General features: G+C 72.1%; 211 protein-coding genes, 1 tRNA gene and 5 pseudogenes (1 of these 217 running past the window's edge). 130 read left to right on the top strand and 87 right to left on the bottom strand.

The window, feature by feature from the left end:
• Together L2C96_RS04895 and L2C96_RS04890 are read right to left on the bottom strand one after the other, a co-directional pair.
• Window positions 1-393: the 5' portion of a LysE family translocator gene (locus tag L2C96_RS04895; RefSeq protein WP_237335314.1), read on the bottom strand. 240 nt of this gene lie to the left of the window's left edge; the window shows 393 of its 633 coding nt (coding positions 1-393); its start codon is at window positions 391-393; its stop codon lies beyond the left edge, outside the window.
• 202 nt (window positions 394-595) lie between these two features.
• Window positions 596-1,099 carry a MarR family winged helix-turn-helix transcriptional regulator gene (locus tag L2C96_RS04890; protein WP_237335313.1) on the bottom strand — a complete coding sequence of 168 codons (504 nt, stop codon included), beginning with the start codon at window positions 1,097-1,099 and terminating at the stop codon, window positions 596-598.
• A 149-nt stretch (window positions 1,100-1,248) separates the two neighbouring features.
• On the opposite strand from L2C96_RS04890, the gene L2C96_RS04885 reads away from it, so the two are divergent.
• From L2C96_RS04885 to L2C96_RS44315, 11 genes are all read left to right on the top strand, one after another.
• Window positions 1,249-2,295, top strand: coding sequence for a 2,5-dihydroxypyridine 5,6-dioxygenase NicX family protein (locus L2C96_RS04885; RefSeq protein ID WP_020415999.1), 1,047 nt, complete (start codon window positions 1,249-1,251; stop codon window positions 2,293-2,295).
• Window positions 2,292-3,065 carry a maleate cis-trans isomerase family protein gene (locus tag L2C96_RS04880; protein WP_272882004.1) on the top strand — a complete coding sequence of 258 codons (774 nt, stop codon included), beginning with the start codon at window positions 2,292-2,294 and terminating at the stop codon, window positions 3,063-3,065. Before L2C96_RS04885 ends, L2C96_RS04880 begins: the two co-directional genes overlap by 4 nt.
• Window positions 3,062-4,333: an FAD-dependent oxidoreductase gene (locus L2C96_RS04875; RefSeq protein ID WP_237335312.1), complete on the top strand. Its 1,272-nt coding sequence runs from the start codon at window positions 3,062-3,064 to the stop codon at window positions 4,331-4,333. Before L2C96_RS04880 ends, L2C96_RS04875 begins: the two co-directional genes overlap by 4 nt.
• Window positions 4,334-4,370: 37 nt before the next feature.
• Window positions 4,371-5,765, top strand: coding sequence for an MFS transporter (locus L2C96_RS04870; RefSeq protein ID WP_020415996.1), 1,395 nt, complete (start codon window positions 4,371-4,373; stop codon window positions 5,763-5,765).
• Window positions 5,766-5,784: 19 nt separating this feature from the next.
• Window positions 5,785-6,648, top strand: coding sequence for an FAD binding domain-containing protein (locus tag L2C96_RS04865; protein WP_237335311.1), 864 nt, complete (start codon window positions 5,785-5,787; stop codon window positions 6,646-6,648).
• On the top strand, window positions 6,645-9,047 hold the full coding sequence (locus tag L2C96_RS04860; RefSeq protein WP_237335310.1) for a xanthine dehydrogenase family protein molybdopterin-binding subunit: 2,403 nt from the start codon (window positions 6,645-6,647) through the stop codon (window positions 9,045-9,047). Before L2C96_RS04865 ends, L2C96_RS04860 begins: the two co-directional genes overlap by 4 nt.
• Window positions 9,044-9,541 carry a (2Fe-2S)-binding protein gene (locus tag L2C96_RS04855; protein ID WP_237335309.1) on the top strand — a complete coding sequence of 166 codons (498 nt, stop codon included), beginning with the start codon at window positions 9,044-9,046 and terminating at the stop codon, window positions 9,539-9,541. The genes L2C96_RS04860 and L2C96_RS04855 overlap by 4 nt, the downstream gene beginning before the upstream one ends.
• On the top strand, window positions 9,538-10,203 hold the full coding sequence (locus L2C96_RS04850; protein WP_237335308.1) for an SRPBCC family protein: 666 nt from the start codon (window positions 9,538-9,540) through the stop codon (window positions 10,201-10,203). Before L2C96_RS04855 ends, L2C96_RS04850 begins: the two co-directional genes overlap by 4 nt.
• Window positions 10,190-10,873, top strand: a complete 684-nt coding sequence (locus L2C96_RS04845; protein WP_237335307.1) for an isochorismatase family protein — start codon at window positions 10,190-10,192, stop codon at window positions 10,871-10,873. The genes L2C96_RS04850 and L2C96_RS04845 overlap by 14 nt, the downstream gene beginning before the upstream one ends.
• 1 nt (window position 10,874) lies before the next feature.
• On the top strand, window positions 10,875-11,747 hold the full coding sequence (locus L2C96_RS04840) for an alpha/beta fold hydrolase (RefSeq protein WP_237335306.1): 873 nt from the start codon (window positions 10,875-10,877) through the stop codon (window positions 11,745-11,747).
• Between the two features lie 293 nt (window positions 11,748-12,040).
• Window positions 12,041-12,175 carry a hypothetical protein gene (locus tag L2C96_RS44315; RefSeq protein WP_272882003.1) on the top strand — a complete coding sequence of 45 codons (135 nt, stop codon included), beginning with the start codon at window positions 12,041-12,043 and terminating at the stop codon, window positions 12,173-12,175.
• Between the two features lie 2 nt (window positions 12,176-12,177).
• Here L2C96_RS44315 and L2C96_RS04835 read toward each other — a convergent pair whose 3' ends face one another.
• Entirely contained in the window at window positions 12,178-13,386 is a 1,209-nt protein-coding gene (locus L2C96_RS04835; protein WP_237335305.1) for an FAD-dependent oxidoreductase, read from the bottom strand.
• Between the two features lie 106 nt (window positions 13,387-13,492).
• Here L2C96_RS04835 and L2C96_RS04830 point away from each other — a divergent pair, with 106 nt between their 5' ends.
• The 6 genes from L2C96_RS04830 (at window position 13,493) to L2C96_RS04805 (ending at window position 19,080) form a co-directional block, all read left to right on the top strand.
• The gene (locus L2C96_RS04830) at window positions 13,493-14,098 is read left to right on the top strand and encodes a TetR/AcrR family transcriptional regulator (protein ID WP_237335304.1); all 606 of its coding nucleotides are present in this window, start codon (window positions 13,493-13,495) and stop codon (window positions 14,096-14,098) included.
• A gap of 93 nt (window positions 14,099-14,191) precedes the next feature.
• Window positions 14,192-14,830, top strand: a complete 639-nt coding sequence (locus tag L2C96_RS04825) for a DUF6338 family protein (RefSeq protein WP_237335303.1) — start codon at window positions 14,192-14,194, stop codon at window positions 14,828-14,830.
• Window positions 14,830-14,970 carry a hypothetical protein gene (locus L2C96_RS04820; RefSeq protein WP_020415985.1) on the top strand — a complete coding sequence of 47 codons (141 nt, stop codon included), beginning with the start codon at window positions 14,830-14,832 and terminating at the stop codon, window positions 14,968-14,970. The genes L2C96_RS04825 and L2C96_RS04820 overlap by 1 nt, the downstream gene beginning before the upstream one ends.
• A gap of 3 nt (window positions 14,971-14,973) precedes the next feature.
• On the top strand, window positions 14,974-18,423 hold the full coding sequence (locus L2C96_RS44975; protein WP_237335302.1) for a CHAT domain-containing protein: 3,450 nt from the start codon (window positions 14,974-14,976) through the stop codon (window positions 18,421-18,423).
• Window positions 18,424-18,463: 40 nt separating this feature from the next.
• Complete coding sequence (locus L2C96_RS04810) at window positions 18,464-18,667, top strand: CopG family transcriptional regulator (protein WP_027935544.1); 204 nt, start codon at window positions 18,464-18,466, stop codon at window positions 18,665-18,667.
• Window positions 18,664-19,080, top strand: a complete 417-nt coding sequence (locus tag L2C96_RS04805; RefSeq protein ID WP_237335301.1) for a type II toxin-antitoxin system death-on-curing family toxin — start codon at window positions 18,664-18,666, stop codon at window positions 19,078-19,080. Before L2C96_RS04810 ends, L2C96_RS04805 begins: the two co-directional genes overlap by 4 nt.
• A gap of 67 nt (window positions 19,081-19,147) precedes the next feature.
• Here L2C96_RS04805 and L2C96_RS04800 read toward each other — a convergent pair whose 3' ends face one another.
• Window positions 19,148-19,378 carry a hypothetical protein gene (locus L2C96_RS04800; protein ID WP_237335300.1) on the bottom strand — a complete coding sequence of 77 codons (231 nt, stop codon included), beginning with the start codon at window positions 19,376-19,378 and terminating at the stop codon, window positions 19,148-19,150.
• Window positions 19,379-19,520: 142 nt separating this feature from the next.
• On the opposite strand from L2C96_RS04800, the gene L2C96_RS04795 reads away from it, so the two are divergent.
• Together L2C96_RS04795 and L2C96_RS04790 are read left to right on the top strand one after the other, a co-directional pair.
• The gene (locus L2C96_RS04795) at window positions 19,521-19,751 is read left to right on the top strand and encodes a type II toxin-antitoxin system CcdA family antitoxin (protein ID WP_237335299.1); all 231 of its coding nucleotides are present in this window, start codon (window positions 19,521-19,523) and stop codon (window positions 19,749-19,751) included.
• Window positions 19,744-20,148: a type II toxin-antitoxin system VapC family toxin gene (locus tag L2C96_RS04790; protein WP_237335298.1), complete on the top strand. Its 405-nt coding sequence runs from the start codon at window positions 19,744-19,746 to the stop codon at window positions 20,146-20,148. Before L2C96_RS04795 ends, L2C96_RS04790 begins: the two co-directional genes overlap by 8 nt.
• Before the next feature lie 81 nt (window positions 20,149-20,229).
• On the opposite strand, the gene L2C96_RS04785 is transcribed toward L2C96_RS04790, so the two are convergent.
• A complete protein-coding gene (locus tag L2C96_RS04785) occupies window positions 20,230-20,862 on the bottom strand; it encodes a hypothetical protein (protein WP_237335297.1) in 633 nt (210 codons plus the stop codon).
• 391 nt (window positions 20,863-21,253) lie between these two features.
• Between L2C96_RS04785 and L2C96_RS04780 the strand changes: the two genes are divergently transcribed.
• Genes L2C96_RS04780 through L2C96_RS04760 form a run of 5 tightly spaced genes read left to right on the top strand, consistent with a single transcriptional unit; the run spans window position 21,254 to window position 26,062 of the window.
• Window positions 21,254-22,600 (top strand): RraA family protein, encoded by a 1,347-nt coding sequence (locus L2C96_RS04780; RefSeq protein WP_237335296.1) that lies wholly within the window; start codon window positions 21,254-21,256, stop codon window positions 22,598-22,600.
• A complete protein-coding gene (locus L2C96_RS04775) occupies window positions 22,600-24,021 on the top strand; it encodes a TRAP transporter large permease subunit (RefSeq protein WP_237335295.1) in 1,422 nt (473 codons plus the stop codon). The genes L2C96_RS04780 and L2C96_RS04775 overlap by 1 nt, the downstream gene beginning before the upstream one ends.
• A 24-nt stretch (window positions 24,022-24,045) precedes the next feature.
• The gene (locus L2C96_RS04770) at window positions 24,046-24,312 is read left to right on the top strand and encodes a hypothetical protein (RefSeq protein WP_148085745.1); all 267 of its coding nucleotides are present in this window, start codon (window positions 24,046-24,048) and stop codon (window positions 24,310-24,312) included.
• Window positions 24,305-25,282 (top strand): cyclase family protein, encoded by a 978-nt coding sequence (locus L2C96_RS04765; RefSeq protein ID WP_237335294.1) that lies wholly within the window; start codon window positions 24,305-24,307, stop codon window positions 25,280-25,282. Before L2C96_RS04770 ends, L2C96_RS04765 begins: the two co-directional genes overlap by 8 nt.
• Window positions 25,283-25,312: 30 nt before the next feature.
• Window positions 25,313-26,062 (top strand): IclR family transcriptional regulator, encoded by a 750-nt coding sequence (locus tag L2C96_RS04760; RefSeq protein ID WP_027935541.1) that lies wholly within the window; start codon window positions 25,313-25,315, stop codon window positions 26,060-26,062.
• A 53-nt stretch (window positions 26,063-26,115) separates the two neighbouring features.
• On the opposite strand, the gene L2C96_RS04755 is transcribed toward L2C96_RS04760, so the two are convergent.
• Complete coding sequence (locus L2C96_RS04755) at window positions 26,116-26,715, bottom strand: LysR substrate-binding domain-containing protein (protein WP_237335293.1); 600 nt, start codon at window positions 26,713-26,715, stop codon at window positions 26,116-26,118.
• Window positions 26,663-27,622, bottom strand: a complete 960-nt coding sequence (locus L2C96_RS04750; RefSeq protein WP_237335292.1) for an RluA family pseudouridine synthase — start codon at window positions 27,620-27,622, stop codon at window positions 26,663-26,665. Before L2C96_RS04750 ends, L2C96_RS04755 begins: the two co-directional genes overlap by 53 nt.
• An 81-nt stretch (window positions 27,623-27,703) precedes the next feature.
• Here L2C96_RS04750 and L2C96_RS04745 point away from each other — a divergent pair, with 81 nt between their 5' ends.
• Both L2C96_RS04745 and L2C96_RS04740 read left to right on the top strand, forming a co-directional pair.
• Window positions 27,704-28,267 carry a winged helix-turn-helix domain-containing protein gene (locus L2C96_RS04745; RefSeq protein ID WP_237335291.1) on the top strand — a complete coding sequence of 188 codons (564 nt, stop codon included), beginning with the start codon at window positions 27,704-27,706 and terminating at the stop codon, window positions 28,265-28,267.
• On the top strand, window positions 28,254-29,141 hold the full coding sequence (locus tag L2C96_RS04740; RefSeq protein ID WP_237335290.1) for an SRPBCC family protein: 888 nt from the start codon (window positions 28,254-28,256) through the stop codon (window positions 29,139-29,141). The genes L2C96_RS04745 and L2C96_RS04740 overlap by 14 nt, the downstream gene beginning before the upstream one ends.
• A gap of 50 nt (window positions 29,142-29,191) precedes the next feature.
• Here the strand turns inward: L2C96_RS04740 and L2C96_RS04735 are convergent, their stop codons facing one another.
• A complete protein-coding gene (locus tag L2C96_RS04735) occupies window positions 29,192-30,574 on the bottom strand; it encodes an MFS transporter (protein ID WP_237335289.1) in 1,383 nt (460 codons plus the stop codon).
• A gap of 98 nt (window positions 30,575-30,672) precedes the next feature.
• Complete coding sequence (locus tag L2C96_RS04730) at window positions 30,673-31,584, bottom strand: dihydrodipicolinate synthase family protein (RefSeq protein ID WP_123686122.1); 912 nt, start codon at window positions 31,582-31,584, stop codon at window positions 30,673-30,675.
• 68 nt (window positions 31,585-31,652) lie between these two features.
• On the opposite strand from L2C96_RS04730, the gene L2C96_RS04725 reads away from it, so the two are divergent.
• Entirely contained in the window at window positions 31,653-32,693 is a 1,041-nt protein-coding gene (locus tag L2C96_RS04725; protein WP_237335288.1) for a LacI family DNA-binding transcriptional regulator, read from the top strand.
• An 11-nt stretch (window positions 32,694-32,704) separates the two neighbouring features.
• Here the strand turns inward: L2C96_RS04725 and L2C96_RS04720 are convergent, their stop codons facing one another.
• Complete coding sequence (locus L2C96_RS04720) at window positions 32,705-33,268, bottom strand: TetR/AcrR family transcriptional regulator (RefSeq protein ID WP_237335287.1); 564 nt, start codon at window positions 33,266-33,268, stop codon at window positions 32,705-32,707.
• Window positions 33,265-34,287 carry an esterase/lipase family protein gene (locus L2C96_RS04715; RefSeq protein WP_237335286.1) on the bottom strand — a complete coding sequence of 341 codons (1,023 nt, stop codon included), beginning with the start codon at window positions 34,285-34,287 and terminating at the stop codon, window positions 33,265-33,267. Before L2C96_RS04715 ends, L2C96_RS04720 begins: the two co-directional genes overlap by 4 nt.
• Before the next feature lie 192 nt (window positions 34,288-34,479).
• Between L2C96_RS04715 and L2C96_RS04710 the strand changes: the two genes are divergently transcribed.
• Together L2C96_RS04710 and L2C96_RS04705 are read left to right on the top strand one after the other, a co-directional pair.
• Window positions 34,480-35,421 carry an acyl-ACP desaturase gene (locus L2C96_RS04710; protein ID WP_237335285.1) on the top strand — a complete coding sequence of 314 codons (942 nt, stop codon included), beginning with the start codon at window positions 34,480-34,482 and terminating at the stop codon, window positions 35,419-35,421.
• 491 nt (window positions 35,422-35,912) lie between these two features.
• Window positions 35,913-36,779, top strand: coding sequence for a helix-turn-helix domain-containing protein (locus tag L2C96_RS04705; protein WP_237335340.1), 867 nt, complete (start codon window positions 35,913-35,915; stop codon window positions 36,777-36,779).
• Window positions 36,780-37,007: 228 nt separating this feature from the next.
• Here the strand turns inward: L2C96_RS04705 and ilvD are convergent, their stop codons facing one another.
• A complete protein-coding gene (ilvD, locus tag L2C96_RS04700; protein WP_237335284.1) occupies window positions 37,008-38,843 on the bottom strand; it encodes a dihydroxy-acid dehydratase in 1,836 nt (611 codons plus the stop codon).
• Between the two features lie 82 nt (window positions 38,844-38,925).
• Between ilvD and L2C96_RS04695 the strand changes: the two genes are divergently transcribed.
• Entirely contained in the window at window positions 38,926-39,741 is an 816-nt protein-coding gene (locus tag L2C96_RS04695; protein ID WP_237335339.1) for a helix-turn-helix transcriptional regulator, read from the top strand.
• Window positions 39,742-39,764: 23 nt separating this feature from the next.
• Here L2C96_RS04695 and L2C96_RS04690 read toward each other — a convergent pair whose 3' ends face one another.
• Window positions 39,765-40,541, bottom strand: a complete 777-nt coding sequence (locus tag L2C96_RS04690) for an SDR family oxidoreductase (protein WP_237335283.1) — start codon at window positions 40,539-40,541, stop codon at window positions 39,765-39,767.
• 244 nt (window positions 40,542-40,785) lie between these two features.
• Between L2C96_RS04690 and L2C96_RS04685 the strand changes: the two genes are divergently transcribed.
• From L2C96_RS04685 to L2C96_RS04635, 11 genes are all read left to right on the top strand, one after another.
• On the top strand, window positions 40,786-41,619 hold the full coding sequence (locus tag L2C96_RS04685; protein WP_020415940.1) for an SDR family NAD(P)-dependent oxidoreductase: 834 nt from the start codon (window positions 40,786-40,788) through the stop codon (window positions 41,617-41,619).
• A 101-nt stretch (window positions 41,620-41,720) separates the two neighbouring features.
• On the top strand, window positions 41,721-43,088 hold the full coding sequence (locus tag L2C96_RS04680) for a serine hydrolase domain-containing protein (protein ID WP_020415939.1): 1,368 nt from the start codon (window positions 41,721-41,723) through the stop codon (window positions 43,086-43,088).
• Window positions 43,089-43,101: 13 nt separating this feature from the next.
• A complete protein-coding gene (locus L2C96_RS04675) occupies window positions 43,102-44,658 on the top strand; it encodes an ABC transporter substrate-binding protein (RefSeq protein WP_237335282.1) in 1,557 nt (518 codons plus the stop codon).
• A gap of 5 nt (window positions 44,659-44,663) precedes the next feature.
• Complete coding sequence (locus tag L2C96_RS04670) at window positions 44,664-45,647, top strand: ABC transporter permease (protein WP_237335281.1); 984 nt, start codon at window positions 44,664-44,666, stop codon at window positions 45,645-45,647.
• A 4-nt stretch (window positions 45,648-45,651) separates the two neighbouring features.
• Window positions 45,652-47,520, top strand: coding sequence for a dipeptide/oligopeptide/nickel ABC transporter permease/ATP-binding protein (locus L2C96_RS04665; RefSeq protein ID WP_237335280.1), 1,869 nt, complete (start codon window positions 45,652-45,654; stop codon window positions 47,518-47,520).
• Entirely contained in the window at window positions 47,517-48,317 is an 801-nt protein-coding gene (locus L2C96_RS04660) for an ABC transporter ATP-binding protein (protein WP_237335279.1), read from the top strand. The genes L2C96_RS04665 and L2C96_RS04660 overlap by 4 nt, the downstream gene beginning before the upstream one ends.
• Window positions 48,314-51,616 carry a serine hydrolase gene (locus L2C96_RS04655; protein WP_237335278.1) on the top strand — a complete coding sequence of 1,101 codons (3,303 nt, stop codon included), beginning with the start codon at window positions 48,314-48,316 and terminating at the stop codon, window positions 51,614-51,616. The genes L2C96_RS04660 and L2C96_RS04655 overlap by 4 nt, the downstream gene beginning before the upstream one ends.
• 26 nt (window positions 51,617-51,642) lie before the next feature.
• A complete protein-coding gene (locus tag L2C96_RS04650; protein WP_237335338.1) occupies window positions 51,643-52,731 on the top strand; it encodes a M20 family metallopeptidase in 1,089 nt (362 codons plus the stop codon).
• Complete coding sequence (locus L2C96_RS04645; RefSeq protein WP_237335277.1) at window positions 52,728-53,567, top strand: GNAT family N-acetyltransferase; 840 nt, start codon at window positions 52,728-52,730, stop codon at window positions 53,565-53,567. The genes L2C96_RS04650 and L2C96_RS04645 overlap by 4 nt, the downstream gene beginning before the upstream one ends.
• Window positions 53,564-54,670 (top strand): o-succinylbenzoate synthase, encoded by a 1,107-nt coding sequence (gene menC, locus L2C96_RS04640; RefSeq protein WP_237335276.1) that lies wholly within the window; start codon window positions 53,564-53,566, stop codon window positions 54,668-54,670. The genes L2C96_RS04645 and menC overlap by 4 nt, the downstream gene beginning before the upstream one ends.
• 25 nt (window positions 54,671-54,695) lie before the next feature.
• Window positions 54,696-56,312, top strand: coding sequence for a PucR family transcriptional regulator (locus L2C96_RS04635; RefSeq protein WP_237335275.1), 1,617 nt, complete (start codon window positions 54,696-54,698; stop codon window positions 56,310-56,312).
• Between the two features lie 43 nt (window positions 56,313-56,355).
• Here L2C96_RS04635 and L2C96_RS04630 read toward each other — a convergent pair whose 3' ends face one another.
• The 7 genes from L2C96_RS04630 to L2C96_RS04600 are packed head-to-tail and all read right to left on the bottom strand — an operon-like array spanning window position 56,356 to window position 63,268.
• The gene (locus tag L2C96_RS04630; protein WP_237335274.1) at window positions 56,356-57,675 is read right to left on the bottom strand and encodes an MFS transporter; all 1,320 of its coding nucleotides are present in this window, start codon (window positions 57,673-57,675) and stop codon (window positions 56,356-56,358) included.
• 7 nt (window positions 57,676-57,682) lie between these two features.
• Window positions 57,683-58,489 carry an acetoacetate decarboxylase family protein gene (locus L2C96_RS04625; RefSeq protein WP_237335273.1) on the bottom strand — a complete coding sequence of 269 codons (807 nt, stop codon included), beginning with the start codon at window positions 58,487-58,489 and terminating at the stop codon, window positions 57,683-57,685.
• 8 nt (window positions 58,490-58,497) lie between these two features.
• Window positions 58,498-59,481, bottom strand: a complete 984-nt coding sequence (locus tag L2C96_RS04620; protein WP_237335272.1) for an alpha-ketoacid dehydrogenase subunit beta — start codon at window positions 59,479-59,481, stop codon at window positions 58,498-58,500.
• Window positions 59,474-60,430 carry a thiamine pyrophosphate-dependent dehydrogenase E1 component subunit alpha gene (locus tag L2C96_RS04615; protein ID WP_237335271.1) on the bottom strand — a complete coding sequence of 319 codons (957 nt, stop codon included), beginning with the start codon at window positions 60,428-60,430 and terminating at the stop codon, window positions 59,474-59,476. The genes L2C96_RS04620 and L2C96_RS04615 overlap by 8 nt, the downstream gene beginning before the upstream one ends.
• Before the next feature lie 45 nt (window positions 60,431-60,475).
• Window positions 60,476-61,219, bottom strand: coding sequence for an SDR family NAD(P)-dependent oxidoreductase (locus L2C96_RS04610; RefSeq protein WP_237335270.1), 744 nt, complete (start codon window positions 61,217-61,219; stop codon window positions 60,476-60,478).
• Complete coding sequence (locus L2C96_RS04605; protein WP_123686145.1) at window positions 61,216-62,037, bottom strand: IclR family transcriptional regulator; 822 nt, start codon at window positions 62,035-62,037, stop codon at window positions 61,216-61,218. Before L2C96_RS04605 ends, L2C96_RS04610 begins: the two co-directional genes overlap by 4 nt.
• On the bottom strand, window positions 62,030-63,268 hold the full coding sequence (locus L2C96_RS04600) for a M20 family metallopeptidase (RefSeq protein WP_237335269.1): 1,239 nt from the start codon (window positions 63,266-63,268) through the stop codon (window positions 62,030-62,032). The genes L2C96_RS04605 and L2C96_RS04600 overlap by 8 nt, the downstream gene beginning before the upstream one ends.
• Window positions 63,269-63,439: 171 nt before the next feature.
• Here L2C96_RS04600 and L2C96_RS04595 point away from each other — a divergent pair, with 171 nt between their 5' ends.
• From L2C96_RS04595 to L2C96_RS04585, 3 genes are read left to right on the top strand one after another with little or no spacing between them, the layout of a single operon-like run.
• Window positions 63,440-64,744 (top strand): aspartate aminotransferase family protein, encoded by a 1,305-nt coding sequence (locus L2C96_RS04595; protein ID WP_237335268.1) that lies wholly within the window; start codon window positions 63,440-63,442, stop codon window positions 64,742-64,744.
• The gene (locus L2C96_RS04590; protein ID WP_123686148.1) at window positions 64,741-65,148 is read left to right on the top strand and encodes a RidA family protein; all 408 of its coding nucleotides are present in this window, start codon (window positions 64,741-64,743) and stop codon (window positions 65,146-65,148) included. Before L2C96_RS04595 ends, L2C96_RS04590 begins: the two co-directional genes overlap by 4 nt.
• Complete coding sequence (locus L2C96_RS04585; protein ID WP_237335267.1) at window positions 65,145-66,236, top strand: aminotransferase class V-fold PLP-dependent enzyme; 1,092 nt, start codon at window positions 65,145-65,147, stop codon at window positions 66,234-66,236. Before L2C96_RS04590 ends, L2C96_RS04585 begins: the two co-directional genes overlap by 4 nt.
• On the opposite strand, the gene L2C96_RS04580 is transcribed toward L2C96_RS04585, so the two are convergent.
• The 7 genes from L2C96_RS04580 to L2C96_RS04550 all read right to left on the bottom strand — a co-directional run bounded on the left by L2C96_RS04580 (window position 66,233) and on the right by L2C96_RS04550 (window position 74,481).
• The gene (locus L2C96_RS04580) at window positions 66,233-66,976 is read right to left on the bottom strand and encodes an SDR family NAD(P)-dependent oxidoreductase (protein WP_237335266.1); all 744 of its coding nucleotides are present in this window, start codon (window positions 66,974-66,976) and stop codon (window positions 66,233-66,235) included. The two genes, L2C96_RS04585 and L2C96_RS04580, sit on opposite strands and share 4 nt — an antisense overlap.
• Window positions 66,970-67,743 (bottom strand): alpha/beta fold hydrolase, encoded by a 774-nt coding sequence (locus L2C96_RS04575; protein WP_237335265.1) that lies wholly within the window; start codon window positions 67,741-67,743, stop codon window positions 66,970-66,972. Before L2C96_RS04575 ends, L2C96_RS04580 begins: the two co-directional genes overlap by 7 nt.
• Window positions 67,730-69,019: an MFS transporter gene (locus tag L2C96_RS04570; RefSeq protein ID WP_237335264.1), complete on the bottom strand. Its 1,290-nt coding sequence runs from the start codon at window positions 69,017-69,019 to the stop codon at window positions 67,730-67,732. The genes L2C96_RS04575 and L2C96_RS04570 overlap by 14 nt, the downstream gene beginning before the upstream one ends.
• Window positions 69,016-70,422 (bottom strand): MFS transporter, encoded by a 1,407-nt coding sequence (locus tag L2C96_RS04565; RefSeq protein WP_237335263.1) that lies wholly within the window; start codon window positions 70,420-70,422, stop codon window positions 69,016-69,018. Before L2C96_RS04565 ends, L2C96_RS04570 begins: the two co-directional genes overlap by 4 nt.
• 66 nt (window positions 70,423-70,488) lie before the next feature.
• A complete protein-coding gene (locus tag L2C96_RS04560) occupies window positions 70,489-71,778 on the bottom strand; it encodes an MFS transporter (RefSeq protein WP_237335262.1) in 1,290 nt (429 codons plus the stop codon).
• 59 nt (window positions 71,779-71,837) lie between these two features.
• Window positions 71,838-72,953 carry an NDMA-dependent alcohol dehydrogenase gene (locus L2C96_RS04555; RefSeq protein ID WP_237335261.1) on the bottom strand — a complete coding sequence of 372 codons (1,116 nt, stop codon included), beginning with the start codon at window positions 72,951-72,953 and terminating at the stop codon, window positions 71,838-71,840.
• Window positions 72,954-72,984: 31 nt separating this feature from the next.
• On the bottom strand, window positions 72,985-74,481 hold the full coding sequence (locus L2C96_RS04550; RefSeq protein ID WP_237335260.1) for an aldehyde dehydrogenase family protein: 1,497 nt from the start codon (window positions 74,479-74,481) through the stop codon (window positions 72,985-72,987).
• A 196-nt stretch (window positions 74,482-74,677) separates the two neighbouring features.
• Here L2C96_RS04550 and L2C96_RS04545 point away from each other — a divergent pair, with 196 nt between their 5' ends.
• The 14 genes from L2C96_RS04545 to L2C96_RS04480 all read left to right on the top strand — a co-directional run bounded on the left by L2C96_RS04545 (window position 74,678) and on the right by L2C96_RS04480 (window position 86,372).
• The gene (locus tag L2C96_RS04545) at window positions 74,678-75,088 is read left to right on the top strand and encodes a Zn-ribbon domain-containing OB-fold protein (protein ID WP_237335259.1); all 411 of its coding nucleotides are present in this window, start codon (window positions 74,678-74,680) and stop codon (window positions 75,086-75,088) included.
• Complete coding sequence (locus L2C96_RS04540; RefSeq protein ID WP_237335258.1) at window positions 75,085-76,239, top strand: thiolase family protein; 1,155 nt, start codon at window positions 75,085-75,087, stop codon at window positions 76,237-76,239. The genes L2C96_RS04545 and L2C96_RS04540 overlap by 4 nt, the downstream gene beginning before the upstream one ends.
• Window positions 76,236-76,742: a Rossmann-fold NAD(P)-binding domain-containing protein gene (locus L2C96_RS04535; protein ID WP_237335257.1), complete on the top strand. Its 507-nt coding sequence runs from the start codon at window positions 76,236-76,238 to the stop codon at window positions 76,740-76,742. Before L2C96_RS04540 ends, L2C96_RS04535 begins: the two co-directional genes overlap by 4 nt.
• Entirely contained in the window at window positions 76,739-77,464 is a 726-nt protein-coding gene (locus tag L2C96_RS04530; protein ID WP_237335256.1) for an SDR family NAD(P)-dependent oxidoreductase, read from the top strand. Before L2C96_RS04535 ends, L2C96_RS04530 begins: the two co-directional genes overlap by 4 nt.
• An 11-nt stretch (window positions 77,465-77,475) precedes the next feature.
• Window positions 77,476-78,489 carry a CaiB/BaiF CoA transferase family protein gene (locus L2C96_RS04525; RefSeq protein WP_237335255.1) on the top strand — a complete coding sequence of 338 codons (1,014 nt, stop codon included), beginning with the start codon at window positions 77,476-77,478 and terminating at the stop codon, window positions 78,487-78,489.
• An 80-nt stretch (window positions 78,490-78,569) separates the two neighbouring features.
• A complete protein-coding gene (locus L2C96_RS04520; RefSeq protein ID WP_020415907.1) occupies window positions 78,570-79,208 on the top strand; it encodes a GntR family transcriptional regulator in 639 nt (212 codons plus the stop codon).
• A 79-nt stretch (window positions 79,209-79,287) separates the two neighbouring features.
• Entirely contained in the window at window positions 79,288-80,436 is a 1,149-nt protein-coding gene (locus L2C96_RS04515; RefSeq protein WP_237335254.1) for a thiolase family protein, read from the top strand.
• Entirely contained in the window at window positions 80,433-80,804 is a 372-nt protein-coding gene (locus L2C96_RS04510; RefSeq protein ID WP_237335253.1) for a Zn-ribbon domain-containing OB-fold protein, read from the top strand. Before L2C96_RS04515 ends, L2C96_RS04510 begins: the two co-directional genes overlap by 4 nt.
• 11 nt (window positions 80,805-80,815) lie before the next feature.
• Complete coding sequence (locus L2C96_RS04505) at window positions 80,816-82,384, top strand: class I adenylate-forming enzyme family protein (protein WP_237335252.1); 1,569 nt, start codon at window positions 80,816-80,818, stop codon at window positions 82,382-82,384.
• Entirely contained in the window at window positions 82,377-83,240 is an 864-nt protein-coding gene (locus tag L2C96_RS04500) for an SMP-30/gluconolactonase/LRE family protein (RefSeq protein ID WP_237335251.1), read from the top strand. Before L2C96_RS04505 ends, L2C96_RS04500 begins: the two co-directional genes overlap by 8 nt.
• On the top strand, window positions 83,233-84,384 hold the full coding sequence (locus L2C96_RS04495; RefSeq protein ID WP_237335250.1) for an acyl-CoA dehydrogenase family protein: 1,152 nt from the start codon (window positions 83,233-83,235) through the stop codon (window positions 84,382-84,384). The genes L2C96_RS04500 and L2C96_RS04495 overlap by 8 nt, the downstream gene beginning before the upstream one ends.
• Window positions 84,385-84,388: 4 nt before the next feature.
• Complete coding sequence (locus L2C96_RS04490; protein ID WP_237335249.1) at window positions 84,389-85,204, top strand: HTD2 family dehydratase; 816 nt, start codon at window positions 84,389-84,391, stop codon at window positions 85,202-85,204.
• Window positions 85,201-85,995, top strand: coding sequence for an HpcH/HpaI aldolase/citrate lyase family protein (locus tag L2C96_RS04485; RefSeq protein WP_237335248.1), 795 nt, complete (start codon window positions 85,201-85,203; stop codon window positions 85,993-85,995). The genes L2C96_RS04490 and L2C96_RS04485 overlap by 4 nt, the downstream gene beginning before the upstream one ends.
• Window positions 85,996-86,298: 303 nt before the next feature.
• Window positions 86,299-86,372 (top strand) — tRNA-Arg (locus L2C96_RS04480).
• A 56-nt stretch (window positions 86,373-86,428) separates the two neighbouring features.
• Here L2C96_RS04480 and L2C96_RS04475 read toward each other — a convergent pair.
• Window positions 86,429-87,346, bottom strand: a complete 918-nt coding sequence (locus tag L2C96_RS04475; RefSeq protein WP_237335247.1) for an AraC family transcriptional regulator — start codon at window positions 87,344-87,346, stop codon at window positions 86,429-86,431.
• Window positions 87,347-87,418: 72 nt separating this feature from the next.
• Here L2C96_RS04475 and L2C96_RS04470 point away from each other — a divergent pair, with 72 nt between their 5' ends.
• A complete protein-coding gene (locus L2C96_RS04470) occupies window positions 87,419-88,261 on the top strand; it encodes an SDR family oxidoreductase (protein ID WP_237335246.1) in 843 nt (280 codons plus the stop codon).
• Here L2C96_RS04470 and L2C96_RS04465 read toward each other — a convergent pair.
• On the bottom strand, window positions 88,255-89,181 hold the full coding sequence (locus L2C96_RS04465) for a LysR family transcriptional regulator (RefSeq protein WP_237335245.1): 927 nt from the start codon (window positions 89,179-89,181) through the stop codon (window positions 88,255-88,257). The two genes, L2C96_RS04470 and L2C96_RS04465, sit on opposite strands and share 7 nt — an antisense overlap.
• A 92-nt stretch (window positions 89,182-89,273) precedes the next feature.
• Between L2C96_RS04465 and L2C96_RS04460 the strand changes: the two genes are divergently transcribed.
• Complete coding sequence (locus L2C96_RS04460; protein ID WP_237335244.1) at window positions 89,274-90,368, top strand: alcohol dehydrogenase catalytic domain-containing protein; 1,095 nt, start codon at window positions 89,274-89,276, stop codon at window positions 90,366-90,368.
• 32 nt (window positions 90,369-90,400) lie between these two features.
• A complete protein-coding gene (locus tag L2C96_RS04455) occupies window positions 90,401-90,916 on the top strand; it encodes a hypothetical protein (protein ID WP_237335243.1) in 516 nt (171 codons plus the stop codon).
• Between the two features lie 11 nt (window positions 90,917-90,927).
• Here the strand turns inward: L2C96_RS04455 and L2C96_RS04450 are convergent.
• Window positions 90,928-91,032 (bottom strand): annotated as a pseudogene (locus L2C96_RS04450) (hypothetical protein); the annotation flags it as partial.
• Window positions 91,033-91,506: 474 nt separating this feature from the next.
• On the opposite strand from L2C96_RS04450, the gene L2C96_RS04445 reads away from it, so the two are divergent.
• From L2C96_RS04445 to L2C96_RS04370, 16 genes and pseudogenes are all read left to right on the top strand, one after another.
• Window positions 91,507-92,343, top strand: a complete 837-nt coding sequence (locus L2C96_RS04445) for a CPBP family intramembrane glutamic endopeptidase (protein ID WP_237335242.1) — start codon at window positions 91,507-91,509, stop codon at window positions 92,341-92,343.
• Window positions 92,344-92,353: 10 nt separating this feature from the next.
• Window positions 92,354-93,532 (top strand): sensor histidine kinase, encoded by a 1,179-nt coding sequence (locus L2C96_RS04440; RefSeq protein WP_237335241.1) that lies wholly within the window; start codon window positions 92,354-92,356, stop codon window positions 93,530-93,532.
• Window positions 93,529-94,213 (top strand): annotated as a pseudogene (locus tag L2C96_RS04435) (response regulator). The gene L2C96_RS04440 and the pseudogene L2C96_RS04435 overlap by 4 nt, the downstream one beginning before the upstream one ends.
• 335 nt (window positions 94,214-94,548) lie before the next feature.
• Window positions 94,549-95,322, top strand: coding sequence for an IclR family transcriptional regulator (locus L2C96_RS04430; protein WP_237335240.1), 774 nt, complete (start codon window positions 94,549-94,551; stop codon window positions 95,320-95,322).
• A complete protein-coding gene (locus L2C96_RS04425; RefSeq protein WP_237335239.1) occupies window positions 95,315-96,172 on the top strand; it encodes an isocitrate lyase/PEP mutase family protein in 858 nt (285 codons plus the stop codon). The genes L2C96_RS04430 and L2C96_RS04425 overlap by 8 nt, the downstream gene beginning before the upstream one ends.
• Window positions 96,165-97,427, top strand: coding sequence for a 3-isopropylmalate dehydratase large subunit (locus L2C96_RS04420; protein ID WP_237335238.1), 1,263 nt, complete (start codon window positions 96,165-96,167; stop codon window positions 97,425-97,427). Before L2C96_RS04425 ends, L2C96_RS04420 begins: the two co-directional genes overlap by 8 nt.
• Entirely contained in the window at window positions 97,424-97,957 is a 534-nt protein-coding gene (locus tag L2C96_RS04415; protein ID WP_237335237.1) for a LeuD/DmdB family oxidoreductase small subunit, read from the top strand. The genes L2C96_RS04420 and L2C96_RS04415 overlap by 4 nt, the downstream gene beginning before the upstream one ends.
• Entirely contained in the window at window positions 97,954-98,955 is a 1,002-nt protein-coding gene (locus L2C96_RS04410; protein WP_237335236.1) for an ABC transporter substrate-binding protein, read from the top strand. Before L2C96_RS04415 ends, L2C96_RS04410 begins: the two co-directional genes overlap by 4 nt.
• Window positions 98,952-99,770: an ABC transporter ATP-binding protein gene (locus L2C96_RS04405; RefSeq protein WP_237335235.1), complete on the top strand. Its 819-nt coding sequence runs from the start codon at window positions 98,952-98,954 to the stop codon at window positions 99,768-99,770. Before L2C96_RS04410 ends, L2C96_RS04405 begins: the two co-directional genes overlap by 4 nt.
• On the top strand, window positions 99,767-100,576 hold the full coding sequence (locus L2C96_RS04400) for an ABC transporter permease (RefSeq protein WP_237335234.1): 810 nt from the start codon (window positions 99,767-99,769) through the stop codon (window positions 100,574-100,576). Before L2C96_RS04405 ends, L2C96_RS04400 begins: the two co-directional genes overlap by 4 nt.
• Complete coding sequence (locus tag L2C96_RS04395) at window positions 100,573-101,334, top strand: ABC transporter permease (protein ID WP_237335233.1); 762 nt, start codon at window positions 100,573-100,575, stop codon at window positions 101,332-101,334. Before L2C96_RS04400 ends, L2C96_RS04395 begins: the two co-directional genes overlap by 4 nt.
• A complete protein-coding gene (locus L2C96_RS04390) occupies window positions 101,331-102,746 on the top strand; it encodes an MmgE/PrpD family protein (RefSeq protein ID WP_237335232.1) in 1,416 nt (471 codons plus the stop codon). Before L2C96_RS04395 ends, L2C96_RS04390 begins: the two co-directional genes overlap by 4 nt.
• Window positions 102,747-102,757: 11 nt before the next feature.
• On the top strand, window positions 102,758-104,257 hold the full coding sequence (locus tag L2C96_RS04385; protein WP_237335231.1) for a long-chain-fatty-acid--CoA ligase: 1,500 nt from the start codon (window positions 102,758-102,760) through the stop codon (window positions 104,255-104,257).
• Window positions 104,258-104,262: 5 nt separating this feature from the next.
• Window positions 104,263-105,606, top strand: coding sequence for an MmgE/PrpD family protein (locus tag L2C96_RS04380; RefSeq protein ID WP_237335230.1), 1,344 nt, complete (start codon window positions 104,263-104,265; stop codon window positions 105,604-105,606).
• Window positions 105,603-106,745 (top strand): 2-methylaconitate cis-trans isomerase PrpF family protein, encoded by a 1,143-nt coding sequence (locus L2C96_RS04375; RefSeq protein ID WP_237335229.1) that lies wholly within the window; start codon window positions 105,603-105,605, stop codon window positions 106,743-106,745. Before L2C96_RS04380 ends, L2C96_RS04375 begins: the two co-directional genes overlap by 4 nt.
• Window positions 106,746-106,795: 50 nt before the next feature.
• Window positions 106,796-108,049 carry an SLC13 family permease gene (locus L2C96_RS04370; RefSeq protein ID WP_237335228.1) on the top strand — a complete coding sequence of 418 codons (1,254 nt, stop codon included), beginning with the start codon at window positions 106,796-106,798 and terminating at the stop codon, window positions 108,047-108,049.
• Window positions 108,050-108,074: 25 nt separating this feature from the next.
• Here the strand turns inward: L2C96_RS04370 and L2C96_RS04365 are convergent, their stop codons facing one another.
• Complete coding sequence (locus tag L2C96_RS04365; RefSeq protein WP_237335227.1) at window positions 108,075-108,674, bottom strand: TetR/AcrR family transcriptional regulator; 600 nt, start codon at window positions 108,672-108,674, stop codon at window positions 108,075-108,077.
• A 94-nt stretch (window positions 108,675-108,768) separates the two neighbouring features.
• On the opposite strand from L2C96_RS04365, the gene L2C96_RS04360 reads away from it, so the two are divergent.
• Entirely contained in the window at window positions 108,769-109,926 is a 1,158-nt protein-coding gene (locus tag L2C96_RS04360; RefSeq protein WP_237335337.1) for an epoxide hydrolase family protein, read from the top strand.
• Window positions 109,927-110,065: 139 nt separating this feature from the next.
• On the opposite strand, the pseudogene L2C96_RS04355 reads toward L2C96_RS04360, so the two are convergent.
• The 3 genes and pseudogenes from L2C96_RS04355 to L2C96_RS44970 all read right to left on the bottom strand — a co-directional run bounded on the left by L2C96_RS04355 (window position 110,066) and on the right by L2C96_RS44970 (window position 114,043).
• A pseudogene (locus L2C96_RS04355) lies at window positions 110,066-111,652 on the bottom strand (CocE/NonD family hydrolase).
• Between the two features lie 72 nt (window positions 111,653-111,724).
• Entirely contained in the window at window positions 111,725-113,209 is a 1,485-nt protein-coding gene (locus tag L2C96_RS04350) for an APC family permease (protein ID WP_237335226.1), read from the bottom strand.
• A 174-nt stretch (window positions 113,210-113,383) separates the two neighbouring features.
• Window positions 113,384-114,043, bottom strand: coding sequence for a TetR/AcrR family transcriptional regulator (locus L2C96_RS44970; protein ID WP_237335225.1), 660 nt, complete (start codon window positions 114,041-114,043; stop codon window positions 113,384-113,386).
• Between the two features lie 186 nt (window positions 114,044-114,229).
• Here L2C96_RS44970 and L2C96_RS04340 point away from each other — a divergent pair, with 186 nt between their 5' ends.
• The 7 genes from L2C96_RS04340 (at window position 114,230) to L2C96_RS04310 (ending at window position 121,027) form a co-directional block, all read left to right on the top strand.
• Window positions 114,230-115,516 (top strand): NAD(P)-binding protein, encoded by a 1,287-nt coding sequence (locus L2C96_RS04340; RefSeq protein ID WP_237335224.1) that lies wholly within the window; start codon window positions 114,230-114,232, stop codon window positions 115,514-115,516.
• A 26-nt stretch (window positions 115,517-115,542) separates the two neighbouring features.
• Complete coding sequence (locus tag L2C96_RS04335) at window positions 115,543-115,998, top strand: flavodoxin domain-containing protein (RefSeq protein ID WP_237335223.1); 456 nt, start codon at window positions 115,543-115,545, stop codon at window positions 115,996-115,998.
• 42 nt (window positions 115,999-116,040) lie between these two features.
• Window positions 116,041-117,513 carry an APC family permease gene (locus L2C96_RS04330; RefSeq protein WP_237335222.1) on the top strand — a complete coding sequence of 491 codons (1,473 nt, stop codon included), beginning with the start codon at window positions 116,041-116,043 and terminating at the stop codon, window positions 117,511-117,513.
• Window positions 117,514-117,540: 27 nt separating this feature from the next.
• Window positions 117,541-118,758, top strand: a complete 1,218-nt coding sequence (locus L2C96_RS04325) for a cytochrome P450 (protein WP_237335221.1) — start codon at window positions 117,541-117,543, stop codon at window positions 118,756-118,758.
• Window positions 118,759-118,788: 30 nt separating this feature from the next.
• A complete protein-coding gene (locus L2C96_RS04320; protein ID WP_237335220.1) occupies window positions 118,789-119,145 on the top strand; it encodes a cupin domain-containing protein in 357 nt (118 codons plus the stop codon).
• Window positions 119,146-119,162: 17 nt separating this feature from the next.
• Window positions 119,163-120,215 carry a phosphotriesterase family protein gene (locus tag L2C96_RS04315; RefSeq protein ID WP_237335219.1) on the top strand — a complete coding sequence of 351 codons (1,053 nt, stop codon included), beginning with the start codon at window positions 119,163-119,165 and terminating at the stop codon, window positions 120,213-120,215.
• Window positions 120,216-120,358: 143 nt separating this feature from the next.
• On the top strand, window positions 120,359-121,027 hold the full coding sequence (locus tag L2C96_RS04310) for a TetR/AcrR family transcriptional regulator (RefSeq protein ID WP_237335218.1): 669 nt from the start codon (window positions 120,359-120,361) through the stop codon (window positions 121,025-121,027).
• Here L2C96_RS04310 and L2C96_RS04305 read toward each other — a convergent pair.
• From L2C96_RS04305 to L2C96_RS04295, 3 genes are read right to left on the bottom strand one after another with little or no spacing between them, the layout of a single operon-like run.
• Window positions 121,011-122,372 (bottom strand): aldehyde dehydrogenase family protein, encoded by a 1,362-nt coding sequence (locus L2C96_RS04305; protein ID WP_237335217.1) that lies wholly within the window; start codon window positions 122,370-122,372, stop codon window positions 121,011-121,013. The two genes, L2C96_RS04310 and L2C96_RS04305, sit on opposite strands and share 17 nt — an antisense overlap.
• The gene (locus L2C96_RS04300) at window positions 122,369-123,109 is read right to left on the bottom strand and encodes a gamma-glutamyl-gamma-aminobutyrate hydrolase family protein (RefSeq protein ID WP_237335216.1); all 741 of its coding nucleotides are present in this window, start codon (window positions 123,107-123,109) and stop codon (window positions 122,369-122,371) included. Before L2C96_RS04300 ends, L2C96_RS04305 begins: the two co-directional genes overlap by 4 nt.
• Before the next feature lie 6 nt (window positions 123,110-123,115).
• Window positions 123,116-124,489: an aminotransferase family protein gene (locus tag L2C96_RS04295; protein WP_237335215.1), complete on the bottom strand. Its 1,374-nt coding sequence runs from the start codon at window positions 124,487-124,489 to the stop codon at window positions 123,116-123,118.
• A gap of 147 nt (window positions 124,490-124,636) precedes the next feature.
• Here L2C96_RS04295 and L2C96_RS04290 point away from each other — a divergent pair, with 147 nt between their 5' ends.
• Complete coding sequence (locus L2C96_RS04290) at window positions 124,637-125,944, top strand: glutamine synthetase family protein (protein WP_237335214.1); 1,308 nt, start codon at window positions 124,637-124,639, stop codon at window positions 125,942-125,944.
• A gap of 71 nt (window positions 125,945-126,015) precedes the next feature.
• Window positions 126,016-126,795 (top strand): FadR/GntR family transcriptional regulator, encoded by a 780-nt coding sequence (locus L2C96_RS04285; RefSeq protein ID WP_237335213.1) that lies wholly within the window; start codon window positions 126,016-126,018, stop codon window positions 126,793-126,795.
• 419 nt (window positions 126,796-127,214) lie between these two features.
• Here L2C96_RS04285 and L2C96_RS04280 read toward each other — a convergent pair whose 3' ends face one another.
• The gene (locus tag L2C96_RS04280) at window positions 127,215-128,066 is read right to left on the bottom strand and encodes a patatin-like phospholipase family protein (protein ID WP_237335212.1); all 852 of its coding nucleotides are present in this window, start codon (window positions 128,064-128,066) and stop codon (window positions 127,215-127,217) included.
• A 403-nt stretch (window positions 128,067-128,469) separates the two neighbouring features.
• Here L2C96_RS04280 and L2C96_RS04275 point away from each other — a divergent pair, with 403 nt between their 5' ends.
• Both L2C96_RS04275 and L2C96_RS04270 read left to right on the top strand, forming a co-directional pair.
• Window positions 128,470-129,045: a TetR/AcrR family transcriptional regulator gene (locus tag L2C96_RS04275; RefSeq protein WP_237335211.1), complete on the top strand. Its 576-nt coding sequence runs from the start codon at window positions 128,470-128,472 to the stop codon at window positions 129,043-129,045.
• Between the two features lie 301 nt (window positions 129,046-129,346).
• Complete coding sequence (locus L2C96_RS04270; protein WP_237335210.1) at window positions 129,347-129,778, top strand: aromatic-ring hydroxylase C-terminal domain-containing protein; 432 nt, start codon at window positions 129,347-129,349, stop codon at window positions 129,776-129,778.
• Between the two features lie 168 nt (window positions 129,779-129,946).
• Here L2C96_RS04270 and L2C96_RS04265 read toward each other — a convergent pair whose 3' ends face one another.
• The 4 genes from L2C96_RS04265 to L2C96_RS04250 form a co-directional block, all read right to left on the bottom strand.
• Entirely contained in the window at window positions 129,947-130,555 is a 609-nt protein-coding gene (locus L2C96_RS04265) for a response regulator transcription factor (RefSeq protein WP_237335209.1), read from the bottom strand.
• Window positions 130,552-131,628: a sensor histidine kinase gene (locus tag L2C96_RS04260; RefSeq protein ID WP_237335208.1), complete on the bottom strand. Its 1,077-nt coding sequence runs from the start codon at window positions 131,626-131,628 to the stop codon at window positions 130,552-130,554. Before L2C96_RS04260 ends, L2C96_RS04265 begins: the two co-directional genes overlap by 4 nt.
• Window positions 131,629-131,675: 47 nt before the next feature.
• Window positions 131,676-132,104, bottom strand: coding sequence for a hypothetical protein (locus L2C96_RS04255; protein WP_237335207.1), 429 nt, complete (start codon window positions 132,102-132,104; stop codon window positions 131,676-131,678).
• Window positions 132,105-132,237: 133 nt separating this feature from the next.
• Window positions 132,238-133,869, bottom strand: a complete 1,632-nt coding sequence (locus tag L2C96_RS04250) for a carboxylesterase/lipase family protein (protein WP_237335206.1) — start codon at window positions 133,867-133,869, stop codon at window positions 132,238-132,240.
• A gap of 367 nt (window positions 133,870-134,236) precedes the next feature.
• On the opposite strand from L2C96_RS04250, the gene L2C96_RS04245 reads away from it, so the two are divergent.
• Together L2C96_RS04245 and L2C96_RS45485 are read left to right on the top strand one after the other, a co-directional pair.
• Window positions 134,237-135,553, top strand: a complete 1,317-nt coding sequence (locus L2C96_RS04245; protein WP_237335205.1) for an MFS transporter — start codon at window positions 134,237-134,239, stop codon at window positions 135,551-135,553.
• Between the two features lie 45 nt (window positions 135,554-135,598).
• Window positions 135,599-135,716 (top strand): annotated as a pseudogene (locus tag L2C96_RS45485) (IS982 family transposase); the annotation flags it as partial.
• A 159-nt stretch (window positions 135,717-135,875) separates the two neighbouring features.
• On the opposite strand, the gene L2C96_RS04240 reads toward L2C96_RS45485, so the two are convergent.
• The 7 genes from L2C96_RS04240 to L2C96_RS04210 all read right to left on the bottom strand — a co-directional run bounded on the left by L2C96_RS04240 (window position 135,876) and on the right by L2C96_RS04210 (window position 142,913).
• Window positions 135,876-136,634: an IclR family transcriptional regulator gene (locus L2C96_RS04240; RefSeq protein WP_237335204.1), complete on the bottom strand. Its 759-nt coding sequence runs from the start codon at window positions 136,632-136,634 to the stop codon at window positions 135,876-135,878.
• 78 nt (window positions 136,635-136,712) lie between these two features.
• Window positions 136,713-137,663 (bottom strand): zinc-binding dehydrogenase, encoded by a 951-nt coding sequence (locus L2C96_RS04235; protein WP_237335203.1) that lies wholly within the window; start codon window positions 137,661-137,663, stop codon window positions 136,713-136,715.
• Window positions 137,660-138,517: an alpha/beta fold hydrolase gene (locus L2C96_RS04230; RefSeq protein ID WP_237335202.1), complete on the bottom strand. Its 858-nt coding sequence runs from the start codon at window positions 138,515-138,517 to the stop codon at window positions 137,660-137,662. The genes L2C96_RS04235 and L2C96_RS04230 overlap by 4 nt, the downstream gene beginning before the upstream one ends.
• Window positions 138,518-138,623: 106 nt before the next feature.
• Window positions 138,624-139,490, bottom strand: a complete 867-nt coding sequence (locus tag L2C96_RS04225) for an alpha/beta fold hydrolase (protein ID WP_237335201.1) — start codon at window positions 139,488-139,490, stop codon at window positions 138,624-138,626.
• A complete protein-coding gene (locus L2C96_RS44965; RefSeq protein WP_237335200.1) occupies window positions 139,487-140,758 on the bottom strand; it encodes a M20 family metallopeptidase in 1,272 nt (423 codons plus the stop codon). Before L2C96_RS44965 ends, L2C96_RS04225 begins: the two co-directional genes overlap by 4 nt.
• On the bottom strand, window positions 140,755-141,687 hold the full coding sequence (locus L2C96_RS04215; protein WP_237335199.1) for a DODA-type extradiol aromatic ring-opening family dioxygenase: 933 nt from the start codon (window positions 141,685-141,687) through the stop codon (window positions 140,755-140,757). The genes L2C96_RS44965 and L2C96_RS04215 overlap by 4 nt, the downstream gene beginning before the upstream one ends.
• Window positions 141,687-142,913: an aromatic ring-hydroxylating oxygenase subunit alpha gene (locus L2C96_RS04210; RefSeq protein ID WP_237335198.1), complete on the bottom strand. Its 1,227-nt coding sequence runs from the start codon at window positions 142,911-142,913 to the stop codon at window positions 141,687-141,689. Before L2C96_RS04210 ends, L2C96_RS04215 begins: the two co-directional genes overlap by 1 nt.
• Before the next feature lie 204 nt (window positions 142,914-143,117).
• On the opposite strand from L2C96_RS04210, the gene L2C96_RS04205 reads away from it, so the two are divergent.
• The gene (locus L2C96_RS04205) at window positions 143,118-144,101 is read left to right on the top strand and encodes an NAD(P)/FAD-dependent oxidoreductase (protein WP_237335197.1); all 984 of its coding nucleotides are present in this window, start codon (window positions 143,118-143,120) and stop codon (window positions 144,099-144,101) included.
• Between the two features lie 18 nt (window positions 144,102-144,119).
• Complete coding sequence (locus L2C96_RS04200; RefSeq protein ID WP_237335196.1) at window positions 144,120-144,455, top strand: ferredoxin family protein; 336 nt, start codon at window positions 144,120-144,122, stop codon at window positions 144,453-144,455.
• A 46-nt stretch (window positions 144,456-144,501) separates the two neighbouring features.
• On the opposite strand, the gene L2C96_RS04195 is transcribed toward L2C96_RS04200, so the two are convergent.
• The 4 genes from L2C96_RS04195 to L2C96_RS04180 form a co-directional block, all read right to left on the bottom strand.
• Window positions 144,502-145,269, bottom strand: a complete 768-nt coding sequence (locus L2C96_RS04195; RefSeq protein WP_237335195.1) for an enoyl-CoA hydratase/isomerase family protein — start codon at window positions 145,267-145,269, stop codon at window positions 144,502-144,504.
• An 11-nt stretch (window positions 145,270-145,280) separates the two neighbouring features.
• A complete protein-coding gene (locus tag L2C96_RS04190; protein ID WP_237335194.1) occupies window positions 145,281-147,503 on the bottom strand; it encodes a CaiB/BaiF CoA-transferase family protein in 2,223 nt (740 codons plus the stop codon).
• A gap of 74 nt (window positions 147,504-147,577) precedes the next feature.
• Complete coding sequence (locus L2C96_RS04185) at window positions 147,578-149,113, bottom strand: AMP-binding protein (RefSeq protein ID WP_237335193.1); 1,536 nt, start codon at window positions 149,111-149,113, stop codon at window positions 147,578-147,580.
• A gap of 60 nt (window positions 149,114-149,173) precedes the next feature.
• Complete coding sequence (locus tag L2C96_RS04180) at window positions 149,174-150,007, bottom strand: IclR family transcriptional regulator (protein ID WP_237335192.1); 834 nt, start codon at window positions 150,005-150,007, stop codon at window positions 149,174-149,176.
• 169 nt (window positions 150,008-150,176) lie between these two features.
• Here L2C96_RS04180 and L2C96_RS04175 point away from each other — a divergent pair, with 169 nt between their 5' ends.
• From L2C96_RS04175 to L2C96_RS04155, 5 genes are all read left to right on the top strand, one after another.
• A complete protein-coding gene (locus tag L2C96_RS04175) occupies window positions 150,177-150,419 on the top strand; it encodes a FitA-like ribbon-helix-helix domain-containing protein (RefSeq protein WP_237335191.1) in 243 nt (80 codons plus the stop codon).
• The gene (locus L2C96_RS04170) at window positions 150,416-150,844 is read left to right on the top strand and encodes a type II toxin-antitoxin system VapC family toxin (RefSeq protein WP_237335190.1); all 429 of its coding nucleotides are present in this window, start codon (window positions 150,416-150,418) and stop codon (window positions 150,842-150,844) included. Before L2C96_RS04175 ends, L2C96_RS04170 begins: the two co-directional genes overlap by 4 nt.
• A 62-nt stretch (window positions 150,845-150,906) precedes the next feature.
• Window positions 150,907-151,722 carry an alpha/beta fold hydrolase gene (locus L2C96_RS04165; protein WP_237335189.1) on the top strand — a complete coding sequence of 272 codons (816 nt, stop codon included), beginning with the start codon at window positions 150,907-150,909 and terminating at the stop codon, window positions 151,720-151,722.
• A 118-nt stretch (window positions 151,723-151,840) separates the two neighbouring features.
• Window positions 151,841-153,154, top strand: a complete 1,314-nt coding sequence (locus L2C96_RS04160; RefSeq protein WP_237335188.1) for an MFS transporter — start codon at window positions 151,841-151,843, stop codon at window positions 153,152-153,154.
• The gene (locus tag L2C96_RS04155; protein ID WP_237335187.1) at window positions 153,151-154,158 is read left to right on the top strand and encodes an LLM class flavin-dependent oxidoreductase; all 1,008 of its coding nucleotides are present in this window, start codon (window positions 153,151-153,153) and stop codon (window positions 154,156-154,158) included. Before L2C96_RS04160 ends, L2C96_RS04155 begins: the two co-directional genes overlap by 4 nt.
• A 137-nt stretch (window positions 154,159-154,295) precedes the next feature.
• Here the strand turns inward: L2C96_RS04155 and L2C96_RS04150 are convergent, their stop codons facing one another.
• Both L2C96_RS04150 and L2C96_RS04145 read right to left on the bottom strand, forming a co-directional pair.
• Window positions 154,296-154,898: a response regulator transcription factor gene (locus L2C96_RS04150; RefSeq protein ID WP_020415857.1), complete on the bottom strand. Its 603-nt coding sequence runs from the start codon at window positions 154,896-154,898 to the stop codon at window positions 154,296-154,298.
• The gene (locus L2C96_RS04145; protein WP_237335186.1) at window positions 154,895-156,034 is read right to left on the bottom strand and encodes a sensor histidine kinase; all 1,140 of its coding nucleotides are present in this window, start codon (window positions 156,032-156,034) and stop codon (window positions 154,895-154,897) included. The genes L2C96_RS04150 and L2C96_RS04145 overlap by 4 nt, the downstream gene beginning before the upstream one ends.
• Window positions 156,035-156,142: 108 nt before the next feature.
• Here L2C96_RS04145 and L2C96_RS04140 point away from each other — a divergent pair, with 108 nt between their 5' ends.
• The 3 genes from L2C96_RS04140 to L2C96_RS04130 are packed head-to-tail and all read left to right on the top strand — an operon-like array spanning window position 156,143 to window position 159,218.
• Window positions 156,143-157,027, top strand: a complete 885-nt coding sequence (locus tag L2C96_RS04140; protein ID WP_237335185.1) for an ABC transporter ATP-binding protein — start codon at window positions 156,143-156,145, stop codon at window positions 157,025-157,027.
• Between the two features lie 11 nt (window positions 157,028-157,038).
• On the top strand, window positions 157,039-157,758 hold the full coding sequence (locus L2C96_RS04135) for an ABC transporter permease (protein WP_123686196.1): 720 nt from the start codon (window positions 157,039-157,041) through the stop codon (window positions 157,756-157,758).
• 26 nt (window positions 157,759-157,784) lie between these two features.
• Window positions 157,785-159,218, top strand: a complete 1,434-nt coding sequence (locus L2C96_RS04130; RefSeq protein ID WP_237335184.1) for an alpha/beta hydrolase — start codon at window positions 157,785-157,787, stop codon at window positions 159,216-159,218.
• A 50-nt stretch (window positions 159,219-159,268) separates the two neighbouring features.
• Here L2C96_RS04130 and L2C96_RS44295 read toward each other — a convergent pair whose 3' ends face one another.
• The 5 genes from L2C96_RS44295 to L2C96_RS04110 form a co-directional block, all read right to left on the bottom strand.
• Entirely contained in the window at window positions 159,269-159,400 is a 132-nt protein-coding gene (locus L2C96_RS44295; RefSeq protein WP_272881996.1) for a hypothetical protein, read from the bottom strand.
• 681 nt (window positions 159,401-160,081) lie between these two features.
• Window positions 160,082-160,885 carry an SDR family oxidoreductase gene (locus tag L2C96_RS04125; RefSeq protein WP_237335183.1) on the bottom strand — a complete coding sequence of 268 codons (804 nt, stop codon included), beginning with the start codon at window positions 160,883-160,885 and terminating at the stop codon, window positions 160,082-160,084.
• The gene (locus tag L2C96_RS04120) at window positions 160,885-161,769 is read right to left on the bottom strand and encodes an amidohydrolase family protein (protein WP_237335182.1); all 885 of its coding nucleotides are present in this window, start codon (window positions 161,767-161,769) and stop codon (window positions 160,885-160,887) included. The genes L2C96_RS04125 and L2C96_RS04120 overlap by 1 nt, the downstream gene beginning before the upstream one ends.
• Before the next feature lie 44 nt (window positions 161,770-161,813).
• A complete protein-coding gene (locus tag L2C96_RS04115) occupies window positions 161,814-163,409 on the bottom strand; it encodes an AMP-binding protein (protein WP_237335181.1) in 1,596 nt (531 codons plus the stop codon).
• 79 nt (window positions 163,410-163,488) lie between these two features.
• Complete coding sequence (locus L2C96_RS04110) at window positions 163,489-164,265, bottom strand: AraC family transcriptional regulator (protein WP_237335180.1); 777 nt, start codon at window positions 164,263-164,265, stop codon at window positions 163,489-163,491.
• A 136-nt stretch (window positions 164,266-164,401) separates the two neighbouring features.
• Between L2C96_RS04110 and L2C96_RS04105 the strand changes: the two genes are divergently transcribed.
• Window positions 164,402-165,328, top strand: a complete 927-nt coding sequence (locus L2C96_RS04105; protein WP_237335179.1) for an NADP-dependent oxidoreductase — start codon at window positions 164,402-164,404, stop codon at window positions 165,326-165,328.
• A gap of 262 nt (window positions 165,329-165,590) precedes the next feature.
• On the opposite strand, the gene L2C96_RS04100 is transcribed toward L2C96_RS04105, so the two are convergent.
• Complete coding sequence (locus L2C96_RS04100; RefSeq protein ID WP_237335178.1) at window positions 165,591-166,364, bottom strand: 2-keto-4-pentenoate hydratase; 774 nt, start codon at window positions 166,362-166,364, stop codon at window positions 165,591-165,593.
• Here L2C96_RS04100 and L2C96_RS45480 point away from each other — a divergent pair.
• From L2C96_RS45480 to L2C96_RS04090, 3 genes and pseudogenes are all read left to right on the top strand, one after another.
• Window positions 166,282-167,493: pseudogene (locus L2C96_RS45480) on the top strand (MFS transporter); the annotation flags it as partial. The gene L2C96_RS04100 and the pseudogene L2C96_RS45480 overlap by 83 nt on opposite strands.
• Before the next feature lie 129 nt (window positions 167,494-167,622).
• Complete coding sequence (locus L2C96_RS45475) at window positions 167,623-168,183, top strand: MFS transporter (protein WP_443631025.1); 561 nt, start codon at window positions 167,623-167,625, stop codon at window positions 168,181-168,183.
• A 5-nt stretch (window positions 168,184-168,188) separates the two neighbouring features.
• Window positions 168,189-168,383 (top strand): tautomerase family protein, encoded by a 195-nt coding sequence (locus L2C96_RS04090; protein WP_123687314.1) that lies wholly within the window; start codon window positions 168,189-168,191, stop codon window positions 168,381-168,383.
• Window positions 168,384-168,435: 52 nt separating this feature from the next.
• Here the strand turns inward: L2C96_RS04090 and L2C96_RS04085 are convergent, their stop codons facing one another.
• Window positions 168,436-169,194: an SDR family NAD(P)-dependent oxidoreductase gene (locus tag L2C96_RS04085; RefSeq protein ID WP_237335176.1), complete on the bottom strand. Its 759-nt coding sequence runs from the start codon at window positions 169,192-169,194 to the stop codon at window positions 168,436-168,438.
• 103 nt (window positions 169,195-169,297) lie between these two features.
• Here L2C96_RS04085 and L2C96_RS04080 point away from each other — a divergent pair, with 103 nt between their 5' ends.
• From L2C96_RS04080 to L2C96_RS04050, 7 genes are all read left to right on the top strand, one after another.
• A complete protein-coding gene (locus L2C96_RS04080; RefSeq protein ID WP_237335175.1) occupies window positions 169,298-170,065 on the top strand; it encodes an enoyl-CoA hydratase/isomerase family protein in 768 nt (255 codons plus the stop codon).
• A gap of 76 nt (window positions 170,066-170,141) precedes the next feature.
• Window positions 170,142-171,578, top strand: coding sequence for an aldehyde dehydrogenase (locus L2C96_RS04075; RefSeq protein ID WP_237335174.1), 1,437 nt, complete (start codon window positions 170,142-170,144; stop codon window positions 171,576-171,578).
• A 17-nt stretch (window positions 171,579-171,595) separates the two neighbouring features.
• Window positions 171,596-172,012: a RidA family protein gene (locus L2C96_RS04070; protein WP_123686208.1), complete on the top strand. Its 417-nt coding sequence runs from the start codon at window positions 171,596-171,598 to the stop codon at window positions 172,010-172,012.
• Window positions 172,009-173,529, top strand: a complete 1,521-nt coding sequence (locus L2C96_RS04065) for an amidohydrolase (RefSeq protein WP_237335173.1) — start codon at window positions 172,009-172,011, stop codon at window positions 173,527-173,529. Before L2C96_RS04070 ends, L2C96_RS04065 begins: the two co-directional genes overlap by 4 nt.
• Window positions 173,530-173,734: 205 nt before the next feature.
• Window positions 173,735-174,256 (top strand): 3-hydroxyanthranilate 3,4-dioxygenase, encoded by a 522-nt coding sequence (locus L2C96_RS04060; protein WP_237335172.1) that lies wholly within the window; start codon window positions 173,735-173,737, stop codon window positions 174,254-174,256.
• Window positions 174,253-175,311 carry a class I adenylate-forming enzyme family protein gene (locus L2C96_RS04055; protein ID WP_237335171.1) on the top strand — a complete coding sequence of 353 codons (1,059 nt, stop codon included), beginning with the start codon at window positions 174,253-174,255 and terminating at the stop codon, window positions 175,309-175,311. Before L2C96_RS04060 ends, L2C96_RS04055 begins: the two co-directional genes overlap by 4 nt.
• Window positions 175,308-176,300, top strand: coding sequence for an amidohydrolase family protein (locus tag L2C96_RS04050; protein WP_237335170.1), 993 nt, complete (start codon window positions 175,308-175,310; stop codon window positions 176,298-176,300). The genes L2C96_RS04055 and L2C96_RS04050 overlap by 4 nt, the downstream gene beginning before the upstream one ends.
• Here L2C96_RS04050 and L2C96_RS04045 read toward each other — a convergent pair.
• Genes L2C96_RS04045 through L2C96_RS04030 form a run of 4 tightly spaced genes read right to left on the bottom strand, consistent with a single transcriptional unit; the run spans window position 176,272 to window position 180,573 of the window.
• Window positions 176,272-177,090, bottom strand: coding sequence for an IclR family transcriptional regulator (locus L2C96_RS04045; RefSeq protein WP_231960848.1), 819 nt, complete (start codon window positions 177,088-177,090; stop codon window positions 176,272-176,274). The two genes, L2C96_RS04050 and L2C96_RS04045, sit on opposite strands and share 29 nt — an antisense overlap.
• Before the next feature lie 17 nt (window positions 177,091-177,107).
• Entirely contained in the window at window positions 177,108-178,439 is a 1,332-nt protein-coding gene (locus tag L2C96_RS04040) for an MFS transporter (protein ID WP_237335169.1), read from the bottom strand.
• Window positions 178,436-179,404 carry an NADPH:quinone oxidoreductase family protein gene (locus tag L2C96_RS04035; protein WP_237335168.1) on the bottom strand — a complete coding sequence of 323 codons (969 nt, stop codon included), beginning with the start codon at window positions 179,402-179,404 and terminating at the stop codon, window positions 178,436-178,438. Before L2C96_RS04035 ends, L2C96_RS04040 begins: the two co-directional genes overlap by 4 nt.
• A complete protein-coding gene (locus tag L2C96_RS04030) occupies window positions 179,404-180,573 on the bottom strand; it encodes a CaiB/BaiF CoA transferase family protein (protein ID WP_237335167.1) in 1,170 nt (389 codons plus the stop codon). Before L2C96_RS04030 ends, L2C96_RS04035 begins: the two co-directional genes overlap by 1 nt.
• Before the next feature lie 124 nt (window positions 180,574-180,697).
• Here L2C96_RS04030 and L2C96_RS04025 point away from each other — a divergent pair, with 124 nt between their 5' ends.
• Window positions 180,698-181,540: an alpha/beta fold hydrolase gene (locus L2C96_RS04025; protein WP_237335166.1), complete on the top strand. Its 843-nt coding sequence runs from the start codon at window positions 180,698-180,700 to the stop codon at window positions 181,538-181,540.
• Window positions 181,537-182,337, top strand: a complete 801-nt coding sequence (locus L2C96_RS04020) for an alpha/beta fold hydrolase (RefSeq protein ID WP_237335165.1) — start codon at window positions 181,537-181,539, stop codon at window positions 182,335-182,337. The genes L2C96_RS04025 and L2C96_RS04020 overlap by 4 nt, the downstream gene beginning before the upstream one ends.
• A 272-nt stretch (window positions 182,338-182,609) precedes the next feature.
• On the opposite strand, the gene L2C96_RS04015 is transcribed toward L2C96_RS04020, so the two are convergent.
• Genes L2C96_RS04015 through L2C96_RS03995 form a run of 5 tightly spaced genes read right to left on the bottom strand, consistent with a single transcriptional unit; the run spans window position 182,610 to window position 188,554 of the window.
• Complete coding sequence (locus L2C96_RS04015) at window positions 182,610-184,109, bottom strand: ATP-binding cassette domain-containing protein (RefSeq protein WP_237335164.1); 1,500 nt, start codon at window positions 184,107-184,109, stop codon at window positions 182,610-182,612.
• Complete coding sequence (locus tag L2C96_RS04010) at window positions 184,103-184,900, bottom strand: ABC transporter permease (protein ID WP_237335163.1); 798 nt, start codon at window positions 184,898-184,900, stop codon at window positions 184,103-184,105. Before L2C96_RS04010 ends, L2C96_RS04015 begins: the two co-directional genes overlap by 7 nt.
• Window positions 184,900-185,820, bottom strand: a complete 921-nt coding sequence (locus tag L2C96_RS04005; RefSeq protein WP_237335162.1) for an ABC transporter permease — start codon at window positions 185,818-185,820, stop codon at window positions 184,900-184,902. The genes L2C96_RS04010 and L2C96_RS04005 overlap by 1 nt, the downstream gene beginning before the upstream one ends.
• A gap of 2 nt (window positions 185,821-185,822) precedes the next feature.
• Window positions 185,823-187,001 carry a hypothetical protein gene (locus L2C96_RS04000; protein WP_237335161.1) on the bottom strand — a complete coding sequence of 393 codons (1,179 nt, stop codon included), beginning with the start codon at window positions 186,999-187,001 and terminating at the stop codon, window positions 185,823-185,825.
• The gene (locus tag L2C96_RS03995; RefSeq protein WP_237335160.1) at window positions 186,998-188,554 is read right to left on the bottom strand and encodes an ABC transporter substrate-binding protein; all 1,557 of its coding nucleotides are present in this window, start codon (window positions 188,552-188,554) and stop codon (window positions 186,998-187,000) included. The genes L2C96_RS04000 and L2C96_RS03995 overlap by 4 nt, the downstream gene beginning before the upstream one ends.
• Window positions 188,555-188,694: 140 nt before the next feature.
• Here L2C96_RS03995 and L2C96_RS03990 point away from each other — a divergent pair, with 140 nt between their 5' ends.
• Window positions 188,695-189,354, top strand: a complete 660-nt coding sequence (locus L2C96_RS03990) for a helix-turn-helix domain-containing protein (RefSeq protein ID WP_237335159.1) — start codon at window positions 188,695-188,697, stop codon at window positions 189,352-189,354.
• A gap of 307 nt (window positions 189,355-189,661) precedes the next feature.
• Here the strand turns inward: L2C96_RS03990 and L2C96_RS03985 are convergent, their stop codons facing one another.
• From L2C96_RS03985 to L2C96_RS03970, 4 genes are all read right to left on the bottom strand, one after another.
• Complete coding sequence (locus L2C96_RS03985) at window positions 189,662-192,412, bottom strand: bifunctional YncE family protein/alkaline phosphatase family protein (RefSeq protein ID WP_237335158.1); 2,751 nt, start codon at window positions 192,410-192,412, stop codon at window positions 189,662-189,664.
• Between the two features lie 4 nt (window positions 192,413-192,416).
• Window positions 192,417-193,769: an ABC-2 transporter permease family protein gene (locus L2C96_RS03980; RefSeq protein WP_237335157.1), complete on the bottom strand. Its 1,353-nt coding sequence runs from the start codon at window positions 193,767-193,769 to the stop codon at window positions 192,417-192,419.
• Window positions 193,766-194,686, bottom strand: coding sequence for an ABC transporter ATP-binding protein (locus L2C96_RS03975; RefSeq protein ID WP_237335156.1), 921 nt, complete (start codon window positions 194,684-194,686; stop codon window positions 193,766-193,768). The genes L2C96_RS03980 and L2C96_RS03975 overlap by 4 nt, the downstream gene beginning before the upstream one ends.
• Window positions 194,687-194,973: 287 nt before the next feature.
• Window positions 194,974-196,080, bottom strand: a complete 1,107-nt coding sequence (locus L2C96_RS03970) for a baeRF11 domain-containing protein (RefSeq protein ID WP_237335155.1) — start codon at window positions 196,078-196,080, stop codon at window positions 194,974-194,976.
• 463 nt (window positions 196,081-196,543) lie between these two features.
• Between L2C96_RS03970 and L2C96_RS03965 the strand changes: the two genes are divergently transcribed.
• Entirely contained in the window at window positions 196,544-197,134 is a 591-nt protein-coding gene (locus L2C96_RS03965) for a hypothetical protein (protein WP_237335154.1), read from the top strand.
• Window positions 197,135-197,137: 3 nt separating this feature from the next.
• On the top strand, window positions 197,138-201,307 hold the full coding sequence (locus L2C96_RS03960; protein WP_237335153.1) for a cation-translocating P-type ATPase: 4,170 nt from the start codon (window positions 197,138-197,140) through the stop codon (window positions 201,305-201,307).
• Window positions 201,308-201,587: 280 nt separating this feature from the next.
• On the opposite strand, the gene L2C96_RS03955 is transcribed toward L2C96_RS03960, so the two are convergent.
• From L2C96_RS03955 to L2C96_RS03900, 12 genes are read right to left on the bottom strand one after another with little or no spacing between them, the layout of a single operon-like run.
• On the bottom strand, window positions 201,588-202,388 hold the full coding sequence (locus tag L2C96_RS03955; RefSeq protein WP_237335152.1) for an alpha/beta fold hydrolase: 801 nt from the start codon (window positions 202,386-202,388) through the stop codon (window positions 201,588-201,590).
• 3 nt (window positions 202,389-202,391) lie between these two features.
• Window positions 202,392-203,576, bottom strand: a complete 1,185-nt coding sequence (locus tag L2C96_RS03950) for a cytochrome P450 (protein WP_237335151.1) — start codon at window positions 203,574-203,576, stop codon at window positions 202,392-202,394.
• A gap of 3 nt (window positions 203,577-203,579) precedes the next feature.
• Complete coding sequence (locus L2C96_RS03945; protein WP_123686231.1) at window positions 203,580-204,014, bottom strand: PaaI family thioesterase; 435 nt, start codon at window positions 204,012-204,014, stop codon at window positions 203,580-203,582.
• Complete coding sequence (locus tag L2C96_RS03940) at window positions 204,011-205,588, bottom strand: fatty acyl-AMP ligase (protein WP_237335150.1); 1,578 nt, start codon at window positions 205,586-205,588, stop codon at window positions 204,011-204,013. Before L2C96_RS03940 ends, L2C96_RS03945 begins: the two co-directional genes overlap by 4 nt.
• A gap of 2 nt (window positions 205,589-205,590) precedes the next feature.
• Complete coding sequence (locus tag L2C96_RS03935) at window positions 205,591-206,295, bottom strand: thioesterase II family protein (RefSeq protein ID WP_237335149.1); 705 nt, start codon at window positions 206,293-206,295, stop codon at window positions 205,591-205,593.
• Window positions 206,292-207,512, bottom strand: coding sequence for a cytochrome P450 (locus tag L2C96_RS44960; protein WP_237335148.1), 1,221 nt, complete (start codon window positions 207,510-207,512; stop codon window positions 206,292-206,294). Before L2C96_RS44960 ends, L2C96_RS03935 begins: the two co-directional genes overlap by 4 nt.
• Window positions 207,509-208,351, bottom strand: coding sequence for an SAM-dependent methyltransferase (locus L2C96_RS03925; protein WP_237335147.1), 843 nt, complete (start codon window positions 208,349-208,351; stop codon window positions 207,509-207,511). Before L2C96_RS03925 ends, L2C96_RS44960 begins: the two co-directional genes overlap by 4 nt.
• Window positions 208,352-208,353: 2 nt before the next feature.
• Window positions 208,354-208,611: an acyl carrier protein gene (locus L2C96_RS03920; protein ID WP_123686235.1), complete on the bottom strand. Its 258-nt coding sequence runs from the start codon at window positions 208,609-208,611 to the stop codon at window positions 208,354-208,356.
• Between the two features lie 11 nt (window positions 208,612-208,622).
• Window positions 208,623-209,564, bottom strand: a complete 942-nt coding sequence (locus L2C96_RS03915) for an acyl-CoA desaturase (protein WP_123686236.1) — start codon at window positions 209,562-209,564, stop codon at window positions 208,623-208,625.
• Between the two features lies 1 nt (window position 209,565).
• On the bottom strand, window positions 209,566-210,009 hold the full coding sequence (locus L2C96_RS03910) for a PaaI family thioesterase (RefSeq protein ID WP_123686237.1): 444 nt from the start codon (window positions 210,007-210,009) through the stop codon (window positions 209,566-209,568).
• Window positions 210,006-211,190 (bottom strand): cytochrome P450, encoded by a 1,185-nt coding sequence (locus tag L2C96_RS03905; protein WP_237335146.1) that lies wholly within the window; start codon window positions 211,188-211,190, stop codon window positions 210,006-210,008. Before L2C96_RS03905 ends, L2C96_RS03910 begins: the two co-directional genes overlap by 4 nt.
• Entirely contained in the window at window positions 211,187-212,425 is a 1,239-nt protein-coding gene (locus L2C96_RS03900; RefSeq protein WP_237335145.1) for a cytochrome P450, read from the bottom strand. Before L2C96_RS03900 ends, L2C96_RS03905 begins: the two co-directional genes overlap by 4 nt.
• A gap of 187 nt (window positions 212,426-212,612) precedes the next feature.
• On the opposite strand from L2C96_RS03900, the gene L2C96_RS03895 reads away from it, so the two are divergent.
• From L2C96_RS03895 to L2C96_RS03835, 13 genes are all read left to right on the top strand, one after another.
• Complete coding sequence (locus L2C96_RS03895; protein ID WP_237335144.1) at window positions 212,613-213,884, top strand: NAD(P)/FAD-dependent oxidoreductase; 1,272 nt, start codon at window positions 212,613-212,615, stop codon at window positions 213,882-213,884.
• 4 nt (window positions 213,885-213,888) lie between these two features.
• Complete coding sequence (locus L2C96_RS03890; protein WP_237335143.1) at window positions 213,889-215,469, top strand: AMP-binding protein; 1,581 nt, start codon at window positions 213,889-213,891, stop codon at window positions 215,467-215,469.
• Window positions 215,466-216,281 (top strand): ferritin-like domain-containing protein, encoded by an 816-nt coding sequence (locus L2C96_RS03885; protein ID WP_237335142.1) that lies wholly within the window; start codon window positions 215,466-215,468, stop codon window positions 216,279-216,281. The genes L2C96_RS03890 and L2C96_RS03885 overlap by 4 nt, the downstream gene beginning before the upstream one ends.
• Complete coding sequence (locus L2C96_RS03880; protein ID WP_123686241.1) at window positions 216,278-216,697, top strand: PaaI family thioesterase; 420 nt, start codon at window positions 216,278-216,280, stop codon at window positions 216,695-216,697. Before L2C96_RS03885 ends, L2C96_RS03880 begins: the two co-directional genes overlap by 4 nt.
• Window positions 216,694-216,957: an acyl carrier protein gene (locus tag L2C96_RS03875; RefSeq protein WP_237335141.1), complete on the top strand. Its 264-nt coding sequence runs from the start codon at window positions 216,694-216,696 to the stop codon at window positions 216,955-216,957. The genes L2C96_RS03880 and L2C96_RS03875 overlap by 4 nt, the downstream gene beginning before the upstream one ends.
• Window positions 216,954-217,763 carry an SAM-dependent methyltransferase gene (locus L2C96_RS03870; protein WP_237335140.1) on the top strand — a complete coding sequence of 270 codons (810 nt, stop codon included), beginning with the start codon at window positions 216,954-216,956 and terminating at the stop codon, window positions 217,761-217,763. The genes L2C96_RS03875 and L2C96_RS03870 overlap by 4 nt, the downstream gene beginning before the upstream one ends.
• A gap of 5 nt (window positions 217,764-217,768) precedes the next feature.
• The gene (locus L2C96_RS03865; protein WP_237335139.1) at window positions 217,769-218,617 is read left to right on the top strand and encodes an acyl-ACP desaturase; all 849 of its coding nucleotides are present in this window, start codon (window positions 217,769-217,771) and stop codon (window positions 218,615-218,617) included.
• Between the two features lie 111 nt (window positions 218,618-218,728).
• Entirely contained in the window at window positions 218,729-219,520 is a 792-nt protein-coding gene (locus L2C96_RS03860; protein WP_237335138.1) for a three-helix bundle dimerization domain-containing protein, read from the top strand.
• Between the two features lie 141 nt (window positions 219,521-219,661).
• A complete protein-coding gene (locus tag L2C96_RS03855) occupies window positions 219,662-220,600 on the top strand; it encodes a LysR family transcriptional regulator (protein ID WP_237335137.1) in 939 nt (312 codons plus the stop codon).
• Between the two features lie 69 nt (window positions 220,601-220,669).
• The gene (locus tag L2C96_RS03850) at window positions 220,670-222,199 is read left to right on the top strand and encodes an AMP-dependent synthetase/ligase (RefSeq protein ID WP_237335136.1); all 1,530 of its coding nucleotides are present in this window, start codon (window positions 220,670-220,672) and stop codon (window positions 222,197-222,199) included.
• A 157-nt stretch (window positions 222,200-222,356) separates the two neighbouring features.
• Complete coding sequence (locus L2C96_RS03845; RefSeq protein ID WP_237335135.1) at window positions 222,357-223,598, top strand: NAD(P)/FAD-dependent oxidoreductase; 1,242 nt, start codon at window positions 222,357-222,359, stop codon at window positions 223,596-223,598.
• 8 nt (window positions 223,599-223,606) lie between these two features.
• Window positions 223,607-224,212 carry an SGNH/GDSL hydrolase family protein gene (locus L2C96_RS03840; RefSeq protein ID WP_237335134.1) on the top strand — a complete coding sequence of 202 codons (606 nt, stop codon included), beginning with the start codon at window positions 223,607-223,609 and terminating at the stop codon, window positions 224,210-224,212.
• 24 nt (window positions 224,213-224,236) lie between these two features.
• The coding region (locus tag L2C96_RS03835; protein ID WP_237335133.1) for a type I polyketide synthase at window positions 224,237-228,560 on the top strand (4,324 nt) is incomplete at its 3' end.

Raw genomic sequence — 228,560 nt, 5'->3', positions numbered from 1 at the left:
GGCCGCTTTCGGGTTCGCCAGCATGACGAGCGCGCCCTCGGCGAAGGCCTTGGCCCAGCCCTTGGCCGACGCCGTGGGCGGCTCGTCAGCGGGCGCGGCCGGGCGCCACGCCGACCGCCACGCCTTGACCCCCAGGTAGATCAGGAACGCGGCGCCGACGATCCGCAGCACGAGGAACGCGACCTCGGACGCGGCGACCAGTGCTGCGAGCCCCGCCGCGGCGAACAACGCCCACAGGTACAGCCCGGCTTCGAGGCCGAGCACGGTCGGCACGGCTCCGCGGAATCCCCGCACCGCCGCCCGGCGCAGGATCAGGGCCATCGCCGGCCCCGGGGAGGCCGAAATCAGGACCACGGCCAGGGCGAAGGCGGGCAGCACCGCGAGGAGATCCATGCCCGGCATCCTGCCCGCGGCGCGACCGTGGTCTCAAACGAAATCGGAGTAAGGCGGCGCGACCGTGATCGCCGCGGCGGCCCGGACGGCGCGGCCAAGCCGGCGCAGCCGAATCCGGCGTGAGCGTCGGGACGGCCCGTCGTGCCGCGCTGCGTCCCGGCGCGCACAGCGACTGCGCGTCCCTTGACCGGGCGAGCGGTCGTCAGTCCAGCTCGTCGAGCGCCGCCACGGCTTCCCATCGCGCGCCCAGCGTGTTCAGCAGCCCCGCGACGTCGACGTCGCCCGAATCCGAGCCGAGCAGCGCCTTGTCCAGGCGGCGCGCCCGGCGGTTCACCTGAGTGAGCACCGCCGAGCCCTCCTCGGTGAGCGACAGCAGCTTGCGGCGCGCGTCGCGGGGCGACTCGACCCGCCGGATGAGGCCGCGTTGTTCGAGCCTGCGGCACAGGTCCGCCATCGTGGACGTGTCCAGCGCGACCGCCCCGGCCAGGGAGCTCTGGTCGCTCCCGGGGTAGGCGCGCACGGCGGACAGCACCGCGAACTGGGGACCGGTCAGCACCGGGTCCACGTGGCGGTTCCACGCGGCCAGGTAGGCCTGGTACATGCGGCGGGCGCCGTAGCCGGGGGCGGCCAGGAGATCCGGGGGCGGCGCCGGTGTGACGGCCGGGGCTCCCCGGCCGCGTCGGCCTGCCCGCACTGGCTCACCCATCAAGACCCTCCCCATGACTTCAGGCTCGCGGCTTCCCGTGATCCTACGTGTCCGGACTATTGCGCTCGTGTTGCAGTCCTGCTTCTCGCCCGCGAACTCTTGCGTATCCGGATAATACGTGTTCGGATTATAGGCGGAGGTGGTCACCGATGGACCAGAACCTGTTCAACGACATCTGCTTGCGCCAGCTGACGTTCTCCGGGGTGCACGAGGGCGAGACCGTGGTCGTGCTGACCCGCGGCGGCGAGCGGGCCGAGTACGCCGACGCCTTCCTGTGGGCCGCCCAGCAGCTGGGCGCCGCGACCTACCACATGCGACTGCCCTCGCCGGTCAGCGCGTCCGGCGCCTGGGCGGTGGGCGACTCCGGGCTCGGCAACATCCCCCGCGCGGTCGAGGCGCTCAAGGACGTCGACATGGTCGTCGACTGCACGTTCCTGCTGTTCAGCAAGGAACAGTTCGCGATCCAGGAGGCCGGCACGCGCATCCTCACCGCCGTCGAGCCGCCCGAGCTGCTGGCCCGCCTCATGCCCACCAAGGAACTCCGCGAGCGCGTGGAGATCGGCGCGGAGCTGCTGGCCAAGGCGAGCACCATGCGGATCACCAGCCCGGCGGGCACCGACGTCACCTACCGGCTCGGCGTGTACCCGACCATGTCGGAGTACGGCTACACCGACACCCCCGGCCGCTGGGACCACTGGCCCGCCGCGTTCGTGTTCACCGGCGGCGCCGACGACGGCGTCGACGGCAAGATCGTGCTCTCGCCCGGCGACGTGCTGCTGCCGTTCAACACCTACGTGCAGACCCCGGTGGAGATCACCATCGAGGAGGGCTTCATCCGCGACATCCGCGGCGGCGCCGGATCGTCCGGTTTGGACGCCGACCTGCTGCGCTCCTACATCGAAAGCTTCCACGACCCCCGCGGCTACGGGATGAGCCACGTGGGCTGGGGCCTGGACGAACGCGCCCACTGGCACGGCCTGACCCAGTTCCCCGGCGGCATGGGCATGGAACTGCGCAGCTTCTACGGCAACGTGATGTTCTCCATCGGCCCCAACAACGAGCTCGGCGGCCCCAACGACACGCCGTGCCACTTCGACATCCCGATGCGCGGAAACTCGCTCTACCTCGACGACGAGCTGATCGTCGACGCCGGCGAGCTGACCGTCAAGGACATGCGCCCGGCGGAGAAGCGATGACCGACCACCACATCGGGATGATCGTCCCCAGCTCGAACCTCACCATGGAGACCGAGCTGCCGCGGATGCTGCGCGCCCGTGAGGAGACCGAGCCGGGGGACCGGTTCGTCTTCCACTCCGCGCGCGCCCGCATGCAGCACGTCGACCCGGAGCAGCTGCGCGCGATGAACGCCCAGGCCGGGCGCGCGGCGGCCGAGCTCGCCGACGCCCGCCCGGACGTGGTCGCCACCGCGTGCCTGGTGGCGATCATGGCGCAGGGCCCCGGGTACCACTGCACCGCCGAGGACGACATCACCCGCGTCCTGCGCGCCGAGGGCTGCGCCGCGCCGGTCGTGTCCAGCGCGGGTGCGCTGCTGTCCGGCATCGCCGCGCTCGGCGCGCGCAAGATCGCGATCATCACGCCCTACCTGAAGCCGCTGACGCAGGCCGTGGCCGACTACATCGAGGACGCCGGGGTCGAGGTGGTGGACGCGCTGTCGCTCGAAGTACCGGACAATCTCGCCGTGGCCCGGCTGGACCCGGCCGACCTGCGCGAGCACCACCGCAAGCTCGATCTGTCCGGAGTGGACGCGCTGGTGCTGTCCGCGTGCGTGCAGATGCCGTCGCTGCCGTCGATCCAGCCTGTCGAGGACGAGATCGGGATCCCGGTCCTGTCGGCGGCCACCGCGACCACGCACCGGATCCTGACCGAGCTCGGGCTGGAGCCGCGCGTGCCCGGCGCCGGGCGGCTGCTCGCGGGCACGGGCGACGAGACGAGGAGGCCGGCATGAGCGCGAGCCAGTCGTTCGAAGTCGTGGTCGTCGGCGGCGGCCTCGGCGGCCTGTGCGCGGCCTTGTCGCTGCGGCAACGAGGACTGCGGGTCACCGTGGTCGAAGCGGCGCCGCAACTCGGCGAGATCGGCGCGGGCATCCAGACCGCCCCCAACGCCAGCCGCATCCTCATCGGACTGGGCCTGCGCCCCCAGCTCGAACGGGTGCGCACCGAGCCGCAGGACCAGGTCCGCCGCCGGTGGGCCGACGGCAGCATCATCGCCCAGCTGCCGCTGGGACAGCGGGTCACCGACACCTACGGCGCCCCGTACTGGCACTACCACCGCGCCGACCTGCACGGCGTGCTGCTGGACGCGTGCGTGGACCCGGACGGCCACGGCCCGGTGGTGCAGGTCGCGACCGGTGCGCGGGTCGTCGAGCTGGACCGCGCCCAGCCGGAACGCCCGTCCGTGATCACCGCTGACGGCCGCCGCTTCACCGGCGACGTGGTGATCGGCGCCGACGGCATCCGCTCGGCCGTGCGCGACCTCGCCGGGTTCGACGACACCCTGGTGTTCTCCGGCGAGATGGCCTACCGCGCGCTGATCCCCGGGGACCTGGTCGCCCAGGACCCGGCCACCCGGTTCCTCGTCGACCGCTACCACTCGACCATCTGGTACGGCCCGGACAAGCACCTCGTGCACTACATGATCCGCGGCGGCCAGTACCTCAACGTGGTCGCGATCGTGCCGTGCAGTGAGACGATCGAACGGGAGTGGAGCGGTCCGGCGACCGCCGCCGAGCTCGCGGCGGAGTACCAGGACTGGGACGATCGGGTCCCGACCGTGTTGTCGAAGGCCAAGGACGAGGACGTGTCGGTGTGGGCCATGTACCGGCGCCGGCGTGACCCGGTGTGGGTGGACGGGCGGGTCGCCCTGCTCGGCGACGCCTGCCACGCCATGCTGCCCTACCAGGCGCAGGGCGCCTCCCAGGCGATGGAGGACGCCGCGGTGCTGGCCGAAGAGCTGGGCCGCGTCACCCGCGACGGGATCGACGGCGCCCTGATCCGCTACGTCGACCGGCGCGCCAAGCACGCGGGGATGGTCCAGGACGCCTCCCTGCAGAACATGAGCTTCTACCACCTCCCCGACGGCCCCGAGCAGCGCGAGCGCGACGAGAAGCTGCGCCGGTTCGACGGCGAGTCCGACGTGTCCTACGACTGGCTCTGGAACGGCAGCCCGCTCACCGATCCGGACACCGAGTCCATCCACTACCAGTTCGCGCGCTGAGGCGGGCGACTGGCCGACAACGGCAACGGAGCGATTCATGCGTACCGGAGATCAGATCGTCCAGGACCTGCCCTGGCGCTGGAGCGTGCAGGGCAAGATCTTCCTCATCGGTGGGCTGGGCTACATGTTCGACGCGTGGGACGTCGCGTTGAACGGGTTCCTCACCCCACTGGTCGGGGCCGAGTTCGGGTTGTCGCCGGGGCAGAAGGGGCTGGTGGCGACCGCCAACCTGATCGGCATGGCGGTGGGGGCCGTCGTGTGGGGGACCGTGGCCGACCGCATCGGCCGCAAACGCGCGTTCAGCATCACGCTGCTGGTGTTCGCCCTGTTCTCCGTGCTCGGCGCGCTGTCGCCGAACGTGGAGGTCTTCCTGGCCCTGCGGTTCCTGGCCGGGGTGGGGCTCGGCGGGTGCATCCCGGTGGACTACGCGATCGTCAGCGAGTTCTCCCCGCGGCGGCACCGCGGCCGGGTGCTCTCGGCGATGGACGGCTGGTGGCCGGTGGGCACGACACTGGCCGCCGTCACGGCGACGCTGCTGGTCCCGGTGTCCGGGAACTGGCGCTGGATGCTGGTGCTGATGATCCTGCCCGCGCTGTTGCTGTTCTGGGTCCGGCGCGGAGTCCCGGAATCCCCGCTCTACCTGGTGCGCAAGGGCCGGGAAGCGGAGGCGCGTGCGGTCATCGACGACCTCGTCCGCCGCACCGGCGCGCCCGCCGAGCCGTACTCGATCCCGCCGGCCGTGGTGGAGGACAAGCGCGGGGGAGCGCTCGCCGCCGCCTTCGACCAGCTGCGCCGGGTGTGGGCGTTCAACCCCCGGATCACCGCGGTCGCCTGGTCGTTGTTCATCAGCGTCATGCTGGTCTACTACGCCGCCCTGAGCTGGATGCCCTCGATCCTGCGCGCCCAGGGGTTCGGCGAGATCGCGGCCTTCGCCTCCACCGCGCTGATGAACGCGCTGGGCATCGTCGGCGTCGCGGTGGCCGTGCTGCTCGTGGAGAAGGTCGGCCGCAAGCGGATCGTCGCCGTCGCCGGGCCACTCGCGGCGCTCTCGCTCGTGGTGTTCTCCCTGCTGCTGGGCTCGCCGACCGGCGCGGTGATCGCGATCGGCGCGTTCGGCATGCTGGCGCTGGTGGTCATCCCGGTGATGTACGCCTACGTGTCCGAGCTGTACCCGACCGAGCTGCGTGCCTCCGGGTTCGGCTGGGCGTCGTCGTCGAGCCGGGCCGTCACCGGGTTCGCGCCGCTGGTGTTCGGCAGCCTCCTGTGGCCGGTGCTCGGCCTGCCGCTGACGTTCACCGTGCTGGGCGGGCTCGTGGTGGCCGCGGTGGTGTTCATGATGCTGGGGGCGCCGGAGACCCGCGGTCGCGAGCTCGACCGGATCGCGGAGCCGGTGAACCCCGTGGCGCCCGCGAAAACCACGCAGGTGCCGTGAGCGAGGAGAGGTCCAGACCGTGAAGCCCGCCGCGTTCGCCTACCACCGGGCCCACGACGTCCCCGACGCCATCGGCCTGCTCGGCGAGCTCGCCGCGGCCGGGGAGGAGCCGAAGCTGATCGCCGGCGGCCAGAGCCTGGTCCCGATGATGAACTTCCGGCTCGCCCGGCCGACGGCCCTGGTCGACCTCGGGCCGTTGCGCCGGGACCCGGCGCTGACCGGCCTGCGGCGCGAGGGTGCGCAGCTGGAGATCGGCGCGCTGGTCACGCACCGGGCGGTCGAGGTGGCGAAGCTGGGGCCGGGCTTCGACGTGCTCTCCCGCGCGATGCGGTGGGTGGGGCACCTGCCGATCCGCTCCCGCGGCACGGTGGCGGGCAGCATCGTGCACGGCGACGCCACCGCCGAGTGGTGCCTGCTCGCGCTCCTCCTCGACGCCGTGATCGTCGCGGAGGGGCCGGGCGGGCGGCGGGAAATCCCGGCCGCGGAGATGTTCCACGGGTTCTACACCACCGCCGTCGAACCGGACGAAGTCGTGACGGCGGTGCGGTTCACGCGGCCTGCGCCGCGGGCGGCATTGACCGAGTTCGCCCGCCGCCACGGTGATTTCGCCATCGTCGACGTGGCGGTGAGCCTGGACGGCGACGGCGGCCGGGTGGTGGTCGGCGGGGTGGCGCCCGCGCCGATCCGGGTCCCGGAGGCCGAGGCCGTCCTCGCCGCGGGCGACCCCGGGCCGGACCTGTTCGCCGCGTGCGCCGACGCCGCGGCCGCCGCGGTCGACCCGCCCGACGACGCCGCCGGCAGCAGCGCCTACCGCCGCCGGCTCACCCGGACCCTCGTCGCCGGTGCGCTGCACCAGGCCTGGCAGGAAGGAGTGACGCGATGAGCGACGCAGCTCCGGAGTTCGACGGGCGAGGCGGACGCTGGGTGGGCGCGTCGGTGCCCCGGCGGGAAGACCCGCGTCTGCTCACCGGACGGGGACGCTTCGTCGACGACATCCAGCTGCCCGGCACCCTGCACGCGTGCTTCGTCCGCTCGACGATCGCGCACGGCCGGATCACCGGGATCGACCTGACGGCCACCCTGGCGGTCGACGGGGTCGTCGCCGCCTACACGGCGGCCGACCTCGACCTCGGCGACATCGTCGCGCTGCTGGACCGCCCGCCCGAGGAGTTCGCGCCGACCGCGATGCCGATCCTGGCCAGGGAGAAGGTGCGGTTCGTCGGCGAACCGGTCGCGCTGGTCGTCGCCCGCGACCCCTACGTCGCCGAGGACGGCGCCGAACTGGCCGTGGTGGACTACGAGCCCCTCGGCGCGATCGTCTCCGAGGAGACCGCGCTCGCTCAGCATGCGCCCCTGGTCCACGAGGAAGCGCCCGGCAACGTGCTGCTGGATGTGTCCATGTTCGACACCCCGGGGGTGGACGAGGCGTTCGCGGACGCCGGGTGCGTGGTCGAGGTCGTCACCCGCAGCGGACGGCAGAACGCACTCCCGCTCGAAACGCGCGGGGTGCTCGCGTCCTGGGACGACCACGACGACCAGCTGCTCGTGCAGATGTGCACCCAGGTCCCGCACCAGGTGCGCACCGCGCTCGCCCGCTCGTTGCGCGTGCCCGAGCGGACCGTGCGCGTCACCGTCCCCGACATGGGCGGCGGGTTCGGCCAGAAGTGCGTGGTCGGCCGCGAGGAGATCGCGGTCGCGGCCGCGGCCCGCCGGCTGAACCGGCCGGTGAAGTGGATCGAAGACCGGCGCGAGGCGCTGACGGCCGGATTCCTGGCCAGGGAACAGCGCTACCGCACCAGGGCCGCGTTCGACGCCGAGGGGCGCATCACCGCGCTGGACGTCGACATCGTGTGCGACATGGGCGCCTACTCCTGCTACCCGTTCACCGCCGGGATCGAACCGCTGATGGCTTCGGCGGAGATGCCCAGCGTGTACCAGGTGCCCGCCTACCGGGTCCGGGCCCGCGCCATCACCAGCAACAAGGCGCCCACCGCGCCCTACCGCGGCGTCAGCAGGCCGCAGTACGTGATGGCGATGGAACGGGTCATGGAGCGCGCCGCCCGCGAACTCGGCCTCGACCCGCTGGAGATCCGGCGCCGCAACCTGATCACCCAGTTCCCCTACACCGGGGTCAACGCCGTCACCTACGACCCCGGCACCTACCGCGAATCGCTGGATCTGGCCGAAGCCGCCCTGCGTGACGAGGGGTGGTACGAGTTCCGGGACAAGGCCGCCGCCGAGGGCAGGCACATCGGCATCGGGTTCTGCTGCTTCTCCGAGCGCACCGGGTACGGGTCCGGCGCCTTCGCCAAGCGCAAGATGGCCGTGGTGCCCGGGTTCGACATCTCGGAGATCCGGATGGACACCACCGGCTCGGTCGTCGTCACCAGCGGCACCATGAACCACGGGCAGTCCCATGAGACGACGCTCGCGCAGATCGTCGCCGACCGGCTGGGGCTGCACATCGACCAGGTGAAGCTGCGCCAGGGCGACACCGAGCGCATCGCCTACGGGTGGGGGACCTTCGCCTCGCGGTCGGTGACCATCGGCGGCTCGGCCGTGGCGCTGGCGGCCACGCGACTGGGTGAGCTGCTGTGCCGGATCGCGGCGCACCTGCTCGACACCCAGCCGGACAACGTCCGCCTTGACGGCGCGGGTGGTGTCGTGCAGATCGACGATCCCGGCCGCCGCGCGTCGTTCGAGGAGATCGCCGACGTCGCCTACCTGCGCAGCCACCTGCTGCCCAAGGATGTCGAGCCGACGCTCACGGCCACCGCGAGCTTCGACGTGCCCGGCGACGGCACCTTCTCCAACGCCACCCACGCCGTGGTCGTGGAAGCCGATCCGGGCACCGGCGGCATCACGATCCTGCGGTATGCGTGCGTGGAGGACTGCGGCGTGGTGATCCACCCGCAGGTCGTCGACGGGCAGTGCCGCGGCGGGATCGCCCAGGGCATCGCCGGCGCGCTGTTCGAGGAGGTCACCTACGCCGACAACGGCGAACCGTCGGCCGCCAGCTTCATCGACTACCTCGTGCCGACCGCCACCGAGATCCCCGACATCACCGTCTCCCACCTGGAAACGCCCTGCGCGTTCACCGAAAACGGCGCCAAGGGCGCCGGGGAGGGCGGCACGATCGGCGCGCCGGCCGCGGTGCTGAACGCGATCAACGACGCGCTGCGCCACACCGGGGTCGAACTCGACACGACCCCGGTGCACCCGCAGACCGTGCTCGCCGCGCTCGACGCGGCAGGCGACCCGGAACGGAGCAGGCCCGCATGACCGACCGCCACCTGATCGTCCTGACCGTCAACGGCAGCGAGCACGAAGCCGTCGTCGAGCCCCGCAAAACGCTGCTCGACGTGCTGCGCCACGACCTCGGTCTCACCGGCGCCCACGCGGGCTGCGAGCACGGCGTCTGCGGAGCCTGCACCGTCCTCGTGGACGGCGAACCGGTTCGCGCGTGCCTGGTCTTCGCCGTGCAGGCCGAAGACGCCGACATCCGCACCGTCGAATCGCTCGGCCGGGACGGCGAACTCTCCGACCTGCAACAGGCCTTCCGCGAGCACCACGGTCTGCAGTGCGGCTTCTGCACACCGGGGTTCCTGATGCTCGCCGAGGGTTTCCTCGCCCAGCAACCCGATGCGGACCGCGACGAGATCCGCGAAGCGGTCTCGGCGAACCTGTGCCGCTGCACCGGCTACCAGACCATTGTGGACGCCATCGCGGCGACCGCGGCCCGCCGCCGTGACACCGAGAAGGAAGCGACATCGTGATCCTGGAAAACCAGCTGTCCGTCCCGGCCGACCCCGACGCGGTGTTCGCCCTGATCAACGACGTCGAGCGGGTGGCGGGCTGCCTGCCGGGCGCGACCCTCGACGGCCAGGAGGACGGCGCGTACCTGGGCCGGGTCAAGGTCAAGGTCGGCCCCATCACCGCCGCCTACTCCGGCCGGGTGCGCTTCACCGAGGTCGACACCGCCGGGCGGCGGCTGCGACTGTCGGCGCGGGGAGCGGACACGCACGGCAACGGCGATGCCGAAGCCGACGTGACGCTGACCGTCCGCGAGGGCCCCGGCGGCGCCACCATCGACCTGCGCACCGACCTGTCGATCCGCGGCAAGCTCGCCCAGTTCGGCAAGAGCGCGATCAGCGCCGTCTCGGCCCGGTTGCTCGACCAGTTCGCCCGCAACCTCGCCGGCCAGCTGAGCGGCCCGGGGGAGGAGCCCCGCCCGGCCGCCGCCCCCGCCGCGCGCACGCCGGCCCCTGCCGACGGCGGCGAGACCCTCGACGGGCTGGCGATGCTGCTTCCCCCCGGCGTCAAGCGGTACGCCCCGATCGCGGCCGCGGCGGCGCTGGGACTGTTCCAGGGCTGGCTGCTGGGCCGGATCCGCACCCAGGACAAACTGATCAAGGAGTTGCAGCGTGCCCGTCGATGACCCGTCCGGACTGCACGGCGCGGAGACCGACGCCGTCTACGACCGTGCCGGGTTCGGCGCCACTGTCCCTCGTGGACAGTCCCCGGCCCTGGTCGTGGTCGACCTGACCCGCGGCTTCACCGAACCCGGTTTCCCGTCCGGGGCCGACCTCACCGCCGAAGTGACCGCGGCCGCCGCCCTCGTGACCGCGGCCCGGCGCCGTGACATCCCGGTGGTCTACACCGCGATCAGCTACACCGCCGCCGAGGCCGACGGCGACGGCGTGGCCTGGCTCCGGAAAGCGCCGGGCATGCGCAGCCTCCGCGAAGGAAGCGACGCCGTCGCGCTCGACCCCCGGCTGGACTGCCGCGACAGCGACCACCTCGTGCTGAAGAAGGGCGCGTCGGCGTTCCACGGAACCGGGCTGGCCGCACTGCTGACCGGTCTCGGCGCGGACACCGTGCTCGTCTGCGGCGCGACCACCTCCGGATGTGTGCGGGCGACCGCCGTGGACGCCGTGCAGTCCGGCTTCAACACGCTCGTCGTGCGCGAAGCGTGCGGCGATCGGGCGCGCGGGCCGCACGACGCCGCGCTGTTCGACCTGCACGCGAAGTACGCCGACGTGATCGGCCTGGACGACGCCGTGGCCTACCTCGGCGCGCCGGATCGAGCCGGCAGAAAGGTTTCCTGACATGGTGATCCCGTCCGAGTCCCCGGCCGCCCGCACGCTGACCCAGCCCGCGCTGGCCGACCTCGCCGACATTCCCGCGACCAGCCGCTGGGTCCGGTCCGGCGCGATGCGGTTGCACGTGCTCGACTACGGACCGGACGACGGTGTCCCGGTCCTCGTGCTGCCCGGCATCACCAGCCCGGCGATCACGATGGACTTCGTGGCGCGGGAGCTCACCGATCTCGTGCGCCCGCTCGTGCTCGACGTCCGCGGCCGCGGACTGTCCGACAGCGCGGACACCGAGCCGGCGGGCTACGACCTGGGCAGTTACGCCGCGGACGTCGACGCGGTCGTCGCCGGCCTCGGCCTGCGACGGCCCATCCTGCTCGGGCATTCGATGGGGGCGCGGATCGCGGCGCGGGCCGCCGTCACCGGCCGCCACGAGCTGCGAGGCGCGATCCTGGTCGACCCGCCGATGAGCGGCCCCGGGCGGGGCGCGTACCCCACCACGCTGGAGGCCTTCCTCGGGCAGCTCGACCAGGCCCGCCGTGGCACCAATGCCGACGAGGTGGCGCGGTCCTGGCCAAGGTGGCCGCGCCGCGAGCAGGAGTTGCGCGCGCGGTGGCTGTCGTCGTGCTCCCGCGCCGCGATCGCCGCCACCCACGCCGGCTTCGAGTCCGAGGACTTCTTCGCCGACTGGCCGCACGTGCCCGCCCCGGCGGTGCTCCTCTACGGCGGCGACAGCCCAGTCGTCACCGCCGACGGCGCCGCCGAAGCCGCCCGCGCCAACCCGGCCGCCGAACTGGTGCCCGTGCCCGGCGCCGGGCACATGGTGTTCTGGGACGAGCCCGAAACGGCACTGGCCACCCTGCGCGACGCGCTGCGGAAACTCTGAGCCCGGTCGCTTCACCCCGCGGCGATGCCACCGTCGACGAGGTCATCGAGGTGCCCGGCGCCGGCTCGCTGGTCGTTTGCAGCGTAGGCCGAACCCGCGTCCCTGGCCGGCCTGCCCGGGTTCCGCTGACCGTCGGTTACCAGGCGAGCGTCGCGGGGGCCCGGGATCCACAACGCCGGCGTCTACACCGGCGCGCGCATCCTGCCCGTGAACTGGGCGGGCCGGCGCGCGACAGCGTCCTATTCGGACGGCAAGTTGTTCGTGACGGCGCTGGCGTTCGCGGTCGCCCGGCTGTGGCCCGGCGTGTCCGCGGCGGCTACTGGTACCACCAGCAGCCCCGCGAGCCGCACGCCGCCGCCGGGGACGAGCGGTTCCAGGACGAGCTCCTGTCCGAGCTCGCTGCCTTCACGGGCACTCGCGTGGCGTAGGGCTACCCCGCCCGCCCCAGCGCCCGCTCCGCGCGGTCGATCTCGTCGAGCTGTTCGAGGATCTCGCCGGGGGAGGACTCGCCGAGGACCTTCTGCAGCAGCGGCGTGTGGTCGAGGACGAGGTCGCGCAGGGCACGCAGCGGGCGCGGCGCGTGGTGGAACACCTTGCCCAGCAGCCACGCCTGCTGCGACTGCCGCGCCGTGTGCGGTTTGCGCGGCGCCTCGAACGCCTCCAGCGCGCGGCGCACCGCGGCGAAGTCCGACAGGTCGACCCCGGCCAGCCTGCGGCCGAGGAAGTAACCGTCCTCAATGGCCATTCCCGCGCCGTAGGCGGCGTAGGGCGAAGTCGGGTGCGCCGCGTCGCCGACGAGGGTGGCGCGGCCGCGTGACCACTGCTTCAGCGGCTTGCGGTCGCGCAGGACCCAGCGTTGCAGGTTCTCCGGTGGCGTGGCGGCGATCAGGCGTGGCAGCGGATCGGCGAACCCGGCCGCCAGTGCGGTGGCGGTGGCGTGCAGGTCCCCGGTGAACTCGGCCGCCGCGTCGTGCGCGGTGAGCACCCACCACTGGAACCCGTCGCGGCCCTGGTGCCGGATCGAGGTCCAGCTGCCTTGCACGGTGCGGTCGTGGGACACCACGCACAGCCCGCGCTCAGCGGTTGCGTCGAAGGTGTAGCCGCCGAAGATGTGCAGGTGGTGCTCCCGCTTCGGCGACTCACCCCACAGGGTGCGCCGGACCAGCGAGTCGATCCCGTCCGCGCCGACCACCACGTCGGCCTCCAACACCTCACCATCGGCCAGCGTCAGTGAGATCCCGTTCTCGTCCTGCTCGACCGTCCGAACAGGACAGTTTACCCGCAGGACGCCGGACGGGAGCGCCGCCAGCAAGCGCTCGTACAGCGCGGGCCGGAGCAGCCCGATGAACCCGCCGCCGTAGTCGCGCACCACCTCGGCGGGCAGGTCGATCGACGCGCGGGTGCGGCCGGCGGCGGTGCGGAACTCCGAATGACACGGCGCGCCCAGGTCGGTCACGTCGACGCCGAGCAGGCCCAGCGCCTTGATGGGCGGTGGCCACAGGTTGAGGATGTTGCCCGCCGGCCGGGCCCGCGGGTAGCGCTCCAGCAGGACGACGTCGTGGCCGGCCTGGCGCACGGACAGCGCGGTCGCCATCCCGGCCGGGCCGGCGCCGATCACGGCGACGCGGTGGGTGGTCATGGTCCGGCTCCTCGTCGAGTCGAAGGTCAAACCGTAGCGATCGCTACGTTCTGTCGGAAGAATGAAGTGCGCGCTACGCTTCTGTCAAGCTCAGGAGAGGAGAACAGTGGGCAGTCCGGTGATCCGCCCGCCGCGGCAGAAGCGCACCCGGGAGGCGTGGAACCGCGTGCTCGACGCGGGTGTCGCCCTGCTGGAAGAGGGCGGCTACGAGGCCTTCACCATCGCCGCGGTCTGCGAGCGGGCGGGCGTGGCGCCGCGCGCGCTCTACGACCGGGTCGACGACAAGGACGCGCTGTTCCTGGCCGTCTACGAGCACGGCATCGCCCGGATCCGGGCCGACCAGGAGGTGTTCGCCGACGCCGGGCGCTGGGACGGGCTGACCCCCGAACGGCTCGTCCGGGACGCGGTCGGCGAGCTCGACGGGATCTTCACCCGACACGCGAGGTTCCTGCGGTCGGTGGTGCTCATCTCCGGCGCCGACGCCGAGATCCACCGCCGCGGCGCCCGGTACAGCCGGGAGGTCGGGGAGCGGTTCGCCGAGGTCGTGCTGCGCGCACCCGTGACGCACCCGGACCCGCCCGCGGCGGTCCGGCTGGTGTTCACCCTGTTGTTCTCGACGATGGTGGTGCGGACGGCCTACGGGCCGGAGTTCCCCGGCGGGCGGGACGGCTTGGACCTCGGCGACTTCGCCGTGCGGTACCTGCTGGGCTGAGCCGACGTTCGGGGGAAACCGGACGGTTCCGCGCCGCGCAGGGCGGCGTTGCCGCTAGCGTGATCATGCCCGCGCGAGCGAGGGGATGAGGCGATGCAGGCACCGTCGACGGTCGTGCAGCTCGCGCTGCTCGTCCTCCTCGTGCTGCCCGGCATCACCTACCAGTTCGTGCGCGAACGGCGGCGCGGGCCGGTGCCGGGGGAGCGCGACCTCGGCGAGCGGGTGCTGCGCGCGATCGTCGCCTCCATCGCCCTCGACGCCGCCTACGCCATCGCCGCCGGGCCCGCGCTCGTCGGCCTCGCCAAGGGCACCGGGCCCGGCGACTGGACCGGCTTCACCCAGCAGCCCCGCCTCGTCGGCGCGGTGGCCGTGTTGCTGTTCCTCGTCGTCCCGGCCCTTGCGGCCGCCGCCGTGTCGCTGGTGGAACGCCGCCGTCGTGGCTCGCGCTACCTGCGCACCCCCACCGCCTGGGACCACGCCTTCCGCGACCGCGAACCGTGCTTCATCCGCGTCCGCCTCAAGGACGGCAACTGGGCGGGCGGCTGGTACGGCCACCGCTCGTACGCCTCCTCCTACCCGCACCCGCCCGAGCTGTACCTCGAATCCGCGCGCGTGATGGGCCCGGACGGCACCTTCGGCGCACGTGTCCAGGGGACGGCGGGCCTGCGCCTGCGGGCGGAGGACTTCGACGTGCTGGAGTTCGTCGAACCGGACCAGGGGAAGGAGCAGTGATGGAGCACGAACTCACGCCCGAAGAGCTGGAGATCCTGCGCACGAGCGTGCCGCGCGGCTACACGCCCAAGCGCGAGGTCACCGAACCCGACGAGCCGCCCGCCGGATCCGCGGGCACCTCGCAGGCCGCCGAGGACTGACCCGTGACCGACTGGGGGAAGCGGTTCTGGGACGCCTACCGGGTGGCGCGGCACAGCCCGGACCCGGCCTCGGTCCAGACCGCGATCGAGTGCGGCCGCAAGGCGCTCGCGACCGAGCACGGCGACGAGCGCACCACCTACCTGTCCAACATGGGCGGCCTGCTGCAAACCCGGTTCCACCAGACCGGCGACCTGACCTACCTGCAGGAAGCCGTGAATGGGCTGATGGAGGCGATCCTGCTGTCTGCGGGCAGCCCGGCCGAGGAAGCCTCCTACGCCAACAACCTCGGCATCGTGATGCACACGGCGTTCCAGCACAACCAGGACCTGGACACGCTGGACCAGGCAGTGTGGTGGAGCCGTCGCGCCGTCGACGGCGCGGCGCCCGAGGACAAGGCCGACTACCAGGACAACCTCGTGGTCGCGCTGCTGACGGTCTTCACCGCCACCGGCGACGAGGCCGCGCTGCGGGAAGGCATCGAGCAGGCCCGGGACGCGGTGCGCAACTCGCCGGACGACGACCTCGCCGGCCGCAGCCTGCACTTCCTCGCGGTCCTGCTCCGCCGCTGGTTCACGCACACCGGCGATCCCGCGGTCCTGCCCGAAGCCCTCGACGCGGCGCGGCGCGGCGTCGAGCTCAGCCCGCCCGGCTCGGCCGAGCAGCTGGACCGGCTGGCGTTCCACTGCCAGCTCCTCGACGACCGCCACCGACTCACGGGCGCCCGGGACGACCTGGCCGAGCTGCTCGAAGCCCGCACGACCCTGCTCGCGCTCACCCCGCCCGGCGACCCGAGGTACTCGCGGTTCTCCACGAACCTGCTGTTCACGCAACGCGAATGGACCGCGCTCACCGGCGAGCCCGCCGAACCGGCGAGCGGAAGCCTGGCCGAGCGCGCCGGGGTGGAGGCGGAGACGTGCGGAAAGCTCGCCGCCGAGTTCACCCGGATCCGCGACCCGGAACCGCTGGAACGCGCCATCCGGCACGGCCGCGCCGCGATCGCCGCCACCCCGGCCGGGCACCCGTACCGGGCCGAGCGGCTGGACCACCTCGCCGCGGCGCTGGCCCAGCGCGGCGAGGCGTTCGGCGACCTGGACGCGCTCACCGAATCCGCGGCGCTGCAACGGGAAGCGGTCCGCTGCGCGCGGCCAGGGGACCCGCGGCGGCCCCAGTACCTGGGCAACCTCGTCGTCACCCTGAACGCGTTGTTCGCCGCCACCGGCGAGCTCGCACCGCTCACCGAAGCGATCGACGTGGCCCGCGAAACCGCCGCCACCACCGCCGGGCACCCCGACCACCCGGTGGTCCTCGCCAACCTCGCCGCGATCCTGCACCACCGTTTCCGCGTCACCGGCGAGCTGGGCGTGCTGACCGAGGCGATCGACACCGCGCGGGAATCGGTCCGCCTCGGCGCCGGGCGCGTCGCGGGGCACGCCAACCACCTCGGCAACCTCGCCACCATGCTGTCCGACTGGTTCGAGCGGACCGGCCGGGCCGAAGCGCGCGACGAGGCCGTCCGCGTCCACCGCGCCGCCGTCGACGCCACCGCTGTGGACGACCCCGACCGGGCGCTGCGCCTGGCGAACCTGGGCGGCGTCCTGGGCACCGCCTACGCCCGGTTCGGCGACCAGAACGCCTTGCGCGACGCGATCGCCGCCCGTCGTGCGTCGGTGGCCGCGGCCGCCGACGGCAGCCCGGAGCGCGCCGGTTACGTGTCCGGCCTCGCCGCTGCGCTGCACGACTGGTTCGCCCGCCCCGGCGCGGGCGAGGAGGACCCGGCGATCCTCGACGAGGCCGTCGCGCTCGCCCGCGAAGCCGTACGGGCGCGGGGGAGCGGGTCGTTCTCGCGGGCGTCCACGTTGACCACGCTCGCGGACGCGCTGCGGCTGCGGTTCCGCCGGTTCGGTGACCGCGACGCGCTCGCCGAGGCGCTCGACGTGTATCGCGAGGCCGCGCTGTCCACCGGATCGCCGACGGTCGGACGGGTGGGGGCCGCCGACCGGTGGGGCGAGCTGGCCGCCGAGGGCGGGTTGCTCGCCCCCGCGGCCGAGGGCTACGCCGTCGCGGTCGGGCTGCTGCCCCAGCTCGCCGGCCGCCGCCTGGATCGGGGCGACGCGCAGTACTGGCTGGGCCGTTTCGCCGGGCTCGCCGCGGACGCGGCCGCCTGCGCGCTCGACGCGGGCGATCCGGCGGGCGCGGTGACGATGCTGGAGTCCGGCCGCTGTGTGCTGGCGGCCCAGGCGCTCGACAGTCGCAGCGACCTGACCGAGCTGCGCGAGCGGGCTCCCGAGCTGGCGGCGGAGTTCGAGGCGCTCGGCGCGGAATTCGAAACCGACACCAGCCGGGACCGCCTCGCGCTCGCCGGGGAACTGGAGGAGCTGGCCGCGCGGATCCGGGAACTGCCCGGGCTGGACCGGTTCCTCCGGCCGCCGTCGCTCGCCGACCTGACCGCGCAGGCGCACGAGGGCCCGGTCGTCTACGTCAACGTGAGCGGCTACCGGTGCGACGCGGTGATCCTCACCCCGGACGGCGTGCAGGTCCGGCCGCTGCCCGGCTTGAGCTCAGAGGCGCTGGGGCAACGGGTGCGGGAGTTCCGTGCCGCGCTCGCCGCGGAGCCGGACCAGCGGCTGTCCGCCGAGCGCACGATCCACGAGACGCTGGAATGGTTGTGGGACACCGTGGCCGGTCCCGTGCTGGACTCGCTCGGGGCGGCGTCGCGGATCTGGTGGGCGCCGGTCGGGGTGCTCAGCCTGTTGCCGCTGCACGCCGCCGGTCACCACCGCGACGGCGGCCCCACGGTGGTGGACCGGGTGATCTCGTCGGTAACGCCGACGGTCCGGGCGCTGGCCCACGCGCGGACGCAGCGGCAGGGGAGTGGCGACCGGCTGCTGGTGGTGGCGATGCCGTCCACACCGGACGGTCCCGACCTGCCCGGCGCCCAGGCCGAAGCGGATTTCCTCGCCCGCGTCGCCGGCGCCACGGTGCTGACCGGCCCCGGCGCCACCCGGGACGCCGTGCTGGACGCGTTGCCGAGCGCCGGCTGGGTGCACTTCGCCTGCCACGGTTACAGCGACCCGGCCAACCCGTCGGACAGCCACCTGGTGCTGCACGACCAGGCGTTGCGGGTGGTCGACGTGTCCCGCCTGCGCCTGCCCGGCGCCCGGTTCGCCTACCTGTCGGCCTGTGACACGGCCCGCACGACGGAAACCCTGTCCGACGAGGCGATCCACCCGGCGGCGGCGTTCCAGATCGCCGGGTTCGCGCAGGTGGTGGGCACACTGTGGCGGGTCGACGACGCCGTCGCGCCGTCGCTGACGCAGCAGATCTACACGAATTTGTTGTCGTCCGGAGCCGATACCGCAGCCGCGGCGGTGCACCGGACGATCCGCGCCCTGCGGGACCGCTACCCGAACCTCCCGTCCCTCTGGGCAGCCCACGTCCACTTCGGCGCCTGACAGCAAACGATCTTGATACCAGATTGGTATCATGGACAGCATGGCGATGACACTGCGCTTGACGGAGGAGCAGGAGCGCGCGCTCGCGATGCTCGCGGAGGCTCAAGGCGTGAGCAAGCACGAGGCAGTGGTGCGTGCTATTGGTGAAGCCGCGGCGCGCCGGGTTCGGGATGATCGGGTGCGCGCCCTGTCCGAGGAGGGACGAAGCCGGTACGCCTCGCTGCTCGACCGGCTGGCCCAGTGAGGATCGACTACCTCGATCTGGAGGACCTGCTCGCTCTCGCATCGGATCTGGGAGTGCCGAAGGTGCGGGATGCGGGCCTGCTGGACTCCGCGGCGCACCGCCCGAAGGTGTCGGTGATGGGGCAGGACGCCTACCCCGGCCTCCATGAGAAGGCTGCGGTCCTGCTCGGGTCGATCGTGCGCCACCATCCGCTGATCGATGGCAACAAGCGGCTTGGCTGGATGGCCGTCTTCGTGTTCTACGGTCTGAACGGTCTCGATCTCGATGCGCCCGAGGACGAGGCGTACGACCTCGTCATCGGGGTTTCCACGGGTGCGGTCCAGTATGCGGAGGCCGCGGAGCGGTTGGCCCGATGGACCCGGCCTGACCTCGCTCCGCCGCGTGGTCCCGCCGACTTCCGCTTCGACACCTGACTGCGGTTCGCGGAACCTGGTCAACCGCCCCGTGCGCCGCGCACCCGCCTCGGTGTGCGGCGCACAATCAGTCCGGCTTGATGCGGATTCCGCAGGCGTACACCCACATGTGCTCGTCCTCCTCCCCCTTCTCGCCACGCGGCGGCAGGACCCGGACCACCCAGCCGCGCCAGCCCTCGGTCGATTTGTTCTTGCAGACGCCGCGCGAGTAGATCGGCATGTACCGGTGGCTGTTCGGGGCGTTTTCGGCGCATTCCCAGCCGCCCCCGGTGAGGGCGTACCCCTCGTCGACGCACACCGTCTCGTCCTGATCGAACTTGCCCCCGCTTCCAGCGTCGCGGCGTTCTGGCCGCCCAGCAGGCGTGTCCCGGATCCCGCGCCCCGGTTGCGAAATCGCCGATGATCACGAGCGACCCCTGGCGTGTGTGTATAGTGTGTGTATGGCGAGGTTGAATGTCTACGTGCCCGATGAGCTGGCCGAACGCGCCAAGGCTGCGGACCTGAACGTATCCGCGCTGGTGCAGGCGGCGATCGCGGACGAGCTGCAACGTCGTGCCATGGACGCCTGGCTGGACGCCCTCCCGTCGCCGCGGCGAACAGTCTCGCACGAGGCTGCTGTCGAGGCTTTGGACGGCGCTCGCGCGGAGCTGGCCGGTGCCGAGGATGAGTGACGCGCCGGCGGAGATCGCGGTCCTGGACGCGTCGGTGCTCGTGGACTTGCTGGCAGGCACCGACTACGCGGCCGCCGCGAAGAAGCGGCTCGCCGGTACCGTCCTGCACGCGCCGGCGCACCTGGATGCCGAGGTCCTGTCCGCGTTGGGGCGACTGGAGCGTGCCGGCGAGCTGCCTGCTTCCGAGGTCGACGTGGCGCTGAACGCGTTGGCCACGATCCCCGTCACGCGGCATCCGGTCGTCGAACTCGCCGCCGGCGCCTGGGCGCGCCGGGCGGATCTCCGTCTCGCTGATGCGCTCTACGTCGAGCTCGCCGCGCGCCTGCACGCGCGGGTTCTCACCACCGATCACCGTCTCGCCCGGGCGACCTCCCTGGCCGAAGGGATCAGCCGGTAGTCGACGCGTCAAGGGGCTGAGCCGGCTCGACCCCCGCCAACCGTCCTCGACGGCTACGCGCCGACAAAGCGTCCTGGCGTTCTAGACGTTCGTCGGGCAAGCCCCGGTCGCCACGGTGATCGGGGCCTCCTCGTAGGCCTGCACCGGCGTCGTGCAGCCGGTGGGCACCAGGTGGTCGTCCTGCTGCACATACGTCATCCAGTACAGCGGGGCGAGCGCGAAGCTGGGCTCGTACGTGCTCTGCCGCACCGCGGCGTCCGGCACACCGTCGGCGTTGAGGTCCCGCACGTCGGCCGCCACGCCTTCCACCGCGGTGTCCACCGTGATCTTCGTGTCGAGCCGCAGCGCCGCGACGGCCGCGGAGTGCGCGCCGAACTCGAACGCGACGGCACACCGCCCCGCGCCGCAGAGTCCGGCCGTCACCCGCTCGTAGGGTTGCCCGTCGCTGCCACGGACCTGTGTCGTGTCGACCAGGCTCGCGCCGTCCCAGTACGCCAGCACGTTGCCGCCGACTCCGTGCAGCCCGTCGAGCCGGTGCCCGTCGGGCAGCGCGGCGGAGAACATCGTCTCGCAACCCTGTTCGCAGCCCGGCACCACCGGCGGCGGCCCGGCAATCTGTGGCGCCGCGGGTCTCGTCATCTCAGCGGCCGACGGGATCGCCAGCGTCAAGACGCCCAGCAAGGCCAGCATGCAGCGGCGAAGCCCCCTCTTCATGTGCTCCATTGTGACCCGCTCCGGACGGGCCCTGCATGGCGGTGCGGTGGCGGACCCGGCCGGCTTCTACGCGACGCCGGGGAGCTGTCCGGATCGGCTGGTCCTGACACCGCGAGACGACCAGCAGCATCCCAGCCAAGTGGACGGCGCGGGTCCACATCGGACAGTGGTCGTGCGCGCCGAGCCCCGATGTGACGTGCCGGCTATGGGCAAGGTCCGGGGCACTCGAGCACGCCGCCGACGGCACCACCGTGAGGCGCGCCGCTGTGCGCCCGTGCGATCGGCGCGGCGGACCGGCGCAGCTCACCGTTGACTCTGCTCTCATCATGTGGCAATACTATCCGCACAACGGCAGGACTTACCACTGTGTGGAAATCTGCAAGGAGGCAGAATGCGGATGTCGGTGCTGGGGCTCGGCGAGGCCGGGACGCTCTACGCGGCCGGCCTTGTCGCGCGCGGCTGGAACGTGGTGGGGTACGACCCCGCCGACAACGCGACGCCGGCGGGCGTGCAACGCGCGGACACTCCGGAGGCGGCGGTCCGTGACGCGGACGTGGTGCTGAGCCTGGTCGGCGGGCGCGCCGCGGTCGAAGCCGCGGAGTCGGTCGCGCGATTCCTGCCGCCCGCGGCCGTGTACGTGGACATGAACGCGGCCGCGCCCGAGGTCAAGCGCACGATCGCGGATACGGTGGGCGAGAGCCGGTTCGCCGACGTGGCGGTGATCGGGTCGGTGCCCGCCCACGGCGCCGCCACCCCGGTGATCATCAGCGGTCACGCCTCCGCCCGGGCCGCCACGACCTTCGAGCAGCTGGGTGCGCGCGTGGACGACATCGGGGGAGCACCCGGCGCGGCGTCCGGCCGGAAGTTGCTGCGCAGCACCTTCATGAAGGGCCTGGGTGCGCTGATCGTGGAGTCGGTCCTGGCGGGTCGCGCGGCGGGCGCGGAGGACTGGGTGCGTGAGCAGATGGCCCGCGAACTGTCCGGCGGAGACGCGGCGGTGAACCGGCTGCACGACGGCACGCTCAAACACGCCGCCCGGCGCGCTGGTGAAGCCGACGCGGCCGCGGCACTGCTCGATTCACTCGGGGTGCTGCCGGTGATGACCAGGGCCACCGCGGAGGTGCACCGTGGCCGCGCGGACGCCGCGCTCGCGCCCGCCGAGGACCTGTGGCCGGAGTTCGAGGGACTCGCCGTCGCCAACATCGGCGACGCGCGCGATCGTATGGGGATGCTCGACGGCGGAATACACGCGCTGTGGAAGGGCGCCCGCGTAGTCGGCCGCGCCCGCACCGTGTGGGTGCCCCACGGCGACAACCTGGCCCTGCACCGGGCGATCGCCTGCTCACGGCCGGGTGACGTGCTGGTCGTCAACGGTGGCGGCGACACCAGCCGGGCGCTGCTGGGCGAGCTGATGGCCGAGCGCGCCAAGCGCCGCGGGGTCCGGGGCATCGTGGCCGACGGGGTGCTGCGCGACGTGAGCGAACTGGAGAAGATCGGCTTCCCGGCGTGGGCCCGCGGTGCCTGCCCGGCCGGGCCGTACAAGAACGGCCCTGGCCAGGTGGACGTGCCGGTCGCGGTCGGCGGGGTGGTCGTGCGGCCCGGCGACGTGGTCGTCGGCGACGACGACGGTGTCATCGTGATCCCGGCGGCCGAGGCCGCGGCCAGCCTGCTCGGGGGCCGCGCCGTGGAAGCCGACGAGGCGCAGCGCCGCGCCGCGATCCTCGCCGGGACGGCGTGATGACCGGGGTGTGGGCTCTGCTCGCGTTCGTCGCGGTCATCATCGTGTGGAACGCGGTGTTCAAGCGCAACATCGGTGAGGCGATGATCCTCGGGTTCGTGGCCGTGTGCGGCTTCGCGGTGTTCGGCGGCACCGAGGACGGCGGATACGCGTGGTCGGCCATCCAGCACGCCGTGGTCGACTCGATGCAGGAGGAGGTCACCTTCGCCGGGCTGGCCTTCGTGTTCATGTCCTACCTGCTCGCCAAGACCCCGGTGCTGGACAAGCTGATCGACCTGCTCAACTCCGTCCTGGGCCGGCTGCGTGGCGGCCCGGTCTACACGGCCACCGTCGCCGGCGGCATCTTCGGCGCGATCGCCCACGTCGGCGCCGCGGTCACGGCGGCGGTCGGCTCGGTCACCGTGCCGTGGATGAAACGGTCCGGCGTCAAGCCCGAACTGGCCGCCACCGTGGTCGCCGGTGGCGCCGGGATGGGCGTGACGTTCCCGTTCTCGGCCACCATGTTCATCCTCGTCGGCGGGCTCGCCGCGCAGGGGATCATGCAGGCCGACGAGATCGTCAAACCCCTCGCCATTGCCGGGCTGTGGTGCCTGGGCTACCGGATCGTGCTGTCGTGGTTCCTGATCCGGCGCAACGGCATCGAACCGATCGCCGAGAGCGACCGGATCCCGTTCGGCCGCAGCCTGCGTTCAGGCTGGACCTCGTTGCTGCTGTTCCTGCCGATCCTCGTCCCGCTGTTGCTCACCCGCGGCCCCGTCGCCGAAGCGCTGGGCACGTACTCCGGCGTCGGCGAGGCCCTGAAGAAGCCCGTCGCGCTCGCCGACGGCACCAAACTGCCCGCGCAGCCCTACTCGATGCCGGACGTGATCAGCCTGATCACCTGGATCCCGGTGCTGATGATCGCGCTGGTGCTGTTCCTCGGCCGCAAGCACCTGCCCCGCACCGCCTCCGGGTGGTGGTCGGTCATCGGCAAGGCGGCGCCGTCGTTCGGCGTCATCGGCATCACCATCGTCGCCGCGTTCTCCGCGTCCAACGTCCTGGCCGACCTCGGCCTCGCCGGACAGCTGGAGACCGTGCTGGCCGGGCTCGACGCGCCCGCCTGGATCATGGCGATCGCGATCGGCGTGATCATCGTGGCCATCGCGATCCCGCTCACCGCGAGCGCGACCATGGCCGCGGTGGGGCCCGTCGCGGTGGCCGCCCTGGTCGGCGCCGGCGTTCCCGCGCCGATCGCCGCCGCCGCGGTCCTGATCTTCGCCTCGACCGAGGGAGCCTCTCCGCCCTCCGGCGCGCCGATCTACGTCGCGGCCGGCATCGCCAGGGTCGACCCGGTCAAGACCTTCCTGCCCCTGCTCAAGTACTACTGCCTGCCCATCCTCGCCCTCGGCGTCGGCATCGCCGTCGGTGTGCTCCCCGTCTGACGCCGAAACCGAAGGAACAGACCCATGAGTTCAACGATGAACCAGATCACCTCCCGTCCGAACCGGACAGTCCGGATCGCCACCTTCCTCTTCGCCCTCACCGTCGTGTTCTTCCTCCTCGCCGGACTGGCGATCGTCGTCGGGCAGATCGCGACCCTCGCCGCAGGCGAAGCCACCGCCGCCCGCCACTGGGCCGCGGCCGTCGCTCCCTACGCGTTCGGGGGCGCCTCCGTCGCCGGGTTGCTGTCCTTCGCCCTCTCCTACCGCAAGCAGGACCCCGACCGTGACTGACAACCGCATGGACGTGCCCACGTACGCGCAGCTGCGTGGGCACGTCCCGCCCGGCTCGAGCTGGGGCGTCTTCGAGCACGATCCCGAACGCGGGATGGCCAACTTCGCCGGTCCCGCGCAGGTGCTCGACGCGCTCGCCTGCGTCAGCCGCGGTGCGGTCTTCAGCCTCGACCACGCCCTCGACGCGTTCGACCCGCCGATGGCGCGTGCGCGGAAAGCGCCGCGCCACGAGCTGCTGTCCGCGCACACCGAGGCTCGCGATGACGTGCTGCGCGAGTTCTACTTGCAGGCCACATCGCAGGTCGACGGCCTGCGGCACCGGCGCGCGTCCGGGTACGGCTTCTACAACGGGGTGCCCGATGACGAAATCCGGGCGGGGCGGCCGGCGCTCGGTGTTCAGCGCTGGGCCGAGAAGCCGATCGTCGGACGTGGCCTGCTCATCGACGTCGCCGGGCTTCTCGCCGCGGAGGGTGCGCCGCTGGACCACCGGCGTGGTCCCGCGCTGGACGTGGACGTCCTCGACCGCGCGCTGCGGGCCCAGGGCGAACGCGTGCGTCCCGGGGACCTCGTGCTGGTCCACACCGGGTGGGCGCGGTGGTTCCTCGACGCCGGGCCCGCCCTGCGTGCCGAAGTCCGCGAGGCCCGCCGCGCCACCGGCTTCCGGCAGACCCATGACCTGCCGGAGTGGCTGTGGGACCACCAGGTCGCGTTGTTCGCCACCGACACCTTCGCCGTCGAAGTCCTGCCGGTCGCCGCCGACACCTACCTGGCCGGCGCGCCCGAGGACGCGGGCATGATGCACCAGGAGCTCATCGCCAAGCTCGGCGTGCCGCTCGGGGAGCTGTGGAACCTCACCGACCTGGTGGCCGACAGCCGGGTCCACGGGAGGTGGGACGCGCTCGTCACCGTCAAGCCCCTGCACCTCGTCGGAGGGGTCGGCTCGCCACCCAACGCCACCGCACTCCGGTGACTGTGCTCACTGTGTGGGAAGATGTGGCTCATGGCCGAGCCGGACAAGCCCGCGACGAGCATGCGCTCGCTCGAGCGGGCCATCGACATCCTCGAGGTCATCGACTCCAGCCAGCACGCCCTGCGGCTGACCGAGATCGCCCGGCGGGCCGGGCTGCCGGTCGCCACCACCCAGCGCATTCTCGGGGTGCTCGAGGCGCGTGGCCGCGTCGAACGGGATGCGAACGGTTACCGGCCCGGGGTCGCCCTGATCTTCGGAGCTCACGCCTACCTCACGACGAGTCCGCTGCTGACCGCCGCCCGCCCGATCCTGCACGACCTCGCCGCCGCGACCGGCCTGACGGCGTCCCTGTTCAAGCGGATCGGCTGGTCCCGCGTGGTGCTCGCCCGCGTCGACGGCGCCAGCCCGCTGCGCTACGAACTGCCCATCGGGGAACGGCTGCCCCTGCACCTCGGCGCGGGCAAGGCCCTCACCGCCCAGTTGGACGACACTGAGCTGACCGAGTTCCTCGAGCAGCTCGGGGACCCGGGCCGCGGCCCCCTCGATCGCGACGACTTCCTGGCCGAGATGAAGACCATCCGGGACCGCGGATACTCCCAGGCTCGCGGTGAGCGCGAACCCGGGATGGCGTCGGTCGCCGCCGCCGTGCCCGACCCGGCGGGCGCCACCGCCGCGGTCCAGGTGACCGGAACCTTCGCCGACATCCCCGAAGACCGTGTCCCCGAGCTCGGTGTGGAACTCCAGCGGGCGGCGCTCGCGATCTCGCGCCGCGTCTCCTGAGCCGGCAGCACGCCTCCGGCTCGCCAGCCATTTGGGTCGCCGCGCACACGCCTTCAGGGCAGGGGAGCGGGCGCTCGGTCGCTGATCACGGCTTTCAACGCGTGCACGACGGTGGCGACGGCGGGGTGGCCGGCCGTGCCGCGGCGGCGGCTGACCGAGATCCGCCGCGTGCCGTGGGCCACCGAACCGGCCACCAGGTGGGACAGTTCGCGCGGCACGGCCAGCCGCGGCACGATGGTGACCCCCGCGCCGGCCTCGACCAGGCGCGCCATGTCACCGAAGTTGTCGATCCGGTGGGCGATCTGGGGTGTGAAGCCGGCGGCCCGGCAGTTGTGCAGCAGCGAGTCGATCGACGGGGCGCCCTCCGCGGCCGCTATCCAGTCGGCGTCGGCCAGCGCGCGCAGGCCGTCCCGCTCGACCCCGGCGTGCGCGGGCGGTGGTGCCAGCAGGACCAGCGGATCGGCCACCAGGAACTCCGACTCCAGACCGTCGGGCAGGGTCTGGCTGCGGAACGAGTAGTGGTAGGTGATCGCCAGATCCGCCTCGCCCGCCCGCAGCGCGCTGAGCGCCGGCTCCGTTTGCTGGGCTGATAGAACCGCATCACCCGGGACGCGCCGCGCTGCCCGTCTCGCCGTCGCCGCTCCAGTCCGCATAGGACTTCCACGCGCCCAGCGTCAGCTTGCTTTCGAAGTGGCGCCGCTCGCCCGTGATGGGGTCGGTGAACGCGAGTGTCTTGGCCAGCAGCTGCAGCGGGCGGCGGAAGTCGTCGAGTGGGGCGTCGACGACGGTGGGGTAGAAGCGGTCGCCCAGGATCGGGATTCCGAGGTGGTTCATGTGCACCCGGAGCTGGTGCGTGCGCCCGGTCGCGGGCACCAGCCGGTAGCGAGCGCGGCCGTCCGCGTGCTCGAGCAGTTCGACGCGGGTCTCGGCGTTGACCGGCCCGGCGACTTCGCGCGCGGTGAGGCTCCCGCGGTCCTTGACGATCCGGCTCCGCACCGTGACGGGGAGGTCCAGGTGGGGGTCGTGGCGCGCGACCGCCTCGTACTCCTTGCTGACGCGACGGTCCCGGAACAGGGTCTGGTACCGGCCGCGGTACTCGCGCCGCGTGACGAACAGGAGCAGCCCGGCCGTGGCGCGGTCCAGCCGGTGCGCCGGGCTCAGCTCCGGCAGCCCGAGGTCCCGCCGCAGCCGGACGAGCGCGGTCTCCAGCACGTGCTGTCCCCGCGGAATCGTGGCCAGGAAGTGCGGCTTGTCGGCCACGACGAGGTGCTCGTCGCGGTGCACGACGCCGATCGGGAACGGCACCGGCGCCTCGTCGGGCAGGTCGCGGTGGAACCACACGAACGCACCCGGCTGGAACGGGGTGTCGGCGGTGACCGGGCCGTGCTCGCCGGCGATCCGCCCCTCGGCGAGCATCGCGTCGAGCCGTCCCGCGGGCAGGCGGCTGAGACGCTCGGCGAGGTGGTCGCGAATCGTGATCCACGGCCCCTCGGCGGGCAGCTTCAGCCGCGCCGGGTCGAGCCCGTGGCGCTGCGGAAGCGGAGCCGGCCTGCGTGACACGGGTGGACCCTACCGGCGTCCCCGGGAGGTCCATCGGCCCTATTGACAAAAAGTTCTTTTACATAAAGACTCATTTTTGCCATGAGAGATGTCGTCTACCTCGATCAGATCGAGCAGGCTGAGGCCCTGCTTAAGCCGCAGCGCATCGAAGTGCTGCGGCGACTCGCCGAACCCCGGTCGTGCACCGAGGTGGCCCTCGAACTCGACCAGACCCCGCAGCGGGTCTACTACCACGTCAAGCGCCTGCTGGAGGCCGGACTCGCGCGCCAGGTGGCCCAGCGCCGGGTCCGCGGGATCCACGAGGGGATCTACCAGGCGGCAGGCCGGTCGTACTGGCTGTCGCCTGCCCTGGTGGGCCGCATCGGGCTGCGGCAGACCCGCGACCGGCTCAGCCTGGGCTACCTGGTCGACCTGATGGAGGACGTGCAGGCGGACATCGCCGCGCTCGACCTCACCCGCCCGGACCTGCCGTCGATCGGCGTGTCCGGCGACATCCGGGTGCGCCCGGAGCAACGCAAGGCGTTCCTCGACGAGCTGCAGCAGACACTGCAGGACCTGTTCACCCGCTACGGCGGGGCCGAAGGCGACGCGTTCCGCCTGGCCGTCGCCTGCTACCCGAGAGGAGAACCCGATGACCGAACCTGACCTGCTCCTGACCGCGATCGTGCCGACCCCGCTGAAGGAGACCTACCAGGCGCTGACCGATCCGGCCGCGCTGCGCGTCTGGCTCGCCGAGCACGCCGAGGTCGACCTGCCCGGCAGATACGAGTTCTGGGGCCGCTACACGCCAGACGGGGCCGAGCCGCACCAGCGCGTGCTGCACGTGGACGAGCACACCATCCGGTTCGCCTGGACCGTGGACGGGGTTGAGGCCACCGTCCAGTACGAACTGGCCGAGGACGACGACGGCACCCTGGTCACGCTCACCCACAGCGACCTGCCCAGCTTCGAGGAGGTGATCGCGGACCAGGCCGGCGCCCGTGGCGCGCTGCAGACGTTCTGGTCGCTGGCGATCGCCAACCTGGCCGACTACCTGGCCGGCCGTGAGCTGACCCCGATGGTCGACTTCACCTCCGGCGAACTGCGCGCGTCGGTCGTCATCGACGCGGCCCCGGAGGAGGTGTTCGACTCGATGATCCAGCCGGAGGTGTTCCGCAAGTGGTTCGGCGCCAAGGTGGACATCGAGCCCCGGCTGGGCGGCCGCTTCGCGATGGGCGGGTTCGAACTGGACCCCGGCGGGGCCAAGTTCGTCGAGTTCGAACCTGGCCGCAAGGCCGCCCTGCTCTTCGCCGACGGCGAGACCACCAGCTGGGAACTGGAAGGCTCCGGCGGCAAGACCCGGCTCACCATGTGGCACAGCGGCTTCGACCCGGACAACCCGCCCTACGCCGCCTGGGGCGGCTGGCTCGGCGGCATCGCCGGGCTCCGGCGCTACCACGAACTCCCGGGCCGGCACTCGATCTGGCGCCGGACCGAGATCGCCGGCGTCCCCGAGGGCATGCTGACGATCGATCAGTGAGACGAGTGCCCCGGAACCCGTTTCCGGGGCACTCGCCGCCGGCGACCGTCTCAAGGGGACAGTTCCTCGAGCACCTGGCCCTTGGTTTCGACGGCGTGCCGGATGGTGACCACGCCGCCGATCAGTGCGACCACGGCGAAGGCGGCGAAGACGTAGCGGATGCCCAGGCCGGCGACGACGAAGCCGACGAGCAGCGGGCCGGCGGAGGAGGCGGCGCGCAACCACGCGCTGCCGACGCCGGTGCCCACGGCGCGCAGGCGGGTGGGGTAGAGCTCGGCGGAGTAGAGGTAGAGCGAGAAGGCGATCGTCTGCAGGATGGCGTAGGCGATCGGGGCGAGGATCACCACCTGAGTCGCGGTCGTGGCGCCGAGGGCGGTGAGCACCACCAGTGGCACGGTGGCGGCCAGGAAGGCGATGGCGTACCAGCGTTTGCGGCCGACCTTGTCGATGTAGAGCGCGCACAGGACGGAGGCGACGACACCGACGGCGGAGGTGATCCAGCCGTAGAGCAGGCTGGTCTGCAGAGGCAGGTCGAACACCTGCCGGTAGAGCGTGGGCAGCCAGGTCACCAGTCCGTTGTTGATGACGTAGACGGTGATCCACAGCGCCCATAGCATCAGCGTCCGCTTGAGGTAGATGCCGCGGAACAGGTCGCGCCAGCCCGAGCCGGTGGCGGGTGCGGTGACGGGGCGGGGGACCGGCTCGGGCAGCGGTTTGCCTTCCTTGACGGCCTCTCGTTCGAGCATGGTGACGACCTTGTCGGCGCGGTCGAACTTGCCCTTGGCGGCGAGCCAGCGCGGGGATTCGGGCATGAACACCCGCAGCGGGATCATCAGCACGGCCGGGACGAGCCCGACGACGAACAGGGCCCGCCAGCCGAACTCGGGCACCAGGAAGTAGCCGGCGAGCCCGGCGAAGAGCAGGCCGACCGGGAAGATGACCTCGTAGAGCAGGAAGAACCGGCCGCGTTTGCGGGCGCCGACGAACTCGTTGATGTAGGCGCTGGCCACCGGCACCTCGCCACCGGTGCCGATGCCCTGCAGGAAGCGGAACACCAGCATCGAGGCGCCGCTCCAGGCGAACAGGCACGCGATGTCCATCGACACGAACAGCACGATGGTGATGAGCAGGGTGCGCAGGCGGCCGATGCGTTCGGCGAGCCAGCCGAACAGGATCGCGCCGACGAACTGGCCGACGTAACCCGCGGAGAGGATCATGCCCACCCAGGCGGGGGTGAGGTGCCATTCGGTGACCAGTTTGGGCATCGCGAAGGCGATGACCAGCACGGTGTAGGCGTCGAAGAAGGTGGCCGTGCCGATGATGACGCGGATCATCAGGAGCCGGCGGGTGACCGGGAGCCGCTCGAGCCGCGCCACCAGCGCGGCGTTGGCCGTGGCGGCCGCCTCGGGGCTGCCGGCAGCGAAAGTCGTCATGGGTTTCGTTTCCTCGCCCTCCGCCGCGGTGCGGAGTCGTGGGGACAACATTGTCGCCGGTCCCGGCGGCGGGGCCGCCGCCGGGACGCGAGTGGAGCTCAGACGAGTTCGGCGCTCTTGAGCGCCTGCACGATCTCCTCTTCGGCCTCGGGGGAGAGGTCGATCAGCGGGGAGCGGACGCCGGCGTGCTCGAGGATCCCGCGCGCCTTGAGGCCGAGCTTGAGGGCGACGGTGCCCTCCATGTGCGAGCCGCGGTGGTAGACGGCCTTGGTGACCGGCAGCAGGCGGTCGTGCACGGCACGGGCGGCGGGGTAGTCGCGGGCCTTGCCCGCGGCGATGAGCTCCAGCAGGGGCTCGGGGGCGAGGCCGCCGTAGCCGACGAGCAGGCCGTCGACGTCGAACATGGTGTGCAGCAGGTACTCGTCGTGGCAGGACAGGATCTGCAGGTCGGGGTGCTCGCGGCGGAGCACCGGGATCTCGGTGTCCCAGCGGCGCATGTTGCGCACGCCGTTCTTGGTGGCGAACACGCCGTCCTGCGCGGCGATCTCGAGCTGGGTGTCCAGGTCGTAGGTGGCCTTGGTGTTGTCCGGATACTGGAACAGGATGCAGGGCAGGCCGGACTCCTCGTAGATCGCCCGGTAGCGGTCCTGCGGCGCGCCGGCTTGGTAGCCGAAGCGCAGCCAGCCGTGTGAGGGGTAGATCAGCCCGGCCTTGGCGCCTGCGGCGACGGCGCGTTTGGCCTCGGCGACCGCGACCGCGGTGCCCTCGCCGGTGATCCCGGCGATCACCGGGATGTCCACGGCTTCGGCCAGGTTGGCGATGGTGGCGACCTGCTCCTCCTGGGTGAGGAAGGTGCCCTCGCCCGCGTGGCCGAGGATCACCAGGCTCTGCACGCCGTCGTGCCCGGCCAGCCAGGTGCCCAGCTTCGCCATCGCGGCGTGGTCCACCTCGCCGTCCGGCGTGAACGGGGTGACCGGCGCGGGGTTGAGGCCACGGAGGTCCAGTGTCATCTCGAAGTGCTCCTTCTCGTCGGCGAGTGTGGGAACGGTTGCGGGAACGTTCCCATAGAATGCGCCACGTGCCTCCCGCCGTCAACAGCGAGTCCGGAAAGTCCTCGCCGACCAGTAGCCTGACCCCCGTGGTGACCATCCTCGACGTTGCCCGGGCCGCCGGGGTCAGCAAGTCCACCGTGTCCCGTGTCCTGGACGAGCGGCTGCCGCGCTCCAGCAGCCCCACCGCCGAACGGGTGCGGCGGGTGGCCGCCGAGCTCGGCTACGTGCGCGACCCGCTGGCCTCCGGGCTGCGCCGGTCGGGCACCAACACGGTGGGCGTGATCGTGCCCCGGCTGACCGACACCGTGATGGCGATGCTCTACGAGGAGATCGCCGCCGCCGCGGGGAGCCGGGGGATGTTCGCGATCGTCGCCACCACCGAGGACAAGCCCGACACCGAACGGCTCGCCGTGCAGACCCTGGTGCGCCGCCGCGTCGACGGGCTGATCCTCACCACCGCGCGGCTGGGCACCCCCACCGCCCGCGACGTGCCGCACGCGCTGGCCCTGCGCACCGACGGCATCGGCCCGGCCGCCGTCGGCGACGACCGGCTCGGGGCGCACCTGGCCGTCCGGCACCTGCTCGACCTCGGGCACCGGCGCATCGGCCTGGTCGGCGGCCCCGGCTACGCCTCCAGCGCCCAGGAACGGCTCGCCGGCTACCGCGAAGCCCTCGACCAGGCCGGGATCGGCTTCGACGACCGGCTGGTCGCCGGGGACGCCTTCTCCATCGAATCCGGGGAGATCGCCGGGCGCGACCTGCTGGACCGACCGGACCGGCCGACCGCGATCTTCGCCGTGAACGACAACACCGCCATCGGCGTGATGGCCGCCGCTCACGCGCTCGGGCTGCGCGTGCCCGAGGACCTGTCGATCGTGGGCTACAACGACATCCCCATCGTCAGCCGCCTGCCCGTGCCGCTGACCACCGTGCGCGTCCCGTTCGGACAAATCGCGGCCGGCGCGCTGGACCTGCTCACGGAAGCCACCCGCGGCGAGCAGCCCCGCACGCTCGTCGCCACACCCACCCTCATCCCACGGCGCTCCACCGGGCCAGCGCGCGCGTGACGGACTCCGAGCTAGCGGAGCAGGTAGTGCAGTGCCCGTTCGGCGCGGTCCGGGTCCGGGGGTTCGCCGGTGATCGCGTCGGTGTAGACGAACGATTCGCCGACGCGGACACACAGGTAGGCCAGGTCGTGCAGGTCGATGTCCACCACGGACAGAGCACCCGCCTCGCGCTCCTTGTTCAGCAGCGTCTCGACCAGTGCGACGAGCCGGGGCTGGAAAGTGTGCCCGCCGCGGGTGAGGACGCGCAGCGCCGTTTCGGTTTCGGTGGTGAGGAAGTGCCGCATGCCGGCATGCGCGAGCGTTTGCCGGACGAACGCCGACATGGCGTTCGCGATGCGCGTGCCCCCGGTCCCGTCCGCCGAGGCGTACGCGTCGAGCATCGTCCGTTCGCCGAGCCGCCACACCACCTCGGCGAGGATCGCGTCCCGGTCGCCGAGCCAGCGGTAGACGGTCACCCGGTTGACGCCGAGCGCCTTGGCGAGGTCGTTGACCTCCACCCGCTGCCGCGCGTTGAACGTCCGCACTGCCAGGTGCAGGGCGCTCTCGCGATCGGGCCGGCTCGTCGGTGCCGTCATGGGCAGCGGGCGGTGACGTAGCAGGCGAGTGCGGGTTCGGACGGCACCCGGTGCGCGGCGACCGTCAGTTGCGCCGAGACCTGCGCGGTCAGCGTCGCGAAGGTGAGCGGGCCGGTCACCGGGTGCGCGCCGGGCATCAGCAGGCGGCCGCAGACCGACCGCTCGATCCGGCCGGGGTCCGCCGGGCCGGGGTGGGTCAGCGCGTCGATCGCCAGCGCCGACGTGACGGGGTCCAGGGTGCCGATGAGCAGGTGTTCGGGGACGGCCAGCGGGCAGACCTCCTGTACGGCGACGTTGGTGATGTTCCCGCCGCCCCCGTGCAGGGAGGAGGTGCCGGTGTCGTCCAGGTTGGGCTGCACGAACTCGTCCGTGCGCGAATAGATCTCGGTGTAGCTGATGCCGGGGAAGGTCTCCTGGCCGGAGTTGAGTGCCTGCACGAACTCCGAGCTCGCTCGCTGCTGCCACAGCGCCGGAGCGCAGTCGGGGACGCACAGCGCGGGGACGACCACCGAGCCGTGGTTGGTGCCCGCCATCCCGATCACGTCGTCGACCATGTGCCGCGTGTCGGGCCAGAACCGCAGCGACCAGCGCATGATCATCCCGCCCTGGCTGTGTCCCATCACGGCGATGGGGCGCCCGGCGAGCTCGTACATCTCCCGGATGGCGTAGGTGACGTACTGGGCCCGTACCTGCATGTCGCCCATGTTGTAGCGATCCACCGGCGAATCCGACGTGCAGTACGGGATACCGAGCCGGCGGAACAGCCGCTCGTAGGTGAAGCCGAAGTTCTGTTCGCTGTCGACGGTCGTGGCGGGTGTGAGCAGGACCGGTTCGCGCGTGGCGTTGCGGACGTCGGCGGTGCAGTCGAGGCTGTCCGCCAGGCGGGGCGCGGTCAACTCCGGTCCTGGCCGGTCCACCGGCGCGTAGGTGCCGGCCCGGGCAACGCCACTCCAGCCGGTGACGGCGAGGAGGGTCGCGGCGGCGGCGGCGAGCAGGCGGTGCCGAATCGGGCTGCGCATGGGAATTCCTTCCGGCCGGTGCCGCCTCGTCGCGACGCCGGATGCAACTGAAACACGAAATGTTGCATCCGGCAAGACGGCGGGATCGACGGTCGTCGGGAACCCCTCGGGGCGCTCGCGCGTTGACAGTACCTACGGGACCGTAAGTTACGGATTCGTAGGTTCCTGCCCCGGTTCCCGAAGGACGTGCGCATGACGCTTCCCGACACCACCCGCCTGATGCACGAGCTCGAGGGGACGGTCGAAGAGAACCTCAACCGGCACCTCGCGGCGGCCCAGGACTGGATGCCGCACGAGTTCGTGCCGTGGAGCGAGGGCCGGAACTTCGCGGATCTGGGCGGCGAGGCGTGGGACCCGGAGCAGTCGCGGGTGTCGCCGGTGGCGCGGACCGCCCTCGAGGTCAACCTGCTGACCGAGGACAACCTGCCCAGCTACCACCGGGAGATCGAGCGCGCGTTCGGCCGGGACGGGGCGTGGGGGACCTGGGTGCACCGCTGGACCGCGGAGGAGGGCAGGCACGGTATCTGCATCCGCGACTACCTCCTGGTGACGCGCGCGGTCGACCCGGTCGAGCTGGAGCGCATGCGCATGGAGACCATGCAGGCGGGCTACGACAGCGGGGACAAGCCGCTGCTGCGGGTGTGCGCCTACGTGTCGTTCCAGGAGCTCGCGACGCGGCTGTCGCACCGCAACACCGGCCGCTACACCCAGGACCCGCTCGCGGAGAAACTGCTGGCCAGGGTGTCCACGGACGAGAACCTGCACATGGTGTTCTACCGCAACCTGGTGAAGGCGGCGCTGGAGATCACGCCGGACGCGATGATGCGCGCCATCACCGACGAGGTGCTCGACTTCGCGATGCCCGGCGCGGTCATCCCGAGCTTCGCGCGCAAGGCCGCGCTGATCGCCAAGGCCGGGATCTACGACCTGCGCATCCACCACGACGACGTGGTGATGCCGCTGCTGCGGTACTGGAAGGTCTTCGAGCTGGAAGGCCTGGGCCAGGTAGGGGAGACCGCCCGCGACGAGCTCGCGGCATTCCTCAAGGGACTCGACGCGCAGGCGTCCCGCTTCGAGGACCGCCGAGCAGCCGCACTCGCCCGCGACGCCGCGCGGGACCGCCCGCTCGCCTGACTCCCCGCTCGACGCCCGCACGGGGCGGCCCGTGCGGGCGGGCTCGACCGTCACCCGGGTAGCGGGGCGGTGGGCAGCGGGCCTTGAGCGACCTCTGGACTCAGCGTGAAACCGAACTCCCTGGACATCATCGCCAGTGCCAGGACGAGCTCTTCGAGCTTCGAGTACGGCCTCGGCACCGGGAGCAGCCTCCCGGGCGGGCCCAGCCAGTGAGTAATAGGACTGGTTCAGCAGAAAGCCCGCTGTGCGGCCGTCGGGTGAGTGACAGCTGACGTGGTTCGGACCCATTTCGGTGAGGATGACGGTCACGAAGTCATGGCCGACCGTTAAGCAGTCCAAAGGTTCCGTGGGTAATGACCCTGCTCTGATCGGCTCCACCACGAACACCCACTCGCCGCGGTCATCCACGACTGGTGACAGGGGGACAAGATGGGCCACCTTCACCGCTCGCCCGGTGGCCCGCGGCGGGCAGAATCGGGGGCATGAGCGGCATGAAGAGCAGCGAGCTGGCGGAGTTCCTGCGGACCTGCCGGTCCCGGGTCAGCCCCGAGGAGCTGGGCCTGGACGGCTCGGCGCGGCGGCGGGTGCCCGGGTTGCGGCGCGAGGAGCTGGCGCAGCTGGCCGGCGTGAGCGTGGACTACTACACCCGCCTGGAGCAGGGCCGCAGCCGCAGCGCTTCGGCTGAGGTGCTGGACGCCCTGGCGACCGCGTTGCGGCTGAACGACGCCGAGCGCCAGCACCTGATGGACCTGGGGCGTCCGGAGCCCGCGGTGCGCAAGCGTCGCGCCCGGCCGCAGCGGGTGGACCCGGCCACTCTGCGGCTGGTCGAAATGCTGGACGAGGTGCACTCGCCGGCGTTCGTGCTGGGGCGGCGGCTCGACGTGCTCGCCCACAACCGGCTCGCGGGCGCCCTGATCACCGAGTTCCGGGCGCTGCCCGCGGCCGACCGCAACCAGGCGCGGTTCGTGTTCTTCGACCCGCACGCCCGCGAGCTGTACCAGGACTGGGAGGCCGTCGCCGCGGACACGGTCGCCATGCTGCGCCTGGACGCCGGCCGCTACCCGGACGACCCCCAGCTGTCGGCGTTGATCGGTGAGCTGTCCATCCACTCCGAACACTTCCGGAAGTGGTGGTCCGACCACAAGGTGCACCGGCGCACCACCGGCTCCAAGGGCTACCACCACCCGCTCGTCGGCGACCTCACCGTGCAGTACCAGGCGCTCCACCCCGCGGGCGACCCGGACCAGATCCTGTTCGTCTACACCACCGAACCCGGCTCCGCGTCGGAAACGTCGATGCGCCTGCTGGCCAACTGGAACAGCACCGAGAACCACGATCGCGAACTGCCGGTGCGCTGATCCCGGTATTTCGTTGGTGCTCTGCTGGTGCAGGGGGCGACGCTGCCTGGGTGGATCCGCTGGGCGCGCCCGTCCGCCGACCCCGACGACACCCAGCCGGCCGAGGTCGTGGCCCGGCTGGCGGCGATCGCGCAGAGGGCGGAGCCCGGTGCGGCATCGGGTTCCGCCCGCCGGTGGTTACGCGGCACGCGCTGGCCAGCCTCGTCGCGGTGGGCTCACCCACTGAGCTCAGAGCGTCTCCGGCACCTCCCGCACCGCGCCCTTGTCCGCGGACATGGCCATCGCCGCGTAGGCGCGTAGCGCTGTGGACACCGTGCGCTTCCGGGTGCGGGGCCGGAACGTCGCCCGGGCCCGGCGTTCGGCGAGCACCTCGTCGGGCACGTCGAGGTGCAACGTCCGGCCGGGGATGTCGATGACGATCCGGTCGCCGTCCTCGACCAGGGCTATCGTGCCGCCCGCGGCGGCCTCCGGCGAGACGTGCCCGATCGACAGGCCCGAGCTGCCGCCCGAGAACCGGCCGTCGGTGACCAGCGCGCACTCCTTGCCGAGGCCGCGCGCCTTCAGGTACGTCGTCGGGTACAGCATCTCCTGCATCCCCGGGCCGCCGCGCGGGCCCTCGTACCGCACCACCACGACGTCGCCGGGCTGCACACGCCCGGCCAGGATCGCCTCGGCGGCCTCCTCCTGCGACTCGGTCAACACCGCCCGCCCGGCGAAGGTCAGGATCGAGGAGTCCACACCCGCGGTCTTGACCACACAGCCGTCCTCGGCCAGGTTCCCGCGCAGCACCGCCAGCCCGCCGTCAGCGGAGTAGGCGTGGGCGACGTCGCGGATGCAGCCGCCCGCGGCGTCCAGATCCAGGTCGTGCCAGCGCTCCGACTGCGAGAACGCCTCGGCCGAGCGGCGGCAGCCGGGTGCGGCGTGGAACAGCTCGACCGCCTCGGGGGAGGGCGAGCCGCCGCGGACGTCCCAGGTCTTGAGCCACTCGGCGAGCGAGTCGGCGTGCACGGTGCGGACGTCCTCGTGCAGGTGCCCGGCGCGGTGCAGCTCGCCGAGGATCGCCGGGATGCCGCCGGCCCGGTGCACGTCCTCCATCAGGTAAGTGCCGTTGGGGGCGACCTTGCACAGGCAGGGCACCTCCCGGGACCGGCGCTCGATGTCGGCCAGCGTGTAGTCCAGCCCGGCCTCGTGCGCGGCGGCCAGCAGGTGCAGCACCGTGTTGGTCGATCCGCCCATCGCCAGATCCAGCGCCATCGCGTTGTCGAAGGCCGCGTGCGAGGCGATCGCCCGCGGCAGCACGCTCTCGTCGCCGGAGTCGTAGTAGCGGTGCGCCAACTCCACCACGGTGCGCCCGGCCTGCTCGTAGAGGGCGCGGCGCGCGGTGTGCGTCGCGAGCACCGAACCGTTGCCCGGCAGCGCCAGCCCCAGGGCCTCGGTGAGGCAGTTCATCGAGTTCGCGGTGAACATCCCCGAGCATGAGCCGCAGGTCGGGCAGGCGGCCTCTTCGATGCGGGCGATGTCGGCATCGGACACCGAGTCGGCGACCGCGTCGGACATCGCGGAGACCAGGTGCAGCCGGGTGCGCACCGTGCCGTCGACGAGCACCGCGGTGCCGCCCTCCATCGGGCCACCGGAGACGAACACCGTCGGGATGTTCAGGCGCAGCGCGGCCATCAGCATGCCGGGGGTGATCTTGTCGCAGTTGGAGATGCACACCAGCGCGTCGGCACGGTGGGCCTGCACCATGTACTCGACCGAGTCGGCGATCAGGTCGCGCGAGGGCAGCGAGTACAGCATCCCCTCGTGGCCCATGGCGATGCCGTCGTCGACGGCGATGGTGTTGAACTCGCGCGGGATGCCGCCGGCCTCGCGGATCGCCTCGGACACGATCCGGCCGACCGGCTGGAGGTGGACGTGGCCGGGCACGAACTCGGTGAAGCTGTTGGCGACGGCCACGATCGGCTTGCCGAAGTCCTCCCGGGCCACCCCGGCGGCGCGCAGCAGCGCGCGGGCGCCGGCCATGTTGCGTCCGTGTGTGACAGTGCGTGATCGCAGTTCGGGCATGCGCTCACGATGCCCGCGCCAGGCCGGGAAGCGAAGACGGTGCGAACACTAGTAGTGGCACTACTAGTGTTGCGGGGTGACCATGCGTGCGCTCGGTGAGTTCCTGCGCGACCGGCGGACCCGGCTCGTGCGGGCCGACCTCGACCTGCCCCCGGTCGGCCGCAACCGGACCACCGGGCTGCGCCGCGAGGAGGTCGCCTACCTCTCCGGGGTCAGCGTCACCTGGTACACCTGGCTCGAGCAGGGCCGCGACATCAACCCTTCGCGCGAGGTCCTCGACGCGATCGCCCGCACGCTGCGGCTCACCGGCGCCGAGCACGCCTACGTGCTCTCCCTCGCCGGCTACTCGGCGCCCCCGCCTCCCGCCGCGCCGAAGCCCGAAGCCGCGCCGGAACACGTGCAGCGCCTGCTCGACGCGCTCGCGCAGTCGCCCGCCTACGCGGTGGCCCCGGACTGGCAGATCACCGGCTGGAACGCCGCCTACGCGGCCCTCTACCCGAACGTCGCGACCGTGCCGGCACAGGACCGCAACCTGCTGTGGCTGGTGTTCACCGACCCGTACGTGCGGCAGCTGCTGCCGGACTGGGAGGTCACCAGCCGCCGGTTCCTCGCCGAGTTCCGGGCCGAAGCCGGGCCCCGGCTGGGGGAGTTCGGCTACCTGATCGACCGGCTGCGGGCGGCCAGCGACCACTTCCGGGCGGGCTGGGAGAGCTTGGGCGTCGAGCGGTTCGCCTCCCGCGAGCGCCTGTTCCGGCACCCGGTGGCCGGGGAGCTGCTGCTGGAACACCACCAGCTCACGCCCCAGGACCACCCCGGCCTGCACCTGGTGGTCTACACCCCGGTGCGCGAGGCCGATGTCGCGGCGCTGCGGCGGCTGCTCGGCGCGCCGTCCGAATAGGACGGACGGCGCGCCGGAGCCGCTCAGACCGCCTGCGCGGTCGGCAGGATGGTGATCTCGCTGAGGTTGACGTGACGCGGCACCGCGGCGATGAACGCGATCGTCTCGGCCACGTCCGCCGGGCTCAGGCACTCGATGTCGCGCAGCAGGTCGGCCATCAGCTTGCTGGCGTCCGGGTCGGTGACGTGGTCGGGCAGCTCGGTGTCGACCATGCCCGGCTCGATCGCCGACACCCGCACCATCTTGCGCCCCAGCTCGACGCGCGCCAGGCGGCTGAAGTGGCTGAGGTAGGCCTTCGTGCCGGAGTAGACAGAGAACTTCTCCAGGATCCGGGTCGCGGCGATCGACGAGGTGATGATCAGGTCCGCGGGCCCGCCCGCCTCCGCCGCGGCGACCAGCTGCGGCACGAACGCGGCGAGGACGTTCATCACCCCGGTGACGTTCAGGTCGATCTGGCGCTGCCAGTCGTCGACCTTCAGGTCCTCGATCGGCGAGATCAGCTGCACCCCGGCGTTGTTGACGACCAGGTCGGCCCGGCCCAGCCGATCGGCCACCTGCTCCGCCGCCGCGGTGACGGCCTCCCGGTCGGTGACGTCCAGCGGGAGGGCGAGCGCGGTGCCGCCCGCGGCGGTGATCCGGGCGACCAGGTCGTCGAGGTTGTCCTTGCGGCGCGCGGCGACCGCGACCTTCGCCCCCAGCGCGGCGAGCCGTTCCGCGGTGGCGGCCCCGATCCCGCTGCTGGCGCCGGTGACGACGGCGACGCGGCCGGCGAGCGGGGTTCCGGTGATGACCTGCGACATGACGGTTTTTCCTTTCCGGTTGCGGGTTTTCGTCCCGATGCCTTCACACAACCAGTCCGTAAGCCGGAAAAGGGGCCGCACCAATGCCCAGGTGATCGGGGGACAGGATGTCCCCCTCAGCGCGGTTTGGTGGCCCACTCCGTCCCAGGATGAGCGAGGCCCTTTTCGGCGCCCTTTTCGCTGCTCCGCGCTGGTTGAGTGCGGGGCACAGGCACAACGCCGAAAGCGAAGGAGAGACGAGGAAATGGCTACTTGGCTGATCACCGGCGCGTCCCGCGGCCTCGGTGCGGAAATCGCCCGCGCGGCACTCGCGGGCGGCGACACGGTGGCGGTCGCGGTCCGCAACCCGGACCGGCTCCCGGACGACCTCAAGTCCACCGACCGCGTGTTCCGGGTCGCACTGGACGTCACCGACACCGCGGCGATCGCCCCGGCGGTGGAGTCAGTGGTGAACCGGTTCGGCGGAATCGACGTGCTGGTCAACAACGCCGGCCGCGGTCTGCTGGGCGCCCTGGAGGAGATCAGCGACGCCGAGGCCCGCTCGCTGTTCGACCTCAACGTGTTCGGGCTGATCAACGTCACCCGCGCGGTGCTGCCCTACATGCGTGAAGCGGGCGGCGGGAAGCTGGTCCACATCGGATCCCGCTCCGGTTTCGAGGGCGAGCCCGGGGTGAGCATGTACAGCGCGTCGAAGTTCGCCGTGGCCGGCATCAGCGAGGCCCTGTCGGTCGAGCTGGCGCCGTTCGGGATCCAGAGCATGGTCGTCGAGCCGGGCGTGTTCCGCACCGACTTCCTGGACGCCAGCTCGCTGTCCCTGCCGGAGAACCGCATCGCGGCCTACGACGGCACCCCGGCGCACGCGACGCTGGACTGGGTCGGCGAGGCCAACCACACGCAGCTGGGTGACCCCGTCCAGGGAGCCGCGCTCATCTACGAGGTCACCGGCCAGGAGAAGCTGCCCACCCACCTGCTGCTCGGCCGCGACGCGATCGACCGCTGGCAGGTCAAGGTCGACCGCATCGCCGACGACACCGAGCCGTGGCGGGCGAAGTCCATCGCGACCGCCCACCAGGACTGAGGCGGACCGCCCCGCGGGTTCGTCCTGGACGACCAACCCGCGGGGCCGCGTTCGTCGGCGCGAACGAACTTTTCCGCCACCGGCGCCGCTACCTTGGCCCGATGGCGAACCTGGACGAGATCACCGGCTGGCTCGGACACGACTTCCCCCGCCTGGTCGAGGCGCGTGAGGTGCCCGGCGCGGCCATCGCGGTCGCCGTGGGCGGCGACGTCGCCGACGCGGCCGCCGGGGTGCTGAACCGCGCGACCGGGGTCGAGGCCACCCCGGACTCGGTGTTCCAGATCGGGTCCATCACCAAGGTCTGGACCACCACACTCGCGATGCAGCTGGCCGACGAGGGCGCGCTCGACCTGGACGCGCCGGTGCGCCGGTACCTGCCAGAGTTCCGGGTGGCGGACGAGAGCGCCGCCGCCGCGATCACCGTCCGCCAGCTGATGTGCCACACGTCCGGCTTCGAGGGCGACCTGTTCACCGACACCGGCCGCGGCGACGACTGCGTCGAGAAGTACGTCGCGACGCTGAGCGGCACCGACCAGCTGTTCCCGCCGGGGGAGATGTTCTCCTACAACAACGCGGCCTTCGTCGTGCTCGGCCGCGTCATCGAGGTGCTCCGCGGCAAGCCCTACGACCAGTGCCTGCACGACCACCTCGCCACCCCGCTCGGCCTGACCCACTTCGCGACCAACGCCGACGAGGCGATCCTGCACCGCGCCGCGGTCGGCCACCTGCCGGGCGGGCAGCCGGCCCCGGTGTGGTCGCTGGTCCGCTCCAACGCACCGGCCGGATCGGCCCTGGCGATGCGGCCACGGGACCTGCTGACCTTCGCCCGCCTGCACCTGACCGGCGGCGCCGCCCCGGACGGCACGCAGCTGCTCAGCCCGGGCAGCGTGAAAGCCATGCAGGAGCGGCAGGTCGGCCTGCCGCCGCTCGGCCTGATGGGCACCGCGTGGGGTCTCGGCTGGGAGCTGTACGAGTGGCCCGGCGGCACCGTCCTCGGGCACGACGGCGGGACGATCGGGCAGTCGGCGTTCCTGCGCGTGGTGCCCGGCCGGGACGTCGTGATCGCGCTGCTCACCAACGGCGGGGACGCCATCGGCCTCTACACCGACGTCTACGGCCACCTGCTGCCCGAGCTGGCCGGGATCGCCCTGCCGCCGCTGCCGGAGCCGCCCGCGGACCCGCTGCCGGTCGACGGCCGCCGCTACCTCGGCACCTACTCCAGCGAGGTCGCCGACCTGACCGTGACCCAGGACGACGACGGCCGCCTCTGGCTGGACCAGCGGCCCAAGGGCCTGCTCGCCGAGCTGGGCGAGGCCGAGCGGACCGAGCTGGTCCGGCTGGACGACGACGTCCTCATCCCGCGCACCCCTGTCCACGGTGTCCACCTGCCGCACGTGTTCGTCGGCGACGACGGCACCGGCCGGGCGGCCTACGTCCACTCGGGGCGGGCGACCCGCCGCTCCGCCTGACCCAGGAGACACGATGAAGACCGCTTCGATCACGGCCGCGGCCGCCGTGCTGGCGCTGGCGCTGACCGCCTGCGGCGGCGGCGCCGGGTCGACCACTGTGGACGGTGGCACGTTCACGCTGGTCTCGGCAGGCGACCCCGGCAGCCTCGACCCGCACTTCACCACGATGTCGGTGACCATCCAGGCCGACCGGTTCCTCTACGACACGCTCGTCAACATCGACCCGGGCGGCAACATGGTCGCCGGGCTCGCGGAAAAGTGGGAAGGCGACACCACCACCGCGAAGTACACGCTGCGCAAGGGCATCACCTGCTCGGACGGGACCCCGCTGACCGCGTCGCAGGTCGCCGACAACATCAACTTCGTCAGCGACCCCGCCAATGGTTCCGCGTCGCTGGGCCTCTACGTGATGCCCGGGGCGAAAGCAACCGGCGACGACGCGGCGGGCACCGTCACGGTCACCAGCCCGACCCCGGACTCGTTCCTCGTCCGCGACATCGGCGGGCTCTTCATCGTCTGCGGCAAGGGGATGGCCGACCGCGGGCTGCTCAAGCAGGGCGCGGACGGCACCGGGATGTACACCCTGACCGAGGCCGTCGCGGGCGACCACTACACGCTCACGCGGCGCAAGGACTACGCGTGGGGGCCCGGCGACTGGAAGACCGACACGCGCGGGCTGCCCGACACCGTCGTGATCCGGGTCGTCGGCAACGAGCTCACCGCCGCGAACCTGCTGGCGTCCAGGCAGGTCAACGCGGCCGCCGTGGTCGGCCCCGACCAGCAGCGGCTGCGCGGCATGGGCCTGACCGCACACGACATCGAGTCCCCGTTCGGCGAGCTGTGGTTCAACCAGCGCCCCGGGATGCCCGGCGCGGACGTCGCGGTGCGGCGCGCCCTGACCCAGGCGCTCGACCTCGGCCAGCTCGGCCAGGTCCTCACCAGCGGGACCGGCCGCGCGCCGAAGAGCCTCCTCGCGCCCGGGCTCGGCCCGTGCGGCGGCGACACCATCAGCGGGCTGCTGCCCGCCTTCGACCTGGCCGCCGCGAAGTCCGGTTTGGACTCCGCGGGCTGGGTCGCGGGCCCGGACGGCGTGCGCGTCAAGGACGGCAGGCCGCTGGCGCTCACCTTCTACTACCCGTCGACGCTCGGCTCGACCATGCAGGCGGCCGCCGAACTGGTCCAGCAGCGCTGGTCCGCGGCCGGCGCGCGGGTCACCGTCAAGGGCATGACCGACACCGAGTCCACGCAGGTCCTCACGGAGGGCGTCTGGGACGCGGCGTTCGTGCCGCTCGGGGTCTTCCTGCCCACCCAGCTCGTCCCGTTCTTCTCCGGCAGCGGCAACAACTTCGCGGCCGTGCAGAACCCCGCTTACGACGCGGCGGTCCAGCAGGCCGGCGCGCTCGCCGGCGCCGACGGCTGCGGCAAGTGGGGCGAGGCCGAGCAGGCGCTGGTGCGGGAGCTCAACGTGGTGCCGTTCGTCAACGCGGTGCGGCCCACGTTCGTGCAGGGCGCCACGCTCGAGACGAGCCAGGGCAGCATCACCCCGAGCTCGATCCGGATGCTCGGCTGAGGCGCGTGGTGACCACCGCGATCCGCCCGGCCGGACTGGGTGACAACGTCTGGGTCCGGTTCGCCGTGCGGCGGCTGGTCCGGGTGCTGGTGTCGGTCTGGGTCCTGCTCACCGCCGCGTTCGGGATGATCCACCTCATCCCGGGCGACCCGGTGCGGGCCGCGCTCGGGCCGACCGCCGCGCCCGAACTCGTCGAGGCCCGCCGGGCCGCGCTCGGCCTGGACGACCCGTTGTGGCAGCAGTACCTGCACTACCTCGGGAACCTGTTCACCGGCGACCTCGGCACCTCCCTCGGCTCCGGACTGCCGGTCGCGCAGGTGATCGGCGACCGGCTGCCCGCGACGCTGGAGATCGCGGGGTACGCGTTCCTCCTCGCGGTCGTCGTGGCGATCCCGGCAGGCACGGTGATGGCGGTGCTCACCCGCGGCGGGAGGCGGCGGACGACCGAGCTCGCGTTCACCTCCGCCACCGCCGTCCTGGCCGCGATCCCGGAGTTCCTCATCGCGGTGGGCCTGGTGTTCGTGTTCGGGGTCAGCCTCGGGTGGCTGCCGGTGGCCGGGCGGTCCGGGCCGGAGTCCTACCTGCTGCCGGTGCTGGCGCTGGCCGCCGGACCGGCCGCGGTGCTGGCCCGGATCACCCGCGTGGAGATGCTCGCCGTGCTGCGCGCCGACCACATCCGCACCGCCCGGTCCAAGCGGCTGCCGGCGAGCTGGATCTACCTGCGGCACGCGCTGCCGAACGCGCTGACGGCGACGCTGACGCTGGGCGGGCTGCTGCTCAGCGCGATGGTCGCGGGGACGGTGCTGGTGGAGAACGTGTTCGCCTGGCCCGGCGTCGGCAGCACCATCGTGCAGTCCATCCTCGCCAAGGACTACCCGCTGGTGCAGGGCGTGGTGCTCGTCTACGGCCTCGGGGTGCTGCTGGTGAACCTCCTCGTCGACGTGGCGCTCGCGCTGCTCGACCCGCGGTCGGCGATCAGGGAGAGCTGAGAACGTGCCGAAGTCGAACTGGAGCGCGGCCCTGCGCCGCCCGCTGGGCGCGAGCGCCGCCGTGGTCGTGGTCGCCGTGCTCGGGCTGGCGGTGCTCGCGCCGCTGCTGTGGGCGGACCGGGCCGCGGCGCTGGACACGAACCAGATCCTGCGCGGCCCCTCCGCCGAACACTGGATGGGCACCGACGGGCTCGGCCGCGACATCTTCTTCCGCGTGCTGGTCGCCACCCGGCTGTCGGTCGAGCTGGCGCTCGCCGCCACCGCGATCGGCGTGGCCGTCGGCCTGCTGCTGGGCACCGCCGCCGTGCTGCTCGGCAAGCGCGCGGGACGGCTGGTGTCCGCGGTGGTCGACATCGCGGTGGCCTTCCCCGGGTTGCTGCTGGCGCTGTTCTTCGCGGTCATCTTCGGCGTCGGCGCGCGCGGCAGCGTGCTCGCCATCGGCCTGGCCATCGCGCCCGCGTTCGCCCGGCTCACCCGGACGATGGTGGCCCGCGTCGCCGCGCTGGACTACGTCTCCGCCGCGCGGATCGCCGGGGTCGGCCGGTTCCGCCTGCTGGGGCGGCACATCCTGCCCAACGTCGCCGAACCCCTGGTCGTCAACGCGACCATCACGACCGGCAGCACGATGCTGGCCTTCGCCGGGCTGTCGTTCCTGGGCCTGGGCGTGCAGTCGCCGGACTACGACTGGGGCCGCCTGCTTCGCGACGGTCTCGACGTGCTCTACCTCCACCCGGCCGCCGCGCTCGCGCCCACGGTGGCGGTGGTGGTCGCCGGGCTCGCGTTCAGCCTCTTCGGCGAGGCGGTCGCCACCGCGATCGGCGCCGACACCACCCGGCACCCGCGACGGGAGGCGCCGGCACCGCCACCGGCGGCCGCCCCCGCACCCCAGCCGGCGGATCCCGTGCTGGCGGTGGAGAACCTGCACGTCACCTTCCCCGGGCCGGTCACCCCGGTGCGCGGCGTGAGCTTCGCGCTGGCGCGCGGTGAATCCGTCGGCGTCGTCGGGGAATCGGGGTCCGGCAAGAGCCTCACCGCGCTCGCGGTCGCCCAGCTGATCGAGGAACCCGGCCGGGTGCACGCCGACCGGCTGGAATTCCTCGGGCAGTCGCTGCCCGGCGCGGACACCCGCGCGCGGCGGCAGTTGCTCGGCACCTCCTTCGCGATGGTCTTCCAGGATCCGATGACTTCGTTCAACCCCACCCAGCGGGTCGGCAACCAGCTCGCCGAGGTGGCCCGGTACCACCGGGGAATGACCCGCCGCGCGGCGTTCGCGCGTGCCGTCGACCGGCTGCGCGCGGTGCGCCTGCCCGGCGCCGAGCGACGGGCCCGGCAGTACCCGCACGAGTTCTCCGGCGGCATGCGGCAGCGCGCGATGATCGGCATGGGACTGATGTGCTCGCCCGCGCTGATCGTCGCCGACGAGCCGACCACGGCGCTCGACGTCACCGTGCAGGGCCGCGTGCTGCGGCTGCTCGCCGACGTGCGCGCCGCCGACGACGTCGCGATCCTGCTCATCAGTCACGACATCGGGGTGGTCCGCCGGATGTGCGACCGGGTGCTGGTGATGTACGCGGGCCGGATCGTGGAGGACCTGCCGGCCGCGGACCTGGACTCGGCGGCGCACCCGTACACGCGGGCCCTGCTCGCCGCCGTGCCGGACATGACGACCGATCGCGACCGGCCGATGGCCGTCATCCCCGGCCGTCCCGCCGACCCCGCGGACCTGCCGCCGGGCTGTGCCTTCGCGCCGCGCTGCCCGCTGGCGACCGAACGGTGCACGACCGAGGAGCCGCCACTGGTGCACGGAGTCGCGTGCTGGCACCCCGTGGTGGACGTGCCGCGCGAGCAGATCCGGGTGGGGGAGGCGCGATGAGCGAACTGCGTTTCGAGGGCGTCTCCGTCCGCTACGGCTCGCGGCGGCGCGGTACGACCGCCGTGGACGGGGTGGACCTCACCGTGCCGGACGGCGCGATCGTCGGTCTCGTCGGCGAGTCCGGCTCCGGCAAGTCGACCCTCGCCCGCGCCGCGGTGGGCCTCGCGCCGGTCACCGCCGGGCGGATCCTCGTCGGCGGACGGCCGGTCCGGCAGCCCGGTCCGGTGCAGATGGTGTTCCAGGACCCGTACTCCGCGCTGGACCCCCGGATGACCATCGGCGCCTCGATCGCCGAGGCGATCCCGCGCGGCCGGACCGACCGGCGCGCCGAGGCTGAACGCCTCCTGGCGCAGGTCGGCCTCGCCGCGGACCGCGCCGGGATGCGGCCCGCCCAGCTCTCCGGCGGGCAGCGCCAGCGCGTGGCCCTGGCGCGGGCGCTCGCCGCGCGCCCGGAGGTGATCATCGCCGACGAGATCACCTCCGCGCTCGACGTCTCGGTGCAAGGCACCGTGCTCAACCTCGTGCGCGACCTGCAGGAGCGGACCGGGTTGTCGATGCTGTTCATCTCGCACGACCTGGCGGTGGTGCGCTACGTCAGCGACTTCATCGCCGTGATGTACCGGGGCCGGATTGTCGAACACGGTCCCGCCGACCGGGTCCTCACTGAACCGGAGGACCCCTACACCCGCGAGCTGCTCGCGGCCGCTTCCGGTGGGGACGTGTCCGATCCGGACACCGGCTCCGGCGAGGAGCCCCTGCCCGTCCGACCCCTTCGCGCACAGAGGAGAACCCGGTGACCCGACGCCAGCGCATCACGGACCTGACCGACCTGACCGTGCCCGAGCAGCCCGCGCTGTCCCCTTCGGGCGACGCGGTCGTCTACGTCCTGCGCGGCAGCGACCTCTCCGCCGACGAGAACGTGCACAGCCTGTGGCGCGCCGACGTCCCCGCCGGGCGGGCGCGGCGGTTGACGCTCGGACGGGCCGACACCGCACCCGCCTGGTCGCCCGACGGCAGCCGCATCGCGTTCCTGCGCGCGGTGGACGGGCCGCCGCAGGTCTGGCTGCTGCCCGCCGGCGGCGGCGAGGCCGAGCGCCTCACCTCGTTGCCGCTGGGCGCGGGACGGCCGGTGTGGAGCCCGGACGGCACGAAGATCGCGTTCACCGCGGCCGTCGACCTCACCCCGGACGAGGCCGACCACGCGCCCATCGTCGCCGACCGGCTCGACTACCACGCCGACGGCGCCGGTGTGCTGCGCGGCAAGCGCGCGCACCTGCACGTCGTGGACGTCGCCACCGGCGACTGCCGCCAGGTGACCAGCGGCGACTGGCACGCCGGGGATCCGGCGTGGTCGCCGGACGGCGGCAAGCTGGCCTTCGCCGCCGCCACCGGCGCCGAGCGCGACCTCGCCATCCGGGTCCCGGTGCACGTGCTCGACGTGACCGATCCCGCCGCCACCCCGCGCGAGGTGGGTCTCGCCGACGGGCTCGCCGCGGCGCTGACGTGGACGGCGGACGGCGGCGCGCTGCTCGTCGTCGGCAACCAGCGCGGGCCGGAGAGCCACGCCGGGCTGATCCGGATCCCGCTCGACGGGGGCGATCCGGTGAACCTCGCCGCCGCGCTGGACCGCAACGTGATGCCCGGCGGTCCCGCCTACCCCGGAGCCTGGCCACAGCTCACCGATGACGGCCGCAGCGTCCTGTTCTGCGTGCGCGACCGCGGCTGCACCCACCTGTACTCGGTGCCCGTCGACGGCGGCACCCCGCGCCCGGTGCTCACCGGCGCCGGACGGACCGTGGCCGGGCTGAGCGTCGCGGGGACCACCGCGGCCGTCGTCCTCACCACGCCGGACTCCTACGGCGAAATCGTCAGCCTCGACCTGTCCACCGGCGCCGAGACCGTCCTCACCGGACACACGGCGGAGGGCATCGAGCTGGTCACCCCGCAGGAGCGGGAGTTCCGCATCTCCGACGGCACCGTCGTGCACGGCTGGCTGCTGCGCGACCCGGCCACCACCGGCCCCGCGCCGCTGCTGCTCGACATCCACGGCGGACCGCACAACGCGTGGCAGGGCGGCGCCGACGAAATCCACTTCTACCACCAGGAACTCGTCGCCCGCGGCTGGACCGTGCTGCTGCTCAACCCGCGCGGCAGCGACGGCTACGGCGAGGAGTTCTTCACCGCCGTCCGCGGCGGCTGGGGCACCGCCGACGCCAAGGACTTCCTGGAGCCGCTGGACGACCTCGTCGCCGAAGGCGTCGCCGACCCGGACCGGCTCGCGGTCACCGGGTACAGCTACGGCGGCTTCATGACCTGCTACCTCACCAGCCGCGACGACCGGTTCGCCGCGGCCGTCGCCGGGGGCGTGGTCACCGACCTGACCAGCATGGCGGGCACCTCGGACGAGGGGCACCTGCTGGCGGCGCACGAACTCGGCGCGCTGCCGTGGGACGACCCCGATGCCTACGCCGCGATGTCGCCGCTGGCGAAGGTCGACCAGGTCCGCACGCCGACGCTCGTGCTGCACGGCGGCGCCGACCTGCTCTGCCCGGTGGGCCAGGCACAGCAGTGGCACACCGCGCTGCGCGAGCGCGGCGTGCCCACCCGGCTGGTGCTGTACCCGGGCGGCGCGCACGCGTTCATCCTCAACGGACGGCCCTCGCACCGCCTCGACTACAACCGGCGCGTCGTGGACTGGGTCGAGCGGCACACGCCCGGCCGCCGCCCGCCGCTGGACGCCGCGCACTGGCAGCGGCGCCTGACCGAACTCGCCGAACGCCACCACGTGCCCGGTGCGGCGCTGGGGATCCTGCGCCTGGGTGCCGAGGACGAGGTGGTGCAGGCCGCCCACGGGGTGCTCAACGTGAACACCGGTGTCGCGGCCACGACGGACTCGGTGTTCCAGATCGGCTCGATCTCCAAGGTGTGGACGGCGACCGTCGCCATGCAGCTCGCCGACGAGGGGCTGCTCGACCTCGACGCCCCCGTGGCGGACGTGCTGCCGGAGCTGCGGCTGGCGGACCCGGACACCACCAAGCAGGTGACGATGCGCCACCTGCTCACCCACACGAGCGGCATCGACGGCGACGTCTTCACCGACACCGGCCGCGGCGACGACTGCCTGGAGAAGTACGTGGCGCGGCTGGACGAGGTCGCGCAGAACCACCCGCTCGGCGCCACCTGGTCCTACTGCAACTCCGGGTTCTCGCTGGCCGGACGGGTCATCGAGAAGCTCACCGGCGGCACGTGGGACGCCGCGCTGCGGGAGCGCCTGTTCACCCCGCTCGGTCTGACCCGCACGGTGACGCTGCCCGAAGAGGCGCTGATGTTCCGCGCCGCGGTGGGCCACGTCGGCTCCCCGGAACCGGTCACGGCGCCGGTGTGGACGCTGCCGCGCTCCGCGGGCCCGGCCGGCCTCATCGACTCCACCGCGGCGGACGTGCTGGCGTTCGCGCGAATGCACCTGACCGGCGGCCTGGCCGCCGACGGCACCCGCGTGCTCAGCGCGGAAGCGGCCGCGGCGATGGCGGACAAGCAGGTCGACCTGCCGGACAAGCACTCGCTGGCCGACTCGTGGGGCATCGGCTGGTTCCGGCTGCACTGGGACGGGCAGCTGGTGCTCGGGCACGACGGCAACACGATCGGGCAGGCCGCGTTCCTGCGCCTGCTGCCCGCCGCGGGGCTCGCGGTCACGCTGCTCACCAACGGCGGCAACACCCGCGGCCTGTACGAGGACCTGTACCGGGAGATCTTCGCCGAACTGGCCGGCGTCGCCGTGCCACACCCGCTGGCGCCGCCGGACGAGCCGGTCGCCGTCGACATCACCCCGCACCTGGGCACGTACGAGCGCGCGAGCACCCGCATGGAGGTGTTCCTCGACGGGGACACACCGAAGCTGCGCACCACCGTCACCGGCGAGCTGGCCGAGCTCGTGCCCGACCCGGTCGAGGAGTACGAGCTGGTCGCCGTCGACGACGACCTGTTCGTGGTGTGGATCCCGCAGATGGAGTCCTGGATGCCGGTCACGTTCTACTCGCTGCCCACCGGTGAGCGGTACGTGCACCACGGCGTGCGGGCCACACCGAAGGTGGTGTGAGCATGCCGTTCCCGGACCTGCCCGCGATGCTCGACGACATCGAGCGGCTGGTCACCTGCGAATCGCCGTCGTCGGACCACGCGGCGGTGGCCGCGAGCGCGGACTCGCTCGCGCGCCTCGGCGAGCGGCTCCTCGGGGTGCCGCCGGAGAAGGTCGTCCGCGACGGGTGGACGCACCTGCGCTGGCGCTTCGGCCCTGGCCCCGCGCGGGTCCTGCTGCTCGGCCACCACGACACCGTGTGGCCGCTGGGTTCCCTGGCCACGCATCCGTACACAGTGGAGGGCGATGTGCTGCGCGGGCCCGGCTGCTTCGACATGAAGGCCGGGGTGGTGATGGCACTGCACGCCGTCGCCGCGCTCGGCGACCGGGCCGGGGTGACCATCCTGATCACCGGCGACGAGGAGCTGGGCTCGCCCAGCTCGCGCGCCCTGATCGAGGACGAGGCCGCGGGCTGCGCCGCCGCGCTGGTGCTGGAGGCCTCCGCCGACGGCGGGGCGCTCAAGACCGAGCGCAAGGGCGTGTCGCTGTACCAGGTCCAGGTGAAGGGCCGGGCCGCGCACGCCGGACTGGAACCGGAACGCGGCGTCAACGCCACCGTCGAGCTGGCGCACCAGATCCTGGCGGTGGCGGGCCTCGCGGACCCCGGGCGCGGCACGAGCGTGACGCCGACCGTGCTGTCCGCCGGCACCACGGCGAACACCGTGCCCGCCGCCGGGCAGTTCGCGGTCGACGTGCGCGTCCGCAGCGCGGCCGAGCAGTCCAGGGTGGACGGGCGGATGCGGGCGCTGGAGTCCGTTGTGGAGGGTTCGGTGGTGGAGGTGCTGGGCGGCCCGAACCGGCCCCCGTTGGAAGCGGAGTCGTCGGCCGCGCTGTTCGCCCGCGCGCAGAAGGTGGCGGCCACGCTCGGTCTGCCGCCGCTGGCGGCCGCCGCGGTCGGGGGCGCCTCGGACGGCAACTTCACCGCGGGCGCCGGGGTGCCCACCCTCGACGGGCTGGGTGCCGTCGGCGGCGGCGCGCACGCCGATACCGAGCACGTGCGGATCGGCGAGCTGCCCGGCCGCACCGCGCTGGTGTCGGCCCTGGTCGCCGACCTGCTGACGGACGTGCGCCGGTGAGGACCAGTCCCGAGGAGGCCGCGGCCAAGGCGGCGGTCGCGGCGGGCGTCCGCGTCCGCGAGGTCGCCGAACTGCCCGAGCTGGAGGCGGTGTACCGGCTGTTCGACCTGATCTGGCGGCCCGATCCGGCCAACCCGCCGGTGACCACCGAACTCATGCGCGCGCTGACCAAGGCGGGCAACTACGTCTCCGGCGCCTTCGTCGGGGACGAGCTGGTGGGCGCCTGCGTCGGGTTCTTCGGCACGCCTGGCGTGATGCACAGCCACATCGCGGGCGTGTCCCCGGTGATGGCCGGGCGCAGCGTCGGGCTGGCGCTCAAGCTGCACCAGCGGGCCTGGGCGCTGCCGCGGGGGATCTCGGTGATCGAGTGGACCTTCGATCCGCTGGTGAGCCGCAACGCCTACTTCAACCTCGGCAAGCTCGCCGCCGAGGCCGTGGAGTACCTGCCGAACTTCTACGGCGGGATGCACGACCACATCAACGGTGACGACGACACCGACCGGCTGCTCGTGCACTGGCGCATCGGCGCCCCCGAGGTCGAAGCGGCCTGCGACGGCACACCCCGGCGCGTCAGCGTGCCGCCCGGCGCGGTCGTGGCACTCGGCGCGGAGAACGACACGCCCCGCCTCGGCAGTCTCGACGGGCCGGCCCTGCTGGTCGCCGCGCCGCGGGACATCGAGACGCTGCGCCGCGCGGACCCGCGCCTGGCGCGGCGGTGGCGGATCGCGGTGCGCGACACGCTCGGCACGTTGCTGGCCGAGGGCGCGCGCGTCGCGGGATTCGACAAGACCGGGTGGTACGTCGTCACCCGCGTGGCGAAGGAGGACAGCGCGTGAAACTGACCGGAGTGGAACTGCGCCGCATCGAGATGCCGCTGGTGGCTCCGTTCCGGACCTCGTTCGGCACGCAGACCGCCCGCGACATCCTGCTGGTGCGGGTCGAGACGGACGAGGCCGTGGGCTGGGGCGAATGCGGCGCACTGGCCGACCCGCTCTACTCGCCGGAGTACGTGGACGGCGCGGCCGACGTGCTGCGGCGGTTCTTCGTGCCCGCGCTCGCGGAGGCCGACCACCTCGATGCCACCGCGGTGGGCCGGGTGCTGGCGCCGTTCAAGGGGCACCGCATGGCCAAGGCCGCGCTGGAGATGGCGGTGCTCGACGCCGAGCTGCGCGCCGAAGGCCGCCCGCTGGCGCGGGAACTGGGCGCGGTGCGCGACCGGGTGCCGTGCGGGGTGTCGGTCGGGATCATGGGCTCGGTCGGCGAACTGCTCGACACCGTCGGCGGCTACCTCGACGCCGGGTACGTGCGGATCAAGCTCAAGATCCAGCCAGGGTGGGACGTCGAGCCGGTGCGGGCGGTCCGGGAACGCTTCGGCGACGACGTGCTGCTGCAGGTCGACGCCAACACCGCGTACACGCTCGCCGACGCGCGCCACCTGGCCCGGCTCGACCCGTTCGGGCTGCTGCTGATCGAGCAGCCACTGGACGAGGAGGACGTGCTCGGCCACGCGGAACTCGCCAAGCGGCTGGCCACGCCGGTGTGCCTGGACGAGTCGATCGTGTCGGCGAAGTCGGCCGCGGACGCGATCGCGCTCGGCGCGTGCCAGGTCGTCAACATCAAACCCGGCCGGGTCGGCGGCTACCTGGAAGCCCGCCGGGTGCACGACGTGTGCGCCGCTCACGGGGTGCCGGTGTGGTGCGGCGGCATGCTCGAATCCGGGCTGGGCCGCGCCGCCAACCTCGCGCTCGCCGCGCTGCCCGGCTTCACGCTGCCCGGCGATACCTCCGCCTCCGACCGCTACTATCGCACCGACATCACCGAGCCGTTCGTGCTCTCCGGCGGGCACCTGGACGTGCCCGCGGCGCCGGGCATCGGGGTGGAGCCGGTGCCGGAGCTGCTGGCCGAGGTGACGACGGCGACCGAGCGGGTGGCCTGCTGAGCCGGCGAGGAGGTGGGGCGTCGCGGTGAGCGCCGGTGTGGTCCGTGTCCTCGACGACCTCGGTGGCACGCTGCTCGACCTCGTCCACGGCGACCCGGGCCGCGCCGGGGACATCGGCGGCGTCGCGATCCACGACCCGTTCGAGGAACCCGTGCTGCCCCGCCACGCGCTCGTGCTCGGCGTGGGCGTCCGCGAGCAGGCGGACATCGTCCGCCTGCTGCGCGGGCTCGGCAAGCAGGAGGCGGCGGGGCTGGTGGTGCGCGCGCCGGTCGCCGTGCCGGCGGAGGTCACTGCCGCCGTCGACGAGACCGGCGTGGTGTTGCTGGGCCTGACGCGCGGGGCGTCCTGGGCGCAGCTGGCCGCGATGCTGCGGGCGCTGCTCGCCGAGGGCGACGTCGGTCAGGCCGAGCCGGAGATGCTGGGCGGCGTGCCCTCCGGCGACCTGTTCGCGGTGGCCAACGCGATCGCGGAGCTGATCGACGCGCCGGTGACGATCGAGGACCCGCGCTCGCGGGTGCTGGCGTTCTCCGGCCGCCAGGACGAAGCCGACCCGTCCCGGGTGGAGACGATCCTGGGACGGCAGGTGCCGGAACGCTTCGCCCGGATGCTCACCGACCGGGGCGTGTTCCGCGAGCTGTACCGCAGCGACCGGCTCGTCTACGTCGACGCGCTGGTGAACCTCGACGGCCTGACGATGCCGCGGGTCGCCGTCGCCGTGCGGGCCGGTGACGAGGTGCTCGGCTCGATCTGGGCGGCGGTGCGGGAACCGCTCAGCGCGGAGCGCGAGCAGGCGCTGCGGGAGGCGGCCCGGCTCGTCGCGCTGCACATGCTGCGCGTTCGCGCGGGCACCGACGTGTCCCGCCGCCTGCGAACCGAACTGCTCAGCACCGCGCTCGAAGGCGGCGCCGGAGCACGCGAGGCCATGTCCCGGCTGGGGCTGGCCGGCCGTCCGGTGGTGGTGCTCGCGCTCGCGCTCGCCGACCGCGGCCCCGGCGAGCGGGACGACGCCGGGGTGGCGACCGAACTCCAACGGGTGAGCGACGGTCTCGCGATGCACCTGACCGCGGTGCACCCGCGTGCCGCGAGCGCCCTCGTCGGGGACGTGGCCTACGGGCTGGTCCCGGTGGAGGGCGAGGGCGACGGCGAGCAGTGGGCGGTGTCCATCGCGACGGAATTCCTGGACCGGGTGGGGGAGCGGGTGCCCGCGGTCGTCGCGATCGGACCGGTCGCCGAGGACGTCCCGGCACTGGCCGGCGCCAGGGCCAGCGCGGACCGGGCGCTGCGGGTGCTGCGGGCGGAACCGCGCACCGGCCGCCGGGTCGCCCGCCTGGCCGACGTCCAGGTCGAGGCGCTGCTGCTGGAACTGCGCGACCTGGTCGCCGCGCGGGGCGACCGCCCGACCGGCCCGGTCGCGCGGTTGTTCGACTACGACCGGCAGCACAACACCAACCTGGTCGAGACGCTGCGCGCGTGGCTGGACGCCTTCGGGGACGTGAACGCGGCCGCTAGCGCGGTCTACGTGCACCCCAACACCTTCCGCTACCGGCTGCGGCGCCTGGCCGAGGTCGCGCAGCTGGACCTGTCCGACCCGGAGGCCCGGTTCGCGGCGATGCTGCAGCTGCGCGTGATCGCGCCCCGCTGACGCCGGAAGCCCCCGCAGCCCGGCTGCGGGGGCTTCCGGTGGTTCAGCTTGCGGTGGAAGTACTGTCGCGCCGCAGCGTCTCCGGCGTGAAGATCGCCGCGATGAGGCTGATCAGCGCGCCGCACGCCAGATACCCCGCGGGGGCGTAGGTGCTCTGCGTCGCCTCCACGATCGCGGTGGCGACCAGCGGGCCCGCGCCGCCGAAGAGCACCACACCGATGTTGTAACCGATGCCGACCCCGCTGTACCGGCGGGCGGTGGGGAACAGCTCGGCGAAGATCGCCGGCTGCGGCGCCAGCATCAGCGCCTCGCCGATCACCACGAGCGCCAGGCCCGCCACCAGCAACCCGAACGACAACCGGTGCAGCAGCAGGAATCCCAGCGGCGCGGTGACCAGCACCCAGATCGCCCCGGCGATCAGGAACGGCTTGCGCCCGACGCGGTCGCACAGGCGCGCGAACACCACGGTCAGCACCATCATCACGACCATCGCGGCGAACCCGGCCAGCTTCGCCTGCGCGGCGGGCACCTTCAGCTCGGTGGCCAGGAACGTGGGCCCGTACACCAGCAGCACGTAGGTGCACATCGTCGGCGAGCACACCAGCGCGGCGATCCGCAGGATCGACCGCCAGTCGTGCCGCAGGGTGGCGCGCAGCGGGGCGCGTTCGTGCTCGCCGCTAGCGGCCACCTGCGCGAACTCCGGCGTCTCGTCCAGCCGCAGTCGCATGTAGAGCCCGATCAGACCGAGCGGCAACGCGATCAGGAACGGGATCCGCCAGCCCCACGACTCCAGCGCGGCGGGGGAGAGCACCTCGGTGAACAGCAGCGCGGACAGGCTGGCCACCATCATGCCGAGCACGATCGTGATCGTCTGCCAGCTGCCGTAGTAGGCGCGCCGCCCGGCGGGGGCGGTTTCGATCACGTACGCCACCGCCCCGGTCCACTCGCCACCCGCGGACAGGCCCTGCGCCAGGCGCAGCACCAGGATCAGCACCGGCGCGGCGACCCCGATCGAGGCGTACGGCGGCACCAGCGCCATCAACGCGGTGCCCAGCGAGATCAGCAGGATGATCGCCGACAACGCGCCGCGCCTGCCGTAGCGGTCGCCGATGTAACCGAACACCACCCCGCCCAGTGGCCGCACCACGAAGCTCACGCCGAACAACGCGAACGTCAGCAGCAGCGCCGCGGTCGGGTCACCGGCGGGGAAGAACAACTTCGCGATGGTGGACGCGAAGTACCCGTACAGCACGAACTCGTACCACTCGATGAAGTTGCCGATGCACGCGGCGACGATCGATTTCCGTTGCGCCGGCGTGATGCCGACTCCGGAGCCGGCCTGCGGCTGGGTCTGGACGCTCATGGTGTGCTCACTCTCCTGCCGGGGCGACGCTGCCCCAGTGCGGTGTCCCCGCGACGGGGACGTGGTCGACGTGGTCGAGGTAGGTGCCGAAGCCGATGTCGAGGCGGATCCCGCCGTAGCGGGCGGACACCACCTCCCGGCACGGCAGCAGCTGGACGGGGTCCGCGGTGGAGGGCCGGAGGGTCACTTCGGCCGTGCCGTCCCACGCGCCGCCCGGCTCGGAGGTGCGGAACGGGATCCGCACCAGGCGGCTGACGTCGTAGCCGGTGCCCTCCGCGCTGGGGATCAGCTTGAGCGCGAAGTGGTTGCCGAACCAGGCGGGAACCGGGTCGAGCGGGCCCGCGGGTGCGGTGGCCCTCGCCCGGACGGTGACGATCTCGATGTCGTTGGCGGTGACGATGCGGCCGGTGACCGCGCCGCCCTCCTCGGTGAGGGTGACGGCGCGGGCCTGCTTCTTGGGCAGCCCGAAGATCTCCCGGCCGAGGGTCCCGTGGTTGAGGCCCTCGATGAAGAACGTGAGCGGGTAGGCGCCGACCTCGCCGTGGCGCTGGCAGCGCACGCTGATCCCGGCCTGCAGGTACGGCGGCCGCTGCTCGACGGTGCCGTCGGGCAGGTGGAACCCGGCGCCGAGGAACTCGGCGACCCAGATCCCGACCAGCGGGTCCGGCGTCGCCGCCAGCGGCGCGGGCAGCAGGCTCGCCACGGCCTGCGGGTCGGTGCGGTACTCGACGGTGAGCCAGCGCAGCCGCACCGACTCGGTGCCCACGCCGTACAGCGGCGCGAACGGGGGCATGGCGACGACGGGTTCGGTCACGGCTCCTCCTAGGCGCGTACGGACTTGGTGATGGCTTCGGCGATCACCTCGGCCGACGGGATCACGGCGGCGGCGAGGCCGGGCGCGGACGGGATGCGGGTGTCGGGCGTGCCGACCCGCACCGGCGGGCAGCGCAGCGGTACTCCCGCCTCGGCGACGGCGGCGACCACTTCACCACCCACCCCGCCGACGGTGTGCGCCTCGTGAGCGACCACCAGCCGCCCGGTGCGGCGCACGCTGTCCAGCACGGTGTCCAGGTCGAGCGGGCGGACCCAGCGGGCGTCGATCACCTCGGCGTCGATGCCGTCCGCGGCCAGCCGCCCGGCCGCCTCCAGCACCCGGTGCTGCATCGCGCCCCAGGTGAGCACCGTGACGTCCCGGCCGGGCCGTCGCACCGCCGCGCCGCCGATCGGCCGCACCTCGCCGCCGAGCCGGACCTCCTGCTTGCCCGCGTGGTAGAGCGTGCGGTTCTCGATCACGATCACCGGGTCGTCACACCAGATCGCGGACAGCAGCAGGTCGTAGGCGTCCTGGTGGGTGGCGGGCAGGCACACCCGCAGCCCGGGCACGTGGGCGAACAACGCCTCCAGCGACTGCGAATGCTGCGCGCACGCCCCGGGCGCGTTGCCCTGCTGGGTGCGCACGGTCAGCGGCGCGGACAGCGTGCCGCGTGAGACGTAGCGGACGTTGGCGGCCTGGTTGACCAGCTGGTCGAACGCGACCAGGGAGAAGTCGGCCCACATGATCTCCGCGATGGGACGGCGGCCGAACATCGCGGCGCCGACCGCGCCGCCGAGGATGGCCGATTCCGAGATCGGGGTGTCGAACACGCGCTCGCCGAACTCCTTGCGCAGGCCCTTCGTCACGCCGAACACCCCGCCGGGAGCGCCGACGTCCTCACCGAACAGCAGCGCTTCCGGCCGTTCGGCGAGCGCGCGGCGCAGCGCGGCGTTGACGGATTCGGCGTAGGAGAGGTTCTTCGTCTCAGGCATACAGGTGCTCCAGAACGGTCGAGGGGTCGGCGAGAGGATCGGCCAGGGCGCGGGCGGCGGCGTCGGCGATCTCGCGGTCCACCCGCGCCGTGAGCTCGTCCAGTTCGGACTGGGCGACGCCGAGGGCGAGCAGTTCGCCGGTCAGCCTGCCGATCGGTTCCGCGGCGAGCGCGGCGTCCAGGTCCCCGGCGGGGCGGTAGTGCTGCGCGTCGCCGATGTAGTGGCCGACGATGCGCTGGGTCATCGCCTCCAGCAGCACCGGGCCGGCCCCGGAGCGGGCGCGGCGGGCGGCTTCGGCAACGGCCTGGCGCACCGCCTCGGGGTCGTTGCCGTCGATGCGCGCGCCCGGGAACCCGTAGGCGGAGGCGCGTTTGAACAACCGGTCCACGCGCACCATGTCGGCGATCGGGGTGAGCTCGGAGTAGTGGTTGTTCTCCACCAGGAAGATCACCGGCAGCGACCGGACGGCGGCGAAGTTCATCGCCTCGTGCACCGCGCCCTGGTTCATCGCGCCGTCGCCGAACGCGGCCAGCGCCACCCGGCCGGACCCGTCGAACGTGGCGGCCAGCGCGGCGCCCGCGGCGATCGGCGCGCCCGCGCCGACGATGGAGTTCTCGCCGTACATCCCATAGTCGGGCGCGGTGAGGTAGGCCGACCCGCCCCGGCCGCCGTTGATCCCGGTGGCGCGGCCGAGCAGCTCGGCGAACAGGGCGCGGGGCGGCGCGCCGCAGGCCAGCGTCCAGCCGTGACCCCGGTAGGTGGGGAACACGGCGTCGCGGGTGAGGTCGAGCGCGGCGCACGCACCGGTGTAGATCGCTTCCTGGCCGTTGCACAGGTGCACCGAGCCGACGATGTCGCCGGTGGCGCGCAGGCGCGTGACCTCCTCTTCGAAGGACCGGATGCGCCACATCGATTCCAGATGGGCCAGCAGTGCGGCGGTTTCGGGCATGGGGGTACCCACTCTCCTTTTCGGACTGACGGAAAGCTGTTTCGTTCAGGCGTGGCCGAGCAGGCCGCCGTCGACGGTGAGGACCTGTCCGGTGACGTGCCGGGCGGCCGGCCCGGCCAGGAACTCCACGACACCGGCGACGTCGCCGGGTTCGCCTGCCGCCTCGAGGTCTTCGCCGGCTTCGGCGTAGCGGGCGCGCAGCCGGGCGGTGCCGATCGGGCCGGGGGCCACCGAGTTGACCCGGATGCCGTGCGGGCGCAGGTCGCGCGCCAGGTACCGGGTGTACTGCGCCACCGCCGCCTTGGCGACGCCGTAGTGGGCGTAGCCGCCGTCCGCGGTGGGCGCGAGCCCGTTGATCGAACTCATCGTGACGATGCTGCCGCGGCCCTGCGCCCGCATCGGACCGGCGACGGCCCGGCAGCAGTGGATCGTGCCGTAGAGGTTGAGCCGCAGCACGGCCTCCAGCTCACCGAGGTCCACTTCGGATGCACGGTTGCCGTGGATCGGGCCGGTCCCGCCGCCGGCGTTGCAGACCAGCACGTCCACCCCGCCCCACGCGTCGACCACCGCGCCGATCGACGCGTCCACCGCGGCCGGGTCGGTCACGTCGCAGCGCAGGCCCATCACGTCCACACCCTGGGCGGCGACCTCCGGCACGACCTCGCCGCCGAGGTCGGCGTCCACCACCGCCACGGACGCCCCGGAGGCCGCCAGCCGCACCGCGATCGCGCGCCCGATCCCGCGCCCGGCGCCGGTGACCACGGCCCGGGCGGAGTCCAGCGTCCTCACGAGACCTCCCGGTCGGTGCGCGCCGGCGCGTCGGGCGAGGGCACGGTCAGCCGGCCGGTGCGCAGCAGCCCGGTCGCCATCGCCGCCGCCTCCCGCACCTCCGCGATCAGCCACGACCGGCGCTCGGTGAACCGGGACTGCGGCACGGACACGGTGAACGCCCCGGCCGGCATCCCGTTCTCGCCGAAGAACGGCGCGGACACGCAGCAGACGCCGTCGCTGAACTCCTCCAGGTCCAGGGCATAACCGCGGCGGCGGGAGGTGGCCAGGTCCACGGTGAGCGCGTCGAAGTCGGTGATCGTGTGCGCGGTGACCGCCTCCAGCGGCACGCCCGCGAACATCGCCGCGACCTGCTCCTCCGGCAGGAACGCCAGCACCGCCTTGCAGGAGGCGCGGGCGTGCATGTGCCCGGTGTAGCCCACGTCGAGGTTGCCCACGGACAGCGTGTGCAGGCCCGAGATGTAGTGCTGCAGGATCAGCGTGCCGTGGTTCCAGCCGGAGATGTAGGAGGTCTCGCGCGTCTTGTTGTGCAGGCGCGTGAGGATGACCGCGAGCTCCGGGGAGGGCCCCGACCGCCGTTGCAGGTGGCGGCTCAGCGACGCCGCCTTCGGGCCCACGTCGTAGTACCCGCCCGGCAGCCGGACCACGTGCCCGCTGGCGACCAGCGTGCGCAGCAGGTGGTAGCAGGTGCCGATCTTAATGCCGAGCTGCCGCCCGAGCACCTTCGCGGTGGCGGTCCCGTCCGCGGCCGCGACGGCCTCCAGGACCTGCAGCCCGCGCTCCAGCGTGTGCAGGACGGTCGTGCGCTGCTCACCCATCGCGCACCACCAGCCTGGCCAGCGTCAGCGCCAGCACCTTGGCGGCCCGCACCACGTCGGCTTCGGCCACGCACTCGTCCGGCGCGTGCGCCCGGGTCACATCACCGGGGCCGAAGATCGCCGTCGGCACGCCCCGGGAGCCGAAGTACGCGGCGTCGGAGCCGGCGGTGAAGCCGGTCAGCGTCTCCGCGCCCGCGCACTCCCGCTGCGCGAACCGGAGCGCGGTGATCAGCGGGTGGTCGGCCGGGGTCTCCCATCCGGGCAGTCCCTCGTGGTCCCAGCGCACGGACGGCGGGTGGTCCCGCAGCCAGTCGTCGGTCGCGGCGACCTCGGCGAGCACGCGCTCCACCTCCCGGCGCAGCTCGCCCGGAGGCTCGCCGGGCATCAGCCCGATCCGGCCGGACATGGTCGCGTGGTCGGGCACCGCGGCGCGCCAGCTGCCCGCCAGGGCGGTGCCGATCGCGATCGGGATCGCGGTCGGCACGTCGGCGAACAGCGGGTGCCGGTAGGCCGCGCCGCGTTTGCGCGCCAGCTCGGCCAGCGCCTCGCGGACGCGGATCAGCTTGTCGAACGCGTCCACCCCGCGCCACGGGGCCGAGGTGTGCGCGGCGACGCCGGTGACCTCGACGGTGAAGAACAGCAGACCGGTGCTGACCGGCACGATCGCCCCGCCGGTGGGCTCCAGCACCAGCGCGGCCGCCGGGTCCGGCGCCTGGTGCACCGCCGCCCGCGTGCCCGCCCCGGTGGTCTCCTCGGCGACGACGAGCTGCACCGCCACGTCGAACGGCAGGTCCACCCCGGCTTCGTCGAGTGCGGCGAGCGCGTACAGCCCGGCCGCGATGCCGCCCTTCATGTCGACCGAGCCGCGCCCGTGCACCAGGCCGCCGTCCCGGTCACCGGAGTAGGGCGGCCGGGACCACGCCTGCTCGTCGCCGGCGGGCACCACGTCGACGTGGCCGTTGAGGACCACGCACGGCAGGCCGCGGCGGCCGGGGTACCAGGCGATCAGGTTCTCCCGCTGCGCGGCCCGCGGCTCCCCGGAGGCCTCCTCGAGCGGCTGCCGCGTCACCGGCCAGCCGCGGGCGGCGAACCAGTCGGCGTACCGGCCGGTGACCCGGTCCTCCCACCCGCTCTCGCTCGGGTCCCGCACGGTGGCGGCCAGGAACGACAGCATGTCCTCGGCCAGGGCGTCGACACGGGCCGTCACGTCGGCGTCGGTCGGTCGCGGCATGGTCACCTCCTGCTTGCTGGGCTGGCCGACACTGTGCGGCCCTGGAGGCGCCCATTGCATCAGAGTGAACCCGTTTTTCAACTATTTGAAATTCGCGCCCGGCGACGGTGAGCCCGTCCGGGCGGCCGCCCTAGCGTGCGCAGGCGTCGCCATCCGCCGAAGGAGGAGCCCGTGCCCCACGCCGAGTTGTGGCAGCGCCACCGCCAGGTCATGCCGTCCTGGATGCAGCTCTACTACGACGAGCCGATCGAACTGGTCCGCGGCTCAGGGCGCCGCGTGACCGACGGCGAGGGCCGCGAGTACCTCGACTTCTTCGGCGGGCTGCTCGCCACCATGGTCGGCCACGACATCCCGGAGATCACCGAGGCGATCCGCGCGCAGGCCGGGCGTCTGCTGCACTCCTCGACGCTGTACCTCATCCGCAGCCAGGTCGAGCTCGCCGAGCGGATCGCGAAGCTGTCCGGCCTGCCCGACGCGAAGGTCTTCTTCGTCAACTCCGGCACCGAGGCCGTCGAGACGGCGCTGCTGCTGGCCACGCAGCGGCGCCGGTCGCACCAGGTGCTCGCGCTGCGTGGCAGCTACCACGGCCGGTCCTTCGGCACGGTCGCGGCCACCGGGATCCGCGGCTGGTCGGCCACCGCGCTCAGCCCGCTCGCGGTCACCTACGTGCACAGCGGCTACCGCTACCGCAGCCCCTTCGGTCACCTGGACGACGCCGCGTTCGTGGCGGCCTGCGCCGACGAGCTGCGCACGATCATCGAGACCTCCACCGCCGGGGACGTGGCGTGCCTGCTGGCCGAGCCGGTCCAGGGCGCGGGCGGGTTCGCCACCCCGCCGGAGGGATTCTTCCCGGCGATGAAGGCCGTGCTCGACGACTACGGCATCCTGCTGATCTCCGACGAGGTCCAGTCCGGGTGGGGGCGCACCGGCCGGTCGTTCTTCGCCATGCCGGGTTCCGGCGTGACCCCGGACGCCATCACCTTCGCCAAGGGCCTGGGCAACGGCGTCGCGATCGGCGGGGTCGTCGCGCCCACCGGGCTGATGGACTGCCTCGGCGCGAACTCGATCTCCACCGCCGGGGGCAACCCGCTCGCCACGGCCGCCGGTGTCGCGACCCTGGACTACCTGCTCTCGCACGACCTGCAGGCGAACGCCGACAAGGTCGGCGAGCACCTGATGACGGGCCTGCGCGCGATCGCGGACGGCTGCCCGCTCGTCGGCGAGGTCCGCGGGATGGGGCTGATGATCGGCGTGGAACTCGTCGTGCCCGGCACCCGCGAACCGGCCGTGGCCGCGACCCTGCGCGTGCTGGAGGCCGCCCGGCAGCGGGGACTGCTGATCGGCCGCGGCGGCCTGCACGGCAACGTCCTGCGGGTCACCCCGCCGATGACCGTCACCGTCGCCGAGGCGGACGAGGCGCTCGCCGTGCTGCGCGAGGTCCTCACCACTGTGGAACGAACCGAGGAGAACGCATGATCAAGCGCTGGAACCCGGACACTGTCGCCGCCCCGATCGGGATGTACAGCCACCTGGCGCACGTTCCGCCCGGGCACGAGCTCGTGGTGATCTCCGGGCAGGTCGGCGTGCTGCCCGACGGCTCGCTCGCCGGTGCCGACGCCGAAGCCCAGACCGAGGCGATGTTCGCCAACCTCGAACGGCTCCTCGCCGCGGCGGGCGCGCAGCCGCGGCACCTGGTCAAGGTGTTCAGCATGGTGGCCGGCACCGAGCACCTGACCGGCTTCCGGTCCGTGGTGAAGCGGACCTTCACCCGCTGGTACCCGGACGGCGACTGGCCGGCCCAGTCGCTGATCGTGGCGGCCGCGCTCGCGCGGCCGGACATCCTGGTGGAGGTCGAGGCCATGGCCGCGGTGCCCCGGTGACGCCCGCCGAGTTCCGGGCGCTGTTCCCCGCGCTGCGCGACCAGGTGTGGCTGGACACGCCGGGCGCGCCGCCGGGGGCGGAGCCGGTGGTGACCGCGATGCGCGAGGTGCTCGACGCGTGGTCCTCCGGCGGGTTCGACTGGCTCGCCTGGGACTCTGCCGCCGGCGATGCGCGGGAGCTGTTCGCCGGGTTTCTCGGCGTCCCGCCGGGCACGGTCGCCACAGTGTCCTCGCTCGCCGAGGCCGCCGCGACCGTCGCCGCGTCCCTGCCCCGTGGCCGGGTCGTGGTGGCGGAGCAGGACTTCCGCAGCAACCGGTTCCCCTGGCTGGCGCGGCACGACGTGGTGAGCGTCCCGGCGCGGGACGGCGTGACCCGGGCCGAGGACCTGATCGCTGCGCTCGACGAGGACGTGGCGCTGCTGGCGGTGAGCGAGGTGACCAGCCGCGAAGGGCAGCGGCTGGACCTTCCCGCGTTGCGCGCCGCGACCGACCGGGTCGGGGCGCGCCTGTTCGTCAACCTCACCCAGTCGCTCGGCGCGCTGCGGTTCGACCCGGCCGTGGCGCCCGACTACCTCGCGGTGCACGGCTACAAGTGGATGCTGTGCCCGCGGGGCGCGGCATGGCTGGTGGCGCGGCCGGACCGGGTGGCCGGGCTGCGGCCGCTGGCGCCCGGCTGGAAGTCGACCGCCGCCCCGCACGGCTACTTCGGCGGCGACCTGGACCTCGCACCGGACGCCGCACGCTGCGACGCCTCACCGGCGTGGTTCTCCTGGCTGGGCGCCTGTGCTGCGCTGCGCCTGTTCCACCAGCTGGACCCGGCCGCGGTGGAGCGGCATGTGCTCGGCCTGGCCGGGCAGCTGACCGGCGAGGCAGCGGCACTCGGCCTTCGGCGGGTCCACAGTGGACCGGGTTCGCACATCGTCGTCCTGGCCACCGCGGACGCCGACCGGATCGCCCGGTCGCTGGCCGGGCACGGCGTGCGCGCCACCGCACTGGGCGACCGGGTCCGGTTCGGATTCCACTACTTCAACCACGAGTCCGACGTGGCGGCCGCGGTGCGGGCCCTCGCCGCCGCGCAGGCCCGCTAGGAAGCGAGCCCGCCGTCCACGACGAACTCCGCGCCGGTGACGAAGGCGCTGGCCGGGGAGACCAGGAAGAGCACGGTCGCCGCGACCTCCTCGGCCAGCCCGCGCCGCCCCAGCGGCGTCGCCGCGAGGACCTGGGCGTTCCACTCCTCGGTGATGACGTCCAGCATCCCGGTGTCGATGAACCCGGGGTGCACCGAGTTGACGCGAACCCCGTGGGCGCCCAGCTCCACCGCGGCGCACTTCGTCATGCCCCGCACCGCCCACTTGGTGGTGGAGTAGGCGATCTGCCCGGGATACGGCCGGTGCGAGGCGATCGAGGAGATGTTCACGATCGCCCCGCCACCCGCCGTCTTCATCACCGCGCCCGCGGCCCGCATCCCGAGGAAGGGGCCGCGCTGGTTGACCCGGTAGTGCTCGTCGAAGTCCTCCGGCGCCGTCCCGGTCACGTCTGGGCCCGGCCGGTAGATCCCGGCGTTGTTGACCAGGATCGCGGGCGGGCCGAGCCGCGCGACCGTGGCCTGGAGGAGCCGGTCCCACGAGTGTTCGCAGCCGACGTCGTGCGGCTCGTAGACCACCCGGTCGCCCAGTTCGGCGGCGAGGGCGCGTCCGTCGGTTTCGCGCCCGCCCGCGATCACCACCGCCGCACCGGCGTCCGCCAGCGACCGCACGATCGCGGCGCCGATGCCACGCGCGCCGCCGGTCACGATCGCGACCTGGCCATCCAGCTCGGCGCTCACCACGGCGCGATCCCGTCGACGAACCTCCGCAGCGCCTGGTTGACCACCTCGGGCTGCTCCTCGGTCACCAGGTGCCCGCTGTCCGCGACGCGCACGAACTCCGACCCCGGCAGGCGGGCGTGCATCGCCTCCGCGCGGGCGATCGGGATCCCGCCGTCGTCCTCGCCGTGGATGATCAGCGTCGGCACGGTGATCTCGGCCAGCTGCCCGAGCCGGTCCTCGCGGTCGATCCACGACCGGTACTCGCCCCACACGGAGCGCGACGGGCGCGCCCGCCACTTCCGCACCCACCGCCGCACGTGCTCCGGGTTCTCCGCGATCGTCCGCGGCCCGAAGATCACCGGCACGAACGCCTCGGCGAACTCCGCGCTGATCGGCTCCTCGGTGTCCATCGGCTCCAGCAGCGCCCCGAACCGTGCGCGTTCCTCCGGCGTGTACGCGTCGGCCATGGTGGACACCAGCACCAGTCCGGCCAGGCGATCCGGGTGCTTGAGCGCGAGCTCGATCGCCATGAACCCGCCCACCGACATGCCGACCAGCACGAACCGGTCGATGCCGTCCACCAGGTCGAGGCAGTCGGCGACCAGGTCGTCCAGCGAGCGTTCGGTGCCGTAGCGGGACGTGCCCGCCCGGCTGGTGTAGGCGATCGTCCGGTACGCCCCGGCCAGTGCCGCGATCTGCGGGTCGAACATGGTGCGGTCGAGCAGCGTGCCGTGGCTGAACACCACGGCCGGTCCCTCGCCGCGGTCGAGGATGTCACTGTCCAACATGGACTTCTCCCTTCACCGATGGAACCACCCGCTCCCGGAAGCACACAGCGGCCACCAAGGCCAGCAGCGCCGTCGCGGCCAGGTACCCGGCGGGCGCCAGCGAACTGCCGGTCGCGCCGATCAGCCACGTCGACACGAACGGCGCCGTGCCGCCGATCAGCGCCGCGGAAATGGTGTAGGCGAACGACGAACCGGCCGAGCGCACCCGCGGCGGGAAGATCTCCGTCATCGACACCAGCGTGGTCGACACCAGCGCCCCCATCAGCGACCCGAGCACGACCTGCCCGGCGATCGCGCCGGCCGGGGAACTTCGGATGACCGCGAGCACCGGCACCGCCAGCACGGCGATCGCCGCGGAGAGCGTGATCAGGACCGGCCGGCGCCCGATCCGGTCCGACCACGCCGACACGAACGGCATCGGCACCAGTGCGGCGACCGCGCCGGCGAGCGTCGCGGTGAGCGCCAGCCCGGTGCCGAACCGGACGGTCTGCGTCAGGTACGACACCATGAACGTCAGCACCAGGTAGAACGCGGTCGTGTGCAGGCCGGCCAGCCCGGCCACGGTCAGGATCTCCCGCCGGTACCGCAACGCCTCCCGCAGCGGCGACTGCGCCACCTCGTGCCGGTCGGCAAGCGCGCGGAACTCCGGCGTGTCCTCCAGGCGCAGCCGGATGTAGAGGCCGACGATGCCCAGCGGACCGGCGACGAGGAACGGGATCCGCCAGCCCCACGCGGCCATCGCCGCGTCACCGAGCGCCGCGGCCAGCGAGACGACCACCAGGCTGCCGATCACGAACCCGACCACGGCGGAGAACATCAGCCAGCTGGTGGCGTACCCGCGCCGCCCTGGCGGGGCGTGCTCGATCATGAACGCCCCGACGCTGCCGAACTCGCCGCCGGTGGAGAAGTTCTGCAGCCCGCGCAACACGACGAGCAGCACCGGCGCCGCGATGCCGAGCGTGGCGTACCCGGGCAGCAGCCCGATCGCGAACGTCGACCCGCACATCAGCAGCAGCACCGTGACCAGCACCGGACGACGGCCGATGCGGTCGGCCAGCGGGCCGAAGAACAGGGCGCCCAGCGGGCGGAACCCGAAGGTGAAGCCGAACACGCCGAAGGTGGCCAGCAGCCGGGCCATCGGGTCGGCGCCGGGGAAGAACGTCGCTCCGATGTGGACGGCCACGAAGCCGTACACCGAGAACTCGTACCATTCGACGAGGTGGCCGAAGACCGTCGCGAAGTAGATCCGCCCGCGCGGGACGGGGGCCTGCGTCACGACGCGCTCCCTTCGAGCGCGCTGGGCGTGGCGGGCCGGGCGGTCTCGTCGGCGAAGACCTGCTCCAGCGTCTTGCCGGTGACGCGGGGGCCGAACAGCCGGATGACGAGCGCGCCCGCGGCCAGCAGCGCGGCCATCACCGCGAACACGCCGCCGAACCCGATCGAGCCGAACGCCATGCCGATGACGACCGGTGCGGTGAGCCCGCCCGCGTTGCCCGCCGTCGAGGCGAGCCCGGCGCCGGTGGCGCGGATGGCGGTCGGGTAGACCTCCGAGCAGTACGGGAACACGATGCCGGAGATGCAGGTGATGCAGATCGACAACGCCATCCCGATCAGCAGCAGGGCGATGCTGTCACGTGGTACGACCCCCAGCGCGAGCGAGGCGAGCGCGGCGAAGCCGAAGAACATCACCAGCAGCGTGCGGCGCTCGAACCGGTCGCTGACGGCGATCGCGGTCAGGTACCCGATCGGCTGGGCCACGAAGAGGAAGAAGCTGTAGGTGGCGGCCACGCCGGGGTCGACCCCGATCTCCAGGAACAGCGACGGCATCCAGGTGAAGAACCCGAAGAAGGCGAACAGGAAGACGAACGAGCCGAGCCAGGTCGCCACCGACACCCGCGCGAGACCGCCACGCCACACCTGCAGCGGCGACCAGGACACCGCGGGCGCGGCCGGTGCGACGACCTGCGCCGGCGGCACCGGCGGCAGGGCCGCGCCGCGGCGGGCGGCGATCACCCGCTCCTCCAGACGGGTCACCACGGCGTCCGCCTCGGCCACGCGTCCCTGGCTGAGCAGCCACCGCGGCGACTCCGGCAGGGAGCGCCGCCACCACAGCAGGACCAGCACCGGCAGGCCGCAGATCACCGCGGCGATGCGCCATCCGCCGTCCAACGGCACGACCAGCGAACCGAGCACCGCCGCGGCCACGTTGCCGAGCGAGAAGAACAACGTCACTCCGCTGACGAACCGGCCACGGTTGTGCCCGGTCGCGAACTCGGAGATGTAGGGCGACACGATGGCGGCCTCCGCGCCCGCGCCGAGCCCGCCGATCACGCGGACCACGAGGATGAACGCGAACCCATTGGCGAAGGCGAGCGAGATCGACGCGGCGCAGAACAGCAGCAACGCGTAGAGCATCACGCGTTTGCGGCCGAACCGGTCGCCGACCACGCCGGCCAGGATCGCGCCGACGATCATGCCCACCGGCGCGGCGCCGCCGATGAGGCCGATCTGGACGTTGTCCAGACCGAACTCCGCTTTCAGGTGCGGCAGCATGAAGCCGATGATCACGATGTCGAGCGCCTCGAACAGGTGGCCGAGGCCGCCCGCGAAGAGGATGCCGTACTGCGGGCGGCTCATCGGGAGCCGTTCGAGCCGGGCGAGGATGGTGCCGGTGGACATGGCGGCCTCCAGGGCAGAGGGCAGGGGGGAACGCCCGGACGGGCCGGGTCGCGTGGGGGAGTGGGATCAGGCGGTGTGCGCGGTGACGGCGGCCGGTTCGCCGAGTGGGCGGGCCGAGGTTTCCGGCAGCTTGCGCGCCAGCACGAGGCCGACCGCGGCGGCGATGACGGCGAGGTAGAGGGCAGGCGCGAGCGGGCTGCCCGTGGCGGCAGCGAGTGCCGCGGCCACGAGCGGGGCGGTGCCGGCGATCGGGCCGACCCCGAGGCTGTAGGCCAGCGCCGAACCGCTGGACCGGGTGCGGGCCGGGAACAGTTCGACGAGCACGATCGACGACATCACGTTGAGACACGCCTGGGGGACGGCGAACAGGCACATGCCCAGCAGCGCCAGGCCCGGCGAGCCCGAGCCGACCAGCAGCAGCACCGGCACGGCCAGCACGGCGTGGGCCAGCGCGCCGCCGACGTAGACCGGGCGCCGCCCGGCCCGGTCGGACACCCACCCGGCCACCGGGCAGATCGCGGCGTAGAACAGCAGCGCGATCGAACTCACCGCCAGCGACGCGGTCCGGTTGCCGGTGGCTGACATCGCGTTGGTGAAGTACGTGGCCAGGTAGTAGAACCCGACCCCGGTGACCGCGGCGCAGGCGAACGCGAGCACCAGCGTGCGGCGTTCGGTCCGCAGCGCGGTGCGCACCGGGGTGGCGGCGACCTCGTCGCGTGCGCGCAGGCTCCGGTACACCGGCGTCTCGTCCAGGCGCAGCCGCAGGTACAGGCCGATCAGGCCGAGTGGTGCGGCGAGCAGGAACGGCAGCCGCCAGCCCCAGGACTGCATCTGCGCCGGGGTCAGCAGGTTCTCCAGCAGCAGCACCGATCCGGTGCCGGCCACGATGGCCAGGCCGCCGGAGGCGGAGATCAGGCTGGCGCGGAAACCGCGGCGGCCCGGCGGGGCGTACTCGGCGAGGAACGCCGACGCGCTCGTCCACTCGCCGCCCGCGGACAGGCCCTGGACGCAGCGCAGCAGCACCAGCAGCAGCGGCGCCCAGAACCCGATCGTGGCGTAGGAGGGGAGCAGGCCGATGAGGGTGGTGGCGCCGCTGATGCCGATGACGGCGGTGGACAGCGCGACGCGACGGCCACGCCGGTCGCCGAGCGAGCCGAGCAGCGCGCCGCCCAGCGGGCGGAACACGAACGCGATGCCGAACACCGCCAGGGAAGCCAGCAGCGAGGCGACGGAATCGCCGGTGGGGAAGAAGACGCGGCCGAGGGTGACGGCGACCGCGCCGTAGACGGCGAAGTCGAACCACTCGGTGAAGTTGCCGACCAGGGTGGCCGCGACGACCGCGGAGGGAGAGCGCATCGGTGAGCTCCTGGGGAGAAGCGGTGTGGCCGGCCCCCATCCGGCCACACCGGCCCGGCTTACTTGGTGTAGTCGATGATCCCGCGGATGATCTTGCCGTCGCGGAGATCCTGGTACCCGTCGTTGATCTCGTCGAGCGTGTAGCGCGCGGTGATCAGCTCGTCGAGCTTGAGCCTGCCCGCGTCGTACATCCGCAGCATCTTCACGATGTCGTACTGCGGGTTGGACGAGCCGAACAGCGTGCCCTTGATGGTCTTCTGGTTGAACACCAGGTCCGAACCGGACACGTGCACGGTGAGGTTCGCCGGGTTCGCCACACCGGTGACGACGACCGTGCTGCCCTTGCCGATCACCGCGAACGCGTCCGCGATGACCTTCTCCGTCATCACGCCGACCACGCAGATCGCCTGGTCCGCGCCCTCGCCCCAGGTCAGTTCGCGCACCGCGTCGGCGGCCTCCTCGGCCGTGGCGAAAACGTGAGTCGCGCCGAACTCCTTGGCGGTCTGCCGTTTGAACTCGACCGGGTCGACGCAGACGACGTTCTTGGCCCCGGCCTGCACCGCGCCCTGCACGGCGTTGATGCCGACGCCGCCGATCCCGTAGATCACCGTGGTGTCACCGGGTTTCACCTCGCCCGCGTTGACCGCGCTGCCGTACCCAGTCGGCACGCCGCAGCCGACCAGCACCGCCTTGTCCAGCGGCAGCCAGTCGTCGACCTTCACACACGACAGCTCCGACACGGTGGTGTACTCGGAAAAGGCGCCGAGCATGCAGAACGCGCCGATGTCGCCGAGCTCGGGGTCGTGCATGCGGAAGGTGCCGTCGGGCATGCTGCCCTCGAGGATGGTGGCGCCCATGTTGCACAGGTTCTGCTTGCCGGTGGAGCAGTAGCGGCACTTGCCGCAGCTGGGGATGAAGCTGCACACGACGTGGTCGCCCTCGGCGACCCGGGTGACGCCCGGGCCGACGCGCTCCACGACCCCGGCGGCTTCATGGCCGCCGACGATCGGGAAACGCACGACGTTGTCACCGTCCATCATGTGCAGATCGGAGTGGCACAGCCCGGCGGCGGATACCTTGAGCAGGACCTCGTTGGGGCCGGGCTCGTCGAGTTCGACCTCCCGGACCTCGAAGGGCTGGTGGTAGCCGGTCAGCACGGCGGCGCGGGTCTTCATGGTGTCTCTACTTTCCGTTCGCGGGGGAGGGTCAGCCGTGGAATGTCCACACGGACTTCGTTTCGAGGTAGCCGTCGAGGCTGTCCGGGCCGAGGTCGCGGCCGTAGCCGGACTGGGCGAAGCCGCCGAAGGGGGCGGCCGGGTCGGTCAGGCCCCAGCCGTTGACGTAGACGGTGCCGGCGCGCAGGGCGCGGGTCATGGCGTGCTCGGTGGCGACGCTGCCGGTCCACAGCCCGGCCGCGAGGCCGTAGTCGCTGGCGTTGGCGCGGCGGGCGGCCTCCTCGGCGTCGTCGAAGGGCAGCACGACCACGACCGGGCCGAAGATCTCCTCGCGCGCGCACTCCATGTCGTCGGTGGCGCCGGCGATCACGGTCGGCGGGTAGAAGAACCCGCCACCGGTGGGCAGTTCCCCGGCCTGGTGCACCTTCGCGCCTTCGGCCGCGGCCCGCTCGACGTAGCCGCGGACCCGCTCCACCTGGCGCTCGTTGACCAGCGGCCCGAAGTCGACGCCCGCGTCCAGGCCGTGGCCGATCGACAACGCGGCCGCCTCGGCGAGCAGCTTGTCCACCACCTCGTCGTGGATGTCGCGCTGCACGAACAGCCGCGACGGCGCGCTGCAGGTTTGGCCGGAGTGCCAGAAGATGCCGCCCGCGGAACCGGCGACGGCGGCGTCGAGGTCGGCGTCGCCGAAGATGATGTTCGCGCTCTTGCCGCCCAGTTCCAGGGTGACCCGCTTGAGCAGGTCCGAGGCGTCGCGGGCGATGCGGCGGCCGACGGCGGTCGAGCCGGTGAACGACAGCTTGCGCACGCCCGCGTGCGCCACCAGCGCCTGCCCGGCCTCGTCGCCGTAGCCGGGCACCACGTTGAGCACGCCGGGTGGCAGGCCCGCCTCGACGGCGAGTTCGGCGAGCCACAGCGCGGACAGCGGGGTCTCCTCCGACGGCTTGAACACCACCGGGCACCCGGCGGCCAGCGCGGGCGCCATCTTCCAGGCGCACAGCAGCAGCGGGAAGTTCCACGCCGTGATCGCCCCGGCGACCCCGACGGGTTCCCGCTCGGTGCGGACGTGGATGCCCGGGTGCGAGACGGGCACCGTGGTGCCCTGGATCTTGCTCGGCCAGCCACCGTAGTAGAGGAAGGTCCGCGCGGCGAACTCGACGTCGATGGCGCGGGCCGCGCCGCGCACCTTGCCCGCGTCGAGCACCTCCAGCTCCGCGAACTCGTCGGCGCGGGCGTAGATCGCCTCGCCGATGCGGGTCAGGACGCGCCCGCGCTCCAGCGGGGTCATCCGCCGCCACTCGGAGGCGGGGTCGAAGGCGCGCGCGGCGGCGGCGACCGCGTCGTCGATGTCGGCCGCGCCGGCGCACGCCGTGGTCGCGATCGGCTCGCCGGTGCCCGGGTCCAGGACCGGGCGGGTCCGGCCGCTGCGGGCCTCGCGGCGCTCGCCGCCGATGAACAGGTGTGGGTCCGCGGCGAGGCGGGAGGCCACGACGGGAGCCAGGCCCCGGGCGGGTGTCGTCGTTGACATCAGCGTCTCATCCTCTTCGATATTTGATACAAACTGGTTGTGACGGAGGCTACGTCAGCGCGGCCGTAGTGTCCAGGATGTGTCGGAAAAACCTAGAAGCCGCAGCTAGTGGCGCTGTCTCGCTCGTGAGGCTTGTCTGATCATGTATCAAACTTGTACCGTCGTGGGTGTTCATCGAAGACAGCTGGAGGTTCCGATGCCCGCCGTCGCCGCGGCCCGCCCCTTCCGGGACGGGCTGCTGAAGCTGACCCCGCCACGCCTGCTCGGGTCCCGGTGTGACCGGTGCGCCACGGTCTCGTTCCCGGCGCGGGAGTTCTGTCCCGGCTGCCGCGCGGTCGAGGGGATCCGCGGGACCGAGCTCTCGCCCGCCGGCACGGTGTACAGCTTCACCGTCGTCCGCCAGGCGCCGCCCGGCGTCGAGGTGCCCTACGTGCTGGCCTACGTCGACCTGCCGGAGGGGGTCCGTGTGCTCGCCCAGATCAGCGGGGTCGCGCCCGAAGACGTCGCGATCGGCCTGCCCGTGCACCTCGAGCTGACGACCACCGGCCAGGACGCCGACGGCGCCGACCTGGTCGGCTACCGGTTCCGCGCGGGGGTGGCGGCATGACGCTCGCACCCGCCCACGTCGCCGGCGCCGGCATGATCCGGTTCGGCAAGTACCCCGCCGACGTGACCCTGGAGCGCATGGCCGTCGGCGCCGCCCGCGCCGCGCTCACCGACGCGAGCGCCGAACTGTCCCAAGTGGACGCCCTGTACGTCGGGCACGTCTTCGGCGGCCCGGTCGCCGGGCAACGCGTCGCGGCGCAGCTCGGCCTCGACGGGCGCCCGGTGTCCAACCACGAGAACTACTGCGCCAGCGGGGCCACCGCCTTACGTGAGGCGTGGGTGGCCCTGGCCGCGGGCCTGCACGACGTCGTGTTGGTGATCGGCGTGGAGAAGATGACCGACCGGGTGTCCGGGGGCGTGCGGCCCGACCCGGGTGACCTGGACGCGGCGGTCGGGTACGTGATGGCCGCCGGTCACGGGCTCAGCGCCCGCCGCTACATGGCCGACCACGGCGCGAGCCGCAAGCAGATCGCCGCGGTCGCGGTGAAGAACCACGCCCACTCGGTGCACAACCCGTTCGCCCAGTACCAGCGGCCGGTCACCTTGCAGGAGGTGCTCTCCGCGCGGCCGATCGCCGAACCGCTCGGGCTGCTGGACTGCAGCCCGATCTCCGACGGCGCCGCGGCGATGGTGCTGTGCAGCCCGGCCGGCCTGCGCCGCCTCGGCGTGACCGGTTCCGTGCCACGCATGCTGGGCTGCGCGCTCGTCAGCGGCAGCGTGCGGCCGGGCACCGGCGACGTCAACGAGGAGGACGTCTCGCGCCGGGCCGCCGAGGAGGCCTGGAAGCTCACCGGCACCGGCCCGGAGGACATCGACCTGGTCGAGATGCACGACTGCTTCACGATCGCCGAGATCGTCCGGATGGAAGGACTCGGCCTGATCCCGCGCGGCGAAGGAGCGGCGTGGACCGAGGCCGGGCGCACCGCGCTCGGCGGGCGGCTGCCCGTCAACCCCAGCGGCGGGCTGCTCTCGCGCGGGCACCCGGTCGGCGCCACCGGCGTCGCCCAGGCCTGTGAGCTGACCTGGCAGTTGCGCGGCACCGCCGGGGCCCGCCAGGTCGAGGGTGCGCGCGTCGGGCTGAGCTACTGCAAGGGCGGCACGGTCAACGGCACGGACGGAGGATCGGTGACGACGCTGGTGATGTCCCGATGACGCAGGTGACCACGACCGTGCCCGTGTGGGGCGGCTCCGCCGCGCTCGCCGCGGCACTGTCCACTCTGGAATCGCCGGTCCCCGCCGCGTGCCTGGCCCCGGACCTGCCCGGCGACCGGGACCTGGAAGGGCTGTCCGACGAACTGCTCGACGCCGAGATCGGTGACGTGCTCGCCGATGTGCTGGCCGAGGTGCAGTGGCAGCTGCCCGCGCTGTCCGGGGCAGGACGGCTGGTGTTCCTGATCCCGGCCGAGGCCGCGCTGGGCCGTCCGCACGCCACCGCGGCCGGGGCGGTCGCGGGCGGTGTGCTGTCGATGGCGCGCACGCTGGCGATCGAGCTCGCCCGGGACGGCATCACGGTCAACACCGTGCTCTACGCCGACGGCGCCGAAACCGCGGTCGCCCACCAGGTGTCCGCGCTGCTCGCCGCCGACGGCGGGGACATCACCGGACAGGAGATCTACGTGACCGCGGGCAGCGGTCTGGGGAGGTTGCGGCCATGAAGACCTCGCTCGTGACCGGCGGCGCCGGTGGCATCGGCCGGGGCGTCTGCGAACGGCTGGCCCGTGAGGCCGACGTCGTGGTCGTCGCCGACCTCGATCCGGCGGAGGCGGCGGCGGAGATCGGCCCGAAGGCGCGGCCGATGGTCCTGGACGTCGCCTCGCGCGAGTCCCGCGAGCAGGTCGCCGCGGCCTGCGTGGCGGAGTTCGGCGGCGTCGACATTCTGGTCAACTGCGCCGGCGTGCTCCAGGACGCGCGGGTCGGCCGCCTCGACCCGGCGCTGTTCCGCCGCCTGCTCGCGATCAACCTGCTCGGCCCGCTGGCGCTGACGCGGCTGCTGCTGCGCCCGATGGCGCGGCGCGGCGGGGGAGCGGTGGTCAACATCGCCTCCCGCGCCTGGCTGGGCACCTTCGGCTCCACCGCCTACTCCACGGCCAAGGGCGGGCTGGTCGGCGCCACCCGGTCGCTGGCGCTGGAGGTCGCGCGCCAGGGCATCACCGTCAACTGCGTCGCGCCCGGGTTCGTCGCCACCCGGATGACCGAGGGGCTGCCGGACCGCATCCGCGAACGCACCCTGGAGGCGATCCCGGTCGGCCGCGCCGGGCACCCCGGCGACGTCGCCGACGCGGTGGCCTATCTGGCCGGCGCCTCCTACGTCACCGGGCAGGTGCTCGTCGTGTGCGGTGGGCGCAGCATCGGCGACCCGTACCGGCAGCCGGCGTGAAGGGAACACGGATGGGACCGCTGAACGGACTGCGCGTGGTGGAGTTCGCCGGGCTCGGCCCGGCGCCGTTCGCCGCGATGATGCTCGCCGACGCCGGCGCCGAGATCGTGCGGATCGACCGCCCGGGCAGCGACCGGGACGGCGGCATCCTCGACCGCGGCGGCCGCACTGTGCACCTCGACCTCAAATCCGACGACGGCCTGGCACGGGCCCGTGAGCTGATCACCTCCGCCGATGTCCTCATCGAGGGATTCCGGCCGGGCGTCATGGAACGGCTGGGCCTGGGGCCGCGGGCGTGCGCGGAGCTCAACCCGCGCCTGGTCTACGGCCGCATGACCGGCTGGGGGCAGGACGGCCCGCTGGCCGCCAAGGCCGGGCACGACATCAACTACCTCGCCGTCACCGGCGCCCTGCGCTCGATCGCGCGGCGGGGACAGGCGCCGGTGCCGCCGCTCAACCTCGTCGGGGACTACGGCGGCGGCGGGATGCTGCTCGCCTTCGGGCTGCTGGCCGCGCTGCGGGAGCGCGACGCCACCGGCCGCGGCCAGGTCGTCGACGCCGCGATGGTCGACGGCGTCAGCCTGCTGATGTCCGGCATCTGGCAGCGCGTCGCCGACGGCCGGTGGCAGCCCGAGCCCGGCGCGAACGACATCGACACCGGCGCGCCGTTCTACGACGTCTACGAGACCGCCGACGGCGAGTACCTGGCCGTGGGCAGCATGGAGCCGCAGTTCTACGAGCGGCTGGTGCGCGCGCTGGGCCTGGACCCCGCCCAGCTGCCGGACCAGTGGGACCGGGAGTCCTGGCCTGCCACCAAGAAGCTGTTCGCGGAGATCTTCGCCGGCCGCACCCGCGCCGAGTGGGCCGCGGTGTTCGAGCCGCTTGACGCCTGCGTCACGCCCGTGCTGAGCATGACCGAGGCCGCCGCCGACCCGCACCTGACGGCGCGGTCGACGCTGCTGGTGGACGGCGACCGGGTGGAGCCCGCGCCTGCCCCGCGCATTTCCCCGATCATCGAGGAGTAACGTTGATAAAGTATCCGGCAGCAGCGACACGGGGACGGGGTGGCGGCATGGCCAGGGCGGCACAGCCGAAACGGCGGAGCATGAGCGACGAGGTCGCCGCCCACATCCGCGAACGCATCTTCGACGGCACCCTCGAACGCGGGCAGCGCGTGCCGCAGGACGCGATCGCCGCCGAGCTCGGCGTGAGCCGGCTGCCCGTCCGGGAAGCCCTCATCACCCTGGAGACCGAGGGCCTGGTCGACACCGAGCCGCACCGCGGCACGTTCATCGTGCCGATCCGCCAGGAGGACATCGAGGACCACTACCGGATCTACGGCATGGTCCAGGGCCTGGCGACCGCGCGGGCGGCCACGCGGATCACCGAGCCGGTCCTGCGCAAGCTGGAGGAGCTGCACGAGCAGATGCAGCGCAGCACCGACGGCGACGAGCTGCACGACCTCAACTGGGAGTTCCACTCCCTGATCAACAAGACCGGGGGCAGCCGCCGTCTGCTGTCGGTGCTGCGGCAGCTGTCCCGCAACCTGCCGCGCTCGGTGTACGAGGTGCCCTCCGGCGGCGGTCCCGAGGCGAACAAGGGACACGCCCGGATCCTGCGCGCCCTGCGGGACGGCGACGCGGCGGCCGCCGACGCCGCCAGCCGGGAGCACGTCCGGCTGGAGGGCGACCACGTGGTGCGCACGCTGCGGGACCAGGGCGTCCTGGCCGACGACGCGTTCTGAGCAGGCCCGTTCCGTCCGGGGCCTTGCTTTCCGGACTGAGTTTATACATTATCAAGTATCAGACGACGAGGGAGTCGTGATGAACAGGCCACTCGCGGCCGTCGCCGGGGTGGGCACCACCCGCTTCGGCAAGCTGCCCGGCCACTCCGCCGACGACCTGGCCGGCTGGGCGCTGCGCGAGGCGCTGGCCGACGCCGGGATGGACGTCCGGGACATCGACGGGCTGGTCGCCTGCCGGGTCACCGGCTACGAATCCTTCGCCTCGGCCCACGGCCTGCAGCCCCGGTGGTGCGTGCCGCTGCCTGCCGAGGGCCGGATGTGCGGTGCGGCGATCGAACTGGCGACCGCCGCTCTGCGCACGGGGCAGTGCCGGACCGTGGCGCTGGTCTACGGCAACGACGGCCGCTCCGCGGGCGCCACCTACGGCGCAGGCGGCACCGGCTACACCGCGGCGGGGGAGGGCTACGGCACCGCGCCGGAACTGACCCGGCCCTACGGCATGACCTCCCCGGGCGCGTTCTCGGCGCTGATGTTCCAGCGGCACTGCCACCAGTACGGCACCACCGAGGAGCAACTGGCCGAGGTGGCGCTGACCTTCCGCCGCCACGCCGCCTTCAACCCGGCGGCGGTGATGCGCGACCCGCTCGACCTGGAGACCTACCTGGCCTCGCGCTACATCGTCGAACCGCTGCACCTGTTCGACTACTGCCTGATCAACGACGGAGGCGTGGCGATGATCCTCACCACCGCCGACCGCGCCCCGGACCTGCCGCGGCCGCCGGTGTACGTCCTCGGCGCCGCCCAGCGGGCCCAGTTCCTCGGCTCCGACTTCCCGCCCGAGGACTTCTGGGCCGGGGCGATCGGCGAGGCCGGCGCGGAGTCGCTGCGCCAGGCCGGCGTCGACCGGACCGACGTGGACGGCCTGATGCTCTACGACAACTTCAGCCCCAACGTCCTGTTCACCCTGGAAGGCCTGGGCTACTGCCCCCGTGGGGAGTCCGGGCGGTGGATCCAGGACGGCCGGATCGGGCTGGGCGGGGAGCTCCCGGTCAACACCTCCGGCGGGCACCTGTCCGAAAGCTACCTGCAGGGCTGGGGTCTCAACGTGGAGGCCGTGCGCCAGCTGCGCGGCGAATGCGGCGCACGGCAGATCCCCGGCGCGACCCACATCCAGTACGCCTGCGCCGCGCCGCTGGTGTCCTCCGTCGTGTACGGGAGCCGGCCGTGAACACCATCGACCTCACCCCGCACCTCGCCGGTCTCGAAGCCGGGCAGCTGCGCGTGGCGCGGTGCCGGGCCTGCGGCGAGTCCCGCTTCCCGCCCAAACCGGTCTGCCCGCACTGCCGGGTCCACGGCGACATCGAGTGGTTCACCGCGGCCGGCACCGGCACGGTGTGGTCCTACGCCGTGTTCCGCAAGGCCTATTTCCCGCCGCCGGGACCGCAGCCGCCGTACGTCGTCGCGGTCGTGCTGCTGACCGAGGGCGTGAAGATCATCAGCAACGTCACCGGCGGCGACGTCCGCGTCGGCCTGCCCGTGACGGCTACGTTCGAGCGCGTGAACGGCACCCCGCTGGTGCGGTTCCGGCCCGCCTGAAGGAGTCCACTGTGGATCACTACCGGCTTCTCGGCCAGGACACCCTGCCCGGGGTGCTGCGTGCCCTCGGCGAGCACTTTGGCGACCACGAGGCCGTGGTCGCCGCCGACGGCCGCGCCACCTTCGCCGGCTTGCTCGGCGCGTGTGAACGGATGGCTGCGGGCTACGCGGCCGCGGGACTGCGGCCGGGCGACCGGGTGGGCGTGCTGCTGCCCAACGGGCTGCGCTGGCTCACCGCGACCCTCGGCGCGCACCTCGCCGGTCTCGTCGCGGTCCCGGTCAACACCTGGTACCGCTCCTCCGAATACGCCTACGTGATCGAGCGGGCCGGGCTGCGGGCCGTCGTGACCGACGACAAGCTGTTCGGCCGCGACGTCCTCGCCGACCTGGCCCAGGCCGGGTACGGTGAGCTCTACGGCGAGTCCCGCCGCGACTACCTCGGCGCGCTCACCTGGCCCGCCGGCGCGGAGCTGCCCCCGGCGCTGCCCGGCGGCCCGCTCGTCGACGTGCCGGTCGGCCCCGGCGACTTGGCGGCGATCCTGTTCACCAGCGGCAGCACCGCGAAACCCAAACCGGTGCCGCTGCGCCACGGCCCGCTGGTGGCCAACCCCCGCGAGATCGGCCGCCGGCAGCACCTGCGCCCCGGCGACCGGCTGTGGATCTCGGCGCCGTTCTTCTTCGGTTACGGCACGGCCAACGCCCTGCCCGTCGCCCTCACCCACGCCACCACGCTGTGCCTGCAGGAACGCCTCGACGGCGAGGAGGCGCTGGCCTTCATCGAACGCGAGCGCTGCACCGTCTACTACGGACTCGCGCCCACCACGCGGGCGCTGCTGTCCGCGCCGTCGTTCGGCAAGCGCGATATTTCCTCGTTGCGCACCGGCACGTGCGGGTTCACCGCTGAGGACAAGCGCCTGGTGATCGAGGAACTCGGCGTCACGCAGGTGTGCAGCATGTACGGGCTCACCGAAGGCTACGGGCACTCCACCGTCAGCGACGCGCTCGACCCGGTGGAGGTCAAGCTGAGTACCTGCGGCACCGCGCTGCCCACGCAGCAGGTCCGGATCGTCGACGACACCGGGCGGCCGTGCCCGGCCGGGGTGACCGGGGAGATCGAGCTGTCCGGCGCGGTGATCGACGGCTACCTCGACGCGCCCGAACTCGACGCCGACGCCATCCGGCCCGGCGGCTGGTTCCGCACCGGCGACCTGGGATGGCTCGACGAGCACGGCCGGCTGCACTTCGCCGGGCGGCGCAAGGAGATGATGAAGATCAAGGGCATCAACATCGCCCCCGCCGAGGTCGAGGACATCCTCATCGGCCACGATGCCGTCGATCAGGCCTTCGTCATGGGCGTGCCCGGCGAGAACGGTGACGAGGTGATGGCCTGCGTGCTGGTGCCCCGCGACCCGGGCGCCGACCGGGACGGGCTCGTCGCCGACCTGACCGCCCACATCCGCGGACAGGCGGCCGGGTACAAGGTGCCGTCGCGGTTCGTGCTGATGACCGCCGCCGACCTGCCACTCACCGACACCGGCAAGGTCAGCAAGCTGAAGCTGCGCGAGGTGTTCGATGCCTGACATCCGGTTGCTCACCAGCGGCGCGGGCTTCACCGAAGGTCCGTTGTGGACCAGCGACGGCCGCCTGCTCGTGACCAGCGTGTCCCGCGGCCAGGTCCTCGAACTCGACCACCGCACCGGCGCCGTCGTGCGGCGAGTCGAGACCGGCGGCGGCCCGAACGGGCTGGCCGAGGACGAGCACGGCCGGGTGTGGGTCGCCCAGAACGGGGGATCGGTGCGGCGGAGCAGCTCGCACCGCCCGGCCCCCGCGGGACTGCAGACCCTGCTCGGCGGCACCGTCCTGGACGCCCTCACCGCCGGGGTGCGCGCGCCCAACGACTTGGTCCGCGGCCCGGACGGGCGGATATGGTTCACCGATCCCGGCAGCCCGCACGAGGAGGGCCCCGGCCAGGTGTTCGCCTACGACCCGCGGGACGGGCGGCTCGAGGTGGTCGCCGAGGGGATCGGCTTCCCCAACGGGCTGGCCTTCTGCGGCGACCGGTTGATCGTCGCCGCGACCCGCGAACGCCGTCTGCTTGGCTACACCTGGGACGGGGCGTCCCTGCGCTTCGACGGTGTCCTCGCTGTCCTTCCGGGCGGCCCGGACGGCCTGGCGTTCGACGCCGACGGGCGGCTCTACGCGGCACTGCCCGACGCCGACCGGATCGCCGTGTTCGACACCGACGGCACCCCACTGCCGCCCATCCGCTTCCCGGACGGCACCTTCCCGACCAACCTGTGCTTCGCGGGCCCGGCCCGCGACACGCTCGTCGTCACGGCGGCCAAGGGCGGCCGGGTGCTCGCCCTCGACGGCGTCGCCACCGGACCCCGGCACCTCGTGCCGCCACCCACCACCGCGAGGACACACCATGCCTGAGCTGAGCACCGAAGAGCAGTTCATCGTCGACACCGTGCGGGACTTCGTGGACCGCGAGGTGCGGCCGGTGGCGCGGGAGCTGGAGCACGACAACGCCTATCCGGAGAAGCTCATCGAGGCGATGAAGGAGATGGGCATCTTCGGCTTGGCGATCCCGGAGCCGTGGGGCGAGGTCGCGGTGTCGATGCCGTGCTACGTCCAGGTCACCGAGGAGCTGGCGCGGGGCTGGATGAGCCTGGCCGGGGCGATGGGCGGGCACACGGTGGTGTCGAAGCTGATCGCCACGTTCGGCACGCCGGAGCAGCGGGACCGCTACCTGCCGCGGATGGCGACGGGGGAGATCCGGGCGACCATGGCGCTGACCGAGCCGGGCGGCGGATCCGACCTGCAGGCGATGACCACCACGGCCCGGCGCGAGGGGGACCACTACGTGGTCAACGGCGCGAAGACGTGGATCACCAACTCCCGCCGCTCCCAGCTGATCGCGCTGCTGTGCAAGACCGATCCGGCCGCCACGCCCCGGCATGCCGGGATGAGCATCCTGCTGGTGGAACACGGTGACGGGCTCACCGTGTCCCGTGATCTGCCGAAGCTGGGCTACAAGGGTGTGGAGAGTTGTGAGCTGTCCTTCGACGGGTACCGCGCGCCGGTGGACGCGCTGCTGGGTGGCGCCGAGGGCGACGGGTTCGCCCAGATGATGAAGGGCCTCGAAGTGGGCCGGATCCAGGTGGCGTCCCGGGCGTTGGGGGTGGGGCGGGCGGCGCTGGAGGATTCGTTGCGGTATGCGCAGGAGCGGGAGTCGTTTGGGAAGCCGATTTGGCAGCATCAGTCGATCGGGAATTATCTGGCGGATATGGCGACGAAGTTGGAGGCGGCGCGGCAGTTGGTGTTGATGGCGGCGCGTCGGTATGACTCGGGGCAGCGGTGTGACATGGAGGCGGGGATGGCGAAGTTGTTCGCGTCGGAGACGGCGATGGAGGTGGCGTTGAACGCGGTGCGGATTCATGGTGGGTATGGGTATTCGACGGAGTTCGATGTGGAGCGGTATTTCCGGGATGCGCCGTTGATGATCGTGGGTGAGGGCACCAACGAGATCCAGCGTGGTGTGATCGCGCGGCAGTTGATCAGCCGGAACCGGATCTGACGCCGTGTCGGAGGTTGTGGAGCGCAGTGAGGTGGTGGCGCCGGAGCCGGCGCGGGCGCTGGGCGCGTTGCTGGACGTGCCGGTGCCGGATCTGTCGCGCGAGGGGCTGCCGTTGTTGTGGCACTGGCTGTATCTGCTGGACCGGCCGGCGCAGACGGATTTGGGGCCGGATGGGCATCCGGTGCGTAACTGTGTGCCGGCGCCGCCGGGGCCGGGGCGGCGGCGGATGTGGGCCGGGGGCCGGGTCCGCGCCCGTGGGGTGTTGCGGTGCGGGGAGGCGGCGACGCGGCGCACCCGGGTGGCCTCGGTGGCCGACAAGCAGGGCCGGTCCGGACCGTTGACCTTCGTGACCGTGGAACACCTGATCTCCCAGGGCGGGCGGGTGGTGGTCGAGGAGCGGCAGGACATCGTCTACCGGCCCGCCACCGCCGGTGGGCTGCCCGCCGACGAGGGCGCCGAGGTGGTGCCGGCCGGGCCGGGTGAGTGGGCGATCGAGGTGACACCGACGTTGTTGTTCCGGTTCTCCGCGCTGACCTACAACGCGTACCGGATTCATTACGACCGCGACTACGCCCGCGACGTGGAGGGCTATCCGGGGTTGCTGACCCACGGGCCGCTGCAGGCGCTGGCGATGGCCGAAGCCGCCCGCGCCACCGGTATCGGCGGGGATGTCGAATTCTCCTACCGGCTGGTGTCCCCGTTGTTCGACCACCAGGGCCTGATCACCACCGCCACCAAGGAACCCGACAGCGTAGCCACGGCGGTGCGGGACAGGTACGGGCGGCAGACCGCCACCGGCGTCCTGCGGGGTGCCGCATGATCGCCGGTGCGCGGAGTTTCCTGTTCGTGCCCGGCCACCGCCCCGACCGGTTCACCAAGGCCGCCGCCTCCGGCGCCGACGTGGTGGTCCTCGATTTGGAGGACGCCGTCGCCCCCGAGCAGAAGGCCTCGGCGCGGGAACACGTGCGGTCGTGGCTCGAGACGGGGCATCCGGCGGTGGTGCGGATCAACGGCCCCGGCACCCCCTGGTTCGACGACGACCTCACCGCCATCACCGGCCAGGCCACCGCGATCATGGTGCCCAAGGCCGAAGATCCCGCCGTGCTGGCATCGATCGGCGCCCCGGTGATCCCGCTGATCGAAACCGCCCTCGGCGTGGTGCGGGCCGTGGAGGTCTGCGCCGCCGAGAACGTCGTACGGCCCGCGTTCGGCAGCATCGACCTCGCCACCCAACTCGGCGTCGACCACCGCTCCCACACCGCCCTGCACCACGCCCGCTCCGCCCTGGTACTCGCCGCCGCCGCGACCGGCCGCGCCGCCCCGATCGACGGCGTCACCACCGCACTGGACGACCCGGCCGTCCTCCAAGCCGACCTCGCGCACGCGATCGAGCTCGGCTTCACCGGCAAACTCTGCATCCACCCCCGCCAGGTCGGCCCCGTGCACGAGGCCTGCACCCCCACCGCCGCGGAGATCTCGTGGGCGGAGGGAGTGCTGGCCTCGGTGGGTGACGGGTCGGTGGGTGTCCACAACGGACAGATGGTGGACCGCCCGGTCATCCTGCGCGCCCAGGCCATCCTGGCCCGGGCGCGGGAGGAAACCGTCTCTTAGACGACCGGTCACGTGCCCCATTCGGGATTGTCCCCCGGCAACCGCAACCACCCCGCTGGCGCCGAAAAACAAGATTGACGCACCCGGCGTGCAGTGGGCACCATGTCCGCACACGATCACCGAGGGGGAAGCCATGACGGACAAGCGAAAGCGAGAGACACGGCGCCTGCCGGTCGCGCTTGCGTGCCCGTCCACTGGCCTGCGCCGCGGTGCTCCCTCGTCATGACGTGATCACCTCATGACGAGGGAGCCGCCCATCGGGAACCCCGATCCGGGCGGCTTTTCGGTTCTCCATCACTTCAGGCCCCTGTAGCTCAGCAGGACAGAGCGCCGCATTACGGATGCGGAGGCCCCAGGTTCGAATCCTGGCAGGGGCACCGGGCGACGGTGCGGGGTCGCGACACGCCCGCCATTGGCAACCGGTGGGAAGACCTCACTCAGCGGTCCGCCGACGGGCGTACCGCCCGGGAGCTGATCCGGTGACGCGAGAGAACGCCGTGCTGAACGCACTGGTCGAGCCGTAGCCGATTTGCCGCGCGATCTCGGCGATCGGCTGGTTCCCTTGTCGCAGAGCGCGTTTGGCGATGGCCATCCGCCAGGACAGCAGGTACTCGATCGGCGTCAGGCCCACGCGCCGGGCGAACCGCTCGGCCAGGACCGAACGGGAGATCCGCGCCTCGGCCGCCAGGTCGGCCACCGTCCAGGGCCGGGCGACGTCCGCGTGGATCGCGTGCAGGGCAGCCGCCACCCGCGGGTCGCTCAGGCCTGCCAGTAGGTTGGCCGGCGGGTGCTCCAGTGTCGCCGGAGCGCTGCGCAGCGCCTCGACCAGCATCACTTCGACCAGCCGGGACAGCACCAGCGACCCACCGGGCCGGTCCGCCCCCGCTTCGTCACCGATCAGTTCGAGCAGCTTCGCGATCCGCCCGGCGCCGTCGGTGCCCGCCCGCAGGTGGACCACCGTCGGCAGCAGGTCCAGCAGGAGATGGGCGTTCTCCGGCTCGATCGCGAAATGCCCGGCGAGCAGCCGCGTAACTTGCCCTTCTCCGCTGCCCAGTCTCAGGTGGTTGTCCGGGACACCGGCCAGCGCCCGTTCCCCGTCGACGACATCCGCGCCGAGGTCACTGCTGAAGGTGAAGGCGGGTGGTCCGGACAGCAGCAGGAAGTCGCCCTCCGCGAGCGGGACCGGGTCTCCCTCGCACCGCAGCCAGCACTGGCCGGCGGTGGCCACACCGAAGTTGACGTCGGAGTTCGCCTCGAACCGCAACCCCCACCGCCCAGAGCCCTCGATCTGTTTCCAGAGGACGACGCGCGGCTGCAGCAGGCCGATCACCTCGGCCAGTGGATCGCTCATCCGGACTCTCGCTAACGAATATCGGAGCTTTGATGATAGACAGTCCGGGCGTGCGGCGTCGAGACTTGATGTGTGAGCACAGAAACCCGCAAGACCGTCCTGATCACCGGCAGCTCGTCGGGGTTCGGCAAGGCCACAGCCGAGCTCTTCCTGGACCGGGGGTGGAACGTCGTCGCGACGGCCCGCCGCCCCCTGCCGGAGGGCTACCTCGGCCCAGGCACCGAGCACCTGCTGACCTGCGTGCTCGACGTCACCGACCCGGACTCGATCCAGGCCGCCCTCCGGGACACCCTGACCCGCTTCGGCCGGCTCGACTGCGTCGTCAACAACGCCGGCGCCGGGCTGTTCTCCGTCTTCGAGGCCACCCCGATGGCCACCGTCCGGGCGCTGTTCGAGACCAATGTCTTCGGGATGATGCAGGTGACGCAGGCCGCCCTGCCGATGCTCGCCGACCAGGGCGGCGGGCGCCTGATCGCGATCAGTTCCGGGGCGGGGATCGTCCCCGAGCCGCTGCTTTCGGTCTACAGCGCCACCAAGTTCGCGGTCGAAGGCTTCACCGAATCCCTGCGCTACGAGGCGGCCGCGCGCGGGGTCTCGGTCAAGCTCGTCGAGCCCGGCTTGGTGCGGGGGACCAACTTCCTCGCGCGCACCGCCGAGAGCGCTCAGGCCGTCCCCGTCCCCGCCGGTTACGAGCCGCTCGTGCGGCAGGTGATGGGCGCGTTCGAGCAGGAGGGACCCTACCGGCTCGCGACCGCTCAGACGGTGGCCGAAGCCGTCGTCACCGCGGCTGAGGACGACAGCACGCAACTTCGTTACCTCGTCGGCGAAGACGTGGAGAACTCCGCCCGGATGCGGCGCGAGACGTCCGAAAAGGACTACAACGACTGGGCCCTGGCCCGCGTGGGAGGTCAGTGAGCTCGCCGGCCCTCGGAGCTCTGATCGAGGACGGTCGAGGTGATCGCCTGGGTGACCGCTGAGATCGCCGGCGTGGCAGGGCCGGGGAGCCGGGCGACGAGGACCCTGCGGATCTCCGGTGGAGCGCCCTGGACCCGCAGGGCAATCACGCCCGGCGGCAGTACCGGCGACAAACCTTCCGGGATCGTGGTGACGCCGAAACCACCGGCCACCAGGTGCAGTTTCGTCAGCCAGTCCCGTGCATTGTGGACGATGCGCGCTCGCCCCGGCAGGCCCGGCCAGACACCGAGCAGTGGCTCCCCGCTCGACGACGGGCTGGCGATCCACGGCGCGCCGACCAGTTCGTCGACGTGCACGGACTTGCGGCCCGCGAACGTGCCGGTAGCCGAGGCCGCCACGAGAAGCTCGGTGTCCTGGACAACGGTGGTGTGCAGCCGCGGTGACTCGCCGTCCGGTGGCCGGTGCGGTGGGCGTGAGGTGAGCACGGCGACGTCGATGGAACCGGTGCGCAACGCCCGGGCCATGCTGGGCGTGGTGCCTTCGCGGGTGGCGACCCGGACCCGTGGCGCTGTCCTGGCGAGCCGGGCGAGCGCGGCGGGCAGGATCACCGGGCCCGCGCTGAGGACCAACCCGAGCCGCACCAGTTCCGTGCGAGGAGACTCACCGGTCAGGTCACGCTCGGCCGCCTCGACCGACTCCAGGATCGTCCGCGCATGGCGCAGCAGCGTCAGCCCGCGCTCGGTGAGCCGCACCCCGTCGGTCCGCCGCTCGAACAAGGTGGCTCCGACGCTGCGTTCCAGCGCGATCGCCTGGCGCGAGACCGCGGACTGCGTGTAGCCCAGCTCCGCGGCGGCAGCGGTGAAGCTGCCCGATTCGGCGATCTGACACAGCACCCGCAGGCTCGCACTCGACACGTCCATGCTGACCACGCATACCAGAGATGCCGGATCATCGCTTCCCGCATGTCCCTGCCGCGCCTAGCGTGGCGGAGGACGAGACAGGAAGGTTTTCCATGCGTGCAGCGACACTCACAGCTTTCGGCTCCCCGCTCAAGGTGCACGACGCCCCGGACCCGCGAACCGGCACCGGTGAGGTGCTGGTCGAGGTCCTGGCGACCTGCGTGCCCCCGTACGCGGCCGATGTGTTCAGCGGTGCCCGGCGCTACCCGCTGGAACCACCGGTCGTGCCGGGCGTCGGCGGCATCGGCCGGGTGGTGAGCGTGGGGCCGGACGCCACCAAGCTCAAGGTGGGGGATGTGGTCTGGTGCGACTCGACGGTCCGCGCCCGCGACGACGCCCTGACACCGGACATCACGCTGCAGGGTTGGAGCTCCCGCGGCGAGGGCGGCGCCGAGCTGGCCCGGTACTTCCACGACGGGCCGTTTGCCGAACTCATGCGCGTGCCCACGGAGAACGTGTACCCGCTGCCCGCCGGGGCCGTGGCCGATCCCGCACGCTGGTCCGTGCTGGGTGTGCACACCATTCCCTACGGCGGGCTGCTGGCGGGCCGGCTCGAGGCGGGGGAGACGCTGCTGGTCAGCGGGGCGACCGGCAACCTCGGCAGCAGCGCGGTAGCCGTCGCGCTCGCCATGGGCGCCGGGCACGTGGTGGCCCCGGGCCGCAACCGGGCCGTCCTCGACCTGCTCGCCGACCGGTTCGGCGCGCGGGTGAGCCCGGTCGAGCTCAGCGGAGACGAAGACACCGACCGTGCGGCCATGGCGGCGGCTGCCGACGGCCAGATCGACATGGTGCTCGATCTCCTGCCGCCCGAGGCGCCCAGCTCGGTGGCCCGCGCGGCAGCCATGACGGTGCGCGAGTACGGGCGGGTCGTGCTGATGGGTGGCGTCGGCATGCTCGGCGGTGCGGATCTGGCCCTGCCCTACCCCTGGATCATGCGCAACTCGGTGACCGTCCGGGGCCAATGGATGTACCCGCGCGCGGCGAACGTCGGCATGATCCGACTCATCGCGACGGGAGCCCTGGACCTCGCGCCCGAACGCATCACCCGGTTCGACCTCGACCAGGTCAACGAGGCTGTCGCCCACGCCGCGGCCCACGGCGGCCCCTTCGACCGCACCGTCCTCACCCCGGGGGCCGGCAATCGCTAGTCTCGGCATCCCGATCAGGAAGGCGAGCCGGCATGCCCCGCACCCGGAACGTGGACGACCCGTACTACGGCGAACTGACGATCCGCACCGACAGCGAGCGCGGCGTGGTCGAGGTCTCCGGGGAGCAGGTTCCCCCGGTTGTCATCCAGCGCTCCCCGGACGCCGAGGTGAGCGAGTTCGTGCCGATCGGAACCAGGAAAGCCGACCGCCTGACCATGTCGGTCGACGGCGCCGAGGCCGGGCTGCGACCCGGCCCCGGGAAGCTGACCCGCGCCTCGTACCGGGTCGATGTGACGCTGGCCGGCACGCACTACCGGTTCACACCGGACTCCGACGACTACACGCTGCTCAAGCGGGACGGCGCCGGGATCGCCTCGTTCGGCCTGGACACCGCAGGGAAGTTCACGGTGTTCTGGCAGGCCCGGCGCGAGGACTCGCGGCCGGCGGACGCCGCGATCGGATACGCCCTGTCGGTGGCCTTCCGCACCGGCGCACTGGGCATCTTCACGGTCCTGCTGAACGGCTCCGAGAACGTGCAGCGGCCGTGACCCCCGCTCGGTCATCCCTTTCCGGTGCGGTGGAGGTTCTCGTCCGGTAGCCGGCCGGTGGTCGGGAACGTCACCGTCGCCTGGTCCACGCAGGTGGAGCCTTGGCCGTAGACGTAGTGGCCGCCGTTGTCGGCGCCGACGAAGTCCGCGCGCCGGCCGAGGACCTCGGCGAGCCTGCAGCACCTGGCCGTCCGTCTCGGTGAGCGCGCCGTCCGCCAGGTGTGCGGTGGCCGCCCAGAACTGGGCCAGCACCGGCAGAGTCCCGTTGTGCAGCAGGAGCCTGTAGGTGACGCTGCGCAGCATCGATCCGGCCAGCGCCAGCGGCGTGCCCGGCACGGGCGCGGGGGCGCGGTCGAGGCGGTCGGCGAGTTCCAGGTAGTTGCGCGTGACCGCGTCGGCGGTGCTGCCCAGTCCGAGCACGGCGGCGATCCGAGCCGCGTCCGGGCAGCGACATTTCCGTAGTCCGCACTGAGTCCCCCGAGCGAGCTACCCGAATCGTCGTCTCTCTGGGGATTTCACGCCCGCCGTGCGCTCGTAACGTTCGTGGCGGTCACCGGATCGCGGTGGCCACCGTCAACGGGAGGTCGCGAGTGGACGCGGGAGTTGTGGCGAGCACGGGTCACGGAGCTGGGAAGTTCGACCGCGTCCTGCGGTTTCCGCTCGTGTGGTTGCTGGTGGGGATCGTCGGTGTCGGCGGGGTGTCGGCACTGACCTCCGGCGGGCCGCCGGCGCTGGCCGTCGTCGGGGCGGTCGCGGCGGTCGTCGTCTACTGGCTGGTCATGCGCTACGTCGCGCGGCGGAGCACGCCGGAACTCCTGTCGGCGCGGGCGGTGCCCCGCGCGTTGACCGGCGTCGTGCTCGGGGTCGTGTTCATCGCCACCTCGGTGGTCGTCGTGCTGACCGAGTTCTCGTTCACCGCGTCCTCGGGCGACAAGGGCGCGATCGTGGCGACGGTGGTGGCGGTGCAACTGGGAGCGGCGGTGACCGAGGAGCTGCTCTTCCGCGGCCTCGCGTTGCAGGCGCTGGAACGGTTGTTCGGCAGCTGGGTCGCGCTGGCCGTGACCGCGGTGTTCTTCGGTCTCGTGCACCTGGCCAACCCCGGTGCCACGCTGTGGAGCTCGTTCGCGATCGCCGTCGAGGCCGGTGTGCTGCTCGGCGCCGCGTTCCTGTGGTGCCGCGACATCTGGCTGGCCATCGGCCTGCACTTCGCCTGGAACACCAGCGTGGGGCTGCTCGGCATCCCGGTCTCCGGGCATCCGGGGGCCGGCGTACTGGTCGCCGAGCCGACCGGCCCCGACCTGCTGACCGGCGGCGGTTTCGGCCTCGAGGCGTCGATCGTGCCCGTCATCGTGAGCCTGGTCCTCGCCGTGCCGATGCTCGTCGCCGCGCGCAGGCGCGGCAACCTGGTGCCGATGCGCCGTCGCTAGACTCCGACGAGTGCTCGCCGACACGGCCGCCTCCCTCCGCGCGGTGGTCCGCCAGTGGCCCCGTCTCCCGGTTCTCGTCAAGGACATCGCGTTGGCGGTGGTCGTCGCGGTGCTGGCCTTCGTGCCCGCGATCTCCCACATCGGACCGGAGATCGGCGACCTCCCGCGACGCGACGCCGGCGCGGTGGCCGGGCTGGTGCTGACCCTGGCACTGTGCCTGCCGCTGGCGGTGCGGACCCGGTGGCCCGCAGTGTGCCTCGCGCTCGTCGGCAGCGCCTTCGCCGTCGGTCAGGTGCTCGGCTACCCGGACACGTTCGGCAAGATGGGGCTCCTCCTGGCGTTGTACGCCGCCGGTGCGCACCTCGCCCGGTTCCGTCGCAGGCTGGCCGCGGCGGTCACGGTGGCCTACGCCGTGCTCGCGGTCGTCCTGCACACCCTGGGGGCGCCCCCGCGGTTCCTCGACTACCTCGCGTTCTACCTGATGATGGCGGTGATCTGGTTGGCAGGGACCGGGGTGCGCCGGTGGCGCGCGGAACAGGCCGAACGCGAACGGCTGGCCGCCGAGGTAGCCACGTCCACCGAGCGGGCGCGGATCGCCCGCGATCTGCACGACGTGGTCACCCACCACGTGACGGCGATGGTGGTCCAGGCCGACGCGGCGCAGTTCCTGCTCGACACCGAGCCGGCACGTGCCGGGGACGGGCTGAGCGCCATCAGCGACACCGGACGCCGGGCGCTCACCGAACTGCGGGCGCTGCTCGACGTGCTCGAGGCGACCGGCGAAAACCCGGTCCCGGACCGGACGCCGGCCATCGGCCGGGTGAGCGACCTGGTCGAGCAGGCCCGGTTGTCCGGGCAACCCGTCGAATGGAGCGAAGAGGGCGTCAGCAGGCCGCGGCCCGTCGACGTGGAACTGGCCGCCTACCGCGTCGTGCAGGAGGCGCTCACCAACGCGATCAAGCACGCGACCGGGCAACCGACCACGGTCCTGCTCCGGCACGGCGAGGAGCACCTGGAGATCGAGGTGACCACCACCGGGCCCGCCACCGCACCGGTGGCGCCGTCCGGCGGACGAGGGCTCCGCGGGCTGCGGGAACGGATTCGGATGCTCGACGGTGACCTGGTCGCCGGACCACGCCCGGGCGGCGGTTTCCGCGTGCACGCCCTGATCCCGGTCGGCGCCGCATGACCGCGCCGATCCGCGTGCTGATCTGCGAGGACCAGGAGCTGGTGCGCACCGGCTACGTCACCGTCCTGTCGTCACCGCCCGACCTGACCGTCGTCGGCGAGGCGGCGGACGGCCGCGAGGCGGTGGAGATGGCGCGCCGGTTGCGCCCCGACGTGGTCGTGATGGACATCCGCATGCCCGTCCTGGACGGCATGGAGGCGACCAGGCAGGTCGCCGGCCCCGGTGTCGAGGCGCCGCCGAAGGTGCTGGTCGTCACCACCTTCAACGTCGACGCGTACGTCTACGAGGCGTTCCGCGCCGGTGCCAGCGGTTTCCTCCTCAAGGACGCCAAGCCGGCCCAGCTGGTCGAGGGCATCCGCACCATCGCCCGCGGCGAGTCCCTGATCGCCCCGGCCGTCACCCGGGGCCTGATCGGCCACTTCGCGGAACGGCTGCGCCCGGCCGACCTCGTCCCGCGCGGCGCGGGACGAGGTCGTGCGGGCCCTGACCCCCCGCGAGCTGGAGGTCTTCGAACAGCTCGCCGCAGGCCTGTCCAACGCCGAGATCGCCGCGGCGCTGGTCCTGTCCGCGGAGACGGTGAAGACCTACGTCTCCCGCATCCTCAACAAGCTCGACCTACGGGACCGCGTGCAGGCGGTCGTCCTCGCCTACCGGGTCGGCCTGGTGTCCGAAGTGGACTGACGCCGTCGGCGCCCGATCAGCCACTTGTCGACGGTGGCGCCCTTGGCTCGGCGATCGCGCAGCTGGTAGGCGCGGAGCCAGACCGCCGTCGATGCCGTAGCGGGGAATCCGGTCGTAAGCCTCCGTGCATGCCGCAGAGAACGGCCGGCCGGAGTCTCATCGCACTTCCCCGACCCTGTCGCAGCACCGGTGAACCCGCTGGTCAGCACCTCCCCAGTTGTCGCAAGTCCCGACTTCGCACGTCCGCGGAGCTTGACGTGACCGGGCTCACCCCTCTACCGTCCAAAACCGCTATACGGTTTTCGAAACCGCAGAACGGTGTGCTTGGAGGATGGATGGCTGAGCCGGGGGTGCGCGTGCTCGGGCGCGCGTGCGACGTACTGGATTGCTTCACCGAGGCCGAGCCTCGGCTCGGGGTGGCGGATATCCGCGCCCGCACCGGGCTGCCCGCGACGACCGTCGCGCGGATCGTGTCCACCCTGCTGCAGGAGGGGCTCCTCGTGCGGGAGGGCGACACCTACCGCGTCGGCCTGCGGGTGCTCGTCTGGAGCGCCCCGGCGCGGTCGGGGTCGAGCCTGCTCGGCGTCGCGCGGCCGTTCGTCGAGCAGCTGCGCGACGTGACGGGGGAGAGCGCCGGCCTGTACGTGCGCCAGGGCGCCACCCGCGTGCTGGTGGAGGCCGCCTCGTCCCACCACTCCGTCATCTACCGCGGCTACGTCGGCCAGGTGCTCCCGCTGCACGCCGGTGCGGCCGGCAAGTGCTTCATGGCCTTCGACGAGGCCGCGCTCGGGGCCGCGGTCGACGCCGGTCTGGAGCGCTACACCGACTCGACCGTCGTCACGCGCGCAGAGCTGGACGGACAGCTGGCCCAGGTGCGCGACCGCGGCTGGGCCTTCACCGAGAGCGAGCGCGAGGTGGGCCTGAACTCCGTCGCCGCCCCGGTGATGGGGTTCGGCGGACGGCCGGAGGCGGCCCTGGCGATCGGCGGGCCCTCGATCCGCCTCGACCGCGAGGAGGCCGAGCGCGTCGGCCCGATCGTCGCCGCCACCGCGCGGGCCATCGCGGCCCGCCTGGGGCACGTCCCGGCCGAGGAGCACGCCGATGCCTGACGCCACCGTGCTCGCCGGACTCCTGCGCCGCGAACGGCTGCTCGTCGCACCCGGCGTCTACGACGGACTCTCCGCCGCGGTCGCCGCGCGCGCCGGTGTCGAGGCGGCCTACGTCTCCGGCGCGGCCGTCTCCGCCGCCGAAGGCCTGCCCGACATCGGGCTCACCACCGTCACCGAGATGGCCCGCGCGATCGCCGTGGTCCGGCGGCACCTCGACGTCCCGGTCATCGCCGACGCTGACACCGGTTTCGGCGACGAGACCAACACCTTCCGCACCGTGCGCACCTACGAGGACGCCGGCGCGGCGGCCGTGCAGCTCGAAGACCAGGTGTTCCCCAAGCGGTGCGGCCACCTCGACGACAAGTCCCTCATCGCCGCCGACGAGTTCGCCGTCAAGATCGAGGCGGCGGTCGCGGCCCGCCGCCGGGGAACCCTGATCGTGGCCCGCACCGACGCGATCGCCGTCGAGGGTATCGACGCCGCGATCGACCGGGCGAAGGCCTACGTCGCGGCAGGCGCCGACGTGATCTTCGTCGAGGCGCCGCAGACCCTCGACCAGGTCGCGGCGATCCCGGCGGCGGTCGGCGTCCCCGTCATCTTCAACGTCGTCCCCGGCGGCAAGTCGCCGGAGGTGTCACGGGAGCAGCTGGAGCAGTTCGGCTACGCGGGCGCGATCCTGCCCGCCGCCACTGTCGGCGCCGCCTTCGCCGCCATGACCACAGCCATGTCCGAGATCGCCGGTGGCAGCCTCGTCTCCGGCCGCGTCACCGGACCACGCGCCCTGTTCGAAGCCGTCGGCCTCGACGAGTGGACCGCCCGGCGCGCACGAAAAGAGCCGGCCCGTGCCTGAGACCATCATCGAGCGGATCCTCGCCCGCGCCGCCGGTCTCGACACCGTCCAACCAGGACAGATCGTCACCTGCGACGTCGACATGACCGTGGTGATCGACGTCCAGTTCGCCCACGACCGCCTCGCCGACGTCCGCGCGGTCCACGACCCGGACAAGGTCGCCGTCGTCCTCGACCACGCCGTCCCGGCGCCCACCCCGCGCGACGCCGGCCACGGCGCCAAGGCGCGCGCGTTCGTCGCCAAGCACGGCATCGACCGGTTCTACGACGTGGGCCGGCACGGCATCGTCCACCAGGTCATCGCCGAGCAGGGCCTCGTGCTGCCCGGGACCGTCGTGTGCTGCACCGACTCCCACACCTGCGCCGGCGGGGCGCTGAACTCCGCCGCACGCGGGCTGGGGCCGCTGGAGATCCTCCAGATGCTGTGCACCGGCCGCACCTGGTACCGCGTGCCGCCGACGATCCGCTACGAACTCACCGGCACGAAACCCGCCCACGTCAACGGCAAGGACATCTTCCTGACGATCTCCGGCCGCTACGGCGACGCCACCGACCACGCGCTGGAGTTCGGCGGCCCCGGCCTGGCGTCGGTGCCGATGTCCGACCGGCGGACCATCGCCACGCAGGGAGCTGAGATCGGCGCGGACTTCACGCTGTTCCCGTGCGACGCGCTCACCGAGGAGTTCCTGGCGGACGTGGCCCCGGGCACGGACTACACCCGCAGCGACCCCGACCCGGACGCCGCCTACGCCGACCTGCGCACGCTCGACCTCGGCGCCGTCGAGCCGATGGTGGCCCTGCCGGGCACCGTCATCAACAACGCCGTGCCGCTGTCCGGCCTCGACCGCACGCGCATCGACCAGGCGTTCATCGGGTCCTGCGCCAACGGGCAGCTCGCCGACCTGGAGGTCGCGGCCCGCGTCGTCGCAGGCCGCAAGGTCGCGCCGGGCGTGCGGCTCATCGTCACCCCCGCCTCCCAGCAGGTCTACCTGGAGGCCGTCCGGCGCGGCTACGTCAGCACCCTCGTCGAGGCCGGCGCGGTGGTCACCAACTCCACGTGCGGCGCGTGCTTCGGCTACCACATGGGGGTGCTCGCCCCGGGCGAAGTGTGCGTCACCTCCAGCACCCGCAACTTCCGCGGCCGCATGGGCAGCACCGAGGCACAGGTGTACATGGCCTCGCCCGCCACCGTCGCGGCGTCCGCGCTCACCGGCTACATCGCCGGGCCCGACCAGGTCGCGGAGGTGGCCGCATGACCTCACCCCTGCGTGCCCGGGGACGGGCCTGGGTGTTCGGCGACGAGATCAACACCGACGACATGTACCCGGGCTTCGCGATGAAGCTGCCCGTCGAAGAAGCGGCGCAGCACATGTTCGACGCAACCCGGCCCGGCTGGCCCAAGCTCGTCGAGCCGGGCGACATCGTCGTCGCGGGGCGCAACTTCGGCCTCGGCTCCAGCCGCGCGTGCGCCGAGCTGTTCGTCCACTTGGGAATCTCGTGCCTGGTCGCCGAACAGTACAACTCGCTGTTCCACCGCAACGCCCTCAACTACGGCCTCCCGGCGCTCACCGTGCCGGACGCGCGCACGTTGATCGACGAGGGCGACGTCCTCGACATCGATGCGGCCGCGGGCCTGCTGCGCAACGAAACCCGGGGGACCGAGCACCACATCGAGCCCCTGCCCGCCTTCGTCGTCGAGCTCATCGCCGGCGGCGGGCTGATCAACCGCCTGGAAGCCGCCGGCTTCCTGGATCGCAACGACGCGACCACAGGAGGAAACACATGAAGCGCGCGACAGCTCTGATCGCCGGCGCGGCCGCCGCCGCACTGGTGCTCAGCGGATGCGGAGGTAGCGCGGACACGGCCGGCGTGACCTCGTTCGACATCGCGGTCAGCAACGCCTCCGAGCCCTACTCGATCCCCTGGCTGGTCGGCAAGGACCAGGGCTTCTTCGCCAAGCGGGGCGTGACCATCGGTGAAATCGTGCCGGGCAAGGGCGGCGGCACCACCGTCCGCAACATGCTCAGCGGCGACCTGCCCATGGCCGACGTCGGCTTCACGTCGGTGCTGGAGTCCAGCGAAGCGGGCACCCCGCTGACAGTCGTGGCCGGCGCGACGCAGAGCGTCTACGGCCTCGACTTCTACACGCTCGCCGGCAACACGCGCGTGCAGACCATCAACGACGTCCACAAGTGGGCCTACACCAACCCGCAGTCGGTCACCCAGGCCCTGTCCTACATCCTGCCCAAGGTCGCGGGCGCGACCCAGGACATCGAGCGGGTCTCCTCCGGCGGTGCCGGCGAGGGAGTCGCGCTGCTGGAGGCCGGGTCCGTCGACGTCGCCGTCGTCCCGCCGTCGGTGGTGGCGAAGACCGGCAAGTTCCGCGTGGTCGTCTCCAGCGCCGACCACCTGAAGAAGTTCCAGCAGAGCGTGATCACCACGACCCCGGAGTTCGCCGAGCGCAACCCCGACACCGTCAAGGCCGTGGTCGCCGGCTACGCCGAAGCCGTCGACTTCATCCGCGCCAACCCCGCCAAGGCCGCGCAGCTCTACGCCGACTACATCGACATCGACGTCGCCGCAGCGACCACGATCGTCGAAAAGGCCATCAGCTACGACAACTGGGGCGCCGGCTTCGACGCCGAAGCCATCCAGCAGGCCGTCGACGCCCAGCGCCTCGCCATGAACCGCACCGACCTGAAGTTCTGCGACCTGTTCCAGAAGACCTACCTGCCCGCGAACGTGCCCGCCACGCTCCCGGCCGAATGCGAGGGCACCCGGTGAACACGCAGACGCAGGCGCAGCGCGGCACCGCGTCCACCACGACCACGCCGATCGTGCGCGTCGAAGGCGTGGAACAGCACTTCGGCCCCGTCCACGCGCTCGGACCCGTCGACCTCACCATCGGACGCGGCGAGTTCGTGTCCGTCGTCGGGCCCAGCGGGTGCGGGAAGTCGACCCTGCTGGAGATCATCGGCGCCCTCCAGGACCCGGCGCGCGGCCGCGTCGAAGTGGACGGCGCGCCGCTCACCGGTCCCCGCCGGCGCACGGCGATCGTCTTCCAGGAGTCGGCGACCCTGCCGTGGCGCACCGTCGTCGACAACGTCGCCTTCGCACTGGAGGTGCGCGGCGTCGGCCGGAAGGAACGACGGGACCGGGCCAGGGAACTCGTCGAGATCGTCGGGCTCGGCGGGTTCGAGAACCACTACCCGGCGCAGCTGTCGGGCGGCATGCGGCAACGCGTCGCCATGGCCCGCGCGATGTCCATGGACCCGGACCTCATCCTCGCCGACGAGCCGTTCGGCGCGCTCGACGAGCAGACCCGCATGCTGATGGCCGAGGAACTCCTCCGCGTGGTCGAGACCATCGGGTGCGGGGTCCTGTTCATCACCCACAGCATCCAGGAGGCGGTGCTGCTGTCGGACCGCGTGCTGGTGATGGGCCGCCGCCCCGGCACGTTCATCGACGAGGTCCCCGTCGATCTGCCCCGGCCGCGCGCGCACGCCGTGCTGGCCGAACCGGCGGCAACGGCGGCCCAGGAGCGGATCTGGGCGCAGATCCGCACCGAGGCCGAGGTCGCGATGAGGAGCGAGCGATGAAGACCAGGTCCTCTGTCGTCCCGTCCTACGTGCGGCCGACCCCGCGCCGGGTCGCCGGGCTGCCCTCCCCGGCGTGGACGGTCGTCCTCGTCATCGGGACCATCGCCGCCGTCGAGCTGTACGCGCGGTCGGGCGCGGTCTCCCGGCTCGACCTCATCCCGGTCAGCGAGATGGCCGCCCGCGCGATCGAGCTGCTCGGCGACCGCGAGTTCGTCGTCGGCGCGCTGCTGCGCAGCGTCCTGCTCATCTGCGTGAGCTTCGCCGCCTCGGCGGTCGCCGGGGTCGCCGTCGCCTACGCCATGGCCCGCTCCCGCTGGATGCACCGGGCCGTGAAGCCCTACGTCAACGTGTTCTACGCGCTCCCGGTCTTCGCGCTCTACCCGGTGATGGTGGTGATGTTCGGGACCGGCGTGCTGCCCATCGTCCTGCTGGCCACGTTGTTCAGCGTCGTCATCGTCATCTCGCACGCCCTTGTCGGGTTCGAGTCGACGCCGCCGATCGCCACCAAACTCGCCCGGTCGCTGGAGATGACCCGGGCGCAGCAGCTGCGCAAGATCCTGCTGCCCGCGGCGTTGCCGGACATCCTCGCCGGGCTGAAGCTGGGCCTGGCCTACGCGATCATCGCCGTGCTCGCTACGGAGTTCATCCTCGCCACCACCGGGCTCGGGCAGGTGGTCAACCGGGCCTACAACAACTTCGACACCCTCGACATGTACGCGGGCATCGTGTTCGTCAGCGTCTTCGCGCTGCTCGCCAACCTCGCGCTCGGTGCGGCGCTGAGCGCGTTCGACTGGCGGCGGCGATGAGCGCCCGCCGCAGCCCCGGATGGGTGCCGCCGCTGGTCCTCGCCGTCGCCCTCGTTGCGGTGTGGACGGTGACGGCCGGCCTCGCCGACAGCGTTGTCTACCCCGGACCGGGCGAGGCCCTGCGGAGCCTGCGGTCGGACATCACCGACAGCCGGTTCCTCGGCAGCGTCGGCGACACCGCCCGCGTGCTGCTGCTGTCCTACGCCGCGGCCATCGCCGCCGGCGCGGTCACCGGCATGCTCCTCGGCCTGAGCGCGTTCTGGTCGCGGGCCACCCTGCCGGTCGTGTACGCGCTCAACAGCGTCCCGAAGATCGTCCTGTACCCGATCTTCCTGCTGTTCCTGGGCATCGGCGACCTCAGCAGGGGTTCCTTCGCCTTCGTGTCCGGGGTGCTGCCGATGTTCCTGATCATGGTGGAGGCCACCGCCGGGGTGCGGCGGCTGCACCTGAAACTGTCGGCGAGCCTGGGCATGTCCCGGTGGTCGCTGCTGCGGCGGATCGTGGTGCCCAGCGTGCTGCCTTCGCTCGCCTCGGGCATGCGCCTGTGCTTCGGCCTCACGCTGATCGGGCTGCTGCTCGCCGAGATGTTCTCCGGTTCCTCCGGGCTCGGCTACGAGCTGCTGCGCAACCTGTCGCTGGCGCGGGTGGAGAACATCATCGGCCAGGTCCTCCTGATCGGGGTCCTCGCGCTCCTGCCGACACTGGCCCTGCAGCAACTGGAATCCCGCATCCGCAACCGCTACGAGGTGAGCGCGTGAACCCGACCGACCCCGACGGCGTGACCGGCGGCCTGGCGACCTGGATCGCCGGCCTGCGACACGACGACATCCCGGAAACAGTGCGCGAGCGGGCGCGGCACCTCCTGCTCGACGGGCTGGTGTGCGCGCTGGTCGGCGCCCGGCTCCCGTGGTCCGAGCGGGCCGTGGACGCCGTGCTCGCCCTGGAGGGCAAGGGCGACGTGCCGTTGCTGGGATGGGACCGCACCACGTCCGCACCCGCGGCGTGCCTGCTCAACGGCACCTTCATCCAGGGGTTCGAACTGGACGACTACCACGTGCGGGCGCCGCTGCACAGCAACTCGCTCGTCGTCCCGAGCGCGGTCAGCACCATCGCGACCCTCGACCGCACGGTGTCCGGGCGGGACCTGCTCACGGCGCTGATCGCCGGGTACGAGGTCGGTCCCCGGGTGGGGCTGGCGCTGCACGGCGCCGAAATGCTCTCCCGCGGCTGGCACTCCGGCGCGGTGTTCGGCACCCACGCCAGTGCTGCGACGTCGGCGTGGCTGCGGCGGCTGGACGCCGCGCGCGTCGAGGACGCCCTCGGGCTGGCCGCGACCCAGTCGGCCGGGCTGATGGCTGCCCAGTACGAGGCCATGTCCAAGCGGATGCACCACGGTTTCGCCGCCCGCAACGGTCTCTACGCCGCGGCGCTCGCCGAAGCCGGCTACACCGGGATCAAGCGCGTGTACGAGCGCGAGTACGGCGGGTTCCTCGCCACCTTCGGCGAGGGACACGACCCACGCGCGGAGCTGATCACCGCCGGGCTGGGGGAGGAGTGGGTGCTCACCGACACCGGGGTGAAGGCCTACGCGGCCATGGCCGCGACCCACGCGCCCATCGACTGCGCGCTGGAAGCCCGGTCGCGCGGCATCACGGCCGAGGACGTCGTGTCGATCTCGGTGGAAGTGTCGCACGCCGCCTACCACCACGGCTGGTGGCGGCCGGAGCGTCCACTGGAGACGATCGGCGCGCAGATGAACATCGGCTACGCCGTGTCGGTCGCCCTGCTGGACGGCGAGGTCCTCGCCGGGCAGTTCACCCGCGACCGGATCGCCGCCGACGACGTCTGGTCCGTGCTGGACCGCGTCGAAGTCCACCACTGCCCGGACTTCGACACGCCCCAGGACCGGTTTCGCACCCGTATGCGGCTCGCGCTGCGCGACGGCGGCACCGTGGAGATCGAGGTGGACGGCCCGCTCGGCGGCCCGACGCGGCCCCTGCCGAACCCGGCCGTGGTGGACAAGGCGCGCCGCCTCGCCGAGTCGATCGGCATCACCGGCCGATGGGCGCGCATCGAGCGGATGGTGCTGGACCTCGACTCCCTGCCGGACGTGTCGGTCCTGGTCCGCGAGCTCGCGGGCGCCGTGCCCGCGTTGTCCGTGACCCTGTGAGAGGACCTCCCATGACGAACCTGGCCACCCTGCTCACCGGCACCGCCGCGGAACACCCCGACCGCACCGCGATCGTCATCGGCGACAATCGGATCGGCTACGCACAGCTCGACCGCGCCGCCAACCAGGTCGCGAACCTCCTGGCGCGCCACGGCGTGCGCCCGGGGGACAAGGTCGCGTTGTCCTGCCCCAACCTGCCGCACTTCACGATCGTCTACTTCGGAATCCTCAAGGCGGGCGCGACGGTGGTGCCGCTGAACGTGCTGCTCAAACCCCGTGAGATCGCCTACCACCTCAGCGATTCCGGCGCGGTCGCCTACTTCGCCTTCGAGGGCACTGCGGACCTGCCAATAGGGGAGTGGGCAGCGGAAGCTGTTTCAGCGACCTGCTCGCTGTTCGTCCTGCCCGCCGCGGCGCCCCCGCCCTGGGCGGGCGAGCCCACCGAGTTCGACACCGCCGACGTTGACGACGACGACACCGCGGTCATCCTCTACACCTCGGGCACCACCGGCCGGCCCAAGGGTGCGGAACTGCGGCACCGCAACATGCGCGACAACGCGCTGGCCGGCCGGGACCTGTTCGCCGCCGACCCGGCGAACCCGGACACCTACCTGTGCGTGCTGCCGCTGTTCCACTCGTTCGGGCAGACGGTCGTGCAGAACGGCGCCATCGCCTTCGGCGGCACGATCATCATGCTGCCGCGGTTCGAGCCGCGGGCCGCGCTGGGGTTGATGCTCCGGGAGACCGTGACGTTCTTCGCCGGCGTGCCCACGATGTACTGGGGCCTGCTGGGCGCGCTGGACGAGAGCGTGGACGTGTCCGCGCTGGCCGCTCGCCTGCGCGTGGCGGTGTCCGGCGGCTCGGCGCTGCCGGGCGAGGTGCACCGGGACTTCCGGGAGCGGTTCGGCGTCACGATCCTCGAAGGCTACGGCCTGTCGGAAACCTCACCGGTGGCGTCGTTCTCCGTCTACGGCGAGGAACCCCGCGTCGGATCGATCGGCGTGCCCATCCCGTGCGTCGAGATGAAACTGGTCGACGACGACTGGTCCGAGGTGACCGGCGAAGTCGGCGAGATCGCGATCAAGGGCCACAACGTGATGAAGGGCTACCACGGCCGCCCCGAGGCGACCGCCGAGGTGCTCCGCGATGGCTGGTTCCGCACCGGCGACCTCGCCCGCAAGGACGCCGACGGCTTCTACTACATCGTGGACCGCGCCAAGGACCTCATCATCCGCGGCGGCTTCAACGTGTACCCGCGTGAGATCGAGGAGCTGCTGATGACCCACCCCGCGGTCTCACTGGCCGCCGTCGTTGGCGTCCCCGACGCGTCCCACGGAGAGGAAATCAAGGCGGTGATCGTCCGCGCCAAGGACTCCGACGACGTCACCGAGGCCGACATCGTGGCCTGGTGCAAGGAACGACTGGCCGCCTACAAGTACCCGCGCCTCGTCGAGTTCCGTGACACGTTGCCGATGACCGCGACGGGCAAGATCCTCAAGCGGGAGATCTGATCACCGTGACCGGACCCGCTTCGACCGAGATGCTGGCACGGTTCGCCGTCGAGTCCGAGGTGGACCCGGCGCTCGCCCCCCGCCTGCGTGCCCTGTTCCTCGACCACATCGGCGTCGCCGCGTTCGCGGCCGCGCACGCCGACAGCAGCCCCGCCGTGCGCGCCGCTGTCGACCGGCTCGATCCGCACGGCGGCGAGGCCACCGTGATCGGGGTGGCCCGCCGGTACAGCCCGGCCTACGCGGCGTTCCTCAACGGCGTCCACTCCCATTCCCTGGACATGGACGACACCAACCGGGCGCAGACCGGGCATCCCGGGGTCGCGATCTTCCCCGCCGCCGCCGCCGAAGCCGAACGGCTCGACGTGGACGGCCGCACGTTCCTCGACGCGGTCGCCGTCGGGTACGAGGTGTGCTGCCGGGTCGGCGCCGCGCTGACCTCGCGCAGCTACGAGCGCGGCTTCCACATCACCGCCGTGTCGGGGATCTTTGGCGCGGTAGCGGCGGTGGCCCGGCTGCGCGGGTTCGACGCCGCCACCACGGCCTCGGCCTTCGGTCTCGCCCTGAGCAAAGCCGCGGGCAGCATGCAGTACCTGGCCAACGGGGCGTGGAACAAACGCCTGCACCCCGGTTTCCTCGCCCACGACGCGCTGACGTGCGCGACGCTGGCGGAGACCGGCGTCCGCGGAGCCGCCGACGCGCTCGACGGTCGGTACGGCCTGCTGACCGGGTACACCGGGGAGGCCGACCCCGGCGCGCTCACCGATGGTCTCGGGACGAGGTGGTTGCTGCTCGACACCGCCGTCAAACCGTACCCGTCGTGCCGGCTCACCCACGGCGCCGTCGACGCCGCGCTCGCGCTGCGCGACTCCGACCCCGGCGCGGAACTGCACGTCGGGATCCCGTCGGCGGCCATGCCGATCGTCGGTGAGGACAGCCGGGCGAAACGCCGGCCGGGCAGCGTCGTGGACGCCCAGTTCAGCGTGTACTTCCAGGTCGCGTGCGCGTGGCTGGACGGGCACGTGGACTGGGACAGCTACCAGCGCCTCGCCGATCCCGCCCTGGTCGCGATGATCGACCGGATCACGGTGTCGGCCGACGACAGCGTGCCGATGGGTGGCGGCACCCTCACCGTCCACTCGGGAGGCGCGACGCTGTCCCACGCGGTGCCGGTCCCGCTCGGCGAACCGGAGAACTGGATCGGCGACGGCGCGCTCCGCGAGAAGTTCGCGACACTGGCGGGCCGGGTCTTCGACGACGCCGACGGCATCGCGGACGGTGTGCTCGGCCTGTCGGCGGAGTCGTCGATGCGCGCACTCGTGCGGACATTGGCGGGCGGGGGAGCGGCATGACGGACCAGCTGACCGTCCGCTGCGTCCTGATGCGCGGCGGCACGAGCAAGGGACTGTACTTCCACGAGGCGGACCTGCCTGCTCCCGGCGCCGAGCGCGATGCCCTGCTCGTCCGGCTCATGGGTTCCCCGGATCCGCTGCAGATCGACGGCCTGGGTGGTTCCCGGCCGATCACCTCGAAACTCGCGATCATCGCACCGTCCACCCGGGAGGACGCCGACGTCGACTACACCTTCGGCCAGGTCGAGATCGACCGCGCCGGCGTCGGCTACGCTGGTAACTGCGGGAACATCTCGGCCGGGGTCGGCCCGTTCGCGATCGACGAAGGCCTCGTCGACGCGGTCGAGGGGGTTACGCTGGTCCGCATCCACAACACCAACACCGGTGCGGTGATGACCGCGCACGTCCCCGTCCGCGCGGGCAAGGCCGCTGTTCTCGGCGACTTCGCCGTGCCGGGCGTGCCGGGCACGGGTGCGGAGATCGTCATGGACTGGTCGGGCACGGTGGGGGCCAAGACCGGTGCGTTGCTGCCGACCGGGAACCCGGTCGACGAGATCGTGCTGGAGAACGGTTCCGTCGTTCGCGCCACGATCTGCGACGCCGGGAACCCGTGTGTCTGGGTGCCCGCCGCGGATCTCGGAGTCGACGGCGGCGAAGTCGACTTCTCCGAGACTGTGCTCGACGTAGTGCGGGAGATCCGCGGCAAAGCGGCGGCGCAATTTGGCCTGTGCACGGATTGGCGCCGCGTGGACGACGAGTCACCCGGTCTGCCCATGGTGGGGCTCGTCGCCCCACCCGGCGGCTACCGCACCGTGAGCGGCACGACCGCCGACGCTGCGGACATGGACCTGCGGGTCCGGCTGATCTTCATGAACCGCCTGCACGAGAGCATCGCGGGCACCGCGTCGGTGTGCCTTGCCGCGGCCTCCCGGGTCCGCAGCTCGGTCGTCGATGCCGTCGCCACCCGGCGGGAGCCGGACACCGTCCTCATCGGACACCCGTCCGGCATCACGCCCGCGCGCGTGGCCGCCCACGCGGTCTCGGAGCCGCCGTACGTGTCCTTCGACCTGCTCGGGTTCAGCCGCACCGCGCGGCGCCTCATGGACGGCGCGGCCTACTACCCGCGCCCCGCCGCGTAAACACCGCACCGATCCCAGCCAACCACCGTCGCTTCGCTCGGGAGATCGTCATGCCCACAGCCCTGCTGTCCATCGGCGTGCTCGCCGCTGTCCTCGCCCTCGCCACCGTCCGCCCGGTCAACATGGGCGTGGTCGGGCTCGTCGCCGCGTTCTTCGTGGGCAGCCTCGTCGGCGGTGAATCACCGGACGACCTGCTCGCCTCGTTCCCCGCTGAGCTGTTCGTCGTGCTCGTCGGCATCACCTACCTGTTCGCCATCGCCAAGAACAACGGCACCGTACAGTGGCTGGTCGAAGCGACCTTCCGGCTCGCCGGCGGCCGCACATCCGCGATCCCGTGGGTCTTCTTCCTGCTCTCGACCGCGATCTGCGGGATCGGCGCGCTGCCGCCCGCGGTGGGCGCGATCCTGATGCCGATCGCGATGAGCTTCGCCACCGCCCACGGCCTCAGGCCGTTGCTCGTGAGCATCCTGATCGGGCTCGGGTCGACCGCGGGCTCGTTCGCGCCCACCGGCCTGCTCGGCGTCATCGTGCATGGCGTGCAGGAGAAGAACGGGCTGGCGAGTGATCCGCTGTTGCTGTTCGCGAGCACGTTCGGCATCGGCACCGCCGTCGCCGTGGCCACCTACCTGCTCCTGGCGCGACGTCAGGCTCCGGCTGTGGTGGCCGCCGACAGCCCTGGAGCCGCCACCGCGCCGCCGTCGACGTCGCTGAGCCCGCAGCAGGGCCTGACCCTGCTCGGTTTCGTCGTGCTGACCGTCGGGTCGCTCGTCTTCGGCCTCGACATCGGGTTCCTGGCACTGACCGTGGCGGCGGTGCTGGCGCTGACGTTCCCCGCGACGAGCCGTAGCGCCGTGAAGGAGGTCAGCTGGGACATCATCCTGCTGATGGCGGGCATCCTGACCTACATCGGGGTGCTGCAGCGCAACGGGACGATCGACTGGCTCGGCACGTCGGTCGCCGGGGTCGATTCACCGCTGCTCGCCGGGCTGCTGATCTGCCTCATCGGGGCGGTGGTGTCCGCGTTCGCGTCGACGACGGGCATCCTCGGCGCGGTCATCCCGCTGACGGTGCCGCTGATCGCGACGGGCGAGATCGGGGCGATCGGGTTCGTCGCCGCACTGGCGATCTCCTCGTCCCTGGTGGACGTGTCCCCGTTCTCGACCGGCGGCGCGATCGCGATGGCCAACGCCCCCGAGCCGGAACGGCGCACGATCTACCGCGGTCTGCTCCGCTTCTCGGGGGCGATGGCGGTCGTGGGCCCCCTGCTGAGCTGGTCGATCCTCGTAGCACCCGGGTGGCTGTGAGTTCGATGCCGGGATCGCCCTCGGGTCAGCGCTGGTCGCCCACGAGAGCGATCGCGCGCGTCTCGGGAACTCCCAGCATCAGCAGGCTCGTGATCGTCGCTGCCCGGGCGCCGTTGGTTGCGTTCGACAGGTCGCTGTCCGCGATGGCGAACACGGCGCCGTAGGCCAGCTGGCTCAGCGTGCCTGTCGGCAGGTGCTGTGCGAATACGTCGCTGTCCTGGCCCCGTTTCACGAGGTCGGCGAGGAGCTCGTCGAGTGGTCCGAGCAGGCCGTGGATCGCCTCGCCGTACTCGCCGCGGCGTAGCGCCAGCAGCACTCGGTACCGGTGCGCCACCGGCCAGATGCGGGCGACGAATTCGGCCCACGTCGCGTCCGCTTCCGCGTGGGCGGCGTCGACCTCGGAGAGGACGGCGGTCATCTCGGCGACGGCCCGTTCCGCGAGTGTCCGGATCAGGTCGAGGCGCGAGGGGAAATGACCGTAGACCGTGCGGCGGACGACGCCGGCCGCGGAGGCGATGTCGCCCATTCCGGCGTCGGGGTTGTCTCCCAGCACCTGGAGGGCGACGTCGAGGATGCGGTCGCGTGTCTCGTTCGTCGACCGCCGACGGGAGGAGTCGGTGGGCACGGCTCCATTGTTGCACACTGGTGTGCAATGGAGTAGCTTGCACACCAGTGTGCAACGAGTGGTTGCGCCGAGGCTCAGGAAAGTGAAGAACGCCATGACCGCACCCCTCGTCCGCCCGTTCACGGTCTCGATCCCGGCGTCGGAGATCGACGACCTGAAGCAGCGACTGGCCAGAACTCGGTGGCCGGATCCGGAAACGGTGGGCGACTGGTCGCAAGGGGTTCGCGTGGAGAACGCCAGATCACTGGTCGACTACTGGGAGCACGGCTACGACTGGCGGCGCTTCGAAACCGAGCTCAATCGCTTCCCCCAGTTCCTGACCGAGATCGATGGGCTGGACATCCACTTCATCCACGTCAGGTCGAAAAATCCCGGCGCGATGCCGCTGATCCTCACGCACGGATGGCCGGGCTCGATCGTGGAGTTCTTGAAGCTGATCGGCCCGCTGACCGATCCGGTTTCCTTCGGCGGAGACGCCGCCGATTCGTTCGACGTCGTCGTCCCGTCGCTGCCCGGGTTCGGGTTCTCCCAGAAGCCCACCGAGACCGGGTGGACCGTGTCGCGCATCGCCCGCGCGTGGGTAGAGCTGATGACGCGTCTCGGCTACCCGAAATGGGCCGCGCAAGGCGGCGATTGGGGTGCCGTCGTCACCACCACCCTCGGGGCCATGCAACCCGAGGGGCTGCTCGGAATCCACCTGAACACCCAGTACGCCTTTCCCGCGCAGATACCAGACACCTTGTCGCCCGAACAGCGCCACGCGGTGGCGACCCTCGCCCGCTACACCGGCGAGCTCGGTGGTTCGAATCACCTCCAGGGCACCAAGCCGGAGACCGTCGGATTCGCCCTGGCGGACTCGCCCGCCGGCCAGGCAGCCTGGATCTACGAGAAGTTCCAGTCCAAAACCGACAACCACGGGCTCGCCGAGGACGTCCTCAGCGTGGACGACATGCTCGACGCGATATCGCTCTACTGGTTCACCAACAGCGCGGCGTCGGCCGGCCGCATCTACTGGGAGAACAGATCGGCCACGTTCGCCGGCCCGAAGCTGACCATTCCGGTCGCGGTGACCGTCTTCCCGCGGGACATCCCACGCCTGCCACGAAGCTGGATCGAAGACACCTACAGCACTCTGATCCACTACGGCGAGGCAGGCAAGGGCGGGCACTTCGCGGCCTTGGAACAGCCCGAGATCCTGGTCAGCGAAATCCGCACCGGCCTGCGCCCCCTTCGTTCCAAACAGCCCGGGTGATACGCGTGCGTTCCCGAGCTCGAGCGCCCGGTCCCCAGGTGCGGTCCGGTCCTGACGTCGTGGCTCGCCGCGAAGGGCCTGCTGTCCGCGCGGGCGTCGGCTGCTACCGCCTGGGGTGCCGGAAGAGCCCGGCGGGCGATCAGAGCACGGTCAGTTCAAGCCGCGCGCCGGCCCGGCCGCCGATTTCCAGTGTTTGCGTCGTGGCGCGCATCGACGTGGCGAACCACCAGCGTTCCCGCGTGCCGGTCAGGGGGATGAAGTCGGGGTAGTCACTGCTGCACAGCATCAGCAGGAGCGAGTGGCCCGGCCGCACCACGTATCCGGCCTCGCCGACTGACATCGTCACCTCCGTCGGGTCGGTGGCGGTCAGCCGTTGCTGCCCGCGGCAGATGAAGCGCGCGCTGCCGTCCGGCTCGAGGTCGAGCAGGAACGCGAACAGGTCCATCTCCGGGCCCGTGGTGGTGACCGTGCCGTGGAACGTGACCGGGCCGGCCAGCTCCAGTGGCTCGGTCTGCGGTTCGCCGCGGAAGGCGAGCACGTCGTCGCGATCGGTGGTCGCCCGGTAGTCGGGCCATTCGGCGACCAGCAGGGACCACAGGTTCGTGGCGGTCGGCACCAGTTTGTCCGGGTCGTGGACCCACGACACCGCGGTCGCGGCCGCGTCCCGCCGCGACACCAGGTTCCCGTTGGTGTCGTCCGGTCCGGCAGACAGATGCAGAACCCGACGGGTGACCTCCGGCGGCGGCCACGAGCCGGTGTGCCGGACCTCGCTGCTGTGCGCGAGCTGGTACTCCACCGGCGGCAGCGGCTCGACGTCCGCGTCCGCCTTGAGGTACCGGTCGAAGAACCGCAGTTCGCCGTCGAACCACGCCCTGATCTGCTCCGGGGTGAGCAGGGGGATGTCGATGCTGCCCTGGTGCTCCACGGCGGCCGGCCGGTCGTCGAGACGCGTGTCGTCGTGGTCGGTCGGCCCGAGCCGCAGGTGGACCAGCGGCCGCCACGCCGGGTTCGCCGTCATCGCGTGGTAGTCACGCATCGCCTCGCCCCGGCAGTACGGGTCGAACCACCCGAGTGAGAGCAGCACGGGAACGGGCTTCGCGTCGAGGGGATGTCCCTCGGGGAAGCGGCGCAGCGGCGGGGTGACGGACAGGTGCATGTCCATCGCCGGCGGCCGGACTCCCATCTGCTCCACCGCGTCCTCGAACGCGTTCACCAGCGGCCGCCGCGACCAGTCGTAGTCCTCCTCGTGCGCGAGGAGGTCGTTGACGGCGTAGAAGTCCATCACGTACTTGAAGTAGAACCCCCACTCGGGTTCGCCCGGCGTCAGCTGCGCGGCCCCGAGGTTCGTGTTCGTGCTCCGGGGCGCGATGGCACGCAGCGCCGGGTGGTTCGTGGACAACGCGGCCCACTGCGTGTAGCCCACATAGGACAGTCCGGTCATGCCGACGCGGCCGTTGGACCACGGCTGGTTCACGATCCAGTCGATCGTGTCGTAGCCGTCGTGGGCTTCGGTGACCCAGGGGACCCTCTAGCCCTCGGAGCGGAACTTGCCGCGGGTGTCCTGCGCGACCAGCGCGTACCCCCGCTCGAGCAGCGCCTCGGCGAACACGTCGACGCGGATGATCTCGCCGTTCTTGTCGTACGGCAGGCGGGTCAGCACGACCGGGAAGGGGCCGTCCCCCTCCGGCAGGTACACGTCGGTCGCCAGCCGGACGCCGTCGCGCATCCGGACCATGTACTGCTGGGCCTTGTCGCTCAGCGGGCCCGGCGGGACGTGGGTGAACTCCATCGATTCTCCTTACGCTTTCTGGCGCCCGATGCGGGCGTACACGCCCGGGCGCTTCAACCGGTAGATCAGGGCGAGCACCGCGCCGACGGCGAGCACACCCCAGACGACCACCTGCTCGACAACAGCCTGGGCGGTGGACCCGCCCGTCAACGTGGTGAAGTTGGTGATTGCCAGGTACAGCACCGTGCCCATGCCCAGTGCGCTGAGCAGCGGGGCGATGAGCGTGTGCCACCGCCGGGAATCCCCGAGGTCGCGGCGCCGGCGGAAGAACACGATGACGGCCAGGCTCGTCAGCGTCATCAGCACCATGATGGCGAACCCGCCGGTTCCGGCGAGCTGGGCGTACCACAGCTCGGGCGAGCCGATCCCGCTGAACGCCAGCAGGACCGCGAACAGGACGAGGCTCACGGTCACCGAGCTCACGTGCGGCGAGCCGTGGCGCGGGTGGACCTTGGCCATCCGGGCGGGCAGCACGCGGTCGACAGCCAGCGAATAGCAGTACCGGGAAACGATGTTCTGCACCGACAACAGCGCCGCGAACGCCGACGTCACGACCAGCACCGTGACCACGTCCCTGGCCCACACGCCCACGAACTGCTCCACGGCGGTGGAGAACATCCCGGTCGGATCCGCGGCCGCGGCCGCGTTCGCCTGTGACGGACCGTAGGCCGCGATGAGCAACCAGGTCGCGGCGATGTAGAAGACGCCGATCGCGCCGACGGCCAGGTACGTGGCGCGGGGGACCGTGCGGTGCGGGTCCTTCGTCTCCTCCCGGAAGACGGCCGTGGCCTCGAACCCGCCGAAACTCAGGGCGGAGAACAACACCGCGACGCCCACGGACCCGGACATCAAGGCACCCCACGTGAAGGACGTGAGCGGCACGCCCTCGGGGCCGCCGCCGTGGCCCAGGACCGCGCCGTCGAAGATGCCGACGATGACGATCTCGCACACCATGACGACCGAGAGCACCTTGGCGGACAGGTCGATGCGGAAGTAGCCGAGCACGCCCGTGATCACCAGCACCCCGAACGTGTAGACGAACCACGGCACGGTGGGAGCCCCGATTGTCTCCAGGAGGGTGTTGAGCGAGACGCCGATGAACATGTAGGTCGCGACGGCCATGAACAGGTAGCCGACGATCGCCAGGAAACTCGCGCCGAGCCCGGGCGCCCGGCCCAGTCCGGCGGTGATGTAGGCGTAGAACGCGCCGGGGTTGTCGACGTAGCGCGTCATGGTGGTGTAGCCGACGGAGAAGACCAGCAGGACGGCCATGGCGATCACGTAGGCCAGCGGGGCGCCGGTCCCGCCGAAGCTGATGATGAACGGCGTGCTCGCCGACACCACCATGACGGGTGCCGACCACGCGAGGACCGTGAACACCAGCTCGATGACGCCCATGCGTCCCTTGAGTTCGCGGGCGGAACCGGCGGGGGCGGAGGTTTCGGTTGCGGGTCGCGGGACCGTCGCGTCCGCGGCATCCACTTCGTTGCTCATCGAGAATCCTCTCGAGCGGGGAGGAGGAAGAATTCGGTGACAGGTGCGGCAGTCCGTGGTGCCGGGACACCCGCCCGGGACGCTACTCAAGACGTGACTGTGGTCCGGTTTTGTAACGCGACTAGCGTCGTGTGCGGAGAATGGTAGGCGACGAAAGCCGCGGGCGCTAGCCCGTCATCGGCCGGAGTGGCCCGCGAAGAACTGGGTGAGCATGAAGTGCGCCTGGTCGAGCACGCCTGCGTCGCCGTCCTCGTCGTCGGTGAACGCGAACTGCACCAGGCGTTCCAGGGCGTGCAGGGCGACGCTGCAGTGCAGCTGGGTCAGCTCGCCGAACCGGGGTGCGTGGCGCTGGAACTGGTGCAGCACGCGCCCGGCCCAGTCGTCGATGCACGCCTCGTCGAGTGCGCGGACGCGTTCGGTGAGGTTCTGCCGCACCCAGAGTTCCCGGATCAGCGGGATGCGGTGCTCCTGCGTGTAGTAGTCGAGCACCACGTCGACGATCTCGGTCCACTTCCGGCCCGGCCGGTCGTCCAATGCCTGTTGGAAGGTCGCGGTCGCGTCGCGCATCTGCCGGTAACACAGCTCGTCGAGCACGCTCTCGGGTGTTTCGAAGAAGGCGTAGAACGAGCCCCGGCTGACGCCTGCCTTTTCCAGTAGCAGGGTCGGCGACCCCACGACCGCTTCGTAGCCGATGTTCTCGACCAGTTCGGACGCGGTCTTCAGGACGTGCTCGACCATCGCCCGGGAGCGCTCCTGTACGGGCTGCTTGCGCAGGCCGCCGTCGTGCCGCTCGTACCAGGCGGCAGTGGCTGTCCGGGAAGTCGACCGTGGCACGAACGCTCCTTCGTCTGGCCGGCAGGGACACCTCCGGTGGCCAGAGTGTACGCGTGAACCCGGGGGAATCGACCAGTGGACACGACGCGAGTCGTGTATTAATCTACGCCGAACGCGACTGAGGTCGCGTCTCAAATCTCGATTGAAGTCTGTTCCCGCAGTCACGGCACTACCCAAGGTGATGACATGGTCGGAACGCACTCTTCGCGCCACGTCCCCCCGCCCGCGCCGGCCGGAACGAGCCCCACCGTCGCCGTGGTGGGCAGCGGGCCGTCCGGGTGCTACGTCGCTCAGTTCCTGTCCAAGACGTGGCCGGATTCGGAGATCACCGTCTTCGAGTCGCTGCCAGCGCCCTACGGGCTCATCCGCTACGGCGTGGCCGCCGACCACCAGGGCACGAAAGGTGTCGTCCGGCAGTTCGACCGGCTGTTCACCCGCGGCGGCATCCGGTTCGCCGGCAATGTCACCGTGGGCCGCGACCTCGAATTCGCCCGCCTGGCGGCGAGTTTCGACGTCGTCGTGCTCGCGACCGGCCTGCCCGGCGACCGGGAGCTCGACGTGCCGCGCGACCCACGGGCACGCGTGGTCGGGGCCGGCGCGCTGCTGCGCGCGCTCAACGGATTCCCCCGCCACGGCCTGCCCCGGGACGGGACCGGACGCTGCGCGCCCCTCGGATCGCGGGTGGTCGTCGTCGGCATGGGCAACGTCGCCCTCGACGTGCTCCGGCTGCTGTCGAAGGACACCGAGGCCTTCACCGGCTCCGACATCGATGACGACCTGCTCGGGCAACTACGCCCGGCGCCTCCCGCGGACCTCGACGTCATAGCCAGATCCGGCGCGTCGGACGCGAAGTGCGACGCGGCGATGCTGCGCGAGCTCATCGCGCTGGACACCGTGGACATCGCGGCGTCCGGGCTGCGGGACGGCGACGACGGCCCGATCGCCGGCCTGCTGCGGGAGCCCGCCCGCCGGTCACCGGCGCGCACCCGCGTCACCTTCCACTTCGGACTGCAGCCCAGATCGGTGATCACCCGGAGCGGCCGGACCCTGCTGACCGCCCAGCGTCGCGACGACGGCACGCCGGTCGAGTTCGCCGCCGACACCGTCGTCACCGCGATCGGGTTCACCCACGGCGCCGCGCACGACGACGGCTGCCCCGGCCCCGACTGGGCGGGCGACCATGTCTACCGCGTGGGCTGGCTCAGCCGGGGCGCGCAGGGGACGATCGCCCAGAACCGCAAGCACGCCCAGCAGGTCGTCTCCGCCATCGTCGGCGACTTCGAGGCCGGGCGGATCCACGCGGCGAAGCCCGGGTTCGCCGGCGTCGCGGACCTCCTCGCGCACCGCGTGGTCGGTTTCGGCGACTGGCAGCGCATCGAGGCCGCCGAACGCAGCCGGGCGCGGCCAGGCCGGTGCCGGCGCAAGATCACCGACCTCGACCAGATGCTGGCACTCGCCACCGGCGCCCGCTGAACATCAGAAGACAGAAAGGACCCCGCGTGAACAAGCTGACCGTCCTCTTCGGCACCGAATCCGGCAACGCCGAACTGGTGGCCGAGGACATCGCCGCCGCGCTGGAGGAGAACGGAGCCGCAACCCGGGTGGTGAACATGGAGGACTACCCGGTCGACGAGCTCGGCGGGGAGGACATGCTCATCCTCGTGGTGTCGACCTACGGCGAAGGCGACCTGCCGGCCACCGCCGCGCCCTTCCACGAGGCGCTCGTGGAGAGCAAACCCGACCTGTCCGGTGTCCGGTTCGCCGCGTTCGGTCTCGGCGACAGCACCTACGACACGTACAACCTCGGCGTCGCCACGCTGCGGTCCACCCTCACCGGCCTGGGCGCGACCCAGGTCGGGGAGACCGGCTACCACGACGCCGACAGCGGGCTGAACCCCTCCGACGTCGCGATCGCCTGGGCCGGGGTCGTCCTCGCCGTCGCCGCGCCCGCCTGACCGGCACCGCCGCACCCCCCTCGTCCGAGAGAGGCAACCGAAATGAGTGACAGCACGCCCGTCGTCAACCCGCCGTCCACCACGGACCTCGGCACCGGCGCCGTTCCCGACAAGCTCTCGGGCCGCATGGGGGTCGGCTCGCTGATGCTGACCGTCCTGGCCTTCTCGGCCCCCATCGCCGTGGTCGCCGGGTTCATCCCGTTCACCATCACGTTCGGTGGGGACGGCGCCACCTTCGCGTTCGTCGCGACCACGATCCTGTTGCTGCTGTTCGCGGTCGGCTACGTGACCATGACCAGGCGCATCCCGAAACCGGGCTCGTTCTACGCGTTCGTCAGCGCCGGGCTGGGGAAGATCAGCGGGCTGGGCGCCGCCTTCCTCGCGATCGTGTCCTACCTGCTGATGCTCGGCGGGTGCTTCGTGTTCCTCGGCCTCACCGCGACGGAGCTCATCGAGAGCATCGGCGGGCCCACGACGCCCTGGTGGCTGTGGGGCGCGCTGGCGTGGGCCGTGGTCGGGGTCCTGTGCTACTTCCACATCGAGGTCTCGGCCAAGGTCCTCAGCGTCGCGATGGTCCTGGAAGTCACGATCGCCATGATCTTCAACGTCGCCGTCGTGCTGCACGGCGGCGGCCCGGACGGCTTCTCGGCCACCCCGTTCTCGCCGGCCGCGCTGGCGCACGGGGACGTCGGCGTGACCATGCTCTTCGCGGTCATGGTGTTCCTGGGCTTCGAGGCCACCGCGGTCTTCCGCGACGAGGTCCGGACCCCCGACCGGACCATTCCCCGCGCCACCTACGGCGCCGTGCTGTTCGTGGGCGTCCTCTATGTCCTGTCCTGCTACCTGCTCACGACCGCGTACGGCTCGGGCGCGGTGGACGCGGCGACCAACGACCCCAAGTCGATGTTCCCCGCCGCGATTGGGCAGTTCGTGGCGCCGTTCTTCACGCAGCTGACGTTCCTGTTCATCATCACCTCCGAGCTCGCCGCGGCGATCTCGGTCCACAACGTCGTCGCCCGCTACCTGTTCAACCTCGGCCGCGACCGGGCGCTGCCCGCCTACGTCGCCAAGGTGCACCCCCGCCACCACTCACCGGCCCGCGCGTCCACGGTCACCGCGGTGATCGTCGCCGTGCTCCTGATACCCCTCGGCCTGACCAACACGGCCGGCGTCGGACTCGACGCCCAGCTGTTCGGGCTGGCCACCGTCGGTCTGCTGGCCCTGATGACCGTCGTCAGCGTCTCCGTCATGGTGTGGTTCGCCCGGACCGGCAGGTCCACCGGGGAGAACACGTTCAAGTGCTACCTCGCGCCCGGCATCGCGGCGCTTTCACTCGGCGCGACCGTGGTGCTCGCCGTCCTGCACTTCGACCTGGTGGTCGGTGGCGCACCGGGACAGAACCTCGTGCTGCTCACCGTGCTCGCCGTCTCCGCGATCGCCGGCGTGGCCCTGGCCCTCTACTTCAAGTCGGCGCGGCCGCGGACCTACGCCGGTCTCGGCCAGACCGCGAGCTGACCCCCACCTACCGAAAGGACAACGCCCATGTCGACCCACACGACCGCGGTCACCGTGCCGGGGCAGTGCCCGGAGGTCACCCGCTACCTGCCGTGGACCGACCCGCAGTTCCGGATCGACCCCTACCCCTACTACGCCCGCGCGCTGGCCGAGGCGCCGATCATGCGGGACGACCACGACGGCAGCTTCGTGCTCACCCGGTACGAGGACCTGATGCACTACGGCCGGCTGCCCTCGGTCCGCATCGCGCCGGAATGGGAGAAGGCCGGCGCCTGGCGCGTTCTGCTGGACATGGCCCTTGGCCACGACGAACCCGGCCACACCCGGCTGCGGCGCCTGACGAGCAAGTGGTTCACCCCCAAGCGGGTCCGCGAGTGGGCCGAGACGACCGCCGCCATCACCGACCGCCTCCTCGACGGCCTCGGCCAGGACGGGCTCGTCGACGGTTCCGACCTCGCGGTGGAGGTCACGCACCGCGCGGTCTGCCACATCCTGGACATCCCCGCAGACGACCACGACGAGGTGCGGCGGAAGATGCGGCAGGCGATGCCCATCCTCAGCGCCCGTCCCTCGCAGCAGGACTTCGAACTGGCCGAGGAAGCCCTGGACGAACTGCGCGGCCGGACCGCCGCGCTGATCGAGGCCAAGCGCAAGAACCCGGGGGAGGGTCTGCTGGACTCGCTGGTGGCCGCGCAGAACCGGGGCGAGATGACCGCCGCCGAGCTGCTGGCGACGACCCTGTTCTTCTACGTCGTCGGCCACATGGACGCCACCTACCTCATCTGTTCGGGGCTGCACCTGTTCACGCGGCGGCCGGACCTCTTCGACGCGTTCCGGGACAACCCGGACAAGCACGAGGCCTTCGTCGCCGAACTGGCCCGCTTCGACGCGCCCGAGCCCGTCGTGACCCGGGCGACGACCGAGGACCTTGTCATCCATGGCGTCCACGTGCCCGCCGGCCGCAGCCTGCGGCTGATGCTCGGCGCCGCCAACCACGACCCGGCGGTGTTCGACAACCCCGACGAGTTCGACTTCACCCGGCCCCCGGAGCAGACCCGGAACCTGACCTTCAGCTTCGGCAGCCACGGATGCCAGGGACGGCTGCTCGCCGAAGCCGAGATCCGGGTGGTGTTCGAACGGATCGCGGCCCGCTACTCGCGCGTCGAGCTGACCGCCGAACCCGACATCCGCAACACCGACGCCTCGCGCCACTACTTCACGCTTCCTCTGCGGCTGCACCGGTAACCGTTCACCCAGCGAAAGGAAACACCAGCGATGACACACACCTCCTCCGTGCCCACGGTGCTCATCAGCGACGCCCGCTCGATCGAGCTGGAGGACTGGGGACCCCTGCCCGAGGCCACCGGCGAGCCGATGCGCACTGCGGGAAAGAAGCTGTGGACCGGTGACGGGGTGCTCGAAGTGGGCCTCTGGGAGTGCGCGCCCGGGCCGTCCCGCTGGGTCTTCGAGACCAATGAGTCCATCACCATGCTCGAAGGCCGCATGACCGTCACCGAAGACGGCGGCGAGTCCTACGAGATCAAGGCCGGCGACAGTGCCGTCTTCCCGCTCGGCTGGACCGGCACTTGGGACATCCACGAGACCGTGTTCAAGATCTACACCGCGTTCTGACCACAAGGGAGTGACAGATGCCGGGCACACTACGCACCGTCCGCGGGGACATCGACCCCGCCGAGATGGGCTCCACGCTGCCGCACGAGCACGTTTTCGGCGAGGTCGACATGTACTGGGACCCGGGTGACGACCCGCGCGCCTCCGCCGACCCCGCCTCCAGCCCCACGCTGGAAAACCTGTGGCACTGGCGCGAGAACCCGTGCGCCAACCGCGGGAACGTGCACATGGGCGACGAGCAGGACGCGATCGACGAGCTTTCGATCCTGCCCGACCTCGGGGTCGGCACGCTGGTCAACCTGTCCCCGATCGGCATGGGGCGCAACGCTGCCGGTCTGCGGCACGTCTCCGAGGTCACCGGCGTGCACATCGTGGCCGGGTCGACCTACTACGTGGCCGCGAGCTGGCCCGACGAGCGCAAATCCATGACCGAGGAGGCGATGGCCGAGGAGATCGTCGGGGACATCACCGTCGGCATGGACGGCACCGACGTGCGGGCCGGCATCGTCGGCGAAGTGGGCCTGTCCTGGCCGATCGATCCGCTGGAAGAGCGGGCGCTCGCCGCGAGCGTGCGGGCGCACCGGCAGACCGGCGCGGCGCTGTCCATCCACAACCCGTACTACGTGCCCGGGGCGGACACGCTGCTCGAGATCGGCCGCCGCATCGCCGGCCTCGGCGCCGACATGAACCGGGTGATCATGGGGCACTGCGACGGGTTCTCCCGCGATCCGCGGTTCGTCGACGTGGTCGCCGAGCTCGGCTGCTACGTCGAACTCGACCTGTTCGGCTACCCCAGCGGGTACGAGCCAGAGGTGGATTTCGTCTACCCGTCCGACGAGCTGCGCGTGGAGACCATCCTCGGCCTCATCAAGACCGGCCTCGCCGACCGGCTGCTGCTCTCGCACGACATCTGCTTCAAGACGAGCAGGCAGAAGTTCGGCGGGAACGGCTACGGCTACATCCACCGCGTGATCGTGCCGTGGCTGAAGCGCAAGGGCGCCGACGACGACGCGCTCGACCAGATCCTGGTCCGCAACGCCCAGACGGTGCTGCCGCTGGCCCCGGTCTGATCGCGAGCGCACCAGACGGCCCCCGGCTGCCGGCCGGGGGCCGTCTTTCTTTCCAGCACGTGAAACATGACCAGAGTCCAGGTTGGTAACGCGACTGGAGTCGTGTAACGTGGTCGTAACAGGTGGAACGGGGGAGAGTACCGATGAGACGGACCGCGTACGAGCGCAGATCCGGCCCACGTGCCCCGATCACGGGGGGACTGCGCAAGCTGCCGGTCCAGGAGCGGTCCCGGGCGATGGTCGAGCACGTGCTTCAGACCGCCACGGAGCTGGTCGAGAACCTAGGTTACGAGGCGGTCGTGGGCTCACCGACCCTGCTGCTGGAGAAAGCAGGCGTCAGCCGGGGCTCGTTCTACGCCTTCTTCGAATCGCCCGAGCGAGTGCTCGAAGAGCTGTGCCACCGCCAGATGCAGAGCTCGACCGAAGGGCTCGCGCGAGCGCTGAAGGACCGGCCGGGCGAGCGGTGGACCGAAATCGTCGACGTCCTGATCGACTACTACACGCAGGAGCACCGCACCCCGCTGGTCCGCGAACTGTGGGTGCGGCAGAACCTCACCGAACGCGTCCGCACCCTCGACGAGCTGTGCATCGAGGACTGGGCCGGCCGGGTCCTGGAGCAGTTCCGCCAGCACGCCCCGGCCTTCGACGGACTCACCCAGGCACACTGCAGCGTGGCCCTGCACGCGCTGGAACGGCTGGTGCAGTTCGCCTTCACCGACGACGAGGACGGCGATCCCGCCGTCCTCGCCCAGGCCCACTTCATGCTCACCCAGTTCTTCGCGGGCCACGCCGGTGTCAGCCCGTCGTGCTGAAGAAGACGTTCTTCACCTCGGTGTAGGCGTCCAGCGCGTCGGGGCCCAGTTCCCGGCCGAGACCGGACTGCTTGAACCCGCCGAACGGCGTGGTGATCCGCACCGACGTGTAGGAGTTGACCGCGAGGGCGCCGGCGTCGACGGCACGCGCCACCCGCAGGGACCGTGCCGCGTCGGACGTCCAGATCGACCCGGCCAGCCCGTACACCGTGTCGTTGGCGCGGGCCAGCGCCTCTTGCTCGCTGTCGAAGGCGAACACCGACACGACCGGGCCGAAGATCTCCTCCCGCGCCGCCGGGTGCCGGTCGTCGATCGGGTGCAGCACCGTGGGCGGAACCCAGTAACCCGGGCCCTCTGGTGCGACACCGCGGAAGAGCACCGGCGCACCGTCCACATAGGCCCGTACGCGTTCCTTCTGGCCCGCCGAGACCAGCGGGCCCATCTGGGTGCTCTCATTCAGCGGATCGCCGACCACGATCCCGCCGACCACCTTCTCCAGCTTCTCCAGGAACGCCTCCAGTGCGGGCCGCTCGACGAACACGCGGGACCGCGCGCAGCAGTCCTGCCCCGAGTTGCCGAAGACGGCCCCAGTCAGCCCGCTCGCCGCGGCGTCGAGATCGGCGTCGGCGAACACCAGCGCGGCCGATTTCCCGCCCAGCTCCAGCGTGACGCGCTTGAGGGTGCCTGCGGCGCGCTGGGCGATGTCCTTGCCGACCTCGGTGGACCCGGTGAACGCGATCTTGCCGATGCCCGGGTGCTCGACCATCGCACGGCCGATGGTGCGGCCCGGGCCGACGAGCACCGTCAGCAGACCCTCCGGCAGACCCGCCGCGGTCGCGATCGCCGCGAGCTCGCGCGCGGTGAGCGGGGTCAGCTCCGCCGGTTTGAGCACGATCGCGTTGCCCGCGGCCAGACCCGGCGCCACCTTCCAGGACGCGATGGTGAGCGGGTAGTTCCACGGGGTGATCAGGCCGACGACCCCGATCGGTTCCCGGAACGTCATGTCCACGCCGCCGTCCACAGGAATGGTGTGTCCCAGCAGGCGTTCCGGCGCCGCGGCGTAGTAGCGGAAGGTCGCGGCCGCGCCCGCGACCGCGCCCCGAGCCTCGGTGATCGGCATCCCGACGTTGCGGGATTCCAGTCGCGCCAGGTGCTCGGAGTTCGCCTCGATCGCCGCCGCGACCGCGAGCAGGACCTGTCCGCGGTACTGCGGGGACTCCGCAGCCCACAGCTTCTGCGCCTTCGCGGCGCGCGCGACGACGGCGTCCAATTCGGCGACGTCGGTGGTTTCGAGGGTGTCGAGCACGCGCTCGGTGGCGGGCTCGATGACGTTGATGGTGCTCACGCTGGCTGGTCCTCCCTGGCCGGTCGCGCCGCGACCGCGACGAAGGCGGTGAGCGCGTGCTGAAGGTGGTCGACCTCCGGGTGCCACTGGACACCCAGGGCGTACTGGCAGGACGGGAACTCGATGGCTTCGGGCAGCCGGTCCGGAATGGACCAGGCCGTCACCACCGCGCCCTCGCCCAGCGCGTCCACCCCTTGGTGGTGGTGGGAGTTCACGACCTGAACGCCGCTGCCGGACAGCGACTCGGCGAGCGAGCAGGGCACCACGTCGACCTCGTGGAAGGTCGCGCTGTCCAGCCGGCCGGGGCTGCGCCGGTGCTCGGCGAACCCGGCGTCGGTCAGGTGCTGGTGCAGCGTGCCGCCCGCGGCCACGTTGAGGATCTGCATGCCGCGGCAGATCCCCAGCACCGGGAGATCCCGCGCGAGCGCGGCACGGGCCAGGGACAGCTCGAACGCGTCGCGTTCCGGCGCGGTCGCCTCCGTGCGCGCGGTCCTGGCCGCGCCGTAGGTGTCCGGCTCCAGGTCGACACCGCCGATCAGCAGCAGACCGTCGACACGGTCGAGCACCAGCTCCGGCCGCGCGGTGGCGCGGGGATCGGGCACCAGGCCGACCGGCAGCCCACCGGCGGCGCGCACCTTGTCCAGGTAGGTGGCGGGGAGGATCGCGGCCTGCTGGTCCCAGAACCCCCAGCGGGCGGGTTCGAACGCGGCGCAGACTCCGATGACGGGTGTGGTCATGGCGGCTCAGGCGATCTCGTCGGCGAACTTGTGTTCCGCCTCGGTGAGGCAGCGATCGACGATCTCGATCGCCCGCTCGGCCTCCGCGCGGGTCAGGACGAACGGCGGGGCCAGGTGCAGCACGTCCCACACGCGGGTCACCAGGCCCTCTTCCTGCGTGCGCAGCGCCAGAAACTTGATGAAGGGGTGCGAGGTGCCCCAGGCTTGCTTCGTCTCCTTGTCCTTGACGAAGTCGATCGCGCACAGCAGGCCCTGCCCGCCGCGGACGTCACCGACCGTCGGGTGGTCCCGCAGCCGCTGGGCCAGCTCGAACAAGTAGGTGCCCATCTCGGCCGAGCGCTCGACGAGGTGTTCCCGTTCGAGGATCTCGATGTTCTTCAGCGCGGCCGCCGCCGCGACCGCGTGGCCGCCGAAGGTGATCAGGTGGTTGAGCGCGCGGCCGTGGGGGCGGAAGTCGTCGAACAGCGACGAGCGCGCCGCGACCGCGGCGATCGGCGCGTAGCCGCTGGACAGCCCCTTGGCCATGGTCATCAGGTCGGGGACGACGCCGTAGTGCTCGGCGGCGAACCACGCGCCGGTGCGGCCCCAGCCGGTGATGACCTCGTCCATGATGAGCAGCACGCCGTAGCGGTCGCAGATCTCGCGCAGCATCTGCCAGTAGACGGGGCCGGGCAGGTGGGTGCCGTTGGCGACCGAGATCGGCTCGCCGATGACGGCGGCCACGTGCTCGGGACCCTGCGTCAGGATCTCCTGCTCGACGAACCGCGCGCACATGATGTCGCCGGCTTCGCCCTCCAGCCCGAAGTCGTTGCGGTAGTGGTTGGGGGAGGGGACCTTGCTCACGCCCGCCATGAACGGGCCGAAGTACCCCTCGTTGGCGCTGCCGGTCAGGCTGGCCGCGCCGAACGTGGTGCCGTGGTACGACCCGCGCCGCGCGATGATCTTGTACCGCTTGCCGAAGCCGCGCATCGCCTGGACCTGCTTGGCGATCTTCATCGCGCTCTCGACCGCCTCGGAGCCCCCGGAGCAGAGGAAAACGCGGTCCAGGTCGCCGGGCGTCAGCGAAGCGATCTTCTCCGCCAGGGTGATCGCGGCGGGGTTGGCGGCGTTGGACGCGGCGGTGTAGGCGAGCTTCCTGGCCTGGGTGGCCATCGCGTCGGCGATCTCGGTGCGGCCGTGTCCGGCGGCGACGACGAACAGGCCGGACAGCCCGTCGAGGTAGGTGCCGCCGCGCACGTCGGTCAGCGTGGCGCCGTGGCCCTCGACGAAAACCCGGAGCCCGCCGTGGGTGAGCTCGTCCCACTCGAGGTCGTTGCTGTGCAGCCACAGGTGCTCCAGCGCGGCGGTCTCCAGCGGCTGCCGGTCGTGCACTGCGGTCATCGGCTCACTCCTCATGCTCGGCTAATTGGAGCGGTTAACGATCCTTTTGTATCTGACGTGCTCGGCTGGCGTCAAGCAGTCTTGCGGCAATCAGTGGTCTTCTGTTAGAAAAAGGCTCCTGCCGTAATCCATTAGGGAAGTCGAGGGATGACCTTGTCTGCGACAGCAACCAGCCCCGTGGGCGACCTGCCCGCCGACGTGCGCTCGCTCCTGCTGCTCTTCCCGGACATCCACGGCGGCCTGCGCGGCAAGATGGTCGAGCCCCGGGTCGTCGACGCTCAGGCCTGGGCCGAGGGCCTGCCGACCACCGATCTGCTGCTCGCCGTGGACCCCACGGACGAGCCGATCACCACACTGCCGACCATGGGGCTGAAGGGCGGCGCGAAGGACCTGCTGCTCCGGCCCGACCCGGCCACGCTGCGCCCGGTGCCGTGGTTCCCGGATGCCGCGCTGCTGCTGGGAGATCTCCACGAGACCGACGGCCTGCCGTGCGAGGTCAGCCCGCGCCAGGTGCTGCGGCGCGCGCTGGACGCCCTGGCCGGCCAGGGGATCGCCGTGCGGGCCGCGTTCGAGTTCGAGTTCCGGCTGTTCCGGGCAGGTGGGTGGGAACCGGCCACCGCCGGGCTCAGCTACAGCCCGCTGACGCTGTCCGAGGTCGCCGGGTTCCTCGGCACGTTGCGCGACTACGCCGACGCCCTCCGGCTGGGCCTGTCCGTGGTGCACGCCGAAGGCGCGCCCGGCCTGATCGAGGTCAACGTCGACCCGCAGGACGGCCTAGCGGCCGCCGACACCGCCGCGCTGCTGCGGCTCGCCGCGACCGAGGCCGCCCGCAGCCACGGGTTGCGCGCGAGCTTCCTGGCCAAACCGTTCGCGCACCAGGAGGGGTCGAGCGCGCACGTGCACTTCTCGCTGTGGGACTCCTCGGGCGTCAACGTTCTCCGGTCCGCCGCGGCGGACCCCGACGACGAGACCTACCGCCGCGTCGCGTGGGGGATCCTGGCCAACCTGCCCGCGCTGAGCCTGATCTACAACCCCACCATCAACTCCTACAAACGGCTCGTGCCCGGCTACTTCGCGCCGGTGCGCGCCTCCTGCGGTGCCGACGACCGGTCGTTCGCGCTGCGCGCCCTGCTCCGCGGGCCCACGTCCAGCCGCTTCGAACTGCGGCGGCCCGGCGCGGACTGCAACCCGTACCTGACGCTGGCGGCCATCGCCGCCTCGATCCAGATCGGACTCACCGGTTCGTCCACTCCGGACCGCAAGTCGCTGGACGAGCACGACGGGGAGCTGCCCGCCAGTCTCGACAGCGCCGTCGCCGAGTTCCGCCGGCGGGACGCGGGAGTGGACAAGGTGCTCGGCGCGGGGTTCTGCGAGCACTACCTCCGCACGCGCGAATGGGAGCTGCACGCGTGGCAGAACGCCGTCACCGAGTGGGAGCGGGAACGGTATTCCTGACACCCGGGGCGGGACCGGGTGCTTGTAGCATGGGCGGATGTGCGGTGTCTCTGGATGCGGGAGCGCGGCAGTTGCCTGAACCGGTGGGGCTGAGCGTCAGCGGGTTGTCCGGCCGCGCGGTCGCGTTGCCGCCCCCGGAAGTGGACGTCAACCGGTACGTGGCCGATCTCGTGCGCCGGGAGATCCGGCTCGGGCTGCTGCCCCCGGGCTCAGCGCTGCCCTCGGAGCGCGAGTTCGCCGAGATGCTCGGCGTCGGCCGCACACCGGTGCAGCTGGCCTTTCGTCAGCTGCGCTCCGAGGGACTGATCGAACAGCGTCGTGGCCGCAACGGCGGCGCGTTCGTCCGCGGCGCGAGCGAGGACGAGTCGCGTTTCCAGGATGTGATCGCCGAGGCGGTCCGCAACCGCGACGAGATCCGGCTGGCGATGGAGTACCGGTGCCTGGTGGAGCCGGTCGTGGCCAGGCTGGCGAGCGAGCGGCGCACGGCTGTGGAGCTCGCGACGCTCCAGGCCGCACACGACGAGCTGCAGAGCGCGCCGGACGACGCGTCGTTCATGCGCAGCGACGCGGTGTTCCACCTCGTCCTGGCCCACATCACCGGCAACCCGTTCCTCGTGCGCGGCATCGAGGAGTCACGCCAGTGCTGCCACCCCGCGCTGGCGCTGCTCCCGGAGAGCGGCGCCTTCCACGACGCCACCATCGCCGAGCACCACGAGATCCTGGCGGCCGTGGAGGCCCGCGAACCCGCCGACGCCGAACGCGCCATGCGTGCCCACGTCGAACGCAGCATGTGGAGCGTGCAGAAGCTGTTGTCCACGCTCAAGGAACGCCAACCGGACGCCCCTCGCTGACACCGGACCACCAGGCGAGATCGGCCGGGAACCGCTGCCGCGCGCCGGCCAGCGTCGGCCGAGCCGGCTACCGCGGTCGATCGGTGGCTCAGCGCGGGCGGACGGATCGTGAGTTCGCGGCGGACCAGGCTGGTGCACCGCACCAGCGCCGCGCGGGGGCAGCTGTCCAGGCATTCGATCCCGGTGCGCGGTACGCCCCCGCGCCCGCCGAACCACGCAAGGGAGCCGTGCGCACCTTGCCTGTCGCGCTGCCCGGTAACTCGGCGACCGGCGCGATCCGCGTCGGCATCTCGGAGAGGTACTTCGCCGGGCACTCCGGCGCCTGACCGCGAGGTACCCGACAGCCGGCGAGCAGCGCAGCCCGACAATTCAGACCTGGAGGCCGACGTGGGCACCGTCGGCCGTTACGCGCAGCGGACTCACCACAGCATCGAGACGTTGTCCGCGACAGCTTCGCCTTGTGCGCGGCCCGCCTGTGCCGCGGCCGGGCGGCGTTGGGGGTCGTAGGGGTTGGGGCCGATGGACTCGACGCTGTGTTCGTCGGGTGCGATGAGGCGGACGTCGGCGCTCTCGGCGAGGGCCTCGGCATCCGCGGCCGCGCCGGGAATGCGTCCGTAGCCCGCGGGCATCGGCGCCAGGATGACGATCCTGTCGTGCCCGGCGGCCTGGCGCGCATTGGTGGTGGAGACCATGCCGCCGTCCACCCAGGAACGGCCCTGGAAGCGTTCGAGCGGCCAGACCCCGGGGACCGCGCCGCTGGCGGCGACGGCGTCGGCCAGTTCCACGCCCGAGTGCCGGTCGAACAGATGCAGCTCGCCGGTGTCGGCGTCGATGGCGGTGACCTTCAGTGCCGTAGGCCAGTTGGTTGTGACCAGACGGGAAGCCACGACCCGGCGGCGGACGGCCGCGGGCACCGGTTCGGGGTCGGCCTGGGCGATCCGTCCCATCGCCGCGCCGACCTTGCGCGGATCGTCGCCGCCCTCCGCGAGCGCCGCCCACCAGGCTTGCATCGTGTCCTCGGACGCCGTGACGTCCACTTCGTTCTCGTCCGGGACCAGTTGGGCGGCGAAGAGCCGCTCCAGGTCGTAGCCGCTGGCGACCGCGGCTCCCACGAACGACCCCGCCGAGGTTCCGATGACCGAAGTGGCCTTGCTCCAGTCGACACCACTGGCAGCAAGCCCCGCCAAGACACCGACCTCCCACGCGATGCCGGTCACTCCACCCCCGCCGAGCACGAGAGCACGCGACGGAGGCTGAGTCGGATGGGTCATGGGAAGGCTCCTTACTCTTTCGTTCCGGGTCAGGACGGAACCGGCAGCTCGGCGAGGCTGTTCTGGGGCGGGTCGGCGGACGACGATCTGAGACGGGTTACCAGGACGGCGTCGCCGCTGGCCTTCGGTTCGGCGAAGGCCGCCGAACCGAAGGTGATCGCGGCGCGAGTTCAGCAAGCGTGTCGTCGTTGACGTTGCCGGACATGCGCCTTACCCGCGATTCGCGGCGGTCGTCGTCGACGGTCCGGCTGCCGGTCCTCGGATCTGGCGACACGGCGGCGACCTCGGCTCCCAGCACATCACCCCGCCAATGTCAGGATCTGACATTGACGACGCTACCACCAAATGTCAGGATCTGCCATCGGCGTGTCGGTGTCGGTCCTGTCCTCGGTAGGGTGGCGAAATGGTGGATCGACGGGAGCGGTCCCGAGAGCGGCTCCAACAGGCCGCCTTGGAGCTGTTCACGCTGGACGGCTACGCCGAGACCACCGCCGTCGCGATCGCCGAACGTGCGGGGGTGACCGAGCGGACGTTCTATCGCCACTTCGGAGACAAGAGGGAGGTGCTCTTCGGAGATGGCGATCGGCTTGTGCGCCTCCTGGTCGACGCTTTGCCGCACCCACCCGAGCCGCCAGGCCAGGCGCTTCGGAGCGCGTTGTCCGCCCTTGCCACCGATATGACTCCCCGGCGGGAACGGCTCGCCCGGCGGGCGGCGGTGGTCAAGGCGCATCACGAACTCGCCGAGCGTGAGCTGCTCAAGCTGCAGTCCTGGGCTCAAGCTCTCGCTCGCGTGCTGATCGACCGGGGTATCGACGAGCTCACCGCGGTCGCCCAAGTCGAGGTTGCGCTCGCGCTGTTCCGTACCGCGTTCACCCGCTGGGTGACGAGCGACGACGACGCCGCCGACCTGGAGTGCATGATCGATCGAGCCTACGCGGCGGCCGGCCTGCCGTTGAATGGTCGACGGGAGCCGAAGTAGGCCAGGCAGTTCGATGTCCTCCCGCGCTCGGCCACGCCCTGGACTCGATCCCGCCGCGCTGGCGCGCAACCTGCTGCGCGCCCGCGGGGCCTGGCTGGGGTTCGGCACATGCACGCCCGTGGTGCCGCCCGCTCCGCGCCGGATTGTCGCCGTACCCACGTGTTTCGCTCGTCTGCGGTACCGGCCGGCGCCGCCCTTGTCCGACACCCGGCCCGGGCTAGGGTCAAAGCGGGCATTGATCGCTTATTAGTGTGCGTTTGAGGTCTCCGATTGGCCCCGCCCGCCCCGAATGTCCACGAGGATGCGCAGCTTCGTGGCCACGGCCGCCGACGGAGCCGACGGCGTGAACAAGGGACTCGCGGGGATGGGCGGTGAGGTCACGATCGGTCTGGCCATCGGCTACCCGGCCAGTTCCGTGTCTCTCGACGGCAGCCGGGACGACCGGGCCCACTACGTCGTGGAATTTCGGGGCCCGGGATTCGCCGGCAGCACGTTCGACCTGTTCCGCGGGCCGCACTGGACGATCCTGGTGTTCAGCGACCATGGGAACAGCACGGCGTCCTTCGCCGGACTGTCCGGCGACGTGCACGTCCACCGGTTCGGCGCCGGCCCCGACACGGTGGTCTTGGTCCGCCCCGACGGCTACGTCGCGGAACGCGAGCCGCTGTGGGAGGCCGCCCAGGTCCGCGACCACGTCCAGCGGCTGGCCGGCCGCCAGGCCGTTGCCGCATAAGGGCAACGCGCGGTACCTCGGTCGGCCGCGCTGACGTCGGCTCGAGCCCGTGGGTCCGTGCGGAACCGAGTCCGCCGGCCTTGACGGCGTGCACCGCCTCGGCGACCGCGAGCATTGACTGGCAGATCGCCGGTTCCGCCCGTCACGCGGCCACGTGGACGAGGTCGGTCACAGCCAGCCGCGCTCGTCGGCCACCCGCAGGGCTTCCATCCGGTTGCGGGTGCCGGTTTTGGTCGTGGCTGCGGACAGATAGTTCCGCACGGTGCCCTCGGCGAGGTACAGCCGGGCCGCGATCTCGGCCACGCTGGCGCCGGAGCGGGCGGCGATGAGCACGTCACGTTCGCGGGCGGTGAGTGGCGACTCGCCCGCGGCCAGGGTGGCCGCGGCCAGCGCCGGATCCACCACCCGTTCCCCGGCCGCCACCCGCCGGATGGCGTCGGCGAGCGTGTCGGCCGGGGCGTCCTTGACGACGAACCCCGCGGCGCCCGCCTCCATGGCCCGGCGCAGGTAGCCGGTGCGGCCGAAGGTGGTCAAGATGATCGCGCGGCAGCCCGGTACCTGCGCGGCGAGCACGGCGGCTGCCGCGAGCCCGTCCAGCCCGGGCATGTCGATGTCCAGCAGCGCGACGTCGGGCCGGTGTTCCAGAGCCGCGGCCGTCACCTCGTCGCCGCGGCCGACCGAGGCGACGACCTCGAAGTCCGGCTCCAGGTCGAGCAGTACGCGCAGGGCCTGCCGGATCAGTTCCTGGTCGTCGGCCAGCAGCAGCCGGATCGTCATGCCGGTGCCTCCACCCGCAGCGACCACCCGCGGGGCGATGCCGGGCCTGCGGTCAGCACTCCACCGGCCGCGGCCACCCTGGCGCGCAGGCCGGTCAGCCCGGACCCGGCGCCGGCCGAGCCGCCGACCCCGTCGTCGCGCACCTCGACGGAGGTCGCGGTCAGCTCGACCGTGCACCGGTCGGCCCGTGCGTGCCGCACCACGTTCGTCACCCCTTCCCGCAGGACCCAGGCGAACAGTTCCTGCCGCTCCGGTGGCACCGTGTCGTAGGCCGTGGGCAGGTCGGCGGTGACCCCGGCCGCCCGCAGCAGTTCCCGGCCGCGGGCCAGCTCGCCGGCGAGTGTGACGTCCTGGTATCCGGACACCGCGGCACGGACGTCGGCCAGCGTCCGGCGGGCCAGCTGCTCCACCGATTCCATCTCGGCCAGCGCCGCGGGAGGTGCGCCGACGGCCAGCCGCCGGGCCAGACCGCTCTTCACGGTGATGGCGGTGAGGGAGTGGCCGAGCAGGTCGTGCAGGTCCCGGGCGATTCGGTTGCGCTCGGCCTCCGAGGCCAGCCTGGCCACTTCCGCTCTGGCCTCGCGCAGCTGCTGGTTGGCCGTCGCGGTGCGGCTGAAGGCGTGGACCAGCAGCGCGGTGAACACGACGGCCACTGCGAAGTACCCGGCCGGGTCGGTGCTCCAGCCGGGCACCGCCATCGGCACCACGACGCACGCCGCGGCGCCCAGGACCACGAGAGCCACCGCCGTCCGGCCGCTGACACGCGCCGCCGCGGACGGCACGATCACCGCGGCGAGGATCAGCACGTTCTCGTGGGCCAGCGGCGCGACCAGCACCGCCAGCACCGTCATCCCCGCCAGCAACCACCAGTAGGCCCGCGACGCTGATCGCATCGAGGCCACCACGATGCCCAGGTAGCAGGCGGAGACCCCCACCAGCAGCAGGTAACCGGCGACGAGACCGGGGCCGCGCGTGTACTGGGCGACCCCGACGGCTGTCAGGAACGGATAGCAGAGCATGCCCAGCGAGAGCAGCAGCCGGCGCCACTCGTCCCTGCCGCGCGATTCCTCCACGCCGACGACCGTACCGACAGCGCGGCCGCCATTCGCGGATGTCGTGATCACCGGGTCGCGAAGGTGGTGCGCACGGTCCGGGCGAAGGTCAGCAGGACGACGATGATCAGCAGCGTTCCGCACACCCCGTTCTCGATCTTGAACCAGACCGGGAATGCGCCGGGAACGCACTCGATCACGATGATGGCCACCACCTGGGCCAGCGCGATGATCCGCACCCTGCGGTGGCTGCTCCGGGAACCCTTGGCCATGGACACACCGAGCGCGAAGGTGATGAGCGAGGCGACGGCGAGGATCGAGCCACGGATCCACACCGCGTCGGTGACGATGCCGGGATTGCCGCTGAACACCACGATCGCCAACAGGGTCAGCACGCTCACGGCCGCGTAGCCGCCAAGCAGCACCTGGGCGATGTGCAGCTTCTCGCGGGCATCGGGGTCGGTCACGGTCACGGCCGGGGGGATCTGCTTCGTCATGTCCGCAATGCTGATCAACCCGCGTTCTCGCTGGTAGCGATGTTGCCCATCACCTCGTCGTGACATCTGTCAGAAACCGGACATCCCGACAGCGCCGGCCGGGGGGCGAACCCGCCGGCCGGCGGTCGCCCGGTTAGCGGCTCACCACCCCGAGTTGCTGGGCGAGCTTGTCGGGATCGGTGTCGAGCCACGGGTAGCTCATGCTGTTCCACAGGTCGCAGTGCTGGGTGGCGGCGAACGTTGCCGAGGTCACCGTGGAGCTGCCGCCGGGCTGCAGGACCATCGCCCGGTCGCTCCGGACGCTCGGCCATTCGGCTTGCCCGGCAGCGTCCGGCGTGCCCTGCCGGACGAAGGCGCCCCAGTACCGGACCATCTCAGCCGAGAGCCGGAGCTTGTCGCGGTCGTAGACACTGGTCGCCGTGGGCCAGAGGTAGGCCTGGTCCGCGGCGTGGCTGGCGCCGACGTCGAAGCCCGTCGGATTCGTGGTCCCTGCGGGGTTTCGTCCGTCGAAGCGGTACAGGAACGTCTTCGGCTGGTACTTCGACGCCTGCTGCGCCAGCTGGGCGTACTGGCAGCCGCCGAGTCCGTAGAAGACGCTGGAGTCCGTCCACACGGCACCCAGCGCGTACGCCACTGTGTCCTGCGCGGGGAAGTCGCTCAGCGGGTACTGCTCGGCGACGTCCGCCGCGCGGTCGCCGAAGAGGTACTCGAGGCTCTTCAGGTACTGGTCGGGGGTCGCGCCGCGGAACGGCTGCGCCCAGCCCCGCACCTCGTCGCGGGTGCTGCCGATGAGGAGCGGGACCCGTTCGAAGCGGCCGGTCTGGATGGCGGTCAGGGGAGCGATCGGCAGTTCCGGGACACCGGCGGTGGGGAGCGGACCGGAGAGGATCCCGCCACGGAAGCCGGCGCTCGACTGGAGGATTTCCGCCGCCGGCTTGGCGCGCAGGCAAGCCACCGGGTCCGCGGCCGCGCCGCAGCCGGCGTCATCGGCGAAACGCGCGCTGTCGGCCTGGGATTCGGCGACAGTGTGGCTCGGGCAACCGCCGCTCTGGATGATCGCTCCGTCGACCAGGCCGTGCGTCAACGGCGAGGAGAGCAGGGCGCACACCGAGTGGCCGCCCGCGGAGAGCCCGGCGATGGTCACCTCGTTGCGGTCGCCGCCGAACTGGTCGATGTTCCGGTCGGCCCACTTGAGCGCGGCCACTTGGTCGAGAAGGCCGTAGTTCCCCGCGCCGGACTGGCTCAGGCCGGGCAGGTTCAGGAAACCGAACGCGCCGAGCCGGTAGTTGATCGTCACGACGACGAGGTTGTTCGTCTCGGCCAGCAGTGAGCCGTCGAAGTCGCCGCCGGATCCGGACGAGAACCCGCCGCCGTGGATCCACAGCAGCACCGGGAGGCGTTCGGTGGCCGGCCGCGCCGGGCGGTAGACGTTCAGGTAGAGGCAGTCCTCGTTCACGTTCGGGCGGGACGCCTGCGGACAGGCCGGACCGGGATCGGCCGCCGCCCGGACTCCCTGCCACGCCGGCGCCGGCTGGGGTGGCTGCCAGCGGAGGCCGTCCACCGGCGGCGCGGCGAACGGAACGCCCAGGAACGAGTCCACCGCGCCGGTGGTCTTCCCTTCGACCGTGCCCGCGTCCGTCTGGACGACGAGTGAACGCGGCACCGGTCGCCCGGTGTTCGCCGTCGCGAGTGTGCCTGCGACGACCGACGTCGCGGTCACCGCCAGGGCGACCGCCACACCGAGCCACTTGAGTCTTTTCCGCACCGATCCTCCTGAGGCCGAATGGTTTCGGAACAGCTTGGGGTTCCGGAGCGCACCTGGCGTCCGGGGCGGTCCGTCCACCGGACCGCGTGGGACCCGAGTCCGGTAGGCGGACCGCGGGGGTAGGTCCGCCGGTCGTGACGGCCAACACTCCCAGCACGTCTCGCGGCGAAGCGGGACCGGTGGAACGCGGCTCGGTGGAGGTCGACGGTGACGAACACGGTTTTCCGATCGGGTTCGCTGATCCGTCTACTTCGGACACCCGTGGCCGAGGGCCGGCCCGGGTTCACTGTCCGGACCCCGGCGTTGCCGCGGTCGCGGCCCGCCGACGAAAGTACGTCAACTCAAACCGGCTCATCCGGAGGCATGCATGTCCGCTGGCACACGACCACATCGGCAATCGGGCCGGGCCGCACTGGCCGGGTGGTTCGGCACCGCCATCGAATTCTACGACTTCACCATCTACGGCCTCGCCGCGTCGTTGCTGTTCCCGAAGATCTTCTTCCCCGCCACCGATCCCGTGGTGGGCACGCTCATCTCGCTGTCCACCTTCGGTGTCGGCTACGTCGCGCGCCCGCTCGGCGGGCTGTTGTTCGGGCACCTCGGCGACCGGATGGGCCGCAAGTCGATCCTGGTCACCACACTGATGCTGATGGGCATCGCGACGACCGCGATCGGGTTGCTCCCGTCGTACGGCACGCTGGGCATCGCCGCCCCGGTGCTGCTGGTGGTGCTCAGGATCGTGCAGGGCGTGTCCCTCGGCGGTGAGACCAGCGGCGCCGTGCTGCTCACCGTCGAACACGCCGAAAAGCACCGGCGCGGGTTCTTCGGCGGCATCCTCAACACCGGCACCGCCGTCGGCACCATCCTGGCCAACGCGATGTTCCTGCTCGTGGCGCAGATGCCCGAGGACGTCCAGCTGGCCTGGGGCTGGCGGATCCCGTTCCTGGCCAGCGTGCTGCTCGTGGTCAGCGGGCTGGTGATCCGGCTCGGCCTGCGGGAGAGCCCCGAGTTCGCCGACGTCAAGGGCGCCGGCTCGGTCCACAAGCTGCCGCTGGTCGACGTCCTGCGCAAGTGCGGTGGCACGGTCGTCCTCGTGACGCTGGCGACCATCGGCGCGGGCATCACGATCACCATCTCCTCGGTCTACGTGCTCACCTACGGCAAGGTCGAGCTGGGGCTGAGCACGTCGAAGATGCTCTACGTGCTGCTGCCCGGCCTGTGCGCGGTCGTGATCGGCGCACCGTTGTACGGCAGGCTGGCCGACCGGATCGGGCCGCGGAAGGTCTTCACGGCCACCGCCGCGTCGATGGTCGTGCTCCCGTTCGTCTGGTTCCCGCTGCTGAACACGGGGAGCTTCTGGTTGATGCTGCTCGGTTTCGCCGTGCTGTTCGCCGGTTACTCGGGCAACTACGCGATGTTCCCGGTGTACTTCTCGCAGGCGTTCCCGGTGGCGCTGCGGTTCAGCGGGATGGCGATCGGGTTCACCCTCGGCACGATCTTCGGCAACGCCTTCGCGCCGGCGATCAGCGCGTCCCTGCTGTCGGCGACGGGCACCTGGGTGTCTATCGCCGGGTACATGGCCGCGGCGTGGGCGGTGACCCTGGTCGCCGGGCTGTTCCTCCGGGAAGCGCGGTCGGAGCGGCCGGAGGTCGTCCGCGAGGAGTCCGGGGCGCCGACGGCCTGAGCGGGCTGGAGAGTATGACGGGCGAAGGGTGTTCAAGATCAGTCTGTGACGACCGACTTGAACACCCTTCCGACCGCACTGCACGTCAAGATCGACGACCGCCTTGCTGATCGGCCTCGGATGGGCAGACCGCCGAAGCTCACCGACGCGGAGCCGGTCACCCCCCGGATTTCCCACCGTGCAGCGCTCGGAACTGGCCGGCTGGGTCAAGTACGGCCACTGCCGCTCGCGCCGGCCCCAATCGCCTACGACCACAGACAGATAGCGGCCGCTGTGGCGGAACGTCTTCGCCACAGCGGCCGCAACTTGTCAGGCGGCGGCGCTACAGCTCGGAGGCCGAGTGCAACGCGCTGACCGTCTTGGTGATGCGCCTGCCCACCATGGCGAGCAGCCCCGCGTACTTCTCCACGTCCGCCCGGTACAGGGGCGCGGTGACGGACAGGGCGCCGGTGGTCAGGCCGGTCGCTCCGGTCAGCGGGATCGCGACGCTGACGTAGCCGACGCGGGTCTGCTCGTACTCGATGGCGTAGCCGTTCGCGCGTGCCCGGCCCAGTTCGTGCAGCAGGAGGCCGGGGGTGCTCACCGTGTGCGGGGTGAGCCGCTCCAGCGGGGAGGCGAGCACCTCGTCGACCAGGCTGCGCGGGCCGAACGCGAGCAGGACCTTCCCGGTGGCGGTGCAGTGCATCGGCATGCGGCCGGCCACCCGGGACGGCCTGCTGACCTGGCTGTGGCCGGACACCTTCTCCAGGTACAGCACCTCCCGGCCGTCCGGCACGGCGAGGTGGATCGTCTCCCCGGTGGCCTGGAACAGGTCCTCCATGTACGGGCGGGCGGCGTCGCGCAGGATGCGCTGCCGCGGCACGCGCTGGCCGATCTCGAACAGCCGGATGCCGAGCCAGTAGTCGCTGCCGCGCCGCTCCAGGACACCCCACTGCAGCAGTTCCTGCGCCAGCCGGTGCACCGACGCCTTCGCGACCCCCGAGCGCCGGGACAGTTCGGTGAGGCTGAGGTGCTCGTCGTCCGGGCCGAAGGCCTCCAGGATGAGCTGCACCTTGCCGAGCACGCTGTTCGCGCCTGTCATGTCGCTCCCTGCCATCGGAACAGGTTCGGTCAGCGGACCGGCCCGGCCAACGGACCGGTCCGCTGACCGGACCCGGCACTACGGGATGAGCACCGCGCGGCCGCGCACCCGCCCGGCCCGCAGGTCCGCCACCGCGGCGGCGGCGTCGGCCAGGTCGTACCGCTGCACGGCCACCTCCAGCTCACCGGCGGACAGCCGCTTCACCAGGTCACCGGCGATCTCCCGCGCCCGGCGTTCCCGCCGGATCATGTTCACCGGCAGCAACGCGACGTCGTCCAGGAGCCAGGACGGCAGGTCGACGCGCACCTCGGTGCCGGTCACGTAGCCGATCACCACCGCGCGGCCACCCGGCCGGACCCAGCGGGTGCGGGCCACGAGGCCGTCGCCGCCGAGCGTGTCGACCAGCAGGGACGCCGGGCGGTCCGCGGCCAGCCGCGCCGCGTCGTCCGAATCGAGGCTCACGCCGTGCACCCCGTCCGGCAGGCCGGCCAGCTGGTCCGCGTGCCCGACGACACCGGTGACCTTCGCGCCCGCGAGCAACGCCTGCTGGGCCACCATCGACCCGACCGCGCCGGCCGCGCCGACGACGACCACCTCTTCGTCCGCGCCCAGCCGGGCCACGTCGTGCAGGGCCACGAACGCGGTGGTCGCCGGGACGAAGAACGTGGCCGCGACCTCGGGCGGCAGCGGGGACTCCAGCCGCCGCACGGCCTTGACCGGCACGCTCAACCGCTCGCTCCAGGTGCCGTCACGCAACAGGCCGAGACCGCCGCCGCGCAGCATCACCTGCGTCCCCGGTTCCAGACCGGAGTCCGGGTCGCACTCGAGCACCGTGCCCGCGCCCTCCACGCCGCCCGCGTAGGGCAGCGGGGGTTTGAGGTCGAAGTTCCCGCCGGCCACGGTGGTGTCCAGGTGCGCCACCGCCGCTGCCGTGATCTCGACGAGCACCTCGCCCGCGCCGCGCACCGGTTCGGGCACGTCGTCCACCGCGGGCGCGGAGCCCCAGGCGTGGAACCGCGCCGCCCTCATCGGGCGGAAGCCTTGCGCAGGAACTCCAGGCTCAGGGGGTTGTAGCGGGCGGCCTGCTCGTGTTGCGGCCAGTGCCCGCACTCCTCGAACAGCTCCAGCTGGGACCCCGGGATGTTCTCGTGCATCGCCGAGGCCTCGGGCACCTCGCCGAAGGGGTTCTGCCGCCCCCAGACGATCAGCGTCGGCTGCGTGATGCGCGCGAGGTGCTCCGGCCGCAGCAGGTTGCGCTGTCGCCGTTCCATGTCCTGCAACGACAGGAGATTGTCCACATTGGCCACGAACTCCGGTGTGTGGTAGATCGCGTGCCGGACCTCCACCAGTTCCTCCGTGGCGTTCTCCGCGCTCGCCATGAGCAGGCGCAGCCGCTTGCGGGTCAGCTCGACGTCGTCGGACTCCACCGCCTTGCGCGTGCTGGTGCGGATCCGGTCCATCACCTCGGGGTTGGCCACGGTGCCGCCCGCGCACAGCAGCTGCAGGCTGAGCACCCGCTCCGGCGCCTCGATCGCGGCCCGGGCGCCGACCCAGCCGCCGAGCGACTCGCCGACGATGTGCGCGGCGCGGATGCCCACCGCGTCGAAGTAGTCCAGGAGGTGCTGAACGTAGTCGGCGATCTCGTAGGGGCGGGCGGGCTTGCCGGTGTAGCCGTGGCCGAGCATGTCGATCGCGTGCACGTCGAACTCGCTGTGCGCCACGATGTTGCGCGCGAACGCCTCCAGGTGCCCGCTGGTGCCGTGCAGGAACGCGACCGCCTCGGCGTCGGGGTTGCCCGCGCGCAGGGTGCGGGTGGGCACGCCGGCGGCGTCGACGTACTCGACGCGGAAGGGAACCGGGCTCAGTTCGGTCCAGATGCTCACTGGTGCTCCTTGGTGTTGATGCGGTGGACCTGGGTGTTGCTGTAGGCGGCGAGCTTGCGCAGTGCCGCGACCGCGACGGCGGTCAGCGACAGGGCGAACAGGACTCTCATGCGGGAACTCCTTCTCCGGCGAGGGAACGGAAGAAGCCGTCGACCACCGCGTGGTAGGCGTGCGGGCGTTCCTCCTGCGGGTGGTGCGAGACGTGGTCCATGACGTGCAGGTTCCCGTTCGGGACCATGCGTGCCAGCATCAGCGGGTAGTCGGGGGTGAGGAACGCGTCCTGCATGCCCCAGACGAACAACACCGGCGCCTGGATCCGCCCCAGCTCGTCCGTCAGGTCCTGCCAGTCGCCGCGCGGCGAGTCCGACATCGCGGCCAGCTCACGCTCGCCGGGGTCGAGGCTCTGCTGGTACCGCAGGTCCAGGGTTTCCTCTGGCAGCTTGTCCCCGTCGTACCACTCCAGGGTGGTGATGAGGCGGCGCATCTTCTCCCGCGTCGGGCCCTCGCCGCCGTAGTAGGCGTCGCGGGCGTTGCGTCCGCGACGGCCGCCTTCGGGCAGCGGTGCGAGCGGACCGTAGAAGACCGGCATGCTCCCGGTGACCACGAGCGAGCCCACCCGGTCCGGGTACTTCGCGGCGAGGTTGAGCGCGATCGTCCCACCCCAGGAGTTGCACACGAAGTCGGCGCGCTCGACGCCGAGGGTGTCCAGCAGCGCCACGGTCTTGGCCGCGTGGTGGTCCCACATCGGCCCGGTGATGGGGGTCTTGGCGGAACGGCCGTACTGGTGGATGTCCACCAGCAGGCACCGCCGGTCGGAGGCGAACAGGGGCGCCACCGGCCCGAAGTCGCTCCACGCGGTGCAGCCGGGGCCGCCGCCGTGCAGGAACACGGTGTCCGGTCCGGAGCCGAGGTCGTGGTAGTGGTAGGTGATGCCACCGGCCTCGGCGTAGTGGCTTTCCGGTGGTGGGGTCATGCTGCTTCCTTCCCGGTGGTGGACAGGGTCGTGCGCGCCAGCACCTCGCACAGGCGGCGCATCGCGCGGATGTCGACGGTGTTCATGCCGCGGCTGAAATCCACGTCGAACTCGTCGGAGGTGACCTTCGGCATCCCGACACGGGCCGTGGGGATGCCGCGGGCGCGCAGGATGTTGGCGTCGGTGGCGCCGCTGTTGTCCGGCACCGGCTGGTGCGGACGGCCCGAGGTCTGCTCCCACGCCTCGATCGCGGCACGCACGATCGGCGCTTCCGGCGGGGTGCTGGTGCCGGGGATCGCGAGCACCATCTCCAGCCCCAGAGCGGGGTCCAGCTCGGCGAGGAACGCGGCCAGTTCCCGTTTGACGGCCAGCGGCCTGGTGCCGGGCGCGATCCGCACGTCCAGCCGGATCCGGCACGCCGCCGGGGTGACCGCGAGCATCCGTTCCCAGCCCCCGGCGATCGAACCGATGACCCCCTGCGGCAGCGCGGTACCGGTGCGGTGCCGTGCCGGGTAGTCCGCCAGCCACTTCTCCAGCCGCGTGACGACGTCCGCCGCGGTGACGATCGGGTTGCGGTAGGGCAGCCGGTGCCTGCTGCCGGCGTAGGTGTGGATGCCCGGGACGGTGATCTCGAACCAGCACAGCCCGACCTCGTCGTGCGCGACGAAGTCGCCCGGCTTGGCGATCACCGCGTGGTCGGTGTGCCAACCGCGCTCCAGCAGGAACGAACAGCCCGCGCCGTGTCCGGTGTTCGCCCGCGCCGGGTAGCCCGGCGCCTCGATGGCGTTGGTGGGCATCCCGCCGGCGCCGAACGCCACCACGACGTCACCCGCCAGCTCGGGCCGCACCGCACCCAGCGCCTCGGCCAGCACCAGCAGGCACGCGGCGTGTCCCTTCGGGTTGCTCGCGCCGAGGCCGGAGACGAACGGGCCTTCGTCGCGTGCCTCGGGGAGCATGTCCGGCCGCAGCTCCGGACCGATCCAGGGGATGTCCAGTTCGGACTGTCCCGTGGTGAGCGTGTCGATCGGCGCGTACAGCATCAGGTCCGCACCGCCGCCCGAGCCGGGCAGCCGGCCGACGGCGTTGGCCTGGAACTCGTCGAGGTGCTGGACCTGCGCGGCGAACCCGGCGGCCGCGAGCCGGGACGCGAGCAACCGCGCGAGCGGGGCTTCCCGGCCGGTGGGGCTCGGCACCGCCGCGACCGCCCGCGCCGCCGCCCGCAGCCTGTTCTCGGTGATCCGCGCCAGCACCGCGTCGAGGGCGGTCACGGCCGGATCACCGCCACCCCCATCCCGGTCAGCCACTCCGGCATGGGGGAGTAGGCCAGCGCGTGGCCGGGGGCGAACCCGAGCGCGGCGGCCATCACGAGCCAGGTGCGCAGTTCCTGCCCGCCGTTGCCGGCGACCTCGCCGATCTCCGCGGCGGTCATCGTGGTGTACTTCGCCAGCTCGCCGCGTTCCAGGTCGGCCAGGAAGGCCTCGTCGAACTCGGGGAACAGCACCGGGCGGGCGGCGGTGATGATCTCGCGGCGGCGGCCGTCGTAGCGCTCCCAGTCGCCGCGCCCGTTGAGCCACGCCTCCACGAGGAACTCCTCGTCCGCGCCCTCGGGCGCACGCCAGTCGTCGGGCCAGGGCAGCTGGTGCGACAGCCCGCCCGAAGCGATCACGACCACCCGCAGGTCCGCCGGCAGCGCCTCGACGGCGGCGGTGAGGTTGCGGCCCAGTTCGGTGCAGCGGTCCGGGCGCGGCAGCGGCGCGGCGAACACGTTGACCACCAGCGGCACCACCGGCACGTCGATGCCGTCGAGCAGGTACTGGATCGCGTGGGTCTGGCCGTGGTCGATCTGCAGGCGCGCCGAGATCGCGACCTCGGTGCCCCGCTCGACGAGGTCCCCGGCCAGCCGCTGCGCGAACTCCGGGGCGGTCTTCTGCGGTCCGGACGGCGTTTTCGCCTCCCCGGAAGCGATGACCTCGCCGACCCCGAGCGTGAACGCCGGGATCATGTCCAGCCAGAACCCGCGGAAGTGGTTGGAGCCCACGATGATCGCGATATCCGGTTCCGCCGCGGCGATCTCGTCGCGCGCCTCGTGCAGCGCGTCGCGGAAGCGTTCGGCGCGGTCGGTGTGCACGACCTTGTCCCAGTGGGTGTTCATCAGCGTCGAGTGCGACGCGCCCACACCCAGCACCACGCGCGCCATCAGTCCACCTCCGGCAAGGCGACGGTGATGCCCTGCCCGGCCAGCCGCTCCACCCGCTCCTCGCAGGTGTCCTCGGCGAGCTTGCGCCACTTGAGCAGCGAGTCGTCGGGCCGGTAGAGCTTCTCCGGCGGCGCGTCGGTCACCTCGACCATCCACTTGTCCTGCCCGGAGAACTGGCCGTGGAACAGCCAGCGGACGAAGCCGAGGTACTTGGCGTAGAACGGCAGCGCCCGCCAGCCGCGCTGGAAACTCGCCATCACGCCGACGTAGAGGTGGTTGCCGGCGTCCACCGGCACGTAGAACTCGTAGTGGATGAAGGTCGGGTAGACGATGCGCAGCACGCCGGGCATGCTCACCGACGCGAAGCCGGGGAACTCCTGCGCCGCGATCACCGGGTTGGTCTCGCGGTGGCTGATGGTGTTGCCGATGTTGGCGACCTCCTTCGGCGGCCTCAGCTTGAACCAGGCCTGGTTGTCCCAGCGGCCCAGGCCGGGGAAGTCGGCGGTCCAGTACTGCTTGTCCTGCACCCGGTAGATCCACCGGCCGCGCTGGATGATCCGGGTCTCGTTCCACACCGGCATCGGCTTGAGCAGCCGCCACAGCGCCGTGCGGTGCAGGTACTTCGCGTGGCCCTCGTCGTAGCCGTTCTCGCACGCGAAGCGCCAGTTCCCCTCGCGCGGCTGGATCCGCGACCCGACCACCGCGGCGTTGCCCACCAGCTCCTCGGGCAGCTGCTCGTCGATCGGGTGCGGCTGCTCGCCGTCGCCGACGAAGATCCACACCATCCCCAGGCGCTCCTCGGCGGGGTAGGTCGGCTGGGTGACCTTGCCGCAGATCGGCGAGGACGGGCCGTCGGTGATCGCGGCCGCGAGGTTGCCGGTCTTCAGGTCGAACGTCCAGCCGTGGTAGGGACACGAGATCGTGCCGGGGAACTGCTGGTTTCCTTCGGACAGCGGCACGCCGCGGTGCGGGCACCGGTCCTTCAGCGCGTAGACCGTGCCGCGGTCGCGGATCACGACGATCTTCTCCCCGAGCAGGGTGATCTGCCGCGGCTTGCCGGTGAACTGCGACGAGTAGCCGACCGGGTACCAGTAGCCGCGGAACCCGGCGGCCGCGGCCTGGTAGTGCGGCCAGCTCGACCAGTCCTGGCGCCCCGGGAGTTTCGTCGCCCGCTGGTTGCGACGACGTGGGGTGGTGGTGACCTGCTCCCCGTTCTGCACGCTCATGACCGCTCCCAATCCGTTGTGTGAAGCCGTGAGCGAGTCCACCACCGGTGTGGCGTGCGACCAACGCGCCGGGTCCGCTCACCGGACCGCGATCCGGAATCCGGGCCCTGTTCCGTTCACCGGTCCGCGATCCGTGGCTCTGCCCGGCCGGCGTGCCTACCGTGCGCAGGTCCGTCCACTCACGACTCCGACGGAGGTCGGCCCATGCCACCCACCCCCATCGTCACCGACATCCTGCTGGTCGGTGCCGGCCCCACCGGGCTCTACGGCGCCTACTGCGCCGGGTTCCGCGGACTGCGCACCGTCGTCGTCGACGGGCTGCCCCAGGCCGGCGGGCAGATTTCCGCGCTGTACCCGGAGAAGGAGATCCTCGACGTCGCCGGGCTGCCCGGTGTGCGTGGCCGCGACTTCGTGGCGGCGCTGCTCGAACAGGCCGGCCGCTACGATCCCGAGTACCTGCTCGGCAGGCAGGCGGTGTCGCTGGCCCACGTCGACGGCCGCTGCCACGTCACCCTGTCCGACGGGCAGGTCGTGGACGCCGGCGCCGTGATCCTGACGGCCGGGATCGGCACGTTCACCCCGCGCAAGCTGCCCGCGGGGGAGGAGTTCCTCGGCCGCGGCCTGAGCTACTTCGTCACCGACCCGCAGGCGCACACCGGCCAGAACGTGCTCGTCGTCGGCGGCGGGGACAGCGCGGTGGACTGGGCGCTGGCGCTGGGCCCGATCGCGAAGTCGGTCACCCTGGTGCACCGGCGTCCGGCGTTCCGCGCGCACGCCGCGAGCGTCACCGCGGTCACCGAAGGTGGCACGTGCATCGTGACCGATGCCGAGGTGGAGGCGCTGACCGGGGACGAGGTCCTGCGGTCGGCGCACGTCCGCGTGCGTGGCGAAGACGCGCCACGGGTGTACGAAGTGGACAGTGTCATCGCCGCGCTCGGGTTCGTCAGCAACCTCGGGCCGCTGGCCGGCTGGGGCCTGGCGCTGCGCGGCCGCTCGATCCTCGTCGACACGCGGATGCGCACCAGCGTCGACGGCGTGTACGCGGCCGGGGACGTGACCGAGTACGAGGGCAAGGTGCGCCTGATGTCCGTCGGGTTCGGCGAGGTCGCCACGGCGGTGAACAACGCCGCGGTCGCGCTCGACCCCGAGCTGTCCCTGTTCCCCGGTCACTCGACCGACAACTCCTGAACCCGGAAGGAAAAGCTCATGGCCTACGTCATCGGCGCCAACTGCATCGACGTCACCGACCGCGCCTGCCTCGACGTCTGCCCCGTCGACTGCATCTACGTCGGCGACCGCAAGAGCTACATCAACACCAACGAGTGCATCGAGTGCGGCGCCTGCGAACCGGAGTGCCCGGTGGACGCGATCTTCGTCGACCGCAAGGCCCGCGGTGACGACAGCAAGGCGGTGTTCGTCACCGACTCGATCGAGTTCTTCACCGAGCCGCTGCCGGGCCGGGACGCGCCGCTGGGCGACCCGGGCGGCGCGGCCAAGGTCGGCGAACTCGGGGTGGACACGCCGATGGTGGCGCAGTACTGAAAACACGAAGGGCGGTGCCGGGTTGCCGGCACCGCCCTTCGTCCGGTCAGCGTCCGGTGAACTTCGGTGGCCGCTTGTCCAGGAACGCCTGCAGGCCCTCGGCCGCGTCGGCCGTGCGGATCAGCTCCAGCACGCCCTTCTCCTCGCACCGCATCGCTTCCTCGACCGGCAGGCCGTAACCCTCGTCGACCACGCGCTTGAGCAGCCCGATCGCCGCCGTCGGTTTCGCCGCGAGACGCCGGGCCTCCTCGGTCACGACCCTGTCGAAGTCCGCCGCGTCCACGACCCGGTCCACCAGCCCGAGTTCGAGGGCGCGCTGGGCGGTCAGCCGGTTCCCCTCGACCATCAGGCGCTTCGCCACGTGCGGCCCGACCAGGCGCGGCAACCGCTGGCTGCCACCGGCGCCGGGGAACAGGCCGAGCGCGATCTCCGGGAAGCCGAAGGTCGCCGACGCCGACAGGATCCGCAGGTCGCACGCCAGCGACAGCTCGGCCCCGCCGCCCAGCGCGTGCCCGTTCATCGCCGCGATCACCGGCTTCGGTGCGCGTTCCAGTGCCCGCTGCACGTCGATCCAGCCGCGCATCTTCACCTGGTTGGCCTCGGACAGGTCACGCATGACGGCGATGTCCGCGCCCGCCACGAAGAACCGCCCGGTGCCCGTGATCACCAGGCAGTGCACGTCCGGGTCGTCCACCAGCGGTGGCAGCACCTCGCCGAACTCCTCGATCATGGCCGGGTCCACGGCGTTGGCCGGGGGCCGGTCGATCCGGATCGTCGCCACGCCCGCGTCCCGGGTCGTGGTCAGGACTGGCATCCGCACTCCTCTCATTCGGTGACCCCGGCGGCGCGCAGGGCCGCCAGGCGGTCGTCGTCGAGGTCCAGCAGTTCGCGCAGGACCTCGGCCGTGTGCTGGCCGAGCAGGGGAGCGGGCGAGGTCAGCGCACCCGGGGTCGCCGACAGGCGGGCGACGATCCCCTCGTGCAGCACCTCACCCGCCAGGGGGTGGGTCAGCCGCTGGTAGAAGCCGCGCGCCGCCAGGTGCTCGTCGCCCTCGACGAGGTCCCGTCCGGTGGCGACCACGGCGGCGGACACGCCGGTGGCCTGCAGCCGCGCGGCGAGCTGTTCGGCGTCCTGGCCGCGCGTCCACACGGCCAGCGCGGCGTCGATCTCGTCCTCGGCCGCACGGCGCTGGGCGAGGTCGCCGTCGCCGGGCAGGCCGGCCAGGTCCCGCAGCGCCGCCCACTGGTCGTCGTCCTGGGCCGTGATCGCGATCCACCGGTCGTCCCCGGCGGCGGGGTAGACGCCGTGCGGCACCGCGTGCCGCGACCGGTTCGGGTGCGCGGCCGTGCCGGCGGGTTCGCCGCGGTCGAGCACGGCCGGGCCCATCGTCGCGGCCATCGCCTCCAGCTGGGACAACTCGACGTGGCCGCCCTCGCCGCGCACGAGGAGGTCGAGCGCGCCCAGCACCGCCGCGTTGGCGGCCACCATGTCGCCCAGCCCGAACACCAGGCCCTGCGGCGGCTCGCCGGGATCGGCGGTTTCGGCCGACAGGCCGGACATCGCGGCGAGCGTGTCGGCGAAGGTGACGGCCGTGCGCCACGGCCCGGTGTGCCCGACGCCGGACATCGAGACCAGGACCGCCCGCGGGTTGAGCGCACGCAGGGACTCGTAGTCCAGGCCCCACTTGGCCAGCACGCCCGGGCTGAAGTTTTCGACCACGACGTCGCATTGGGCGGCCAGTTCGCGCAGGATCGCCTGCCCGTCCGGGGTGCGCAGGTTGAGGGCTACGCTGCGCTTGCCGCGGTTGAAGTTCAGGAAGTAGCCCGAATCGTCCGGGCCTGCGCCCGGCCGCAGCCGCATCGACGGGGAGAACCGGGTCGGGTCGTGCCGGTGCCGCGACTCGACCTTGATCACGTCGGCGCCGTGCTCGGCGAGGATCTTCGTGGCGTACGGTCCGGCCAGCACCCAGGTCAGGTCCAGCACCCTGATGCCGTCCAGGGCGCGGGCTTTCGCGGTCCGGGGTCGCTGTGGCGGGCTGGTCCAGGTGCCTTCGGCGAGCGGGAACAGCGTCACCGGCCGGGGCAGGCCGGGCGCGTCCCACGGGAAACCGGCGTCCTCGGTGCCGTCGGTGCCGCCGATCGAGACGAAGAACCGCCGGTCGCGCAGCTGCGGATTGCCGGTCAGCTCGGCGGGCGGCGTCACCTCGGCCCACGGCAGGGCCCGGGCGCGGCCCTGCTCGGCCACCTCGCGCGCGGTCCGCTTCGCGACGAACCGGGTGATCACCTCGTCGACGTGCGGGCGCTGCGCCCACCGCACCACCGGATCGGCGAACCGCTCGTCGAGCAGGTCGCCGGCCTCGCCCTCCTCGGCCAGCCACGCCAGCAGGCCCGTCCACATCCGCTCGCTGCCCGAGTAGCCGCCCGCCACGTACCCGTCGGCGGCGGCGAAGATCCGGTGCGCGACGTGCTCGTAGACGCCGCCGTTGCGGACCGGGAACCGTCCCGCGTGGATCCACGAGATCGCGCCGGTTTCCAGGGTGGCCGCGACCGCCTCCTGCGCCGAAACGTCCACCAGCTGGCCGCGTCCGGCGAGCATGCCCAGCAGGGCCGCGATCGCGCCGTGCGCCCCGGCGAGCTGGCAGGCCTGTTCCCGCGGCGGTGGTTTGGGCTGCCCGCCGGGCTTCCCGCCGAGCCACGTCATCCCGCCCGCGGACGCGAGCACCAGGTCGCCGCCGGTCCAGTCGCGGCGCGGGCCGGTGAGCCCGAAGGGGGTGACGACGACGTGCACGGTCTGTGGCCACCGCGAACTCCCGTCGGCGTTGAGGCCGCGCAGCTTCGCGACCGGGCCGCCTTCCAGGACGACGTCCGCATTCCGCGCCAGCGCGTCGAGATCGGCTTCGCGCGCGAGTTTTTTCCCGGCGTGCCAGTGGATCCGCGCCGCCTCGTCCAGGTCGTCGTCCGGATCCACGCGGACGACGTCGGCGCCGAGCCCGACCAGCAGGCGCGCGCCTTGCCTGGCCAGTTCGTCGGTGAGATCGAGTACGCGCAACGGTTTCCTCCAGTCGGAACGGGGATCGTCGGTTCACCGTAGGCAGGTCCGGGTCCGGGGGATCCGGATCCGGTTCACTGGGCGGACCGGCGCTCCGCGTCCCAAGTGGACTCATCGGGGGTGGTGGGCAGCAGCGCCTTCACGACTTTTCCGCTGCCGTTGCGCGGCAGCTCGCGCGCGATGCGCACGTAGCGGGGCAGCGCGTGACGCGGCAACCGGGTGCGGCACCAGTCCCGCACGGTGGGGCCGTCCAGGTTGCGGTCGGTGCTCGCCAGCACGACGAGGATCTCCTGCTCGGTCAGCTCGGAGGCGACCCCGACCGCGGCGGCGTCCACCACCCCGGGCAGCGCGCGCAGGACCTGCTCGACGTCCCAGGTCGCGATGTTCTCGCCCCGCCGCCGCACCACGTCGCCCCGCCGCCCGGCGAAGGTGAGGTAGCCGTCCGCGTCGAGGCGGCCCCGGTCGCCGGTGCGGAACCAGCCGTCCCGCAGCACCGCGGCGGTCGCTTCGGGGTCGCCGGCGTAGCGGCGGAAGGTCACGTGCGGCAGCCGGGGCCGGGCGGCGATCTGCCCGGTGTGCCCGGGTGGCAGCGGCTGCCCGGCCTCGTCGAGGATCGCGACCTCGTACTCGGGGACCACCCGCCCGGCGGTGCCGGGGCGCCAGTCGTGCGGGGTGTTCGCCGCGACGTCGCCGAGTTCAGTGCTCGCGTAGGCCTCCAGCGCGCGCACCCCGAAGCGGTCGTGGAACCGCGCGGCCAGTTCCGCGGGCGCGGGGGCGCCGTACGCCAGCCGGACGAGGTGGTCGCGGTCGTGGGTGGTGGCGGGCCGCCGGTCGAGGATCGCCAGCATCGCGCCCATGAAGTTGAACGCCGTGACCCCGTCGGCGCGGCAGACGTCCCAGAACTGCGACGCCGAGAACCGCCGGTGCGCCACCAGCCGGGCGCCGGTCAGCAACGCCGGCAGGAGTGCGGTGTGCCGGACGTTGACGTGGTGCCACGGGAAGACGTTGAGCAGCACGTCGCCGGGTCCGTACCGCATCGTCGCGGCCACCCGGCGCGCGTGGCGCAGGGCGGCGAAGTGCGGCAGCTCGGCGGCCTTGGCGCGGCCGGTGGTGCCCGAAGTGGACAGCACGGCGAGTGCGTCACCCGGCCGGGGGCGGTGCTCGGTGAGGGGACCGGTGGGCAGCTCGTCGAGGAACGGGTGTCCGGCCGGGCCGGGGTCGTCCTCGGCGACCAGCACGGTCCGGGCCGGCAGCGTGGCCAGGGCGGGGTTCGCGGCGAGCGCGGAGGTGCCTGCGATCAGGAGCGTGGCGCCGGTGTTCCGCTGCATGGCCTCGGCGGCGGCGAGGGGGATGTCGAGGGCCAGCGGCACCTCCACGGCGCCGAGCCGGGCGAGGGCGAAGATCAGTTCCACCGCGGCGGGGCCCGGTCGCAGGCACGTCAGGACCCGGGTGCCGGACGGGAGCCGCAGCCGCGCGGCGAGCGTCCGTGAGCCTTCGTCCAGGTCGCCGATCCGCAGGCGCGAGTCGTTCTCGAAGCGGACCAGCTCGCGGTCCGGATCCTGACGCGACCGGCGTTCCAGCACGTCGAGCGGGGTGCGTTCGTCATCCACCCGGTGATCGTCGGGCGGGCCGCCGGTGGGGCCAAGCAGCCGGATCGGTCAGCGGACCGCTCAGCCGGCCACCCGTTTCACCGGGGCGGGCGCCACCGTGAACGGCTCGTTGCGCACCTCGGACGCGGTCAGCAACGCGCGGTCCAGCGCACGGGCGATGGTGGCGGCGGCGGATCGCAGCTCGGGCAGCAGCCGCCGCGGCACCAGGCGCGACACCGGTGCGGTGGTGGACACCGCCGCGTGCACGGTGCCGTCCGCGCCGGTCACGGGCACCGCGAGGCTGCCGACGCCGGGCATCGTCTCCTCGCTCTCGAGGGCGAACCCCTGGGCACGGACCGCCACCAGCTGCTTGTGCAGCGCGTCCACGGACGACACGGTCCGTGAGGTCAGGTGCGGCAGCCCGGCCCGGCGGTAGCGGTCCAGCTGCTTGTCGAGGTCGGGCGCCGCGGACAGCAGGACCTTGCCCGTCGCCGTGCTCGGCGCGGGCAGGCGCCCGCCGATGCGCGAGTGCGAGTGGATGTTGGCCTCCCCGGCCACCTTCTCCAGGAACAGGACGTGCCCGCCGTCGAGCACGGCCAGGTGGATCGTGGCGCGGGTGGCCGCGAACAGGTCGGCCAGCGCGGGCCGGGCGACGGCGCGCAACACCGCGGAGGCCGGCACGCGCTGCCCGAGCTCGAACACGCGCAACCCGAGCTGGTAGCAGTCGCCCCGCCGCTCCAGCAGCCCCCACTCGACCAGCTCCTGGGCCAGCCGGTAGGCCGACGCCTTGGGCACCCCGGACCGGCGGCTCAGCTCGGTCAGCCCCAGCTGGTATGCGCCCGATTCGAAGGCGCCGAGCAGCAGCTGCGCCTTGCCGAGCACCGAGTTCGGACGGCCGGCATCCTGCGACGGCATGGCGCCTCCTCACCGGGGCCGGGATCGAGCGTGATTATCACCAGCCTGCCGGAGCCGAGTCCAGTGCGCGTTCACCCCCGGTTACAGCTGCGTTTCCGGATCCGAGCCGGACGACCAGCACCACCCGCAGTGCTAGCATTGAAAGCATTGCAAGCAGGAGGTGAGCAGCTTGGCGACGTTGACCATCCGTGACCTCGACGACGACTTGAAAGCGGCGCTCCGGGTGCGCGCTGCCGAGCACGGCCGGTCGATGGAGGCCGAGGTGCGTGACATCCTCCGGTCGGTCCTGACCCGGCCCTCGTCCGGCGTCGGCATGGCGACGAGGATCCGCCGCCGCTTCGCGGGTGACGAGGTCGAGCTGGAACCGCCGCGCCGGGCGGAGCCGGCGCGTGCGGCGGAGTTCGACGAGTGATCGTCCTCGACACGAACGTCGTGTCCGAGTTGATGCGGCGAGCTCCCGAACCCTCCGTCGTGGACTGGGTCGACGGTCATCCCGCCGAGCACGTGTTCATCACGGCCGTGACCGCGGCGGAACTGCGGTACGGAGCGGCGCGGCTGCCTGATGGGCAGCGTCGCGATCAGCTCATCGTGCGCGGGGCGGAGCTGCTGACCGAGGATTTCCAGGAGCAAGTTCTGCCCTTCGACGATGCCGCCGCCGAGCAGTACGCGGGCATCGTCGCCGGGCGGGAACGGGCCGGGCGGCCGATCAGCATGGCAGACGCGCAGATCGCCGCCATCTGCCGCTGTTACGGCGCCCCGCTCGCCACGCGGAACGTCGAGGACTTCTCCGGAGTCGGTCTGCGAGTGCTCAACCCGTGGGAGGCGGATCCGTCCTAGCCGGTCTGGTCACCGGACCACCTCCGTTGACTCCGCATCCCCGGGATCCGACGGTGATCGGCATGACCGACGTCCACGCCGTCCGCTACGGGTACGCCGCCACGCCCGGCGGGCAGGTGCACTACGCCGAGCAGGGGGACGGGCCCGCCGTTGTCCTGCTGCACCAGACTCCGCGCTCGCTGGACGAGTTCCGCGAGCTGCAACCGCTCCTGGCCACCCAGCACCGCACGATCGCGATCGACATGCCCGGCTTCGGCAACAGCACGCCGCTGCCCGCGCCGCAGCGGATCGAGGACTACGCGCGGGGCACGCTCGCCGCACTGGACGCGCTCGGGGTCCGGCAGGCCGCCGTCCTCGGGCATCACACCGGCGGTGTCGTCGCGGTCGAGATCGCCGCCGCGGCGCCGGACCGGGTCTCCGCGCTCGTGCTCTCCTCCACCCCGTGGGCCGACGCGGCCTACCGCGCCTCCCACGCCGCAGGCCCCGGCGTCGACGACGCGCCCCGCGACCCCGGTGGCGCCCACCTGCTCACGTGGTGGGACCAGCGGCGCCCGTACTACCCGCCCGGCGCGACCGCCCTGCTGGACCGCTTCGTCCGGGACGCGCTCGCCCCCGGCGTCGACCCCCGCGAGGGGCACCTCGCGTGCGCGCGCTACGAGATGGAGCACCGCATCAAGCTGGTCGAAGCGCCGGTGCTGATCGTCGGCGCCACCGGCGACCCGTTCTCGATGCCCGCGCTGGAACCACTGGCCCGCAACCTCACCGGCGCCGCGGCGCTGCACCGCGCGGTCATCGACGGCACGGTCGCGCTCATGGAGGACAAGGCCGAGGACGTGGCCGCCGCGGTCCTGCCCTTCCTGCGGAGCGCGGTCCGCTGAGCGGATCACCAGGAGCGGGTCCGGTCCGCTCACCGGACCGCGGGTTGGGCATGACCCGCGCGAGGACGCAGAGTGCGTCCACCCGGCAAGCACGCCCGGCCGGGGTCAGGAGGGATCGTTGTCAGCAGGTACCACGCCGAACCGGCAGCCGGTCCGGGCCGCGCTCGCCGGCTGGTTCGGCACGACCATCGAGTACTACGACTTCGCCCTGTACGGCCTGGCGGCGTCGTTGCTGTTCCCGAAGATCTTCTTCCCGGCCGCCGATCCGGTCGTCGGGACGCTGATCTCGCTGTCCAGCTTCGGGGTCGGCTACGTCGCCCGGCCCCTCGGCGCGCTGTTGTTCGGCCACCTCGGCGACCGGATGGGACGCAAGTCGATCCTCGTCACGACGCTGCTGATGATGGGCATCGCGACCACCGCGATCGGGCTGCTCCCGTCCTACGGGCAGATCGGCATCGCGGCGCCGGTGCTGCTGGTCGTGGCGCGGATCGTGCAGGGCGTGTCGCTCGGCGGCGAGACCAGTGGCGCGGTGCTGCTCACCGTCGAGCACGCCGAAGAGCACCGGCGCGGCCTGCTCGGCGGGATCCTCAACACCGGCACGGCCGTCGGCACCATCCTCGCGAACGGGGTGTTCCTGCTGGTGGCGCAGCTGCCGCAGGACGACCTGCTGGCGTGGGGCTGGCGGGTCCCGTTCCTGCTCAGCGTTCTGCTGGTGGTCGCCGGGCTGGTCATCCGGCTCCGGCTCCGGGAGAGCCCGGAGTTCGCCGGCGTGCAGGTCACCGGCTCGGTCCGCAAGCTGCCGCTGGTCGACGTGCTGCGCCGGTGTGGCGGCACGCTGGTCCTGGTGACGCTGGCGACCGTCGGGGCAGGGGTGGTGTTCACCGTCGCCTCGGTCTACGTGCTCACCTACGGCCGGACCGCCCTCGGGCTGGGCACCACCACCTCGCTCGGGGTCCTGCTGCCCGCGCTCGTGGTGATCGTGATCGCCGCGCCGCTCTACGGCAGGCTCGCCGACCGGATCGGGGCGCGAACCGTGTTCACGGCGACGGCGGCCTCGATGGTCGTGCTGCCGTTCGCGTGGTTCCCGCTGCTCGGCACCGGGAACCACGGGCTGATGCTGCTCGGGTTCGTGCTGTTGTTCGCCGGGTACTCGGGCAACTACGCGATGTTCCCGGTCTTCTTCTCCCGGGCGTTCCCGGTTTCGCTGCGGTTCAGCGGCATGGCGATCGGCTTCACGATCGGCACCGTCGCCGGCAACGCCTTCGCCCCGGCGGTCAGCGCGTCGCTGCTGGAGTCGACCGGTTCGTGGGTGGCGATCGCCGGGTACATGGCGGCGGCCTCGACGGTGAGCCTCGTGGCCGGACTGCTACTGCGGGAAGCGCCGGCCGAGGTGCCGGCCACCGGAACCGCCCGGGCGGCGGTGCCGGCGTGAAGATCGGCATCCGCATCCCGCCGTGCGCCCCGGTTCCCGAGATCGCGGACTTCGCGCGGGAGGTCGAGCGCGCCGGGTTCGACCAGGCCTGGTTCCCGGACTCGCAGCTGCTGTGGCGGGACGTGTTCGCGACCGCCGCCGCGGCCGCCGCGGCGACCTCGAGCATCACGCTGGGCACGGCCGTGACAAACGTGGTGACCCGGCACCCGTCGGTGGTGGCGGGCGCCGCGCGGACCGTGGCCGAGCTCGCGCCCGGCCGGTTCGTGCTCGGTGTCGGTGTCGGCAACAGCTCGGTCGTCCCGGCCGGGCTCACCCCGTCGACCCGGGCCGGCCTGCGCGCGGGTGTCGAGGTCATCCGGCGGCTGCTGTCCGGTGTGGACGGTGAACCCGGCGTGTCCCGCATGCGCGACCCGGTGCCCGTTCCGGTGCACATCGCCGCGAGCGGGCCGCGGAACCTGCGCCTGGCGGGGGAGATCGGGGACGGGGCGATCCTGTTGTCCGGGGTGGCCGCCGAGCCGTTGACGGCCGCCCTCGCCCAGGTCGCCGCCGCCGGTCACGGGGCGGTCCCGGTCACGGTGTCGGCCTTCTGCCGGGTCACCGACTCGGTGGCGCGCGATGCCCGAGAGCTGAAGCCGGTGTGCCTGAGCATCGCGTCCAACGGCGGTGGTTCGTTCCTCGCGCGGGCGGGCATCCACGTGCGCGTGCCGACGACGTTGCCGGAGGTCCACCCCGACCTGCTGCACGCGGAGTCGTGGGAGGACGCCGTCCGGGCGAGCGAGCCCTTTGTGGACGATGACGCGGCCGAGGCGTTCGCCCGCCGGTTCTGCCTGTACGGCACGGCGGAGGAGATCGCCGCCCGGCTCGCCGACCTGCGCGGCCGCGGGGTGGCGGCGGTCCTGCTGCAGCACGTGGGTTCCTACGACCTGCCGAGGCAGCTGGCCGGCGACTTCGCCACGCGGGTGCTCCCGCTGCTGCGGGTCAAGGGAGCACAGCCCGTCCAGTGAGCACCCGTTCGGTGCCGGAGGACAAGACCGCACCTCGACGTCAGGGCCGCATCGGCCGGCAGGGCCCCGAGTGGATGACGGCCGTCGAAGCGGAGTGCCAACGGCTGATCGCCCTCGGCGCCATTCGGGTCGATCGGCTACAGCCAGTCGTGCTCACGGGCGTATCGGGCCGCTTCGTGGCGGGTGCGGGTCTGGGTCTTCTGCATCGCGTTGGACAGGTAGTTGCGGACCGTGCCCTCCGCGAGGTGCAGCTGCCCGGCGATGTCAGCCACCGAAAAACCCTCACGGGTCGCGCGCAGCACGTCCAGCTCGCGGTCGGTCAGCGGGCAGTCGTCGACGACGGCGAGGGCCGAGACGTCCGGGTCGATCCAGCGCTTGCCCGCGTGCAGGGTCTTGATCACCGAGGTGATGTGGGCCGGTTCCGCCGCCTTGCTGACGAAGCCCTGGACGCCGAGCTTCAGCGCCTTCCGGAGCACGCCGGGGCGGGCATGGCGGGTCAGCATCAGGATCACCTGCTCCGGCCGGGCCCGGCGGATCTCCTCGACCGCGCCGAGCCCGTCCACGCGGGGCATCTCAAGGTCGATGACCAGCACGTCCGGCCGGTGTTCGAGGGTGGCCGCGACCGCCGTTTCACCGTCGTCGGCCTCGGCCAGCACCGTGATCTCGTCTTCCAACGGCAGCAGCGCGGCCAGTGCCTTGCGGAGCAGGGCTTCGTCGTCGGCGAGCACCACCGTCGTCATCGACGGGCCTCCTTCGGCGCGGGGAAGGCCGCCGCGGTGCGGAAACGGCCGCCGGAGTGCGAGACTTCCAGCTCGGCGCCGTGCTCCGCCAAGCGCTGCCGGAGCACCGCGAGCCCGCCGAGCTCGAGCGGTCCGGTGTCCGGGGCGCCGTCGTTGACGATCGCGATCCCGCGCCGGGTGAGCGTGATCCCCACCTGGCGGGCTTCGGCGTGCCGCAGGATGTTGGTCGTCGTCTCGCGCAGCACCTGGCCGAGCAGTTCGCCCGCGGTGGCGTCCATTTCGGACTCGCGCGTGACGCGGACGTGGATCCCCGCGGCCTCGAAGAGGTTCTTGGCGTTCTCCAGCTCGGCGGACAGGTTCAGCCGCCGCTGGGCGTAGGCGAGTTCCCTGGTCTGGACGATGGTGTCGCCGACCAGGTCGTGCACTTCCCGCAGTTCCTCGCGCGCCCGATCCGGTTCGCGGTCCAGCAGCTTCTCGGCCAGCGCCACCTTCAGCTTCACCACGTGCAGAGTGTGCCCCTGGATGTCGTGCAGGTCGGACGCGAAGCGCACCCGCTCCCGCGTGACGGCGAGGTCGGCGTCGCGCTCGCGGGACTGTTCGAGCTCCGCGATCAGGTCGAAGAAGCGCTGGCTGGCGAACATGAACGCGGTCGAGACCAGCGTGGCCGCCGCGGGCACGGCGGCGAACTGGAACAGCCGCCAGCCGATCCGGTCGTCGTGCACGAGGACGTTCGCCGCGCCCAGCCCCGCGATCAGGACCGTCAGCCCGGCCAGCGCGGCGAGCCGGCGGCGGGGCAGCGGCGGGATGAGGTACGACCCCACGACGGACAGCCCGAAGAACGCGGCCGTGTCATCGGTCAGGGACCCGGCCAGCCACACCACCGCGGTGACGACCAGGCTCGGCCGCGCCACGCGGAGGTAGTCACCCGCGGTCCAGCGTTCGGCCGTCGCCAGCGCCGCGAGCAGCCCTGCGACCTGGATGACGATGTGCCACCAGGACCGGGCGCTCACCAGCAGCAGGAACACGCCCGCGAGCGCCAGGGGCGGGACGGTCGTGATCAGGTTCAGCCGGCGCAGCCGTTCCTGGACCTTCCCGCCGGTCCAGGACGTCCTGCGCGCGATCGTCGGCACCTCCACCAGCCGAGCGTATCCGGCCGAGCGGGCACCACCAGTGACACCACGTCATGTATCCGGGTGACGCCGCCGCACTGCCGGGCCGCGCCGGTCCACGCTGGAATTCGAGGCATGTCCACGACACCGGTCATCGACGTCGATCGCCTCACCCTCACCTACGGCGGCTTCCCCGCCGTCAAGGACCTCTCGTTCCAAGTGGAGCGCGGGGAGCTGTACGCCCTGCTCGGCACGAACGGTGCGGGCAAGACCTCGACCCTGGAGACAGTCGAAGGGCACCGCGCGCCCAGCTCGGGTGCCGTGCGGGTGTTCGGGAAGGACCCCTGCGACCGCGCTGCCGTCCGCCCACGGGTGGGGATCATGCTGCAGGAGAGCGGGTTTTCCGCCGACCTGACCGTGCGCGAGACCGTCGGGCTGGTCGGGCGGCTCAGCGGACGGCACGACGACGTCGGGCGCCTGCTCGACGTGGCCGGCCTCACCCACAAGGCAGGCACCAAGGTCGGGCAGCTCTCGGGCGGGGAAAAGCGGCGGCTCGACTTCGCCACCGCCGTCTACGGCACTCCCGAGCTGGTTTTCCTCGACGAACCCACCACCGGCCTCGACATCCAGTCGCGGGACGCGCTCTGGGACGCCGTCGACCGGCTCCGCGAGGACGGCTCGACCGTCGTGCTCACCACGCACTATCTCGAGGAAGCCCAGCAGCGCGCCGACCGCATCGGGCTCCTGCACCAGGGCACCCTCCACCGAGAGGGCACCGTCGCCGAGCTGACCCGGACACTGCCCTCGACCATCCACTTCGGACTCCCGGCCCACGCGCCGTCGCCGCCGCTGCTCGCCACGCGGGGCGTGGACGGCAAGTTCCTCGTCGAGACCTTCGGCCTGCAGAAGGACCTGCACACGCTGCTCGCCTGGGCACAGGACCAGGCCGTGGAGCTGCTCGATCTGGAGGCCGGGCCGACGCGGCTCGACGACGTCTTCCGCGCCATCGAAAACTCCTGAGAGGAGCAACCGTGTTGACGATCGCCCGCGGCGAGCTGATCCAGCTCTTCCGGAACCGGCTCGTGCTGGTCACCGCCCTGGTGCTGCCGGCAGCGCTCAGCGCGTTCTTCATCGCCCGGCACGACGCCTTCACGGAGGTGGGGAGCCTCGGCTACATCGCGACGCTGACGTTGTTCTTCGTGCTGGGCATCGGCCTCTACACCACGGCGGTGACGACGCTGGCCGCCCGCAGGCAGAACCTGTTCCTCAAGCGGCTGCGCTCGACCGCGGCCGGCGACGCCGCGATCCTCGGCGGACTGCTGCTGCCGGTCACCGCGATCGCGGTGGTCCAGATCGCCGTGCTGCTCGCGGTGCTGGCCGTGGTCACGGGGAAGCCGGCGAACCCGCTGCTGCTGGCCGCCGCCGTCGTGGCCACCGTGGTGATGATGCTCGCGCTGGGCCTGGCCACGGCCGGGCTGACGAACTCGCCGGAACACGCGCAGGTGACCACGCTGCCGATCAGCGTCGGCGTGATCGCGGTGGCCGGCTGGGTCGGCCTCACCGGCACCGGCGAGCTGACGCTGCTCAAGCGGCTGCTGCCCGGCGGCTCGGCGGCCGAGCTGGTGCTCGACGCGTGGAACGGCGGGAAACCGGCCGCCGGCTCCCTGCTCCTCTTCGCCCCGACCCTGGCCTGGGTCTTCGTCGCGGTCGTGCTGGCGACGCGGCTCTTCCGCTGGGAACCGCGCCGATGAGCGCGGTGCGAACGAAAGGAGTTCCGATGCGCAAAGCTTTGCTGGTGGCCGCGATCGCCGTGCTCGGCGCGACGACCGCCGTGCCCGCGGTCTCCGCCGCACCGAACACCTTGACCTGGGGACCGTGCCCGGCGGGGGCGTTCCCGACACCGGACCTGCAGTGCACGACAGTGAACGTCCCGCTGGACTACCGGGACCCGGGCGGGCGGAGGATCGACATCGCCGTGTCGCGCCTGCCGAGCAAGAACCCGGAGAAGCGGCGGGGCGTGCTGCTGACCAACCCGGGCGGCCCCGGCGGCGGTGGCCTGGACTACCCGCAGCTGCTGAAGTACGTGCAGCTGCCCCAGGACGTGCTCGACTCCTACGACATCATCGGGTTCGACCCGCGCGGGGTCGCGCACAGCACCCCGGTGACGTGCGACCTGACGCCGGAGCAGATCGCGGTCGGCAACCTGCCATACCCGAACGGGCCGGCCGACGTCGTGAAGCAAGCCGCGATCGCGAAGCGGGAAGCCGAGCAGTGCGCGGGGTCGGAGACCGGATCGATGCTGCCGTACATCACCACGGCGAACACCGCGCGGGACATGGACCGCATCCGGACGGCGCTCGGCGAGCCGAAGGTGTCGTTCCTGGGCGCGTCCTACGGGACTTACCTGGGTGCGGTCTACACGACGCTGTTCCCCGAGCGCAGCGACCGGATCGTGCTGGACAGCAGCCTCGGTCCGGGCGGCTACGACATCGACGCGATGCGCGGCTTCGGGCGGGGCATGGAGGACCGGTTCCCCGACTTCGCGGCCTTCGCGGCGAAACACCCGGAGTACGGGCTCGGCACGACGCCCGCGCAGGTGACGGCCAAGTTCCACGAGCTGGCCGCCCGGCTGGACCGCACCCCCGTCGAGGGCATCACGGGTTCGGTCTTCCGTGGCTTGACGTTCGAAGGCCTGTACTCGACGGACCTGACGAAGCTGGCCGAGGACTGGCAGGGGCTCGAGCAGGGCCGGGCCCCGAAGCCGCAGGCGGAACCGGTGACCGGGGTGGAAAACCTGCTGGCGTCCCGGTTCGCGGTGATCTGCGGCGACTCGGCGTGGCCGCGCTCGATCGCGAGCTACCAGCTGGACGTCGCGATCGACCGGGTCCGCTACCCGCTGCTCGGCGCGGCGAGCGCGAACATCGCGGCGTGCGCGTACTGGGCGCCGCCGGCCGAGCCGCGGGTGCGGATCACCGGCCACGGCCCGGCGAACGTGCTGATGGTGCAGAACCAGCGTGACCCGGGCACGCCGTTGTCCGGGGCCCGCAAGCTGCGCGCGGCGTTCGGCGAGCGCGCCCGGATGATCACGATCGACCAGGGCGGGCACGGAGCCTACCTGTTCACACCCAACAAGTGCGGGAACGCGCTCGTGACCGAGTACCTGGTGAGCGGGAAGCGGCCGGACGACACCTTCTGCGCCGCGGGAAACTGACCGTGGGCGGCGGTGCCACCCCGTCCCTGGGGTGGCACCGCTTCTTCGGGTCAGCCGAAGACGAACCAGACGAACGCCGCGGTGGCCTCCTTCCCGGCCGCGTCGGCGACCGAGACCGTGACCTGCCTGCCGTCCGCGCGGGACGCTTCCCGGAGTTCGAGTAAGGTCCCCTGACCCTCCACCGCGCTGTGGACCTGCGATGCGAAATTGAGAGTGCTTCAGGTCGGTTCAGGTGATCCCGGCAGCACGGCCTCGCCCAGCGACTGGGCGAGGCCGTGCTGCATGTAGGCCGAAGCCCTGCTCGGCCGCGAGGTGGGCCAACGCCGATTCGAACTACATGCTGAGCGCGGAAACGTCCGCGTACTTCGTCGTGCGGGCTGCGCGGTCCTTGGCGAGCCGGGCCAGTCGTTCTGCCCTGGCCGCCTGCGCATGTGGTGCAGCTGAACAACCGGTTCTCGCCCGCGGCGACTCCGGCGACGGTGCTGGGCCCCTTCCACATCGACGGATCACCCGCGCTCGCTTTCGGCGAGGACATTCCGAAGGGCTGCCCGGCACCCCGCTGTTCATCACCGGCCGGGTGAGCGACCGCGACGGCAGGCCGGTGCCGAACGCGCTGCTGGACATTCACCCGCCCTTCTCGACGGGCAGGCGGGCCGACCTGCCGGTGCCGGGACATCGCGTCGTGGATCGATGTCCCGGCATCACCCTGACCGAGGACAGCCGTAGTCCTCCGGGAGCCGGCTCGACTTGCTCGGCCCGATGACTGCTGCGAACCCGGTGCCGGGACCATCCCGCGGACGGGCCACAGGCACGAGCGTGTTGCGTGGGCAGCACGGTCCGAATTGCCTCAGCGCCGGAGACGGTCACTCCGAGGTGGTCGGCGAATCGAAGCTCGCGCCCATCCCGATACCGGCCCCGCCGTCGACGGGAATGACCGCGCCGGTGACGAATCTCAGGTTCGGTGACACGAGCGCACCGGCCACGTCGGCGAACTCGCGGGGCTCCCCGATGCGTCCCATCGGCAACCCGCTCCCCAGGCGAGCCTTGGAGAGTTCCGGCTGCCTGTCGAGCGTCCTGCCCAGCAGCGGGGTGTCGAAGTAGCCGGACAACAGGGTGTTGACGGTGATGTCGTGCTTCCCGACCTCCAAGGCCAGGGTCTTGGCGTAACCGATCACCGCGGACCACACCGCCACGGGCGCCGCCATGCCGACGGCCGGGCGCTCGACGACACCCGAGACGACGTTGAGGATGCTGCCCCCTTCGGCCGTCATGTGCGGCAGCGTCGCTCGCACGGACCGGACAACGTAGAAGAAGTGGCGTGCGAACGCTTGCAGCCACACGTCGTCGGTGAGTTCCGAGATCCGGCGGATCGGCGGTCCACCGTCGTTGGTGACCAGGACGTGGACAGCCGCACCGAACCGCGCGAGCGTTTCGGCCGTGACCCGCTCGAGGTCGGCGTCGACCGAGCAATCGGCGGCAAGCCCGAGGACCCGATCCTGGCCGTACCTGCCGGCCAGTTGATCCGCGGCGGCCGAGATCTTCTCCGCGCGACGCGCGAAGATCGTGACGAAGGCGCCTTCACGCAACAGGCGATCGGCGATCGCGAAGCCCAGGCCATCGCTGCCACCGCCCACGATGGCCACCTTCCCGGTCAGTCCCAGGTCCATCACTCGACTCGGATTGAGGTAAGGAACGATTCGGCGTTGCCCGAGAACACGTCGTCGAGGACGTCCGACGAGAAGCCCTGCTCGCGCCACTCCTCCACCAGCCGTTCGTGGCTGAGCATCGGGTAGTCGGCGCCGAAGAACACCCGCTTGCGGAGCCGTTTGCCGATCTCGCGCTTGAGTTCGTCGGGGAAGTAGCGCGGAGACCAGCCGTGGAGCTCCATCCAGACGTTCGCCTTGTGGAGTGCGACTGCGATCATCTCTGACTGCCAGGGCCACGCCACCCGCGCGGCGATCACGTTCAGGTCGGGATGAGTCGCTGCGATGCGGTCGACGTACCGGGGGTGGCAGCCCTCGAGTGTGATGCCCATACCGCCACGGGTTCCGGCGCCGGTCGCGGACATGCCCACATGAACCAACACCGGACGGTTGGCCTCGATGCACAGGTTGAGGCAGTTCTCCCATTCCGGCTGGTCTGGTGGGCCGGCCGGGGTGAACGAGTGAACCGTCAGCCCGATCAGTCCGGGTTCCTCACTCAGGCAGCGCTCGAGCTCCTTGACGTGAGCGGGCTGCGTCGGGTCGATGCCGATCCAGTTGCCGAGCACGACGTCGGGGTGCTTGTGAGCGAAGTCGAAGGCGTAGTCGTGCTGATCTCGTAGCGCACCGGCATCCATCTTGTAGGTGAACGCGAAGTCGAGCATCACCTTGGCGTTGGCCTGACGGAACTGCGCTGCTTGCTCGTCGTCGCTGACGAAGTTCATGCCCCACTTGAAGTAGCCCCGCAGGGCCTCCCGGTCCTCGGCGGTCTCGTACGGGCTCCCCTTCCAGCCTCGCTCGGTGCCCCAGTGGGAGTGGAAGTCGATCAGCCGGGGTGGCGGTGTCGTCAATGCTGTGTACCTTTCGTGACTGGTTGGCGGAAGATGTGGGAGTATCAGTTGACTTTGCGCGCCGGGTCGCTCCAATAGGGTGCGCGCAACGCTTTCTTGTCCACTTTTCCCACCGGCGTCTGGGGAAGCGAGTCGACGACCACGACCTTCTTGGGCGAATACATCGAGCCCTTGACCTGCTTCACGAAGGACTGGAGGGCGAGGACGTCGACGTCCTGCCCAGGGCGCGCGACCACGAACGCGGTGACGATCTCGCCCCACCTGTCGTCGGGCACGCCGATCACCGCCGCCGAGCCGACCGAGGGGTGCCCTGCCAGAGCGGCCTCGACTTCGCTCGCGTAGATGTTGAAGCCGCCGGAGATGATCATGTCTTTCTTTCGGTCGATGATGTAGAGCGGGCCCTCGTCGTCCTGGCGGGCGAGATCTCCGGTGTGCAGCCAGCCGCCCTTGAGCGCTGCCTCCGTCTCCTCGGGAAGGTTCCGGTAGCCGAGCATGACGCCGCGGTTGCGCATGGCGATCTCGCCCACCTCGCCCACGGGAACGTCGTGACCGTCCTCATCGATCAGCCTGACGCGGTTGCCGACCACGGGACGACCACAGGAGGCAAGCCGCTCCAGGCTCGCGGTCTCGTGCGCGGCCTTGGGCAGGACCGTCCCGATGCCGGTCGACTCCGTCTGCCCGTATATCTGGGAAAAGACCGGACCGATGCGCTCACGAGCCTCGGCCAGGCGCACCGGAGACATCGGCCCGGTGGCGTACCAGATCACCTCGAGGCTGGACAGGTCTCTCGTCTCCGGGCGCTCCTCGTCCAGCAGCGTGTAGATCATCGTCGGAATGCCGGTGACGCAGTTGATGCGTTCTGCCTCGATGATGTCGAGGAATCGGCCGGGATCGAAACCCTGCTCGATCACGACGGTGCCCCCACGAAGCAGCGTCGGGAGTACACCGAGCCCGGCGGCATGGGTAAGCGGAGCCGGGGCCAAGTACCGCGGCAAGTGCGGCTGTTCGAAATCGGCCATGTGCGCACAGACCATCTGCACCATCGACCGATGAGGCTGCATCACGCCCTTGGGCCTACCGGTCGTCCCGCCGGTGTACTGCAGCCACGCGAGGTCCGTCTCGGTGGCCGGACCGGGAACAAGTGGTCGAACTGCGTAGGACTCGCCCTCGGGCAGGCCACCCGCAGCCGGGATCACCATCAGGTGTCTCAGCGAGCCGACCTCGGCGAGGACCTGGCGCCCGTGCTCCTCCAGGGGCGCGGTCACCACCAGCACCGTGGCTTCCGCGTCCTCGCAGACGACGATGTGGTCCTCGACCGAGGCCAGGGCCTGAAGACCGGTGAAGCGCGCGCCCAAGAGGTACGTCGCGGCCTGGACGATCCATGACTCGGGCATGTTCGGACTGAGCATGGTGACGCCCGCTCCGAGCCCCACTCCGCGTTGGGCCAGCGCGGCCACGTACTGCGAGACGAGATCTCGGACCTGGACGTAAGTCAGCCGCCGGTCACCGGCGACGAAGGCCTCGGACGAGCTGTGCCGGGTGAGTGCCTGCACGATCAGGTCACCCAGCGTCACCCCGGAGGAGGCCGTTGCGGCTGTCGCCGAAGCGGAAGCGCTGTGCTCGTGGACGGGATGGGACATGCCTCAACGATGGGCGGTGACTCGGCGGACGTGCCACCGATATTTCGCCAGCAATTACGGGTAACCCGCCACGCTGAGGCTACTCTCGAGTTGCGCGGGCCGTAGTGCGGTAGTGACCGGGTGTCTGGCCGACGAGATCGGTGAAGGCTTCGATGAAGCTGCTCGGGTTTGCCCAGCCCAGTCGTATCGCCGTGTCGGTGACCGAGGCGCCTCCGCCGAGTTCGAGCAGTGCCCGCTGAATGCGCAGCAGCGTGCGCCACTGGCGAAAGCTCATCGACAGTTCACTGCCGAACAGCCTGCTGAGGGTTCGTTCGCTCGAGCCGGTTCGGTGCCCCAGCTCCGCCAGGGTCGCCGGACTGGCCGGGTCGGCGTGCAGCAGGTCGGTGACGGCCTTGAGGCGGGTGTCGCTCGGCTCCGGGAGACGCAGTGGTTCCCGCCGGGCGCGAGCGAGCTCCGCGATGACGACCTCGAGCAACAGATCCGCGCGGGGGCTGTCGGCCGGGTCGTGCTCGCTGAGCAAGGCCAGGTAGGCCTCGCGCATCAGCGCACTGGCAACGAACACCGAGGGTTCCGTCGGCAGTCGCTCGGCCAGTTCCGCCGGAACCCGGAGCAACCGGACATCGGTCTCGCCGTACGAGCGACTGCTGTGTACGTGGAACGGGGGCACCCAGGTGATCCGGCTCGCCGGCGCCACCCAGGTGCCGACCTGGGTCGTCGTGACCAGCGCTCCGGAAGCGGCGTACCTGAGCTGCCCGAAGTCGTGGAAGTGCGCGGAGACGTCCGCGCCGTGGGCCAGGGGCTCGCAGACCGCCGAATCGTCGGTCCAGAACACCGGCTCGCCGACAGGTTCGCTCATGGGTACTCAGCCTAACCGCGTTTGGCGGGTTACCGGGATTTTCTGTCGCGACACCGGTGGTACGCCGTCGTTGAAACGGTCATCGTCGAGGTGGAAAGGCGGCGCTTCCGTCCGCACACCCCGAACCAGGAGAGTCATGCGAGCCATCACCCAGCAGCAGTTCGGCGGTCCCGAGGTGCTCACCATCGTGGACACGCCCGAGCCCCGCGCCTTGCCGACCGAGGTGCTCGTCCGGGTCAAGGCGATCGGGCTGAACCCGCTGGAGGCGCGCCTGCGCGCCGGCGAGTTCCCGCTGCTCGGCCGGCCGCCGTTCGTCCTCGGCTGGGACATCAGCGGCGTGGTCGAACAAGCGCTGACGTGGCGGTGGCGGCCCGGCGACGAAGTGTTCGGCATGCCGCTGTTTCCCCGGGCGGCCAACGCCTACGCCGAAATCGTCGCAGCGCCGGCGTTGCATCTGGCGCGCAAGCCGGCGTCACTCTCGCACACCGAGGCAGCGGCGCTACCGGTGGTCGGACTGACAGCGTGGCAGGGCCTCGTCGACCTCGCCGGCGTGACCGAGGGCGACCGCGTCCTGATCCACGGCGGGGGCGGTGGAGTCGGCCACGTCGCGATCCAGCTCGCGAAAGCACTCGGCGCGCACGTGATCACGACCGCCAGCGGGAGCAAGCGGGAGTTCGTCGAGGGACTCGGCGCCGACGAAGTGATCGACTACACCGCGGTCGACTTCACCGAGACCGTCCGGGACATCGACGTCGTGCTCGACACGCTCGGCGGCGACACCGGCAAACGCTCACTCCGAGTGCTCCGCCCAGGCGGGCACCTGGTGACAGCGGTCGCCGACGAGGACACGGAACTCGCCGCCGAATACGAGGCGGCCGGCATGCGCTTCAGCGGCATCGCGGTCGACCCGGACCCAGTCGCCCTGCGAGGACTCGCCGAACTCGCCGAACAGGGCAAGCTCCAAGTCCACGTGCAGGAGACGTTCCCGTTCGAACGCATCGCCGACGCACACCGGCTGCTCGACCACGGTCACCTCCAAGGCAAACTCGTCCTCACAATCTGATCGGCGGCGGCATCTCCCTCGAAATGGCTTGTCGGGGAAGGGAAAACCACGCGGCCGCCGCGCGGCTCCGCCCGGAGTTCCCGGTGGGCGGAGCCGCGCGCCGGGCTACTGGGCGTGTGCGGCAGCCGTTCCGCTGTGGGACCGAACGCGGGACGGCCGCGTCGGCTCGGGGGCGAGGATCACGGTGATCACGCTGAGCAGCGTCGCGTGGCACACGCTGACCGCGACGACCACCGCGAGGCAGACGAGGACCGGGTTGTGGTCAGCCGACCGTGACGCTGCCGAGGTGGGTGAACTCCGCGGTGATCGGGTGGCCGGGGCGGAAGGGCACCGCGTCGGTGAGGCCGCCGGTGAGGACGAGCCACCCTTCTTCGAGGGCGAGGCCGCGGTCGGCGAGTGCGTTGGCGGCCAGCGCCAGCGCGTTGGCCGGGTGGCCCTGGACCGCCGCGCCGGTGGCGGTGTCGACGACCTCGCCTGCTTCGCGCAGCACGCAGGCCTCCAGGCCGAGGTCGAGTTCGCGGGGATCGCGGGTCACGTCGCCGATGACGAAACGGGCCGACGACGCGTTGTCGGCGATCACGTCGGGCAAGGTGAAGCGGAAGTCGCGGTAGCGGCTGTCGATCACCTCGAGCCCGGCCGAGACGGTGCGGACCGCGGCCATGGCGGTCGCCGGGGTGACGCCGGGGCCTTGCAGGCGGGCACCCAGGGTGAAGACGATCTCCGGTTCGACCCGGGGGTGGATCAGCTCGCCGACCGGGACCCGGGCGTCTGCGGCGAGGACCATGCCGTCGGTGAGCCAGCCGGTGAGAGGCGCGTCGATGCCCATCCGCTGCTGTTTGGCGTGGGACGTGAGGCCCAGCTTGACACCGATCACCCGTTCGCCGCGGGCGGCCACGAACTCCGTCTGCACCTGGTAGGCGGTGGCGACGTCGAGTTCCGGCCAGTCGTCGGTGATGGGACGGCGGGCGGTGCGCCCGGTCTCCGCCGCGCGCAGTTCCTCCACGGCCCGCTCGACTGTCCACGTAGTCACGGTCATGATGCCACTGTGGACGTTTCGGCCAGGTAACACCATCCGCCGTTTCCGGCCACCGGAAACGGGTGCGTTGTTCCCGCCACAACCGGCCCTACGGTCGCTCCAAACCGCCGCCCGCGACGTGGCGGGCGGCACGGCTGGCTCGAGGAGACCGTCGATGAACAAACAGGAGCTCAAGGTCGTCGGTGCGTCGGCCGTCGGCACGGCGTTCGAATGGTACGACTTCTTCCTCTACGGGGCGCTCGTGCCCGTCATCGGCAGCAAGTTCTTCAGCGACTACGGGTCCGCGGCACAGACCGTGTTCGCGTTGCTCACGTTCGCCGCCGGGTTCATCGTCCGGCCGATCGGGGCGCTGGTGTTCGCGCGAATCACCGACCTCGTCGGCCGCAAGATCGTGTTCCTGATGACGCTGATCCTGATGGGGGTGTCGACCGTCGCGGTGGGGCTGCTGCCGACCGCCGAGCAGATCGGGATCACGGCGCCGATCCTGCTGGTGACGTGCCGCATCCTGCAGGGGCTCGCGGTCAGCGGCGAGTTCGGTGCCGCGGTCACCTACGTCTCCGAGTACGCGCCCGCCAAGCAGCGCTCGTTCTTCGTCGGCTGGCTCACCGGCACCACCGCGCTCGCGTTCAGCCTCTCCCTGGGGGTGCAACTCGTCGTGGAATCCATTGTCGGCACCGCGGCGTACGACTCGTGGGGCTGGCGGGTGCCGTTCCTCATCTCGGTGCTGCCGCTGGCGTTGTCGGTGTGGATCCGCACCAAGCTCAACGAGAGCCCGCTGTTCCTGAAGATGAAGCGGGAGGGCACGCAGGCGAAGGCCCCGCTGCGGGAGGCGTTCGGGTCGCGGGCGCGCGTGCGGATGGTCGCGATCGTGTTCGTGATGGCGTCGGCGCAGTCGTTCATCGGTTACCTGTCGACCGTCTACATGGTGACGACGATGAAGACCTACCTGAAGGCCGACTCGTTCACCGTCAACGCCATCTACATGGTGATCATGCTGATCGGGTTCTTCCTGTGCGTGTTCGTGTGCTGGCTGTCCGACCGGATCGGCAGGCGGCCGGTGCTGTTCGCCGGGCTCGGGCTCGCCGCGCTGCTCGCGTTCCCCGTCACCAACGCGATCACGTCGACCACCAACCCGGCGCTCGCGGCGGCGCAGGACCGCGTCTCGGTCGTCATCAAGGCCGACCCGGCCGACTGTTCGTTCCAGTTCAACCCCGCCGGCACGGCCGAGTTCACCTCGGACTGCGACCGGGCACGCAACGTGCTGCAGGCCAACTCGGTCGTGTTCGACCGGCAGGACGTGTCCGGGCCGACAACGGTCGTGGTGGACGGTACCGAGATCGCGGGCGGCGAGTCGTTGCAAACCGACCTCGTGGCGGCGATCAAAGCGGCCGGCTACCCGGTGGGCGGGTCGGCGACCACCATCAAGGTCGACGGGATCGGTGACTTCTTCGACGGGCGGGTGCTCGGTGTCGCGCTGCTGCTGCTGGCGCTGGTCGCGCTCGCGCAGATGACGCAGGGCCCGGCCGCGACCGCGATGGCGGAGGTGTTCCCGACCAGGATCCGCGCCACCGCGCTGTCGATCCCGTACCAGCTCGGCGTCGGCGTGTTCGGCGGGTTGCTGCCCGCGACGATGGTCGCGATCAGCGCCGAGGTCGGCAGCTTCACCACCGCCCTGTGGTATCCGGTCGGCGCGATGGCGCTGGGACTGGTGGTCCTGCTGTTCACGTTGCCGGAGACCAAGGGCGTCGACCTCGGCGAGGTGAGCCTGGACGGCGACACGGCCGTCGAACCCGTCGAACCCGTTCGCCAGGGCCGGTGACCGGGATGCCGATCGTCGACGTGTCACTGGTGGCCGGGCGCACCGAGGCCGAGCTGCGTGAGCTGATCACCGCGGTCCACGACGCGGTGGTGACGAGCCTGGGCGTGCCGGGGGAGTCCGTGCGGGTGCTGGTGCGTGAGCTGCCGCCGACGCACTGGGCGGCGAACGACGAGACCATCGCCGAGCGCCGATCCCGCTGACAGCACGACGAATGGGGGGCCGCGAACCCGCGGCCCCCCATTCACCTGCCCGTCAGTCGCGGAAGTGGGTGCTGGTCCAGCCGCCGTCCACCGGGATCGTGACACCGGTGACGAACGCGGCGTCGTCGGAGGCGAGGAACGCGAAGACCCGCGCCACGTCCTCGGGTGTGCCGACCCTCGGCAGCGGGCGGGCGCGCGTCACCAGGTCGTCGAAGATCCCGGACGCGATCTTCGCGCGCGTCGCCGGCGTCTCGATCAGCCCGGGCGCGACCGCGTTCACGCGGATGCCGCGCCTGCCGTAGTCGGCCGCCATCTGCCGGGTCAAGCTCGCGACCGCGCCCTTGGCCGCCGAGTACGGCGCCGACCCGGCGACCCCGGTCAGTGCGAACGACGAGGCCGTGTTGACGATCGCCCCGCCGCCGTCGAACACGTGGACCGCCCGCCGGGACAGCGCGAACGTCGTGGTCAGGTTCGTGCGCACGAAGAACTCGAAGTCCTCGTCGCTCGTGTCTCCCGCGGACCGGTCACCGGCCTTGCCCGCGATGTTGGCGAGCACGTCCGGTGTGCCGACGGTCGCCGCGCAGTGGTCGAACACCTCTTCGGCGGCACCGGGCGCCGCGAGGTCGACGGCAAACGTGGGCACCGACAGCTCGGCTAGACCCTGTTCGTCGCGGTCGACGGCGAGCACGGTCGCGCCGCGGGCGGCGAACAGTTCGGCGGTCGCCCGGCCGATGCCCGACGCCGCGCCCGTCACGATCGCAGTCCTGCCGCTGAGCTGTCCGGTCACGTGTTCCTCCACAAAGGTCGACATCGTCCGCGATCATCCGCCGGCGGCCGCGAGGTCACCACCGCGCGTTTCCGGTGGGTGAGAACGGGCGCTGGCGATCTGTGCACGGGTGCGGTGCGCTCGCCGCATGGACGCAACCGTGACGTTCCCCTCCGACGGGGTCGCCGTGCTGGCACTGGACCGGCCCCACCGCCGCAACGCCCTGGACCGCGCGCTGCTCGACGGGCTGCCGGGCTTGTTGTCCGAACTGGACGCCGACGACCGGGTGCGTGTCCTGGTGATCACCGGCCGTGGCGGCGCGTTCTGCGCGGGTGGCGATCTGGACGTGCTCGCCGCCCTGGGTGCGGAGACCCCCGACGAGGCCCGGGCACGGATGGCACGCGAGTTCGACACGGCAAGGCTGCTGCTGGAGTTCCGCGCCCCGACCGTGGCGGCCGTCGACGGGGCCGCGGTCGGCGCGGGAATGGCGCTGGCGCTGGCCTGCGACCTGCGGATCGGCTCGCCGGACGCGGTGTTCGCGAGCCCGTTCATCCGGATGGCACTGGTTCCCGACTGGGGGGTCACGTGGCTGCTCGCCAGGGCGGCCGGGCAGGCACGGGCCACCGAGATCGCCCTGTCCGCCCGCAAGGTCGGCGCCGCGGAGGCGCTGCGGATCGGGCTGCTCGACGACATCGTGCCCGCACCGCTGGACGAGGCACTCGCACGGGCCCAGCGGCTCGCGGAAGCCGATCCAGCCGCCGCGGCGGCGACGAAACGGCTCATCGCGGGGGCGACGGGCACCTTCCAGGAGGCGATCGACGCCGAGATCACCGACCAGCTCCGCGCGGTGCGGTCACCGGAGTTCGCGCGGCGGATGGGGGAGTGGTCCCAGGCGGTACGGGGGCGTTCCCGGTGAGTGGAAACGGACCATTGTGCACAGCCCGGCCCGCGACGGAGGGTGAGCCGAGAAGCGAGGAAAGGGAGGACGAGCGGTGGAATCCTTCGGGCACGTCATCGCGGGTGAGGAAGTCGCCTCGGCGGACGGGGCGACGTTCGAGTCCGTCGACCCGTGGACGCGAGCGCCCTGGGCCACGGTCGCGCTCGGCTCGGCCGACGACGCGCGGCGCGCGATCCAGGCCGCCAGGCAGGCCTTCGACGACGGGCCGTGGCCGCGGATGAGCTTCGTCGAGCGCGGGGAGGTCCTGCACCGGCTCGCCGACCTCATCGTCGCCAACGCCGGCGAGCTGGCGCTGGCCGACACGACGGACATGGGCAAGCCGATCAGCCAGACCGCGGGCCACGACGTGCCCCGCGCGGCGCGGAACTTCCGGTTCTTCGCCGACCACTCGCGGCTCACCCCGGCCGAGACGTTCCCCATGCCGGACGGGCACCACGCCTACACCCAGTACGACCCGGCCGGTGTGGTCGCGGCCATCGCGCCGTGGAACTTCCCGCTCATGATGGCGAGCTGGAAGGTGGCACCCGCGCTGGCCTGGGGCAACACGGTCGTGCTCAAGCCCGCCGAGCAGACCCCGGCATCCGCCACCATCCTGGCGCGGCTGGCGCTCGAGGCCGGGCTGCCTCCCGGGGTGCTGAACGTGGTGCACGGGTACGGGCCCAACGCGGCCGGCCAGGCGCTCACCGAGTCACCGGACGTCGCCCGGATCACCTTCACCGGCGAGTCGTCGACCGGCAGGGCGATTTCGCGGGCCGCGGCCGCCAACCTGACACCGGTCAGCCTGGAACTGGGCGGCAAGGGCGCCAACATCGTCTTCGGCGACGCCGACCTCGACCACGCGGTGCGCTGGGCCATCCAGGCCGTGTTCAGCAACTCGGGCCAGGTGTGCCTCGCCGGCAGCAGGCTCTACGTGCAGCGCGACATCTTCGACGAGTTCCTGGCCCGGTTCACCGCGGCCGCCGACGCGCTGGTGCTCGGCGACCCGAAGGACCGGGCCACCGAGATCGGCCCGCTGTCCTCGCGGGAACACTTCGAGAAGGTCGCCGGGTACCTGGACATCGCCACCGCGGCCGGTGCCCGCCTGCACACGGGCGGTGTCGGTGACGGGTGGTCGGTGCGCCCGACCGTCGTGGTCGGCGCCGGCCAGCGTGACCGCGTCACCCAGGAGGAGATCTTCGGGCCGGTCGTGGTGGTGCTGCCGTTCGACACGGAGGCCGATGCGGTGACAGCCGCCAACGACACGCCGTACGGTCTGAACGCCATGCTGTTCACCCAGGACCTCTCCCGCGCCCACCGCGTCGCACGCGCGCTGCGGGTCGGCACCGTCTGGGCGAACTGCTTCTTCGTGCGGGACCTGCGCGCGCCCTTCGGCGGCGCGAAACACTCCGGCGTCGGCCGCGAGGGCGGCACGTACAGCCGGGAGTTCTTCACCGAACCGAAGGCCGTCGTCATGGAGATCGCCGCACCGTGAACCAGCTGGGAGCAAAGATGACCGAGATTCGTGCCGTCAGTACTCGCAACGCGCCCACCGTGGGCTTCTCGACCGGGACCGCCGCGCCGCTGTCCCAGGCGATCGTGCACGGTGACACGATCTACTGCTCGGGGACCGGGCCGCTCGACCCGGAGACGCGCACCATCGTCTCCGACGACTTCGCGACGCAGGCGAAGCAGACGCTGTCCAACCTGGTCGCGGTCGTCGAGGCCGCCGGTGGCAGCCGGGAGACGATCCTCAAGTGCACCTGCTTCGTGGCCGACGTCGAGAACTTCCCGACGTTCAACGCGGTCTACCGGGAGTTCTTCGAGGGCACCCCGCACTTCCCGGCCAGGACCACCGTGATCGCCACGCCACACCGGACCGGGGTGCAGGTGGAGGTCGAATGCATCGCGGCCGTGGCCCGGCCATGACCGATCTCGTGCTGCTCGGCGGCCGGGTGCACACGGTGGACGCGCCCGCCGCCGAGGCGGTCGCCGTCACCGGCGGCCGGATCACCGCCGTCGGGTCCACCGAAGACGTCGCGGCCGTCGCCGGACCGTCCACGCGGGTCGTGCGGCTGGGCGGGCACACCGTGCTGCCCGGGCTGATCGACTCGCACTGCCACTTCGAGCAGGCGGGCATGGCCGGCCACCTCGTGTCGTTCGCCGGTGCGCGCACGCTCGACGAGGCCCTGGCCAGGGTGGCCGGACTGGCCGCGACCAAGGCGCCCGGCGCGTGGGTGCAGGGACAGATGTGGAACCCGGTGCTCCAGGTCGGCCGGGCGCCGACCCGCGCGGAACTGGACCGCGCCGCCGGCGGCCGTCCGGTGTTCCTGCCCGAGGGCCACGCCGCGTCGGTCAGCACCGCGGCGCTGCGGCTGGCGGGCATCGACCCGGACGGGCACGACGGCCGTCTCGTCGAAGGTGACGTGCACGCCGTCGCCCGCATCGTGCCGCCGTGGACACCCGAGGAGCGGGCCGCGCAGCTGACCGCGGCGATGCGGGTGCTCAACGAGCACGGGATAACCTCCGTGGTCGCCGGCGCGCTGCCACCGTCCGACGTGGACGTGCTGCGCGACCTGGCCGAATCGGGCGCCGCGACCGTGCGGGTGGCGGCCATGGTCACCCCGACCGGCGAGCTGAACCCGTCGGTCTCCGCGGCGGAGTGGCGTGATCTGCTCGCCGGGGGCCCACCGAAACCCGTTGGCGACCGGTACCTCACCCGCGGCGTCAAGCTCCAGGTCGACGGCGGCATGACGCTCGGCACGGCGGCCACCCGCGAGCCGTACGAGAACAGGCCCGGCCATCACGGCGAGTTGTTCGTCGACCGGGCCCGGCTCACCGAGCTGGTCGACATCGCGCACCGGGCGGGCTGGCCCGTCGGCACGCACGTCGTCGGCGACGCGGCCATCGACCTCGCCCTCGACGTGTACGAGGCCACCCGGGGCGGCACCCCGCTGCCGGACGTGCTCATCCACGCCAGCCTCATCCAGCCGGACCAGATCGCCAGGGCTCACGCACTCGGCGTGCAGGTGGCCGCGCAGGTCCCGTTCCTGTGGCGCAACCGCGACGCCATCGCGGGCCACCTCGGCGAGGAACGCGCCGACGCCGCCGTGCCGCTGCGCGACCTCGTCGACGGGCTCGGGATCGACGGCGTCGCCGCGGGCACCGACTACCCGGTGAACGACCTCGACCCGTGGCAGAACATCCACGCCATGACCACCCGGCAGGACACGCACGGCCGCGTGGTCGGCGCGGCACAGGCGATCACGCGCGCCGAGGCCATCCGCCTGTACACCACCTCGGGCGCCGCGCACACCGGTGAGCAGGCGATCAAGGGGCGGATCGCGCCCGGGTACCTGGCCGATCTCGCGATCGTCGACGACGGCCGGACCTTGATGACCATCGTGGACGGACAGGTCGTCCACGACACGGGATTGCTCGACTAGAGCCTGTATCGAAGTGGTTTGCGGGCCGGTGCGGGTAGCGGAACCTGAGGCGGCCCCTCGCTCCGGGATCGCCTCCTCATGATCGCCAGGTCACCACGGAGGCGCTGTCCTCGCGAGGAACCGCCTCAGAACCCGCGGCGGTGCAAGCTGACGGCGCAGGAACAAGCGGCTCCGCCACTTGGAAACACAACCTAGGAGGTAACCGATGCACCCCAGCAAGATGCCCATCGTGGAGCTGCGGAAGGCCGCCGACGAACTGGCGGCGGCCGGGAAGCGGGTCAAGGTGCTGTGGCAGGAGAGCGAGTCGCTCGCGTTCATCGCCCGCGGCCGCGAGTACCGCAGCGAGTTCCACCTCAACCCGAGCGACGAGGTGATGTTCATGGTCCGCGGCTCGATGGACCTGCACTACCGCAAACCGGAGGGCGGTTCGGACATCGCGGTGATCCCGGAGGGGGCCACGATCTTCACCCCGACCGGTATCGCGCACTCGCCCCGGTTCGCGCCCGACGCGTTCGTGCTGGTGATCGAGCGGTTGCGGCGGCCCGGTGAGCTGGACCGCTTCCGCTGGTTCTGCCCGAAGTGCGACGAGTTCCTGCACGAGGAGGCCGTGCACGTCAGCGACTACCGCACGGATCCGGTCGCGGGCGCCTACCAGCGCTTCTACGGGGACGTGGACGCGCGGACGTGCAAGGCGTGCGGCACGGTCATGCCGGACGAGCGCCTGTGAGGCCCGCGGGCGAACTGGTCCTCGACGCGCTGCGGGCACACCCGGACCGGGTGGCGTTCGAACACGCGGGGACCGCACTGTCCTACCGCGACGCCGAAACCACGGTGCTCGGCCTGGTGGAGCTGCTGGCGAAGCTGCCACCCGAGGACACGGTGGTGCAGGTCCGGCCCAACGACCCGCTGCAGTGGCTCGTGAACGCCGCATGCTACGTCGCAGGCCGCCGGTCGGCCGGGATCCCGCCGGGAACGCTGGACGACGCCGCGCTCGCCGAACGGCTCGACCGGATCGGCCCCGCGACCATACTGTCCGATGTGGACATCCCGGCACCCGGCGGGCCGGTCGAGGTCGCGCCCGCGGACGTGGTGGTGCGGCTCGGGTTCACGCGCGGCACCACCGGCCCGGTCAAGGGCGTCGAGCTGACGAGCGGAGCGCTGGGCGCGGTCGCGGTCCTGCTCCGGGACACGCTGCCCTGGCCGGACCGGCCCCGGGTGCTGTGCCCGGAGCCGGTGTCCGGCGGCTTCGGCAACCTCGTGCTGCCGACGCTGCTGCTCGGTGGCACGTTCACCATCCCGGACGAGCCCGGTGTGGAGGCGCTGCTGGACGCCGTCGTCGCGTACCGGCCGACGGTGCTCCTGGCCATGCCGCCGACGTTCCGGGCGCTGCTGGACCACCCGCGAGCCGCGGGCGTCGACTGGTCGAGCCTGGAGCTGCTGATCTACAGCGGCACCTCGCTGACCGACGACGAGATCGACCGCGCGCACGCGCTGTTCGGCCAGGTGCTGTGCCAGGTGTTCGGCCAGGTCGAGGCGCCGAAGACGATCGCATACAGCACGCCGGCCGACCACCTCGGCCCGCACCGCTCGTCGCTGGGACGGCCGTTTCCCGGCATCGAGATCGACATCGACGAGGCGGGCGAGCTGTGGGTGCGCGGGCCGAACATCGCGCGCTCCTACGCGTTCCCGCCCGGTTCGCCGGTCCGTGACGGCCGGCTCCGCACGGGAGACCTGTGCCGTCTCGAGGACGGCTACCTCTACCACGTCGGCAGGGCGCGATGAACCGCCCGGTCGTCGACGTGCACACGCACGCCCTCCCGCTGCCGCTGCTGGACTGGCTGTCCGATCAGGGCCTCGCCGAGCGCGGCGACGGGGTGGTCCGGATCGACCCGGTGATCTCCGGGATGCCGCAGGGCGCGCCCATCCCGTTGCCCGCCGCCCAGTACGACGTGGACGAGCGGCTTGCCGACATGGCACGCACCGGCGTCACCCGGCAGCTCGTGTCGGTGCCGCCGTTCGTCACCTGCGCCGACGCGACCGACGAGGCGAGGGTCCTCGACACGGTCCGGTGCGGCAACGACACGCTCGCGGAGTTGCTCGCCGGGCACCGGGGCGTGCTCGATCCGCTCGGCCACGTGCCGCTCGGCACCGGGAAAGCCGCCGACGAAGCCCGGTACTGCCTGGAGGAACTGGGGTGTGCCGGCATCGCCATCGGCACCCGCGGGCTCGGCGCGGAGCTGGACGACCCCGTGCACGAACCGCTCTGGGAGTACCTGGCGGAGCGCCGGGCGTTCGTGTTCCTCCACCCCAACAGCACGCCCGGCGGCGCCCGTCTCGCCGACTACTGGCTGCCGCAGCTCGCCGGGTTCCCCATGGAGACCGCGCTCGCCGTGTCCCGGCTGGTCCTCGGCGGCGTCCTGGAACGGCACGACCTGCGCGTGTGTCTCGCACACGGCGGCGGCTGCCTGCCCGCCCTGCAGGGCAGGCTCGACCTCGGCTGGACCCGCAAGGCGGTCGCCCGCACCACCCCGCATCCGCCGAGTGCGTACCTGCGCCGTCTCTACTACGACACCGCCACGTTCTCGGCCCCGCTGCTGGGCAGGCTCGTCGAGGACTTCGGTGCCGGCCACGTGCTCGTCGGCACCGACTACCCGTTCGAGCTGGCGGACGCCGATCCACTCGGGACGGTCGACGCGCTGCGGCTGACGCGGCCGGACGCCGCGCGGATCGAGTCCGGCACGATCACCGCGTTGCTGGGCGGATCGGCGTGACGTCGGCAGTGCCGATGCCGTCGTAACCGTTGGCCAGCTCACGGGAGATCGACAGCGTCGCGAGCCGCAACGCCGGTTCGACCGCGGTCAGCGCCCTCGTGTGCGTGACGGTGTGCGACACCACCGACAACGCCGCGACCACCCGGCGGTCCGGCCCGAAGATCGGCGCCGCCACCGACACCGTGCCCAGCGACAGCTCCTCCGCGCACCGGGCGATCCCGGTCGCGCGGACCTCCTGCAGCGACCGCATCAGGATCCCCGGCATCACGATCGTGTGCGGCGTGTACCGCTTCAGGCCGGCGGCCAGCACGGACTCCTGCAGCTCCCGCGACGCGTGCGCCAGCAGCACCTTGCCCACCCCGGTCGCGTGCAGCGGCGACCGGCCGCCGACCCGGGAGACCACGTCGACCGAGCGGCGGCCCCACACCCGCTCCACGTACAGCACCTCGTCGCCGTCGAGCACCGCGAGGTGCACGTTCTCCGCGGTCGCCTCGTACAGGTCCTGCATGAACGGCAGCGACACGTCCCGCAGCGTGCGTGGCGCGGGGCAGAGCGCCCCCAGCTCCCACAGCCGCAGGCCGATCCGGTAGACGCCGTCCCGTTCCTTCTTCAGCGCACCCAGCTCGACCAGTTCGGTCGCGATGCGATGGACGGTCGACACGGGCATCCCGGTGACGGCCGCCAGTTCGATGAGCCGGAGCGCGGGCCGCTCCTGGGAGAACGCGTTGAGCAGCGCGAACACCCGGCCGGCCACCGTGCGGCCGGTGCTCGCCTCGCGGGGAACGCTCATGATCGGCACCGGTTCGGTCATGGCCGCGCCCACAGCGTCCGGCCGGGGTCCTGACCGGGTGATGCTACCCCGGACGACCCCGATCGTCGCAGGTCGAACGCGAGCACGCCGATCACGGCCGCCGCGACGACCGTCATCACCAGCGCGAGCGGACGCAAAGCCCCGATCGCCCCGACCACGCCGACGGCGAGGATGGCACCCACGTAGCGTGCCGACTGGAACAGTCCGGCGACCACCCCGGACATGCGTTCCGGCGCGCGTTCGTACATGAGGCGTTGCAGTCCGAGATTGCACAGCCCGTACGGGATGCCGAGCACGACCCCGTCGAGCACGATGAGCCACGCGGGTGTCCCGGGCCCGAACGTCGCGAGCGCGGCCACCCCGATCAGCAGCAAGCAGCCGGAAAGCGGCAACGTCCACCGGCCAGCCACACGACCACCTGCCACGGTCACCACCACGCTGCTCGCCGCGATCGGCATGACCAGCAGCCCGGCGGCCGCCGCGTCGTACCCGAGGGTGTTCTGCAGCCAAGACGGCAAGCCGTAGAACGCGCCGTAGTAGGCGAGGTTGAACAGCACGAACGTGCCGAGCACCGGCACCAGCCCGGGTGCGGCGGCGAGTGCGCGGACATCCACGAACGGCGCCGCCGCCCGCCGCTCCCACCACAGGAACCCGGTCGCCGCGACCACGAGCACCACGGCGGCCGGCCACGAGCGGCCGAGCATCAGGTCGAGCAACGCGACCACGGCCGCCGCGAACAGCAGCACGCCGAGCGGGTCCAGCGCGGCGCGGCGACCGGACCGCCGCTCGTCCGGCCCGATCGCCCGCCACGCCAGCACCAGCGCGACCAGCATGATCGGCAGGTTCACCCAGAACACGGCCCGCCACCCCGCCCACGCGGTGAGCAGCCCGCCGAGCACCGGCCCGACGGCACCCGCGGTCGTGTTGGCGGTGGCGACCGCCGTGAGCCGCCGCACCTCGCCGCTGCGGCGGATGACGAGCACCGCGCACGGGAACGCGGCGGACACACCCGCCGCCTGCACGCCGCGGCACAGCACAAGCACCGGCAGCGACGTCGCGGTGGTGGCCACGGCCGAGGCGACGGCGGCGACGGCCATCCCGGCGGCGAACAACCGCCGGGGCCCGATCCGGTCGGCGACCCGTCCCAGCACCGGCTGGCAGACGCACGCGGTCAGGTAGAACACGGTGACGACCCAGGTCGTCGTCCCGGGCGGCAGCGCGAACTCCTGACCGATCGGGGCGAGCGCCACCGCCACCATCGACGAGTTCAGCGGCGCCAGCAGCGTCCCGGCGAGCATCGCGGTGACCGCGATCCCGGTGCGCGTCATGCGGTCACGCGCAGCAGGAGCTTGCCCTCGACCTTGCCCGCGGCGAGGTCGCGGAGTGCCCGTGGCCCTTCCTCGAGCGGCAGCACGTCGTGCACGCGGTGGCGCAACCGCCCGGCGCCGGCCCAGTCGAAGATCACCCGCAGGTTCGCCTCGTGGACCGCGCGTGCCCGCCGCACGAACTCGCCGAAGAACACGCCCACCACCGACGAACCCTTCACGAGCGGGATGTTCAGGCCCACCCGCGGGATGTCACCGGACGCGAACCCGACCACCAGGTACCGGCCCGCCCACGCGACGGCACGCACCGCGGCCTCGCCCACCGCACCGCCGACCGGGTCGAACACCACGTCCGCGCCCCCGCCGGTCAGCTCCTTGATGGCGGCCTTGGCGTCCGTGCCGCCGTAGGAGAACGTCTCGTGCGCGCCGTACCGCAGTGCCCCGTTCGCACGTTCCGCCGTGGACGCACCGGCGATCACCTTCGCGCCGAGCAGGTTCCCGACGTCCACCGCGGCCGAGCCGACCCCGCCCGCCGCGCCGAGCACGGCGAGCGTCTCGCCGGGTCGCAGCCCCGCTCGCTGAACCAGCGCGTGGTACGCGGTCGAGTAGGTCACCAGGATCGCCGCCGCCTGCTGGTCGGTGACGTGCTGCGGCAGGACGGTGACCCGGTCCGCGCGCACCACCACGGCCTCGCGCGCGCACCCGTACTCCTCGTTCCCGGCGACCCGGTCACCCACCCGCACCGACGTCACCCCGGCGCCCACCGCGACGACCGTGCCCGCGTACTCGCTGCCGGGAGAGAACGGCGGTTCCGGCCGCACCACGTGCGTGCCCGCGACGACGAGCGTGTCGTGGAAGTTCAACCCGATGTGGCTGACCGCGACCACCACCTCACCCGGCCCGGGGCTCGGCGACGGCACGTCGAGCACGTCCAGCTCGCCGAGGCGCGTGCACACGAGAGCGCGCATCAGGCCACCACGCCCGCGGCGAGGAACCCGTCGACCTCGGACTCCGAGAACCCGGCGGCTCGCAAGACCTCGCGGGTGTGCTCGCCGAGTTCCGCGGGTGCGGTGCGGATGCCGGGCAGTTCGCCGTCGTAGCGGACCGGGTGCCGCAGGACCGTCGCCGGTTCACCGTCCACGTCGAACTCGGCGAGCAGCCCTTCCGCGGTCACCTGCGGATCGGTGCGCACGTCGTCGTAACCGGCCACCCGCTCGAACCAGAAACCCCGGGGCCCCAGGCGTTCCGCGACCTCCGCGTAGGTCATGGCGCCCAGCACCTCGGCCACCGCCGCGGTGTACTCGTCGCGCTTGGCCCGGCGCGCCTGCTGGTCGTAGGCCGCCAGCACGGGGGAGCCGAGCGCGTCACCGAGTTCGTCCACCGCGCCGTGCACCGCGATCACGACCGACGCGTCCCGCAGCCGGTACACGCCGTACGGCGCGTCGATCGACCAGCACGCCAGCTCGTCCGGGCGCGCGAGGTCCGCGGCGGTCCGCCTGCCGGAGAAGTACAGTGCCAGCGACTCGGCCTGCAGGTCGAGCCCCGCGCCGAGCAGGCTCGACTCGACCCGCGTGCCCGCACCGGTGGTGAGTTTGCGGGCGTAGGCGGCCAGCACGCCCATCGCGAGCAGCGCCGCGCCGTGGTGGTCCACGACGGGGGTGCCGGCCGCGGTCGGCCGGTTCCCGGTCACGTCGACGAGCCCGGTCCGGGCCTGCACGAGCAGGTCCACACCGGGACGACCCGCCATCGGGCCACGGGAGCCCCAGCCGCTGGCGGAGGCGTAGATGATGTCCGGTTTGATCGCCCGGACCGCCTCGTAGCCCAGCCCGAGCCGGTCCAGCGCGCCGTCCCGGTAGTTCTCCAGCAGCACGTCGGCCCGCTCGATCAGCGGGCGGAGCACGGTCAGCGCGTCCGGGTGCTTGAGGTCGACGACGATCGACCGCTTGTTTCGGTTCACCGACAGGAACGTGACGCTGCGCCCGGCGAGCCGGATGCCACCGCTGCCCACCCGCCGCTCCCACGACCCGCCGGGTGGCTCGACGGTCACCACGTCGGCGCCGAGGTCGGCGAGGTACTGTGCGGCGGCGGGTCCCTGGACGAAGTGCGCGAAGCTCAGCACCGTCATCTGGTCGATCATGCGGCCTCCCTGCGGCAGTGGTCCGCCGACCATAGGAACGCCGGATGCCCAGGCCCTACGACCCGTTTCCGGTGAACGGAAACGGACGGCCCGTTCGCGGCCCGCGGTCCGGCAGGCTGTCCACATGGCACGGCTCAGGCTCCCCGGATGTGTGGTCGAGTGCGCGGTCGTCGGCGACGGGCCCGCGGTCCTGCTGCTGCACGGATGGCCCCAGACGGGGTACGCGTGGCGGCACGTGGTTCCGCTGCTCGCCGACCGGTACACGGTCGTGGTCCCCGACCTGCCCGGCTTCGGCGCCAGCTCGCGGATGACCGGCGGGTACGACAAGCGGTCCGTGGCGGAGGTGGTGCACCGGCTGATGACGTCGCTGGGGTTCGGGCGGTACCACGTCGTCGGGCACGACGTCGGCGGTCAGGTCGCGTACCCGCTCGCGGCGCTGCACGGGGACGCGCTGCTGAGCCTGACGTTCGTCGAGGCGGGCATCCCCGGACTGGGGGACAGCCTCGCCGCGGCGAACCCGCTGACCGGCGGGTCGTGGCACTTCGGGTTCAACATGGTGCCCGACCTGCCCGAGTTCCTGCTGGCCGGGCGGGAACGCGGCTACCTGGAGTTCATGTTCCGCCGCGACTCGATCGGCCTGTACGTCACGGACGCCATCGACGACGTGGACCTGGACGTCTACGCCCGCGCCCTGGCCGCACCCGGTGCGGTGCGCGCGACCATGGGGTACTACCGGGCGCTGCTCCAGGACGTCGAGGACAACCGCGCGTTCTGCGCCGCTGGACCGGTCACGGTGTCCACACTGGTCGTCGGCGCGCGGTACGGTGTCGGGCTCGGGTGGCTCGACACCGTCGAGGCGGCGGCGTCGGACGTGTCGTCGTGCTGGGTGGAGGACTGCGGGCACTACGTGCCGGAGGAACGTCCCGCCGAGCTGGCCGGCATCCTGGTGGAGAGGTGGGAGTCGTGACCGATGTGGTGCTGATCCACGGTGCGTGGCACGGCGCGGGGCACTTCACGGCCCTGGCCGCGGCACTGACCGCGCGCGGGCACCGGGTGCTGGCGCTGGACCTGCCCGGCCACGGCACGCGGGCCCGGTTCCCGGCGAGCTACCTGACCAGGGACACCGCCGCCCTGCGCACCGAGCGGTCGCCGCTCGCGGACCTGACCTTGGACGAGGTGGCGACGGACGTGATCACGGCCCTGCGCCGCCGGTCCGTGCTGGTGGCGCACAGCATGGGCGGCACGATCGCGACCCGCGTGGCGGAACTGGCCCCGGAACGGGTGGCACAACTGGTGTACGTGGCGGCGTTCGTCCCGACCCGGCTCGGCACCGCGGGCGCCTACCTGGCACTGCCGGAGGCGAAGACCGCACTGGGCGGCGGCCTGTACCTGGGCGATCCGGCGGCCATCGGCGCGGTTCGCATCGATCCGCGCAGCACCGACCCGGCATACCTGGCGGAACTCCACGCCGCGTACTTCTCCGGAGTGGACAGTGCGGACTTCCACGCGCTGGCCGCGCTGCTCAGCCCGGACCAGCCACTGTCGTTCCTCAGCACCTCGACGGGTGCGGCCGCCGAGCGGTGGGGCCGCGTCCCGCGGACGTACGTGCGCACGACAGCCGATCGCGCGCTGCCGGTCGAACTGCAGGACGTGATGATCCGCGACGCCGACGACCTGGCCCCGGCGTTCGAGCAGGTCACCCTGGACGCCGGACACGCGGTCTTCGCGACCCACGCGGACCGGCTGGCAGGCCTAGTGCACTGACCGGTTGGAGATGGTCGAGGCAGCCGGGTGTGATGCAGCTGCGGCGCAGCCCGAGGGCGGTGCAGGAACGCAGCGACGGGTAGACGTAGCCGATACCGCGGCCGCGGACCCGCTCGCTGCGGTGGAGGCGGCCAACCCGGCCGCGCCCTCCTCCCGGTGCCGCGTCACCTACTTGAAGGACCTCCAGGACTGGAGGTGGATGCGTCGCAACACCCACTCCGGCCGGAGGTCCTCCCCACAACCAACCTGACAGCCGTCCACAACCTCGCGAGTCACAACGCCTGGTGCACTGACCGGCGCCCGGGAACCGCGGCGAGCAGTTCGCGGGTGAACGCGGCCGCCGGCGCGGCCAGCACGTCCGCCGTCGGGCCCGATTCCACGACGCGGCCGTTCCGCAGCACCACGAGGTGGTCGGCGGCGGACGCGACCACCGCGAGGTCGTGCGAGATCAGCAGGTACGCCAGCCCGTGCCGGTCTCGCAGCCGCCGCAACAGGTCCAGGATCTGCGCGCGCGTCACGGCGTCCAGCGCGGACACCGGCTCGTCGAGCACGATCAGGTCCGGCCTCGACGCCAGCGCACGCGCGATCGCCACGCGCTGCCGTTGCCCACCCGACAGCGCGGACGGCCTGCGCGAGACGTACGAGGTGGGCAGCCCGACGTCCGCGAGCAACTCGAGCACCCGCCGCCGCCGTTCGGCCCCGCCGATGCCCCGCAACGGTTCCGCGACGATCCGGCCGACACGCCACCGCGGATCCAGCGAACCGAACGGGTTCTGCGCCACGAACTGCACCCGGCCACGTCCGGCCACCGGCGGCGTGCCCGCCACGAGCACGCTGCCGCCCGCCGGCTCGGTCAACCCGGTGACGACCCGCGCGATCGTCGACTTCCCGGACCCGGACGCACCGACGAGCCCGAGTGCGCCCGCCCTGCCCAGCGTGAACGACACACCGTCCACGGCGACGGTCCCGCCGAACGACTTGCGCAGGTCACGCACCTCCAGCAGGGGTTCGGCCACCGGCGGCCGTGCGGTCCGGGGACGCGGTGCCGAGTCGAGCAACAGGCGGGTGTACGGGTCCCTCGGGTCGCCGAGCACAGCCGCCGTCGGGCCCTCCTCCACGATGCGGCCACCGGACATGACGGCCACCCGGTCCGCCCGGTCGGCCGCGACGCCGAGGTCGTGCGTGACCAGCAGGACGCTCGTGCCGTCCGCCGCCACGGAGGCGAGCAGGTCCAGCACGGTCTTCTGCACGGTCGTGTCGAGTGCCGACGTCGGCTCGTCCGCGATCAGCAACGCGGGCCGGCCCGCGAGCGCCATCCCGATCAGCACCCGCTGCCGGTAGCCGCCCGACAACTGGTGCGGGTACGCGGCGAGCACCCGGTCCGGATCGGGAATCCCCACGCGCGCCAGCTCCGCGGCCGGGTCGGCCGGGTTCCCGGTCAACCGCAACGCTTCCGCGACCTGCGCGCGCACGGTCATCAGCGGGTTGAGCGCGGTCCCCGGGTCCTGCGGCACGAACCCGATCCGCCGCCCGCGCAGGTGCCGCCACCGGCGGTCCGGGAGCCGTTCGACGCGTGTCCCGTCGAACGTGATCTCGCCACCAACCCGCGCCGTCGGCGGCAGCAGGCCCACCGCGGCGTGCGCGAGCGTCGACTTGCCCGACCCGGACTCGCCGACCACGGCCACCACCTGGCCGGCGGGGACGGTGACGTCCGCGCCCGTCACAGCGGCGTCGCGTCCGTAGTGGACGGTCAGGTCCCGTACGGTCAGCATCGGTTCTCCGATCGCAACGTGTGGCCGAGGTGGTTGACTGCGAGCACCACGGCCACGATGACGAGGCCAGGCAGCGTGGTGAGCCACCACGCTGAGGCGAGGAAGGGGCGGCCCGCCGCGATCAGCGAGCCCCACTCCGGCTCCGGCGGCGGGGCGCCGAACCCGAGGAACCCGACCGCCGCCACCGTGAGGATCGCGTTGCCCAGCTCGAGTGCCGCCAGCGCGGCGACCGGGCTCGCCGCGTTCGGCAGCACGTGCGTCATCAGCGTCGTGTTCCTGCCGGTGCCGCACACGGCGGCCGCCTCCACGTACCCGGCACCGCGGACCCGGACGACCTCGGCTCGCATGATCCGCGCGAACACCGCGGCCGCGGACACCCCGACGGCGATCGCCACGTTGCCCGTGCCGGGACCGAGTACGGCGACCACCATCAGCACGAGCAGGAACGACGGCACCGCGAGCAGCACCTCCACCGCCCGCATCACCACGTCGTCGAGGCGACCCCGCGCGGTGCCCGCCACCAGTCCGAGCAAAGACCCGGCGAGCACCGCGATGCCCACCGCGAGGACGGCCGCCGACAGCGACGCCGCCGATCCGTGCACCACTCGCGCGAACAGGTCCCGTCCCAGTTCGTCGGTGCCGAAGGGGTGAGCGGCACCGGGCGGCCGCAACCGTTCGGCGATCGCACCCCGCACCGGATCCGCCGCGGTGAACAGCCCGGGCGCCAGCGCGGCCGCCACGACCACCACCAGCACGGCAACGGCCGCCAGTACGCCGGGTCTGCGGAACATCACCCGCGCTCCCTCGGGTCGACCAGCGGGTGCAGCAGGTCCACGGCGAGCGCCAGCACGGTGACGAGCGCGGTCGTGACCACCACCAGCCCTTGCAGCACCGGCAGGTCCCGGGTCGTCACCGCGGTCTCCACGAGCCGGCCGAGCCCGTTGCGCGCGAACACCGTCTCCACCACGACCGAGCCGGACAGCAGCCAGCCTGCCAGGAGCGCCACCATGGTCAGCGCGGGCATCGCGGCGTTGCGCAGCGCGTGCACCGACACCACCCGCGCCACCGACGCGCCCTTCGCACGTGCGGTGCTCACGTAGGGCTGCCGCATCTCCGCCAGCAGCCGCACCGACAGCACCTGCGCCACGAACGCCGACGACGGCACGGCCAGCGTCACCGCGGGCAGCACGAGCCCCGCCGGCCCGTCGCCGCGAGCCGGGAACAGCCGCAACCCGAACGAGAACACCTGCAGCAACACCAGGCCGAGCCAGAACGTCGGCATCGACAGCGACAGCCCCGGCAGGCCACCGAGCAAGCGGCGCAACCACGGCCTGCCGGTGTGCGCGGCCAGCCAGGCGATCACGAACCCCAGCGGCACGGCCAGAAGCAGCGCCGCGCCGGCCAACGCCAGCGTCCTGGGTGCCGCGTCGGCGATCGTCGCGCCGACTCCGCGGCCGGTCTGGAACGACGTGCCGAAGTCACCGCGCAGCGCGTGCCACAGCCCGTCGGCGTACCTGACCCACGCGGGCCGGTCCAACCCGAACTCGGCACGCAGCGCGGCCACCCTCGCCTCGTCGACCGCGTTCTCCGGACCGATCATGATCCGCACCGGGTCGGCGGGCAGCAGGTGGAACGCGGCGAACGTCAGCGTGTAGGCAGCCAGCACCACGACGGCGGCCTGTCCGACCCGCCGCAGGACGAACCGGCGCACGGTCAGCCCCTGACGTCGAGGAGCACGCTGCCCGGCTCCACGTCCTGGCCGGTCCAGAGCACGACGTTCCCCGGCCGCAGCCTGCCCAGCAGCGCCAGTGTCAGCGCGCGCTGGCCGCCGGTCGGGATGAGCCCGCCGTCGGGCACGGCGACCACGCCGTCCTCCCGCAGCACCGCACACCCCGACCACGTGGCCGTGTCCGAGGTGGACGTCCGTTGTGGACCACTCGGCCGCGCGGCGTACCGGTGTCCGCGCAGCGCCTGCCCGAGGTCGGCCGTCCACTCGTGCCCGTCGAAGCCCACGACGAGCGTGAGCGTGCGGGTCCCCGCCGGTCCTGGCGGACCGGGGACGAGCCGGTCGGACAGGCTGACCACCTCGACCTCACCCGCCGCCTTCGCGGGCGCGGACAGGGCGGCGGTCTCCTGGCCCGTGGCGGGTACGAAGAACGCGACGTCCTCCGGCACGAGCGTGCCCGCGCGGTAGGTCAGCAGGTACGCCGGGCCGAGCACCGGCCCGTCCAGCGCGACCGGCGGCAGCACCACCGCACCGTCGTGCTGGAACCCGTACGCGCCGTCGGCCCGTGCGCCGGCGACGACCTCGGCGGCGAACCGCACGATCGCCTCGTGCGCGATGCGACGGGTCATGACCTGGACCGCGAACCAGTCACGGGCGTCCTGCAGGCGGGTCAGCCCGTCGGGCCCGGCGAGCACCGGCACCTCGGCCGGGTTCGTGAACGGGATCAACGCGTCCCGCAGCAGCACGAGCTGCCACAGCCACTCGTTGTACAGGTTGCGCGCCGGATGCAGCTCCGGCCCGCCGATGAGCCTGCGGACCACCGGCGGGATCCACGAGTAGCCGACGCAGCTGCTGTGGATGTCGGCGGGACCAGTCTGTCGCGGTGGCGGTGCGTCCGCGACGAGGTCCAGCACCAGTGCCGACACCGCGTCGGCGTTCGCGGCCAGTTCGCCGCGCACGCCCTGGTCGACGAGTCCCGCGTCGAGGCGGAGGGTCGCGTAGGGACCGGAGGTGGCCAGGCACGCGGCGAGGCCGGCGACGAAGTCGGCCCTGGTCTCCTCCCCGCCACCGGCGGCGTCGACCGCCGCGTCCAGCAGCGACCGTGCCGCCGCGACGAACGAGGCGGCGGTCACCGCGCGCCCGTCACCGAAGTCGTGCCACGTCATGCGTCCACCTCCGCGTCGGAGAAGATCGGACGGCCCGAACCGTCCAGCCGCACCCCGGACACCCGGGGTGCCAGACCGATCGACGAGGCCTGTTCGAACAACGGGATGCCGTGCCCGCCGGCGAGGATCGCCTTCGCGGCCGTGTCCACGGCCCGTGCCCGCTCCTCGGGGGCGAGGACGGTGGCGATCGCCGCGATCGCGGTGTCCAGCTCGTCCGGTGCGTTGCGGCGCAACGGGTTCGCGCTCGCCACCGGGTACAGGCTCGCCAGCACCGCCGGGTCGCCCCGGGTGACGGCCCAGGACACGAAGTCGTAGTCACCGGCGCTCTGGCGTGCGCTGTTGGTGGCGTCGTCCAGTGGTGTGACGCGCAGCTCGATCCCGACCTCGGCCAGCTGCTGGGCCATGAGCTGGTAGACCGCGCCGTACCGTTCGGTCGCCGAGTACACCAGCGTGAACGACACCCGCACGCCGTCCGCGCCGGGTCGCAGCCCCGCCGCGTCGAGCAGGCGGACCGCCTCACGCCGGTCGGAGGCCAGGTCCCGCGACCGGTCGGCGTAGCCGGGCGTGGTCGAGGCGAGGACGTCGGTCGCCGGGCGCTCGCCTGCCGACAACAGCGGCGCGAACTCCGCGCGGTCCAGCGCGAGGCCCACCGCGCGGCGCACCGCGGGATCACGCAACGCCGGCCGCGATTCGTTGGGCAGCAACGTGTACACGACGCCGGGCCGGGTGCCGGTCAGCAGCCGGGGACCCTCGCCATCGCCGCCGAACGACGCTTCGTCCTGCTGGAGAACCTGCAGGTCGGCGTCGAGCTGACCGGAGACGAGGCTACCGTGCCGTGCGCTCGGATCGGTGACGATCGCGAAGACCAGCGTGCGCACCCGTGGGGTGCCCTGGTGCGTGGCCAGGTCGCTGGCCCAGGCGTAGCCCTCGCGCGCGGTGAGCCGCACCTCCTCGTTGAGCGCCACCGCGTCGAGCACGAACGGGCCGGAGCCGGTGAGCGTGCCCGCGCACCGCTTCTCCGGGGTCTCCGCCAAGGTCGCCGGCGAGAGCATGCCGAGCGTCACCATGGACGTGGCCTGCAGGAACTGCGCGCTCGGGGTGTCGAAGCGCACCTCGACGGTGCGCGGGCCGGACGCGGTGGCGCCCGCGTACCCGGCGAGGTAGGTGGCGCCGAGCGGGGACCGGGCGCCGAGCGCGGCCACGTCGTCGAGGTTGGCGACGACCGCGGCGGCGTCCAGCGGGGTGCCGTCGCTGAAGGTCACACCGTCGCGCAAGGTGAACGTGAACCGCGTGGCCCGCTCGTCGACCGTCCACGACTCCGCCAGCCACGGCACGGTCTCGCCGGTCTGCGGGTCCTGGTCGGTGAGCGAGTCCACGAACTGGCGGGACACCTGGAGGTTCGGGGTCTGCGGGGTCTGATGTGGATCGAGGCAGCCGATCGGCGCGGCGAGGCCGGCCCTGAGCGTGGCCGGCGGGCCGTTCTCGGCGGTGCCGGTACCGCAGGCGGTGAGCACGGCCGCCCCGCACAGGAGGAGGGAGGTTCGTCGTAGCACGGGCCGAGTATGTGTGCCGGAATCGTCGCGGCCGGGCCCGCGTTTTCACTCTCCGGAAAGCGTTCACGGAGTGGGACGACGGCTGCCGCTGTCGGACCGCGTGTTAGTTTCCGCGCGGAGTAGGGGAAGGGAGCGCAGCGATGCCGCCTCGAAGTGTCGCCGCCCGCGTGCTGTCGGTGCTGGACGCGGTGGAGCGGGCGTCCGGGCCGCTGCAGGTCACCCAGATCGCCGCCCGCACCGGGCTTCCCGTCGCGACGGCGTGGCGGATGGTGCGGGAGCTGACCGAGTGGGGTGGCCTCGAACAGCAGGCCGACGGCCGCTACCGCCTCGCGACCCGGGTGTGGGCGATCGGCAGCTCCGCCCCGTGCGTGCGCAGGATCCAGCGCGACACGTCCCGCCACATCCGTGAGCTGGCGACGGCGACCGGCAGGACCGCCTACCTCAGCGTGCTCGACCAGGACGAAGCGCTCGTCGTCAGCCTCGCGCACGCCGGTCGTGGCGCGCCGGAGGTGCACGAGGGCAGCAGGCTGCGCGCGGACGCTTCGTCGGCTGGATTGTTGTTCAGCGCGTTCGACGGCCCCGACGGCAATCCCGTGCGGGACGGGCGGATCGCGGTGCACCGGGACATCACGGGCCGTTCGTCGATGTCCGCGGCGATCACCGACAAGGCCGGTGCCGTGGTGGCCGCGCTGACCCTCGCCGGCGGCCGGGGCGAGGCGTGGCAGCGACTGCGGCCCGCGCTCGTCGACGCCGCGCGGACGGTCCGTTTCAGCATCTACCGCGACGAGCTGCTGGCGTAGTCACGATTTCCGTCGAGCGGGGGCGGATCGGCGAGGTCCGTGGCCGCCGTGCACCGTGTACCAGTCCAGCGCCCCGGCGTAGCGGACGTGGGCGACGAGGTCGCCGTTGCTGTCGCAGGTGGTGCGCAGTTCGACGTGTGGCCCTTGGTGGTGAAGTAGCACCTGTCGTTCCGGTAGTAGGCGCCGCCGGCGCAGTTGCGGTTCGTGCCGGTGCATGACCGGAATGCGGTCTTGCCCGCGGGTTTCGCACCACGTGGAAAGGCCCCCGCCCGGCGGCGAACCGGACAGGGGCCTGTGGCGCAATCGCTTAGCCGTCGGACTCCGAGGACGGGATGTAGGCGCCCGGAACCTGCTCCGGGGCGTAGATCCGGTCCTCACCGGGGTAGGGCTGGGCCCACCCGTGCGTCTGGTACCACGTGAAATGGTCCATCTGCGCGGGGTTGGCGTAGTCCGGCACGGCGTCCGGCCCGGTCAGGCGCTGGTGCGTCTGCCACTCCGCCCACTGCGCCGCCACCTGCTGCTTGTCCGCCGGCACCGCCTCCGACGCGACGGCCGCGGCGGTGGCGTTCTGCGGAGCGGGCACGTCGGCGCCGCACGGGGGCGGCGTCTTCAGGCCCGCGGTGAGCGAGGTCCGGTTGGGCAGTGCGGTGAACGGCGTGAAGTCCGGCGTCTGGGTGAACGCCCCGCTCATCGGCGTCGCCGCGCTGTCCTTCTGGTTCATCGGGTGGATCCCGAGGATCTGCTCGATGGTGCGGATCATCGTGATCTGCGAGTAGTAGCGGCTGTCGACCACGCCGTGCCGCGCCCACGGGCTGATGATCTGGATCGGCGCCCGGTGACCGTCGACGTGGTCGAGCCCGGCCTGCGAGTCGTCCTCCACGACGAAGATCGCCGAGTCCTTCCAGTACGGGCTGTGCGAGATCGTGTCGACGATCTCGCCCACCGCGGCGTCGTTGTCCGCGACCTGGGCGGCGCCGTTGGGCGGGCCACCGGTGTGGTCGCTGGACAGCCAGAACATGTTCAGGTTCGCTGGCCCGTTCTGGGCGAAGTCACGCTTCCAGATCTCGGCCCGGTAGATGTCCGGCACACTGGTGTCGAACTTCGGGAACCCGTGCACCGACACGTCGTTGAGCGATGGGATCGGCGAGGACGACACCATCGGGTAGGCCGTGTTCTGGCCGGTCGCCTGCATGTTCCTGGTGTCGCAGTACAGGTTCTGCCAGGTGGCGCCCGCGGGCTTGGTCAGGAACTGCTGGAACTCGCCGAAGTTGCGCACCGACTTCCCGGCCGCCTGGGCGCCCGACCAGATGAAGCCCGTCCGCTGGTGCCCGAGCGCGTCGTCCTCGGTGTCGTAGCTGCGGGCGTACTCACCCGCCGAGGACTCGGTGTACTCCGGGTTGTCGGCCTGCATCAGCCAGTTGTGGCCCTCGGCGGAGTTCGTTCCGATGTCGTAGGTGTTGTCGTAGAGCCCGAACTGGCGGGCGAGCGCGTGCTGGTTCGGCGTCACGTTCTCGCCGAACTGCGCCAGCGCCGGGTCACCGTTGCCCTCCGGCATGTCACCGAAGACCTGGTCGTAGGTCCGGTTCTCCTTGACGATCAGGAACACGTGGTTGATCGTCGACGGCTCGCCGAGCTTCTGCGGCACCGGCACCGGGGTCTTGCTGCCGTTGTCCTTGGCGAGCTGGACCGAGTTGCCGATCCACCCGTTCTGCTGGAAGACCTTCGCCGTGTAGCCGTGGATCGCCGCGTCGCCGGGCAGCTGGAACTTCTGCAGGCTGGCGGTGGTGTCGTGGGTGGCGTGCCCGGCTGCGGTAGTCGGGCGGCGAGCGTCGATGCCGCGGGTGTTGGACACCAGCACGTCGTTGCCGACGGTCGTGATCTCGGCGGGGAAGTAGTCGGTCGGCAGCAGGCCGACGTAGCTGACCGGCTCGAGCGGGCTGGTGTAGCGGTAGACCGCGACCGCGTTGGCGCGGCCCAGCGTCACCAGCAGGTGCCCGTCGTCGGTGAGGGTCACCGCGTCGGGCTCGTAGCCCACCGATGCCTCCGGCCACGGCTGGGTGGCGATCGTCTGGACGACCTTGTCGCCGGTCGTGTCGATGACCGAGATGTCGTTGGTGGCGGTGTTGGTGACGAACAGCGCGCCGTTGCGGGCGTACAGGGCGGTCGGGTGCAGGCCGACGTCGACGCTGCGGGGCGCGGCCGCCGGGTTCGCGAGGTCGATGACGCTGACCGTGCCGGTGGTGGTGGCGCCGGTCGACGGGTCGGCGGGAACCTGGGTGTTGTAGGAATTCAGCGTCGGCTCGCCCGGCTGGGCCGGACGGCCGCCCTCGTTGCTGACGTAGAGCTTGGTGCCGACCTGCGCCAGGTCCCGCGGCGCGTTGCCCACGGTCCAGCTCTGCTGGATCGCGCCGGTCGCCGCGTTGATCGCGACCACCCGGTTCTGGCCGTTGACCGCGGAGTACACGGTGGACCCGTCGGGGGAGAACACGGCCTGCCCGACGAGCGCGTGCCGGGGGCCGTCCGCCGGGATGGGGACGAAGACCGGGTTGGCGACGCTGCCGTCCGGGTTCACGGTGAACCTGCGGTAGCCGTCGGTCTGGCCGAGCCACAGCTGCTTGCCGTCGGGCGAGTAGGTGGGGCCTTCCTGGCCCACGTCGTTGCCCGGGATGCGCAGGTTCGCCGCGGCGTTGTTGCCGACGAGCTGCTGCACCTTCCAGCTCTTGAGGTCCACGATGGACAGTGCGAGGCCGCCGTCGGTGATGGCGGCGGCGAGGTGCGTGCCGTCCGGGCTCACCGCGGACGACATGATCTTGCCGTTGTTCAGGACCAGGCGGTCGCCGATCGGGTCGATGTACTGGTCGGCGGAGACGACCTGGCCCCGGTCGGTGACCTGCCCGACCTGGTCGTCACCGAACTGCTGGGTCTGCGCGACACCCATCCCGGTGCCGGTGACGGCGAGCGCCAGGGTGGTGGCGCCGGCTGTCGCGAGCCGGGCGCGGCGGCCGGGCGCGCCGGACCGGCCCTGCTCGGCACGCCGTCTGCGGCGTGTCACCTGCATGGACTCATCCCTTCGTGGTGGTGGGGAGCAGTTCGACGTTGCCGTCGAACTGCCACAGGGGGTTCGGGGTGTCCCCGGTGGGGGTGTGCACCTGGAAGTAGCCGTTGACTTCCTTCGGTCCGTCGCCGTCGGCGACGAACCGGCCGTCCGGCGTCACATCGAGCTGGTAGATCGCGGCGCCGGTGGCCTCGATGCCGGGGAGGTGCCAGGAGACGACGCAACGCCAGTCGTTGCCGGGGCCTTCGGGGGCGACCAGGCCGTCGCCCTTGGTGCAGGCCGCCGTGGCGCCCAGCTGGTCCTCGGTCACGTCGGGCCGGTTGAGTTGCGCGGTCTGCAGGCGGTAGAGGTGGGCGAAGGCCGTGGCCACCGACCGCTGGAGCTTGTCCTGCCCGATGCCGGAACCCGCGGCGGGCACCGAGACCGCGACGGCCCCGACCGTCACGGCGAGGAGCCCGGCCAGCGGCAGCGCGCCCAGGGTGAGCGCGCGGCGGGCGGAACCGTCCTCGGTGAGGTTGGTGAAGTCCCGGCGCCGGAACACCAGGTACGCCAACGCGGTGGCCGCCACCGTCCACACCAGACCGATCGCGACGCTGATCAGCAGCGGCCCGAGCTGGGCGGGAGCGGTGAACAGGCCGTTCCAGGCGATGAAGGCGTAGGTGGGCAGGGCCAGGCGCACGGCGACCGGCAGCGGCAGCATCTGGGCCAGCCCCATCACCAGCGCGACGACCGCGGGCAGCAGCAGACCCATCGGCGACCGTCCCAACGCGACAGAACCGAGAAGGCCGATCGCGGCCAGCGCCAGGGTCGGGGCCAGCACGCAGACCCAGGAGAGGGCCACCTTCCCGGCGGCGTCCGCGGGAGCGAGCAGGTGGCCGTCGAGTCCGACCAGGCGACCGCCGCCGACCGCCAGGATCCCGCCGACGGCGCTGGACACCGCCATCCCGGCGACGAGCACCAGGATGACGGTGAGTGCGGCCAGCGCCTTGGCGGTGAAGATCCGCTGCGGCGACCGGACCGCCACCAGCAGGTGCCGCCAGGTCCCGAGGCGGTCCTCGGCGGCGAACACGTCGCCGGCGACCACCGAGGTCAGCAGGGGGAGCGCGTAGCTGCCCGCGAAGCCGAGCATCACCAGCGAACCCGCCCAGCCGGTGGCGTTCATCCACCGGCCGAAGAGGGTGTCCACGGGCAGCGAGCTCTGCAGGCTCACCGCCGCGACGAACACCGCGGGGGCGATCCAGCAGGCCAGGACCAGCAGGCGGATCCGCCACTGCGAGGTCAGCTTGACCAGCTCGAAGCGGTAGCCGCGCAAGACCGGGACCGGCTGGGCGGCGGGCGCGTCGGACACGGTCGCGGTCATCGGTGGGACTCCTGGTGGTCGGTGAGGGCGAGGAACGCGGCTTCGAGCGGCGAGACCACGGGGGCGAGTTCGCGCACCGCGATGCCCGCACCGACGAGGCGGACCACGAGTTCGTCGAGGGCGGGCACCGGGGCGCGCACAATGAGCGCGTCGCCGCTGTCCCGCGCCGCGTTGTCGGCGAGCCGGACGCCCGAGGTGGCGGCGGCGACGTCGCGCGCCGCGCGCGGGCCGGAGGTGCGCAGCCGGTAGTCGAGTTCCCGGCTCTCGGCCGCGAGCTTGCCCAGTGGGCCGGAGAAGACGACGCGGCCGGCGGCGAGGATGGTCACCTCGGAGCACAGCGCCTCGAGGTCGTCCATGCGGTGGCTGGAGAGCACCACGGTGGTCCCCTCGCCGGCCAGGCGGTGCAGGACGGCGTGGACGTGGTTCTTGCCCGCCGGGTCGAGGCCGTTGGACGGCTCGTCGAGCACCAGGAGCCGGGGTGCGGTGAGCAGGGCCGCGGCCAGCCCCAGCCGCTGGCGCATGCCGAGGGAGAACCCGCGGACCCGGTCGTCGGCGACATCGGTGAGCCCGACCTGGCCGAGCACGTCGTCGATCCCGGCTGTTCGCGTGTCGAGACCGCGGAGGCGGGCCAGCGCGGTGAGGTTCTGGCGCGCGGTCAGCGACGGGTACAGGCCGGGGCCGTCGACGAATCCGGCGACCCCGTGCGGCGCCGCCGGGGCAGGCGTGCCGAGGATCTCGAGGTCGCCCTCGTCGGCGACGGCGAGGCCCAGCAACAAGCCGAGCAACGTCGTCTTCCCGGCGCCGTTCGGGCCCACCAGGCCGTGGATCTGTCCCGGAGCCACATCCAGGTCGACACCGTCGAGCGCGACGATGTCCCCGAAGTACTTGCTGATCCCGCGAGCCCGGACAGTCTGCATGGGTTTTCTCAGCTCCTTCACAGCTCGGCCCCCGGAACTTAGGCACAGCAAATGACTCGGCCCGGCCCGCTGGATGAACGACGGCGAAACGCACGCTGACCGGCACGTCGCTAACGTCGATCGAGGACATTTCGGACTGGCTCGCGTGGCTCGTCCGAGGTGCCGGCGATTTCGATCTCGCAGGACCCGTGGCGGTTCAGATCACGGGCAGGGTCAATCGAGCTGCCGCCAAGCTGTTCAGAGGACGGGTTTTCTCGCGCACGGCCTGGAACCCGAGCCGACCGGCGTCACGCCGTCGGGGCGTAGCGCAGCGTCCCCGCGACGTCTCCACCGCCCGGCACGTCGTCGCGCCGGACTGCCAGCAGCCGGGCGCCGGAAAGCCAGGCGCGGCGCATGATCTCGTCCACGACGCTGCCAGGGCCCTCGGCTGAGAAGGTGACCTCGCCGAACTCGTCGACCTCGCCGGGCACCATGGCGTCGATGTCGACGAAGAGCGTCTCCACGGCGCCGCGGGTGGCGAACAGGGCCAGCTCGGCGACGTCGACCGAGGTCCGGCCCAGCTCGGAGCGGTCGGCGAAGGTGCGCTTCTCCTCCGCCAGCCGGTCGGCGTACCAGCCGTCGAGGACCTCGCGAGCCTGGGCGACCAGCTCGGCGTCGCCGCGGCCTTCCGGGTTGCCGTGCACGCTGCGCGGAACCAGGTCCGGATAGCCGCAGTGGGCGCGGAAGATGCTGTCGAGCGGCTCGGTCGCGGCGAGGACCAGCGGCACGCCCTGCCCGGGCAGCACGCCCCGCAGTGCGCTGTCCACCCGCCGGGCGAACTGCGCCATCCGCAGCTTCTGCCCCTCGGTGCCCTGCAACCGGCGGACCGGGGCGCGATCCTTGATCGAGGACTTGCCGACGGCACTGGCCACGTCGGTGGGCATGTCCGGCACCCGCACCTCGCGCGGAGGAGCGTCGGGCACTGCCTCCAGCAACCGGACCGACCCTTGCGCGAGCGCGAGCACGAACGCCGCCTGCGGGAAAGTCAGCGCGCGCATCAGCGGCTTGACGAAGAACCGGGTCCCGGTGACGACGGCCGGCTTGAGCCGGTTCGGCAGGCGGAAGCTGCGCAGCGCGGACGGGCACGCGAACACGGCGAGGCTGCGGGCCTGGTGCCGCCAGAACTCCTCGTCGTCGAGGACGTCGAGCTCCTCGGCCAGCCCCGCGAGGTCCTCCTTCCCGGCGTTCCCGAGCTGCGCCAGCGCCTCCCGGACCGCGTTCTTGTACGCGATCCGTTCCGCTTCACCCGACGAGGCCGGCGCGGTCTCCAGGTAGATCGAGACGGCGACCGGTGCATCGGCCTGCCAGAGCGAATCGATTTCCGGGCGGGTCGGGATATCGGTGTACAACGGCATTGCCCGATGGTTGCCGCTCGGGGTGACGCATCGGTACCCCGGCGGGCCGGGTTCACCCGCTGCGGGCGGTCCGCTCAAGGGCGCGGCTTTGCGGCCGGCGAAGCCGCGCCACGCACCGCGACCATGTCGCCGCGTTCCTGCCGAAACCCCTGAGTTCCGCACCTTCGCCGACATTCAAGAACTGCGCTAGGTCGCCTTCGCCGCGAGCAAACCCGCCAGCCAGCGGATCATGGTGATCTGTGAGTGGTAGCGGCTGTCGACCACGGCCCCCGAACTGAGGCACAGCAAGTGACTCGGCCCGGTCCGCTGGATGAGCGGCGGCGAAACGCGCTGACCGGCACGTCGCTGACGTCGATCGTGGACATTGCGGACCGGCTCGCGCGGCGAGTCTCGGCAGGCTTCAGTCGATGTTGGTTCGCTCGTAGGATGAGCCGCCTGGACGGTGCGGGAGGAGGGTGAGCTCATGGCCACCGACGCGGTCGACATCACCGGCAACGGTCCCAAGCCCAGAACGACCACTGTGGATCTCCCGTTCGTCCACGCGGAGTTCCGCGCACCCGAACTGCACCTTCCGCGCGTCCCCACGCCGCGGGTGCCGATGCCCAACCGCAGCGAGCTCACCTCCGCGCTGGGCACCGTGCGGTCCTTCCTGCCGCCACCGCGGCAACTCGCCTATTACGGCGCGCTCGGCGTCATGGCCGCCGTGGAATTGATCGAATGGCCGGTCGCGGTCGCGATCGGTCTCGGCGCGGCGATGGCTGGACGCGGCGCGCAGCCCAGCGCGGTCAAGCCCGCGGACACGACCACAACGCCGAAACCGGGCGGACCCGCGCAGGTGACCGCCCCGGCCGAGCCGGCCAAACCCGTGGCGGCGACGGCCCCGGCACCGCAGGCGACACCCGCAGCGCCGGCAATGCAGCAAAAGTCGCGTGCCGCGGCGAACCGCGCCACGCCGGCAGGGCAACCCGTACCGGCGGGTGCACCCCGGCCCGTCCCACCTCGCCGGAGCAAGTCCACGCGGCAGGGGAGCGGCGCGGCTGCTGACGGTATGTAAGCGATGCGCCTGCCGATGCTGGCCGGTCTGATTCTCAAACCGGCCGCTGTGGTGCTGGATGCGCTCGCCACCCCCGGGCGGCGGTCGTGGAGTTCCGGGGAACGCACGCACCTGGAGGTTCGCGGGTTCCACGAACCGGGCCGCGAAGACGCCGCTCGGGATCTCGAACAGCGTCTGGCCGCGGTCGAGGGGGTGCACGGTGCGGCGGTCAACGCGGCACTGGGCCGGGTGGTCGTCGGCCACGAACCGCACGTGACCGCCGGCGCGCTGGCGCGGGTGATCGGTGAGGTCGAGCGGGACTGGGCACTGACCGGGCGGGCGCCGCGCGGTGAGGCGCATCCGGCCAATCCCGCACCGGCGGCCCGCGAACTTGTCGCGCTGGGTACCGCCGTCATCGGCTTGTCCTTTTCCGCGCTCGGCCGGGTGCTGCCCGTGCGGGCGTTGCCGCCGGTGGTGCCGGCGCTGGCAGCGCTGGTCGATTCCACGCCGGGACTGCGCGGCGGAATCGAGAGGCTGCTGGGACGGCCCGCAGCCGACGCGGTGTTCGCCATCGGCGGCACGGCGAGCCAGGCGCTGGCGCAGCGGCCGATCGCGCTGGTCACCGACGCCGCCTATCGCTGGTGCATGCGTGGCGAGCTGATCGCCCGTCGGCAGGCGTGGGAACGGTGGGAGCGGCACACCGGTGACCGGATGGAGTTCCACCGGGCGCCCGCGGTGGAGCGGCCCGCACGGCCGCGACCCCCTCCGGCGGGCCCGGTCGAGCGGGTTGCGCACACGTCAGCCGGGCTCGGTGTGGCCGGGGCGGCCGGGGTGCTGCTGGCCCGCCGCGATGGCGGGCGGGCCACCGGGTTGCTGATCGCCGCGGCGGCGCGCCCGGCCAAAGCGAGCCGGGACGCCTTCGCGGCGCGGCTCGCCAGGGACCTCGCGGCGGCCGGGTCCCTCGTCCTCGAACCGGATTCCCTGCGACGACTCGATCGCGTGGATCAGGTCGTGCTGAGCACGGACTTGCTGCGCACCGGACGGCGCGTGATCGGCGAGGTCGCGGTCACCGACGAGTCCACCGACCTGGACGAGGCGACCAGCGTCGTCTACGACCTCGCCGATCCCGACGGCCCACCGCGCTCGCGCGGCGACTGGACCGTGCGGCAGCGGGGTGACGAGCTCGAAGTGCGCCATCGTGGAACCAGGGTCGCGGTGGCAACTCTGGAGGAGGAACGTCATCCGCTCGCCGATGCCGTGCTCGACGCGGCGAAGCGGGCAGGCGCCGTGGTGGAGACACCACCCGATGAGGTGGCGGCGCGGGTGCGGGAACTGCAGGCTGACGGTCACCTGGTCGCGGTCGTCTCGGCGGACCCGGCAGCGCTGGCCGGCGCCGACGTCGGCATCGGGGTTCCAGCCGTCGACGAGAGGCTGCCGTGGCAGGCGCACGTGCTGTGCCCGGGACCGCGGGAAGTCTGCGGTGTCCTGGACGCGGTCGAACCGGCCCACCGCGCCAGCCGGTACGGCGCCGGGCTGTCCATCGCCGGATCGACGTTCGGAGCGCTGTTCGGCGGGTTCGGCCCGTCGGCGACGGCCGCCGGGCGAGCATCCTTCCCGGTTCACTTCGCGACGTTGCTCGCGCTGGCCGTCGGCACCTGGACCGGGTCGGAAGCCGGGCGGCGCCCGCTGCCCATCCCCACCGACCGGACGCCGTGGCACGCCATGTCGCCCGAGGCGGTGCTCAGCAGGCTGAACAGCCGGCGCGCGGGGCTGGCGGCCGAGGAATCGGAGGAGCGCAGGCGGGCCGAAGCCGCCGCCGGTGAGCCCGAGGTGATGGGACTGGCGCGGGCGTCGGCCGAGGAGCTCGCCGGACCGCTGACCCCGGCCCTCGCGGCGGGCGCCGGTGTCTCGGCCAGCCTGGGTTCGCTCACGGACGCGGCGTTGATCATCGGTGTGCTCGGGCTCAACGCCCTCATCGGCGGCCTGCAGCGCTTGGGCGCTGATCGCGAGCTGCACCACCTGATCGACAGCAGCGCGCTGCAGGTGCGGTTGCGCCGGGTCGGAACCGCCCTGACCGCACGCGCCGACGTGCTGGTCCCTGGGGACGTGATCGAACTGCGGGCCGGGGACGCGGTGCCCGCCGACTGCCGCGTGCTCGACGCCCTCGGGCTCGAGGTGGACGAATCGAGTCTCACCGGCGAATCGCAGCCGGTGACCAAGAGCCCGCCGCCGACCACGAAGGCGGGCGTGGCGGACCGCACGTCGATGCTCTACCGCGGCACCGCGATCGCGGCCGGACGCGGCAGCGCGGTCGTCGTCGCCACCGGTGAACGCACCGAAGCGGGACGCACCGCACGGCTCGACGGCGACGCTCCGCCGGTGACCGGGGTGGCCGCCCGGCTGGCCGGGCTGACCCGCATCACGCTGCCGGTGACGGTCGGGTCCGGGGCCGCGTTGTTGCTGGCGGATCTGGCCCGGGGAAACGGGATCAGCCAGGCCTTGGGGCGCGCGGTCGGTCTGTCAGTGGCGGCGGTGCCGGAAGGCCTGCCATTCGTCGCGACGGTCGCCGAATTGGCGTCGGCTCGCCGGCTGGCGTCCCGCGGCGTGCTGGTGCGCAGCCCGTCGACGATCGAAGCGCTGGGCCGCGTCGATCTGTTGTGCTTCGACAAGACGGGCACGCTCACCGAAGGCCGGATCCGCGTTCGGCTCGTCTCCGACGGCAGCATCACCCGCGACGTCGGCGAGCTGACTCCGGCGATGGCCGAAATCCTGGCCGCCGCGGTCCGGGCGAGCCCGTGGCACGAGTCCGCCGAATCGCTGCCGGACGCCACCGACCGCGCCGTGCTGGACGCCGCCCAGGCCCACGGGGCCGGGACCGGCGGCCTGGGCGAACCGACCTGGCTGGGCGAACTGCCCTTCGAACCCTCCCGCGGCTACCACGCCACGCTCACCGCGACCCCGGACGGCCCGCTGCTCAGCGTGAAGGGGGCGCCCGAGGCGGTGCTCGCCCGTTGCGACCCGCCGGTGTCCCTCGATGCCGTCGATCGGCTGGCGCACCAGGGTTTCCGGGTGCTCGCGGTGGCCGAGCGGCGCGCGGGCGGGCTCGACGACCTCGACGACGACCGCGTGCGCGGCCTGACCTTCCGTGGCCTGCTCGCCCTCGCCGACCCCGTGCGGCCCACCGCTGCCCAGGCCGTCGCGGACCTGCGCCGGGCCGGCGTGCGAGTCGCCATGATCACCGGCGACCACCCCAGCACCGCCGCGGCGATCGCGGCCGAACTGTCGCTCGGTGACGGGACAGCCATCATGACCGGGGCGGAGGTCGAGACGAGCGACGACGACGAACTCGCCGCCCGCGCGCCGGAGATCACCGTGTTCGCCAGGGTCAGTCCCGCGCAGAAAGCCCGGATCGTGCGGCAGCTCAACCGGGCCGGGCGCGTGGTCGCGATGACCGGTGACGGCGCGAACGACGTGCCCGCGATCCGCCTGGCCCACGTCGGCGTCGCGCTGGGCGCCACGGCGACGCCCGCCGCCCGGGAGGCGGCGGACCTCGTGGTCGCCGACGACCGGATCGAAACGATCATTCACGCCATCGTCGAGGGACGGGCGATGTGGGTCTCCGTGCGAGACGCCCTCTCCATCCTGCTCGGCGGCAACCTCGGCGAGGTCGGGTTCACCGTCGGAGCCGGGCTGGTCAGCACTCGCGACACCCTGAACGCGCGACAGTTGCTGCTGGTCAACCTCCTCACCGATGTCCTGCCCGCGATGGCCGTGGCCGTGCGTCCGCCGCCGGGCACCAGCCCCGGCGACCTGCTCAGCGAAGGACCGGAAGCCTCACTCGGAGCGGTGCTCACCCACGACCTCATCGCCCGCGCCGTGACCACCGCGACCGCCGCACTCGCCGGCTGGCTCGCCGCACGGCCGGTCGCCACCCCCCGGCAGGCCAGCACCACCGGACTGGTGGCACTCGTCGCCGCACAGCTGGGCCAGACCGTGGCGGTGCGAGGTCGTACGCCACTGGTCGTCGCGGCGGGCGCCGGATCGTTGCTGGCGCTCGCCGTGGTCGTGCAGATCCCAGGTTTGAGCGGATTCTTCGGCTGCAGCCCGCTGCTGCCGCACCAATGGGCGCTCGCCCTCACCGCCGCGACGGCCGCGGCCGTGACTCAACTCGTCCTGCAACGGTTGCGGGCTTGACGCACCGGTAGTTCCCGCCGGGTTCACCAGCACGACATCCACGCTCTGTCCCGGGCTCATCCGCGCGAGCGACCGTGCAGGCAGTCCAACCGCCTGCTAGGAGTCCACAATGGCCGAGTTCTTCGCCACGGTCCTCGCCAAGATCGGCGCGAACCTCATCGAGTCGCTGATCCTGCGCCTCACCCAGTCCCTGTTCGCCCGCGCCTACGCCCCCGCCGTCTGACCCGCACAGGGCCTCAGTCGGCGACGAGCACCGTTTTGACCTGAGGGCCGCGACGTGTCAGGTGAGCCGGCCGAGGAAGGCCTCCAGCAACTCCGTGATCCTGGCCGGTTGCTCGAGCGTGCTCGTGTGGCCGCAGCCGGCGAGGAGGTGTAGCTCGGCGGCGGGCACGAGGTCGGCGATGCGGCGCGCCTCCGCCGGGGGTGTGGCGACGTCGTCCGCTCCGGTGGCGATCAATGTGGGCACCGAAATGCGGCCGAGTTCGGTCTCGACGCCGGGCCGGTCGGCCACCCCGTCCACGGCCTGGCGAAGGCCGGTGCGGTCCAGGCGGACCACACGTCGCTGCCAGCCGGTGAGGACCGGGCGCGCGGCGGGGCTCGCCAGAAATGCCGGGCCGAACAGCAACGGCCGGATCCGCGGCAGGAGCGGGCGCACCCCGGTCACCCGCTGGACCCGGGCCATCCGGCGGTACTCCCGCGCCTTCCGCGCCTCCTCGGGACCGGCCGAGGTGCCCAGCAGCGTCAGCGACCGCAGCACCCCGCCGTGGCGGGAGGCCAGCCGTTGCCCGACGAAACCGCCCATCGACAGGCCCACCCAGTGCACCGGCGCGAGCCCGAGCGCCTCGATCAGCCCCAGCGCGTCCGCGGTCAGCGTGTCCATGTCGTAGCCGCCGGGACTGGGCGGGCTTTCGCCCTGCCCGCGCCAATCCAGCGTCACACAGCGGTACCGCGTCCGCAGCGCGGCGATCTGCGGGCCGAACATCCAGCCGCCGAACAGGAGACCGTGCCCGAACACCACGGCCGGCGCATGGCGGGGCCCGGTGTCGGTGCAGGCGATTCGGGCGCCGTTCACCGTGATCACCGGCTACACCGCCAGGGTCAGTTCGGCGGGACCCCGGACGTTGATGCGCCCGTTCCAGCGCAACTCCGCCACCTCGGCCGACGGGAACCGCCGGACGAACCGGGTGAACGCCACCCGCGCTTCGAGCCGGGCCAGCGCCGCGCCGAGGCAGTGGTGGATCCCGGCCCCGAAGGACAGGTGCCGGTGCGCGTCCGGCCGGTCCAGCCGCAGCACGTCGGCGTCCGGGCCCCAGAACTCCGGATCCCGGTTCGCCGCGGCCAGGCAGGCGACCACGAAGCTGCCCGCCGGGATCCGCTCGCCCCGCACCACCACGGGATCGACCGTGATCCGGCGCATCAGGTGCACCGACGTGTCGTACCGGACCAGCTCCTCCACGGCCGCGGCAGCGCACGACGGGTCCGCCCGCAGCAGGCGGGCCTGCGACGGGTTCCGGACCAGGGCGAGGATGCCGTTCGCGATCAGGTTCACCGTCGTCTCGTGCCCGGCAATGTAGAGGAACATGACCTGGGCGAGGAGTTCGTCCTCGGTGAGCACCTCGTCGCCGTCCCGGACCGCCAGCAGCGCGGTGACCAGATCGTCGCCGGGATGGGTCCGCTTCCAGCCGATCAGCTCGCGGGTCAGCTCCGTGAGCTCGTCGTTCGCGGCCCTGATCTCCGCCTGCAGTTCCGGGCCGGTGAGCGGTTCGAGCGCCCGCACCAGGATCCCGGTCAGCTCCCGCAGCCGGGTGTGCTCCACTGGCCGCGTGCCCAGCAACTCCGAGATCACCGTGAACGGCAGCGGGAACGCCAGCTCGCCGAGCACGTCGCCGGTGGCCGCGACCCGGTCCAGGGCCGCGTCGACGAGTTCGCCGACGCGGGGCGCCAGTGCCTCGACCGACCCGCGCGTGAAGGCCTGCGCCACCAGCCGCCGCAGCCGCGTGTGGCGCGGCGGGTTCTGGTCCAGCATGGACAGTCCGCGCATCGGCCGGTTCGCCTCGACCGGCACGTCACCGTCCCGCTTCCACACGGGGATCTCGGTCAGGTCCCGCTCGTCCACCGAGTGCGGCGCGCGCTGCAGCCGCGCCACGTCGTCGTAGCGCGACAGCAGCCAGAACCCCAGCGGATGGCGGTAGGCGGGCGCGGTCTCGCGCAACCGGGCGTAGTGCGGGTAGGGGTCGTCGGCGAAACCGGCCGCGAAGAGGTCGAACACGGCTCAGCCCGGCAACTTGACGTTGCGCAGCGTCACCAGCGCGGTGGCGCACAACGCCTCGTCGTCACCGGCGACCGCGAAGACGTCCGCCGCCGCGACCGTCGTGCTGTGGCCCGCGCGGACGACCCGGCCGCGCGCGATGATCCGCTCGCCCCGCGCGGGCGCCACGATCTTCACCGTGTAGTCGACCGTCATGTTCACCCATCCCGGCGGCAGCAGCGTGCCGGCCGCGCTGCCACCGGCGAAATCGGCGAGCGAGCCGAGCACCCCGCCCTGGAAGTAGCCGTTGTGCTCGGTGAGCTCGGCCCGGTAGGGCTGCACGATCTCCGCCACCCCGGGTTCGAGCCGACCGAAGGTGAAGCCGAGGTGCTTCGCCGCCGGCATCGTCAGCACCGCCGCCGTCACGTGTTCCGCGTAGTCCGGGTTCGCCGCCGTCATCGTCCGTTCCCTTCGAATCCGCCCGCCAGGTAGCGGGTCCGCGCCGCCGAGCGCATGATCTTGCCGCTGCTGGTCTTGGCCAGCTGGCCGTGCGCGGTCAGCACCAGGTCGCCGATCGTGAGCCCGTGCTCGGCCAGGACGGCCGCGCGGACGGCCCGGGTGATCTCCACCGGATCGGCGTCGTGGCGGTGGTCCCGCTGGATCTCCTGAACCACCACCAGCCGTTCGCCGTCGGCTCCCGGCACGCCGAACGCGGCCGACCCGCCTGCCCGCAGCGCCGGGTGCGCACTCTGCGCCGTCTGCTCGATGTCCTGCGGGTAGTGGTTGCGGCCGCGGACGATCAGGACGTCCTTGATGCGGCCGAGCACGTACAGTTCGCCGTCGTCGATCATGCCGAGATCGCCGGTGCGCAGGTAGGTGCGCCCGTGGACGACGGGGAAGGTCTCGGCTGTCGCCGCGGGCCGTTTCCAGTAGCCCTGCGTGACGTGCGGGCCGCTCACCAAGATCTCGCCGACGCCATCGCGCGGGTCGGCGATCCGCACGTCCTCGCCCGGCAGCGCGGTGCCGGAGCCGGCGACCAGGGCGCCGTCCGGGCGGTGCGCGTACCGCGGGCCGCGGCCCTTGCGGCTACCGGTGACGATCAGCGTCGCCTCGGCCAGCCCGTAGCACGGGTACAGCGCGCGCTCGTCGAACCCGCTCGGCGCGAACGTCCGGGCGAACTCGTGCAAGGTCTCCGGGCGGATGGGCTCGGCGCCGTTGAACGCGACCTTCCAGCAGCTGAGGTCGAGATCCCCGGCACCACCGCGGCGGGCCCGGGCCACGCAGGCGTCGAAGGCGAAATTGGGGCCGCCGCTGGTGTGCGCGCGGTAGCGGGAGATCGCCGAGAGCCACAGCAGGGGACGGCGGATGAACGCGGCCGGGGACATCAGGATGCTCCGCGCGCCCACGTACAGCGGCTGCAGCACGTTGCCGATCAGGCCCTGGTCGTGGAAGAACGGCGCCCACCCGACCACAGTGGACTCCGCGTCGTGGCCGAAGGCGGCGCGGATCATCTCCTGGTTCGCCTCCAGGTTGCCGTGCGAGACCATCACACCCTTCGGCGCCGACGTCGATCCCGACGTGTACTGGAGGAACGCCAGCCCGTCCCGTTCGGCCGGGGGCGGCGTGAACCCGTGGCCGGGCACGGCGTCCACGGTGATCGACGGCAGCCCGGGCAGCGACGCGGGCGCGCCGGCGAGCGTGAGCACGACCGCCGGTTCGCAGTCCGCCACGATCGCGCGCGTGGCCTCCGGCACGTGCGTGCGCCGCGGCGGGTTCACCGGCACCGCCACGACCCGGGCGTAGAGACACGCGAAGAACGCCACGATGAAGTCGAGGCACTGCGGGAACACCAGGAGCGCGCGGTCGCCCGGGGCGCAGTGCCGGCTCAGTTCGTGCGCGACGGACAGGGCCCTGGCGTGCAGCTCGCGGTAGGTGAGCGCGGCGGTTTCCACACCATCCTCGTCGAGGAAGACGTACGCGGTCGCGTCCGGGGTGTGCTTGGCGCGGGAGGTCAGGACATCGGGCAGCAGCATGGTCACTCCAGGGCCCGGGTCATGGCCGCGGCGAGGGCCGCCCGGTGGCGGTGGTGGAAGAAGTGGTCGCCGGGGAAGGCGCGCAGGGCGAAGGCGCCGGCCGTGTGCCGCCGCCACGCCCCGGCTTCGGCGGCGCTGACGATGGGATCGTGCAGGCCGTGGAAGACCGTGAGCGGGCAGGGCAGCGGCGGCCCGGGGACGTGCCGGTGGTCTTCCGACAGCCGCAGGTCGGCGCGGATCAGGGGGAGTGCGTAGCGGCGGAACACCGGGCTGCGGCCCGGCCCGGCGCCCACCGCTTCGAGCTCGTCGGCGAACCGCTCGTCGGGCAGCTCGTGGATCGGCGGGCGCGTGGCGGCCAGGTGCGGGGCGCGGCGCCCGGAGACGAACAAGTGCACGGGCGGGGTGCCGTGCCCGGTGAGCGCCCGGGCCAGCTCGAACGTGAGGAGGGCGCCCATGCTGTGCCCGTACAGCGCGACGGGCGGGCCGCCGAGGTGCGGCAGCAACGCCGAGACCGCCTCCGGCACGTCCCGGAACGCCGGACGCCCGGCGAGGTCCTCGCGGCCCGGCAGCTGGACCCGCACCAGGGCGATCCAGGGGGGGAACAAGGCGGCCCAGCGGGCGAACGAGCTGGCCCCACCGCCGGCGTGCGGCAGGCAGACCAGCCGGAGGGTCCCCGCGGCGGGATCGGTGCGCAGGAGTGCGGTCATCGCGTGCCCCGCACGATGACCGGCAGCGCCGTCAGGCCGCGCACGATGAAGCTGTGGTCCTGCCACTCCGGGTCGCCGGCCGGTTCGAGGTCCAGCCGGGACAGGTGTGCCACTGCCACCTCGGCCTGCGTCTGGGCCAGCAGACCGCCGAGACAGCCGTGCATGCCGTGCCCGAAGCCGAGGTGACCGCCGGTGTCGCGGGTGATGTCGAAGACGTCCGGGCGGGGAAAGACCGCCGGGTCCCTGTTCGCCGCCCCCAGGCACAGCAGCACCTGGTCGCCCTCGGCGATCCGGTGCCCGCCCAGCTCCACGTCGCGAGTCGCGACGCGTTTGGTCAGCTGCAGCGGGCTGTCGTAGCGCAGCGCCTCGGCGACCGCGCCCGGCACCAGGTCCGGGCGCCCGGCCAGCGCCGCCGCCTGCTCCGGGTGTCGCAGCAGCGCGAGCACGCCGTTGCCGATCAGGGACTTCGTGGTCTCGTTGCCGGCGACGAAGCACATGATGCACAGGAACACCAGCTCCTCCTCGCCGAGCCGGTCGCCGCCCGCGGTGCGCGCGGCGAGCAGGGCGCTGACCAGGTCGTGCCCGGGGTGCCGCGCGCGGTCCCGCACCACCACGGTCAGCGCCGCGACGAAGGTCTCCACCACCTCGCCGACGCGGCCGTAGTCGTCCGCCGTCATCAGGCCCGGCTCCAGCAGGAACCGGATGTCGTGCGTCCAGGCCGCCACGTGCGCGCGCAGCTGAGCGGACAGCCCCATCCACTCGGCGAGCACCGCCACCGGCAGCGGCGCGGCCAGTCCGGCGATCACGTCCATCCCGCCGTCCACGCGTGCGCGGCCCAGCAGCTCGTCCGTGGTCCGGTGGACCAGCGGCCGCAGCCGGGCGACCGCCTGTGCGCTGAACGCCCGGTTGACCAGCCCGCGCAGCCGGGCATGGTCCGGGTTGTCGGTGAACACCAAGGACCCCCGGCCGAGCCGCTCGATCCGGCCCGCCACCGACCCGGTGAGCCGCCCGGCGTGCTCGGCGACCAGCCGCGGGATCAGCCCGGCGCTGAACGTGCGGTCCCGCAGCACGGCCCGGACGTCGGCGTGCCGGGTCAGCACCCACGTGCCGAGCGCCCGGTGCACCGGTTCGGTCTCCCGCAGCTGCCGGTACAGCGGGTACGGGTCGCGGCGGAACCCGGCGTCGAACGGGTTGAACCGCACCTTCGCCGCCGTCACCGGAAGAACCCGTTCCGGTAGGGCCGCAGCACGATCCGCAGCAGGCCGATCTTGCCCATCCGGAACCCCAGCGCGGACAGCTTCAGGTAGCGCTCGTAGCGGGCCACCACCTCCCGGCCGGCCACCTCGATCGCCTCGGCGCGCCGGGCACGCAGCCGCCGTGCCCACTGCTCACACGTCCAGGCGTACGCCATCCGTCCGTTGTGGACGGACTGGACCTCGAAGATCCCCTCGGCGGCGGCGGTGATCTCGGCCAGCGTCGGCAGGTCCGCGTCCGGGAAGATCTCCTGCCGCATGAACTCGCTGGCGTCGGTGGCGGACATGTTGGCGTAGGCGATCGTCTGCAGGGACAGCACGCCCTCCTCGCGCAGCCAGCCGCGGCAGCGGGTGAAGAAGTCCCGGTACACGGCGACCTTGTCGTCGCCGGGCGCGGCGAAGTGCTCGAACGCGCCGATCGAGACGATCCCGTCGTAGGGCGCGGCCGGTTCGTGGTGCAGCCAGTGCTCGATCCGCACCGACACCCCCGGGTACCCGCGCGACCCGACGTAGGCCGCCTGCCGCGGGCTCAGCGTCAGCCCGACCGCCCGCGCGCCCCGCCCGGACAGCCGCTGGAGCACCGAACCCCATCCGCAGCCGACGTCCAGGACGTGCCGCGCGTCGCCGATCGCGTCCAGGTGGAACCGCAGCTTGCGGTCCTGGGCCGCGTCCAGGGTGTCGTCCGGGCTGTCCGGCATGGCGCACGAGTAGGTCATCGAGCGGTCCAGCCACAGCGCGTAGAAGTCGTCGCCGACGTCGTAGTGGTGCCGGACGGCGGCCGCGGCCTCGGCCGGGGTGACCATGGCTAGGCCACGCTCCGCTCGGCGTGTGTGTGCAGGTACTCGGCGACGGCGTCCAGGGTGGGGTCGGCGAACAGCTCCTCGGGTGGCAGCTCGACGCCGTAGCGCTCCTCGACCTCCATCAGCAGCGACACGGCCAGCGCCGAATCCACGCCGAGCCGGTCGAAGTCCGCGTGCGGGTCCACGGCCCCGGCCGGGACCTGCAGCAGATCCGCCAGGTACTCCTGGCACCACGTGACGATCGCGTCCTTGCTGGTGTCCATGTCTTCGTTCCTCACGCGGGGTCGGGACAGACGCGCTTGGCGGCGCGCCGTTCGTCGGAGGGCAGCTTCAGGTCCCACGCCAGGCCGCACGCGGCCAGCGCCCGGATCACCCAGAAGCCGGGGTCGAGGCGGTACCAGTCGAGGCCGAACGACGGCGACTCGGGGAAGGCGTGGTGGTTGTTGTGCCAGGACTCGCCGAGCGTGACCAGGGCGAAGACGCCGCCGTTGCGGCTGTTCTCGCGGGAGGCGTAGGGCTTGGTGCCGAACATGTGCAGGAACGAGTTGATCGCCCACACGATGTGCTCGAGCAGGAAGATCCGCACCAGCCCGCCCCACAGCAGCCCGCTGACGGCGCCGGTCCAGCTCAGCGACACCAGGCCGCCGGCCAGCGCGGGGATCGCCAGGCCGAGCACGACCCAGTGGTAGTAGTAGCGGGCCACGCGGACCAGGGCGCGGTCGCGCAGCAGGTCCGGCGCGTAGTGGACGATGTTGGGGTACTCGTGGCGGCGCATCCACAGGAAATGCGAGTGCGCCAGCCCGCGCAGCCGGCCGCGCCAGCCGCCGCCGGACAGGTTCGGCGAATGCGGGTCGCCCTCGCGGTCGCTGCACTCGTGGTGCCTGCGGTGCAGCGCCACCCACGACACCAGCCCGCCCTGCCCGGCCATCGAGCCGAGGACCGCGAGCACGACCGCGACCGGCTTGGCCGCCTTGAACGTGCGGTGCGTGAAGAGCCGGTGGTAGCCGACCGTGACGCCGAGCCCGGTCAGCAGCCACAACGACAGCAGCAGCACCAGTTCGGTGATCCCGAAGGGGTGCACGGCCAGGAACGCGAACGCCGCGGCGGTGCCGGCGATCGGCAGGACGTCGAACAGCAGGAAGTGGCGGCGCTGCAGGCGGTGCAGGTAGGGGCTGCTGATCACCTTGCGACGCGGCGGCGGGACGGTCCCGGTCATCTCAGGCGCCCCCGAACGGCTGAACCAGGCACGTGCACGTGCCGTGCGCGACGAGCTTGCCCGCCGCGCTGTGGATCTCGGCCTGCGCGGTCGCGGTGCGCCGTCCCACGTGGACGGTCGTGGCGGTGCACCGCAGTTCCGGGTCGTCCAGGGCGACGCCGCGGATGAAGTTGACCTTCAGCTCGAGCGTGGTGTAGCCGGTGTGGTCGGGCAGCTGCGTGAAGATCGCGCTGCCCATCGCGGTGTCCATCAGGGTGGACAGCACACCGCCGTGGACGGTGAGCATCGCGTTGGCCTGGGCCTGGCCCGGTTTGAGGGTGTAGACGGCCCGGCCGTCGCCGAGGTCGGCGCACTGCACGCCGAGCGAGTGGCCGACGCCGATGCCTTCGGTCAGTCCTTTCGTCAGCAGGGCCTGCAGCTCGCTGATCCGCTGGGACACGGTCACGGTTTCCTCCGGAGTGAGACGGGCAGGGCGGCCAGTCCGCGCATGGACACGCTGGGCCGGTACTCGGGCGTTTCGGTGATCACGGTGACCTCCGCGCGCGTGTACAGGCGCTCAAACGTGAGAGCGCTTTCCAGGCGGGCCATCGGGGCGCCGAGGCAGAAGTGCGGGCCGTGGCTGAACGCGAGCTGCCGGTGGACGGCCGCACCGGCGAACCGCCGGACGTCGAGCCGGTCGGGATCGGCGAAGACCTCCGGATCGCGGTTGGCCGACCCGAGCAGCGGGATGACGCCGGTCCCGCGGGGCAGCTCCTGCCCGGCCAGCTCCACATCCCGCATCGCCACCCGCGTCGGGAACGGCACCGGGGTGTCGAACCGCAGCAGTTCCTCGACCGCCGTGGCCGGGTCCGCCAGCAGCGGCGCGATCTGGTCCGGGTGCCGGTGCAGGGCCAGCACCCCGCTGGAGATGAGGTTCATCGTGGTCTCGTGCCCGGCGATGAGCAGCAGTACGCCGATGTCGACGATCTCTTTGACCGTCAGGCGGTCCCCGCTCTCCTCGGCCGACACCAGCCCGCTGAGCAGGTCGCCGGCGGGCGCGCGGCGGCGCTGCTCGATCAGGTCGGTGAAGTAGGCGGCGAACTCCTCGACCGCGGTCGCGCGGGCGGCCTTCTCGGCGTCGGTGAGCACCGCGTCCGGGTCGAGCCCGCGGCTGATGTCCCGGGTCCAGCCGCCGAAGAGCGCGTGGTCGGCGACCGGGACGCCGAGCAGCTCGCAGATCGTGGTCAGCGGCACGGGGAAGGCCAGCGCCGCCACCAGGTCGACCTCGCCGGCTTCGAGCGCTTCGTCGAGCAGGCGGTCCACGAGCGCGGTGATCCCGGGCCGCAACGCGGCGACGGACCGCGGGGTGAACGCCTTGGCGACCAGGGACCGGAGCCGGCCGTGTTCGGGCGGGTCCAGCAGCAGGAACGAGCCTGGCAGGTCGGCGGGGTCGACGCCGGGCCGGAACGGGTTGATGCCCGCGGTGTAGCCGTGGCCCCAGGCGGGATCGGTCAGCACGGCGGCGCAGTCGGCGTAGTGCGGCACGAGGTGGATGCCGAAGCCGGTCGGGTGCAGGCGCCCGTTCTCGCGCAGCTTCCGGTAGGCGCCGAACGGGTCGGCGCGCAGGGCGGGGTCGAAGACGTTCATGATCGCGCCGTGAACCGGACGGGGAGCTCGGCGAGCCCGCGCACGATGAGGTTCGGCTTGTAGCGCGGCTCCGCCGTCAACGGTTCCATCGTGCCGACGCGGCGCAGCAGCTCGTGCAGCAGCACCTCCATCTCCATCAGGGCCAGCGGCGCGCCGAGGCAGTAGTGGATGCCGAGGCTGAACGCGAGGTGCCGCGGCGGCGGGCTGGTGCGGTCGTGGTAGCGCGCGACGTCGAGCCGGTCGGGGTCGGTGAAGACCGCCGGATCGCGGTTGCCGGAGTTGATCAGCACCACGACGCCGTCCCCCGGCGCGAACTCGTGCCCGGCCAGCGTCATCGGCTCCGTCGCCGAGCGGGTGGTCATCTGCACCGGCGGCTCGAAGCGCAGCAGTTCCTCGACCGCGCTCGGCACGTACTCGGGATGCTGCCGCAGCCGCTCGAACTCCGCGGGCTGCTGCATCAGCGTGAGCAGGCCGCTGCCGACGAGGTTGACGGTCGTCTCGTGCCCGGCGACCAGGGTGGTGACGCACGTGGTGAGCAGTTCCAGCTCGGTGAGCACGTCACCGCGGTCCTCGACCGCGGCCAGCGCGCTGAGCAGGTCCTCGCGCGGCCGTTCCCGGCGGTAGTCGATCAGGTCGCGGAAGTACCGCATGAACTCGCGCGAGGCGGTGCTGCGCGCGGCGTGCGCCTCCGGTGTCATCAGCACGTCCGGGTCGAACCCGCGGGCCAGGTCCTGCGACCACTTCTGGACCACGCGGTGGTCGGCGGCCGGGACTCCGATCAGCTCGCACACGATGGTCAGCGGCAGGGGATAGGCCATCAGGTCGATCAGGTCGAACTCGGCCCGCTCCAGCGCGGCGTCCACCAGTTCGGCGCACAGCTGCTCGATGCGCGGCCGCAGGCGGGCCACCGTGCGGGGCGTGAACGCCTTCGACACCAGCGTCCGCAGGCGCGTGTGGTCCGGCGGGTCCATCCACAGGAACGAGGTGGGCAGCTCCCCGGCGGCCTCCTCGGGCGAGATGCTCGGGTGCAGCTGGCCCGCCTCGTCGGCGTGGCTCCACGCGGTGCTCTGCAGGACGGCCGCGCAGTCGGCGTAGCGGGTCAGCAGATGCAGGCCCAGCGGGGTGCGGTGCACCGGGCCGGCCTCGCGCAGCCGCCGGGCCGGGGTGTAGGGGTCGGCGCGATGTGTGGGCAGGAACAGCTCTGCCATCGCCGTTTCGATCGTCGCAGTGTCCACTGTGGAGTCAACTCCCTCGCTCGACGATGGGTCACTGTGCTCGCGTTCGATGAACGGTCGCTGAATCGGCGCTGACAATTCCGGTTTCGCGCTCGAATGCCGATGGACCGATAGGTGCGGGCCGTTTTCCGTTGCCCCGTGGGCGATCCGTCGCGAAGGTGGGGACACCGAGTCCGGAGGTGAGGAAATGCGGCAGGCCGTGGTTCTCGGCGCGAGCGTCGCGGGTTCACTCGCGGCGCGCGTGCTCGCCGGCTCCTTCGACCGGGTGCTGATCGTGGAACGCGACGACATCGGCGGGGTGGCCCCGCGACGGGGCGTGCCGCAGGCGCGGCACCTGCACGGCCTGATGGAACGCGGCAGGCAGATCATGGAGGAGCTCTACCCCGGGCTCACCGGCGACCTCGCCGCCGAAGGCGCCCCCACCACCGAGGTGCTGCGGGGCTCCCGCTGGTACCTCTCCGGGCTGCGGGTGTTCCCGACCGCCACGGGGCTGACCACGCTGCTGGCCAGCCGTCCGATGCTGGAGAACGCGATCCGCACCCGCACGCTGGCGCTGCCGGGCGTCGAGCTGCGCACTCGCTGCGCGGTGGTGGGCCTGACCGGCGGAGACGAGATCACCGGGGTCCGGCTGTCCGGCGGCGAGGTGCTCCACGCCGATCTCGTCGTGGACGCCACCGGCCGCGGCTCCCGCGCCCCGGACTGGCTGGCCGCGCTCGGGCACGAACGACCGGCCGAGGACCGCGTGGACGTCGACCTCGGGTACGCGTCCCGGACCTACCGGCGCAAACCCGAGCACCTCGACGGCCACCTCGCGGTGGTCGTGTCGACCATGCCCGGCTTCCGCGGCGGCGGCGCGATCACGCTGGAGGGCGACCGGTGGCACGTGACGCTCGCCGGGATGCTCGGCGACCACCCGCCCGTCGAACCGGCCGAGTTCGAGCGGTTCGCCGAGACCCTGCCCGTGCCGGACGTGCACGAGATCGTCCGCGACGCCGAACCCCTCGACGACCCCGTGCCGCACCGGTTCCGCGGCTCGCTGCGCCGCCGCTACGAGCGGCTGCGGCAGCCCCCGCACGGCCTGCTGGTGCTGGGCGACGCGCTGTGCAGCTTCAACCCGCTCTACGCCCAGGGCATGACGGTCGCGGCGCAGCAGGCCCTGGCGCTGCGCGACTGCCTGCCCGACCCCGAACCGGCGCGGTTCTACCGCGCGGCCGCCGAGGTCGTCGACGTCGCGTGGGGCATGTCCACCGGCTCCGACCTGCGCTACCCCGGCGTAGAGGGCCCTCGCTCGGTGCGCGGCCGCGTGGTCGGCGCCTACGCCGCCCGCGCCCAGGTCGCGGCGCACCGGGACCCGGTGGTGGCCCGCACCTTCATGCGCACCGCGAACCTGACCCTGCCCCCGACGGCCCTGCTCGCACCGGACATCGTGCTCCGGGTCCTGCGCGCCGGGCGGAGGTGACCCCATGACCCTGCCCGGCCGGTTCGACGCGGCCGCGTCCCGTGTCCCGGACCAGAAGATTTCCTTCCCCAGCGAAGGCGAAACCCTGAGCTACGGCGAACTGGGTGAGGCGTCCCGCCGCGCGGCCGCCGGGCTCGCGGCCGCCGGCGCAGGCCCGGGCAGCGCGATCGGTGTGCTCGCCCCGAACTCGGCCGCGTTCCTGCAGACCGTGCTGGCGGCCGGCCGGCTCGGGGCCGCCGCGTGCCCGCTGCCGCTGCCGATGGGACTGCGCGACATCGAGGCCTACCTCCGCCGCACCCAGACCATTGTGGACGCCGCGCGGCTGACCCACCTCGTCACGGTCCCGCAACTGCGTCCCCTCACCGAGCACCTCACCGGCCCGCGCGTGCTCGACGCCGCGGAACTCGCCCGGCACGAGCCCGCCGTGCTGCCCGGAGCGCAACCGGAGGACACCGCCGTCCTCCAGTTCACCTCGGGCAGCACGGCCTCCCCCAAGGGCGTGGTGCTCACCCACGCCAACGTGATCGCCTGCGCCGACTCGATCACCGAGGCGATCGCCATCACCGCCGCCGATTCGTGGGGCAGCTGGCTGCCGCTGTTCCACGACATGGGACTGTTCGGCACCGTCACCGGCCTGTTCAACGGGATCCGGCTCACCGTCTGGTCGCCCGCGGCGTTCGTGAAGAGCCCGGCGGCCTGGCTCGGCGAGTTCACCGCGGCGCGCGCGAGCATCTGCGCGATGCCGAACTTCGGCTACGGCTACCTGCTCGCCACCGTGCCCGCCGACCGCGAGCTCGACCTGTCGCACTGGCGCGTCGCGTTCAACGGCGCGGAATCGATAGCCGTGTCGTCGGTGCGGGCCTTCCTCGACCGGTTCGCCCCCGCCGGGTTCCGGCCGGAGGCGATGACCCCGGCCTACGGCATGGCGGAGGCGACGCTCGTGGCGACCCTGCCGCCGCTGGACCGGCCCCCGGTCTGGGAGTGGGTCGACCGCGCCGCACTGGCCGGCATGGGCAAGGCGATCGCGGTCGCCGAAGGCCCGGACGCCCGCGGGATCGTGGGCCTGGGCAGCGCCGTGCCGGGCATGCGGGTCCGCGTCGCCGGGGGAGTGCCGGACGGCGTGGTCGGCGAAATCGAGGTGACCGGCGCGGCGGTGACCAGCGGTTACCTCGGCCACCGCAACGGCCCGTTCACCGGCGACGGGTGGCTGCGCACCGGCGACCTCGGCTACCTGCGCGACGGTGAGCTGTTCTTCACCGGCCGCAGCAAGGAAATGATCACCGTGCGCGGCGAGAACGTCTACCCCCTCGACGTGGAGGCGGTCGCCCAGCGCGTCGACGGCGTTTACAAGGGACGGTGCGTCGCGTTCGCCGACGAGGAGCGGATCGTGCTGTGCGCGGAGACCCGGCTGCGCGACGACGACGAGCGGGCCCGGTTGCGCGAGACCATCGCCGCCCGCTGCGCCGCGGAACTCGGCGTGCGGCCGGCCGTGCACCTGGTCGAGCCGCGCGCCATCCCCAGGACCACGAGTGGAAAGCTCCAGCGGCTCGGCATGCGGGAGCGCTACCGGACGGAGAAGTCATGACGCAGGCCCCCGACATGCAGGACATGCACAGCCTGGAGGTGTTCCGCCACTACGACCGCAACCACTGGCGGCTGTCCGGGCTCCCGCTGCGCTCGGTCGACACCGCGCTGGTCAAGCCCGAGTACGTCACGCTGGTCAAGAGCGCGGTGATGGGCGAGTCCAACGTGATCGCCGCGGTGCACGGGTTCCTCAACGAGTTCGCCGACGACTACGACTTCTCCGCCTTCGCGGTCATCTGGGGCTACCAGGAGGTGCAGCACCACTACGCGTTCACCTCGTGGCTGCAGGCCGTCGGCGAGACCGTCGACAACCGCGCCGTCGCCGCGATGCGCGCCCCCTACGACCCGGGCAGCACCCCGTCGGCCACGCTCGCCACCAACATCATCTCCGAGCTGACCGTCAACCACGTCTACCGCGCCGTGTCGGCGTGGGTGGACGAGCCGGTGCTCAAGGAACTGCTGCTGCGCGCAAGCCGCGACGAGGCCGGGCACGCCCGCGAGTTCCGGCACTTCGCCGCGAAGCGGCTCGAGGCGCACCCCGAGGAAGTCCCGTCGGTGCTGGAAACGCTGTACTTCTACACCTCCGACGACAAGATCCGCCACCCGGTCGGCGTGTTCAAGGCCGGCCTGGACGAACTGGCCGAGTCCGAGACGATCGACACCGGGTTCGAGTTGTTCCTCGACACCGTCGCCGGCGCGGGCGAGCTGGACGAGCTGCAGGGCAAGATCCGGCGCACCTTCGGCTCGCTCACCGGCTACGACACCTCCAGCAACCGCGCGGTCCGGCGGGCGCTGGCCACGGCGCTCGGATGACCGCCGTCCTGCCCTGGTCGGGCCGCGCCGACCACCACTGCTTCGGTTGCTCGCCCGCCAACCCCGGCGGGTTGCGGCTGGAGTTCACCGAGGACGGCGACACGCTGACCGCCGAGTTCACGCTCGGCAGGCACTTCGAGTCCTACCCCGGGGTCGTCCACGGCGGCATCACCGCCGTGATCTGCGACGAAACCATGGGCAACCTGATCGTGCTGAGGCGCGGGGTGCCCGCCCTGACCACCTCCATGCGTACCCGCTACGTCGGCGTCGTGAGCGTCGGGCGCACCTACCGCTGCGTCGCCCGCGCCACCTCCGGCGATGCGCTGGTCCCGGCTTCGGCCGAGATCCTCGACTCCCACGGGCAGGTCGTCGTGACCGCCACCGCCACCTACCAGATGCAGAGGAGTTCCCCGTGACCGCCGACGCGAGCACCGAGTCCGACATCACCGGCACCGTGACCGGGATCGTGGCCGAGACCCTGGGCCGCGACGCCGCGGACCTGACCCCCGGCACCGACCTGCGCTCCGTCGAGGGCGCCGACTCGATCAAGGTCCTGCGCATCGTCGCGAAGCTCGAGCAGACCTACGACATCGAGCTGGAGGACGACGAGATCTTCGGCCTGCGCACGATCGGCGAGGTCGTCGCACTGGTCGGCCGCGCCAGGGAACGCGGATGAGCACCGCCACCAACCAGCACTACGACCTCGACCCGGACCTGTTCGCCCGGTTCCTCGACCCGCTGCGCAAGTACTCGTCCGGGCTGTTCGACTCCGGCGCCACCACGCTGGAGCAGGCGCAGCGGCGCAAGCTGTCCTTCGTGGCCGGGCAGCTGCGCCTGCTCGGCGGCGAACGGATCCTCGACATCGGCTGCGGCTGGGGCGCGCTGCTGCTGTTCATGGCGCAGGAGTACGGCTGCCGCGCGCACGGCATCAGCCCAGCCCCGCGCCAGCACGACTACATCGCCGGACGCGCGGCCGAACTGGGCCTTTCCGCGCTGGTGACCAGCGAGGCCGTGGCTATCGAGGACTACGAGCCCGAACCGGGCGCGTTCGACGCGGTCACGATGCTCGGCTCGGTGGTGCACATGCCCGACCTGGCCGGCGTCCTGGCCAAGGTGCGGCGCGCGCTGCGGCGCGGCGGGCGGATGTACCTGTCGGAAAGCTGTTTCCGCAGCGTGGCCGTCCGCCGCGCCTGCGACGACCGGCCCGGCACCGAGTTCGTGCGGCACGGGGTCTTCGGGTCCGGGGACCTGCGGCCACTGTCCGAACTGGTCGCCGGCGCGGAGTCGGCCGGGTTCTCGATCCGCGCGGTGCACGACCTGACCGGCGACTACCGGCGGACGATCGACTGCTGGATCGCCAACCTGCGGGCCGCGGGCGACCTGCCCGGCGCGGCGGACCTGCTGCGTTACCTGGAGATCGCCAACGCGGGCTGGGGTTACACCACCAAGCACTACGCCCTCGTCTGCGCGAAGGCCCGGTGAGCCCCATGCCCAGTTTCGAGGCGAGCGTGCTGCCCGCCGCGGACATGGCCACCGCCGTCGGCCGCTACTTCGCGGGCGCGGCGCACGCACGCACCTGGCACGTCGAGACCGCGATGGACTGGGCGGCGGCCGACGCCGGGCGCCTGACCGAGGGGCAGCGGTCCGCGGTGGAGTTCATCACGATCATCGAGGACCACCTGCCCGGCTACTTCGCCCTCTACACCGAGAACTTCCCGGTCGACGCCTCGGTCGGGCCGGGCCTGTACGTGCACAACCGCGAGCTGTACCACTTCACCGTGCGCTGGGCCGCCGAGGAGGACAGCCACGCCCGGGCGCTCGCGCGCTACCAGTGCGCGTCCGGCCTGCGCGACGAGGACGCCGTGCGGCAGGCACTGGCCGGGCCCGGCCAGGGGCGGTTCGAGCTCCCGTTCGACCACCCGGTCCAGTTCTTCGCCTACGCCCTGGTGCAAGAGAAGGCGACCCAGATCTACTACCAGCAGCTGCGGGCGGTGGTCGGCGACCCGGTGCTGGGGGAGGTGCTGACCCACCTCTCCCGCGACGAGGCCCGGCACTTCACCTTCATGGCCGACGTGGTCGCGGCCTACCTGCGCGTCCACGGCGACGCCGTGCTCGACCCGATCCGCGCCGTGATCGCCGAGTTCCGCATGCCGCTGGCCGGCACACTGCGCGGCTACTGGCGCTGGGCGCTCCGCATCGCCGACACCGCCCGCTACGACCACACCGACGCCTACGAGCACCTGATCAAGGTGCTCAACCGGGCGGTGGACGCCCGCAGCGACCGGCTCGGCGAGCTCGTCGCGTTCATCGGCTCCTGCCGGACCCTGGGCGGCTAGGGACGACGAAGGTCACTTCGCTGGGGTAGCGCGCTGTACTCGCGGGTAGGTGTCTGGCAGGGTCGGTGGCTCCGGCCGCGTTCGCGGGCCGCGTGAAGAAGGGGTGAGCACGTGCCCGGGACACTGGAGAAGATCGCCCACGGGCGCCGGGGTGAGCAGGAGATCCGGCGGCTGGAAGGGCTCCTGCGCCTGGAACGGCCGCAGTTCGCGCCCGGTCTGGTGCACGAGTGGGTGGCGCGCGAGTTCGCCCGGTTCGACGACGCCCCGGTGCGGGCCTACATCCCGATCCTGGTGGAACGCGCGGTCCGGGCGCGGCTGCGCGCGACGCCTGTGGTGCCCTATTCGTCCGCAGTGGAGCTGGTGGATTGGGCGCGCGGCACGGCAGAGATTCTGCTGGCCGGGGAGTTGCCGCGCCGCTGGCGGCACACCCGGGGAGTGGCCGGACGCGCCGGCGAGGTGTCCGCGGTCCTGCCGCCTGCCGAGCGAGCGGTGCTGGTCGCGGCCGCGTGGCTGCACGACATCGGGTACGCGAGTCCGGTGTCGGCCACCGGGCTGCACTCGCTGGACGGCGCCCGGTTCCTGTCCCGGCTCGGCGTCCCGTCGCGAGTGTGCGCGCTGGTCGCTCACCACTCGGGCGCGGCGGCCGTCGCCTCGTTGAGCGGGCTCGCCAGCGAGCTCGCCGAGTTCCCGGACGAGCGCGGGCCGGTGCGGGACGCGTTGTGGTACTGCGACATGAGCACCAGCCCCTGGGGCGAGCCGGTCTCGTTCGAGGAGCGGATGGCCGAAATCCAGTCCCGCCGGGGCCCCGAGGACCCCGTGGTCCGGGCGCTCGCGATCAACCGCGCCGAGCGAGCCGCGGCGGTCGAACGGACCGCCGAGCTGCTCCGGCGAATCGGACGCTGACCGGCCGTTGTCACCCGATCGGACCCATGCCCGGCCACCTCGCCATGTTGTTGTCCCGGAGGTTGCAGCGGAGGTTCATCGGCTGTTCTCCGTCGCGGAGCACGCTGAACGACGCACACGGTCCGGGCGGAGGAACCTGTCATGGAGTTCAGGCATCTGGTGTCGTTCCTGGCGATCGCCGACGAGCTGCACTTCGGGCGGGCGGCGGCGCGGCTGCACCTGACCCAGCCGTCGCTGAGCCAGCAACTGCAACGGCTGGAGCGCACCCTCGGCGTCGAACTGGTCGCGCGCACCTCCCACGAGGTGCGGCTGACCTCGGCGGGCCGCGCGTTCGAGGTCGAGGCCAGGGCGATCGTCAACCGGATGGGCAAGGCCGCCCAGTCGGCGCGGGAGGCGGCGGCCGGGCGCACCGGCACGATCAGCGTCGGCTACAACTTCCCCGCCGGGCAGCACATCCTGCCCGCCACACTCGCCAAGATGCACGCCGAGTACCCCGACGTCACGGTCAAGCTGGAGGAGAAGCGCACCGGGCCCCAGCTGGCCGCCCTCGCCGAGGGCACGCTCGACATCGCGCTCGTCTACGGCCGCCCGGTCACCTCCGACTTCCAGTACCGGCGCCTGCTGCAGCTGCCGATGGTCGCCGTCGTCGGATCCGGGCACAAGTGGGCAGGCCGCCCCGGCGTGCCGTTCGCGGAACTGGCGCGCCAGCCGTGCATCCTGTTCGACCGCGAGCAGTGCCCGGCGATGTACGACGCGATCCTCGCCGCCGCCGAGCGCACCGGGATCCGGCTCACCGTCGCGCACGTCCTCGACGACCCGGGCGCCACCGCGATCCTGGTGTCGGTCAAACCGCTCGTCGGGTTCGCCTCCGCCTCCCGCGGCATGCTCGCCGGCTCCGCGGTCGGCGGCGTCCGCCCGGTGCCGGTGCAGCTCTACGACCCGGTGCCCACGATCGACCTCTACGCGGTGTGGCGCGACTCCGGGGCCAACCCGCTGCAGGAGGTCTTCCTCGACTGCCTGGAGGCGGTCGGCCCGTTCCAGATCCCGGCGATGCGCGCCGAAACGCGCGCGGCGCGATAGGCAATTCCAACCGGGCGTTCGCCGAATACGCGTTGCCCCATTCCGTGGGCGCCCGAAGAATTGTCGTACGTGAAGACTTCGTTCACCGGGAACGGTTTCGCCCTGGCAGCCGACCGGGGCCTGTATTCGGTACTCGAGGAAGGGCTCCGGCGCGATCCGGACCGCCCGGTCCTGTCCCGCGTGGCCGACGGCGCCTGGCGCGACGTCACCTACGCCGAACTCACCCGCCACGTCCGCGCCGCCGCCGCCGCGCTGCGCGGGCACGGCGTGCGCCGCGGTGATCGCGTCGCGATCCTCGGCCGCACCTCCTACGAGTGGGCGGTCGCGGACTTCGCGGCGCTGGCGCTCGGCGCGGTGACCGTGCCGGTCTACCCCACGGCCTCCGAACACCAGATCCGCCACATGCTCACCGATTCCGGAGCACAGTGGTTCGCCGCCGAGACCGACGACGACGCCTCCCGGCTCCAGGCCGCGGGCGCGGGCAAGGTCTGGACCTTCGCCGAGGTCGGGTCATGGCGCGACGACGCGGCTCCGCCGGTGGACAGCCCCGTGGCGGCCGTCGACCTCGCGACCATCGTCTACACCAGCGGCACCACCGGCCTGCCCAAGGGCTGCCTGCTCACCCACGCCAACATGTACGCCTCCTCGGCCAACACCGTGCTGCAGACGGACTGGCTGTTCCACCGCGCCGCCCCCGGCGACACCGCCCCAGCGGCCACCTTGCTCGCGTTGCCGCTGTCGCACGTGTTCGGCCGCACCATCCTGCTGTCCTGCCTGATCGCGGGCACCCGCACCGGCCTCGTCGCCGGGATCCCGGACCTGCTGCCCGCGCTGCGGCAGTTCCGCCCGACGTTCCTGGCGCTGGTGCCCTACGCGCTGGAAAAGGTGCGCAAGCTCGGCGGCGACCTGCTCGCCCCCGCCCGCTACGTCATCTGCGGCGGAGCCTCGCTGGACGACACCACCGCCGCCTTCTACGCCGAGGCGGGCACCGAGATCCTCAACTGCTACGGCCTGACCGAGGCGGCGACCGCGGTGACGGTCAACGCCCCGGCCACCAACCGGCGCGGCACGGTCGGCCGCCCCATCCCCGGCACGACCGTCGGCATCGCCGGCGACGGCGAGGTGCTGGTGCGCGGCGCGAACGTCTCGCCCGGGTACTGGCCCGGTTCGGTCGAGGGCGATCCCGGCTGGCTGCACACCGGCGACCTCGGCGAGCTCGACGACGACGGTTACCTGCGGATCACCGGGCGGCGCAAGGAGATCCTGGTCACCAGCGGCGGCAAGAACGTCGCGCCGACCCTGCTCGAGGACCGCATCCGGCTGCACCCGAAGGTCAGCAACTGCATGGTCGTCGGCGACGGCAGGCCGTTCGTCACCGCACTGATCACAGTGGACGGTCCGGTCTCGCCCGAGGAACTCCAGCCGGTCGTGGACGAGGCGAACAGCCTGGTCTCCCGTGCCGAGTCGATCCGCGCGTTCCGGATCGTGGCGGGCGACTTCACCGTCGAGGCCGGCCAGCTCACGCCGTCGATGAAGCTGCGCCGCGCCGTCATCGAAGAGGCCTACGCCGCCGACATCGCCCAGCTGTACGGCACGTGAATACCCGCTCAATTCCCCGCCGGTAATTGTTTCCGGGTTGTTTCGGGAATTGTCCGGCCCAATCGCGCCATGACGCCTGCGCATTCGCGTTGATACCGCGTCGCGGCCGAACCGAGAATTGATCCGTATCCGCTGGTCCGACAGGAGTCCGATCATCATGTATGACGTCATCGTCGTCGGTGCGCGCTGCGCCGGGTCGCCCTTGGCCATGTTGCTGGCCCGCCACGGTCACCGGGTCCTGGTCGTCGACCGGGCGAGCTTTCCGAGCGACACCGTGTCCACCCACTACCTCCACCAGGCCGGGCTGGCCCGGCTGCAGGACTGGGGCCTGCTCGACCGCCTGATCGCCACCGGCGTCCCCGCCATCCGCGAGCTGAACTTCACCTACACCGGCATCGACATCCGCGGCTTCGCCGACCCGATCGACGGCATCGACGCCGTGTACTGCCCGCGGCGCACCGTCCTGGACGAGCTGCTGGTCGGCGCCGCCCGCGAGGCAGGCGCCGAGGTGATCGAGGGCTTCACCGTGAGCGAGCTGGTGTTCGACGGCGACCGCGTCATCGGGATCCGCGGGTCCGCGGGCGACGCGCCCGAGCAGGAGTTCCGCGCCCAGGTCGTGGTCGGCGCCGACGGCGCTGGCTCGATCGTCGCGCAGCAGGCAGGCGCGCAGACCTACCGGCACGTGCCCGCCGCCGGGTTCATCTACTACTCCTACTACAGCGGCCTGGACTGGGGCATGCACCACCGCACCGGGTTCGGCGAGCAGCAGTTCGGCACCTGGCCCACCAACGACGGCCTCAACCTGCTCGCGATCATCCGGCCGCGCGAGCGGTTCAGCGAGTTCCGCGCCGACCCCGAACGGCACTTCCAGGACATCTTCGACCAGATCGACCCGGAGATGGGGGAGCAGCTGCGCGACGCCGGCGAGCGCGAGGAGCCGTTCCGGCCGATGCGCTACCCGGACAACTACTACCGCCGCTCCTGGGGCCCGGGCTGGGCGCTGGTCGGCGACGCCGCCTACCACAAGGACCCGTTCACCGGCTGGGGCATCACCGACGCGTTCAAGTACGCCGAGCTGCTGGCCCAGCAGCTGCACAGCGCCCTGTCCGGCGAGCGGTCGCTGAGCGACGCGCTGTCCGACTACGAGAAGGTGCGCGACGCCGAAAGCGCCGGCACGTTTCAGCTCACGGTCAGCCTGTCCACGCTCAAGCTGACCCCCTACTACGACGCCGTCTTCCGGGCCACCAGCCAGAGCCCGTCCTACACCCGCAAGTTCTTCGGCCTCATCGCCGGTGGCTACCACGGCGAGGAGTTCTTCGCCCCGCACAACCTCGAGCAGCTCTACGACGAGGTCGGCACGCCGGCCGCGCAGCGCCTGCTCACCAACCCGGGGGAGTAGCGACACCGATGCCCGCGATCCGGATGACCGTGCTCGGCGACAGCTTCGTGGAAGGGCGCGGCGACCCGGCTCCCGGCGGCGGCTGGGCCGGCTGGGTGCCCCGCTTCGCCGGGGCGCTCGGCCTGCCCGCCGCCGCGGTGCGCAACCTCGGCACCCACGGCGCCACCACCGCCGACGTGCTGGAGCACCAGCTGCCGCGCGCCCTGGCCCCGAAACCGCCCCTGATCGGCGTCGTCTGCGGCGTCAACGACCTGGTGTCCGCCTACCAGCCGGACGCCTTCCGCGCCAACCTGCGGTCCCTGTTCGGGGCCCTGCGGGGCTTCGACACCACCGTGTTCACCGCCAACTACCCCGACATCCCCGGCAACCTGCCGGTGCCCGGCGGGTTCCGCCGCCTCCTGCGCGACCGGTTCGCCGCCGCCAACGCCGTGCTGGCCGAGGTCACCCGCGAGACGCGGACCCTGTGCCTGGACCTGGCCGGCCGCCCCGAGTGGAACGGGCCCGGGCTGTGGTCGCCCGACGGCCTGCACCCCAGTCCGGAGGGGCACCGGGCCTTCGCCGACGCCGTCGCCGACCTGGTCACCGAGGCCACCGGACTGACCACAGCCGCCTGAGCGAGCAATTTCGAGAGGAAGACCGTGAGCGAGCACCCCGAGCTGCCGGACCGGCGGCTGGCCCGCACCCCCATCGCGATCGTCGGCATGTCGGGCCTGTTCCCGATGGCCCGCAACCACCGCGAGTACTGGCAGAACATCGTCGACGGCACCGACTGCACCACCGACGTGCCGGCTTCCCGCTGGAGCCTCGACGACTACTACGACGCCGACCCGTCCGCCCCGGACAAGACGTACTCGCGGCGCGGCGCGTTCCTGCCCGATGTGGACTTCGCGCCCCTGGAGTTCGGCCTGCCGCCCAACCAGCTCGACGTGACCAGCACGATGCAGACGCTGAGCCTGGGCGTGGCGCGGGACCTGCTGCGCGACGCGGGCGCCGAGGGCGAGTGGTACGACCCCGCCCGCACCGGTGTCGTGCTCGGCACCACCGGTCCGGTCCCGCTGATGCACCCGCTGGCCGCTCGGCTGTCCACGCCGGTGCTCAAGGAGGTCGTGCGCAGCTGCGGTCTGTCCGGGGAGGACGCCGATGCGATCGCCGACAAGTACGTGCAGGCGTTCGCGCCGTGGGAGGAGAACTCGTTCCCCGGTCTGCTGGCCAACGTCGTCGCCGGGCGGGTCGCCAACCGGCTCGGGCTGGGCGGCATGAACTGCACCGTCGACGCCGCGTGCGCCGCGTCGCTCTCGGCGCTGCGCACGGCGATCGCCGAGCTCGTCGACGGCCGCGCCGACACCATGATCACCGGTGGCGTGGACACCGAGAACACGATCTTCATCTACCTCTGCTTCTCCAAGGTCGGCGCGCTGTCCAAGAGCGGCACCATCCGGCCCTTCGACGACAACGCGGACGGCACCCTGCTCGGCGAGGGCATCGGCATGCTCGCCCTGCGGCGGCTGGCCGACGCCGAACGCGACGGCAACCGGATCTACGCGGTGATCCGCGGTCTCGGTTCGTCCAGCGACGGTCGCTCGAAGAGCATCTACGCGCCGCGCGCCGAAGGGCAGAAGGTCGCGCTGGAGCGGGCGTACGAGGACGCCGAGGTCTCGCCGGCGTCGGTGGAGCTGTTCGAGGCGCACGCCACCGGCACCGCGGTGGGCGACCGGACGGAGCTGACCGCGCTGGGCGAGGTCGTCGGCGCCGAGTCCGGTGAGGCGCGGTTCGCCGCGCTGGGCAGCGTGAAGTCGCAGATCGGGCACACCAAGGGCGCGGCGGGCACGGCGAGCCTGATGAAGCTCGCGCTCGGCCTGTACCACAAGGTGCTGCCGCCGACGATCAATGTGGACCGGCCCAACCGGGTGCTCGACGGCGAGGTTCCGTTCTACGTCAACGTGAAGACCCGGCCGTGGATCCGCGACCCGCACCGCCCGGTGCGGCGGGCGGCGGCCTCGGCGATGGGCTTCGGCGGCACCAACTACCACGTGGTGCTGGAGGAGCACGACCCGGCGCGCGGCCCGGTGCTGCACCGCACCGCGACCGCGCACCTGTGGCACGCGCCCACGCCGGCGGAGTTGCTGGAGCTCGTCCGGTCGGGTGCGCCTGGTGTGTCCGGGGAGATCCCGGCCGCGCACGCCCGAGCCGGTTTCGTCGCGGCGGACGACTCAGCGGCCGAGGAACTGCGGTCGTTGCTGGTGGCGCAGCTGGAGGCCTCTCCGGAGGTGGCGGAGTGGTCGCACCCGCGCGGGGTGTTCTTCCGTCGGCAGGCGATGCCGGACCTGAAGATCGGCGCACTGTTCGCCGGGCAGGGCAGCCAGTACCTGGAGATGGGCCTGGACGCGGCGCTGAACAACCCGGTCGTCGGGGCGGCGCTGGACGAGGCGAACGCCGTGTTCGACGGCGACGACCTGCGGCTGGCGCAGGTGGTGTTCCCGCCGCCGGTTTTCGACCCGGAGGAGCGTCAGCGCCAGGAGGCGACCCTGCGGCGGACCGAGTACGCGCAGCCGGCGATCGGTGCGTTGTCGGCGGGCCAGTTCCGGTACCTGCGCGAGCTGGGGCTGCGCTGCGACGGGTTCCTGGGGCACAGCTTCGGTGAGCTGACCGCGCTGTGGGCGGCCGGGTCGCTGTCCGATGTGGACTTCTTCAGGCTGGCGAAGGCCCGCGGCGCGGCGATGGCCCCGGTGTCCGGGGACGCGGGCGCGATGGCCGCGGTCAGCGCCTCGCGTGCGGAGATCGCGGACCTGCTCGTCGGCGATGTCGTGGTGTGCAACCACAACGCGCCGGACCAGGTCGTGGTGGGTGGCGCGTCGGAGGCGGTCGCGCGTTTCGTGGAGCGGTGTGGTGAGCGGGGTGTTCCGGCGAAGCCGCTGCCGGTGGCGGCGGCGTTCCACACCCGGTTCGTGGCACACGCGGTGGACGCGTTCCGGCCCGCGGTGGAAGCGGTGACGTTAGGATCGCCGGCCGCGCCGGTCTACGCGAACTCGCCCGGCGCCGCCTATGGCACGGATGTCGAGGCCAACCGGCGCACGCTGGTCGAGCAGTTGCTGCAGCCGGTCGAGTTCGTGACGGCGCTGGAGGCGATGCGCGCCGCGGGGACGACGGTGTTCGTCGAGTTCGGGCCGAAGCAGGTGCTGACCGGCCTGGTGCGCCGCACGCTCGGCGAGGACGTCGTCGCGATCCCCACCGACGGCGGCCCCCTCGGCGACGGCGACCTCGCGCTGAAGCAGGCCGCGGTCCGGCTGGCGGTGCTGGGCGCGCCGGTGACGGACATCAACCGGTTCGACGCGCCTCCGGTCGAGGTGCCGGAGCCGTCCGGGATGACGGTGCGCCTGTCGGCGCCGGAGTACGTGTCGGCCGAGCGGCGCGAGGCGTACTCGCGCGCACTGTCCGACGGGTACCGGGTCGCGGCCGCCGACGTGTCGCCGGTGAATGTTCCGGAGCCGGTGAGCGTGCCTGCGCCGGTGAGCGTGCCGGCGCCGGTGAGTGTCCCAGAGCCGGTTTCCAGGGAGGCTGAACCCGCGGTCGCCTCGCGCCCGCCGGTGCCCGAGCCGGCGCGGGCCCACGAGGTGGGCGCGGCGCTGCAGCAGCACATTACCGTGCACGGGGAGTTCCTGGACAGCCAGCTGCGGGTGGCCGAGCAGCTCGCGGCGTCGGCGCGGGAGGGTCTCGATCCGGCCGTCGCGCAGGCCGTCGCCGGGCAGAGCATCGCGATCGGGCAGGCGCACACGCGGGCCAACGAGATCCTGGCCACCCTCGCCGGCCTCGAGTCGGGCGCGGCGCCGGTGCCGTCCGGTGTGGACGCCGAACTGGCCGCCCTGATCGAAGCCACCCCGCCCCCGACCCCAGCGATTCCCGAACCAGCCCCGCTCCCGCCTGCCACAGCGCCCACTGCGATGCCCGAAGCCACCCCGCTGCCGCCCGCCGCGACACCCACTGCGATCCCCGCGGCCGCCCCACCCTCGAACGGCGCGGCACCCGGACCGGACGTCCGGTCGGTGCTCCTCTCCGTGGTAGCCGAGAAGACCGGCTACCCGGTGGAGATGATCGACCCCGGTATGGACCTGGAAGCCGACCTGGGCGTGGACTCGATCAAGCGGGTCCAGGTCCTCGGCGCGGTCCAGGAACGCATCCCCGGCCTACCGGAGATCGGCCCGGAGCAGCTGGGCGAACTGCGCTCCCTCGACCAGATCGTCGCCTACCTCGATGGCGGTGTCCCGAGCACGGGTTCGGACGTGCGATCAGTCCTGCTGGAAGTGGTGGCCGAGAAGACGGGCTATCCGGTGGAGATGATCGACCCCGGTATGGACTTGGAGGCGGACCTGGGTGTGGACTCGATCAAGCGGGTCCAGGTCCTCGGCGCGGTCCAGGAACGCATCCCGGGCCTGCCGGAGATCGGCCCGGAGCAACTGGGCGAGCTCCGCACCCTCGACCAGATTGTCGTCTACCTTGACGGCGGTTCGCCGAGCACGGGTTCGGACGTCCGCTCAGTCCTGCTGGAAGTGGTAGCCGAGAAGACGGGCTACCCGGTGGAGATGATCGACCCCGGTATGGACTTGGAAGCCGACCTGGGTGTGGACTCGATCAAGCGGGTCCAGGTCCTGGGTGCGGTGCAGGAGCGCATCCCCGGCCTACCGGAGATCGGCCCGGAACAACTCGGCGAACTCCGCACCCTCGACCAGATCGTCGCCTACCTCGATGGCGGTGTCCCGAGCACCGGTTCGGACGTCCGGTCGGTGCTGCTGGAGGTGGTGGCTGAGAAGACCGGCTACCCCGTGGAGATGATCGACCCCGGTATGGACCTGGAGGCCGACTTGGGCGTGGACTCGATCAAGCGCGTCCAGGTCCTGGGTGCGGTGCAGGAACGCATCCCCGGCCTACCGGAGATCGGCCCGGAACAACTCGGCGAACTCCGCACCC

The sequence above is a fragment of the Amycolatopsis tucumanensis genome (assembly GCF_021654135.1).
Lineage (GTDB): Bacteria > Actinomycetota > Actinomycetes > Mycobacteriales > Pseudonocardiaceae > Amycolatopsis_E > Amycolatopsis_E tucumanensis.
This window is presented reverse-complemented; position numbering and strand designations above follow the sequence as displayed.

Coding starts and splice junctions, on each gene's coding strand:
- L2C96_RS04890 (WP_237335313.1), bottom strand. CDS start 1,099: ATGGGTGAGCCAGTGCGGGCAGGCCGACGCGGCCGGGGAGCCCCGGCC.
- L2C96_RS04885 (WP_020415999.1), top strand. CDS start 1,249: ATGGACCAGAACCTGTTCAACGACATCTGCTTGCGCCAGCTGACGTTC.
- L2C96_RS04880 (WP_272882004.1), top strand. CDS start 2,292: ATGACCGACCACCACATCGGGATGATCGTCCCCAGCTCGAACCTCACC.
- L2C96_RS04875 (WP_237335312.1), top strand. CDS start 3,062: ATGAGCGCGAGCCAGTCGTTCGAAGTCGTGGTCGTCGGCGGCGGCCTC.
- L2C96_RS04870 (WP_020415996.1), top strand. CDS start 4,371: ATGCGTACCGGAGATCAGATCGTCCAGGACCTGCCCTGGCGCTGGAGC.
- L2C96_RS04860 (WP_237335310.1), top strand. CDS start 6,645: ATGAGCGACGCAGCTCCGGAGTTCGACGGGCGAGGCGGACGCTGGGTG.
- L2C96_RS04855 (WP_237335309.1), top strand. CDS start 9,044: ATGACCGACCGCCACCTGATCGTCCTGACCGTCAACGGCAGCGAGCAC.
- L2C96_RS04840 (WP_237335306.1), top strand. CDS start 10,875: ATGGTGATCCCGTCCGAGTCCCCGGCCGCCCGCACGCTGACCCAGCCC.
- L2C96_RS04835 (WP_237335305.1), bottom strand. CDS start 13,386: ATGACCACCCACCGCGTCGCCGTGATCGGCGCCGGCCCGGCCGGGATG.
- L2C96_RS04825 (WP_237335303.1), top strand. CDS start 14,192: ATGCAGGCACCGTCGACGGTCGTGCAGCTCGCGCTGCTCGTCCTCCTC.
- L2C96_RS04820 (WP_020415985.1), top strand. CDS start 14,830: ATGGAGCACGAACTCACGCCCGAAGAGCTGGAGATCCTGCGCACGAGC.
- L2C96_RS04810 (WP_027935544.1), top strand. CDS start 18,464: ATGGCGATGACACTGCGCTTGACGGAGGAGCAGGAGCGCGCGCTCGCG.
- L2C96_RS04795 (WP_237335299.1), top strand. CDS start 19,521: ATGGCGAGGTTGAATGTCTACGTGCCCGATGAGCTGGCCGAACGCGCC.
- L2C96_RS04790 (WP_237335298.1), top strand. CDS start 19,744: ATGAGTGACGCGCCGGCGGAGATCGCGGTCCTGGACGCGTCGGTGCTC.
- L2C96_RS04785 (WP_237335297.1), bottom strand. CDS start 20,862: ATGAAGAGGGGGCTTCGCCGCTGCATGCTGGCCTTGCTGGGCGTCTTG.
- L2C96_RS04780 (WP_237335296.1), top strand. CDS start 21,254: ATGCGGATGTCGGTGCTGGGGCTCGGCGAGGCCGGGACGCTCTACGCG.
- L2C96_RS04775 (WP_237335295.1), top strand. CDS start 22,600: ATGACCGGGGTGTGGGCTCTGCTCGCGTTCGTCGCGGTCATCATCGTG.
- L2C96_RS04770 (WP_148085745.1), top strand. CDS start 24,046: ATGAGTTCAACGATGAACCAGATCACCTCCCGTCCGAACCGGACAGTC.
- L2C96_RS04760 (WP_027935541.1), top strand. CDS start 25,313: ATGGCCGAGCCGGACAAGCCCGCGACGAGCATGCGCTCGCTCGAGCGG.
- L2C96_RS04755 (WP_237335293.1), bottom strand. CDS start 26,715: ATGCGGACTGGAGCGGCGACGGCGAGACGGGCAGCGCGGCGCGTCCCG.
- L2C96_RS04745 (WP_237335291.1), top strand. CDS start 27,704: ATGAGAGATGTCGTCTACCTCGATCAGATCGAGCAGGCTGAGGCCCTG.
- L2C96_RS04740 (WP_237335290.1), top strand. CDS start 28,254: ATGACCGAACCTGACCTGCTCCTGACCGCGATCGTGCCGACCCCGCTG.
- L2C96_RS04735 (WP_237335289.1), bottom strand. CDS start 30,574: ATGACGACTTTCGCTGCCGGCAGCCCCGAGGCGGCCGCCACGGCCAAC.
- L2C96_RS04730 (WP_123686122.1), bottom strand. CDS start 31,584: ATGACACTGGACCTCCGTGGCCTCAACCCCGCGCCGGTCACCCCGTTC.
- L2C96_RS04720 (WP_237335287.1), bottom strand. CDS start 33,268: ATGACGGCACCGACGAGCCGGCCCGATCGCGAGAGCGCCCTGCACCTG.
- L2C96_RS04715 (WP_237335286.1), bottom strand. CDS start 34,287: ATGCGCAGCCCGATTCGGCACCGCCTGCTCGCCGCCGCCGCCGCGACC.
- L2C96_RS04710 (WP_237335285.1), top strand. CDS start 34,480: ATGACGCTTCCCGACACCACCCGCCTGATGCACGAGCTCGAGGGGACG.
- L2C96_RS04705 (WP_237335340.1), top strand. CDS start 35,913: ATGAAGAGCAGCGAGCTGGCGGAGTTCCTGCGGACCTGCCGGTCCCGG.
- ilvD (WP_237335284.1), bottom strand. CDS start 38,843: ATGCCCGAACTGCGATCACGCACTGTCACACACGGACGCAACATGGCC.
- L2C96_RS04695 (WP_237335339.1), top strand. CDS start 38,926: ATGCGTGCGCTCGGTGAGTTCCTGCGCGACCGGCGGACCCGGCTCGTG.
- L2C96_RS04690 (WP_237335283.1), bottom strand. CDS start 40,541: ATGTCGCAGGTCATCACCGGAACCCCGCTCGCCGGCCGCGTCGCCGTC.
- L2C96_RS04685 (WP_020415940.1), top strand. CDS start 40,786: ATGGCTACTTGGCTGATCACCGGCGCGTCCCGCGGCCTCGGTGCGGAA.
- L2C96_RS04680 (WP_020415939.1), top strand. CDS start 41,721: ATGGCGAACCTGGACGAGATCACCGGCTGGCTCGGACACGACTTCCCC.
- L2C96_RS04675 (WP_237335282.1), top strand. CDS start 43,102: ATGAAGACCGCTTCGATCACGGCCGCGGCCGCCGTGCTGGCGCTGGCG.
- L2C96_RS04660 (WP_237335279.1), top strand. CDS start 47,517: ATGAGCGAACTGCGTTTCGAGGGCGTCTCCGTCCGCTACGGCTCGCGG.
- L2C96_RS04650 (WP_237335338.1), top strand. CDS start 51,643: ATGCTCGACGACATCGAGCGGCTGGTCACCTGCGAATCGCCGTCGTCG.
- L2C96_RS04630 (WP_237335274.1), bottom strand. CDS start 57,675: ATGAGCGTCCAGACCCAGCCGCAGGCCGGCTCCGGAGTCGGCATCACG.
- L2C96_RS04620 (WP_237335272.1), bottom strand. CDS start 59,481: ATGCCTGAGACGAAGAACCTCTCCTACGCCGAATCCGTCAACGCCGCG.
- L2C96_RS04615 (WP_237335271.1), bottom strand. CDS start 60,430: ATGCCCGAAACCGCCGCACTGCTGGCCCATCTGGAATCGATGTGGCGC.
- L2C96_RS04605 (WP_123686145.1), bottom strand. CDS start 62,037: ATGGGTGAGCAGCGCACGACCGTCCTGCACACGCTGGAGCGCGGGCTG.
- L2C96_RS04600 (WP_237335269.1), bottom strand. CDS start 63,268: ATGCCGCGACCGACCGACGCCGACGTGACGGCCCGTGTCGACGCCCTG.
- L2C96_RS04590 (WP_123686148.1), top strand. CDS start 64,741: ATGATCAAGCGCTGGAACCCGGACACTGTCGCCGCCCCGATCGGGATG.
- L2C96_RS04575 (WP_237335265.1), bottom strand. CDS start 67,743: ATGTTGGACAGTGACATCCTCGACCGCGGCGAGGGACCGGCCGTGGTG.
- L2C96_RS04565 (WP_237335263.1), bottom strand. CDS start 70,422: ATGTCCACCGGCACCATCCTCGCCCGGCTCGAACGGCTCCCGATGAGC.
- L2C96_RS04560 (WP_237335262.1), bottom strand. CDS start 71,778: ATGCGCTCTCCCTCCGCGGTCGTCGCGGCCACCCTGGTCGGCAACTTC.
- L2C96_RS04555 (WP_237335261.1), bottom strand. CDS start 72,953: ATGAAGACCCGCGCCGCCGTGCTGACCGGCTACCACCAGCCCTTCGAG.
- L2C96_RS04550 (WP_237335260.1), bottom strand. CDS start 74,481: ATGTCAACGACGACACCCGCCCGGGGCCTGGCTCCCGTCGTGGCCTCC.
- L2C96_RS04545 (WP_237335259.1), top strand. CDS start 74,678: ATGCCCGCCGTCGCCGCGGCCCGCCCCTTCCGGGACGGGCTGCTGAAG.
- L2C96_RS04540 (WP_237335258.1), top strand. CDS start 75,085: ATGACGCTCGCACCCGCCCACGTCGCCGGCGCCGGCATGATCCGGTTC.
- L2C96_RS04535 (WP_237335257.1), top strand. CDS start 76,236: ATGACGCAGGTGACCACGACCGTGCCCGTGTGGGGCGGCTCCGCCGCG.
- L2C96_RS04530 (WP_237335256.1), top strand. CDS start 76,739: ATGAAGACCTCGCTCGTGACCGGCGGCGCCGGTGGCATCGGCCGGGGC.
- L2C96_RS04525 (WP_237335255.1), top strand. CDS start 77,476: ATGGGACCGCTGAACGGACTGCGCGTGGTGGAGTTCGCCGGGCTCGGC.
- L2C96_RS04520 (WP_020415907.1), top strand. CDS start 78,570: ATGAGCGACGAGGTCGCCGCCCACATCCGCGAACGCATCTTCGACGGC.
- L2C96_RS04515 (WP_237335254.1), top strand. CDS start 79,288: ATGAACAGGCCACTCGCGGCCGTCGCCGGGGTGGGCACCACCCGCTTC.
- L2C96_RS04500 (WP_237335251.1), top strand. CDS start 82,377: ATGCCTGACATCCGGTTGCTCACCAGCGGCGCGGGCTTCACCGAAGGT.
- L2C96_RS04495 (WP_237335250.1), top strand. CDS start 83,233: ATGCCTGAGCTGAGCACCGAAGAGCAGTTCATCGTCGACACCGTGCGG.
- L2C96_RS04485 (WP_237335248.1), top strand. CDS start 85,201: ATGATCGCCGGTGCGCGGAGTTTCCTGTTCGTGCCCGGCCACCGCCCC.
- L2C96_RS04475 (WP_237335247.1), bottom strand. CDS start 87,346: ATGAGCGATCCACTGGCCGAGGTGATCGGCCTGCTGCAGCCGCGCGTC.
- L2C96_RS04465 (WP_237335245.1), bottom strand. CDS start 89,181: ATGGACGTGTCGAGTGCGAGCCTGCGGGTGCTGTGTCAGATCGCCGAA.
- L2C96_RS04460 (WP_237335244.1), top strand. CDS start 89,274: ATGCGTGCAGCGACACTCACAGCTTTCGGCTCCCCGCTCAAGGTGCAC.
- L2C96_RS04455 (WP_237335243.1), top strand. CDS start 90,401: ATGCCCCGCACCCGGAACGTGGACGACCCGTACTACGGCGAACTGACG.
- L2C96_RS04430 (WP_237335240.1), top strand. CDS start 94,549: ATGGCTGAGCCGGGGGTGCGCGTGCTCGGGCGCGCGTGCGACGTACTG.
- L2C96_RS04425 (WP_237335239.1), top strand. CDS start 95,315: ATGCCTGACGCCACCGTGCTCGCCGGACTCCTGCGCCGCGAACGGCTG.
- L2C96_RS04415 (WP_237335237.1), top strand. CDS start 97,424: ATGACCTCACCCCTGCGTGCCCGGGGACGGGCCTGGGTGTTCGGCGAC.
- L2C96_RS04410 (WP_237335236.1), top strand. CDS start 97,954: ATGAAGCGCGCGACAGCTCTGATCGCCGGCGCGGCCGCCGCCGCACTG.
- L2C96_RS04400 (WP_237335234.1), top strand. CDS start 99,767: ATGAAGACCAGGTCCTCTGTCGTCCCGTCCTACGTGCGGCCGACCCCG.
- L2C96_RS04395 (WP_237335233.1), top strand. CDS start 100,573: ATGAGCGCCCGCCGCAGCCCCGGATGGGTGCCGCCGCTGGTCCTCGCC.
- L2C96_RS04385 (WP_237335231.1), top strand. CDS start 102,758: ATGACGAACCTGGCCACCCTGCTCACCGGCACCGCCGCGGAACACCCC.
- L2C96_RS04375 (WP_237335229.1), top strand. CDS start 105,603: ATGACGGACCAGCTGACCGTCCGCTGCGTCCTGATGCGCGGCGGCACG.
- L2C96_RS04370 (WP_237335228.1), top strand. CDS start 106,796: ATGCCCACAGCCCTGCTGTCCATCGGCGTGCTCGCCGCTGTCCTCGCC.
- L2C96_RS04360 (WP_237335337.1), top strand. CDS start 108,769: ATGACCGCACCCCTCGTCCGCCCGTTCACGGTCTCGATCCCGGCGTCG.
- L2C96_RS04350 (WP_237335226.1), bottom strand. CDS start 113,209: ATGAGCAACGAAGTGGATGCCGCGGACGCGACGGTCCCGCGACCCGCA.
- L2C96_RS04340 (WP_237335224.1), top strand. CDS start 114,230: ATGGTCGGAACGCACTCTTCGCGCCACGTCCCCCCGCCCGCGCCGGCC.
- L2C96_RS04330 (WP_237335222.1), top strand. CDS start 116,041: ATGAGTGACAGCACGCCCGTCGTCAACCCGCCGTCCACCACGGACCTC.
- L2C96_RS04325 (WP_237335221.1), top strand. CDS start 117,541: ATGTCGACCCACACGACCGCGGTCACCGTGCCGGGGCAGTGCCCGGAG.
- L2C96_RS04320 (WP_237335220.1), top strand. CDS start 118,789: ATGACACACACCTCCTCCGTGCCCACGGTGCTCATCAGCGACGCCCGC.
- L2C96_RS04315 (WP_237335219.1), top strand. CDS start 119,163: ATGCCGGGCACACTACGCACCGTCCGCGGGGACATCGACCCCGCCGAG.
- L2C96_RS04310 (WP_237335218.1), top strand. CDS start 120,359: ATGAGACGGACCGCGTACGAGCGCAGATCCGGCCCACGTGCCCCGATC.
- L2C96_RS04300 (WP_237335216.1), bottom strand. CDS start 123,109: ATGACCACACCCGTCATCGGAGTCTGCGCCGCGTTCGAACCCGCCCGC.
- L2C96_RS04295 (WP_237335215.1), bottom strand. CDS start 124,489: ATGACCGCAGTGCACGACCGGCAGCCGCTGGAGACCGCCGCGCTGGAG.
- L2C96_RS04290 (WP_237335214.1), top strand. CDS start 124,637: ATGACCTTGTCTGCGACAGCAACCAGCCCCGTGGGCGACCTGCCCGCC.
- L2C96_RS04280 (WP_237335212.1), bottom strand. CDS start 128,066: ATGACCCATCCGACTCAGCCTCCGTCGCGTGCTCTCGTGCTCGGCGGG.
- L2C96_RS04275 (WP_237335211.1), top strand. CDS start 128,470: ATGGTGGATCGACGGGAGCGGTCCCGAGAGCGGCTCCAACAGGCCGCC.
- L2C96_RS04270 (WP_237335210.1), top strand. CDS start 129,347: ATGCGCAGCTTCGTGGCCACGGCCGCCGACGGAGCCGACGGCGTGAAC.
- L2C96_RS04265 (WP_237335209.1), bottom strand. CDS start 130,555: ATGACGATCCGGCTGCTGCTGGCCGACGACCAGGAACTGATCCGGCAG.
- L2C96_RS04255 (WP_237335207.1), bottom strand. CDS start 132,104: ATGACGAAGCAGATCCCCCCGGCCGTGACCGTGACCGACCCCGATGCC.
- L2C96_RS04245 (WP_237335205.1), top strand. CDS start 134,237: ATGTCCGCTGGCACACGACCACATCGGCAATCGGGCCGGGCCGCACTG.
- L2C96_RS04240 (WP_237335204.1), bottom strand. CDS start 136,634: ATGACAGGCGCGAACAGCGTGCTCGGCAAGGTGCAGCTCATCCTGGAG.
- L2C96_RS04235 (WP_237335203.1), bottom strand. CDS start 137,663: ATGAGGGCGGCGCGGTTCCACGCCTGGGGCTCCGCGCCCGCGGTGGAC.
- L2C96_RS04225 (WP_237335201.1), bottom strand. CDS start 139,490: ATGACCCCACCACCGGAAAGCCACTACGCCGAGGCCGGTGGCATCACC.
- L2C96_RS04215 (WP_237335199.1), bottom strand. CDS start 141,687: ATGGCGCGCGTGGTGCTGGGTGTGGGCGCGTCGCACTCGACGCTGATG.
- L2C96_RS04210 (WP_237335198.1), bottom strand. CDS start 142,913: ATGAGCGTGCAGAACGGGGAGCAGGTCACCACCACCCCACGTCGTCGC.
- L2C96_RS04205 (WP_237335197.1), top strand. CDS start 143,118: ATGCCACCCACCCCCATCGTCACCGACATCCTGCTGGTCGGTGCCGGC.
- L2C96_RS04200 (WP_237335196.1), top strand. CDS start 144,120: ATGGCCTACGTCATCGGCGCCAACTGCATCGACGTCACCGACCGCGCC.
- L2C96_RS04195 (WP_237335195.1), bottom strand. CDS start 145,269: ATGCCAGTCCTGACCACGACCCGGGACGCGGGCGTGGCGACGATCCGG.
- L2C96_RS04180 (WP_237335192.1), bottom strand. CDS start 150,007: ATGCCGTCGCAGGATGCCGGCCGTCCGAACTCGGTGCTCGGCAAGGCG.
- L2C96_RS04165 (WP_237335189.1), top strand. CDS start 150,907: ATGACCGACGTCCACGCCGTCCGCTACGGGTACGCCGCCACGCCCGGC.
- L2C96_RS04150 (WP_020415857.1), bottom strand. CDS start 154,898: ATGACGACGGTGGTGCTCGCCGACGACGAAGCCCTGCTCCGCAAGGCA.
- L2C96_RS04140 (WP_237335185.1), top strand. CDS start 156,143: ATGTCCACGACACCGGTCATCGACGTCGATCGCCTCACCCTCACCTAC.
- L2C96_RS04130 (WP_237335184.1), top strand. CDS start 157,785: ATGCGCAAAGCTTTGCTGGTGGCCGCGATCGCCGTGCTCGGCGCGACG.
- L2C96_RS04125 (WP_237335183.1), bottom strand. CDS start 160,885: ATGGACCTGGGACTGACCGGGAAGGTGGCCATCGTGGGCGGTGGCAGC.
- L2C96_RS04115 (WP_237335181.1), bottom strand. CDS start 163,409: ATGTCCCATCCCGTCCACGAGCACAGCGCTTCCGCTTCGGCGACAGCC.
- L2C96_RS04110 (WP_237335180.1), bottom strand. CDS start 164,265: ATGAGCGAACCTGTCGGCGAGCCGGTGTTCTGGACCGACGATTCGGCG.
- L2C96_RS04105 (WP_237335179.1), top strand. CDS start 164,402: ATGCGAGCCATCACCCAGCAGCAGTTCGGCGGTCCCGAGGTGCTCACC.
- L2C96_RS04100 (WP_237335178.1), bottom strand. CDS start 166,364: ATGACCGTGACTACGTGGACAGTCGAGCGGGCCGTGGAGGAACTGCGC.
- L2C96_RS04090 (WP_123687314.1), top strand. CDS start 168,189: ATGCCGATCGTCGACGTGTCACTGGTGGCCGGGCGCACCGAGGCCGAG.
- L2C96_RS04085 (WP_237335176.1), bottom strand. CDS start 169,194: ATGTCGACCTTTGTGGAGGAACACGTGACCGGACAGCTCAGCGGCAGG.
- L2C96_RS04080 (WP_237335175.1), top strand. CDS start 169,298: ATGGACGCAACCGTGACGTTCCCCTCCGACGGGGTCGCCGTGCTGGCA.
- L2C96_RS04070 (WP_123686208.1), top strand. CDS start 171,596: ATGACCGAGATTCGTGCCGTCAGTACTCGCAACGCGCCCACCGTGGGC.
- L2C96_RS04065 (WP_237335173.1), top strand. CDS start 172,009: ATGACCGATCTCGTGCTGCTCGGCGGCCGGGTGCACACGGTGGACGCG.
- L2C96_RS04060 (WP_237335172.1), top strand. CDS start 173,735: ATGCACCCCAGCAAGATGCCCATCGTGGAGCTGCGGAAGGCCGCCGAC.
- L2C96_RS04050 (WP_237335170.1), top strand. CDS start 175,308: ATGAACCGCCCGGTCGTCGACGTGCACACGCACGCCCTCCCGCTGCCG.
- L2C96_RS04045 (WP_231960848.1), bottom strand. CDS start 177,090: ATGAGCGTTCCCCGCGAGGCGAGCACCGGCCGCACGGTGGCCGGCCGG.
- L2C96_RS04040 (WP_237335169.1), bottom strand. CDS start 178,439: ATGACGCGCACCGGGATCGCGGTCACCGCGATGCTCGCCGGGACGCTG.
- L2C96_RS04035 (WP_237335168.1), bottom strand. CDS start 179,404: ATGCGCGCTCTCGTGTGCACGCGCCTCGGCGAGCTGGACGTGCTCGAC.
- L2C96_RS04030 (WP_237335167.1), bottom strand. CDS start 180,573: ATGATCGACCAGATGACGGTGCTGAGCTTCGCGCACTTCGTCCAGGGA.
- L2C96_RS04025 (WP_237335166.1), top strand. CDS start 180,698: ATGGCACGGCTCAGGCTCCCCGGATGTGTGGTCGAGTGCGCGGTCGTC.
- L2C96_RS04015 (WP_237335164.1), bottom strand. CDS start 184,109: ATGCTGACCGTACGGGACCTGACCGTCCACTACGGACGCGACGCCGCT.
- L2C96_RS04010 (WP_237335163.1), bottom strand. CDS start 184,900: ATGTTCCGCAGACCCGGCGTACTGGCGGCCGTTGCCGTGCTGGTGGTG.
- L2C96_RS04000 (WP_237335161.1), bottom strand. CDS start 187,001: ATGACGTGGCACGACTTCGGTGACGGGCGCGCGGTGACCGCCGCCTCG.
- L2C96_RS03990 (WP_237335159.1), top strand. CDS start 188,695: ATGCCGCCTCGAAGTGTCGCCGCCCGCGTGCTGTCGGTGCTGGACGCG.
- L2C96_RS03985 (WP_237335158.1), bottom strand. CDS start 192,412: ATGCAGGTGACACGCCGCAGACGGCGTGCCGAGCAGGGCCGGTCCGGC.
- L2C96_RS03980 (WP_237335157.1), bottom strand. CDS start 193,769: ATGACCGCGACCGTGTCCGACGCGCCCGCCGCCCAGCCGGTCCCGGTC.
- L2C96_RS03975 (WP_237335156.1), bottom strand. CDS start 194,686: ATGCAGACTGTCCGGGCTCGCGGGATCAGCAAGTACTTCGGGGACATC.
- L2C96_RS03970 (WP_237335155.1), bottom strand. CDS start 196,080: ATGCCGTTGTACACCGATATCCCGACCCGCCCGGAAATCGATTCGCTC.
- L2C96_RS03965 (WP_237335154.1), top strand. CDS start 196,544: ATGGCCACCGACGCGGTCGACATCACCGGCAACGGTCCCAAGCCCAGA.
- L2C96_RS03960 (WP_237335153.1), top strand. CDS start 197,138: ATGCGCCTGCCGATGCTGGCCGGTCTGATTCTCAAACCGGCCGCTGTG.
- L2C96_RS03945 (WP_123686231.1), bottom strand. CDS start 204,014: ATGACGGCGGCGAACCCGGACTACGCGGAACACGTGACGGCGGCGGTG.
- L2C96_RS03940 (WP_237335150.1), bottom strand. CDS start 205,588: ATGCTGCTGCCCGATGTCCTGACCTCCCGCGCCAAGCACACCCCGGAC.
- L2C96_RS03935 (WP_237335149.1), bottom strand. CDS start 206,295: ATGACCGCACTCCTGCGCACCGATCCCGCCGCGGGGACCCTCCGGCTG.
- L2C96_RS03925 (WP_237335147.1), bottom strand. CDS start 208,351: ATGGTCACCCCGGCCGAGGCCGCGGCCGCCGTCCGGCACCACTACGAC.
- L2C96_RS03920 (WP_123686235.1), bottom strand. CDS start 208,611: ATGGACACCAGCAAGGACGCGATCGTCACGTGGTGCCAGGAGTACCTG.
- L2C96_RS03915 (WP_123686236.1), bottom strand. CDS start 209,564: ATGACCGGGACCGTCCCGCCGCCGCGTCGCAAGGTGATCAGCAGCCCC.
- L2C96_RS03905 (WP_237335146.1), bottom strand. CDS start 211,190: ATGAACGTCTTCGACCCCGCCCTGCGCGCCGACCCGTTCGGCGCCTAC.
- L2C96_RS03895 (WP_237335144.1), top strand. CDS start 212,613: ATGCGGCAGGCCGTGGTTCTCGGCGCGAGCGTCGCGGGTTCACTCGCG.
- L2C96_RS03890 (WP_237335143.1), top strand. CDS start 213,889: ATGACCCTGCCCGGCCGGTTCGACGCGGCCGCGTCCCGTGTCCCGGAC.
- L2C96_RS03885 (WP_237335142.1), top strand. CDS start 215,466: ATGACGCAGGCCCCCGACATGCAGGACATGCACAGCCTGGAGGTGTTC.
- L2C96_RS03880 (WP_123686241.1), top strand. CDS start 216,278: ATGACCGCCGTCCTGCCCTGGTCGGGCCGCGCCGACCACCACTGCTTC.
- L2C96_RS03870 (WP_237335140.1), top strand. CDS start 216,954: ATGAGCACCGCCACCAACCAGCACTACGACCTCGACCCGGACCTGTTC.
- L2C96_RS03865 (WP_237335139.1), top strand. CDS start 217,769: ATGCCCAGTTTCGAGGCGAGCGTGCTGCCCGCCGCGGACATGGCCACC.
- L2C96_RS03855 (WP_237335137.1), top strand. CDS start 219,662: ATGGAGTTCAGGCATCTGGTGTCGTTCCTGGCGATCGCCGACGAGCTG.
- L2C96_RS03845 (WP_237335135.1), top strand. CDS start 222,357: ATGTATGACGTCATCGTCGTCGGTGCGCGCTGCGCCGGGTCGCCCTTG.
- L2C96_RS03840 (WP_237335134.1), top strand. CDS start 223,607: ATGCCCGCGATCCGGATGACCGTGCTCGGCGACAGCTTCGTGGAAGGG.